At 47.1% G+C, this 230,686-nt stretch carries 187 protein-coding genes, 8 tRNA genes, 1 pseudogene, 3 riboswitches and 2 other annotated features; of the genes and pseudogenes, 130 read left to right on the top strand and 66 right to left on the bottom strand.

Going from position 1 to position 230,686, the window contains the following annotated elements; genetic code table 11:
• Window positions 1-74: 74 nt before the first annotated feature.
• The gene (locus QHH26_06260) at window positions 75-1,142 is read right to left on the bottom strand and encodes an alcohol dehydrogenase catalytic domain-containing protein (GenBank protein MDH7481563.1); all 1,068 of its coding nucleotides are present in this window, start codon (window positions 1,140-1,142) and stop codon (window positions 75-77) included.
• Window positions 1,143-1,422: 280 nt separating this feature from the next.
• On the opposite strand from QHH26_06260, the gene QHH26_06255 reads away from it, so the two are divergent.
• Window positions 1,423-3,486: a hypothetical protein gene (locus QHH26_06255; GenBank protein MDH7481562.1), complete on the top strand. Its 2,064-nt coding sequence runs from the start codon at window positions 1,423-1,425 to the stop codon at window positions 3,484-3,486.
• Between the two features lie 15 nt (window positions 3,487-3,501).
• Here the strand turns inward: QHH26_06255 and QHH26_06250 are convergent, their stop codons facing one another.
• The gene (locus QHH26_06250; GenBank protein MDH7481561.1) at window positions 3,502-4,863 is read right to left on the bottom strand and encodes a tagaturonate epimerase family protein; all 1,362 of its coding nucleotides are present in this window, start codon (window positions 4,861-4,863) and stop codon (window positions 3,502-3,504) included.
• Window positions 4,864-5,022: 159 nt separating this feature from the next.
• Between QHH26_06250 and QHH26_06245 the strand changes: the two genes are divergently transcribed.
• Complete coding sequence (locus QHH26_06245; GenBank protein ID MDH7481560.1) at window positions 5,023-8,031, top strand: DUF5696 domain-containing protein; 3,009 nt, start codon at window positions 5,023-5,025, stop codon at window positions 8,029-8,031.
• A 131-nt stretch (window positions 8,032-8,162) separates the two neighbouring features.
• Here QHH26_06245 and QHH26_06240 read toward each other — a convergent pair whose 3' ends face one another.
• The 3 genes from QHH26_06240 to QHH26_06230 form a co-directional block, all read right to left on the bottom strand.
• Window positions 8,163-8,375, bottom strand: coding sequence for a hypothetical protein (locus tag QHH26_06240; protein MDH7481559.1), 213 nt, complete (start codon window positions 8,373-8,375; stop codon window positions 8,163-8,165).
• 107 nt (window positions 8,376-8,482) lie between these two features.
• Window positions 8,483-9,127, bottom strand: a complete 645-nt coding sequence (locus QHH26_06235) for a BadF/BadG/BcrA/BcrD ATPase family protein (GenBank protein MDH7481558.1) — start codon at window positions 9,125-9,127, stop codon at window positions 8,483-8,485.
• An 86-nt stretch (window positions 9,128-9,213) separates the two neighbouring features.
• On the bottom strand, window positions 9,214-9,936 hold the full coding sequence (locus QHH26_06230) for a hypothetical protein (protein MDH7481557.1): 723 nt from the start codon (window positions 9,934-9,936) through the stop codon (window positions 9,214-9,216).
• Between the two features lie 129 nt (window positions 9,937-10,065).
• Here QHH26_06230 and QHH26_06225 point away from each other — a divergent pair, with 129 nt between their 5' ends.
• From QHH26_06225 to QHH26_06110, 24 genes and pseudogenes are all read left to right on the top strand, one after another.
• Window positions 10,066-10,923: a sugar phosphate isomerase/epimerase family protein gene (locus tag QHH26_06225; GenBank protein ID MDH7481556.1), complete on the top strand. Its 858-nt coding sequence runs from the start codon at window positions 10,066-10,068 to the stop codon at window positions 10,921-10,923.
• Window positions 10,923-12,524 carry a peptidylprolyl isomerase gene (locus QHH26_06220; GenBank protein MDH7481555.1) on the top strand — a complete coding sequence of 534 codons (1,602 nt, stop codon included), beginning with the start codon at window positions 10,923-10,925 and terminating at the stop codon, window positions 12,522-12,524. Before QHH26_06225 ends, QHH26_06220 begins: the two co-directional genes overlap by 1 nt.
• A gap of 99 nt (window positions 12,525-12,623) precedes the next feature.
• The gene (gene rsmI / locus QHH26_06215; GenBank protein ID MDH7481554.1) at window positions 12,624-13,493 is read left to right on the top strand and encodes a 16S rRNA (cytidine(1402)-2'-O)-methyltransferase; all 870 of its coding nucleotides are present in this window, start codon (window positions 12,624-12,626) and stop codon (window positions 13,491-13,493) included.
• Window positions 13,480-14,316 (top strand): Ada metal-binding domain-containing protein, encoded by an 837-nt coding sequence (locus QHH26_06210; GenBank protein ID MDH7481553.1) that lies wholly within the window; start codon window positions 13,480-13,482, stop codon window positions 14,314-14,316. Before rsmI ends, QHH26_06210 begins: the two co-directional genes overlap by 14 nt.
• A complete protein-coding gene (locus QHH26_06205) occupies window positions 14,313-15,248 on the top strand; it encodes a type II CAAX endopeptidase family protein (protein ID MDH7481552.1) in 936 nt (311 codons plus the stop codon). Before QHH26_06210 ends, QHH26_06205 begins: the two co-directional genes overlap by 4 nt.
• An 88-nt stretch (window positions 15,249-15,336) precedes the next feature.
• Window positions 15,337-16,068, top strand: coding sequence for a sugar phosphate nucleotidyltransferase (locus QHH26_06200; protein MDH7481551.1), 732 nt, complete (start codon window positions 15,337-15,339; stop codon window positions 16,066-16,068).
• Between the two features lie 120 nt (window positions 16,069-16,188).
• Window positions 16,189-17,445, top strand: coding sequence for an MFS transporter (locus tag QHH26_06195; protein ID MDH7481550.1), 1,257 nt, complete (start codon window positions 16,189-16,191; stop codon window positions 17,443-17,445).
• Window positions 17,446-17,570: 125 nt separating this feature from the next.
• Window positions 17,571-17,871, top strand: a binding site (T-box leader).
• A gap of 113 nt (window positions 17,872-17,984) precedes the next feature.
• Complete coding sequence (gene ilvD, locus QHH26_06190; GenBank protein MDH7481549.1) at window positions 17,985-19,646, top strand: dihydroxy-acid dehydratase; 1,662 nt, start codon at window positions 17,985-17,987, stop codon at window positions 19,644-19,646.
• A 16-nt stretch (window positions 19,647-19,662) separates the two neighbouring features.
• Window positions 19,663-21,339 carry a biosynthetic-type acetolactate synthase large subunit gene (ilvB, locus tag QHH26_06185; protein MDH7481548.1) on the top strand — a complete coding sequence of 559 codons (1,677 nt, stop codon included), beginning with the start codon at window positions 19,663-19,665 and terminating at the stop codon, window positions 21,337-21,339.
• 20 nt (window positions 21,340-21,359) lie between these two features.
• Window positions 21,360-21,845 carry an acetolactate synthase small subunit gene (ilvN, locus tag QHH26_06180; protein MDH7481547.1) on the top strand — a complete coding sequence of 162 codons (486 nt, stop codon included), beginning with the start codon at window positions 21,360-21,362 and terminating at the stop codon, window positions 21,843-21,845.
• A gap of 104 nt (window positions 21,846-21,949) precedes the next feature.
• Window positions 21,950-22,948, top strand: a complete 999-nt coding sequence (gene ilvC, locus QHH26_06175; GenBank protein MDH7481546.1) for a ketol-acid reductoisomerase — start codon at window positions 21,950-21,952, stop codon at window positions 22,946-22,948.
• A gap of 79 nt (window positions 22,949-23,027) precedes the next feature.
• Window positions 23,028-24,578: a 2-isopropylmalate synthase gene (locus tag QHH26_06170; protein ID MDH7481545.1), complete on the top strand. Its 1,551-nt coding sequence runs from the start codon at window positions 23,028-23,030 to the stop codon at window positions 24,576-24,578.
• A gap of 13 nt (window positions 24,579-24,591) precedes the next feature.
• A complete protein-coding gene (gene leuC / locus QHH26_06165; GenBank protein ID MDH7481544.1) occupies window positions 24,592-25,854 on the top strand; it encodes a 3-isopropylmalate dehydratase large subunit in 1,263 nt (420 codons plus the stop codon).
• Window positions 25,855-25,919: 65 nt separating this feature from the next.
• Window positions 25,920-26,429: a 3-isopropylmalate dehydratase small subunit gene (gene leuD / locus QHH26_06160; GenBank protein MDH7481543.1), complete on the top strand. Its 510-nt coding sequence runs from the start codon at window positions 25,920-25,922 to the stop codon at window positions 26,427-26,429.
• Between the two features lie 22 nt (window positions 26,430-26,451).
• Entirely contained in the window at window positions 26,452-28,035 is a 1,584-nt protein-coding gene (gene cimA / locus QHH26_06155; GenBank protein MDH7481542.1) for a citramalate synthase, read from the top strand.
• A gap of 37 nt (window positions 28,036-28,072) precedes the next feature.
• Window positions 28,073-28,957: a 4-hydroxy-3-methylbut-2-enyl diphosphate reductase gene (gene ispH / locus QHH26_06150; GenBank protein ID MDH7481541.1), complete on the top strand. Its 885-nt coding sequence runs from the start codon at window positions 28,073-28,075 to the stop codon at window positions 28,955-28,957.
• 45 nt (window positions 28,958-29,002) lie between these two features.
• Entirely contained in the window at window positions 29,003-30,310 is a 1,308-nt protein-coding gene (locus QHH26_06145; GenBank protein MDH7481540.1) for a DUF512 domain-containing protein, read from the top strand.
• A gap of 10 nt (window positions 30,311-30,320) precedes the next feature.
• Complete coding sequence (gene der / locus QHH26_06140; protein MDH7481539.1) at window positions 30,321-31,649, top strand: ribosome biogenesis GTPase Der; 1,329 nt, start codon at window positions 30,321-30,323, stop codon at window positions 31,647-31,649.
• A gap of 51 nt (window positions 31,650-31,700) precedes the next feature.
• Window positions 31,701-32,315: a glycerol-3-phosphate 1-O-acyltransferase PlsY gene (gene plsY / locus QHH26_06135; GenBank protein ID MDH7481538.1), complete on the top strand. Its 615-nt coding sequence runs from the start codon at window positions 31,701-31,703 to the stop codon at window positions 32,313-32,315.
• A gap of 16 nt (window positions 32,316-32,331) precedes the next feature.
• A pseudogene (amrA, locus tag QHH26_06130) lies at window positions 32,332-32,838 on the top strand (AmmeMemoRadiSam system protein A).
• Entirely contained in the window at window positions 32,825-33,433 is a 609-nt protein-coding gene (locus tag QHH26_06125; GenBank protein MDH7481537.1) for a Maf family protein, read from the top strand. Before amrA ends, QHH26_06125 begins: the two are co-directional and overlap by 14 nt.
• 11 nt (window positions 33,434-33,444) lie before the next feature.
• The gene (locus QHH26_06120) at window positions 33,445-34,650 is read left to right on the top strand and encodes a class I SAM-dependent methyltransferase (protein ID MDH7481536.1); all 1,206 of its coding nucleotides are present in this window, start codon (window positions 33,445-33,447) and stop codon (window positions 34,648-34,650) included.
• Window positions 34,643-35,641, top strand: coding sequence for a DUF4380 domain-containing protein (locus QHH26_06115; GenBank protein MDH7481535.1), 999 nt, complete (start codon window positions 34,643-34,645; stop codon window positions 35,639-35,641). Before QHH26_06120 ends, QHH26_06115 begins: the two co-directional genes overlap by 8 nt.
• Window positions 35,642-35,656: 15 nt before the next feature.
• A complete protein-coding gene (locus QHH26_06110) occupies window positions 35,657-35,983 on the top strand; it encodes a zinc ribbon domain-containing protein (protein MDH7481534.1) in 327 nt (108 codons plus the stop codon).
• A gap of 35 nt (window positions 35,984-36,018) precedes the next feature.
• Here QHH26_06110 and QHH26_06105 read toward each other — a convergent pair whose 3' ends face one another.
• The 3 genes from QHH26_06105 to QHH26_06095 form a co-directional block, all read right to left on the bottom strand.
• A complete protein-coding gene (locus QHH26_06105) occupies window positions 36,019-36,708 on the bottom strand; it encodes a DUF2993 domain-containing protein (GenBank protein MDH7481533.1) in 690 nt (229 codons plus the stop codon).
• Between the two features lie 102 nt (window positions 36,709-36,810).
• Window positions 36,811-37,056, bottom strand: coding sequence for a hypothetical protein (locus QHH26_06100; GenBank protein ID MDH7481532.1), 246 nt, complete (start codon window positions 37,054-37,056; stop codon window positions 36,811-36,813).
• Between the two features lie 30 nt (window positions 37,057-37,086).
• Window positions 37,087-37,506 (bottom strand): hypothetical protein, encoded by a 420-nt coding sequence (locus QHH26_06095; GenBank protein ID MDH7481531.1) that lies wholly within the window; start codon window positions 37,504-37,506, stop codon window positions 37,087-37,089.
• A 194-nt stretch (window positions 37,507-37,700) separates the two neighbouring features.
• Between QHH26_06095 and QHH26_06090 the strand changes: the two genes are divergently transcribed.
• The 4 genes from QHH26_06090 to QHH26_06075 all read left to right on the top strand — a co-directional run bounded on the left by QHH26_06090 (window position 37,701) and on the right by QHH26_06075 (window position 38,070).
• Window positions 37,701-37,786 (top strand) — tRNA-Leu (locus QHH26_06090).
• 46 nt (window positions 37,787-37,832) lie between these two features.
• Window positions 37,833-37,907 (top strand) — tRNA-Val (locus QHH26_06085).
• 4 nt (window positions 37,908-37,911) lie between these two features.
• Window positions 37,912-37,986 (top strand) — tRNA-Gly (locus tag QHH26_06080).
• A gap of 9 nt (window positions 37,987-37,995) precedes the next feature.
• Window positions 37,996-38,070, top strand: a tRNA-Cys gene (locus QHH26_06075).
• A gap of 12 nt (window positions 38,071-38,082) precedes the next feature.
• Here QHH26_06075 and QHH26_06070 read toward each other — a convergent pair.
• The 3 genes from QHH26_06070 to QHH26_06060 are packed head-to-tail and all read right to left on the bottom strand — an operon-like array spanning window position 38,083 to window position 41,071.
• The gene (locus tag QHH26_06070; protein MDH7481530.1) at window positions 38,083-39,462 is read right to left on the bottom strand and encodes an MATE family efflux transporter; all 1,380 of its coding nucleotides are present in this window, start codon (window positions 39,460-39,462) and stop codon (window positions 38,083-38,085) included.
• A gap of 5 nt (window positions 39,463-39,467) precedes the next feature.
• Window positions 39,468-39,926, bottom strand: a complete 459-nt coding sequence (locus QHH26_06065) for a DUF1232 domain-containing protein (protein MDH7481529.1) — start codon at window positions 39,924-39,926, stop codon at window positions 39,468-39,470.
• Between the two features lie 35 nt (window positions 39,927-39,961).
• Window positions 39,962-41,071, bottom strand: a complete 1,110-nt coding sequence (locus QHH26_06060; GenBank protein ID MDH7481528.1) for an acetoin utilization protein AcuC — start codon at window positions 41,069-41,071, stop codon at window positions 39,962-39,964.
• A gap of 178 nt (window positions 41,072-41,249) precedes the next feature.
• Here QHH26_06060 and QHH26_06055 point away from each other — a divergent pair, with 178 nt between their 5' ends.
• From QHH26_06055 to srlD, 3 genes are all read left to right on the top strand, one after another.
• Window positions 41,250-42,035: a class II aldolase/adducin family protein gene (locus QHH26_06055; protein MDH7481527.1), complete on the top strand. Its 786-nt coding sequence runs from the start codon at window positions 41,250-41,252 to the stop codon at window positions 42,033-42,035.
• Window positions 42,035-43,768 carry an alcohol dehydrogenase catalytic domain-containing protein gene (locus QHH26_06050; GenBank protein ID MDH7481526.1) on the top strand — a complete coding sequence of 578 codons (1,734 nt, stop codon included), beginning with the start codon at window positions 42,035-42,037 and terminating at the stop codon, window positions 43,766-43,768. Before QHH26_06055 ends, QHH26_06050 begins: the two co-directional genes overlap by 1 nt.
• Before the next feature lie 96 nt (window positions 43,769-43,864).
• Window positions 43,865-44,668: a sorbitol-6-phosphate dehydrogenase gene (srlD, locus tag QHH26_06045; GenBank protein ID MDH7481525.1), complete on the top strand. Its 804-nt coding sequence runs from the start codon at window positions 43,865-43,867 to the stop codon at window positions 44,666-44,668.
• Window positions 44,669-44,672: 4 nt separating this feature from the next.
• Here the strand turns inward: srlD and QHH26_06040 are convergent, their stop codons facing one another.
• The 8 genes from QHH26_06040 to QHH26_06005 all read right to left on the bottom strand — a co-directional run bounded on the left by QHH26_06040 (window position 44,673) and on the right by QHH26_06005 (window position 51,961).
• Entirely contained in the window at window positions 44,673-44,972 is a 300-nt protein-coding gene (locus QHH26_06040; protein ID MDH7481524.1) for a hypothetical protein, read from the bottom strand.
• 91 nt (window positions 44,973-45,063) lie between these two features.
• Window positions 45,064-45,333 carry a hypothetical protein gene (locus QHH26_06035; GenBank protein MDH7481523.1) on the bottom strand — a complete coding sequence of 90 codons (270 nt, stop codon included), beginning with the start codon at window positions 45,331-45,333 and terminating at the stop codon, window positions 45,064-45,066.
• 78 nt (window positions 45,334-45,411) lie between these two features.
• Window positions 45,412-46,095, bottom strand: coding sequence for a DUF2064 domain-containing protein (locus tag QHH26_06030; GenBank protein MDH7481522.1), 684 nt, complete (start codon window positions 46,093-46,095; stop codon window positions 45,412-45,414).
• Window positions 46,096-46,123: 28 nt separating this feature from the next.
• Complete coding sequence (locus QHH26_06025; protein MDH7481521.1) at window positions 46,124-47,917, bottom strand: DUF255 domain-containing protein; 1,794 nt, start codon at window positions 47,915-47,917, stop codon at window positions 46,124-46,126.
• A 124-nt stretch (window positions 47,918-48,041) separates the two neighbouring features.
• Window positions 48,042-49,073, bottom strand: coding sequence for an NAD(P)-dependent alcohol dehydrogenase (locus tag QHH26_06020; GenBank protein MDH7481520.1), 1,032 nt, complete (start codon window positions 49,071-49,073; stop codon window positions 48,042-48,044).
• Between the two features lie 9 nt (window positions 49,074-49,082).
• A complete protein-coding gene (locus QHH26_06015; GenBank protein ID MDH7481519.1) occupies window positions 49,083-49,790 on the bottom strand; it encodes a prepilin-type N-terminal cleavage/methylation domain-containing protein in 708 nt (235 codons plus the stop codon).
• Window positions 49,791-49,793: 3 nt separating this feature from the next.
• Entirely contained in the window at window positions 49,794-50,420 is a 627-nt protein-coding gene (locus QHH26_06010) for a hypothetical protein (GenBank protein MDH7481518.1), read from the bottom strand.
• 233 nt (window positions 50,421-50,653) lie between these two features.
• Window positions 50,654-51,961 carry a Gfo/Idh/MocA family oxidoreductase gene (locus QHH26_06005; protein MDH7481517.1) on the bottom strand — a complete coding sequence of 436 codons (1,308 nt, stop codon included), beginning with the start codon at window positions 51,959-51,961 and terminating at the stop codon, window positions 50,654-50,656.
• A gap of 144 nt (window positions 51,962-52,105) precedes the next feature.
• Here QHH26_06005 and QHH26_06000 point away from each other — a divergent pair, with 144 nt between their 5' ends.
• Both QHH26_06000 and QHH26_05995 read left to right on the top strand, forming a co-directional pair.
• The gene (locus tag QHH26_06000) at window positions 52,106-52,603 is read left to right on the top strand and encodes a DUF302 domain-containing protein (GenBank protein ID MDH7481516.1); all 498 of its coding nucleotides are present in this window, start codon (window positions 52,106-52,108) and stop codon (window positions 52,601-52,603) included.
• Window positions 52,604-52,751: 148 nt separating this feature from the next.
• The gene (locus QHH26_05995) at window positions 52,752-53,954 is read left to right on the top strand and encodes an alkaline phosphatase (GenBank protein ID MDH7481515.1); all 1,203 of its coding nucleotides are present in this window, start codon (window positions 52,752-52,754) and stop codon (window positions 53,952-53,954) included.
• Between the two features lie 70 nt (window positions 53,955-54,024).
• On the opposite strand, the gene QHH26_05990 is transcribed toward QHH26_05995, so the two are convergent.
• Complete coding sequence (locus QHH26_05990) at window positions 54,025-54,750, bottom strand: type II secretion system protein (protein MDH7481514.1); 726 nt, start codon at window positions 54,748-54,750, stop codon at window positions 54,025-54,027.
• A gap of 259 nt (window positions 54,751-55,009) precedes the next feature.
• Between QHH26_05990 and QHH26_05985 the strand changes: the two genes are divergently transcribed.
• Window positions 55,010-55,921: a DMT family transporter gene (locus QHH26_05985; protein ID MDH7481513.1), complete on the top strand. Its 912-nt coding sequence runs from the start codon at window positions 55,010-55,012 to the stop codon at window positions 55,919-55,921.
• Between the two features lie 19 nt (window positions 55,922-55,940).
• Here the strand turns inward: QHH26_05985 and trxB are convergent, their stop codons facing one another.
• Window positions 55,941-56,873, bottom strand: a complete 933-nt coding sequence (gene trxB / locus QHH26_05980) for a thioredoxin-disulfide reductase (GenBank protein MDH7481512.1) — start codon at window positions 56,871-56,873, stop codon at window positions 55,941-55,943.
• 281 nt (window positions 56,874-57,154) lie between these two features.
• Here trxB and QHH26_05975 point away from each other — a divergent pair, with 281 nt between their 5' ends.
• Window positions 57,155-58,081, top strand: coding sequence for an NAD(P)/FAD-dependent oxidoreductase (locus tag QHH26_05975; GenBank protein MDH7481511.1), 927 nt, complete (start codon window positions 57,155-57,157; stop codon window positions 58,079-58,081).
• A complete protein-coding gene (locus QHH26_05970) occupies window positions 58,053-58,730 on the top strand; it encodes a thioredoxin family protein (GenBank protein ID MDH7481510.1) in 678 nt (225 codons plus the stop codon). The genes QHH26_05975 and QHH26_05970 overlap by 29 nt, the downstream gene beginning before the upstream one ends.
• Before the next feature lie 63 nt (window positions 58,731-58,793).
• Here QHH26_05970 and QHH26_05965 read toward each other — a convergent pair whose 3' ends face one another.
• A complete protein-coding gene (locus tag QHH26_05965) occupies window positions 58,794-59,165 on the bottom strand; it encodes a BlaI/MecI/CopY family transcriptional regulator (GenBank protein ID MDH7481509.1) in 372 nt (123 codons plus the stop codon).
• Window positions 59,166-59,292: 127 nt separating this feature from the next.
• The gene (locus QHH26_05960; GenBank protein ID MDH7481508.1) at window positions 59,293-59,664 is read right to left on the bottom strand and encodes an STAS domain-containing protein; all 372 of its coding nucleotides are present in this window, start codon (window positions 59,662-59,664) and stop codon (window positions 59,293-59,295) included.
• 162 nt (window positions 59,665-59,826) lie between these two features.
• On the opposite strand from QHH26_05960, the gene acpS reads away from it, so the two are divergent.
• From acpS to QHH26_05815, 29 genes are all read left to right on the top strand, one after another.
• The gene (gene acpS / locus QHH26_05955) at window positions 59,827-60,183 is read left to right on the top strand and encodes a holo-ACP synthase (protein ID MDH7481507.1); all 357 of its coding nucleotides are present in this window, start codon (window positions 59,827-59,829) and stop codon (window positions 60,181-60,183) included.
• Window positions 60,184-60,227: 44 nt separating this feature from the next.
• Entirely contained in the window at window positions 60,228-61,769 is a 1,542-nt protein-coding gene (locus tag QHH26_05950; GenBank protein MDH7481506.1) for an NAD(P)H-hydrate dehydratase, read from the top strand.
• A 17-nt stretch (window positions 61,770-61,786) separates the two neighbouring features.
• The gene (locus QHH26_05945; GenBank protein MDH7481505.1) at window positions 61,787-63,046 is read left to right on the top strand and encodes an FHA domain-containing protein; all 1,260 of its coding nucleotides are present in this window, start codon (window positions 61,787-61,789) and stop codon (window positions 63,044-63,046) included.
• A 3-nt stretch (window positions 63,047-63,049) separates the two neighbouring features.
• Window positions 63,050-64,462, top strand: coding sequence for an FHA domain-containing protein (locus QHH26_05940; GenBank protein MDH7481504.1), 1,413 nt, complete (start codon window positions 63,050-63,052; stop codon window positions 64,460-64,462).
• Window positions 64,459-65,232: a class I SAM-dependent methyltransferase gene (locus QHH26_05935; GenBank protein ID MDH7481503.1), complete on the top strand. Its 774-nt coding sequence runs from the start codon at window positions 64,459-64,461 to the stop codon at window positions 65,230-65,232. The genes QHH26_05940 and QHH26_05935 overlap by 4 nt, the downstream gene beginning before the upstream one ends.
• A gap of 59 nt (window positions 65,233-65,291) precedes the next feature.
• A complete protein-coding gene (locus tag QHH26_05930; GenBank protein ID MDH7481502.1) occupies window positions 65,292-66,623 on the top strand; it encodes a VWA domain-containing protein in 1,332 nt (443 codons plus the stop codon).
• A 65-nt stretch (window positions 66,624-66,688) separates the two neighbouring features.
• On the top strand, window positions 66,689-67,660 hold the full coding sequence (locus tag QHH26_05925; GenBank protein ID MDH7481501.1) for an FHA domain-containing protein: 972 nt from the start codon (window positions 66,689-66,691) through the stop codon (window positions 67,658-67,660).
• On the top strand, window positions 67,657-68,544 hold the full coding sequence (locus QHH26_05920) for a Stp1/IreP family PP2C-type Ser/Thr phosphatase (GenBank protein MDH7481500.1): 888 nt from the start codon (window positions 67,657-67,659) through the stop codon (window positions 68,542-68,544). Before QHH26_05925 ends, QHH26_05920 begins: the two co-directional genes overlap by 4 nt.
• A 105-nt stretch (window positions 68,545-68,649) precedes the next feature.
• Entirely contained in the window at window positions 68,650-70,278 is a 1,629-nt protein-coding gene (locus QHH26_05915) for a serine/threonine-protein kinase (protein MDH7481499.1), read from the top strand.
• 2 nt (window positions 70,279-70,280) lie between these two features.
• Window positions 70,281-71,546 carry a hypothetical protein gene (locus tag QHH26_05910; GenBank protein MDH7481498.1) on the top strand — a complete coding sequence of 422 codons (1,266 nt, stop codon included), beginning with the start codon at window positions 70,281-70,283 and terminating at the stop codon, window positions 71,544-71,546.
• Between the two features lie 75 nt (window positions 71,547-71,621).
• Window positions 71,622-72,719 carry a histidinol-phosphate transaminase gene (gene hisC, locus QHH26_05905; GenBank protein ID MDH7481497.1) on the top strand — a complete coding sequence of 366 codons (1,098 nt, stop codon included), beginning with the start codon at window positions 71,622-71,624 and terminating at the stop codon, window positions 72,717-72,719.
• A 48-nt stretch (window positions 72,720-72,767) separates the two neighbouring features.
• Complete coding sequence (aroF, locus tag QHH26_05900) at window positions 72,768-73,817, top strand: 3-deoxy-7-phosphoheptulonate synthase (GenBank protein ID MDH7481496.1); 1,050 nt, start codon at window positions 72,768-72,770, stop codon at window positions 73,815-73,817.
• A complete protein-coding gene (locus tag QHH26_05895) occupies window positions 73,804-74,694 on the top strand; it encodes a prephenate dehydrogenase (GenBank protein ID MDH7481495.1) in 891 nt (296 codons plus the stop codon). The genes aroF and QHH26_05895 overlap by 14 nt, the downstream gene beginning before the upstream one ends.
• Window positions 74,695-74,788: 94 nt before the next feature.
• On the top strand, window positions 74,789-75,451 hold the full coding sequence (gene cmk, locus QHH26_05890) for a (d)CMP kinase (protein MDH7481494.1): 663 nt from the start codon (window positions 74,789-74,791) through the stop codon (window positions 75,449-75,451).
• Window positions 75,452-75,492: 41 nt separating this feature from the next.
• On the top strand, window positions 75,493-75,723 hold the full coding sequence (locus QHH26_05885; protein ID MDH7481493.1) for a hypothetical protein: 231 nt from the start codon (window positions 75,493-75,495) through the stop codon (window positions 75,721-75,723).
• A 223-nt stretch (window positions 75,724-75,946) separates the two neighbouring features.
• Window positions 75,947-76,022: transfer RNA gene (locus QHH26_05880), tRNA-Arg, on the top strand.
• Between the two features lie 148 nt (window positions 76,023-76,170).
• Window positions 76,171-76,246: transfer RNA gene (locus QHH26_05875), tRNA-Lys, on the top strand.
• Window positions 76,247-76,265: 19 nt separating this feature from the next.
• A tRNA-Leu gene (locus tag QHH26_05870) sits at window positions 76,266-76,349 on the top strand.
• A 90-nt stretch (window positions 76,350-76,439) separates the two neighbouring features.
• A tRNA-Gly gene (locus QHH26_05865) sits at window positions 76,440-76,514 on the top strand.
• A gap of 160 nt (window positions 76,515-76,674) precedes the next feature.
• A complete protein-coding gene (gene tig / locus QHH26_05860; protein ID MDH7481492.1) occupies window positions 76,675-77,979 on the top strand; it encodes a trigger factor in 1,305 nt (434 codons plus the stop codon).
• 43 nt (window positions 77,980-78,022) lie between these two features.
• Complete coding sequence (gene clpP, locus QHH26_05855; GenBank protein MDH7481491.1) at window positions 78,023-78,679, top strand: ATP-dependent Clp endopeptidase proteolytic subunit ClpP; 657 nt, start codon at window positions 78,023-78,025, stop codon at window positions 78,677-78,679.
• Between the two features lie 40 nt (window positions 78,680-78,719).
• A complete protein-coding gene (clpX, locus tag QHH26_05850) occupies window positions 78,720-79,985 on the top strand; it encodes an ATP-dependent Clp protease ATP-binding subunit ClpX (GenBank protein MDH7481490.1) in 1,266 nt (421 codons plus the stop codon).
• Window positions 79,986-80,188: 203 nt separating this feature from the next.
• Window positions 80,189-82,510: an endopeptidase La gene (gene lon, locus QHH26_05845; protein ID MDH7481489.1), complete on the top strand. Its 2,322-nt coding sequence runs from the start codon at window positions 80,189-80,191 to the stop codon at window positions 82,508-82,510.
• Window positions 82,499-82,845 (top strand) — a binding site (T-box leader). (Overlaps the previous gene by 12 nt.)
• A 42-nt stretch (window positions 82,846-82,887) precedes the next feature.
• Window positions 82,888-85,569 (top strand): valine--tRNA ligase, encoded by a 2,682-nt coding sequence (locus QHH26_05840; GenBank protein ID MDH7481488.1) that lies wholly within the window; start codon window positions 82,888-82,890, stop codon window positions 85,567-85,569.
• Between the two features lie 70 nt (window positions 85,570-85,639).
• A complete protein-coding gene (locus tag QHH26_05835) occupies window positions 85,640-86,995 on the top strand; it encodes a folylpolyglutamate synthase/dihydrofolate synthase family protein (protein ID MDH7481487.1) in 1,356 nt (451 codons plus the stop codon).
• Between the two features lie 226 nt (window positions 86,996-87,221).
• A complete protein-coding gene (locus tag QHH26_05830; GenBank protein ID MDH7481486.1) occupies window positions 87,222-87,725 on the top strand; it encodes an ATP-binding protein in 504 nt (167 codons plus the stop codon).
• A gap of 118 nt (window positions 87,726-87,843) precedes the next feature.
• Window positions 87,844-88,935, top strand: coding sequence for an aldo/keto reductase (locus tag QHH26_05825; GenBank protein ID MDH7481485.1), 1,092 nt, complete (start codon window positions 87,844-87,846; stop codon window positions 88,933-88,935).
• A complete protein-coding gene (locus QHH26_05820) occupies window positions 88,932-89,666 on the top strand; it encodes a DUF1638 domain-containing protein (protein MDH7481484.1) in 735 nt (244 codons plus the stop codon). Before QHH26_05825 ends, QHH26_05820 begins: the two co-directional genes overlap by 4 nt.
• A 109-nt stretch (window positions 89,667-89,775) precedes the next feature.
• On the top strand, window positions 89,776-90,774 hold the full coding sequence (locus tag QHH26_05815) for a TGS domain-containing protein (protein MDH7481483.1): 999 nt from the start codon (window positions 89,776-89,778) through the stop codon (window positions 90,772-90,774).
• 34 nt (window positions 90,775-90,808) lie between these two features.
• Here QHH26_05815 and QHH26_05810 read toward each other — a convergent pair whose 3' ends face one another.
• A complete protein-coding gene (locus QHH26_05810; protein ID MDH7481482.1) occupies window positions 90,809-92,050 on the bottom strand; it encodes an MFS transporter in 1,242 nt (413 codons plus the stop codon).
• A 127-nt stretch (window positions 92,051-92,177) separates the two neighbouring features.
• Here QHH26_05810 and QHH26_05805 point away from each other — a divergent pair, with 127 nt between their 5' ends.
• Both QHH26_05805 and QHH26_05800 read left to right on the top strand, forming a co-directional pair.
• The gene (locus QHH26_05805; protein ID MDH7481481.1) at window positions 92,178-92,591 is read left to right on the top strand and encodes a secondary thiamine-phosphate synthase enzyme YjbQ; all 414 of its coding nucleotides are present in this window, start codon (window positions 92,178-92,180) and stop codon (window positions 92,589-92,591) included.
• A 76-nt stretch (window positions 92,592-92,667) separates the two neighbouring features.
• Window positions 92,668-93,378 carry a DUF169 domain-containing protein gene (locus QHH26_05800; GenBank protein MDH7481480.1) on the top strand — a complete coding sequence of 237 codons (711 nt, stop codon included), beginning with the start codon at window positions 92,668-92,670 and terminating at the stop codon, window positions 93,376-93,378.
• A 60-nt stretch (window positions 93,379-93,438) separates the two neighbouring features.
• Here the strand turns inward: QHH26_05800 and QHH26_05795 are convergent, their stop codons facing one another.
• The 3 genes from QHH26_05795 to QHH26_05785 form a co-directional block, all read right to left on the bottom strand.
• The gene (locus QHH26_05795) at window positions 93,439-96,714 is read right to left on the bottom strand and encodes a hypothetical protein (GenBank protein ID MDH7481479.1); all 3,276 of its coding nucleotides are present in this window, start codon (window positions 96,712-96,714) and stop codon (window positions 93,439-93,441) included.
• Between the two features lie 104 nt (window positions 96,715-96,818).
• Window positions 96,819-98,759 carry a hypothetical protein gene (locus QHH26_05790; protein ID MDH7481478.1) on the bottom strand — a complete coding sequence of 647 codons (1,941 nt, stop codon included), beginning with the start codon at window positions 98,757-98,759 and terminating at the stop codon, window positions 96,819-96,821.
• A 34-nt stretch (window positions 98,760-98,793) separates the two neighbouring features.
• The gene (locus tag QHH26_05785; protein MDH7481477.1) at window positions 98,794-99,666 is read right to left on the bottom strand and encodes a sugar phosphate isomerase/epimerase family protein; all 873 of its coding nucleotides are present in this window, start codon (window positions 99,664-99,666) and stop codon (window positions 98,794-98,796) included.
• Between the two features lie 258 nt (window positions 99,667-99,924).
• Here QHH26_05785 and QHH26_05780 point away from each other — a divergent pair, with 258 nt between their 5' ends.
• Complete coding sequence (locus QHH26_05780; protein MDH7481476.1) at window positions 99,925-101,130, top strand: glycosyl hydrolase family 28-related protein; 1,206 nt, start codon at window positions 99,925-99,927, stop codon at window positions 101,128-101,130.
• Here the strand turns inward: QHH26_05780 and QHH26_05775 are convergent.
• Complete coding sequence (locus QHH26_05775; protein ID MDH7481475.1) at window positions 101,124-102,989, bottom strand: hypothetical protein; 1,866 nt, start codon at window positions 102,987-102,989, stop codon at window positions 101,124-101,126. The genes QHH26_05780 and QHH26_05775 overlap by 7 nt on opposite strands.
• 19 nt (window positions 102,990-103,008) lie before the next feature.
• On the bottom strand, window positions 103,009-107,220 hold the full coding sequence (locus tag QHH26_05770; protein ID MDH7481474.1) for an acyl-CoA dehydratase activase: 4,212 nt from the start codon (window positions 107,218-107,220) through the stop codon (window positions 103,009-103,011).
• Window positions 107,221-107,499: 279 nt separating this feature from the next.
• On the opposite strand from QHH26_05770, the gene QHH26_05765 reads away from it, so the two are divergent.
• The 3 genes from QHH26_05765 to QHH26_05755 all read left to right on the top strand — a co-directional run bounded on the left by QHH26_05765 (window position 107,500) and on the right by QHH26_05755 (window position 112,328).
• Entirely contained in the window at window positions 107,500-108,798 is a 1,299-nt protein-coding gene (locus tag QHH26_05765) for an ADP-ribosylglycohydrolase family protein (GenBank protein ID MDH7481473.1), read from the top strand.
• A gap of 117 nt (window positions 108,799-108,915) precedes the next feature.
• The gene (locus QHH26_05760) at window positions 108,916-112,038 is read left to right on the top strand and encodes a heparinase II/III family protein (protein MDH7481472.1); all 3,123 of its coding nucleotides are present in this window, start codon (window positions 108,916-108,918) and stop codon (window positions 112,036-112,038) included.
• A 110-nt stretch (window positions 112,039-112,148) separates the two neighbouring features.
• A complete protein-coding gene (locus QHH26_05755) occupies window positions 112,149-112,328 on the top strand; it encodes a hypothetical protein (protein ID MDH7481471.1) in 180 nt (59 codons plus the stop codon).
• Between the two features lie 139 nt (window positions 112,329-112,467).
• On the opposite strand, the gene gltA is transcribed toward QHH26_05755, so the two are convergent.
• The 11 genes from gltA to nifS all read right to left on the bottom strand — a co-directional run bounded on the left by gltA (window position 112,468) and on the right by nifS (window position 126,066).
• Window positions 112,468-113,877 carry an NADPH-dependent glutamate synthase gene (gene gltA / locus QHH26_05750; protein MDH7481470.1) on the bottom strand — a complete coding sequence of 470 codons (1,410 nt, stop codon included), beginning with the start codon at window positions 113,875-113,877 and terminating at the stop codon, window positions 112,468-112,470.
• On the bottom strand, window positions 113,878-114,771 hold the full coding sequence (locus tag QHH26_05745) for a sulfide/dihydroorotate dehydrogenase-like FAD/NAD-binding protein (GenBank protein ID MDH7481469.1): 894 nt from the start codon (window positions 114,769-114,771) through the stop codon (window positions 113,878-113,880).
• 259 nt (window positions 114,772-115,030) lie between these two features.
• Window positions 115,031-116,392, bottom strand: coding sequence for a radical SAM protein (locus tag QHH26_05740; protein ID MDH7481468.1), 1,362 nt, complete (start codon window positions 116,390-116,392; stop codon window positions 115,031-115,033).
• Window positions 116,389-117,753 carry a radical SAM protein gene (locus tag QHH26_05735; GenBank protein ID MDH7481467.1) on the bottom strand — a complete coding sequence of 455 codons (1,365 nt, stop codon included), beginning with the start codon at window positions 117,751-117,753 and terminating at the stop codon, window positions 116,389-116,391. Before QHH26_05735 ends, QHH26_05740 begins: the two co-directional genes overlap by 4 nt.
• A gap of 1,313 nt (window positions 117,754-119,066) precedes the next feature.
• Entirely contained in the window at window positions 119,067-120,026 is a 960-nt protein-coding gene (locus QHH26_05730) for an alpha/beta hydrolase (GenBank protein ID MDH7481466.1), read from the bottom strand.
• 1 nt (window position 120,027) lies between these two features.
• Window positions 120,028-121,005 carry an alpha/beta hydrolase gene (locus QHH26_05725; GenBank protein MDH7481465.1) on the bottom strand — a complete coding sequence of 326 codons (978 nt, stop codon included), beginning with the start codon at window positions 121,003-121,005 and terminating at the stop codon, window positions 120,028-120,030.
• Between the two features lie 135 nt (window positions 121,006-121,140).
• Complete coding sequence (locus QHH26_05720; protein MDH7481464.1) at window positions 121,141-122,037, bottom strand: SDR family oxidoreductase; 897 nt, start codon at window positions 122,035-122,037, stop codon at window positions 121,141-121,143.
• A 69-nt stretch (window positions 122,038-122,106) separates the two neighbouring features.
• On the bottom strand, window positions 122,107-123,213 hold the full coding sequence (ugpC, locus tag QHH26_05715; protein MDH7481463.1) for a sn-glycerol-3-phosphate ABC transporter ATP-binding protein UgpC: 1,107 nt from the start codon (window positions 123,211-123,213) through the stop codon (window positions 122,107-122,109).
• Between the two features lie 135 nt (window positions 123,214-123,348).
• Window positions 123,349-123,672, bottom strand: a complete 324-nt coding sequence (trxA, locus tag QHH26_05710) for a thioredoxin (GenBank protein ID MDH7481462.1) — start codon at window positions 123,670-123,672, stop codon at window positions 123,349-123,351.
• Between the two features lie 346 nt (window positions 123,673-124,018).
• Window positions 124,019-124,804: a hypothetical protein gene (locus QHH26_05705; GenBank protein MDH7481461.1), complete on the bottom strand. Its 786-nt coding sequence runs from the start codon at window positions 124,802-124,804 to the stop codon at window positions 124,019-124,021.
• A 107-nt stretch (window positions 124,805-124,911) separates the two neighbouring features.
• Window positions 124,912-126,066, bottom strand: a complete 1,155-nt coding sequence (nifS, locus tag QHH26_05700; GenBank protein ID MDH7481460.1) for a cysteine desulfurase NifS — start codon at window positions 126,064-126,066, stop codon at window positions 124,912-124,914.
• Window positions 126,067-126,099: 33 nt separating this feature from the next.
• Between nifS and QHH26_05695 the strand changes: the two genes are divergently transcribed.
• Window positions 126,100-127,218: a D-cysteine desulfhydrase family protein gene (locus tag QHH26_05695; GenBank protein MDH7481459.1), complete on the top strand. Its 1,119-nt coding sequence runs from the start codon at window positions 126,100-126,102 to the stop codon at window positions 127,216-127,218.
• 48 nt (window positions 127,219-127,266) lie between these two features.
• On the top strand, window positions 127,267-128,358 hold the full coding sequence (locus QHH26_05690) for a Nif3-like dinuclear metal center hexameric protein (GenBank protein ID MDH7481458.1): 1,092 nt from the start codon (window positions 127,267-127,269) through the stop codon (window positions 128,356-128,358).
• 4 nt (window positions 128,359-128,362) lie between these two features.
• Here the strand turns inward: QHH26_05690 and QHH26_05685 are convergent, their stop codons facing one another.
• The 5 genes from QHH26_05685 to QHH26_05665 form a co-directional block, all read right to left on the bottom strand.
• The gene (locus tag QHH26_05685; protein MDH7481457.1) at window positions 128,363-130,825 is read right to left on the bottom strand and encodes a YCF48-related protein; all 2,463 of its coding nucleotides are present in this window, start codon (window positions 130,823-130,825) and stop codon (window positions 128,363-128,365) included.
• Window positions 130,826-131,048: 223 nt separating this feature from the next.
• Window positions 131,049-132,086, bottom strand: coding sequence for a Gfo/Idh/MocA family oxidoreductase (locus QHH26_05680; GenBank protein MDH7481456.1), 1,038 nt, complete (start codon window positions 132,084-132,086; stop codon window positions 131,049-131,051).
• 51 nt (window positions 132,087-132,137) lie between these two features.
• Window positions 132,138-134,297 (bottom strand): DNA helicase PcrA, encoded by a 2,160-nt coding sequence (gene pcrA / locus QHH26_05675; protein ID MDH7481455.1) that lies wholly within the window; start codon window positions 134,295-134,297, stop codon window positions 132,138-132,140.
• Window positions 134,298-134,368: 71 nt separating this feature from the next.
• On the bottom strand, window positions 134,369-134,599 hold the full coding sequence (locus QHH26_05670; protein ID MDH7481454.1) for a hypothetical protein: 231 nt from the start codon (window positions 134,597-134,599) through the stop codon (window positions 134,369-134,371).
• A 125-nt stretch (window positions 134,600-134,724) separates the two neighbouring features.
• Window positions 134,725-134,819: riboswitch (cyclic di-GMP riboswitch) on the bottom strand.
• A gap of 54 nt (window positions 134,820-134,873) precedes the next feature.
• Complete coding sequence (locus tag QHH26_05665; protein ID MDH7481453.1) at window positions 134,874-137,552, bottom strand: hypothetical protein; 2,679 nt, start codon at window positions 137,550-137,552, stop codon at window positions 134,874-134,876.
• A gap of 305 nt (window positions 137,553-137,857) precedes the next feature.
• Between QHH26_05665 and QHH26_05660 the strand changes: the two genes are divergently transcribed.
• Window positions 137,858-138,493 carry a hypothetical protein gene (locus QHH26_05660; GenBank protein ID MDH7481452.1) on the top strand — a complete coding sequence of 212 codons (636 nt, stop codon included), beginning with the start codon at window positions 137,858-137,860 and terminating at the stop codon, window positions 138,491-138,493.
• A 158-nt stretch (window positions 138,494-138,651) separates the two neighbouring features.
• On the opposite strand, the gene QHH26_05655 is transcribed toward QHH26_05660, so the two are convergent.
• From QHH26_05655 to QHH26_05645, 3 genes are all read right to left on the bottom strand, one after another.
• Window positions 138,652-139,134, bottom strand: coding sequence for a GNAT family N-acetyltransferase (locus tag QHH26_05655; GenBank protein MDH7481451.1), 483 nt, complete (start codon window positions 139,132-139,134; stop codon window positions 138,652-138,654).
• A gap of 11 nt (window positions 139,135-139,145) precedes the next feature.
• Window positions 139,146-140,726, bottom strand: coding sequence for a gamma-glutamyltransferase (locus tag QHH26_05650; GenBank protein ID MDH7481450.1), 1,581 nt, complete (start codon window positions 140,724-140,726; stop codon window positions 139,146-139,148).
• 208 nt (window positions 140,727-140,934) lie between these two features.
• Window positions 140,935-142,593, bottom strand: coding sequence for a fused MFS/spermidine synthase (locus QHH26_05645; GenBank protein ID MDH7481449.1), 1,659 nt, complete (start codon window positions 142,591-142,593; stop codon window positions 140,935-140,937).
• Window positions 142,594-142,857: 264 nt separating this feature from the next.
• Between QHH26_05645 and QHH26_05640 the strand changes: the two genes are divergently transcribed.
• The 3 genes from QHH26_05640 (at window position 142,858) to QHH26_05630 (ending at window position 146,854) form a co-directional block, all read left to right on the top strand.
• The gene (locus QHH26_05640) at window positions 142,858-145,128 is read left to right on the top strand and encodes a TonB-dependent receptor (protein MDH7481448.1); all 2,271 of its coding nucleotides are present in this window, start codon (window positions 142,858-142,860) and stop codon (window positions 145,126-145,128) included.
• A gap of 267 nt (window positions 145,129-145,395) precedes the next feature.
• Window positions 145,396-146,289 carry a Gfo/Idh/MocA family oxidoreductase gene (locus tag QHH26_05635; GenBank protein MDH7481447.1) on the top strand — a complete coding sequence of 298 codons (894 nt, stop codon included), beginning with the start codon at window positions 145,396-145,398 and terminating at the stop codon, window positions 146,287-146,289.
• A gap of 151 nt (window positions 146,290-146,440) precedes the next feature.
• Complete coding sequence (locus tag QHH26_05630; protein ID MDH7481446.1) at window positions 146,441-146,854, top strand: ATP-binding protein; 414 nt, start codon at window positions 146,441-146,443, stop codon at window positions 146,852-146,854.
• Window positions 146,855-146,944: 90 nt separating this feature from the next.
• Here QHH26_05630 and QHH26_05625 read toward each other — a convergent pair whose 3' ends face one another.
• From QHH26_05625 to ndk, 5 genes are all read right to left on the bottom strand, one after another.
• A complete protein-coding gene (locus tag QHH26_05625; protein MDH7481445.1) occupies window positions 146,945-148,993 on the bottom strand; it encodes a SpoIIE family protein phosphatase in 2,049 nt (682 codons plus the stop codon).
• A gap of 174 nt (window positions 148,994-149,167) precedes the next feature.
• Complete coding sequence (locus tag QHH26_05620; GenBank protein ID MDH7481444.1) at window positions 149,168-150,739, bottom strand: 4Fe-4S binding protein; 1,572 nt, start codon at window positions 150,737-150,739, stop codon at window positions 149,168-149,170.
• A 90-nt stretch (window positions 150,740-150,829) separates the two neighbouring features.
• A complete protein-coding gene (locus QHH26_05615; protein MDH7481443.1) occupies window positions 150,830-151,750 on the bottom strand; it encodes a DUF362 domain-containing protein in 921 nt (306 codons plus the stop codon).
• A 54-nt stretch (window positions 151,751-151,804) separates the two neighbouring features.
• Window positions 151,805-152,857 carry a DUF362 domain-containing protein gene (locus tag QHH26_05610; protein MDH7481442.1) on the bottom strand — a complete coding sequence of 351 codons (1,053 nt, stop codon included), beginning with the start codon at window positions 152,855-152,857 and terminating at the stop codon, window positions 151,805-151,807.
• A 115-nt stretch (window positions 152,858-152,972) separates the two neighbouring features.
• Entirely contained in the window at window positions 152,973-153,389 is a 417-nt protein-coding gene (ndk, locus tag QHH26_05605) for a nucleoside-diphosphate kinase (protein MDH7481441.1), read from the bottom strand.
• Window positions 153,390-153,537: 148 nt separating this feature from the next.
• A riboswitch (NiCo riboswitch) is annotated at window positions 153,538-153,623 on the top strand.
• Window positions 153,624-153,681: 58 nt separating this feature from the next.
• On the opposite strand from ndk, the gene QHH26_05600 reads away from it, so the two are divergent.
• The 3 genes from QHH26_05600 (at window position 153,682) to QHH26_05590 (ending at window position 156,120) form a co-directional block, all read left to right on the top strand.
• Window positions 153,682-154,548, top strand: a complete 867-nt coding sequence (locus QHH26_05600) for a cation diffusion facilitator family transporter (GenBank protein ID MDH7481440.1) — start codon at window positions 153,682-153,684, stop codon at window positions 154,546-154,548.
• A 350-nt stretch (window positions 154,549-154,898) separates the two neighbouring features.
• On the top strand, window positions 154,899-155,651 hold the full coding sequence (locus QHH26_05595) for an SIMPL domain-containing protein (protein ID MDH7481439.1): 753 nt from the start codon (window positions 154,899-154,901) through the stop codon (window positions 155,649-155,651).
• Window positions 155,652-155,676: 25 nt separating this feature from the next.
• A complete protein-coding gene (locus QHH26_05590) occupies window positions 155,677-156,120 on the top strand; it encodes an STAS domain-containing protein (GenBank protein ID MDH7481438.1) in 444 nt (147 codons plus the stop codon).
• A gap of 24 nt (window positions 156,121-156,144) precedes the next feature.
• Here the strand turns inward: QHH26_05590 and QHH26_05585 are convergent, their stop codons facing one another.
• Window positions 156,145-156,891, bottom strand: coding sequence for a hypothetical protein (locus QHH26_05585; protein ID MDH7481437.1), 747 nt, complete (start codon window positions 156,889-156,891; stop codon window positions 156,145-156,147).
• Between the two features lie 107 nt (window positions 156,892-156,998).
• The gene (locus QHH26_05580) at window positions 156,999-158,225 is read right to left on the bottom strand and encodes a hypothetical protein (GenBank protein ID MDH7481436.1); all 1,227 of its coding nucleotides are present in this window, start codon (window positions 158,223-158,225) and stop codon (window positions 156,999-157,001) included.
• Window positions 158,226-158,487: 262 nt separating this feature from the next.
• Between QHH26_05580 and QHH26_05575 the strand changes: the two genes are divergently transcribed.
• Both QHH26_05575 and QHH26_05570 read left to right on the top strand, forming a co-directional pair.
• Window positions 158,488-159,480 (top strand): ROK family protein, encoded by a 993-nt coding sequence (locus QHH26_05575; GenBank protein ID MDH7481435.1) that lies wholly within the window; start codon window positions 158,488-158,490, stop codon window positions 159,478-159,480.
• Window positions 159,473-160,408, top strand: a complete 936-nt coding sequence (locus QHH26_05570) for a sugar kinase (GenBank protein ID MDH7481434.1) — start codon at window positions 159,473-159,475, stop codon at window positions 160,406-160,408. The genes QHH26_05575 and QHH26_05570 overlap by 8 nt, the downstream gene beginning before the upstream one ends.
• Window positions 160,409-160,452: 44 nt before the next feature.
• Here QHH26_05570 and QHH26_05565 read toward each other — a convergent pair whose 3' ends face one another.
• The 3 genes from QHH26_05565 to QHH26_05555 all read right to left on the bottom strand — a co-directional run bounded on the left by QHH26_05565 (window position 160,453) and on the right by QHH26_05555 (window position 163,732).
• Complete coding sequence (locus tag QHH26_05565; protein MDH7481433.1) at window positions 160,453-161,700, bottom strand: hypothetical protein; 1,248 nt, start codon at window positions 161,698-161,700, stop codon at window positions 160,453-160,455.
• 193 nt (window positions 161,701-161,893) lie between these two features.
• Complete coding sequence (locus tag QHH26_05560; GenBank protein ID MDH7481432.1) at window positions 161,894-162,637, bottom strand: VIT1/CCC1 transporter family protein; 744 nt, start codon at window positions 162,635-162,637, stop codon at window positions 161,894-161,896.
• 54 nt (window positions 162,638-162,691) lie between these two features.
• Window positions 162,692-163,732, bottom strand: coding sequence for a threonine aldolase family protein (locus QHH26_05555; protein ID MDH7481431.1), 1,041 nt, complete (start codon window positions 163,730-163,732; stop codon window positions 162,692-162,694).
• A gap of 242 nt (window positions 163,733-163,974) precedes the next feature.
• Between QHH26_05555 and rpmE the strand changes: the two genes are divergently transcribed.
• The 7 genes from rpmE to QHH26_05520 all read left to right on the top strand — a co-directional run bounded on the left by rpmE (window position 163,975) and on the right by QHH26_05520 (window position 170,370).
• Window positions 163,975-164,217: a 50S ribosomal protein L31 gene (gene rpmE, locus QHH26_05550; GenBank protein ID MDH7481430.1), complete on the top strand. Its 243-nt coding sequence runs from the start codon at window positions 163,975-163,977 to the stop codon at window positions 164,215-164,217.
• Between the two features lie 4 nt (window positions 164,218-164,221).
• Window positions 164,222-165,265 (top strand): DUF1385 domain-containing protein, encoded by a 1,044-nt coding sequence (locus QHH26_05545; protein ID MDH7481429.1) that lies wholly within the window; start codon window positions 164,222-164,224, stop codon window positions 165,263-165,265.
• 35 nt (window positions 165,266-165,300) lie between these two features.
• Entirely contained in the window at window positions 165,301-166,377 is a 1,077-nt protein-coding gene (prfA, locus tag QHH26_05540; GenBank protein MDH7481428.1) for a peptide chain release factor 1, read from the top strand.
• Window positions 166,378-166,381: 4 nt separating this feature from the next.
• Window positions 166,382-167,272 carry a peptide chain release factor N(5)-glutamine methyltransferase gene (gene prmC, locus QHH26_05535; protein MDH7481427.1) on the top strand — a complete coding sequence of 297 codons (891 nt, stop codon included), beginning with the start codon at window positions 166,382-166,384 and terminating at the stop codon, window positions 167,270-167,272.
• Window positions 167,247-167,882, top strand: coding sequence for an L-threonylcarbamoyladenylate synthase (locus QHH26_05530; protein MDH7481426.1), 636 nt, complete (start codon window positions 167,247-167,249; stop codon window positions 167,880-167,882). The genes prmC and QHH26_05530 overlap by 26 nt, the downstream gene beginning before the upstream one ends.
• A 165-nt stretch (window positions 167,883-168,047) precedes the next feature.
• On the top strand, window positions 168,048-170,054 hold the full coding sequence (locus tag QHH26_05525) for a hypothetical protein (protein ID MDH7481425.1): 2,007 nt from the start codon (window positions 168,048-168,050) through the stop codon (window positions 170,052-170,054).
• A 115-nt stretch (window positions 170,055-170,169) separates the two neighbouring features.
• Entirely contained in the window at window positions 170,170-170,370 is a 201-nt protein-coding gene (locus QHH26_05520) for a cold shock domain-containing protein (protein ID MDH7481424.1), read from the top strand.
• Between the two features lie 143 nt (window positions 170,371-170,513).
• On the opposite strand, the gene QHH26_05515 is transcribed toward QHH26_05520, so the two are convergent.
• Complete coding sequence (locus tag QHH26_05515) at window positions 170,514-172,115, bottom strand: NEW3 domain-containing protein (GenBank protein ID MDH7481423.1); 1,602 nt, start codon at window positions 172,113-172,115, stop codon at window positions 170,514-170,516.
• Complete coding sequence (locus QHH26_05510; GenBank protein MDH7481422.1) at window positions 172,108-173,043, bottom strand: inositol monophosphatase family protein; 936 nt, start codon at window positions 173,041-173,043, stop codon at window positions 172,108-172,110. The genes QHH26_05515 and QHH26_05510 overlap by 8 nt, the downstream gene beginning before the upstream one ends.
• Window positions 173,044-173,325: 282 nt before the next feature.
• Here QHH26_05510 and QHH26_05505 point away from each other — a divergent pair, with 282 nt between their 5' ends.
• The 7 genes from QHH26_05505 (at window position 173,326) to QHH26_05475 (ending at window position 182,065) form a co-directional block, all read left to right on the top strand.
• A complete protein-coding gene (locus tag QHH26_05505; GenBank protein MDH7481421.1) occupies window positions 173,326-173,718 on the top strand; it encodes a hypothetical protein in 393 nt (130 codons plus the stop codon).
• A gap of 164 nt (window positions 173,719-173,882) precedes the next feature.
• Entirely contained in the window at window positions 173,883-175,394 is a 1,512-nt protein-coding gene (locus QHH26_05500; GenBank protein ID MDH7481420.1) for a DUF2961 domain-containing protein, read from the top strand.
• A 2-nt stretch (window positions 175,395-175,396) separates the two neighbouring features.
• Complete coding sequence (locus QHH26_05495; GenBank protein MDH7481419.1) at window positions 175,397-176,254, top strand: aldo/keto reductase; 858 nt, start codon at window positions 175,397-175,399, stop codon at window positions 176,252-176,254.
• A 103-nt stretch (window positions 176,255-176,357) separates the two neighbouring features.
• Window positions 176,358-177,491, top strand: coding sequence for a DUF3662 domain-containing protein (locus tag QHH26_05490; protein ID MDH7481418.1), 1,134 nt, complete (start codon window positions 176,358-176,360; stop codon window positions 177,489-177,491).
• Window positions 177,492-177,600: 109 nt separating this feature from the next.
• Complete coding sequence (locus tag QHH26_05485) at window positions 177,601-178,953, top strand: Stp1/IreP family PP2C-type Ser/Thr phosphatase (protein ID MDH7481417.1); 1,353 nt, start codon at window positions 177,601-177,603, stop codon at window positions 178,951-178,953.
• Between the two features lie 35 nt (window positions 178,954-178,988).
• On the top strand, window positions 178,989-180,584 hold the full coding sequence (locus tag QHH26_05480; protein MDH7481416.1) for a protein kinase: 1,596 nt from the start codon (window positions 178,989-178,991) through the stop codon (window positions 180,582-180,584).
• 50 nt (window positions 180,585-180,634) lie between these two features.
• Window positions 180,635-182,065 (top strand): HEAT repeat domain-containing protein, encoded by a 1,431-nt coding sequence (locus QHH26_05475; GenBank protein ID MDH7481415.1) that lies wholly within the window; start codon window positions 180,635-180,637, stop codon window positions 182,063-182,065.
• 3 nt (window positions 182,066-182,068) lie between these two features.
• Here the strand turns inward: QHH26_05475 and csrA are convergent, their stop codons facing one another.
• On the bottom strand, window positions 182,069-182,299 hold the full coding sequence (gene csrA, locus QHH26_05470; GenBank protein MDH7481414.1) for a carbon storage regulator CsrA: 231 nt from the start codon (window positions 182,297-182,299) through the stop codon (window positions 182,069-182,071).
• 338 nt (window positions 182,300-182,637) lie between these two features.
• Here csrA and accB point away from each other — a divergent pair, with 338 nt between their 5' ends.
• From accB to folP, 11 genes are all read left to right on the top strand, one after another.
• Window positions 182,638-183,126, top strand: a complete 489-nt coding sequence (gene accB, locus QHH26_05465) for an acetyl-CoA carboxylase biotin carboxyl carrier protein (protein MDH7481413.1) — start codon at window positions 182,638-182,640, stop codon at window positions 183,124-183,126.
• A 95-nt stretch (window positions 183,127-183,221) separates the two neighbouring features.
• Window positions 183,222-184,508 (top strand): homoserine dehydrogenase, encoded by a 1,287-nt coding sequence (locus QHH26_05460; GenBank protein ID MDH7481412.1) that lies wholly within the window; start codon window positions 183,222-183,224, stop codon window positions 184,506-184,508.
• 2 nt (window positions 184,509-184,510) lie between these two features.
• A complete protein-coding gene (gene thrC / locus QHH26_05455; protein MDH7481411.1) occupies window positions 184,511-185,593 on the top strand; it encodes a threonine synthase in 1,083 nt (360 codons plus the stop codon).
• Window positions 185,594-185,638: 45 nt separating this feature from the next.
• Window positions 185,639-186,571 (top strand): phosphoribosylaminoimidazolesuccinocarboxamide synthase, encoded by a 933-nt coding sequence (locus tag QHH26_05450; GenBank protein ID MDH7481410.1) that lies wholly within the window; start codon window positions 185,639-185,641, stop codon window positions 186,569-186,571.
• Window positions 186,572-186,648: 77 nt separating this feature from the next.
• Entirely contained in the window at window positions 186,649-187,845 is a 1,197-nt protein-coding gene (locus tag QHH26_05445) for a cofactor-independent phosphoglycerate mutase (protein MDH7481409.1), read from the top strand.
• Window positions 187,842-189,248, top strand: coding sequence for a tRNA lysidine(34) synthetase TilS (gene tilS, locus QHH26_05440; protein MDH7481408.1), 1,407 nt, complete (start codon window positions 187,842-187,844; stop codon window positions 189,246-189,248). The genes QHH26_05445 and tilS overlap by 4 nt, the downstream gene beginning before the upstream one ends.
• Before the next feature lie 100 nt (window positions 189,249-189,348).
• A complete protein-coding gene (gene ftsH / locus QHH26_05435) occupies window positions 189,349-191,241 on the top strand; it encodes an ATP-dependent zinc metalloprotease FtsH (protein MDH7481407.1) in 1,893 nt (630 codons plus the stop codon).
• Complete coding sequence (gene ftcD, locus QHH26_05430) at window positions 191,238-192,191, top strand: glutamate formimidoyltransferase (GenBank protein MDH7481406.1); 954 nt, start codon at window positions 191,238-191,240, stop codon at window positions 192,189-192,191. Before ftsH ends, ftcD begins: the two co-directional genes overlap by 4 nt.
• Before the next feature lie 114 nt (window positions 192,192-192,305).
• Complete coding sequence (locus QHH26_05425; GenBank protein ID MDH7481405.1) at window positions 192,306-193,340, top strand: Gfo/Idh/MocA family oxidoreductase; 1,035 nt, start codon at window positions 192,306-192,308, stop codon at window positions 193,338-193,340.
• A gap of 19 nt (window positions 193,341-193,359) precedes the next feature.
• Window positions 193,360-194,145 carry a tetratricopeptide repeat protein gene (locus QHH26_05420; GenBank protein MDH7481404.1) on the top strand — a complete coding sequence of 262 codons (786 nt, stop codon included), beginning with the start codon at window positions 193,360-193,362 and terminating at the stop codon, window positions 194,143-194,145.
• A gap of 67 nt (window positions 194,146-194,212) precedes the next feature.
• Window positions 194,213-195,466, top strand: a complete 1,254-nt coding sequence (gene folP / locus QHH26_05415) for a dihydropteroate synthase (protein ID MDH7481403.1) — start codon at window positions 194,213-194,215, stop codon at window positions 195,464-195,466.
• On the opposite strand, the gene QHH26_05410 is transcribed toward folP, so the two are convergent.
• The gene (locus QHH26_05410; protein MDH7481402.1) at window positions 195,438-197,156 is read right to left on the bottom strand and encodes a GAF domain-containing protein; all 1,719 of its coding nucleotides are present in this window, start codon (window positions 197,154-197,156) and stop codon (window positions 195,438-195,440) included. The genes folP and QHH26_05410 overlap by 29 nt on opposite strands.
• A gap of 1 nt (window position 197,157) precedes the next feature.
• The gene (locus tag QHH26_05405) at window positions 197,158-197,739 is read right to left on the bottom strand and encodes a response regulator (protein ID MDH7481401.1); all 582 of its coding nucleotides are present in this window, start codon (window positions 197,737-197,739) and stop codon (window positions 197,158-197,160) included.
• 90 nt (window positions 197,740-197,829) lie between these two features.
• Here QHH26_05405 and QHH26_05400 point away from each other — a divergent pair, with 90 nt between their 5' ends.
• The 10 genes from QHH26_05400 to folE2 all read left to right on the top strand — a co-directional run bounded on the left by QHH26_05400 (window position 197,830) and on the right by folE2 (window position 211,465).
• Entirely contained in the window at window positions 197,830-198,648 is an 819-nt protein-coding gene (locus QHH26_05400) for a hypothetical protein (protein ID MDH7481400.1), read from the top strand.
• 59 nt (window positions 198,649-198,707) lie between these two features.
• Window positions 198,708-201,200: a leucine--tRNA ligase gene (gene leuS / locus QHH26_05395; GenBank protein ID MDH7481399.1), complete on the top strand. Its 2,493-nt coding sequence runs from the start codon at window positions 198,708-198,710 to the stop codon at window positions 201,198-201,200.
• Window positions 201,201-201,231: 31 nt separating this feature from the next.
• On the top strand, window positions 201,232-201,987 hold the full coding sequence (locus tag QHH26_05390) for a carbohydrate-binding family 9-like protein (GenBank protein ID MDH7481398.1): 756 nt from the start codon (window positions 201,232-201,234) through the stop codon (window positions 201,985-201,987).
• A 75-nt stretch (window positions 201,988-202,062) separates the two neighbouring features.
• On the top strand, window positions 202,063-203,115 hold the full coding sequence (locus tag QHH26_05385; GenBank protein ID MDH7481397.1) for a sialidase family protein: 1,053 nt from the start codon (window positions 202,063-202,065) through the stop codon (window positions 203,113-203,115).
• A 63-nt stretch (window positions 203,116-203,178) separates the two neighbouring features.
• Window positions 203,179-205,974, top strand: coding sequence for a heparinase II/III family protein (locus QHH26_05380; GenBank protein ID MDH7481396.1), 2,796 nt, complete (start codon window positions 203,179-203,181; stop codon window positions 205,972-205,974).
• Window positions 205,975-206,083: 109 nt separating this feature from the next.
• On the top strand, window positions 206,084-206,920 hold the full coding sequence (locus QHH26_05375) for a hypothetical protein (protein MDH7481395.1): 837 nt from the start codon (window positions 206,084-206,086) through the stop codon (window positions 206,918-206,920).
• Window positions 206,921-207,012: 92 nt separating this feature from the next.
• Window positions 207,013-207,357: a cupin domain-containing protein gene (locus tag QHH26_05370; GenBank protein MDH7481394.1), complete on the top strand. Its 345-nt coding sequence runs from the start codon at window positions 207,013-207,015 to the stop codon at window positions 207,355-207,357.
• Between the two features lie 31 nt (window positions 207,358-207,388).
• Window positions 207,389-208,744 carry a hypothetical protein gene (locus QHH26_05365; GenBank protein MDH7481393.1) on the top strand — a complete coding sequence of 452 codons (1,356 nt, stop codon included), beginning with the start codon at window positions 207,389-207,391 and terminating at the stop codon, window positions 208,742-208,744.
• Window positions 208,745-208,758: 14 nt separating this feature from the next.
• Window positions 208,759-210,510, top strand: a complete 1,752-nt coding sequence (locus QHH26_05360; GenBank protein MDH7481392.1) for a gamma-glutamyltransferase family protein — start codon at window positions 208,759-208,761, stop codon at window positions 210,508-210,510.
• Window positions 210,511-210,640: 130 nt separating this feature from the next.
• Window positions 210,641-211,465, top strand: a complete 825-nt coding sequence (gene folE2 / locus QHH26_05355; protein ID MDH7481391.1) for a GTP cyclohydrolase FolE2 — start codon at window positions 210,641-210,643, stop codon at window positions 211,463-211,465.
• Here folE2 and QHH26_05350 read toward each other — a convergent pair.
• Window positions 211,434-212,432 (bottom strand): hydroxyacid dehydrogenase, encoded by a 999-nt coding sequence (locus QHH26_05350; GenBank protein ID MDH7481390.1) that lies wholly within the window; start codon window positions 212,430-212,432, stop codon window positions 211,434-211,436. The two genes, folE2 and QHH26_05350, sit on opposite strands and share 32 nt — an antisense overlap.
• A gap of 241 nt (window positions 212,433-212,673) precedes the next feature.
• Between QHH26_05350 and QHH26_05345 the strand changes: the two genes are divergently transcribed.
• The 11 genes from QHH26_05345 to QHH26_05295 all read left to right on the top strand — a co-directional run bounded on the left by QHH26_05345 (window position 212,674) and on the right by QHH26_05295 (window position 229,761).
• A complete protein-coding gene (locus QHH26_05345) occupies window positions 212,674-213,822 on the top strand; it encodes a PmoA family protein (protein ID MDH7481389.1) in 1,149 nt (382 codons plus the stop codon).
• Window position 213,823: 1 nt separating this feature from the next.
• Window positions 213,824-216,313 (top strand): hypothetical protein, encoded by a 2,490-nt coding sequence (locus tag QHH26_05340; GenBank protein MDH7481388.1) that lies wholly within the window; start codon window positions 213,824-213,826, stop codon window positions 216,311-216,313.
• Window position 216,314: 1 nt separating this feature from the next.
• A complete protein-coding gene (locus tag QHH26_05335) occupies window positions 216,315-218,081 on the top strand; it encodes a trehalase family glycosidase (protein MDH7481387.1) in 1,767 nt (588 codons plus the stop codon).
• 52 nt (window positions 218,082-218,133) lie between these two features.
• Window positions 218,134-220,134: a hypothetical protein gene (locus QHH26_05330; GenBank protein ID MDH7481386.1), complete on the top strand. Its 2,001-nt coding sequence runs from the start codon at window positions 218,134-218,136 to the stop codon at window positions 220,132-220,134.
• 131 nt (window positions 220,135-220,265) lie between these two features.
• Window positions 220,266-220,730, top strand: a complete 465-nt coding sequence (gene nrdR, locus QHH26_05325) for a transcriptional regulator NrdR (protein MDH7481385.1) — start codon at window positions 220,266-220,268, stop codon at window positions 220,728-220,730.
• Between the two features lie 178 nt (window positions 220,731-220,908).
• Complete coding sequence (locus QHH26_05320; protein MDH7481384.1) at window positions 220,909-223,137, top strand: vitamin B12-dependent ribonucleotide reductase; 2,229 nt, start codon at window positions 220,909-220,911, stop codon at window positions 223,135-223,137.
• Between the two features lie 64 nt (window positions 223,138-223,201).
• Window positions 223,202-223,287: riboswitch (ZMP/ZTP riboswitch) on the top strand.
• Between the two features lie 112 nt (window positions 223,288-223,399).
• On the top strand, window positions 223,400-224,572 hold the full coding sequence (locus tag QHH26_05315; GenBank protein MDH7481383.1) for a phosphoribosylaminoimidazolecarboxamide formyltransferase: 1,173 nt from the start codon (window positions 223,400-223,402) through the stop codon (window positions 224,570-224,572).
• Window positions 224,573-224,630: 58 nt separating this feature from the next.
• On the top strand, window positions 224,631-225,713 hold the full coding sequence (locus QHH26_05310; protein ID MDH7481382.1) for a DUF763 domain-containing protein: 1,083 nt from the start codon (window positions 224,631-224,633) through the stop codon (window positions 225,711-225,713).
• 39 nt (window positions 225,714-225,752) lie between these two features.
• Window positions 225,753-226,397 carry a lysophospholipid acyltransferase family protein gene (locus QHH26_05305; protein ID MDH7481381.1) on the top strand — a complete coding sequence of 215 codons (645 nt, stop codon included), beginning with the start codon at window positions 225,753-225,755 and terminating at the stop codon, window positions 226,395-226,397.
• A 340-nt stretch (window positions 226,398-226,737) separates the two neighbouring features.
• Window positions 226,738-227,439, top strand: coding sequence for a response regulator transcription factor (locus QHH26_05300; protein ID MDH7481380.1), 702 nt, complete (start codon window positions 226,738-226,740; stop codon window positions 227,437-227,439).
• 186 nt (window positions 227,440-227,625) lie between these two features.
• The gene (locus QHH26_05295) at window positions 227,626-229,761 is read left to right on the top strand and encodes a PQQ-binding-like beta-propeller repeat protein (protein MDH7481379.1); all 2,136 of its coding nucleotides are present in this window, start codon (window positions 227,626-227,628) and stop codon (window positions 229,759-229,761) included.
• A gap of 90 nt (window positions 229,762-229,851) precedes the next feature.
• Here the strand turns inward: QHH26_05295 and QHH26_05290 are convergent, their stop codons facing one another.
• Window positions 229,852-230,445 carry a GNAT family N-acetyltransferase gene (locus QHH26_05290; protein MDH7481378.1) on the bottom strand — a complete coding sequence of 198 codons (594 nt, stop codon included), beginning with the start codon at window positions 230,443-230,445 and terminating at the stop codon, window positions 229,852-229,854.
• Between the two features lie 98 nt (window positions 230,446-230,543).
• Window positions 230,544-230,686, bottom strand: a 143-nt coding sequence (locus tag QHH26_05285) for a Clp protease N-terminal domain-containing protein (protein ID MDH7481377.1), incomplete at its 5' end; no start/stop codon positions are given.

The raw sequence follows: 230,686 nt of genomic DNA, 5'->3' as shown, positions 1-230,686 counted from the left end.
AAACTGAGCATTTTTCGATACCAGCACGTCAAAAACAGTGACCAATGAAACTGTTCACTTAGAGGCAATTTAGGTTATGGATTAATAATTACCTTTATTGCCCCAGATTCTTCTTTTTTGTCGGCAATTTTGAATGCCTCGTCTGCCTGCTCTATTGGAAAACGATGCGTAATGAGCGGTTTTGTTTGAATGCGTCCACTATAGAGAAGCTCAAGGGCAATCGGCCACTCTTCATATTTGAAGTTTGCAGAAGTCATAATCATCCTTTGGCCCGCGGTGAATAAACGGTTGAAATTCTCATTTCGGTCATGAACAGCTAGTTCTATCATTCGCCCACCACGTGCAAGGATTGGAAGCATCTCATCCAGTGGACGCCCTACTGTATCTATAATTATGCGCACTCCAATCCCTTCGGTGGTGTGCATGATTACATCATGTAAGCGTTGAGTTCGCACATTAATGGCTTCATCGGCACCAAGCATTTTGCCAAGTTCGAGATGCCGAGCGTCAATATCGGCGCATATGATTTCTGTCGCGCCATAAGCCCTTAGCACCTGAATTGCCAGAAGGCCGATTACTCCTGTGCCCATTACGAGACAAGTTTCTGCGGCAATTGGTTTTGCAAGTTCAACTGCATGAACGGCAACCCCAAGGGCGTCTAATAAGGTTGCCTCACTGTTGGAGATGTGGTTTGGTAGGGGGAATACATGGGTAGCCCAGACAGGAACATATTCCGCCATACCACCGTAGTAGTAGTTCATATCGCCCCACCCAGCGCCATGACCGAGATGCTTCGTGTTGGGACAAAGCTCACGCTCCCCTCTGCGACACCACCAGCAAGTTTCGCATGCCTTAAAGCACAAAACAGCAACGTTTTTGCCAATTAGGGACCTATCGGCATTTTCTCCAACCTCTTCGACTACGCCAGAGACCTCGTGGCCAGGGATTATGTTTGGCGGATTGGCCCTAGTTTCGCCAAGAGTGTGCTGTGACCATGGATTCTCGCCGTGAAAGTAGCGGATATCGCTTCCGCATATTCCACAGTCGGTTACCCGCACCAATACCTCATCTCTGCCAGGCTTTGGTTTAGGAACGTCCTCAACCACAAGGCGTTCCTTCTCTTTTAGCACAACTGCCTTCATTCAAATTCCTCCTTAAAATTGCTTGGTGCAGTTTGTGTACCTTACGACCATTTCGCCAGAGATGCTTTCATAACCTTTTGTTTGGGGGAAGGGAAAAATTTGAAGCTTTTTAGGTGAAATAATGGTTTCTGTGATTAAATATTTCTCGAAGTTGACACTTTAAACCATTGCTGAGTATACTTTTAAGGGCGGCAGACCTAGAAACCATATGGTGAAGGTGCTGCCGCTCAAATTTGTCCATTTTTCAAACGAACCAAGACTGCTTTAGGAGGAACTCTTTATGTCCATTCAAGACTCAGGGTTGGTAGGTAAGAAAGGTGGAACTTGTTGTTCGTGTTGTGGAGGCGGCTCACTTGATGAAGCATCGCAGGTGATAGTCGACCTGATTCTCGAGCGAGACCCACGGGTTAAGCCAATGATGCCAGGTTGGGCAGTGGAAGTCGCTCGCCAAAAACTCCTTTTCTTCACGAAACCATGTGACTTCCCATCTCGACTTGCCTCCATTGCGCTGGCTTTGGATGAAGCATTTCCTTGTGGAAATCTTGAAACTCGGGCAAACTCAATTGCATTTCTTCTTGGAGTTGCTGATTCCCTTAATTCAATTGTTGAGCTGCACCACAATTTGCAGAACACCAACCTGCATGGCACAGAAATACTCCCTGAGTCTACTGTTGCAACTTGTTACAGTGCGTCGGCAAGACTGCTTGAGGATTGGGAGCAGGCAGATAGCAACGCAGCAAGAGCAGTGCTTGATTACTTCAAAACCGAGGACTTGGCTGTCAATAAAGGGGACAACCTATTCATAGCGTGGGCGAAGGATTGGGAAAAGCGAACGGGCATAGATCCGTATTCTTCGACAGGAGAGTTTCTCAAATGCTTTAAAGAGCTGTACCAACCTTCGACCTATTATGTCAAACTTTTCCTAGCATGGGAAAACGGCGAAACAAAGACTCAGTTCTTCAACGATTATGGGCTGCATGCCGCACGATGCCGAAAAATCGGAAGCCTTGGTGGAACAACTAACCCGGCGATTGCTGTAATGGGCGAAGATGATCTCGACGGCAAAGGGAACATATGGGGTGAGGAAGCGACAAAGTTTATAACGCGCTCTCCAAATAAGTGGCGGGAAGTTCGGAAAATCATAGCCCGCGAGCAAATTGCGAAAGGAGAGGCTGATGACTGGGGCGCAACTGCTTTCACCGAGTGGGTTGTTGTTGATGCAATGCTTGGGCTTAGGTCAATCTTCCTATTGAAAAACCTAGGCCGTGTTGCATTTCAGCTTAGGCCTGATTGGCATTGTGAGGAGAAAAAGCTTGCTTACGCCGGTGGCGAGATATACGCCAGGCTTGGAGAGCGGATGAAAGTATTCGATGATATCCTTTTGGCAGGTGCAGGAGAACCATATGAAAGCATTGCTGCGCCAAGAATAGGCAAGCCTAACAACCATTTCAAGATATCTTGTACATCACAAGTGGCGCTAAACATCGTTCGCGCTTTTAACGCGGGATTCCACCCGGAGTATCCAGATGCTGTCAAAGAGCGAATGTTTACCAATATGACCCTATCTTATGACGTATCACAGATGGTTGCCTCCAGCTTGGCAGTGGAAGAGGGACTAGCAGAATATGAGCGGAGAACTGGCGAGAAAGTTGATGATGGGCAAGGTGGGTCGGTTGTCACAAGTATGATTGGCCGATTCAACGATGCTATTAGATGTTATCGAGTTGAGAAGCTGCTCGCCGCTCTTCCGGATGATTCGAAGTTTAAGACGGAGATAAAACCTGCAGCTGTTAAAGCCTTGACCGACGCTCCGCTGAACACAGAAGAGTTTAAAGCCGAGCTTGCCAAAGCTGGCATTGAGTTTGATCCCGAAGCTGAAGAGGATGCAATTGATCATGCAGGGACGCTTGCGACAAAGCGGGCAGTCATCCACTTGGAGAACAAATGCGGCTTGAAGCGCACGCGATTATTGACCGCCTCGAAGCGGAAATTTCACCAAAACACCGATCTCTTAGATGTTCCGTTCTCGACTGATTTTGGTAATATCCAGCGGATGTGGCTTGATATTCAGAAGTCAGGAGGCTTAGAAATAACCTCTTGGAAGACGCTTTACGAAGGAATGAATCCAGACGGAACGCCAGCTGCAGGTTCGATTTGGGAGAAGCGGTCACACGTGCTTGCGAGAATCTGGCCTGATTGGGTTAAGGCATTTGACCCAGAGGGGGTTGCGCCAGAGGATTACATTAATACTTGCTATGTTCCGCCAACCCTCGAGCAGTTCACGAATTTTTGGTTTGAGAACATAGCCCGAGCAAAGGCTGCGCGAGAAGAAGCCGAGAAGTAATCCCGGGAGTGAGCGTCAGGACTCTGAAGCCCTTATTTTCAGCGTCTTCAGATGTCTTTCTATATGTTCAGCTACTTCCGAGTAGTGTTTTTCTTCATGCATAGAAAGCGTTTTGTATATTTCTTCTCGCTTTTGGTCTAATAATGCTCCATATGAGATATGAAAAAGCTGACGGACGTCTAGCTGTTGCAAAAATGCTCGGATATCATTGGGTAATTCTTTGGGAAAATACTTTAGCTCAACAGAAATTTGGTATGCTTTCTTGCTTTCCTCTAGGTTTTCTAAACACAACATATAAAGCTCTCGGAATAGCGGCAAGTTTACCTCAGAGATTACCTTCACCGCTTGCAGCCAGCTGGTTCCAGATGTCTTTATGTGGAAAGCCCCGTCTATGATTTCGCTGAGGAGTGGGTAAATACTAAACTTATCGCTTCCAGAGTGCAGGCTTAGGCGGTACCCGCCGAGGGAGCGGCAGAGGGTTGCGTGCATGCGTAGTGAGGTAGCGAGTTCCGCCATGTCCCCCTCGAAATCCACACCTTTCTGAAAACGCCCTGGAAATTTGGGTGCAAGACTAGTGAATTCAACGCCGCTTAGATGTAAAAATTCAGCCACGAAATAATGGTCTTCTGGAGTAGTGTCTCTTGGGCATTCATCAATTGAAATTTCAAGGTCGAAGTTTGCAATGTTTTCCTTGATAATTTCATGAAAGTGTTTTACAAGGTTGAGGGCATGCTCATAAATTAAAGCAGAATCTATAAGGCGTTCATTATCAATCTTGTATGCCGTGCAGATGGGCGGTAAATTAAAGGAGTTTGCAACAATCTTTCGACTCAAAGGTGAAAGTTCGGCGGGTGTTCGTCTGGGTGGATAATCCAGCCAATCGCTGATATCCAGTGTATACATGCTGTAACCTGCATCTATTGCTTCCAAAAGCTGTTGTTCGTCTTTTATATGGTCTGCATCCGCTCCCCATTTGCCTGTGTAGCCTGATTCCAGCACGCCAAGGACTGCTTTGAGTAAAACATCCTTAAAGTTGCGGCTAGTTTTGGCAAGTTCCCTTGGTGATTGCTGAGCAATAACGGGGAAAACATCATATTTAGAAAGTACGCTCAAGTGGGCAGCTGAAACCATGCCGAGTCGGTCGCCTGTTCCGAAGGATGTTTTCTTTTCACACGGTGTTGGGGAGAGTGGCAACATTGCTTTCAATTTCTTGTAATTTTCCCATAAAAGTGGAAGTATCTGAAAATCATTTCCTTTTGTGATGCCAACAAATTTTTCATTCTCCTGGCGTGCTACGAAGATTTCAGCGCCGTTGCCGAGACGTCTGATTGACTTTGGGTAGATAAACAGGCCTTTTGCCCTCAAAAAATCTGCCACTTTTTCGCCTCCTGACTACTTAAGTATAGCATGCTGGGAGCATCGCATGAAAGGATACCGTCTGTTAATGTATAATCTACAATTGGAGGTTTGCCAATGCGAACAGCGCTATTATTAATACTAATATTCACAACAACTGCATATGCCCAGGAGGCAAAAATGGACTCAGCATTCAAGCCCACGTGCATCGAAGCCAACATAATTCCAAAGGAGGTGCAGCCTGGCGGGCAGGTATCTGTTACACTCAAGTTCCAAAACACGGGTACCGCATCAGCTAGTGCAAATTACCAGGTCTTTTTGCACTTGGAATCGCAAAAGTCTTGTGACGCAATCATATCGCAGTCTGATCATTTTCCGTCAACTTCCACAACCGCATGGAAGCCTGACCGCGCGATAACCGATGGCCCCTGTATTTTGAACGTTCCTTCAAATGCCAAGGAAGGCACATACTATGTTCATGCTGGAGTGTATGCTTCAAATGGGCAAAGGTTTTGTGATCAGTATGTCGGCGAGATAATTGTTTCAAAGAATGCTTCTGCCAAGAATTACAAGCCTCCTATTATGAGCACCGAAGAGATGCTCCGAAGGCGCAATGCGCTTGCGGGCCACGTTGAATATCCATTGACTATAGAAAATGATAAGTTAGCATTCACAATATCAATGCGGAATGGGGCATGGTTTATTAAGGACAAGGCTACAAAGGAGACCTGGTATTCGAATCCAGAGAAAGCTTGTTTGGGTGAAGTTGAGTTTAAGAAAGGTAATAGTTCGGTTGTTTTTCTTATTGATTCGCTGACTGCAATTGGGGGGAGCGACAGTAAATGTATCCGCCTCCAGTATATACCAGACCTCGAAGGTGATCCGCCCGTATTAAATTTTGAATTCCGATTGACGCAAAGAGGAGGCGTGGAGTTCCGCTATTTCGCTCAAGAGACAAGTTGGAAGGTTGAACGTGTGAGGTTGCTTGACCGAGGCTTATGGGCAACTGATGTTGAGAAAGGGTATTTAGCAATTCCCCATCGTCTGGGCATTATGTTTCCAGCCGGCGAGGGACTGCCTTCTAGAAATGTCTACACGGCTTACAGCAACTATAAATCTTATTCCATGGCGATGTTCGGTGTCGTCAAGAACGACTCGGCAATCCTCGTTCACTGGGATGATCCTTATGTAATTTTGGAAGCAGAGCGCACTTGGCCAGATATACCAACAGTGCCTGCACACGGCATGGTATCGGCATCGCTAACGCTTCGCAAGACGGCAAACTCATTTACAGTCGAAGTCTTGGGCCACGGCGGCTATGCCGAGATTGCGAAAGCATATAGAAGGGTTGCCAAAGATAGAGGGCTCCTCCGAACATGGAAAGAAAAAATCACAGCCAATTCTCAGGTTGAGGCAATATTGGGTGCTGCAGACTTTAAGCCCTTTGTGCTTTCTAGAGTCATGCCAAAAACCAGATGGAATCACACAGATAAGGAAGTGGTTAATGTTCAGTATACTTTTGATGAAGCCGCACAGATTGCTGAGCACCTTAAAAATGACCTCGGTATAGACAGGGCGATGTTTGTTCTCGCCGGATGGATTCGGAGGGGTTATGATAACCAGCACCCAGATATATTGCCAGCGGCTCCAGAATGCGGCGGGAATGAAGGTCTATCTGAGTGTGCAAGAAGAGTTAGAAATCTGGGGTTTCTATTTGGCCTTCACGACAACTATCAGGACATGTACCGAGACTCCCCCTCGTGGGATGAAAGCTATCTGCTTCGCAATCCCGATGGGTCAGTGCGAAAAGGTGGGGTTTGGGCTGGCGGTCAAGCATATATAACATGTTCAAAAAAGGCTATTGAGTTGGCTAAACGTGACCAGAATCTCCCAGCCGTAAAGAAGTTGTTTGAGCCAACCCTTTATTTCATTGATACGACTTTTGCCGCGCCACTGTTAGAATGTTCGGATCCCAGGCATCCGTTGACGCTGATAGACGATATGTACTGGAAACGCAAGCTTTCTGAGTATGCTCGTGAGATGTTTGGCTTATTTGGAAGCGAAGAGGGCCAGGAGTGGGCGGTTCCATGTGCAGACTATTTCGAAGGTCTTATGAGCCATAAGACGCATAGTAATGAGAGTGAGATTATAATTCCCTTATTTGAAATGGTTTATGGGGATTGCATAAACCTTTACACCCATCAGGGTGACCGAGCAACTCCCGGTCGTCCAACGTATATCCTAGACCACATTCTTTATGCCGAAATGCCGATATATGATTTTGGCTCACATCTCTATTTTAAATCCGGGATACCAACCGTCGGCATAGCAAAACCTTTTGTGCATGAATTAAAGCAGATTGGCCCTCGAAAGTTCGAAATCACATATGCTTGGGAAGTAAAAGCTACAGCAAAACGAGATTATAATTGCTTTGTTCATTTTTGTAACTCCGAGGCAGGACAGGCAGAGGGTATTGCTTTCCAAAATGACCATAAACTTCCTGTGCGCCCAACTTCATGGAAACCAGGGGAGACCGTCATTGATGGTCCATATTTAGTAGAGATACCTGAGGGAAAAGAGGGATCGTTTGACATTTTGATTGGCCTTTGGGATGAAACTGGAAGAGTACCGTTGGTTGGTAATGAGAGTGGAAACTTACGCTACACTATCGGTCAGGTAAATTTGTCTTCGGGCAAAATTACTTTTGAAAGAAGCCCAAAGGCAAGGATTAATACGCATTGTTTCTCACAACAAAGCGGTTGGGCGGCGCATCTTAATGCGGTAGATAGATTTATCAAAAATACTTACGAAGTGCTTTCGCCATTAAATCGAATAACTGCCCACATGCCAATGACAAAACATGAGTTTCTTACGCCAGACCGCAAGGTAGAAAAGAGTCAATTTGGTAACGTAACGATTACCGTTAATTACGGCAGCGAACCTTTCAGAACTGGCAACACGGTCCTTCCCCAATATGGCTTTTTGGTCGAAAGTCCCACATTTGTTGCTTTCCATGCCGAGGAATATGGAGGCGTCAAGTTCTCTGCACCCACTATGATCACCGCGGCAAGCTTGGACGGAAAACCAATCGCAAGGTCTAGCAAGATACGTCTGTACCGTGCTTTTGGCGACGAAAAGGTTCGCATAGCCGGACGGGATTTCGAAGTTGAGACAGAAGCGATTTATTGATTTTTGGGTTAACTGGCGCGCAAGAACTTGGGCTGGTGCAATATGCGAAAGAATGTTTGAAACTTTAGGAAACTAGCGGATAGTGATTGAGTTTAATGAAAAGGGCGGGAACTTTACCCGCCCCCTTAGATTTAGAGCTGTGCTGCGCCTGGGCTCTGACTTGGAACGTGCTTATTCTGCGAGTAAGTAGTACAGTCTGCATGATCTTGATGGAAGTTGACCATTATCCCATTGTCAGCGGTGCAGGTAGAGTTTTCATTCCACATGCAGTCCCTAGCCGTGCACGTCATGACTCTGCCTTCATTAGGGTTTTCCATGCTCATTGATGCTTCGCCATATGCCATCGTTGTTCCCTCCTTTGTTGGGACGTTTTGATGTTTTGAATACCCAGTGGCAGATACGAATAAACGTGGTTAAATGAAAGGAAGGGGTTCTTCAGATAAATAAATTTCTAGTACAGCCCTTCCAAGAGAACGTGCCTGCCGAGAGGGACTACTTCGCAATACTTGCTGAGGCTGTCGAGGAAACAATTATTAGCGCATAGGCCGCCTGAAACATAGAGTTTTTCCGGGCGCTGAGCGAAGTTGTATACGTTGAAGGCGATGCCATGGATGAATTGGGCAAGTGCATCTTCTGGCGACCCGCCTCTAATTATGGTATCGAATATTTGCTCAATAGCAAATATACCACAAGTCACGGGAATCTTTTTGTCACTTGCTGGCAAGGTATTGAAGTCTAAATCATAGTACTTTGCCAAAAGTTCAAGGGTAAAGCCAGTGCTCGCACCACATGCTTGATTCCAATCCATTTTCCTGAGCTTTCGACCATTGAAGCGCACGAACTTTGTGTCCCTCGAGCCAATATCGACGACCGTAAAATTTTCTTCTGGTATGAGCTTTAGGCTACCTTGGGCTAAAGCGATTATTTCGTTTTCATATCTATCGGCACGCTCACGCCCCAGGTGTCCTGTGGCGACGGCAAAACGTAGTCGCGGATTCTTCAATATTTGCGAGGTTGGCTTGATAACGATTTTGCCTTCTTCGAGGTTTTTTATTTTACTCCACGAGCTTCCACAATCGGCTATCAGCGTTGGCATGTTACTTTCTCAAATGGATTGGGCATTAACTACCGTGTTGAGGTGCTTACGAGAGCTTTATCTTTGATTTAAATAATCTGGTAATTTCATCCTAGTCGAATGAAAGCAGTTATCTGAGCCACCACGCTGTGGGTCATTGGACCGTCACAGTCAATATAGAGCCCGTTGTATTTTTCGGCTAGGTAGCGTGCAAGCATAGTCTTCGCACAAAATGTTTGGGCGAAAAATACAGTAGGAACGCCCGGGTCAACTTGCATTTCTAAATCGAGATCAGCGGGTACACCGGCTTCTACGCAACGCGTCCATCCGTAGACGTGTGTTGTATCGGGAAATAGGTCCAGCAACCGCATATCATGGGGTGGCACCCCCCAAAATCCATGCGTTGGTTTCACTGGCGAAAAGACCCTGCGATTTGGCTTGCAAACTGAGTCCATGATTCTATTAACTTTCTCACGTAAAGGAAGACCCGATGTAGCGATTGTAATTGGTCTGCGTTCCATGTTTGGGTTTCGCACTTCAAAGACTGTAAAGCCCAAGTCCTTTAGCATTAGCGCTGCAAACCTTCCGCCGTCACATTTATCTTCACCAACGGCCGCGATAATAAAACGCAGGCGGTCGCGGAGATGGAGTGCGTTGTCTACTATATTGGTAATAATTTGGCAGTATGCGTCAGGCACCAAGTGGCTCGGCGGAGCGCCAAGGTCAACGTCGAGATCAATAAATTCATCATATGGATGTTTTCGCGATGCCTGGGCAATGACTTCCCTTGGGGGACATCCCCAATATCCAATTAGCATTGACTTTGCCATTTGACTTTCAATTCAGAATATCATAAACAATCCCTGGTGTCCAGAATCTTACCACTAGGAATGTGTACGGCTTGACAAAAGATGGCTGTTCTCCTATGATTGTGAAGATCTTAGTATCAGGGGGTATGCGTGAAACTAACGGCAATTACAGACGAGATTTCGCAGGATTTTGATCACGCCCTCACTGTGCTTCAAGAATACGGCGTCCAAAGCGCAGAGCTTCGGGGGCTGTGGGATGTAAATATAGTCGACCTTTCGAAAGATCAAGTCGAGAAAGCGAAAAGGATTCTCGACGACAAAGGTATGTCGGTATGTTGTATTGCCTCGCCGCTTTTCAAATGCGACCTTTGGGAGACCTCAGCCGAAGCTACGGGACCCACGCACTTGGCAAAAGAGCGCTCAATAGCAGATCAAATGGCGCTACTGAACCACTGTGCGGAGCTTGCGCACTTTTTTGGCACGAAACTAATTCGCGTATTTTCTTTCTGGCGGCGCGGCGAGCTTACCAAAGAAATAGAAGATCGGATAATCCAAGAATTAGGCAACGCCGCAGAGAGCGCGCAAAGGCTTGGAGTAATCCTTGCTTTGGAAAATGAACATTCGTGCTTTTTGGGAACCGGCGAAGAAGTAGCCCGCGTAATCAAAGCTGTAGGATCACCTGCTCTCCAAGCTGTTTGGGATCCAGGCAATTCATTTTGCGCAGGTGAAATTCCTTATCCCAATGGTTATGAGGCAATTAAGCCTTATATTGTTCACATCCACGTTAAGGATGCCGTTAAACTAAATGGCAAGCCAAAATTTGTTGTGATGGGAACGGGCGAGATTGATTATTCTGGGCAATTCAAAGCCTTAAAAGATGATAATTACAAGGGATATATATCCCTCGAAACTCACTATCGTCCTGCCAGCGGTTCAGCCGAGGAGGGCTCCAGGGAATGCTTGGAGTACCTCAAGCGTGTGGTGGCAGATTTTTGTGGAGGAAGCTAATGTCATTAGTTCGCATGCGCAAGAAATTCCATGGCTATTCCAAGCACATAATGTGGGCGTTGGCTATAGTCTTTGCAGTCGGATTTGCTGCGATTAGCATACCCGGCGGCAGAGTTCCTGAGAGAACAGATAGCGTACTTTCCGGTGTTGTAGCAACGGTTAATGGGGAGAAACTGGACAGACAGGCATACGAAATGCGAGTAAGGGCGCAAATAGACCCAATTCAGGAGACTCGCCCAGTAAGCGCCATCGAGGAATCCCAGATTCGCGGCCAGGTATTTGATACTATGGTAGATGAAATGCTGAAATTGCAGGCTGCGAAAAAAGAGCGTATCAAAGTTTCTCGAGGCGAAGTAAACCGGCAAATAGACCAGATTGTAGAACAGCGGTTACAACAAATTAAAAGTTCCTTGCTCAGCGGAAGGAGAACAAAACAAACCGATGAAGCATTTGAGCAGGAACTTCGAAAACGCGATCCGTCCATGAGCATTAAAAAGCTGAGGGCGGAAATCCGTAAGTCAATCGATCCGGAAACTGTGCGCAATTACCTCATAATGGACAAGCTGTCCAAGAAGATTCGAGAGAAGGTTGATACTAGCGACCGCGCACTGCGCCAAAGCTTTGAGCAAGTGAAACTCAGGCAAATAACGATATCTGCTTCCGGCCGCTCTCAGGTGCAGGCAGAGCAATTGGCTCGAGACCTGGTTGCAAAACTTCGAGCTGGTGGGGACTTTGCGGCGCTTGCCAAGGCGAACTCCCAAGACTATTACAAAACCGCTGGTGGCGACGTCGGATGGGTGTCGAAACAGATGCTTCCTAGAGAAGTAGGCGATGTGGCGTTTAAGTTGAGAGAGGGCGAGGTTTCCGACCCAATAAAAACTGGCGGCGAGTATGTGATAATTAAGGTGGAAGGCAGAAGGAGCACCATGCCAGCAGATTTAAAGGACCCCAAGAAAATGGCTGAATACCGCCGCATGTTCGTCCAGCAGGAGCAAAACAAAGCAGAATACTTATATTATGCTGACCTTCGAAAAAAAGCCCAAATTACAATCAATGATCCCGAGCTAAGAGGCTATACGATTGCACAGGCAGTAATGATGTCATTTGGACAGGCTAATCCTGCCGAGCAGAAGAGCAAAATTGAGACTGCAATTAAGGAATACAGAACTGCGGTTGCTTCTGCTGGAGACAGAACGGACATCAAAGCGAGATGTTATGTGCAAATCGCTCAGCTCCTTACCGCGCTTAGGAATTTTGCATCTAATCCCGAGGAAATAAAGAAGTATAAGACTCAAACAATTGAAGCACTCGAAGATGCTTTGAATTATACTGAGTCTACCGATATCCGTTTGTCTTTGGGTAAACTATATATTGACGCTGGCAAACCAAACAAAGCTGTCGAACATCTGGAAATTGCATCAGAGAATGCGTATGACGATTATAGTACGCACGAGCAGTTAATTGAGCTTTATAAGAAAATAAAGAGAGCAGATCTCGTTGCTAAAGAACAAAAGTGGCTGAGCGAGAACAAGGAATTAGCACAGCCGCAAGCCGGACAAACGATACCCGTGTCGGGAGGCGAAATTCCGGCTGGAAGGTAGCAAGCTGTCTCTTTTAAATAAAAAGGTCTTCAGAGTCGGGGGTCTCCAAAATGGTAATATTCGGCGACCCCCTTTTAAGTCAAAAGGTGGACAAGCCAAATGGAGCAAAGTGGCAAGCAGTCGCCCGGGACACTTTATGTGGTTGCCACTCCAATCGGAAACCTTGCGGACATTACTCTTCGCGCACTCGCTATCCTCAAGGAAGTTGACCTTATAGCAGCAGAAGATACAAGAGTAACCCAAAAGCTCCTCAGTCGCTACGGCATAGATACTCCCACTACTCCCTACCATCAGCATAGCCTCGGGAAAAAAGCAGAAAGATTGACGGAACTTCTTAAGGAAGGCAAGAACATTGCCCTTGTTTCGGATGCAGGAACGCCTGGTATCTCCGACCCGGGTTGCGAAATAATCAATCTAGCTATTAAGAACGAAGTTCCAGTGGTTGCTATTCCAGGACCAAATGCAATAATCACTGCCCTTGTAGTTTCCGGACTGCCAACTAGGAGGTTTGCATTCGATGGCTTCCCTCCCAGGAAGTCAGGCGAACGCCGAACATTTTTCACATCTCTCAAAGATGAACGAAGAACAATGGTTTTCTACGAATCCCCAAACCGGTTGCTACCTACTTTAAAGGAAATGCTTGATGTTTTCGGCGACCGCCGCATCGCGGTTGTCCGCGAAGCAACTAAAAAGTTCGAAGAGGTGCATCGCGGAACAATTAGCTCTGCAATTGCAAGGTTTACTGAGGTAAAAGCAAAAGGCGAAATAACGATTGTTGTCGCCGGTTGTGCCGAGGGACAGACAGGTGAGGCTGGGAAAGTGGAGGAGGAATTAAGGTGCCTTCTTGCCGAAGGTATGTCTGAGCGCGATGCAGTTAGGGAATTGGCGCTGAAGTTTCCGCTTCCCAAAAAAGAAATATACCGACGGATGATTCAGGTAAAAAAGGAGCTAAGTGGTGATCAAAACTAGACTATTTCTATTCATGGCAGTAGTAATCGTACTAGCTACTACACATTGTGCGGCGGTTGAGACAGGTAAGCAAGCAGACTTCACGCAGGTGGTAATCAAAAAGGCAATCGAATTTCTGCCGCAGGATATCAGCTCGAAACTCAAACCTATTGAAAAAGATATAATCTCGACTGCTAGGCCAAAATATACCAAAGATAAGCAGTCATCTTCTGAGTTATCGTACTTCGTTTCCAAAAAGGAAGGCTCTGCGCCTGATGTATTTGCTGAGACTTTTCGTCAGGCTAGGAAAAGTATAGGTGAGGGAAAACCTATCTCTGCTCAGGTGGGAGTTTTGGGGAAACTTGCTGAGTGTATTATAGCATTATCTCAGCCCTATCACTCTGATGAAGTTGCGTTTAAAAGTCCAAAGCATGTTGAGTTCGAAAAGAAACTTGACATAATAAGCTCCTCCATGGTTGCAAAGTCAGAAGGAGGTCAAAGAGTTGATAATCCATCTAGTTTCGCGGTCCAGATTGCACAAAAAGCAAATGAAGAGCTGAAGAAACTTTCAAAGGCTGAGGATGGGAAATCGGACGCATCGGAAGAGGTAGGTTCTAGAATATTCTCATTGGCTGCAAACAGCTTAGCCTCCACATGGTGTACGCTTTTAGCAAAGCCGAACGAAACAGAGAATTTTGGGAACTATGTTGGAAACAAGCGGAGCCTGAAATTTCATCGACAGGACTGTCGATATCTTCCGGCAGAGAAAAACCGTATTTATTTCAAAACGCGGGAAGAAGCAATAAACGAAGGATATGTGCCTTGTAAGGTATGCAAACCATGAGCGAAACTGAATTACCTGTAAGCGAAATCGAAGGTAGAATTGAGGAACGTCCTCCAAGATATGTATTTGAGCCCATAGTAAGGCTAATGTTATATCTGTTCACAATTGGGGTGGGCTTAGTACTGGTAGGTTTTGCTATTGCCCCTTTTATTTTTGCTTTCAAAATAAAAGTCACGGACGTCTTTGATTTTCAGAGCAACTTGCCTCTTATGACTATTTATTACATATCAGCGACGTTTGCTGTTCTACTTATATCATTTGGCTTTATCTTATTCGTTGATAAGCTGCCTGCAGAAGCACTTGGCTTCAATTTTAGAGAAAAATGGGTAAGGGAGTTGTTATTAGGTATTTCCATAGGTGCTCTTGCGACCAGCTTTATATTTATTATTTCATACGTCATGGGTTGGGTAAGAGTAACAGGCTTTATTTTCGAAAAGCCTCCTGCCAAAATTTTGTCCACCCTTTTGCTCACCATCCTACTGATGGCTTCAATTGCGGTTGTTGAGGAAACAATGGTTCGAGGGTATGTGCTTCGAACGCTTAAATGGGGCTATGGTGCGTTTTCAGCTCTTATTATAAGCTCGGCGTTCTTCTCAATGCTTCATTTTCTTAATCCTGGAGCTACTTTGTTCGGCTTTTTGGGCACAATGGCAGCAGGCATTGTTCTCGGTTATGGATATTTGGCAACAGGCCGCTTGTGGCTCCCAATAGGATTTCACTTCGGCTGGAATTTTTTCCTAGGCCCTGTGTTCGGTTTCCCAGTTAGTGGAATTGAGTTCGATAGTTGGATTGAGCAGATAAGAACGGCAAATACCCTTTGGTTAGGCGGAGATTTCGGTCCCGAGGCCGGGCTTCTTTCTTTCATAGCCCTGCTACTCTCGGCTGTTGCCATTCGATGGTTCACCAAGAAGTCCGAGAAAGCACGATCGTAGTGTAAATTATGCCATTTGACACCGTCCCTCGAGGGTTGCTATAATTGCCCTGGCTTGTGACCAACTCTTAGGGGGTGGCTAGTTATCCATGAAAGGTGTAGTTCTCGCCGGCGGCCTTGGTACACGTCTTTATCCACTCACATATGCAACTAACAAGCATTTGCTGCCTGTCTTTGATAAGCCAATGATTTTTTATCCAATCCAAACGCTTGTCAAAGCGGGCATAACAGAAGTAATGGTAGTCACAGGCGGGCCTCATGCAGGTGACTTCCTTAGCGTACTCCAAAATGGCGAACAGCTTGGATTGAGACACCTTGAATATGCATACCAAGCTAAGGAAGGCGGTATTGCGGAGGCGCTTTCGTTATGTGAAGATTTTGCCGACGGCGGAAGCATAACTGTAATTCTTGGAGACAATACAACCGATGCTGATATTGGCCCGGCAGTAAGGTCATTTAAACAGGGCGCACGAATATTCCTAAAGCGAGTACCCGACCCTGAGCGGTTTGGTGTCCCAGTTTTTGGCGAAGGCGGCAGGATTATTGCAATCGAGGAAAAGCCAAAACAACCAAAGTCCGATTTTGCCGTTACAGGGCTATATATCTACGATAGTCAGGTTTTTGAATTCATTCGAAAATGTAAGCCCTCGGCACGCGGCGAGCTTGAAATTACGGATGTAAACAATTTATACATAAAAGCTGGCCAGCTGGATTGGGTTGAGCTTGAAGGTTTTTGGAGCGACGCTGGCACTTTTGAAAGCTTGTATCGCACTAACAAATTCTGGGCAGAAAAAGCACTCAAGGAAAAAGGGAAAACTTAAATTTGGGTGGTATTTCTCCGCTGTCTGCTGCCAGTCATCAGTTCCCCTATTGACTCTTAACCTATGAGTCTTGTATTCTAAGCTTGCTTAATCGTTTAACCGGCATTTGGAGGGTCTCCCATGAAGCACCTGCGCTGGCATATCGCCGGAATGCTAATGCTTGTAACAACAATCAACTATTTGGACCGCAACTCGCTTTCTGTAGCACAAGTGGAACTCGACCGCCATTTCCATATGAGCAACACGGACTATGGATATATCACCTTTGCCTTCTTGATAGCCTACGGAATTATGCACCCATTTATGGGCAGAATCATAGACTGGCTCACAACTAGGCGTGGAATGGCAATTGCGGTTACATGGTGGTCCATAGCAAATATTGCCCATGCATTTGCAGGCAGTGTATTTTCCTTTGCTTGTTTGAGAGCGCTGTTGGGGATAGGAGAAGCAGGCAACTTCCCCGGCGCAGCAAAAGCAGTTGCAGAATGGTTCCCTCCTAAGGAGCGAGCGGTTGCAACAGGCATCTTCAATCTTGGTGCAGGATTAGGCGCGGCAATTGCTCCGCCGTTGGTCGGAGCACTTATCATTGCTTTCGGCTGGAGAGCCGCATTTATAGCGACAGGTTTAATTGGCTTTGTTTGGCTGTTTTTTTGGCTTCTCCTATATCAGCAACCAGAAAAGAACCGCTTACTTACAAAAGAGGAGCTGGCGTATATTAGAAGCGGACAGGCAGAGGAAAAGGTAGAAGACGTTGCACAGCACGGAATTTGGAAAGAGGTGCTTTCTCGAAAGGAACTTTGGGCGCTTATCGCGGCTAGGACTCTGACCGACCCCGTGTGGCTCTTTTTTACCATGTGGCTACCAAAATATTTCAAGGCTGAACGGGGTTTTGACATAAAGCAAATCGCAATGTTTGTCTGGATACCATTTTTTGCCGCGGACGTGGGAAGCATTGTAGGTGGTGGAATCTCGGCTTACTTTATCAAGCGAGGGTGGCCAGTACTCACCGCTCGGAAAGTTGCTCTCCTTCTCAGCGCGGCGCTGATGCCAATGGTAATTCCTGCCGTATTTGTCGAAAGCTGGAAGTGGGCGCTTGTTTTTGTGTCCATACCACCATTTGCGCACCAGAGTTGGGCGGCAAGCGTGCTTACTTTGCCTGGCGACCTTTTCTCAAAACGAATGGTGGCATCAGCATACGGCATCTCGGGAACCTTGGGAATTCTTGCTGGCGGAGTTGTTATGATACTTGTTGGCAAAATTGTAGATTTCGGAAGTTACATGCCAATTTTTGTCGCCGCCGGCTTTATGCATTTGATTGCTGCAGGGATTATCTTTGCGCTAATTCGGCAGCGAAAAGTTAACCCAATTCCAACATAATTTTGTGCTTCCTATAATAACCCCCACCAACTGAATGCTGCCTCAAATGTTTTAAGGCAAATTTAAGTATGGAAAACTTGACTCTATTTTTGTAATGTGTTATTATGCTCAGACAACTACATTTTGTAAACGCGTTGAAGAGGCTAGTAGACAGAATGGGGCCGTTTCAGAGAGTTGCCGGATGGTGCGAGGTAACGCGGGCGTCTGTCGAATCTCACCTCGGAGCATGAGAGCCGAAAACCGTATGGGCCGAATGGAAGAAATGAGTCGAACATTCTTCCATTTCGCCCGCCGGGCTAAGTAAGTTCTCACGGTTGGCGGCCGTTATCCTGCTAAGAGCGGGCCAAGCAGCTTCACCTTCAATTATAGAAGCGCTTTGGTCAAACCAGGGTGGTACCGCGTGAGAGTTAGCCTCTCGTCCCTTTGGGCCGAGAGGCGTTTGTGCAAATTTAAACCAAGTTGAATTTCACTTGAGTTTACCAAGTTTTAATGACAATCTATATAAAAGCAACAGATAACGATTTTAAGAGGTGACAAGCGTGAGAAGCGATGCCGTGAAAAAGGGATTGGAGCGTGCTCCCCACAGAATGCTATTTTATGCCGACGGGTTGACAAAGGAGGAAATGGCAAGGCCGTTTATTGGAGTTGTAAACTCGGCTAACGAAATTGTGCCTGGCCATATCCATCTGGATAAAATCGCAGAGGCCGTTAAGGCTGGCATCCGAATGGCAGGTGGAACTCCGCTCGAGTTCGGCATGATAGGAATCTGCGATGGGATTGCGATGGGACACGAAGGGATGAAATACTCCCTGGCAAGCAGAGAGCTTATTGCAGACTCGGTAGAATCAATGACAATTGCGCATGGTTTGGATGCGCTTGTACTCATTCCAAACTGCGACAAGATTATACCGGGAATGCTAATGGCGGCTGCACGGCTGAATATTCCAGCGATAGTAATAAGTGGCGGACCAATGCTCGCAGGCTTCTATAAGGGCGAGGCGATATCTTTCACAAAGGTTATGGAAGGTGTCGGCGCAGTTGCAAGCGGCAAAATGACGGAGGAGGAGCTGGCACAAATTGAAGAGGTTGCTTGCCCTGGCTGTGGTTCATGTGCTGGAATGTTCACGGCAAACTCAATGAACTGTCTGACAGAAGCTCTTGGGATGGGGCTTCCAGGGAATGGCACAATACCGGCAGTAGCTTCCGCACGCATTCGCTTGGCAAAGCAGGCGGGCATGGCAATTATGAACCTCCTTGAGAAGCAAATCAAGCCTCGAGATATTATGACAAAGGATGCGTTCGAGAATGCAATTGCAGTTGATATGGCACTTGGTTGTTCGACAAACACCGTGCTCCACGTGCTTGCAATTGCCAATGAGGCCCGCGTTAAACTCGATCTCGATGATTTCAATAAGCTAAGTGCACGAACACCGCACCTCTGTAGTCTCAGCCCTGCTGGGAAGCATCATCTGGAAGACTTGGACCAAGCTGGCGGAATACCTGCGGTCATGAATGAACTCCTTAAAAATGGCTTACTTCCATCGCCAGATAACATAACGGTGACCGGCAAGACTGTCCGAGAAAATATAAGTAAGCGTGAAATCCTGCGGCCTGACGTAATACGTTCTGTCGCAAGTCCATATCACGCAGAAGGAGGTTTAGCCATCCTGCGAGGCAATATTGCCCAGGATGGTGCGGTTGTAAAGCAGTCCGCTGTTGCGCCTGAAGTGCTTAAATTCTCCGGCCCAGCAGTTGTTTTCGATTCGGAGGACGCGGCGACTTCAGCAATTCTTAGTGGCAAGCTTCCTAAAGGCTCGGTTATTGTGGTTCGATATGAAGGGCCGAAAGGTGGACCAGGGATGCGCGAAATGCTTTTCCCAACAGCTGCTGTTGTAGGCATGGGGCTTGAGACTGAGATGGCGCTCATAACTGACGGGCGATTCTCTGGTGCATCGAAAGGGTGTTCTATTGGTCACATCTCCCCCGAAGCAGCTGAGGGCGGCAATATCGCTTTGTTGAAAGATGGCGACATCATCGACATAGACATCCCAGCCAAAACAATCAATGTTCGATTATCTGATGAAGAGCTGGCGAAGAGGCGTGCATCATGGACTGCCCCTGAGCCAAAAGTGAAAGAAGGATATCTCGCTCGATATGCCCGGTATGTGACATCTGCCGGCACTGGAGCGATTGTGAAATAGGACGGAGGAATGTAGTTTGAAGATAACAGGAGCACAGGCATTAGTGGAATCCTTAAGACGCGAAGGTGTTGAGGTAATATTTGGTTTTCCGGGAGGCGTCATGCTTCCTATATACGACTGCCTGTACGACTGCAAGGATATTCGGCATATACTTGTAAGGCATGAGCAGGGCGCAGCCCATGCGGCTGATGGTTATGCTCGTGCAACCGGAAGAGTGGGAGTTTGTTTTGCGACCTCTGGCCCAGGAGCGACAAATCTAGTAACAGGAATTGCTACTGCATATATGGACTCGATTCCCATAGTTGCAATCACTGGGCAGGTGAGAACAACGGCGCTTGGCAAGGATTCCTTCCAAGAAGCCGACATCACCGGAATCACCATGCCGATTACTAAGCACAATTTCCTCGTGAAAAATAGCAAAGATGTGCCAGAGGTTGTGGCGGAAGCATTTCATATCGCTCGCACAGGTCGTCCTGGCCCTGTGCTTATAGACATGCCTATGGATGTATCTTTAGGTGTGATTGACTACAAACCTGTAACCAATGTTGACATCCCATCATACAAACCGAACACCGTGGGTCATCCACTTCAAATTAAAAAGGCGGCAAAGCTAATAGCATCTGCTGAGCGGCCAGTGATATACGCCGGCGGTGGAGTGATCTCCTCAGGTGCCAGCCCTGAACTTTTGGAGCTGAGCGAGCGCACTAATATTTTGGTAACAACTACACTTCTAGGCAAAGGAGCGTTCCCGGAGACCCATCCAAACTCGCTTGGCATGCTGGGGATGCATGGAACGGCTTATGCGAACTATGCCGTAGCGCATTGTGATTTGCTGATTGCCATCGGCGCTCGGTTTGATGATCGTGTTACAGGCAAACTGGATGCTTTTGCCCAAAAAGCGAAAGTCATCCATATAGACATTGACCCAGCCGAGATTGGCAAAACAGTGCATGTGGATGTGCCAATTGTCGGCGACTGTAAGCTTGTTCTCCAGGACTTGCTTAAATATGTTGAGCCTCGCCAGCCAACCAGTTGGAATGAACAAGTTATGAAGTGGAAGGCTGAATATCCGCTCCATTACGGTGAGAACGGTTTGCTTCCACAGTATGTGATTGAGAAAATTTGGGAAGTCACGAACGGTGAGGCGGTAGTTGCGACAGGCGTTGGCCAGCATCAGATGTGGGCCGCCCAGTTTTATAAGTGTAAATACCCGCGTCAATTCCTATCATCTGGCGGTCTTGGGACTATGGGTTTTGGTTTCCCAGCAGGAATCGGAGCAAAAGTTGGGCGACCCAATGATATTGTGTTTGTGATTGATGGCGACGGCAGCTTCCAAATGACCTTACAAGAGCTAATTGTGGCTGTGGAAAATAAAATTGCCGTGAAGGTGGCTATTTTAAATAACCAGTATCTCGGCATGGTGCGGCAGTGGCAGGAGCTGTTCTGGAACCGTCGCTATGCAGGAGTGGATATAGCTGCTCAGCCGGACTTTGTAAAACTTGCAGAAGCATACGGTGCGGTTGGCATGCGCATTGAGAAAAAAGAGCAAGTTGTTGATGCTCTTAAAAAATCGCTAGAATACGACGATGTGCCTGTGATTATGGACTTCCATATCGAGCGCGAAGAAAATGTCTTTCCAATGATCCCTGCTGGGCAGAGCATCGAGGAAATGATGGTTCGACGACCAAAGTAAGTTCGGAGGGACAATTAGAAATGCAACATACGATAACAGCTTTAGTTGAAAACAAACCTGGCGTTCTAGCTCGGGTTGCGGGGCTATTTGCCCGCAGGGGGTTCAATATCGAGTCACTAGCCGTTAGTATAACCGAGGACCCCTCGGTGTCTCGAATGACAATCGTGGTTGGTGGAGACGATGCAGTGCTCGAACAGATTACAAAACAGCTTAACAAGCTAATTGATGTAATCAAGGTTGTCGATTATAAGGGAATTCCAATTGTGGAACGAGAGCTTGCATTGATTAAAGTCAACGCCGATGCTGGCGTGCGGTCGGAGATTATGCAGATTGTAGACATTTTTCGCGCTAAAATCATTGATGTTAGCGAAAAAACATTCACAGTGGAAGTCACAGGCAGCGTTGATAAGATTAACGCAATCGAAAAGCTTCTTGAGAGCTATGGAATTAAGGAAGTCGTCCGCACTGGTCGCATTGCCATGATGCGCGGTGCCAAAACTCCATAAGGATAGCTAATAAATAATAGGTAGCATTTGAGGAAATCTTTCCTCGAAGGGTAGCTTTTTCTTATAAAGTCCTTGGGCTTAGATAAAACAGCGGGAGGTAAACAATGGCAAAAGTTTATTACGATCAGGATGCTAATCTCGATGTGTTGAAAGGGCGAAAGGTTGCAATCATTGGCTATGGAAGTCAGGGCCATGCCCAGGCGCAAAATCTAAGAGATAGCGGCGTTGATGTAATCGTCAGCGATCTTCCTGGCACGCCAAATTGGGAAAAGGCGATTGAGGACGGTTTCAAACCAGTATCGGCGGCGGAAGCCTCATCGGAAGCAAGCATCATCCAAATCCTTACAGAGGACGAAGTTCAGCCGAAGGTTTACAAGGGCGAAGTTGAAATGAACCTTACTGAGGGTAAAGCCCTCCTATTTTCGCACGGTTTTAATATTCATTTTGGGCAGATAGTTCCACCGGCGAACGTTGATGTGATAATGGTTGCGCCCAAAGGCCCAGGGCATCTTGTGCGTCGGCAATATACCGAAGGCGCAGGCGTCCCAGCTCTAATTGCTGTGCAACAAGATGCTTCTGGCAAGGCAAAAGAGATAGCGCTGGCATATGCAAAAGGAATCGGTGCGACAAGAGTTGGCGTCCTTGAGACCACCTTTAAGGAAGAGACTGAAACAGACCTCTTTGGCGAGCAAGCCGTGCTGTGTGGCGGGGCGACATCCCTTGTTATTGCTGGTTTCGAGACGCTAGTTGAGGCGGGTTACCAACCGGAAATTGCGTACTTTGAGTGCCTGCATGAGTTAAAGCTTATCGTAGATCTCATGTATGAAGGCGGTATCAGCTGGATGAGATATTCAATCAGCAATACTGCAGAATATGGCGACTATACTCGTGGGCCGCGAATAATCAATGAAAATACGCGTGCCGAAATGAAGCGCATTCTAGGCGAAATCCAAAGAGGCGAATTCGCAAAGGAATGGATACTTGAAAATGCAGCCAACCGACCAGTTTTCAATGCGGCTCGGAGGATGGCAAAAGAGCATATGATTGAAGAGGTAGGTGCACGCCTTCGCGAAATGATGCCGTATTTGAAAAAGAAGCGGTAAAGCGCAACAAGTAGCAAGCATATTAAAGCCTTTCGTGGTTGCTTGATACTTGTAGCTTGTTTCTTTCGGGGGCATTCTTATGAGCAGGAGAATACTTATATTTGATACCACGCTCAGAGACGGCGAACAATCGCCCGGAGCAAGCATGAATATCGAGGAAAAATTGGAGGTGGCAAAGCAACTTGCCCGCTTGAATGTAGATGTAATTGAGGCGGGGTTCCCAATCTCATCTCCAGGAGATTTCGAAGCAGTCAAGGCGATTGCCCAGCAGATTAAAGGTCCGGCAATCGCAGGTTTGTGTCGGGCGAACGATGCCGATATTGACCGTACGTGGGAGGCAGTTCGGTACTCCAATAAGCCCTATATACATACCTTCATCGCAACGTCTGATATTCATCTTGAGAGAAAACTAAAGAAATCCAGAGAAGAGGTTCTCGACCTGGCTGTAAAGGCAGTCAAGCGTGCAAAATCTTACTGTGAAAATGTGGAGTTCTCCGCCGAAGATGCATCGAGGACAGATATTGATTATCTATGTCAAGTTGTAGAGGCGGTAATAGATGCTGGCGCCACCGTGGTCAACATTCCCGATACAGTCGGCTATGCCGTGCCGCATGAGTTCGCGAATATTATCAGGACGTTGCTAGACAGGGTGCCGAATATCAATAAATGCATACTGAGCGTCCATTGCCATAACGACCTTGGGTTGGCGGTTGCAAATTCATTAGCGGCAGTGCTTGCGGGTGCAGGACAGGTAGAGTGTACGATAAATGGGATTGGCGAGCGTGCGGGTAATGCAGCGCTTGAGGAAGTCGTGATGGCAATTAATACCCGCAAGGACGTCTTCGATGTTACGACAGGTATAAACACAAAGGAAATTTACCGCGCTAGCAGGCTTGTGAGCGACGTCACTGGTTTGCAGGTTCAGGCGAACAAGGCAATTGTTGGAAGCAATGCTTTTGCCCATGAGGCAGGAATCCATCAGCACGGCGTAATCCAGGATAAGAGAACCTATGAGATTATAGACGCAGAGGATATAGGCCTTTCTGAGAGCAAGCTTGTGCTTGGGAAACATTCTGGACGCCACGCGTTTGAAAAGCGGCTTAGCGAGCTTGGTTACGAGCTTACTCGTGAAGAACTTGACAAGGCATTTGCAAGGTTCAAGGAAGTGGCTGACAAAAAGAAGGAAATATTCGATGAGGATTTGGAAGCCTTAGTCGCCGATGAAGTTCATGCTATTCCTGAAACATATCAGCTGACGTACATGACCGTGATGACTAGCCTTGAGGGGATTCCCACTGCTACAATCAAAATTGCTACGCCCAATGGCGAGCTGAGCGATTGTGGAACTGGCGTTGGTTCGGTGGACGCAGTATACAAAACGATTGACAAAATTATTAGAGTTCCACACACTCTAAAAGATTATATTGTAAAAGCAGTAACGGGCGGCACCGATGCTTTGGGTGAAGTTACTGTGAAGTTAGCAGATGATAGGAACGTTTATACAGGTAGAGGTGCTAGCCTCGACATCGTGGAGGCAAGCGCCAAGGCGTACATCCAGGCTATTAACAAACTAGTCTATTATCAAGCAAAGCGTGGCAACAGCCGCGCCAGTGAAAAGCCTGTGCTTTAGATTGAGGTACAATATGGGTCAAACAATAACACAAAAGATACTCGCAGCTCATGCTGGCAAAGATCAAGTCGAGCCAGGCGAACTAATTACAATAAAGTTGGATTTTATGCTTGGGAACGACATCACGGCTCCAATAGCGATTCGTGAGTTCAAGCAGATTGGCGTTGATTGCGTGTTCGACAAAGAGCGTATCGCACTTGTTCCAGACCATTACACGCCAGCAAAAGATATGAAAGCTGCTCAGCAAGTCAAAGAAATGCGGGAATTCGCCCATGAATATGGCATTACAAACTACTTTGAAGTTGGTCGCGTTGGCGTCGAACATACGCTTCTTCCCGATGAAGGACTTGTAGTACCCGGTGATGCCGTTATCGGGGCTGATTCCCATACATGTACATATGGTGCGCTGGGGCTTTTTTCAACCGGCGTGGGGAGCACAGACCTAGCAGCAGCGATGGCACTAGGTGAAACTTGGGTCCGGGTGCCGGAGACCATCAAGTTCGTTTATTACGGTAAATTAAACAAGTGGGTTGGCGGAAAAGACTTGATACTCTACACAATTGGCAAGATTGGTGTGGATGGGGCGCTCTATTGCTCGATGGAGTTCACAGGCGAAACCATTTCTTTTCTACCAATGGCTGACCGCTTCACAATGTGCAACATGGCAATCGAAGCTGGTGGCAAAAACGGCATAATGCATGTTGACGATACCACACTTGAATATGTAAAACCGCGGGCAAAACGCCCTTGGAAGGTCTATGCAAGCGATCCTGATGCCTTGTATAAAGAAATAATCGAGATTGATGTCTCTGAAATTGAGCCTCAGGTTGCATTTCCACATCTTCCGGAGAACACAAGGCCGGTAAGTCAAGCAACCGATATACGGATTGACCAAGCAGTAATTGGCTCTTGTACAAATGGTCGCATCGAAGACCTGCGAATCGCCGCAAGCGTCTTAAAAGGGCGCAAGGTCCATCCCGATGTGCGGCTAATCATTATTCCCGCAACTCAAGAAATTTGGCAACAGGCAATGCGTGAAGGACTTTTTGATATATTCATCGAGGCTGGTGCAGCGGTAAGCACGCCGACGTGTGGCCCCTGTCTTGGAGGGCACATGGGATGCCTTGCAGAGGGTGAGCGGGCAATTGCTACAACCAACCGCAATTTCGTAGGCAGGATGGGCCACGTCAAGTCGGAAGTTTATCTGTCGAATCCTGCAATTGCGGCGGCATCTGCCGTTTTGGGCAGGATAGGAAGCCCAGAAGAACTCAATTGATTGAGATTAGTGTTGACTTTAGATTTTGAAAAATATTAAAAGCGCAAACGGAGATAGTGCAGATTATGATTTTCAAAGGCAAAGTTCATAAATATGGTAGCAACGTAGATACGGATGTCATTATCCCTGCGCGCTACCTTGTCACATCTGACCCTGCAGAGTTGGCAGCACACTGCATGGAGGATATAGACCCCGATTTCGTGAAGAGGGTGCAGCCAGGCGACATCATTGTCGCTGAAGAAAATTTTGGTTGTGGTTCGTCCCGAGAGCATGCGCCAATAGCAATCAAAACTTCGGGAATATCCTGTGTAATTGCAAAAACATTCGCTAGAATCTTTTACCGTAACTCATTTAACATTGGGCTGCCAATACTCGAATGCCCAGAAGCGGTTGATGGCATTTCAGCTGGCGACAAAGTAGAAGTTGAAACATCAACAGGTAAAATTGTCAACTTGACGACGGGCAAAGTGTTTCAGGCAAGGCCTTTCCCCGAATTTATCCAACAGCTAATTTTGGCAGGTGGCCTGATTCCTTATGCACGTGAAAGGGTCAAAGCTCTAAAAAAGTGCCGCTGATTGCGGCAGAGGTGACTGTATTATGCCAAAGGTCTTAATTTACGATACAACTTTGCGAGACGGTTCCCAGGGCGAAGGAATATCCCTCACTGTAGAGGATATGATTAAAATCGCCCTGCGGCTTGATGAGGCTGGTTTTCACTACATCGAAGGAGGCTGGCCAGGATCAAATCCCAAGCATGAAGAGTTTTTTGAACGCATGAAATCTGTGCCATTGTCTCATGCGAAGCTAGCCGCATTCGGAAGTACCAGACGTGCGAATGTTCGGCCTGAGGAGGATGCAAACCTTATTAGCCTCATTAAGAGCGAGACCCCGGTTATAACAATTTTCGGCAAATCATGGGATCTTCATGTCACCGACGCACTAAAGGTTAGCTTAGACCAGAACATCGAGATGATTCTAGATTCCGTGCAATTTCTAAAAAATCATGGAAAAGAGGTCATCTTTGATGCAGAGCATTTCTTTGATGGATTCAAGGCTAACTCAAGCTATGCTATAGACACGATAAAGGCTGCTGAAGCTGCCAATGCAGATGCCGTAGTGCTCTGTGATACAAATGGCGGTTCGTTGCCCGACGAGATAATAGCTGGTGTTCGAGCTGCTTGCAGTGCTGTGAATATACCAGTTGGTATTCATACCCACAACGATTCAGAAATGGCGGTTGCCAATACAATCGTTGCAGTTCAGAATGGCGCCGTGCAAGTACAAGGCACTGTCAACGGTTTTGGCGAACGATGTGGCAATGCCAACCTTTGCTCGATTATCCCAATACTACAGCTTAAACTAGGAATAGAGTGTATCCCAGAATCGTCATTGGCCGAGCTGACGAGTCTTTCTAACTACGTTTATGAGATTGCAAACGTTGTACCAAACGACCGTCAGCCTTTTGTTGGCCGAAGTGCATTTGCTCACAAAGCTGGTGTTCATGTGGACGCAATAATGAAAAATGTTCGCACGTATGAACATATTGACCCAGAGAGAGTGGGTAATGTGCGAAGGGTACTCATATCAGAGCTGTCTGGCGCGAGCAATATCGTCCATAAAGCTCAAAGATATGGTGTTGACCTCACAAAGAAATCGCCTGAGACGCGCGAAGTGTTGAAAAAAATTGTTGAGCTGGAGAATGAGGGCTACTCGTTTGAGGGTGCAGAGGCATCTTTTGAGCTTCTTCTTCAGAAAACGCTGGGTTCATATAAAAAGCTGTTTGACTTAAAGAGTTTCCGTGTAATTGTTGAACAGCGGGGGACAGACCCAGAACCCATAACTGAAGCTACTCTAAGAGTAGCTGTTAATGGCGAGGAATTGCTTACGGTTGCAGAAGGCGATGGTCCAGTTCACGCATTGGACAATGCCCTTCGCAAAGCCCTTGAAAAGTTCTATCCCGAAGAACTGAAACACATCAAGCTTACAGATTTTAAGGTCCGTGTGCTCGACGCAAAGCAGGCAACAGCGGCAGGAGTGCGTGCCATTGTTGAATCAACCGACGGCACGTCATCGTGGAGCACTGTAGGTGTCTCTACAAATATAATAGAAGCAAGCTGGCATGCGTTGGTTGATAGCGTCGAATATGGTTTGCTGAAACTTATGCGAAAGAAATCTAATTAAAGGACACTCTTCTTGGAATTTCTCAAGTGCCAGCCTTATGATATGTAGCAGGCTGGCACTTAGTTCGTTTAATGGTAGAGAAATGAAGGTTAAGCTAGCTAATCCAGCAGGTTTTTGCTATGGCGTTCGCCGGGCTATTGATGTGGCGCTTGAGGCTGCTGAAAAGCATGGCACACCTATGTATACCCTTGGCCCGCTGATTCACAACCCCCAAGTAATATTAAAGTTGGAAGAGCGAGGAATCCATGAAGTGCACGACATTGCAGATGCCCCGCAAGGAAGTTTTATAATCATGCCATCACACGGCGTTCCTCGTGAAGTGATGCGTCAGGCTGAGAATCGCGGTCTTCAGGTGGTAGACGTTACATGCCCATTTGTTCGGAAAGTCCATGAGATTGCAGAAAACCTAGTTGCAGATGGCTACCAGGTAATAGTTCTGGGCGACCCAGGACACACAGAGGTTCGGGGAATAATGAGCGTGGCTGGCGAAAATGGCTTGGCGGTTTCCGATGTAAAAGATATAGACCCATCAAAGCTGTGCGAGCGAGTTGGCATCATTTCGCAAACTACGCAGACAACCGAGCGTTTCGAGAGGCTTGTAGAAGAGGTTGCGAGATGGGTAAAGGATGTTCGGGCTCACAATACAATTTGCCATGCGACCACTAGACTCCAAAAGGCAGCACTGGACCTTGCAGCGGAGGTGGATGTAATGCTGGTCATTGGCGGCCACAATAGCGCAAATACGCGCCGTCTTGCAGAAATATGCGCAGATACCGGCGTCCCAACACACCATATCGAAGTTGCTAGCGAGCTGGAGGATTCTTGGTTTACAGGTGTTCAAACTGTAGGTGTTACTGCTGGCGCTTCGACACCAGATTGGATAATCGAAGAAGTAGTTAAAAAGTTGGAAAATTGGGATTGAAAGACGTTAAGGCAATAGATACATTTTTTGTGAGACTACCTTTCCATGAAAAAGCTAAATTCAAAAATCGCAAAAGTAGCGCAAGGCAGCCCAGCAGAAATAGCTGGAATTAAGCCAGGAGATATTCTTGTTTCTCTGAACGCTCATAAAATATGCGATGTACTTGATTACAGGTTTTTTGGAGCCGACGAAGAAGTAGAGGTGGAGGTTCTGAGAAATGGTAGCCGCATTATAAGTACTATTCACAAAGAACTTGGTGAGGACCTCGGCATTGAGTTTGTCGAAGAGCTATTCGACGGAGTCCGCATTTGTCGCAATAATTGTATCTTTTGCTTCCTTAAGCAAATGCCACCAGGTCTTAGGAAGTCACTTTATTTGCGAGATGATGACTTTCGATTATCTTTCGTCCACGGGAACTATATTACACTTACTAATCTGAGCGATGAGGACGTTGAGCGCATAATCTCCCAGAAAATGAGCCCACTATATGTTTCTGTTCACTCAACTGACCCAAAAATTCGCGAATATATGCTTGGCAACAAGAAGGCAGGGCAGATTATGAAAGAGCTCAAACGTCTTGCAGACGCTGGGATAACGTTGCATGCTCAGATTGTACTTTGTCCCGGAATTAATGATGGGGAAAGTCTTAAACGCACGGTTTATGATCTTGGTACGCTTTATCCTTCGGTTGCTTCCGTTGCAATAGTTCCTGTTGGTCTTACTCGATATCGAGAAGGACTAGTGCCGATTAAACCAGTTGATTCAGTTTTGGCAACAGAAGTATTGGATGCATGTGCATCGTGGCAGCGGCAGTTCTTGCGCAGTCTAGGCACGCGTTTTGTTTTTCCTGCAGATGAATTTTATCTCCTAGCTGGCCGTCCATTCCCATCACGACGTACTTATGAGGGCTTTCCTCAACTTGAGGATGGAGTGGGACTCTCACGACTCTTCTTAGACGACCTTAGGAAGGTGAAACGGAGAGCAAATAACACTGTACTGCGCCCAGGGAAATACGTCTTAGTAACCGGAGTGCTGGCGGCAAATATGGTTCGGGAATTAGTGGAAATTTTGAATCAAATCCCCGCCATTCAGTGTAGAATCTGTATAGTAAGGAATATGTTTTTTGGAGAAACTATAACGGTTGCTGGCTTGCTAACAGGTAGTGATATTGCATTCTCGTTGGCGGATGTTGCTCCTGATGAAATTGTATTAATACCGTCTGTAGCTCTCAAAGACGGCCTATTTCTTGACGATATGAGCTTGGATGAACTAAGTCATATGGTTGGTGCAAGAGCTGAAGCAGTCGAACCAACCCCGATGGGTGCTTTTAAGCGGTTGTGTGAGGATACCTGAGGTGATTTAGTTGTCAAATCCGATGGTTGCTGTCGTCGGCCGGCCAAATGTAGGCAAATCTACGCTTTTCAATAGGCTGGTCGGCAAGAGAATCGCAATTGTAGAAGATGTTCCTGGTGTTACGCGAGATAGGCTTTATGCTGAGGCTGAGTGGCTTGGGCGTAACTTTATGTTGATTGATACCGGCGGTCTAATTTTGAATGAGAAAGACCCACTAACTGTTCAGGTGAGAACCCAGGCTGAGATTGCTATATCCGAAGCCGATGTAATAGTTTTCTTAGTAGATGTGACTGAGGGAGTCACACCTGCAGATATGGAGGTCGCGGACGTTTTGCGTCGCACGCGCAAACCTGTATTGGTAGCAGTAAACAAGGTTGATAACGAGCGCCTGGAACGGGAATCCATTGAGTTTTTCTCTTTAGGTTTAGGCGATATATATCCTATTTCCTCGCTCCACGGCCGCGGAGTGGCTGAGTTGCTGGATAAAATCATCGAAAATCTGCCAGTTCCTACCGCCGAAAAAGTTTATTCCGAAGAAGTTATAAAGATAGCAATTATTGGTCGTCCGAATGTTGGGAAGTCGTCTCTTCTTAATGCAATTATAAAAGAAGAGAGAGCTATTGTAAGCGATATTCCAGGCACAACACGCGATGCGATTGACACGTATTTTGAACATGGTGACCAGAGATTTGTATTGATTGACACCGCTGGTATTAGGCGTGCAGGAAAAATCCAGCGCTCTATTGAATACTATTCGGTACTTCGGGCTGTTCGTGCCCTTGAACGGGCAGATGTCGCACTTGTAGTGATAGATGCATCGGAGGGAGTAGTGGACGGCGACAAGCGTGTGGCTGGTTATTCCCATGACGCTGGAAAAGCCGCTGTTATTGTAGTCAACAAATGGGATTTGGCTAAGAAGCAGGGGAAAACAATTAACGGATTTACGGAGCTAGTTCGTCGTGAGATGCCTTTTATGAACTATGCGCCCATTGTATTTACATCTGCGATAGAAGGCACGGGAATTACTGAATTGCTTGGTTGCGCCGCCATCGCATCCCAAAATCATGCGTTGAGGCTTCCAACTGGCGAGCTCAATCGGTTGATTGGCGATATTGTAGATGCAAGGCCGTATTCCGAAAAAGGAAAGGAATTTAGGGTGTATTATGCTACAATGCCATCGGTGCGGCCGCCGACGATTGTGCTCTTTACAAACGACCCAGACCTACTTCATTTTTCATACCAGCGATATATCGAAAACCAACTTAGGAAGCATTATACATATGAGGGCACACCAATAAGGATTTTTGCAAGGAAGGCTGAACATAGCAGGCCCCATTAGGAAAAGGAAAAACTTTCCAATCAACAAGGAGGTAGTTCAATCTAAAAAGCGATGGATGAAGCGATAACTTTAGTTGCAAGTTACTTATTGGGTGCGGTGCCTTTTGGCTTAATAATTGCGAAAGCATGGCGTGGCATTGACATTCGCAAGGTGGGCAGCGGAAACATTGGCGCAACTAATGTCTACCGAACGCTTGGTTTGGCGCCAGGAATCACCGTTTTTATTGCCGATGTACTTAAAGGTTTAATTCCGACTGTAATGGCAATCCGGTTATTCGATCAACCCTGGGTAGCTGTGGCAGCAGGGCTTTCAGCAATTATCGGCCATAGCTTGTCGGTGTTTCTTAAGTTCAAAGGTGGCAAGGGAGTTGCAACTAGCCTAGGAGTTGCCATTGGGCTTGCACCGTTAATTGCATTAATAGCATTTGGAATTTGGGTGGCGATTGTGCTTGTGACAAGGTATGTTTCCGTAGCTTCAATTATTGCAGTGTTGAGCGTTCCGCCGCTAATGTGGGCGTTTGGAAAACCCTTGGAGTATAAATTATTTGCACTTCTTGTTGCCATATTTGTAGTAGTGAAACATCGGTCAAACATTATAAGGCTTATTCAAGGTAGGGAACTACGATTTGTGAAACACAATGAGAAAACGGAGGAGCAAAATGGTTAAAGGAGTTGAAGGAGACCCATTGGTGGCACTGGCCAGAGAAGCTATAGAGGAATTCGTTCGCTTTGGGAGAGTAAAACCCGTGCCCAATCCACTTCCGCCTGAAATGGAAACTCGCGCTGGGGTGTTTGTCAGCTTGAAAAAGTTTGGACAATTGCGTGGATGCATAGGGACAATCGAACCTATACGTGCAAACCTAGCTGAAGAAATCATTGAGAATGCAATAAGCGCTTCTACAAGAGACCCTCGGTTCGAACCCGTAACTGAAGATGAGCTTGACGATCTTTCAATTTCAGTGGATGTGCTGAGCCATCCGGAACCGATTTCTAGCATGGCTGAGCTTGACCCCAAAAAGTACGGAGTCATTGTTGAAAGTGGGTGGAGGCGTGGCTTGTTGCTTCCCGACCTCGATGGGGTTGATACAGTTGAGGACCAAGTTGGTATAGCCATGCGTAAGGCTGGGATTATAGATGGCGAGCCCATCCAACTATACCGTTTTGAAGTTAAGCGACATGGTGGTGGATAGAGACCAACAGCCTAGAATTATTCTTGCGTCGGCTTCTCCTCGAAGGCGGGATCTTTTATCCCTAATTGTATCCAGATTTGAAGTCATTCCGAGCGACTTTGATGAATCTGTTCTTCCTCTATGGCCGCCTGAGAATCATGTTGTGCAATCAGCTCTATCTAAGGCTAATAATGTAGCAGTAAGAATCTCGGATGGAATTATTATAGGTGCAGATACAATTGTAGTGGCAGGGAACGAAGTTCTCGGGAAGCCGACCGATGCGGAAGATGCACGTCGGATGCTCAAACTTCTTTCCGGGCGCTCGCATTATGTCTATACTGGCGTCTGCGTAGTCCAAAGAGCTAAAAACCATACTTGCCAAACATTTATTGACTATGTGCGAACCGAAGTCAGTTTTTGCGAACTAAATGACGAACTCATAGACGCTTACATCGCGACAGGCGAACCGCTCGACAAAGCCGGTGCATACGGCATTCAGGAGCGAGGTAGCTTGTTGGTTGAGGGCATAATAGGTGATTACTTCAATGTCGTTGGCCTACCAGTGTTTCGGCTCAGCCGGATGCTCTATAAGGCTGGAGTTCCCTTCTTTGGTTAAAAGATATTGCTATGGACCTTGAAACTGTCAATTTTCTCTTAAGTCCTGAAGGCGAGGGGTTGCTAAATAAGGCTAAAAACCTTGATGGGGATTTCCTATTGCGCCTTGAAAAACTGCGAAAAGAGTATCCAAGCAAGTTTGCCAGCGCTGCACTTGAATTACTTGATTTAAGGGAGAGGGCGAGGCGAAAGTTTGTCCTTGCAGATCGAATGTTTTTCACTCGGGAAGCTCTCGAGCAGTCATCGGGTGAGACCATTTCTAAATACCGCGCTGAACGTTTTTGTCAGAGTGGCAGTGTCTTCGACCTCGGATGTGGAATCGGTGGTGATACTCTTGGCTTGGCGACGCAGTGCTTTGTGACGGCGGTAGAAAAGGACCCCGTCAGACTTGCGATGGCAAGACGAAATGTCGAGGTTTATGGCTTTGCGGAACGCGTAGATTTCATCAATGCCGATGTAACCGAGATACCGCTAAAAGCCACCGCCGCCTTTATTGATCCATCTCGGCGTGACAAAGGACAGCGTGCTAGGAGCCTCGCCGATATAGAGCCTTCCGCCACTTTTCTTCATCATCTTGCGAATGTTGTTTCAGATGTAGCCATCAAGCTATCGCCAGTGTTCAAAGACGGGGAATTGGAGTCCTTCGATGGGGAGATTGAGTTCATATCCGAAAATGGTGAGTGCAAAGAAGCTGTGATTTGGCTTGGGGGGCTCAAAACAGCTAGTCGGCGTGCGATAATCCTTCCATCTCGCGCAACTTTGGTAGATGAACCAGTTGAGCATGTGCCTATCAGAGCTCCCGCTGCATATATTTATGAGCCGGATCCGTGTATTATTCGAGCACATCTTGTCGAACAGCTAGCACATCGGATTGGTGCAGAGAAGATAGACGAGCAAATTGCATATCTTACGTCAGATAAATGGGTATCAACTCCATTCGCAGACGTTTACCATGTAATTGACCACATGCCTTTCAGTTTGAAGAATATTAACACCCGCTTGCGAGAGCTGGATGTAGGCAAGGTGATAGTCAAGAAAAGAGGCGTTCCATTTGAGCCACTCGAAATTGAGCGGCGGCTGAAGTTGCCTGGTAGTAGAGAAATGTTACTCATTCTTACTCGTGTCGCTGGAAAGCCTTGGGCGTTGATATGCACGCAGGTCGCAAAGGGAGCTGAAAGCAAAGCTCCGGCGGCACGTCAGGGGGCTACTAATGATTAATAAGCATCTAATGATAATTATTATTTTGGTGTCCTTCGGGTCTTGCGCTGGTGCTGGGCCTAGTGTTGAGTGCGTAGATTATCGGGGATGGAGCGGTTCCTATCGCATGAGCGCAGGACGATATAGCCTTGTTGTTGTTCCTGCAATAGGCGGGAGGATAATGGAATACTCGCTCGATGGCCGCAATGTTATTTGGGAGAATGCTGTAGAATTTGGGAAGGTGTATGAAATAACAAACGATTGGAGGAATTACGGCGGTTATAAGACGTGGGTCTCGCCTCAAGATTACTGGCATTGGCCTCCCGACCCCATACTCGACAGGGGAAAAGCTAATGTCGAGGTCTTTGATAGGGATGGCAGGAAATGGCTTAGAATCATTGGCCAGCCAAGCTTGAAAAGTGGTGTAATGTTCATCAAGGAGCTTACACTTGACGAAAATGGCGAGGTAACACTTATACAAAAGATGCGCGCGGTCGGCAAACCACCTACAAAGTGGGGAATCCACGACGTTACTCAGGTGAAAACTCCTTGCTTTGTGGTTTTTCCTATTCGGTCAGACACACGCGTGCCAGGTGGAATCAGATACCTTTTTGGAGATCCTAAGAAGACAGCACAGTTCACGGTACGCGATGGTCTTTGCATTACAAGTTATCATGGCCAAGTTTACCAAATAGGTGCAGAATCTGATGGCCCATGGATGATATGGTTTCAAGATGATATGGCATATGTGAAGCTTTTTCCGCCTATGAAGCGTGACGCCGAATATGGTGATAGAGGTTCGTCAGCTGTTGTGTTTACTAGCGATGGTAAACTTGGGTATTTGGAGATGGAGATATTAGGTCCGCTGATAGATCTTTCGGATGGTGAAGAGACCGAATTGATAGAACGATGGCGGCTCTTCCGCCTTGGTGAATGTGTAAAAAGCCCATACTCAATAAAGCGCATAATTAGCGAGATGGAGCGAAAAGGTTTAATCCCATCTAGAGGCTAGGGAAGGAGAGGAAAAATGCCGGTGTTCGATTACAGATGCTTGGATTGTCGAAAACGATTCAGCTTGCTAGTCGGAGTCGTTGCAAAAGGTCCTCAGCTTCGATGCCCAAATTGCGGGAGTGTTAAAATCAAAAAGCTTATTTCTCGATTCTCAGCTCTCCGCTCGGAGGATGATATCATTGATGATTTAGCAGACCCTTCCAAAATCGGCGACCTCGACAACCCAAAAGAATTGCGCAGTTGGGTAAAGCGCATGAGCCGAGAATGGGGCGAAGATTTTGGTGACGAGATCGACGAAGCTTTTGAGGAAGCAGAGTCGGGCTCTGATATGGAACTTGATTAAAAGCTTAGAAGCGAGTACTCCAAAAATTAAATAAATTACTTAGCTGTCTTAAACTCAGCCTTGCCGTTGATTATTACTGCATCATTTTTTATTGCAATGCTCGTCAATGCCACAGGAAACTGCATCTCTCCGAGGTCGAGCACTGGGTTCATTCGATCAAGTACCTTGTTAACCACTAGCGCCGGAATCGGGAGCCTAGCTAATGATGCGCTGTCGGCTACAAAGTTTATTTTATCCTTGCCTGCGATTACGGGCTTGCCTGTAACTTTGAATTCTACTCCAATGCCCAAAACTGAGGGACGTGCGGTTACTGTGAGTTTACCTTCTTGGAGATCAAGGGTCAGTCCTTTAATATCGGGTCTAGCAGCACAAATATAGTCATTTATAGACTTCTCAGCTACCTCAGCTGTGAAAACAGTTGCCGCAACGCTTCGTATCTGGCGTGTTTCGGGATCAGCTTCCACTTTGTCCATATCCACAATTAGGCGGTCCACCATCAGGTTTTCGGAGATTTGAACCTCCAAGCCTTCGATGTGGAGGTGCTCGAATTTACCACGGAGCATAGGCTCGCTGGGCCCTAGTACCTTAACTGAATATTTCTTTGCAGGACCAATGTATTGCGGCAGACTATCCTCAATACCCTCTGCTATCTTTGAGCGAATAACGCCTCCGATGCAACCTGTAACTAGGAATGAAAACGCTAAGAGCGCAGTAATTTTTCTCACTATTCTACAAACCCCTTAGACCAGTTAAATAAATTGAGGCAGGTTCAAAATCTACCTGCCTCAATATTATACGAGATTTGAAACCCTGTATCTAGTTTATGGTTACTCCGGGTGAACGCCTGTGGGTTCCTCTTCGCCAATCTCTTCGTAGCTGGTTGCCGCTTCAATTGTGGGTTCTTGATGTGCCATTGCTGCTGACATCCTGAGATCATCGAGTTTGCCTGCCGCACGGGCGGCTTCGATGACCCCGTACGTGATAATTTCGCCTTCTTTTACTATGATGTGTCCGCTGTCGTCAAATATAGTAAGGCGTGATGGAGTGCCGATTAATGCTGCTAAGTCTGCCATCTTATAACACCTCCTGTACACATTGAATAATTACTCTTCTTTAGAATGAATGCCAGGAGCTCCGACGGCCAACACCAATTCTTGAAGAAGCCCTTTGTTTGCCGCCATATTTACCAATTCATCGGTAACTTCTGATCCAGCCTTCGCAATCAAATTGCCCTGCCAATCGAAAACATCGCGTCCTACAATCTTGCCTCTAACGAACGCCTCCATTTGTTCTTCAAGGTTCATGCCCGGTTGAATCTCGGGCGGACCGAGGGCAACTTCTGCGGCAACTGCTGAAAGCATTAATTCATGTAGCTTGCCTTTCTTTTTGGCTTCTTCAATTATGTCATCGGTGATTATTTCTCCCTCGGTAACAATTACGTTGCCCTCATCATCAAGGACGTCGTGGCCAGCTAATTTGCCGCGGGAATATTCAATTTCTCTTTGTTCATAAAATTCCTTCATTTTGCATCCCCGCTTCTTGAAATAATTGAATTGAACGGATTTGTAATCCTTGTTGATTATTTCCCTTGAATCCGTTATTGTAAACTAAAGTTGGTTTGGACAAGATGGAAATCGAGTTTGCGTTGATATCGCCCACCTGTGCGAAAAGCTGTTGACAAGCCGCGAGGCGATGTGGTAAAATTAGTCTACCACGCGGGGACGTGGCGGAATGGCAGACGCGCTTGGTTGAGGGCCAAGTGAGCATTAGCTCGTGAGAGTTCAACTCTCTCCGTCCCCACCATTTCAAAGCGCAAGCGAATGTAAATATTCACTTGCAAACTTTCATTGGGCGATTGGCTCAGGGGGAGAGCGCTTCCTTCACACGGAAGAGGTCGTTGGTTCAAATCCAACATCGCCCACCACGATGCGGGAGTAGTTCAGTGGTAGAGCACCTGCTTCCCAAGCAGGTTGTCGCGGGTTCGAATCCCGTCTCCCGCTCCAATAAGACGAGGCGACGTACCCAAGGGGTAAGGGAGAGGTCTGCAAAACCTTTATTCGCCGGTTCGAGTCCGGCCGTCGCCTCCATTTTTATACTCCCTATACCTCTTTTTCTGACCAGTTAGTCCATTTGAAGATTCCAAGTACCGCCAATCCGGAGAAAACTGTTGAAGATGACATTGCTATCCATGCTCCAAATGCGCCCAAATTAAGCGTTATTGCGAGAAGATAGGTCAAGGGAAGTCTTATAATCCAAAGCGTGAGGATTGTTGCCAGCGTTGGGAGGCGAGTTTCGCCTGCTCCTTGGAGTGCGCCCGTGAGTATCATTCCAAGTGCAAGAAAAGGTTCGGAAAGTCCATTAACCCAAAGATAAGATGACGCGAGCGGTAGCACGCGTATGTCGTTTGTGAAAAGATCGGCTATTTTGTGTGAGAAGAAAACAAATAGTAAGCCAATCCCACCCATTATCCATATCCCCTGCCATGTAGCCGCCCAGGCGCCCTTCTCTGCTCGTTCGGGCTGGCGCGCCCCCAGATTCTGACCGACCATTGATGCGGCGGCGACGCTAAATGCGAAGCCCGGCATGAATGCAAGTGCTTCAGTTCGCAATCCTATGGTCAATGCGGCAAGTGCATTTTCTCCGTCAATACTTCGCCTCAGTATGCCAAAATATGTCATCGATGCTCCCGTTCTAAGGAGTGCTTGCACCGCTGCTGGATAACCAATGTTTAAGATTCGGGCGAACCAATTCCAGGAGGGTTTCCATGAGCCTTTTAGAACATTTGGAATGTGTGTTTTAGGAAGATATGCTAGCAGCATGGCTGTTGATACAGCTCGAGAGGTGACAACTGCAATGGCGGCTCCTGCTATACCGAGCTTTGGGAAAGGCCCAATTCCAAATATTAATATGTAATCGCCAACGACATTGATTACCGTAGCAACCGTTGTGGCAATAAGTGGAGTACGGACATCCCCAAGACCTCGGTAAACGCCCGTAACAATAACCGTTAGGAAAGAGAATACATTGCCAGCAAGGAGGATATCTAAGTAAATCACCCCAAGCCTAACGCCTTCGCCCTTCTCAGCCATCAACTTTATTAGGGAGGGCCCAAAAGCATATAGCAGGACTCCTGAGATTGTCGCTGAAATAATCGCAAGTAGAATAGATTGTTTGGTAACTTCTTCGGCGCTTTGATTATCCTCCGCGCCAATGAACCTCGCCACGAGGGCTGTACTCCCAACTCCAACCGCTGCGCTGAATGCCATGAGCACTAACAAAACTTGATTTGCAACTCCAAGCCCTGCAAGCGTGGCGGCGCCTAGCCTTCCCAAAAATAGTGCGTCAATTAAGCCATATCCTGTTTGGAGTATCATTGTGATGATGGAGGGCCAAGCTAACCACCAAACAGTCGTTGCTATGTGGCCGTTTACTATACGCCGGCGCGTCTCATTTTTGCTTTCAGGGGAGATTTGGTCCAATGTTATTATGCCTTCTTTGCTGACTTAATGACGCCAAAGACGAACTTGCCGATGCCGTAAAGCCCAACAGCCGCAAGAGCTGAAAGCTTTGCAATTTGTTTCATTATTCGAGCGCTTGAGCGCTGGACTATGCTCAGGTCATCCTCAATGTCGCGGATAGATAAGCTTGCCTGCGCAAGATAATTGGAGGCTTTATCGGCAGGCATTGACCGAATTATCCACCGAACAGTAAACAGAACAATTGCAAGGTCATCAAGCTGTCCGATTACTGGTATTACTCCGGGAATTGCATCAACAGGACTAACTGAATACCCAATCGCCGCCATTAGCGCTGCTCTTTGCCTGCCGGAAATTTCAGGGTCTTTGAGAAGAAGCCATACAAGCTTTGCGTACTTCGGTAGGCGTGCAACGACAGCCCCGATTTCACCTGTCGTGCTAGTTTTTCTTCCATTTGCAGAGGTCATTCTAATGGAAATTCTAAATTGCCAAACTATTGGTGTCAAGAAAAGTGGTATGGGAAAACAATCTCCTTAATCAGCTGTACGGTTTCCTGCGCAGCTTCGAAGGTTGTGCGGCGACGTTCCTCAGTAGTTATCGGAAGTTCCACGTCATGAAGGCGATGAATATTGTGGCGGCTGGCAAAGTCTGCAGGTATTGCGTCGGATATCTCCACTTCAAGCAAGCGAGCATAGGCGAGAGTCCATAATCTTGCAACAGTTTTGATATTGTAACCACCGCCACCCAGGGCTACTAATGGCTTTTCAAAACTGATTATTGTCTTTACTAATTCGTCAAAGCCCCTGGAGGTTAGCTCCAAATGTGCGAGAGGATCTTGAAAATGTGAATCAACTCCTAGCTGAGCAACTATTACTTGTGGGTCGTAAGCTTTAATTAATGGCGGCACTATTTCTTTGAATGCCCAAACCATCACATCCGATGGCGTGTACGGTTCAAGAGGAATATTTACTGAGTAACCTTTTCCTTTACCTGTTCCAATCTCATTCACAAAGCCAGTGCCTGGGAAGAGATATCTGCCACTTTCATGCATGCTGATTGTGAGTACTGTGTTTGTATCATAAAAAATGTGCTGAACACCATCACCATGATGAGCATCGATATCAATATAAGCAATCCGGCTGAATTTTTTCCGGAGTCGTTGTATTGCAATCGCTGGGTCGTTGAATATGCAGAATCCACTTGCTCGATTTGGCATCGCGTGGTGTAGCCCACCAGAGATGTTGAAACATCTCTCGAATTGGCCCTCCATAATTAGTTCTGCGGCTTTGATTGAAGCCCCTGTGTAAAGTAGCGAGGCTTCATACATGCCGGGGAAAGGCTTGTTATCTCCATAGTCGAAACCATAGCGCCAAGGGTCCGAGATATCCTTCCCTTCACTAAGTTTGCGAACTGCAGCTATATAGTCGGGTTTGTGGACTGTCAGAATATCTGCTTCCGTTGCTAATTCGGGCGCAATTAGCTGCCCCTGTGCTATCAGACCGTAAGCCGAGATTAGCTCTTTTGTTAGGCGCAAGCGTTCTGGGCGAAGAGGATGGTCTACTCCCATGTCGTATTTGGTCATGTCATCGCAATACACAAAGCCAGCTTTCATACCATCGGCACCCATACAGCAAGAAAGTTCAAAAAAAAATGTTTCGAACGTTGTTCTTATGTTTTCTAATCTGAAATTACCCTTATTTTACCGAAAGTCCTTCGAACAGTACTGCCACCAAGCGGCTTGTTATGTTATAATTATGCGTCACGGCAATGCTTGGAGGTTAATTAGTTTTATGGGGAAAGAAGAAATTCTTCAACAACTTGTCAGTATGTCAAACCGCCTGGGAGAGGAATGGCGTGAGCTTGTAATTTTGGGTGAAGGGAACACATCTGCAAGAATTTGCGACCAAACGTTTTTTGTGAAGGCAAGTGGAACAAATCTTAGAACTATAACAGCTGAGGGGTTCGTCGAGGTAAAATTTGAGCCGGTTCTTGAAATGCTTGAGAGCCGAGAGCTAAGCGATGGTGAGATTAAAGAGCGATTGGCAGCGGCAAAAGTCAATCGGAATTATAAGTTAGCGCCATCCGTTGAAACCGTTTTTCATGCATATCTTCTAAGCATACCTGGTGTGAATTTCGTGGGCCACACTCATCCAGTATCAGTAAATGGGATACTATGTTCGAAAAACTGGCGTGAGGCGCTCCAGGGTCGCCTTTTCCCCGATGAGATTGTTTGTTGTGGCATTGCTCCTGTGTTTGTACCATACACCGATCCAGGCGTAGCTCTTGCTAGGAAAATTAGAGAAGTAGTCCAAGAATATATATCCCGAATAGGCGAGCGGCCCAAAGCAATCCTTATGCAAAATCATGGCCTTATAGCACTCGGAACAACCCCGAAAGAAGTTGAAAGCGTCACGATGATGTGGAATAAAACTGCCAAAATATTGGCGCGAACATATCATTTTGGCGGTCCAAGCTACCTAACGCCTGAGCAAGTAAATCGCCTCGCTACCCGCCCTGATGAAGAGCAGCGGAAACGGCTTATCGAAGGCCTACCTTTAACATTGGAGGAAAATTGATGAAAGATGTTTTGCAGGCGTACCAAAGTGTGGACTACAGCCTGCCCGAAACAATTCTAACATGGCATGTGTATGGCGCTGGCTTGGAAAACTTTGGCAAGGATCGCAAGCCAGTTGAGTTGCCCATGCCAAAGTATGGACCTAATGAACTTCTTGTTCGCATTGACGCTGTTGGAATATGCTTTAGCGATGTCAAAGTTATAAACCAAGGGAATAAACATCCGCGCGTGACAGGTCGTGATCTAATCAAAAATCCGGTAACTCTAGGACATGAGGCATCCGTTACGGTGGTTGGTGTCGGCAAGAATCTCAAGGGGAAATTCCATGTCGGGCAGAGATTTATCGTCCAGGCGGACGTCTTTTATAAGGGCAAAAGCATGGCGTTTGGTTACGTTCTACCTGGTGCGCAAACCCAGTATCAGGTAATTGGCAAGGAAATACTCGAAGGTGATGAGGGATGCTATCTACTGCCGGTCAAAGATTCTACCGGATATTCTGAAGCTGCTCTCACCGAACCTTGGGCATGTGTTGTGGCGGCGTATCGGATAACCCGCAGGCCGTCTATCAAGCCTGAGGGTAATCTTTGGATCATTGGCGCACCTGGCGACGATGACTATACGCTTGACCTTGATATCAAGTCAAAGCACGTTGTGGCAACTGACCTCGATTGGAGCTTGCTTGATGACTTAGAAATGTGGGCTGGGGCAGGGTGCTTTGAGTTGACCATTACCCCCACTTTTGACGAGCTTGATTTAGAAGAGCTGGCGACGAGATACGGCGGCTTTGACGATATTATCGTCCTTGGCGCCGACGCAGGTGTTATCCAACATTCTGCCCCTCTCTTGGCTAAGCATGGGATAATGAACATAGTCGCTTCCGAACCAATTGGCAGACCGGTTGAGATAGACATCGGCAAAATCCATTATCAGTTTCAATCCTATGTGGGCACGGCTAGCACTCGAATTGGTGCGGGTTATGAGATGGTCCGCGTTCCGAGCGAATTGAAAGCCGGGGGAATTGCTTGGTACATTGGCGCAGGTGGTCCAATGGGTCAAATGCACGTCCAGCGTGCGGTTGAAATGAAAAATGGACCTTCAAAAATACTCGCGACGGATATTGATACGGCGCGCCTGAACAGCGTCAAAGACCGTGTTGCCGCCGCAGCAGCCGCCAAGGGAATTGAGTTTCTTGCGGTGAATCCGAATGATTCGGACAAGGTGCTGTTCGACAAATTGCTGCGGGATTTTACGTGCGGCAGAGGGTTCGATGATATAATCGTGCTTGCACCTGTTGTCTCGCTTATCGAGGAAGCTATCCAATATCTTGCAGAAGAAGGGTTGATGAACATCTTTGCCGGATTTCCTGTTGGAACGATTGCTAATATAGACTTGACGGGCGTCTATGAGAAAAAGCTTCGCCTTGTTGGAAGTAGCGGGTCGAGAATTCGAGATATGCTAGATACCCTTAGCGAAGCGGAGTCGGGCAGTCTAGCAACGGATAAATCGGTCGCTGCCATTGGCGGAATCGAGGCATCGTGGGATGGAATGCTTGCTACAAAAGAGGGCCGATTCCCAGGCAAGATCATTATTTATCCTCAAATTCGGGGGCTCGGGCTAACTGCTGTGACTGACCTTAAAGATAAGTTGCCGAATGTCTACGCCAAGCTTACCGATGGAATGTTTTGGAATCGAGAAGCCGAAAAGGAGCTTCTGCGGACGATGCTAGAATTATAATCCAGAAATGCTAGCTATTGCAGAAAGCTTTCTTGCTAGACAAGAATTCGATTTGAAAGTATTGATTTACATATTGCAAGGAGTGCAAGCGGAGGTATGAATGGAGTAGTATGTAAGCATTTGCCGGGCAAAGCGGCGATTGTAACGGGCGCTGCGCAGGGCCTTGGTGAGGCGATTGCCAAAAGACTTGCCGCGGAAGGCGCGGACGTTGTCGTTTCGGACATTAACTTTGAGAAATTGGAGAAGGTGGCCGAGGCTATCAAGAAGGAATATGGCGTCCGTTCAATACCGGTGTTGGCCGATGTTACAAATGAACAGCAAGTTTTGGAAATGGTTCAAACTGCCGTCCGGGAGTTCGGCAAGCTTGACATCATGGTTGCCAATGCAGGAATTCTAATTGCCGGGCCGGTGGTCGAATTTCCAACTGAGCAGTGGCGTAAAGTTATTGATGTAAACCTTGTGGGTTATTTCATATGCGCTCGCGAAGCAGCAAAAGTGATGATGGCACAAAAGAGCGGCGTTATTATCCAAATTAATTCGAAGTCTGGGAAAAAAGGGAGTTTCAGAAACTCCGCTTACGCGGCAAGCAAGTTCGGAGGCATTGGTCTAACCCAAAGCTTGGCTCTTGAGATGGCGCCGTACAACGTCCGTGTTAATGCCGTATGCCCAGGGAATATCTTGGAGGGCACTCTCTGGCAGGAAAGCCTTTTTGAACAATACTCCAAGACTCAGGGGCTAACTCCAGAGCAGCTAAGAGAAAAGTACCTCAGCCAGGTCCCGTTAGGTCGGCCATGCACTTATGAAGATGTAGCAAATGTTGTTGTCTTTCTAGCATCCGACCAGTCGTCTTACATGACTGGCCAAGCGATTAATGTTACTGGCGGCCAGGAAATGCGCTAGTTTTCTAGGAGAGATCCGGCTCTTGTACTACGGCTCGAGCCGCTTCGGGGTCAATGGCTTGGGCTTCTTCTGGTAAGAAAGTGTGGACTTCTGTAATAATAGCTTGGTTGCGCAAAGGTTCTGGAATCATCTCCCTTGCTGCTTCCTCACTGCTAGCTTCTACAATAACCCATCCTACATGGTTTCCTGAGAAGCAGCTCCAGTATACCTCATCAAGCAAATCAGTTGCTCTTGGTTCCAGTTTGTCTAGTGCCTTAATGCACTGGTCTGGTGTATGCATGAACTCAATCATGAATTGCGGCATCGTTTTCCACCTCTTGGAAAAAACTGTTGCTTGGACTTCGGCTCTCACTTATTGGAACTTTACTTTGTTTTGATTAGAAACCAAACTGCCTTTAAGCTACCATCGCATGCAGACGTTCGATGTCGTAAATGTTATATTTTCTTACCTCGGCAATTTGAGCCTCGTTACGTAGCGCAATGGGAAGCATATCCCTCGCTTCTTCCTCATTATCTGCATCCACCATAAGCCAACCGGCGTATTCTCCATCCATATTGCCCCAGTAAGTTCTTCCCAACAATTCGGGAGTTTTTTCTTTCATTTCGTCCAAAGTATGCAAGAACATATCCGGCGTATATGGGATTTTAATTAAAAACTGTGCCATTTTTTTCAGCCTCCATTTTAAATTTTTCTCCTACAAAGCTTTGTTCCAAAACAACAATTGGTGAATTTACTGCGGGGTTTATATAATATGCCTGTCAACAAGCTCTAAGATACAGCTCTTAGTGCGATTTGGTACATAGCATTTATTTGGCATTTCAAGCAGTTCGTTTTTTAGGCGGTACAGACTTTCTGGCTGTCGGACCACATACCAATTAGGTAGAAGGTACCAGCGAAGCCCCAAGCGGGCTGCATTTTCGATGGCATTTTGTACATTATGCAGTGCGGATGATTCTATGCCGCATACATGATTGTGGTTCGAGCATATAGAGCCGATAAGATAACATCCTCCGTCATCTGCCGGGCCTAGTACTATATCTATCTCGCCTGATGCCAAGGCGTCGAATGCTAGCTCAAACGACCGCACAGGAAGTGTTGGGCTGTTGGTCCATGTGAAAATTACTCCTCTGTGTGGTTCGCACAGTCTTTCAAAGCAGTAGTGAATTTTTTGTTCGGTACTTTTGCCCTTTTGCCGCAAATATTGTTTGGAATCTAAGGCTACCTTTGATAGGATTGAGAGTGCGCCAGGCTGGTTGTAATAAATAACTATTTCTGCGTCAGGGATGCTCGAAATTCTTTCCAACGTGTCGCATATGAAGCTTTCGTGTATTCGCGCAGCAGACTCAGCATCGAGCGGCGGGCAAAGCTTAGTTTGAACTTTGCCAGGGATTGGTGCATCTACTAGGACAGCAACTGTTCGTTTCATTTTTCAACGCCGTTTCTAAATATTTGAACTAAGTTTGAGCACCTAAAACATTTTCTAGCATACTTGCGAGCTCTTCATTGCTAGTCAATGGCGTGGAACATTCGTTTTGATAGCATACGTATACAATCGGCTTTTCTTCTGCTTTGTAGGTGATAGGACCGATGGTAAGTAGGTCCTCATTCGGGTCAAGGAGTTGAACGAGCTTTCGAGGATCGTATGCGTGCAAGCTTGTTTCGAGCATCGCCTGAGTTTCCTCTTTTGTTCGATTGCCAACTAGAACGATATGAACTGGAAAGTTTAGATATAGGTCGAGGGCAACGCCAAAACCTGCGCCAAGGACGCTTTCCACCATTTGGGGATGTGCAATCGCATGAAATGTTTGCTCCGCAAGATCGCGGTATGTTTCGAAACCAGTAAGATATGAAAGCTCAACCAACAATTTCGCCGCCATTACATTTTCATCAAAAGGCTTGTGCCTTTCTTTGAGCCTGCCGAAAGCACTTGGGTCGTATAACTGGAAATAGAAACCTCCGTCTTCTTGGTCTCGAAGTTCAGATATCATGAATTTGACCAATGCTTCAGCCTGATTTAAGTATTTCCGCTGGCCTGTAGATTGGAACAAATCAACAAGGCCTTGTGCAAAGTACACTTGGTCGCTAAGTATTCCAGGAAGCTTTGGTTCACCGTCGTTATAATGGCACATCTTCCCGTCTATCATATTCTCATCAAGTATTCGGTCAGCCGTCTTTACCGCAAAGTCGCGGGCTTCTTTGTCACCCATTGCTTGGAAGAGTCGGCAGTAAGCAGAAATCATCATTCCATTCCAGTCGGTAAAAATTGTTGTATCTACATCGGGTACGCCAATTTCTAACCGCTCTTTTTCGTCCTTTGAATAGTAATTTTCTCCGGGTATGAGGTCTTTTGATAAGTCTCTACTGCCGACATCCGCATCTTGGCTGCCATAGAAACCACCGTTTTGTTGGTCAGAGAGGAATCTTTTAAGATAGTTCTTGATGCCTGCTGCAACTTCGCCATATTTGTTATCTTTAGTCACCTGGTATGCTTCTAGGTAATTATCCAGAGCGCCAGCTTGGACGTAGAGCATTTTCTCATAATGGGGTTGCGTCCAACTGCCGTCTTCCGAGTATCTGAAAAACCCACCCCACACAGGGTCATATATCCCCATCATTCCATCAAGAGTCTTTAAAGCTATTTTTAGCATGTCCTCGTCTCCAGTTTTTTTATATTGGAGGAAAGCAAAATGAATGGCGTCTGGATAGGGAAACTTTGGTTCACTCCCAAAACCGCCATGCCAAGGGTCGAACTCTCGTTTAAGTGCCGATGAGAGTTTGTCTAAGACGGTTTCGTCTAGTTCGGGAATGGGAGCTTCTGGCAGTTCTCTTGCGTGTTCGATGATCTCCTCTTCCTGCTCAACAATACGCATTGTGGTTGTTGCAGTGTGTTCGTAATAAGCTATGTTTGTTTCACATAACATTCGAATCATAGCGTCAGGCGGAAGATATGTGGAACCGTTGAGAATCCTTCCGTCAGGGGTAAGAATTGCAGTTGTTGGCCAGCCGCCAAGCAGGTATCGGTCTTGGATATCTGGCCTCTTGTCGCCATCAATCCGGATTGGAACAAAGCGGTCATTGATTATACGAACGACAATGGGGTCGGCATAGGTTGTTCGGTCCATAACATGGCACCAATGACACCAGGTGGCGCTAATATTGAGAATTATTAGCTTATTTTCCTTCTCAGCTTTTATAAATGCCTCTTTGGTCCAATCCATCCAGCGTATGGCGGGAGAATACTGTTTCATGGTGGGTGAGCCTCCCAGGGTTCTAATGCAACACTTGTAGGCGAAATTTCTTTAATGAATCTATGCCCACATATGGCTGGGCGCCAAACGTGGAATGGAAGAGGTTATTTATACTAGCTAATTGTTACAGCTCGATGACAGCCCTTAGGACTCCGTCCCTACGGTCACGAGCTAACTCTATGGCTTCAACAACTCGTTCCAGTGGGAAACGATGCGTTACCATTGAGATTGCGTTTATCTTCCCATCGCGGACAAGATTTATTGAGCGTTCGAGCGTGTTATTGCTTCTGCGGATAAGCTTTATTGTTAAGCCCTTTCGACGAACAACGGAGGCCGTGAGAGTCATATTGTCTTCACGTGGTATGCCGCCCACAAGCACGAGCCCGCCAGGGCGAACTATCTCGGTTGCCTGTTGGACGGCTTCATTTTCGCCTGCTGCCTCGAATACTATATCAAGCCCCCGTCCGCCGGTTGCTGAAATAATCTGTTTAACTAGATCAGGTTCGTCTGCCTTGAAAGTTCGTGTGGCTCCTAACTTTTTTGCAATTTCTAGTCTTTCGGAGATTAAGTCTGTGACGTAAATATCACTGCAACCAGCTGCTCGTGCAGCTTGCATAATTGAGATTCCAATGCCGCCAGCACCTAAAATGCCAACCGTTTTTCCCTGTATTGGTTCTGCGAGGTCAACCGCATAGACTCCAATTGCGATTGGCTCGAGCATGGCGGCTTCAGCATAATCCATAGAGTCGGGCACTTTGTACACTAGGTGTGCCGGCCAGGTTAGAAATTCACGAAGTGCCCCTTGAGTTGGTGGAGTGCCGCAGAAAAGTATGTTTCGACAGATGTTATAATCGCCGTTGAGGCATAAGTCGCACTTTCGGCAGGCAATTGCAGGTTCGACAGCAACCTTATCACCTGGTTTAACATTCGAGACTCCTTGGCCAACTTCGGCGATTACCCCAGCGAACTCATGGCCTAGAATTATGGGTTCGCTTACCACTACATCGCCAATTCTGCCATCTCGAAAATAATGGATGTCCGATGCACAAATGCCGACCGCTTTGACTTGTACTAGGACTTCTCCTTCGCCGGGTACGGGTTTCTCAATTTCTACCAAGCGTAGGTCACCTGCTCCGTAAAGCATTGCAGTTCGCATTTTAAACTCCTAATCTATGTCCTTTCCCATTATTCCATCGCGGGTCAGATTGATGTCTGGCCAGCCATCGTTGGCTTTGTTTATCTGGGTAGCTTTTAGGTATTTGCAGTGATAGTCCGCAAATAGATAATTCCTGCCACCTTTCCAACTGTTCCAGCCTACATGAGGCGTTTCATGATTGCTGAGCCATTCAGCAACGAGGACTTTTTTTGACGGATATTTCACTGCATGTTGCCTCCAAGTTACGCACGGAATCTTTTCTGTCCAAGTTTGCTCAATCCTTGTCAAACTGTTTATTTGTTCGACAGTATGATAAAATGCCATCGAATATGCATAGGATGTTTTATCATAGGCTGTTGGTGCCTTAGTATCACTGGGGCAAAGAAGAATTAGAGCGTTGTTTCGTTTTGATTTCCATTTATCGTTGGGATCTTCTTCCGCATCCGATGCGAGATATGGCATCAAAGGCCAGCGCCATCTCCTGCCCATCCATAGAAAAGGATCGTTGGTGTTGGGGTAGCATCCGTCATAATCTTGAAGATACAAACTGAATGCTTGGCCGATTTGTACTAGATTTGATTGGCAGGCGGCCCTTTGCGCCTTTATCTTGGCAGTTGTAAAGACCGGAAGCAAAATTGCCGCCAATATGGCAATTATTACTACTACAACTAAGACCTCTATTAGAGTAAATCCTTTTTCTTTTTGGCAATTATGCAACTACTATTTCCCCCGGAAGCGCCGAAGTTCCATTGCAATAATCGCCGAAGGAACCTCGGTCAAAGTGGCGACCTTTTCAAGTACTCTCGCCAAAGATCGCTCAGCAAGCTCATCAGCGGAATCATCATTCGGCATTAGTTCGTCCATTGTCTCGGAAATTGCGCGAACTGCTTCTTCGATGTATTTTGCTTTTGCTTGTGGAAGCGTGCGCAATGGCGTGTTGGCATATCGGCGGCTCACATATTCTAATAAACCTTCCCACGACTTTGCGGCAGCTTTCTCTTCTTTCTGCTTTTGATATGCGGCATCACGAATCGCAGCGATTTGCTGATCTTTTGCCTTTGCATGGGCCCAGTCTTGAAGAGTAGTGCCCTCGATGATTCTTAGTGTGAGCGATTGGCCGGTGAATTGCCGAATGGCATTCTCAATTGCCATCTTGTGTTCAGACGTTGTCATGTTGCCGCTTAGATGGAACGTGCCGGGAGCAAATCCAACGACGAACTGGCCTTCATCTATTATTACTGGAACGGAATTCTCAAGGGCTTCCCATAGCGTCCGGTGCATTACTTTAAGCTTGACGTGGTCAACTACCTTGTTCCATACAGTTCGTATATCGATTTGGGTTTGCATTGCCAAACCTCCTTGATTGCGTTAGTGAAGAGACGAATATGTAGTCGTAATTAGTATGCCCGTACCTGCCAAAGTATATAGAAGCATAGATGGAAAGTCAAGATTTAAATCTTAACCATCGGTTGTTTGGAAAAATACACAAAAGTTAAAGATGGCAGGTTATGTTGCAAAAGCCTGCCACCCTGAAATGTTTATATGCCATTTAGACAGAGTGTTGCAAAGTTAAAAGAACTTTACAATTCCCACCCTTTTCTATATGGCGTATTGATAAACCTATCTGCTTTCGGGCAGTTAATCGCTCTCATATTCTCTGAATCCCAGTAGATTGGCTCGCGCGTGAGAAGTGCTAAGTTGCCAAGCAAGCATAATTCAGTAAGACCAGCTGCGTAATCGAAATTCGACATTGCTGGTTCTCCACCTTTACACGCCCGAATCCACTCCGCATGATGCCCTGGCGAACGAGGCAATGTAGGCTCAGGTTTTTGGAAGTTTGCGAACTTCTCAGCTGGAAGTAGTTCACAACCTCCGCCGCCATCGCCTGGCGCGTACATTATCCCGTTGTCACCAATAATTGCAACGCCGCTCCCGGGAAGCTCTTCACGCCCAATAATACTTGGCGAGGGTTTTAGGCCACCGTCGTACCATTTCAAACGCAAAGGGGGCATATTGCCTCTTGCTGGGAACGTATAGCGGATTATGGACTGCTTTGGGTATGATTCGCTTGTCATCTCTTTTACGACCTCGGCCTCTACAGATATCGGGTTGTCAAGCTTAAGACCCATGTAAACCATGTTTAAAGTATGGCAACCCATATCCCCTAAGGCTCCTGTGCCAAAGTCAATCCATCCTCTCCATTTGAACGGATGGTAACACGGATGGTATGGTCGTTTGGGTGCGGGTCCGAGGAAAAGATCCCAGTGAATCTCTTTTGGAACGGGCGGGGTCTCGCTTGGGCGATTTATTCCCTGTGGCCAAATTGGACGGTTCGACCATACATGCACTTCGCGGACAGGGCCAATAGCGCCGGCTTGCAGAATCTCGACGCCCTCGCGGAGTGCGGTGCTTGCTGTGCCCTGGTTGCCCATTTGCGTTGCAACCTTATATTTGCGGGCGGTTTCGCGCATAAGCCTAGCTTCGTAAATCGAATGGGTCAGCGGCTTCTCGCAGTAGACATGTTTACCCATTCTCATTGCCATGATTGAAGCGTGAGCATGGGTGTGGTCTGGCGTGCTCACAACAACGGCATCAATCTGCTTTTCCATATCGTCAAGCAATCTGCGGAAATCATAATATACCTTTGCTTTTGGAAAACGATCTGCGGGAATGCGTGTTTCGTCTATGTCGCAAAGTGCAACTATATTTTCACTTGAGACGTTATTGAGATTATCGCCACCTTTGCCACCGCTCCCAATTATAGCAATGTTTAGCTTCTCATTCTCGCTGTAGCCAAATGCCAGCCGACTCTCGCGAAGGAAAAGAAAGCTTGCTCCTGAAACTGCTGTGCCTTTAAGAAAATCCCTTCTTGTTATTCTATTTTTCATATCTTTGCCTCCATAATGGTCGGAATATACTTTCTTAAGAATCTATTACATACGTTACAATCGAATACCTCCCTGCTTTGTTTTGGTGTTCTTTTGTATGGGTAGCTCAAAGTTGAAGGATATTTAAATTTGGGGGTGACGAAAGTGGCTGACGAGAGAATCATTGAAGTTGCAGAAGGACCAAGCATTTCATCCAAATTGGGCGAGGGAGTTGAACGTCATGCATCTGCCATTCGTCTCCCTGTTAGTTATGGCATCAAGGTGTGGATAGAAAGACCTTATGAACGGGTATTAGCTGCAGTGAAAGAAAAGCTTGTGCAAGAGGGTTTGGTGATAGCTTACGAAGCTGACGTCCGAAAATTCATCAGTAATCTTAGCGGTGCAGACTTCCCACATTACACAATATTGGGCGTTTGGCATCCAACGTGGGCAAATCAAGCACTGCATCTCGACCTCGACTGCGGTCTCCTTCTTCCATTTGGGCTTGTTGTTTATGAGCAAACGAATGGCACGGTTGTTGAGGCTGTCGATCCAATAGTGCTCTTCGCAATTCCTGGTGGAGCCGACCTTCAGGAGTTAGCTCGCACTGTAAAAATGAAGCTCGAGGATGTAGTTGACCATGTCTTTGCCTTACTTGATTAGCTCTTCTGGTATTAGTGGTTTTGCGTTTAAATTGGCATTTGTTGACAAACGGCAGAGATTGAGCTACAAAATGGTTGACGTGCCTGTTGTGGTGGAAACTTAACCAGCGCTCAGGTCTTTAATTGACTTGCTTTTCTAGGAGAATATAATGCTTCTTAAAAACCACTTACTACGGCTTATCCTTTATTTCCATATTGTCTTCTTTAGTATTTTCATATTCGGTAGCGAAATATCTGCCGCTAGAAACATCATCCTAATGATAGGAGATGGCATGGGCTACCAGCATGTGAATGCCGCAAGTTACTATCTTACAGGTGCCGCTGGTAATCTTTCGTTCGAGCGATTTTATAAATGCGGAGTAACCACGTATTCAGCGAATAACCCAATTACGGATTCTGCCGCAGCTGCTACTGCCATGGCAACAGGGCATAAGGTTAATAATAACGTTGTCTCGCAAGCGCCAGATGGTTCGCCATATCAAACAATTTTGGAATATGCAAAGGGAAAAGGCAAGCGCACCGGTCTTGTTACCAATGTTCCTATTACTCATGCGACGCCAGCTGCCTTTGGGGCGCACGAGTCATCGAGAAACAATTACATAAGCATTGGCAATGACTACTTAAGCTCATCACGTCCAGATATAATTTTCGGCGGCGGTGATCCTGCACGCGGCGGGTCAAGTTATTTTAGCGCATCCCAAGTTGCAACTGCCCAGACGCTGGGATATCAGGTGGTCTATAACAATTCTCAAATGTCTGTTCTAAATCCAGCAACGACCAGCCGTGCCATTGGTCTTTTTGCGGGCGGCGATATGACTTATGAATACGACCGTCTTCCTGATAACTTGGAACCCCATTTGAGTCAGATGACTATTAAAGCTTTGGATATCATGGATGCCGATTCTGATGGCTTTTTCCTGATGATTGAGGGAGGGTTAATAGACCATGCCGCTCATGGAAATTGGATAGAGCGAACTACATGCGAGGTTGTGGAATTTCACAATTCTGTTCAAGCAGTGCTGAATTGGATGCAGGGGCGGTCAGATACTCTGCTTATAGTTGTTGCTGATCACGAAACTGGCGGCTTAACTGTTACTAATCGAGGTGCTGGTGTTTATCCGCTTGCTTCATGGACCTCTACAGGTCATACAGCAGCAAACGTACCACTCTATACTACGGGCGCTGATTCGTTTCTGATAGATGCTTACGTAGCTAATGGAGTAGTAGACAATACCGACATATATTTCTTCATGAGGGACGCTTTCGATGTTGTGCCCGAGCCTTCAGGTATCTTTGTTCTTGCCGCTGGAATCTGCATGTTCTTTCCGATGTGCCGAAGACTTCGCCAATAACAGCTCCTAGCATTTTCAGACGACATTATCCGCAGGACGGGTAAAAGCCACAAAATTGCAGATGAAATTATTATCTGAGTCTCGTTACGTACCAAAGGTTGTTGGCAGGATCTGATGGGGCAAAAGGATATTTTTCGGGCTCCATTGTTATCACATGGCCGTCACACATAAGGTAATTGTTCATCCTGGCGTGCATCGGCCGATTAGCGCTCTGCCAATACTTGTTCTTTGTCGGCCGATATCCCATAACCCATTCCCAGTTGCCGCATCGGTATACAAAACCTTCTCCAAAAGGGCTTTCCTCATCTGCAGGTATGCCTTCGTACAGTAGGATTGTTCGCTCAGGCTGTATTATTTGACGTTTGGGAATCCCGCATAGGTATTTAATGCATTGCGGATAAGGGATATCTGGTGGCCATCTTAAATACTCATTCATGCTGTAGGTGCGCGGCGAGTACTTTGAGCGCCAACGGCCAGTGTACGCTGGGCAGCAAAGTAGTCCGTGTTCACCTCTACCTCTCTCCTTAAGGTAAGGGCGAATTCCACCGTTGCCTTCCTGGTCCCAGTATGAGAGATCTCCATAGCGGCCACCGGGACAGGGGAGAACTCCATCCCAATCGTTTGTGTAGAGATCGAATGCTATCCCAATTTGTTTGAGGTTTGTTGCACATTGAGATTTCCTACATGCCATGCGTGCGGAGATAATCACAGGGAAAAGTAAGCCAGCTAGGAGTGCTGAAATGGCTATCACAACAAGCAATTCGATGATTGTAAAGCCTTTTGAATAAATTCTCATAATTTTTCCTTTTTTAAAGTATTAACAACCTTACGGTAGTTTACCAGGTAAGCATGCGAATGTAAACAAAGCAAATGTGAAAAGCTAGTAAATTGTTGTATGTCGGTAAGCGGAAAGGTTCTTTTGCTGTGTTGGGTAAGGGTTTAAGACGACGATTTTGATTTCCAGCGCATTAGCTTTATGTCAAAAACTTGCAGTACTTTAACGTTCTTGTGTAGAGTAAGAAGTCTACGGTGTCAACTTGTAATGTGAGAATTAAATGGGAAGAATTTCGGAAGACCAAGCGAGTTGCCAAAATATCACTTTTGGCCCCATATGGTTAACCATCTCAGCCACTCTTTTTGCAATAGTGGCCGTAATGGTGCGGCTTGCCGGGTTGCAGGGTATTTCTGGTTCGGAAACAACATTTGTTCGCTTTATGTTTGGATTGGCAAGTGTGGGACTGCTCCATAAATTTGGCATTGCCCAAATGCATTTTTATCGGAAGTGGCTACTCGCAGCCAGAGGAATTACTGGTGGTGTTGCAATCCTTTTTTATTATCTTAGTCTTGCGTCTGTCAAAGGGCCGGGACAGACTCCGTTAACGAATAGTGTTCTTTTGGGCAACTCCTATTTCATATTTACACCCATTTTTGGAGCACTTCTGATTAAAGAAAGGCTTAGGTTTGGCACAATCCTTGCGGTTGTAGCTGCCCTTATTGGCTTGTACCTTGTTATTCAGCCGAACTTCAGTCACATCAGGACTGGAGATATCTATGGCTTAGCGGCTGGTGTGATTTCAGGATTGGCAATAGTGATAATAAGGGAGCTAAGGAAAACCGAATCAGCTATCTCTATATTTTTCTCGTTTTGCGTATTCGGGGCGCTAGCAGGTTTAATTGGGATGCTCTTTGAGGGAGCAGTTTTACCCAATTTTTATGGTTGGCTGGTTTTATTGGTGATGGGGATAGCAAGTACTGCAGGTCAGCTGTCAATGACTTATGCTCTCCGATGGTCACGCGCTGGTGAGGCGGGAATAATTCAAATGACAACCGTTATTTATTCATCCATAGCAGGTATTCTCTGGCTGGGTGACCCTTTTAATTGGATGATTTTACTTGGCGCAATTATAGTCTTTAGTAGTGCAATATATATTTCTATTGTTCAGAATCTGCAAGTAGCGGAGAAATAGGCTAACCCTAAGAGACTGATTATTGTTCCAGCGATTCGATATACTTCTCCGCCGATACAGCCGCTATTGCACCGTCAGCGGCGGCGGTGATCAACTGGCGTAGGGATTTTCTTCGGCAATCGCCAGCCGCGAAGACGCCGGGAACGTTAGTCTGCATTTCCTCGTTAGTTAATATGTATCCTTGTTCGTCAGTTACCACAGCCCCATGAACAAACTCCGTGTTCGGGTCCGTGCCGACAAGCACAAATACTCCCTCGACTGGCAGGGTTTCTCGTTTGCCGGTCGCTACATTTTCGATTACTAATCCCTCGACTTTTTCTTTGCCGAGAATTTCGACGGCGATCGTATTCCATTTGACTGTGATTTTTGGGTTTTTAAAAACGCGTTCCTGAAGAATCTTGCAAGCTCGCAGAGTATCCCTGCGGTGGATGATAGCAATCTTGTTAGCAAATCTGCTAAGAAATACTGCATCTTGAACTGCGGAATCACCACCGCCAACCACCGCAATCTCTTTTCCTTTGAAGAAAATGCCATCGCATGTGGCGCAGTATGAGACTCCTTTGCCGGTAAGCCGGTCTTCATTTGGAAGTCCTAATCGACGTGGCGTCGCACCTGATGCAATAATAATGGTCTTGGTATGGTAATCGCCGGTTGATGAATGGACTACCTTGTCACGTCTCGAAAGGTCTAGCGATTGGACCTCGCTTGAGATTATTTCGAGTCCCAGCAAGCGAGCCTGTTCTTCCATTCGTGATGTAATTTCAAGACCAGAGGTTCCTCCAGGGAAGCCAGGGTAGTTTTCTATGTGGTCGATAAGAACCATCTGTCCGCCTGGTAAGTATTTCTCAAGCAGTATGGTCTTTAGGCGCGACCGCATTGCATAAATACCTGCCGAAAGCCCGGCAGGCCCACCTCCGATTATGACGACGTCGTATAAATCCAAGCTTTTCATCTTTGTTAGCTAATTCTACCATACTATACTATTAGCCTGGTACAACCAAAGTCAAATACCAAACAAAGAAAGAACTTCAAACAGGATAACTGATGTTCGGTTTTCATCCAAGGAAGAGTCAGTTGGCATTTGGATTAAGCTCTCAAGTAACCCTGGGAAAGCTGACTCCTTAGGCGCATGAATGTTTTATATGAAAATAAGTTAGGAAAAAGTTTTTAGAAGGAATAAGTGGGTAAAAACAAAATATATTAAATTAACCACTGCAGCAGGGGTTTTAGATAATGGTTTCCGGTGTGTTCGGAGGCAAAATTTGGGATGTTTTGATAATAGGCGCAGGGCCGGCAGGCTTATCAGCGGCGGTAAATGCAAAAGCAAGAAATTTAAAAGGAATTGCGTTTGACTTCCGCGAACCTGCAAGTAAGCCGAAAATCTACCCTGAGGTGACGAATTACTTAGGATTGCCCAAAGTTACTGGTGCTGAATTAGCTTGTCATTTCATGCGCCACTTCTCGAACACAGGCTTCTTATATAAGAAACAACGGGCACTCAATGTTACGCAAGATGGTAACAATAATTTCATGGTTACCACCGACAGCGAAGTTCATCGAAGCCGAACGGTTATTATTACCACAGGCGTGGCCCAATCGCGGGTACTGCCGGGTGAGGAACAGTATCTTGGTAAAGGAGTTTCCTACTGCGTTACTTGCGATGGGGCTTTGTTCCGCGGCAAGGACGTAGTTGTCGTAGGTTATATACCAGAGGGAGAGGAGGAAGCGAATTCACTGGCCGGATTTGCTCGGCGTGTGACGTATGTTGCAACATACGAAAATGTGCAAATGCTCGACAAGTCGGTTGAGGTTATTCACGCGAATCCTGTGGCAATAATTGGAGATGCACGTGCTCGCGCCATCAAAACACAGATTGGGGAGATACATGCCGATGGTATATTTATCATACGCGAAGCCGTTCCGGTGACAACATTACTTTCGGGACTTGAAGTGACCGACGGCTTTATAAAGGTAGATAGACAGATGGCGACAAGCATCCCTGGTGTCTTCGCTGCTGGTGATTGCACAGGCGGGCCGTTCCAAATTGCAAAAGCCGTTGGTGAAGGTCAGGTGGCTGCATTGAGCGCCGCAAGGTATGTGTATAAACTAAAAGAAAAGGAGATGTCCGAAAATGAGGCAATTGATTCCCGAGCAAGATAAAGAGTTTCTCAAGGCAAAGTTTGCAGATGAATTAGAGAATGAGGTAACAGTTGTTGCATTTACTGAAAAGGCTGAGAACTTGGAGCTGCCTGGCTTGGAGTGCGAGTTCTGCAAGGAAACAGCTCAGCTAGTTGACGAGGTGGCTGAGCTTTCAGATTTAATTAAGGTTGAGCATAGGGAATACACGCCATCCGATGAAATGGTGGCTAAGCTTGGAATTGACAAGCTTCCGGCGATTATACTAATGGCTGACAGTATTAAGGGCATTCGGTACTTTGGTATTCCTGGTGGGTTTGAATTCAGCTCATTAATCGAGGACATTGTGGATGTTTCGAAAAACATCACAGATTTATCAAACGAAGCTAAGGAAAAGGTCCGAGGTATCAACCAGGATGTCCATATACAAGTATTCGTCACACCAACTTGTCCTTACTGCCCGTCTGCTGTTCGGATTGCCCACCAAATGGCAATCGAGAACCCCGAGCACATAGTGGCGGATGCAATCGAGGCAACTGAGTTTCCGCATCTAGTCAGCAAGTATGACATCAGCGCAGTACCGACCGTGGTGATTAACGACAAAGTTCAGTTTGAGGGTGCATTGCCCGATTATGAGTTCGCAGATAAAATTGCCGAGGCTCTAAGCGCATAAAGACAGATATGGGATGGGGGTTCTAACTCCCCATCCCATAAACTTTTCTAGTTCCGTTATATATCACTTAACAAGGTCGCGGATAGCCTGAACAAAAGGCTTTCGGAAAATTTGCTTTGAGATTTCTTCCAAAAGCTTTGTTGCCATTTCCATTCTTGAGATTGCTGGAGTGTACACAAAAGCATCGGTCTTTTTGTTGCCAGATCGCTCCTGAATTAAAAAACCTTTTCGCGCTAGCTTCGACATTGTGAGCATGATAGTCGAATAAGATAGCTCCCGTCTAGGATACATTATTTTAAAAACTTTTGATGCGGTAATAGGTGGTTCCAAGTCCCACACAATGTCGAGAATTTGAGCTTCCAGCTCACCCAATGATTGGCCGTCAAGACCTTTGCGAATGCCCACATAATCCTTTATACCAGTACTGCTGTTCAATTAGTCACTCCTTTCCTAATTAAAATTATATCTTATAACGTGTTATATGATAGATGGTTATGCTGAATGCTGTCAAGAGGTAGAAAGAGGGATTAGAAATTTCTTTTTTTGTTGCTATTTAAATTATTTAGGCAATTGATTTCAGGTGCTTGATAGCTTCTTCAATTGTTTCGGCTCTAATAATAAGTTCATCCAAGCGAAGGAGTTTAAATGCTCGGTCAACGGGTTCAGTTAAGCTAACTAGAACAATATCGCCACCCTTTTCGGTTGCTCTATTTTTCGTATCAAGGAGAACTCTGAATCCTGCGCTGTCAATGTAAACCATATTTCTTAAATCGAAAATAATTTTGTTTCGACCCGTTTCGAGGAGGTTATCGGCGGCCTCCTTTAATTTTCGGCTAGTGATTAAGTCGCATTCACCCTTGGCTTCAATTATGGGAATATCATCAATATAGTGAATATCCACATCTAGTTTTGAGACATGCCAGGTTTCTGCCACCGTTCTCGCCTCCTCTTTGCAATGTATATACCCATCTTGCAGTAAAATTTCTCAGCAATTGGTATAAAAGCTGGAAGGTTTCTCAGGGAACAGCCTTGCGGAAGCCCTATAGAAGGAATTAGGATGCATTGATGGTATTCCATAATTGGTAGGGGTTTCATAATGATAATAGGCATTGGTACCGATATAATTGAAGTAAACAGAATCAAGGATTGCCTGGCTCGGCATCCAAAATTTACAGAGAGGGTGTTTACAGATGCCGAGACGGCTTATTGCTTTTCCCATGCTGGCTGGGCAGAGCGGTTGGCGGGGAGATTTGCCGCTAAAGAAGCTATCGCTAAAGCACTTGGCACACGACTGAGGTGGCGTGACGTCGAGGTGCTTCCTGATGCTGCTGGGAAACCGGTTGTGCACCTGCGAAATAAGGCAGCAGAAGCCCTGGGCAAAGGCAGGGTGCTTGTGAGCATATCCCACTGCCGCACTCATGCAGTGGCGTATGCGATCGTTGTGTCGGATTGAGGGGTACAAAGCTTTAGTGTATAATTGCGCTGTAGGTGGTTAGCTTGAAGGTAGCAACTGCAAAACAAATGCATGACTTCGATAGGCGTGCAGCTGAGGAATTCGGCATTCCAAGTATTGTGTTGATGGAGAACGCCGGGCGGCATGTATTCGAGTCAGCTTGCGGCATTCTCGGCCGTGTTATTGGCAAACTAGTAATCGTTGTCGCTGGCAGCGGTAACAATGGCGGTGATGGGTTTGTTGCCGCCCGCCATCTTCGCGATGCCGGCGCCCAGGTTATCGTTCTTCTCCTTGCCCATCCAGAAAAAATCAAGGGTGATGCGAAGACCAACTTTGAAATCCTCCGCAACACAGGCGCAGATATTCGGCAAATCTCTGAGGCCTCGGCGGTCGTATCGCTCCTAGCCCAAGCCGATTTAATTATTGATGCGATATTTGGCACTGGTATCAAGGGAGAGGTTACAGGCGTTCCCAGAGAGATAATTAAGGCAATCAACGATTCCGGACGGCCTGTTATAGCAGTGGATATCCCATCCGGGGTCGATGCCGACACTGGGCGAGTATTGGGTGTTTGCGTGAAGGCTGATGTTACGGTGACGTTTGCTCTCCCTAAACTTGGAATTGTTATTTACCCTGGGGCTGAGTATGCAGGCCGTCTGGTTGTCGGGGACATTGGCATTCCAAAACAACTCTATGATGAGGTATATATTGAGCTCACCGATGCCCAAGATATTGCCGCAAAACTTCCAGCTAGACCTCCAAATGCGCATAAGGGAACTTTTGGAACAGTCGTTGTTATAGCTGGTTCGGCAGGGCTGACCGGTGCGGCAGCGATGGCTGGTGAATCAGCTCTGCGTGTGGGCGCAGGTCTTGCAGTCGTTGGCGTTCCAAAAAGCTTGCAGGATGTTATGGCTGTCAAACTTACCGAAGTTATGACCAGCGGACTTCCCGAAACCCCTGAGAGGTCAATCAGCACTCAAGCTTTGGACGCAGCACTTGAGCTTGCAGATAAGGCGAATGCCGTAGTGCTTGGCTGTGGATTAGGTACCCACCCGGAAACTTGCGAATTTGTCCACGCCTTCATAAAAGCCCTCAAAAAACCTGCGGTGATTGATGCAGATGGGCTAAATGCGCTTTCCAAGAATACCAGCGTCCTGGAGAGTAGCCATGCCGAGTTTATTCTTACTCCACACCCTGGTGAGATGGCGCGACTGCTTGGAACTGATATTGCGAGCATTCAGTCTGACAGGGTAGGAGCGGCGCAAACGGCAGCGCTGCGATTTCAAAGCATAGTTGTTCTTAAAGGAGCTAGAACGGTAATCGCGCATCCTAATGGCAGAGTGCTTATTAATCCCACAGGTACATCTGCACTAGCGACAGGTGGCACAGGAGACGTACTTGCCGGCGCAATCGGGGGGTTGCTAGCCCAAGGAATAAGTCCGTGGGATGCTGCAGCGTGCGGCGTATATGTTCATGGTAGGGCGGGCGAGATCGCCGAGCGAGATGTTGGGTCGCCCGGAATGCTTGCAGGCGATGTTATTCGCGCATTGCCTGCCTCGTTGAGGGAGCTTTATGCTCTAAAGTAAGCGAAGGGGGTATTAACTTGCGTGCTATCATAATCTTGGTATTAATTTTCTCAGTTTCTGCTGCCTTTGCCGTGACGGCGCCGATAACTGTCCCCTCTGCAGGTGAATACTACTACTGGTTTTCCTATACCGATGCAAAGGGTAATGTAATCCAGACAACGCCGAGAAGCTTTAAAGATAAAAGGGCGACAGCTGAACTGCCGCTTGTAAAGGATGCCGTTCCAAAGTGCAAGCTTTATGTGCTAGATGGCAAGTCTGGCAATGAGGCGGTAATTGAAATCGAGCCTAAGAAAGACGAGCCATTGAAGTTTGACCTCAAACCGGGCGACTTTAACAAAGTGCGGCGTGTCGAAATAACCGTCTTGGGTGCAGAAACAGGCAGGCCTGCTGCCGCTTGTATCGTAAAGCTGGAGGATAGCGAGAAGAAAGTACAAGTTCAGACTCTTGATCCAATGGCCGAAGGGGTAGCCACGTTTCTTGATGTTGCCTCAGGCACTGCAAGAGTTACCGTTAAATATGGCGAAGACCGAATGTCAAGCCAGGATATTGATATTCCTTTAGACCGCGAGGAACTCACAGCTCGTATAAGTGTCCCAGTGGTTGGCGACATTGACACTATCCAGACGGCTGAGCCAACGAAGGAGACAGAAAATGGCAAAAAAGCTGCAGAGGATGCTCCGCAACGTGTTGGAAACCGATTGGATTGGCTTACCGGATTTATTGGCTTGGTGTTATTCGGAGTGATAGTCTATAGTGCATATGTGCTAATGCGTAATCGAGGTGCGCGTTTCCAAGAAATTCTTCGTAAGATGGGTGTGGAAATTCAACCAGACCAGGTCCCACCAGGCACTAGTCAAACTCAATCGCAGGCGCCGCCAGTTGACCCAACGGTGTGTCCGTTTTGCGGTGGGAAGAAGGACCCAAATACTGGAGCATGTGCCTGCACTGTCGGCGTGCCCGGCATAGCGGCAGTGCAAGATGCTGGCTCAGGACCCAGGTTAATTGCTACTCAAGGTCCATATGTGGGAAGCATTTATCAGATTTTGACTAATGAAGTTACAATCGGGCGTGATGAAGGCAACAGCATTGCTTTTGCGCAGGACCCTACAACCTCGCGCAAACATGCAAAAATTACAAGCGAAGGTAATACGTATAAGATTATTGACCTAGGTTCATCGAACGGGACATTTGTGAATGGAATCAAAGTAACCGAGCGTATACTGAGCGCCGGTGATGAGATTCAGATTGGAAGCAATAAGCTAAGGTTTGAGACGTAATTTATGTCGCTTAATTCGAAAGTCATATTAAGTTTCCTAGCATCTACGTTTGGTGCGCTTTTAGCATGGGTTATTGTTGACTTCAACCCATGGTATCGGCTTCAGCCCGGCCCGACCATTGGCACGTTTATGAAGCAAATTTCCGAACAATGGTTTGTTGGAGCTATTTTTGGAACAATGGTTGGGCTTGCAATAGGTTATGTCAACGGTCTGTGGGCAGGAAGCTGGCCGCAGATGAAGAGAAACCTCGGCTGGGGGGCGGTTGTCGGCTTCTGCGGTGGTATATTAGGTCTTGTTTTTGGACAGCTCTTTTTTGGAAGCCTCTATGTAGACCCGCTTTCTGTGCCGCCGCTTTCTGTTATGCGGCCTTTCTATTTCGTTTGGGGTATTATCGTACGTGCGATTGGTTGGGCCTTGATTGGTTTATTTATCGGAGTTGTTCAGGGGTTGCCTTCTGGTTCGAAACGGGCAGCACGCCATGGTGCAGTCGGAGGCTTGCTTGGTGGTTTTGTCGGTGGCACACTATTTGAGATTGTTCCATGGATTTTGCCACCCGGAACGAAAAATCCGGGCGTTGTAAGCAGAGCCATCAGCATGACGGTTACCGGCGCATCCATTGGCTTTTTTATAGGACTAGTTGAAACTCTTCTTAAACAAGCGTGGATTCGTGTAGTTCAAGGTAGGAACGAAGGCAAAGAGTACGTTATTTCAAAGCCTAGAACAACTATTGGACGAGATGAGCTTGCGGATATTGCATTGTTCGGCGATAGGAATATTGCTCCTTTGCATGCGGTAATCGATGTCCAGCAGGGAAGGCATATCCTGCATGATGCAGGAAGCCCAATTGGTACGCTAGTCAATGGGCAAAAAGTCACTCAAAGTGTGCTCAAAGATGGAGATATTATCGAAATTGGTTCGATGCGCCTAGAATTTCATGAAAAGGCTACTGCATCTAAGATTCCACGGCAAGTTGATGTTCCGGAAAGTCCTCCTTCCAGGCCGATTCCGCAGGCGCCAGGCATATGTCCATTCTGCGGAGGCAAGAAGGATCCAAATACGGGATTATGCGATTGTTCAATTGGAGCTTTACCCACTTCTCAGACAATTTCAGCTCCTACGGGTACTGGCCCGAGACTGGTTGGAATTAGTGGTCCATATGCTGGGCAGTCGTTCATTTTGGCTTTGGATACACCTACAACTATTGGGCGCGAGCCTGGGCGCAGCATTCAACTTCCAATGGACACAACTGTCTCGCGCAAACACGCACGAATAGTAAACGAAGGCGGCACTTTCGTCGTATATGACGAAGGGAGCTCAAATGGCACGGTTGTAAATGGCATGCGAGTTAACCGTCAGGAGTTAGCGCCGGGAGATGTTATAGCATTTGGGGCCTCGCAATTCAGGTTTGAGCAATGAGTGAAAAGGAATATGCTGACTATTCGGAAATTGCCAGCTGTTTTGATATCGGCAGGAGGCTTCCCGAAGAGGCAATCGCACAATGGGTAAATTTAATTCAAAGGCGAGGCCGTCTTGAAAAGAGTTCATTGTGTTTGGATTTGGGATGCGGTACAGGTCGGTTTGCTATTCCGCTTAGAGAGATTACAGGTGCATATGTGATAGGCGCCGACCTTTCAGCCGAAATGCTAAAGCATGCGGCCAGCAAGCCTGGCGCTGAAAAAGTAATGTGGGTTAGATGTGATGCTGAGCTTGCGGCTTTTCGGGATGGAATCTTCCAATGTGTGTTCATGTCGTTTTTACTGCATCACGTTAACAATATGAGACGGGTGCTTTCGGAGTGCCGGCGGTTGCTAAACCCCGGGGGAGTCTGCCTGATTCGCACAACGGCCCATGAGCAGATGGATACCATGCCGGTCTATCGTTTCTTTCCGAAGGCATACGAGATTGATCGCAGACGCCTGCCTTCAGTTGACATTATAGAAGAAGAGCTCCGCCGTGCGGGTTTCCAGAATGTTTGGCATGAGACCGTCACCCAAGAGCTGGTTTCAAGCGTTGAAGCATATCTCGACAAAGTGCGAAATAAAAATATCTCTGCTTTGACGCTTATAAGTGAGGAAGATTTTGCCGAAGGTCTTGCGCGAATGGAAGCGCATTTCAGGGAGGTTGGCCCCGAGATTAGCCTTGCCGAGGTTAGAACAGAGGAGCTGACATTAATAGGGGCTGAATAATTGTAAAGGTGGGTTTTTTCTAATTCTCCACAACCCATTTTCTGGAGGTAAGTAATCATATGGAACAAACAAGGATTATCCCGCCTGGTGGCGATAACGGACCCGACGTACGAACAAGAGCTCTTGATGCCGCGACGGACAAAACTGCGATGGCTGGCGTACTTAGGGCGCTTGACATTGAATGTTTTCCCGGCAACCGATATGCCCTAAGTACTGAACCATCAAGGGAGCATGTTCTGATACAGCTAAAGTCAGCGCCTGGTGTGATGGGTCGCCGCTTGCCGCTAAACATAGCGCTTGTGATTGATAGGAGTGGCTCTATGGAGGGCGAGCCACTTGACTATGTAAAGCGGGCTTGTGGATATGTTGTTGACCTCCTTGAGCCAACTGACATACTCTCGATTGTCACTTTTGCTGAGCAGGTTGATGTTATCATGCCTGCTCGCCGAGTTATAAATAAAGCGCTTTTAAAGGAGCATATCAATCGCATTGAAGTTGGCAATACTACCAACCTATATGATGGAATCGTTGTCGGGGCTAATCAGGTTATGTCGGCATATTCTGAGGGATACCTGAACCGGGTGTTACTATTTACCGACGGCGAGCCAACCGCTGGTATAAAGGATTTTGCCTCAATAGTAGGCCAGGTTGCCGAACAGAAGAGTAGGGGTATTACAGTAACTGCTCTAGGTTTTGGCCCCGAATATAACGAAGAGTTGATGGCAGGAATTGCGCGGCAAAGTGGTGGAAACTACTACTACATTTCTCGTCCCGAACTAATTCCAGAAATCTTCCGCCGCGAGTTGGAAAGCTTAATGACAATCACAGCGCGCAATATACGCCTGCGTCTTGGTTTGTCGCGTTGGGTGCAATTACGCCAAATATATGGCAAACAGCCGTCGTATGGCGAACGCTACGCTGAGGTTAACTTAGTGGACATGGAGCGAGGAAGTGCAATATCAGTCCTCTGCGAGCTTGAGTTTGCGCCGCGACCGGCTGGTATCTATAGGGTTATGAAGGCTGAGGTCTTCTATAATGATGCCGTGAGCAATCAAAATGAAGTCTTGTCTGCCGATATTGAGTTTGAATTTACACCAGAAAAGACGCTGATTCCGACAGGGGTCAACCCTATTGTCAAACAAGAGCTTGAGGTAGCGCTTGCTTCAAGGAACCTGGAAAAGACGGTCATGGGAATGAAAACTCAACAACTCTCGGCGATGGCGGCGACAGCGGAGCTTGAGCGGACAATGAACATTCTACTTGACCAAGGTCGTGTGCAAGAGGCAGAGGAAGTAAAGAAAGCAATTGATTCTGTTAAGCGCGGCGGACCAGACGCAGAGAAGACCCTAGTTGGCACTATTTATAACCTGGACCGGGGGAAAAAGAAATAGCTCAATACCACAAATTAATTAATTCGGCGCTTAGCAAACAAGATTTACTTAAAGGGGAGATTTTCATGGAAATAGACCAGCCACAAACTGAAAAAACAATGGTTGCACAGCCTGCTCCAGTGGAAGCTACTATAATCGGCACGCCGATAAAATGCCCTGTGTGCGGTATGGAAAACAACCCAAGCGAGAAGTATTGTGGTGACTGTGGGTTTTTACTTTCGATGGTTCCCGCCGATGCTACGCCAATCAAGGACTTGTCAGCTTTTCCTAAACTTGTGGATAAGATACGGGGACGCGAATTTTTCCTCCACTCCGGTGAAAATGCCGTCGGACGTGAGGCTGCGGATATTCTTCTCGAAGATCCAACCGTTTCCAGGCGTCATGCCATAATCACATTTGACGAATCAGGTTGCTGGGTGGAGGATATTGGAAGCACAAATGGCACGTTTGTGAATGGACGAAAGGTAGAAAAAGGCGAGAAAATTCAGATAGGCGATGGTGCGGAACTCAAATTCGGGGGTTCAGTGCTAATCTTAAATCTTCCTCAAGTTGCCCCAGGAGTTGCGGAAGAAGCCTCTGCCATTGGTGAGGGAACGACAGCCGAAGCAGAAGCCGAGCAGGCTGAAGAAGCTCAAACTCAGTTAGAAAAGGCTGATGAAATCGCTTCTGAGCAGGAGAAACCTGTGGCGCGTCTTGTCGTTGTTTCCGACCCCACCAAGGTTTTTGAAATAAAACCTGGAGTAAATGACATCGGCCGACGATCAAGCGCAGCTGTTCCTATCACATTCGATGGATATGTATCTAGTATTCATGCGGACCTTATTGCAGAGGCCGATGGGTTTTTTATAACAGATATGGGCAGTACTAATGGCACGTTTGTAAATGGAGTAAGAATTTCACCTGGCATGCGCAGTGCGCTTTCAAACGGCGATGAAATAACCGTAGGAATGACTACATTGCGCTTTGAAATCTTTTCAGCAGAAGGAGAGCCAGCAAGCTCTGATACTCAGCCGAAATTGCCCGAAGGTAATGAATGACGATGGAGCAGATGGAGATTACTGCAAGAATTGATACCGGAGATTTAATACAAGGTTGGGCTAATAAGAAAGGTTTAAAACCAGGCGTAATAGTTAGCACACGACTCGGGGCAAAAACCGACCTTGGGCTGATTCGCGAGAATAACGAAGACAAGTTCGAGTTCTTCGAACCTGAGGAGCCCGAGCTTCTTGCGGCAAAGGGATTGTTCTATGCGGTGGCGGATGGCATGGGTGGCCATGCGTCTGGCCAAATCGCTAGTGAACTTGCCCTTAAGATGATAATCAGGAACTACTATACTGATTTTTCTGAAGACATAGAGCAGAGTCTAGAGGCGGCATTTAAAGCGGCAAATGCATACATCTACGATGTTGGTCAGAGCATTCCTGAGCGGTCTGGGATGGGGACAACATGTACGGCAGCGGTGATTCGGGAAGGGAAACTTCACATTGCACACGTTGGCGATAGCCGCGCATACATGATTCGAAGCGGCAAGATTCGCCAGCTTACGCAAGACCATTCTTGGGTTGCGGAGCAGGTACAGCGTGGAGCAATGACAGAAGAAGAAGCGATGATGTCGCCATTTAGAAATGTCATCACTAGATCGCTTGGGGTGACTCCTGATGTCGAGGTAGATTTTTACCAGGAAGAGCTTAAAAAAGGCGATGTCATCCTTATGTGTTCTGATGGTCTTTCGGGGTATGTTTCGGATGCCGAGATATTAGAGATAGTTTCAGAAGCAAGCCCTGCGCTGGCGGCGCTGAAGTTAGTAGACCGTGCGAATGGGCACGGCGGTGGTGACAACATTACCGTGCTAATTGTTAGCATCAAAAGCATAGACAAATGTGGTAGCAAGCGTAAAATCAGTAGATTGTTTGATAGGTAGAGGTCTCTGCTTCCGATACCCAAGGAAGAGGGCTATTATAGGAATAAAAGATCTCACGATTTGGCCTTCTGCTAGGGTAAGAGGAAGCATGAATGGTATTCACTTGTGGCTACGAATACACTTGGTCATTACCAAATTGTTCGCGAGATTGGAAGAAGCAATGATATAGTCTACGAGGCGATAGATACGAGAATCAACCGCCGCGTAGCGCTGAAGGAACTTGTCATACCTCCAAACCTCACAGGTCAGCAGAGAAGAGAACGGATAGAGCGGTTTTACCGCGAAGCACGTGCCGCAGGATCGCTTACACATCCAAATATCGTAACTATCTACGAGGCAGGTGAAGACCAGGGCAGGCATTTTATTGCCATGGAATATCTGGAGGGTCAATCCCTGCGCAACATCCTCGAAATCGAAGGCCAAATTTCTGTTGACCGCGCCATTGAAATAATCTCTCAGGTTTGTGATGGCCTTGCTTTTGCTCATTCGAAGCGAGTTATCCATCGCGATATAAAACCCGACAATATACATATTCTCCCTTCCGGCCTGGTCAAAATAACCGACTTCGGAATTGCTCGCCTAATGGAGGAGCCCTCATTAACTGCTAATGGCCAGGTTTTCGGTACGCCTAGCTATATGTCACCTGAGCAGATTGCTGGAAAGCAATTAGACCATCGGACGGATATATTCTCGCTTGGCATAGTGATATACGAAATGCTGACGGGAAAGAAGCCGTTCACTGGGGATTCAGTTGTTACAATTACTTACAACATTATGAACCAGGATGTTGTCATTCCCCCGACGATTCCACCCTTCATGGCTAATGTAATTCGGCGTTGTCTTGCTAAAGACCCCAATATGCGATATCAATCTGCCGAAGAAATAAAAGCTGACCTCAACCCTTCGGCATATCAACAACCAGTCGCACAGCCAGATCCATTCGGCTCTACGGTTGGAATGCCTGGTGGTTGGTATGGCGGTCCTCAGACTCCCCCAATACCTCCACTGCCAACAGGTGACCAGCTTGGTGGTTCAAAGCCAGACGATATTGTCTTGCCAAAGCTCCCATCGAAGCCGCTTCTTTCGCCCGAAGCGAAATATTTCTTAAAAGTGATGTTCGCAGTCCTTTTCGCCTGCGCTGTAGTGGTCGCGTTTATTTGGGCATTTTCAGCCGCTTATCAGGGGTATCAAAGACAATTTCGCCAGCAGGAGATTCAAGTGCTCTTGGACGCAGGGAAGAGGTATTTTGATTCCGAGAGTTATCTTGCTGCTATCCAGGAATGGAGCAAGGCGCTGAAATTGGCAGGCGACCCAGATGTAGCCAAAGCCATTAGGCGAAACATTGCGGCGTGCTATCTGCGGCTTGGAAACCAAGCTGAGCAAGGCGGCGACTACACTCGGGCGATTACGTTTTACCAGCAAGCGCTCGTTTATGATAAAGAGTACGCTGACGCCCACCTTTTTCTTGGCGACTTGCTGAGGCGCGTTGGCCGAGAGGATGAAGCACTCTCTGAGTTCGAGACTGTTGTTAAGCTCGAGCCATCAAGTGAGGCGGGGTCAGTTGCAAGGCAACATGCAGCAGTCATATACGTTACTCGTGGTGACGAAGCCTACAAAAATGGCGATGTTGAAGGTGCAGTAGCATGGTGGCGGAAAGCAGTTAAGATAGCTCCTGGTACGGATGTCGGTGACCAAGCCCAAGCTAGGATTGACAATGTGGTAAACGGAGGATAAGCGTGAGGAAGGGTAAATCTACCAAAAAGGCTGCAACTCGGAAAAATATTAGCCAAGAGGTACAAACTATAGTTAACCGCATTGGTGAGTTCTCAGAGCAATCTCCCGAAGAACGCATTGCAAAACTGCCAGAAATCGTTCAGGCTGTCCGCTCGCTCCCCTTAATAGAAGCTGAAACAGCGCTTGTGGATGCGGCACGTAAGTGGCAAGTAGCCATACTTCCAATATTAGAATCCCTAACAAGTGACACGGAATATGCACCGTTAGCAGCAGAAGCCATGGGGTTCATTCGCTCAGAAGCGGTAGTTCCAATCCTGCGGAATCTCGATAGGGCGGAGTTGCCGAAAGCAATAGTGAAGGCCGCGCGGCGCGCGCTCCACCGCCTAAAATCCTACGGTATAGCAGTAGAAGAGACGCAGGAGTTGCCAAGGCCAACGATCGCGCTGGCTGGCGGAAGGCGAATTATTAGGTCTGTAATGAGTAATATTGACGGGAGCGGCGGGCAAATCCTCTCTATTTTATTTTCAGCGCCGTTAAGTGGCACCGAGGCAGTGGAAATGGTTGCTGATGACATCGGCGGCATTAAGGATGTAGCAGGTGCTCGAATAACAAAGAGGGCGTATGATGAACATATTGCTAGCGACGCGGACAGGAGCTTTGTATTCGTTGATGCCCCTGCCTCTTATATACTATTCAGAGGACGAGAATATGAAGCTATTACTGTAGCGCAAGGGAAACCGTTGCCAACCGAGTATCAGTTTTATCGCGACCTATTCCATACTCCTGGCCGGGATTATGAGCGCTCAATTGTATATGAAGAAATTAATGCCGAGGAAATTAGTTCCGAACCTTCGCTCGTTAAGCGTGCTGGAGAGTTGTTCGAAACCCCTGCATTCCGCTCCTGGTTGATAGCAGAAGAGGATATTCAGCCACATGCAACCAAGCTCATTGAAGCCGAGGAAAGCCCTCTGATTCTTTCTGAGACGAGCCAAAGAGAAAGAATTGAACGCATTTTTCAGACGGCTATAGATGAAATTTTTACACCAGAGGTCCGAGCAAGATATAAGCGTCGAATTGAAGAAAATGCATATGTGCTTTTAAAAACAGGATACTCAGACCTTGCGCGGGTTGCGGTTGCGTGTGCTTTAGAACTTGCCTTGGAAGGCCTTCCTTCGCACGATGCCCATTTTGCTCGGGCTCTTGTCGAAAGAAGCATTGGAGTATATATCACAGCTCAAGGACGCAAGCCACGAATCTATCGGGTTTAGGGATGCATTGCTTCCTCGCTTGTCAATTCCTATTTATCTGTGCTAAACTGAACCAAATATTGTAGGAGAATACTTATGGCTATAAGTGACCTTGTTGGAGAGAATATACAGCGATTAAAACCCTATTCACCTGGTAAGCCAATTGAAGAAGTAGAGCGCGAGTATGGCATTACCGATATTATTAAGCTCGCTTCGAATGAGAACCCACTTGGTCCTTCTCCGAAGGCTGTAGAAGCCATGAAGAAAGCCGTGGAGAATGTTGCACTATACCCCGATGGAAGCTGCTTCAGCCTAAAGAAGGCGCTTGCCAAGCACTGGGGCGTAAGCGAAGACGAGGTGCTTCCAGGAAATGGGTCAGATGAACTAATCCACTATATTGGCGTGACGTTTCTTTCACCAGGTGATGAAGTAATCCAAGCTGACCCGTCATTTGTGCGCTATGAATCTGCAGCAATCCTGAATAATTGCGAATGCATCATGGTGCCGCTCAAGAACTTCACACATGACCTAGATGCAATGGGTGACCGAATTACCGAGCGCACGCGGCTCATATTCGTCGCAAACCCAAATAATCCAACAGGGACGGCGGTTACGCATAAAGATGCCGAACGACTTATATCGCGGTTGCCAAAACGCGTTATTGCAGTGTTTGATGAGGCCTATTATGAATATGTTGAGAGCCCTGAATTCCCGAGGATGTTGGAGTTCGTGAAAGCTGGAGCCAATGTTATCGTGTTGCGGACTTTCTCGAAAATATATGGGCTTGCTGGCCTCAGAGTTGGTTATGCAATAGCAAGGCCAGAGATAATTCAGTGTTTGAATCAAGTTCGTGAACCATTCAACGTAAACAGCGTTGCCCAAATTGGTGCGATTGCCAGTCTTAGCGATCCAGAACAAGTTGAACGTAGCCGACGGTGCAATTCCGAGGGCAAGCGATACTTATACCGCGAATTTGAGGAAATGGGCCTTCCATATACGCCTACTGAAGCAAACTTCGTCTGGGTAGACCTTAAACGTGATTCTCGCCAGGTGTTTACAGAGCTCCTAAAGAGAGGTGTCATTGTACGAACCGGCGATATATTTGGTTACCCAACTTACATTCGGGTTACCATTGGCACCGAGTCGGAGAATAAAAGGTTTATTGAAACTTTGCGAACAGTTCTGTTTGGCTAAATTTAAAGTTCAAGATTTAGCTTTCAGGCTTAAGTAACAGGAACAACTATGATTATCATATTATCTTCTGAGGCTACCGACCAAGATATAGAAAAACTAGCCGCGAGCCTTAAGGAGCGCGGTTATGGAATACATCTTTCTCGCGGCGTAGAAAAAACAATCATCGGCGCAATTGGTGCTCCAGAGGAAGATAAGCTTCTTATTATCCAGCAGATTGAAGCGCTTCCATTCGTTGAGCGCGTAGTGCCAATTCTGAAGCCCTATAAAATTGTTAGTCGTGAATTCCATCCCGAGAAGACTGTTATCAATGTTAGGGGCGTTGAGATAGGTGGGGACGAAGTTGTGGTTATGGCAGGCCCATGCTGCGTTGAAAACGAGAAGCAAGTATTGGAAACCGCCCGTGCTTGCTATCGGTCTGGTGCTCGCATTCTTCGTGGAGGCGCTTTTAAACCAAGCACCTCACCATATAGCTTCCATGGGCTTGGTGAAGATGGCTTAAAAATTCTTGATGCAGCACGTGCCGAGACTGGCATGCCTATTATCACCGAAGTTATGGATACGCGCGATGTTGAGCTGGTAATGAGGTATGCCGATATACTTCAAGTTGGTACGCGAAACATGACCAATTTCGCTCTCTTAAAGGAAATTGGTCAAGCGCGAAAGCCTGTCATGTTGAAGCGTGGCATGTCGGCAACTATCGAAGAATGGCTTCTGGCAGCGGAATACATTGCTGCACGAGGCAATTATGAAATCATTTTGTGCGAGCGGGGTATACGAACGTTCGAGACCATTACTCGAAATACTTTTGACATAAATGCAATTCCGGCGGTTTCTGAGCTTAGCCATTTGCCCATAATTGCCGACCCTAGCCATGGTACGGGACGGTGGCAGTTTGTTGGTCCTGTTGCAAAAGCGGCAATCGCAGCAGGAGCAGATGGTCTAATAATCGAAGTTCATCCCGAACCACAGCATGCGCTAAAAGACGGGCCCCAGTCACTCAAGTTTGATACGTTCGACAAGCTGATGAAAGAATTGGTACATTTAATCCGTGCTGTTGGAAGAAAACCAAGTTGGAGCGAAACAATTGAGGCTAATTGATAATGTGGCAATAGTTGGTGTTGGGCTAATCGGTGGTTCGTTTGGGATGGCCCTGAAAAAACGAGGCTTGGCTGAGCGCGTCATTGGTATCGGTCGTAACCCAGAGCGGCTTCAAAAAGCTGTAGATCTTGGCGCAATAGATGAATGGATGACCGACATCGAAGCAGGAGTTCGTGATGCTGACCTAGTATACATTTCCACACCCGTCGGTTTGGAGGTTCATTTTATTCGCCAAGCGGTGATGGCGGCTCCAAATGGATGCATTATTACTGACGCCGGCAGTACGAAGGGCGAGATATGCAGGCAGGTAGATAAAATAGTTCGCAAGGATGTCCATTTTGTAGGCGGCCATCCGATGGCTGGCTCCGAAATGACAGGTGTTGAAGCAGCAAATCCCGAGCTTTTTGTCAACGCGACGTATGTTCTAACGCCAACAAGTGCAACTAGTCCTGAAGCCATGGCTGTTGTTCAAAAACTAGCAGAGGCAATTGGGTCTAAAGTTATAATTATGGATCCAGAGGCGCACGATTGGTGTGTGGCAGCAGTTAGCCATCTTCCGCACATTATTGCGGCGGCACTTGTATCCATGGCACATGAATATTCTCTCAAAAACCCTCAGGTTTTCAATCTTGTTGCCGGTAGCTTTCGTGATATGACACGTGTAGCAAGTAGCTCGCCAGTCCTTTGGCGTGATATCTGCTTGACGAACGTTGAAGAAATTCAGAAAGCGGCTGAGAGCTTTAAACAGCATCTCACCGAAGGCCTGAGGACCTTGGAGTCAAACGACGGCGAGGCATTTATGAAATGGTTTGGTTCTGCTAAGCAGATAAGGGATAGCATATTTCGGCCAGCGCAGGAGAATAAAGATTCTAGTTAATATAGGCGAATGTAATTATACGATTTGCCCTGCGCCCAAAAATGTTTCGAAATCATAACGTTGGTTTACAATGTTGCGGTTAAGGTAGCCCAGGATGAGCAGGAGGATATCCATAGCCATAGACGGTCCGGCTGGTGCCGGAAAGACAACTGTGGCTAAAGAAGTTGCGCGTCGTCTTGGTTTGAGATATATTGATACAGGAGCAATGTACCGTGCAGTCGCCTGGAAGTCGCTCGAGGAGGGCATACCACTTTCCGATAAGGAAGCAATTGTGGAGATGGTTGCCAAAATGAAGATTGACTTCCCAATGGGCGATGGGTCTCGAATATTCGTTGATGGGAAGGATGTTTCTGAAGCAATTCGAACTCCCGAGGTTACGCGGCTTTCTTCGCCAGTATCGGCAATCTCAGGTGTGCGAAGGCATTTAGTAGCCCAGCAAAGACGGCTGGCAAGCGGTGGCGGGGTAGTAATGGAAGGGCGCGACATAGGTTCGGTAGTACTCCCCGGTGCGGAAGTAAAAATATTCCTCACAGCATCAGTTGAGGAACGAGCAAGACGCCGATATGCGGAAATGAAAGCTGCAGGAATTTCGGTAGACATAGAAACCCTCAAGCGCGAAATTGAAGAGCGGGACCATCGCGACAGCACCAGAGCAGACAGTCCACTGACAAAGGTCCCTGAAGCTGTCGAGATTAATACTGATGAATTGACAGTTGATCAGGTTGTCGAGCGCATACTCGAAATTTGCAAGCGCTAAACATTAACTTTCTACTTTGATCTCGCTCGGGAGGACGCAAAGTGGAAAAGTTTATTCTACCAGTTGAGGTTGCCGAGCTACCAGGCGGCAGGTATGTTGCGACATGCCCACTGATAGAAGGTTGCCACGCAGAGGGTCGAACTGCCAAAGAGGCGATTGACAACATGGAAGATATAGCAAGGGGTTTGATAGAGACAAAATCGCCTTTTGCGGTTCTTGCGCATCCTCATGCCTCGCCCCCTAAAGCCCGGAATCGTTGTCCGATGCCTTAAGCATGAAGAATAACACAAGACCCTAGTGGTCTCGATGTTTCTCCTTGCTTGTTGCTATCAGTCATTCTTTAGGCATAAGCAATAGGCCAAGAGCGGAAATTTATTGTTTTCGAAAATGCCTGGAGTGTTGTCTTCTGATGCTAGAGAAGACGAGATAAAACTAGCAACCAAAATACGAACCTTGACATTTGACCTTGTATAGAGTAGAATTTTAATTGGCTCCGGGCCTGTAGCTCAACGGATAGAGCACCAGTCTTCGGAACTGGGTGTTGGGGGTTCGATTCCCTCCAGGCCCGCCAAAAGAGTTGTAACTTCGCTTGACAAAACTTTGCGGAACGTGTATAATTCGCCTGTGATCTGCCGAATCCTGCGGGCCTCTTCGGCGGGGCTGGCTACTGAAATGCAGTTAGTAAGGCGGCAAAGCCTTTTGAATTATATTGAAAATCCGGGTCGTTAGCTCAGTTGGTAGAGCAGCTGACTCTTAATCAGCGGGTCACAGGTTCGAATCCTGTACGACCCACCATTTCAGACGGTTGGCACACGGGCGAGTGGTGGAATGGCAGACACGCTAGACTTAGGATCTAGTGCCGAAAGGCGTAGGAGTTCAACTCTCCTCTCGCCCACCAAAAAGTACGAGGTATAGAGATCAAGAGAACAGCGTGTTCGATTCCCTAAAGCGCTGGGCTCGGTGCTTGAATATCTTGTACACTAAGAATGCGGGAGTGGTTCAGGGGTAGAACGCCACCTTGCCAAGGTGGATGTCGCGGGTTCGAATCCCGTCTCCCGCTCCAATTTTGGTACAGAGTACAAGGTCTCCGATACTCGGGCATTCGGGCGGTCCCCGCTGTCTTTGTAAAGAGCACTTTGTGCTCTGTACTGCTTTCTTAATGCCTCGTCGCTAGGGCTTGCCCCGACGAGGTATTGTTTTGTTAGTTTTAAAGGAGATTGATTATGCAAGTTACGGTTGAGCACCAGGATGCCTGTACGACCACTTTGAACGTGGAAGTGGATGCTGAGCAGGTAGTCAGGACTGTAAAGGGAGTATATAAGGAGCTTGCACAAAAAGTTGACATTCCGGGATTTCGCCGCGGGAAAGCACCTCAGGCAATCCTGGAGCGCTATATCTCGCCTGAATCTGTTCGACAAAGGGCTATCGAGGAACTAATCCCAATCGCATACGCCGAGGCGTTGAAGCAAACCGACCTGCATCCTTTCGCAGAGCCTGAACTCGAAGTGGTCAAGTTCGAAATGGACAGCCCTTTCATTTTCAAAGCCAAGGTGCCGCTTCCGCCTAAGGTGGAGGTTGGGGATTACAAAGGAATTGAGGTCGAGCGACCGAAGGTTGAGGTCACGGACAAGGATGTTGAAGCCCAGCTCGAGCACCTTAGGGAAAGTCGAGCAACCTCAAAGCCGGTAGAGGACCGTGGAGTCGAGAATGGCGACTTCGTTATAGCGGAAATCACATCCAGGATCGAAGGAGAGGAGAACAGCCGGTCTACGAGGTCGATATTACATGTTGGAACAAATCTACCTGATTTTGACAAAGCAATCATAGGCATGAAGCCAGGTGAGAAGAGAACCTTCTCGCTCACTTATCCGGTTGATTTTGCCGACCCCGACCTCGCAGGTAAAAAGGCGGAATTCGACGTTACCGTCGACAGCATCCGAATCCGTGTACTGCCAGAGCTCAATGATGAATTTGCAAAGGAGATATCAAACTTTGAAACGCTTGACCAGCTTCGTGAGGATATCAGACGGCGCTTGGTTGAATTACGCAACCGAGAAGCCGATAGAGAGGTAGACAGCAAGATTGTTGAGCAGATTGTTTCTCGCTCAAGCATCTGCTTCCCAGAGGTAATGGTCGAGCACGAAGTACATCATGACCTCGAAGACATTGAGGAGCAAGTCAAGCGCCAAAACGCTACCATGGAAGACTATCTGCGCCAAACTGGCCAGACGGAGGAACAGTTACTGGAAAACCTTAGAGAAGCAGCTTCCAGGCGACTCCGTGCTGGCTTAGTCCTTGGGGAGATAGCAAATAAAGAAGGCATCCAAGTCAGCGATGAAGAAGTGGAAGCTGAAATTGACCGCATCGCAACCGAGGAAAAAACTACGCGCGAGGCGGTGGTCAGTTTTCTAGACACCCAAGGAGGCACTGAGAGTCTTCGAAATCGCCTGCTCAACCGAAAGATTTTTGAGTTTTTAAGATCAGTATCTAATATAAAAAGTGCAGAAAATAGCGCGGAAAGCACATAATCGGTAATGGGGGTAATTGGCAATTAGCTACGTTAACCCTCAAATGCCTTTCCGCGTTTCAAGTCGGGCTGCACATACCCGATTAGCTAACCGGAAGGAGAATGAAACAAAAATGGCACTAATACCAATGGTTGTAGAGCAAACCTCTCGGGGGGAGCGGGCTTATGATATTTTCTCCCGCCTACTGAAAGAGAGGATTATATTCATTGGCACGCCAATTGATGATGACGTATCGAACCTAGTAATCGCCCAGCTTCTTTTCCTTGAGAAGGAAGACCCTGATAAGGATATAGAATTCTACATTAACAGCCCAGGCGGCCTCGTCACGGCTGGACTAGCAATATACGATACCATGCAGATTATAAAGCCTGACGTGGCAACTATCTGCGTTGGCCAGGCGGCAAGCATGGCGGCAATACTGCTTGCTGGTGGCGCGAAAGGGAAGCGATATGCTCTTCCAAACGCGCGCATGATGATTCATCAGGGCAGTGCCGGATTTCAGGGTACGCCTTCGGATATAGATATCCAAGCAAGGGAAATCCTTCGATACAAGGCGCTTTTGAACAGTTTGCTTGCAAAGCACACTGGACAGCCAATTGAGAAGATTGAGCGCGATACCGACCGGGATTTCTACATGTCGGCTGAGGAAGCACTGGCTTATGGCCTGATAGACGAGATTCTGGAAGGTTCAAATAGGTAAAAGAGTCTTTAATAGAAAATAAGTACTGGAGGGCACGTATTTGGCACGGGTTGGATTCGAACGCGGCGAACAACGGTGCGCTTTGTGCGGCCGGAGCCGCGAGCAAGTGCAAAGACTTATAGTAGGCCCATATGGCGGAATATGTCTGGAATGCTTGGAGCTATGCAACGAAACCATTCGGGCTGAGCTTGGGCGCCGAGAAGAATCGTTTGAGTTCGGAAGCATACCTAAGCCAAAGGACATATACCGGATTCTGAGTCAGTATGTCATAGGGCAGGAGAAAGCGAAGCGCATTTTGAGCGTAGCTGTGTACAACCACTTTAAGCGCATAAATGCACCAGCTTCCGATGTGGAGTTGCAGAAGAGCAATATCCTCTTAATCGGACCGACTGGAAGTGGTAAGACACTGCTAGCGCAGACGCTCGCCAAAATACTAAACGTGCCTTTTGCCATTGCTGACGCAACTTCGTTGACTGAGGCTGGCTATGTGGGTGAGGATGTCGAGAACATCCTCCTCAAGCTTCTGCAGGCAGCCGACCATGGCGATAGCCTCCAGAACACAATACGGAATGCCCAGCGGGGGATTGTCTATATAGACGAGATAGACAAAATCAGTCGAAAGTCGGACAATCCTTCAATCACACGTGATGTGTCTGGAGAGGGTGTTCAGCAAGCACTACTTAAAATCCTGGAAGGAACTGTGGCGAACGTCCCTCCACAAGGAGGCCGAAAGCATCCACAGCAGGAATACATTCAAATTGACACCACCAATATACTATTTATCTGTGGTGGCGCATTTGAGGGTCTTGACCGCATAATCGAACGCAGGCTAAGCGACCAGGCTTTGGGCTTCCGTGCCAAGGTCGAAAGCAAGAAGGAGCGCAACGTTGGCGAACTTCTATCACAGGTGCTTCCTGAAGACCTGCTCAAATATGGGTTTATACCGGAATTCGTCGGTAGAGTTCCGGTCATCGCAACCCTTGATGCACTGGATGAACAGACTTTGGTAAGGATACTTGTAGAACCAAAGAATGCACTTGTTAAGCAATACCAAAAGTTCTTCGAGTACGATGGAGTGGAGCTTAGTTTTACAGACGATGCTCTTGCGGCTATTGCTCATGAAGCAATGAAGCGTAGTATTGGCGCACGTGCGCTCCGGGCGATTATAGAAGAAGTCATGCTAAACATTATGTACGAGATTCCGTCTGTTGGGGGCGTAAAGAAGTGTATCATTGATGCAGATGTGATTCTCGGCAAAAAAGAACCAAAACTCATTACAATTGATGAAATGAGAGCAGCTTCGTAGAGTGCTCATTTCAAGAACACTCGTCTGAGACCTCAAGTCAAAGGGGCTCCTTAAAAATACAAGGAGCCCCAGGAGACTTTCCCTGTTTGGAAGAGGATACACGGATGGCGAAATCCCAAACAAAAGCAGGAAAAAGCAAGAAAGCAAGCAAGGAAGTTTCGATTGAAGAGCAAACTGCTCCCTCATTGCCTGAAATACTACCAATGCTTCCAGTGCGGAATGAAGTTTATTTTCCGCACATGATATTCCCACTCTTTGTCGGGCGTGCAAAGTCAATTCGCGCGCTCGATGAGGCAATGGCTAGCAATCGTTTTATTCTCCTTGTGGCGCAGAAACAAGTGGCGACCGACGACCCAGGGCCGGATGATACCTTCTCCGTGGGTTTAATTGCCGAAATAATGCAGATTATGCGTGTGCCCGACGGGACGGTTCGCGTGGTCCTCGAGGGTATCGAGCGCGCCAGGATTACCGAATATCTGGAAACGGAGCCATTTTTCCTGGTTAAAGTTGAGCCAATGCCAACGCAAGAGGAGTATGGCCTCGAAATAGAGGCTCTTATGCGGAGCGTAACGGCGTTGTTCGAACAGATTGTCAACGTTGGCCGAAACATTCCGCCAGAGGCACTCGTCAACGTTGTCAACATTACTGACCCGGGTCGCCTAGCCGATGCCATCACTCCTTATCTTCCACTGCGTGTTGAATCCAAGCAAGAAATCCTAGAAAGTACATCCGTGCGCGACCGACTGGATAGGCTCAATCTCCTTCTTAAAAAGGAAGTCGAAATCCTCGAAATTCAGCGCAACATTCGAAACCGCGTTGAAAAGGAGATGAGCGACACACAGCGTGAGTTTATTCTCCGCGAGCAGATGAAGGCAATTCAGCAAGAGCTCGGCGAGCATGACGAGAGATACGGCGAAATTGAGGAGTACAAAACCAAGATAGAGGAAGCCTGCATGCCTGAAGAGGTCCGGGAGCGCGCAATGAAAGAGTTAGGACGGCTGGAGAAAATGCCGTATGCTGCGCCCGAAGGCGTTGTAATTAGAACATACCTCGATTGGTTAATATCATTGCCATGGAGCAAGCGCACGGAAGATGACATTGATATACAGGAAGCTGCCCGTGTTCTTGATGAGGACCACTATGGCTTAATGAAAGCGAAGGAGCGCATCCTTGAGTTTTTGGCTGTCAAGCAGCTCTCCGGAGGTATGAAAGGTCCCATTCTTTGCTTTGTTGGGCCTCCGGGAGTTGGCAAGACATCCATAGGGCGCTCGATAGCCCGGGCTCTTGGACGGAAATTCATCCGAGTCTCACTTGGTGGAATTCGCGACGAAGCCGAGATACGCGGCCATCGGCGCACATATGTCGGCTCAATGCCTGGTCGAATAATTCAAGGCATAAAACAAGCAGGTTCGCGTAATCCAGTTTTTATGCTGGACGAAATTGATAAAGTTGGAGTGGACTTTCGCGGTGATCCTTCAGCGGCGTTGCTCGAAGCGCTTGACCCTGAGCAAAACTTCGCATTCAGCGATCATTACCTCGAAGTTCCCTTTGATCTTTCAGATGTAATGTTTATAACAACCGCAAACTTACTTGATCCTATTCCGCCAGCGTTGAAAGATAGAATGGAAGTTATTCCATTTTCGGGATACACCGAAGATGACAAAATAAATATTGCAAAGCAGTTTCTTGTACCCAAACAAATTACAGAGCACGGGCTGAAGCCGAAGCTTCTAAAAATCACTGATGAGGCTCTTTGCAAGATTATCAGAGAATATACTCGCGAAGCTGGCGTTAGAAATCTTGAGCGCGAGATTGCTTCTATCTGCCGCAAGGTAGCGAAAGAAGTAGCGCAAGGAAAGAATACGCAGACGAGAGTTACGCCCAACAAAGTCAAGGATTATTTAGGCCAACCGAAATACCGCTATGGCATGGCAGAAGAGCATGACGAGGTTGGTGCGGCAACTGGCTTGGTTTACACCGAGTTCGGCGGAGACACAGTTAGCATCGAAGTAGGTCTTATGCGCGCCCAGGAAGGAAAGCTAATCCTGACGGGACAGCTTGGCGAAGTAATGAAAGAATCGGCGCAGGCGGCGCTCTCTTATGTGCGGTCTAGGGCTGCGCAGCTTGACATCCCTGAGGATTTTCCAAATAATATGGATGTTCATATACACGTGCCTGCAGGTGCGATACCAAAAGATGGACCATCTGCAGGCATAACGATGGCGGCAGCTCTCGCATCAGCGCTAACTGGGCGGCCGGTGCGACGTGATGTCGCAATGACCGGCGAGATTACACTTCGCGGGAAAGTTCTTCCAATTGGCGGGCTCAAAGAAAAGGTTCTCGCTGCGCATCGCGCGGGTATACGAACTATAATTATTCCTAAGGACAATATCAAGGACCTCGAGGACATCCCTGATTACGTAAGAGAGGAGCTAACCTTCAAGCCAGTTGAGCATGCAGACGAGGTTCTCGAGATTGCGCTCTTGAATAACACAAAGAAACAAAAGAAAAGGGCAAAGGCTTAGAAGGGGAGGAGTATGCGGCCGCGGCCTTCAGAGAGGAAAGTATTTGGTGCGAGCTTTCCGGAATCGGGTCGCAGAACGTCGCCCCAGAGCCGTCAGGCTGAGTCTCATCGTCGGATGGTGAACCTGCGAAGGCGTGAGGAAGCCTTAACAGAGCAAAATTGCAAAATGACTTCGTGTTTGCTTTCGATGATGGTGGGGTAAGGTTTTGAACCCCCGAGGATTAAGCCTGGCCGGGCAAGCCCGTTATAGCTAAAAACGAGGCCTGTTAATGTTTTATCGCGCAATGGCAGGCGAATTAAGGTGGTACCACGGAAGAAGCTCCTTTCGTCCTTTAGGATGGAAGGAGCTTTGTGCTTTTAAGACACGGGGAGGAGATTATGAACCGATACGACACATTGCCGAAAACTTATGACCCAAAAGTAGTCGAACCAAAGTGGTATGATTTTTGGATGGAGAAAGGGTACTTTGCAGCTGGCAATGCTGAGGAGCTTCTTAGAGAAGATCCTGAGAAGAAGAAAATGTACTCCATAACAATTCCACCGCCGAACATTACCGGCTCGCTTCATATGGGCCATGCACTCTGCTATACAATCCATGATGTCCTTGGGCGCTGGAAGCGTATGCAGGGTTTCAATGTCCTAATCCTTCCAGGCACTGACCATGCCGGCATTGCTACTCAGAATGTGGTTGAGAAGCAGTTAGCGATGGAGGGATTGACACGCCACGACCTGGGCCGGGAGAAATTCCTCGAGCGTGTTTGGCAGTGGCGTGAGGAATATGGCGGCACAATAATCCGCCAATTCAAGCGCATGGGATATGCTTTTGATTGGGATCGCCTTCGATTTACGATGGATGAAGGATACGCGGATGCTGTGTTGGAGGAGTTCATCCGTTGGTTTAACGATGGCTTGATATATAGAGGCGTTCGCGTTATCAATTGGTGTCCAAGATGCCAGACAGCGATATCGGATATTGAAGTCGAGTATGAAGAAGTCGCCGGCCACCTTTGGCACATTGACTACCCATTGGAAGATGGGTCAGGTGTCGTAACGGTAGCCACCACGCGCCCAGAAACTATGTTAGGCGATACTGCGGTGGCTGTGCATCCTGAAGACGACAGATATCTCGGCATTATAGGCAAGAATGCTATTCTACCAATAATGGGGCGCTCCATTCCGATTATTGCTGATACTCATGTGGATCCGAATTTCGGTACTGGGGCGGTCAAAGTCACACCTGCACATGACCCAAACGACTTCGAAATAGGGATGCGCCACAACCTTCAGCAAGTGGTCGTAATTGGCACAGATGGAAGTATGACGGAAGAGGCAGGAAGGTTTGCAGGAATGGACCGGTATGCGGCACGTGAGGCAATCGTCGAGGAGCTAAGGAGTCAGGGTTTGCTTGTTCGCGAGGAGGAATATGTCCATTCAGTTGGAACTTGCGCCAGGTGTGGCACCACCATAGAGCCCCTACTTTCGGAGCAGTGGTTTGTTCGTATGAAGCAAATTGCTCAACCAGCCATTGAAGTAGTTCGCAACGGAAGCGTTCGCTTCGTCCCCGACCGTTATGCGAGCGTATACATTGATTGGATGGAAAACATCCGAGATTGGTGTATCTCCCGCCAGCTGTGGTGGGGTCACCGTATACCAATTTGGAAATGCCTAGATTGTGGCGAGTATACAGCGTCAAAAACAGAAGTCAGTGCTTGCTCAAAATGTGGCAGTAGGAATATCGAACAAGATCCAGACGTGCTAGACACCTGGTTTTCATCTGCCCTTTGGCCTTTCGCTACAATGGGATGGCCCAAGAAGACATGGGAGCTTGAGTATTTCTATCCAACATCAGTTTTGATAACTGCTCGCGACATAATCTATCTTTGGGTTTCACGGATGATTATGACGAGCCTATATTTCCTGAATGAGATACCATTTCGGGATGTGTATATCTATGCCACAGTTCTAAATGAAGAGGGTCGCAGAATGAGCAAGTCGCTTGGCACAGGAATCGACCCCCTTGACCTTGTTGAGAAATACGGCGCTGATGCACTCAGATTTGCTTTGATTCAGCAGGTTGGCAAAGTACAGGATATTCGCTTTTCCGAGTCGCGAGTTGCGGCAATCAGGAACTTTTGCAACAAAATTTGGAACATTGCTCGCTTTGTGATGTTGAATCTCGACGCCGAATCAGGTGAACTCCCTAAAGAGCCTTCACCAGAGGTTTTGCGAAATGAGGATAAATGGATATTAAGCCGCCTTCAGAAAACTATTGAAACTGTCAACGCTGGCTTTGCCAACTATGATATGGATGCTGCCGCCCGAGTGCTTTATGATTTCTTATGGAGCGAGTATGCTGATTGGTATATAGAGCTTGCAAAACCTAGGCTTCAGGGTGAAGAAAAGCCAATTGTTCAATATGTTCTCTGGCGTGTGCTTGAGACATCCATGCGTCTTCTTCATCCAATTATGCCATTTGTTACAGAGCAGATTTGGCAGTCTATTCCTCACGAAGGCGAAAGCATCATGAAAGCTGCATTCCCCGAAGCGGATGCATCTTTAATCAATGAAAAGGCAGAGTGGTGGATGGACCTCATAATGGAAATTACTCGCTCGATTCGCAATCTTAGGGCGGAAATAGGAGTTTTACCTGGCAAAACGGTTGAGTGCATCGTTGTTTCCGAATCTTCTGATGTGAGGGCTGCAATCTCGTCAGGAAGAGAAAGCATAATGACCTTGGCTAAGGTAAGCAAGCTTGAAGTCGCCTCTTCCAGACCCTCAGCGGAGCATGTGCGCTTTATATCGGCGCATTTGCCCGAGGCAGATATATACATTCCGCTTGCCGGATTAGTGGATATAGATCGGGAGATTGCGCGTGTTACGAATGAACTCTCCGAAGTTGAACGCGAGCTTGCTAGAACCACATCCAAGCTGGCTAATGAACAGTTCCTTGCTCGTGCGCCGGCCCATGTAATTGAGAAAGAACAGCGAATTGCCCAAGAGCTTGCCGACCGACGCAAAAAACTTCAAGAGCGGCTCGACATGCTGACAAAAGGAGAGTAGCCTGGCATTATTGAAAACTAAGTGATTGCTGGTCTAGACAGAGGTAAATACTTCAAATTCGTTTGCTACCATGAATGATATTCTTTCATACGAAGAGGCTGTAAAGTATATCCACAGCCTAGGTGAATCTGTGATTAAACTCGGCTTGGAGCGTTTCCGTGCCCTTTGTGAGAGTCTTGGCAACCCTCAGGACAAGCTGAGAATAATACATATTGCCGGAACAAACGGAAAGGGCTCTACTGCCGCTATGGTATCGGCAATTTTGGGGGCAAATAATTACAAGGTTGGAGCATATTATTCACCGTTTGTCTATGATATTCGGGAGCGTTTCATGCTTAATGGCGAAATGATTCCTCCTGTTGATTTCGTCCGGCTGGTGAATACAATCCGACCACATGCTTTGGCGCTAGAAAAGACACAACATGGTCACCCTACTGAATTCGAAATGAAGACAGCTATTGCGCTCCTATATTTTGCCGAGCAAGAGGTTGACTTTGCTGTCTTGGAAGTAGGACTTGGGGGCAGGCTTGACGCCACGAACATTGTAACCCCTCTCGTGAGTGTTATAACGAATGTCGGAATGGATCATATGGAAAGATTGGGCAACACCGTATCAGAGATAGCATTTGAGAAGGCAGGTATCATCAAGGAAGGTATCCCCGTGGTCACGGCCGCCCAGGATAATGAAGCTCTAAAAGTCATCAGACAGGTGTGCGATGAGCGACATGCCAAGCTTTTCCATGTCCAGCCCGCAAATTGTGCCAGATGCTTTAAAGTAGAGCCTCAGAAGGACAGTTCACCTAGGGGGCCGCTTTGTGAGAGTAGCATTCAAAACTCTTTTTCGCTTGACGGGATTCTGGCGCGGTATGAGAATGTTGAAGTTGGAATGGAGGGTGAGTTTCAGCTGTTAAATGCTGCGACAGCAGTTGCAACCGTTGAAGTTTTGAAGGAACATGGCTTTTGCGTCTCTGAGTCAGCAATCCGTGAGGGGTTAAAGAAAGCTTATGTACCTGGTCGACTTGAAGTGCTACATGAGAAGCCATTTGTAGTTGTAGACGGCGCGCACAATCTAAACGCTGCGCGGGAGCTAGCTCATGCGCTTTGTCGCTTTCCTCATAATCGGCTGATACTTGTTATTGGGATGGTATCCGGCCATTCCGTTGAAGACGTAATGTCGGAACTTGCGCCACTTGCACACACGATTATAGCTACTAAGTCCTCAAATGTTCGCGCGGCGCCCGCTGAAACTATTGCTAACATAGCTAGACAATACTGCTCAAACGTGGAGCAAATCACGCCTGTTCGGGAAGCTGTAAGGCGTGCCCTTGCGCTCTCTTCTTCTAATGATTTGGTGTGTGTGACTGGTTCGTTCTATACAGTTGGCGAAGCTCCGAGAGATATCAAGAGCCTGGTTAATAAGTTTTGATCAGACGTTAGATTGGGTATAAACAAAGTGACCCCCCTGGCACTGTGAACTATGTAAATCACCCCACGTTTCCAGTCTGCGTGATTTGCGCTGAGGCGGCCGGCACATTTCACAGTACAGACTTTGTGCTTCCTTGGCGGCAGGGAATTTTCAAGTCTAGATTCAAAGGCGCGGTCACCCCCGACGCAGTCAATGCCATGCAGAGTTTATGGAAGGGGTGGTAAAAATGAGAAAGAGCCAGGGTTTAGTGAGAAGTCTTAACCCTATGCGAAGGCATTCTTGCCAATGCGAAGGAATTAGAATTCCTCGGCTCAACAGAGTCTCTGCGAATTTCACGCAAAGTAATCAGGTAGAAGTGCGTTTCAAGGCAGATATGGAATACCTGGCTGCAGTGCGCTTGATAACCCAAAAAGTAGCTGAGAAGTTAATGCTGAGTAACAATTCCGTTTATGATCTAAAGCTTGCCGTTGGAGAAGCATGTGCTAATGCAATTGAACACGGCTCGCCGCTGGGCAGCGAAAACGATGTTGCTGTAACATTTTCATGGACCGAAAAGGAGCTTAGAATCGAAATTGCAGACCAGGGTACAGGATGCTGGATAGAATCTAAGGTTGGATGTGGCAGTGATAGAGGATTTGGCATCCCCATAATGCGGGCACTTATGGACCAGGTGGATTTTGTGGTTGGTCTCGATGGAACGAAGGTGATTCTCACCAAACGGCTTCGGTAAGTAAATTAAAAATACGCGTCATCTTGCAATTTTTAGACGTGGGTAGAACAATTAAGTATTTTACGAAGGCTTAAATTCGACTCACGTCTAATTTTATTTATGGGGAGGGACAAATAAATTGGAGCTTCGAGAGCTTGGACGGACTGGAAAGAAACTCACGCTTTTGAGTCTTGGTTGCATGCGTCTTCCGGATGATGATGAAGAAGGCGCAAAAGTTGTCAGTCGGGCGGTTGACCTTGGTATTAATTACTTTGAGACCTCGGAATGGTATTGCTCCAACCGAAGTGAAATAAAAGTTGGTATGGGCATAAAGGGTCGCAGAGATAAAGTGTATATTTCTACAAAGTGCAAAGTTAAACCCGAAACTACTCCAGATGATGTCAAAAGGGCTTTTGAGGGTTCGCTTCAGAGGCTGGGAGTCGATTATGTGGATTTTTATCAGGTGTGGGATTTTAGATGGCCCGAGTACGATGCGGTTTTCAAGAAGGGTGGAGCACTCGACACATTAGAGAAGCTTCGTGACGAAGGTCTTATTGGCCACATTGGTATGACAAGTCATGAGTCAAATGAACATGTTATCGAATGTCTCAATACAGGCCGCCTTGAAAGCATCACTCTCGCCTATCATATGCTGAATCGCGAAAAGGAGCCCGTTATCCAGTATGCTTATGAGCATAGTATCGGTGTTGTCATCATGACTCCGCTAGCCGGCGGAATGCTTGCCACTCCATCGGATGTTTTGTCAAGCCTGGCTGGCGCGAAACGAACGTCCACAGCGGCAGTAGCTCTTACTTTTGTTATGTCGAATCCTTACGTGACCACCGTGCCTTCGGGCATGACTTCGGTTAAAGAGGTTGAGGAGAACGTTCGAACTGCTGAGGAATTCGTGCCGCTCACGGTCGAAGAAAGAGATGCGCTCATTAGGACACTTGATGAATATAAAGCCCTTGGTGAGAAGTTCTGTACGGGATGCAATTACTGCATGCCATGTCCAAATGAGGTTCGTATTCCAGGCCTATTCCGCATCCGCAATTACTACAAAGTCTTCGGCCTTAAAGAATGGGCTGTGCGCTCGTATGCACGAATGAAAGAGCGTCATCCGATAAACTGTACAGAATGCGGCGAATGCGAGAAGAAGTGCCCCAATAACATCCCAATAATTCAGCAGATAAAGGAAGTCCAAGAGCTGTTCGAAGGAGGCGAAAGTTGAGGCTTTGTGCAATTTCCTGCGAGGTTTTTGCCCGTGAGTGCGCTCGGGCTACCGCTTATTCGCCGCACGTCGTAGATTTAATTCTTCTACCGTTTGGCCTCCACAATGAGCCTGATGAGCTTCGGCGTCGGATTCAAAAGGAGATTGATATTGCCTCCGACGGTAGATTCGAATATATTGTTTTAGCATACGGGTTGTGCAGCAGGGGTACTGCTGACCTCGAGGCTAGGAGCACGCCAATCGTCATTCCACGCGCTCACGACTGTATTACTCTCCTTCTCGGCTCCAGGGAGCGATATAAAGAGGAATTTCAACAACATCCTGGGACTTATTACTACAGTCCTGGATGGGTTGAGCGCAAAGAAGGCGAGATTAGGCAAGGTGTGGTGGACTCGGTACAAGAGCGTCTTGAAGAGGAGCGTTTTAGGGAGTATGTTCAGAAATACGGCGAAGATAACGCGCAGTTCCTAATCGAGCAAGAGCGCCTTTGGCTCGTAAACTACAACAGGGCAGCTTTTATTAATACGGGGCTGGGCAATATTGAAAGCTACCGCGAATTTACCAAGCGATTGGCTGAAAATAGGGGATGGTCATATGAAGAAATCCCAGGCGACACGCGACTAATAGATAAGCTCCTTTTTGGCGATTGGGATGAAACGGAATTCCTCATCGTTAGGCCCGGATGTCGAACCATCGAGCAGGTAAATAACGAGATCATTTCAGCGGTTTGACACCAAGATACTAGCCGCCAATTTGCCCCTTGCTGTATTGCTCTGCTTGTGCTTGAGGATTGGAATTCAACGTAAAATATGTTAAATTTCCCTCGGTGATGTAACTGCAATGCCTGCAAATCTAACCCCACAATATAAGGAAGCTGAAGAACGATACCGCCAGGCGAAAACTTTTGAGGAGAAGCTTGCTGCGCTAGAAGAAATGCTTGCGGTCATTCCCAAGCATAAGGGAACCGAGCACATGCAGGGCGATATCAAACGCCGAATTGCTAAGCTAAAAGAGCAGGAAGAGCAGAGAATTGCCAAAGGCAAGCGGTCTTCTAGCTTGTATAACGTCGAGAAGGAAGGCGGCGGACAGGTAGTCCTGGTTGGTCCCGCAAATTCAGGCAAATCAAAACTACTATCGCGCGTTACGAATGCTCAACCTGAGATTGGCGAGTATCCGTATACAACCCAAAAGCCATTACCAGGCATGATGGAGTATGAGGATATACAATTCCAAATTGTAGATATGCCGCCAATCACAGAAGAATTTACGGAACCTTGGATGGCAGCAATCGCAAGGAACGCTGATGGAATCTTGTTCGTTCTTGATGTGAGCAATGGTTCGGTGCTGGAAGAAATCGAAAGCACTCTTCGCATATTAGAAAAGTTCCGCGTGCGACTTTATGGGTGGGATAGGCCAGTGCCCAAGGACGAGCTGGGCATTGTTGTCCCAAAGAAGACGATTCTCGTGGCAAACAAGATGGATTGCCCAGAAAGCGCCGAAAACTTGGAGGTAATCCGCGAACTTTATGGCGACAGATTTCCTATTATTCCGGTATCTTCCGAGACGGGCCGAGGGCTGGAGGATCTCAAGCAGCAAGTTTTCCGCATGCTTGATGTTGTCCGCATTTACACGAAAATCCCGGGAAAGCCGGCCGATATGGATACCCCATATGTCGTCCCACGCGGCACAACTGTAATCGAGCTAGCTACAATGATCCATAAAGATTTTGCTGAGAAGCTGAGGTATGCTCGAATTTGGGGCGCCTCAAAGTTCGAAGGCCAGATGGTCAGCCGTGATCATGTGCTCGAAGATCGCGACATAATCGAACTCCACGTATAATACCAACTGGAGCTATATGCAAATTGCCTCTTCCCTAGGATTTTACAACCACAGCTTCTTTTTCAGGATCCTTGAAGAAAAGCAAGAATGCCAGTGCACAAGCAACAGTTAGCGCGCAGGGCACTAGGAAGACCTTTGTCCACATGTGCTGGTCGACTGTGGTTGGAAATACCTTGAGAATGTATCCTGTGAACTGCATCCCCAGCCACGTGCCTATTCCAAGAGTTACTAGCGTGAGAAGACTTTGTGCCGATGCTCTGATGTCTTTGGTTGCAACCATGTCCACAAATATCTGGCTTGCGACGAAGAAGAATGCATAGCCAAAGCCGTGAAGAGTGAGGGATGCTATTACGAGCGGCCGCATTACCTCAACTGGACCATAGGGAGCGGCAGAGAAAACTATGTAGCGTAGTGGCCAAGCAATTACACCAAGCGCAAGAGTCTTTCGGACACCCCAAATTCGCAGTGCAACAGGCAGGAGAAATGCCATAGCGATGATTTCAGCAGCCTGAGCTACTGACATAGTGGCCGGTATATCAGAAGTGTCTATTCTGAGCGCTCGGTTAAGGAAGTCCGCGGTCGGCAGATAGTAAAATTGCAGTTCTGTGGTTACTACAAACGCAATCAGCATAAAGACAAGAAAGTTTGTATTTTTCAATAGAACAAATGCTTTTCGGAATGCAAGTGGGTCAGCTGCTTCGTCCTTAGCAGGCGGAGTGTGTGGCAGTGTCAGGCAGAATACACCCATAATAATGCTTGATATGCCTGCGAGCAAAAGGCAGTCTGCCATGCCGGGTGGTGTGCCGATTTTTCGCCAAAAAGTTAGCACCAAGCCTGCCACAATCCAGCCAATAGTTCCCCATACTCTTATCCCACCAAAGGCTTTCTCATCTTTCAGATGATGAAACGCTAGCGAGTTTGTTAGAGCAAGTGTCGGTGCAAAAAGCAGACAATAAAGACCAAACACAAGCATTATGTTTCCAAACCCCTGGGTTTTGGCAGCAATTAGGAGAAAAATCCCACCAGCCAGCTGAGCAAATGCCAAGAACCACTGGGTCGGTACCCATCTATCTGCAACTTGTCCGCCTGTAAATGGGGCCAAGATACACGCCAGTGGTAGTAGCCCAAAAAGTAAGGCGGCCTGTTGCGGAGAAAGCCCCAATCCATTTGGTGGGGCACTTACAAGATAGGGCCAAAGAACAGGAGCCCATGCGCCCCAAATTGCGTATTCTAAGAACATCATTAGACTAAGACGGAAGCGTAAACCAAATCCCATAATATCCTCCAGCAAAGAAACAAATCTAAAATCTCTTTCGATAAAAAAACCCTTCATTCCTTCATTTTGAGCATTGTAATTGACTTAGCTTGAGCATAAAGATTAAGATTGTGAAGGGTGAAACTGGATGAAATCGCATACAGAATACCTTTGGTTTAATACTTCCAAGAGGCGAGAGTACATTAATATAACTGGTGAATGCGCAAGAATCCTAAAAGAAAGCGGCATCAAAGAGGGATTTATGCTTGTTTCGGCTATGCACATTACTGCCGGCGTATGGGTAAATGATAATGAACCAGGTATTCTCCAGGATGCCGATGATATGCTTGAGCGACTTGCGCCGTTCAACCCAAGTTACCGCCATCATCGGACTGGTGAGGATAACGGTGATGCCCACCTGAAGAACTTACTTACCCATCACCAAGTTATAATTCCCGTTACGAACGGTCAGCTTGATTTGGGTCCATGGCAGACAATTTTTTATTGTGAGTTCGATGGACAGCGAAGAAAGAGAGTTGTGGTTAAGGTAATAGGAGAATAGGATTTTGTAAGCTGATTACTAATGTTGGACTGCGTTTGGTATTCAACGGCTATTAGCAATTTTGGGGAGGTTGGCAATGATTTGGCAGGAATACTCACAAAGGTTGAAACATGTCCTTGAGTTAAAGGGCAGCCCTGTAGCAGTTACATATTCGATGGAACCAGCAAAGAACGCCGAGCCTGGGAAACACTCGGCTTGCAAGGCGATTTTGGATGCACGAGACGGCAAAGTTATTAATCTTACAAAGGATAGTTCCTCATGTCCCGGCGGAATTTGGCATCTTGGCCTCGGTCCGCGACCCAGCGGAGATCAGGATAAAGCACTAAAGAAGTTCCTTGTTCACGGCGAGAAACTCTTTTGCTCGATTGCTGTTTTCCAGAGGGTGATGATGTTGGGCACTCCACCGCCAGAAGGTGCAGCGGAGAATGTAATTTTAGCGCCCATGGAGAAGGCAGAGCTAATGCCGGATGTCGTGTTATTCATCGTAAATGCCGAACAGGCATGTAGATTGATACAGCTTGCGGCGTATTGGGATGGCATTAATCCAAAGACTGAGCTCATCGGCTCCGGGTGCCACATGGCAATTGCTTATCCAATAGTCTCTGGCGAGATTAATGTTACATTTCTCGACTGGACAGCTAGAAGGACGCGTCCATATAAGCCTGACGAGCTAATCGTCAGCATCCCATATCACAAGCTGCCAAATATTGTGGAAGCAATTGATAAGTGTACAGCAGGCACGGCGAAGCTTGAGATACCGCCAGAATTTCAAGCGCATGAGGAATAATAATTAAGTTGATGGCTTTGCTTGATTCATCAACTTAGTATCCAAAAGAGCGCTTGCAACTTAATAGACAGCGACCACGTGGATTTTCGCAGGGAGGTTGGCCGCTTTAAGCCTGATTATTCCTTTTTCTGCATCAAAGTTTTCGTAAGGTTTTCCATCTACGGTTACCAAACGAATCTGTTTTTTCGTGGGATGGCGCAGGTGAACCTCAAGCGTATCTGGTGGGTTTCGCTTTGGAGGCTTAATTGTCGCTTCGATAGTATTGGTCATTGAGTTTATCGAGAAGCTCAATGGCCCAAAGTAACTTGGCAAGTTTTTGCAGTTGATTTTCTTGCCATTTTCAAACCAGGCTCTAGGCGCGCCTGGGGCAATCATGAGGGTATTTCCGTCTTCCATTACCAGCATGTGCCTAAGCCATGTGACGAAAGCACTTTCGTCTGGCGATTTGAAAAACGGTCCCGCGCCGCGCCCATAGCTTTCAACAGGGTGCTCGCAAAAGACGCGCACGTCCTGATATAGATTCGCCGCCATGCTGTTGTAGAATGCCCGAATAGCATGCTCGGGCTGCCCTCGTTTAAGATATACAAGTGGATTCGGCAGGAGGTTCGACTGGATGGTAATTCCGCCCTGACTAAACCAGTATTTCTCAAAGTCGTCTATCCGCCGGCCGTAAAGTGGGCTTATAAACACATTGTCCTCTGTGTCTTTTAGTATCCATGTTGCCTCATCGCTCTTTGGCTCGTATATACCACAGTCAATCAGGTGCACGGGGCCGTATAGTGCATCCCTAATCCAACCCCAATCTCTCCCTCTAAGAAGGCAACGGGTGGGTTGGAATGGAACAGATGTGCCATCTCTGAGGCGAACCACCGGAGCGAGTGCCATTGACGTACGCACTGCTTGTCGGACGTCGCTCATGAATGCTCTTGCATCCCTCTCGATTCTTTGCGCCTCAGGATGCTTAATCTCTTTGAGCACTTCCGCTGCCTCAATCATCCCGCGTGCCGCATAAGCATTCACGGCGTACCAATAGTGAAACTCTGGTGGGTCTTCGAGATGGCCAGGCGGAAGTAAACCATATTCCCATACTTTGGTTCCATGTGAGTCTGTGCGCATAGTAGCCTTGCGCTCGCGAGTAATAAAATCGCATGCGGCAATTAGGTTGGGGGCAATCCTTTCAGCCCATTTTCTATCTCGTGTGATTTTGTAGTGTTCGCAGAGCATCCAAAGCACAAAACCGTGGTCGAGGTTATAGTTGAAAGTCTGATAGTCGGTATCCTCGCTCACACGCAAGCCGTGGAGTGCCCCAGCAGGGTTCTTGAAACGCCCGTGGAGGTTGCGCGTGCCCTGAAGTTTGAGAAAAGGCTCAAGATACTTTTCTGCGCGTTTGTAGTATCCTCTGAGGTCTAGCGATCTGACTTGATGCATTGCTTCATTAGCGCAGACACCATACGCATATGTAGCAGCAGGAACCATTGTCAGGTCAGTGAGTGGATCTTTGTCAGCCGTTATTGCAATATGGGTAACCTGGAAGCGAATGAAATCATTAAGGAGAGGCTCGGGAGTTTCAATTTGTGTTCCCGAGTTGATGATAGATTTCCAATAATCAATCGTTTCTCTAAGTTTGTTTGCGTAATCAGGGTTTGCAATCCGCGACCGCCACTCCATGCTTGTGAAAGTGATGAACGGCACGCGAAGTTCGACCTCGTGAGATTGTTTTGGGCCAAGCGCAACTGAATACCGAACTACGCTTGGCAATTCGGCTGTGGATGTTATGTCAAGGTTGCCTTTGCCTTTTGTGTTGAAGAATAAACGTAATCGAGGCAGGTCATATACAATGTCAGGCTTTCCATTGTGAGGTTTAAGGTCAGCTGTTGCCATCACACAACTATCTATTAATTCGAGTCGTTCGGGGTGCTCCATTGCAATCCACAAGAGTGCAGTTGCCGGCTTATCAAGGGTGTTTGTGATTGAAATTTTATTGAACAGAACTGTTGTTTCATCGCCGCGTTGCTTTGTTTCATCCTCCTGTCTGCCTTCCAGCAAAGCAGCAAAGCTTTCTTGTCGGTACGAAATTCCCTCGGTTTCCCATTCCGAGATTAGCACAGGGAGGTAACCATCTAGGACGGACTGTTTGGTGTCGTTCTCTCCTTCGCGCTTTTCCATCGCCCTTCCTGTCATAATACGATATCGAAGCAAATCCTCGCCTTCGGGCCAGAGAAGCGGCTCGCGTTCGGTTGGCTTTGATTTCAGCGCACTCCTGTCTATTAATATGTCGCCGTTGTAGAGAACTGCGATTTCTTGCCTATTACCATCACATCCAAGTGGCACGTACCTTGGCAAAGGAGTCTGAAGTGTTTTCTGAAGTTGTGGGATTTCTCTGCTTGCGCGCTCATAAGATTGTTCAGGTTCATCGGTAACTCGATCGTAGATGCATTTTTCGGTTTGTGGGTGGCTTCTCGACCATTCATCAAAACTTACTCCACTCGAGATGAATACGCCAAAGTCCTTGATAAAAATTGGTTCACAGACAGCTTCCAATGGCAGGAATGAAAAGCTGAAGTGGTCAGTGTGCAAGGTGCAAATTGTTCGGTCGGGCAAGTTGAGTGTTACCTCGGCGGCAAGAACGGACATATCCAATACTTTGCCTTTGATGTTCAGTTTGATTCCTTCCCCTGGTTTGGTATATTGATCGCCGTGCATTCCGTAGCCGTTGTGTACTTCCAGTAGTGCCGATTGCGGTATCCGCTTGTTTGTGCATCCAAATTCAATCTTGATGGGTAACTCAATCCATTTGTAATCGCCTTCAACCCTTATATATAATATTTCAGGCGTTTGTCCTTTGGGGAATAGGAGTCGAACACGGAGAGTTGGTCGGTATGTCACAGGCTCGATGCCGCTCCTGTCAAGCTCTTCGCGATCAAGAGGGAGGACAGAGAATATGGTTTCTCCATTTTCGCAGAAATGGCTTGTTTTTGCGGTAACCCACTGGCCATTGTAAAAATCATCAATCGCATTCCACCCGCTTAAACCGTGCTGAGGCCAACTTCGGTGCCAGTATTGGACTTTAATCAATGATGGGTCCGGTGCTTTGTCGGGATGTAGCCATTTGACGGCGACTTTGCTGAATCGCCTAGGTTCTTCCCACTCAAAGCCAATATGCGGTCCACCTTGTTCGGGTATGTCTTCCGGTCGCCACCATCTTGTGCCGTCGGTGTTTGACTGCGGCTGAAGCACATGGCTTTCGATAGTCTCGGGCATCGTGCCTGTCCAGTAAGCTACCATAGCGAACGGAGCAATGTCTGCAAATTGGCCAGGTTGCGGCAAAATGAACATAAGAGTTTCCCCCTCAATGTTTTCCTTGTAAATTATAAACTCTTTAGCTGGAGAATTGACGGATACCTTTAAAAGTTTTTGCTGCTTAGGCGAGACTATTGGGATTACCAGTTAGCTGGGTAGACGTTCAAATTCGTTAGGCAACCTAGGAGCGTATAGAATCCGCCTTGGAGAATGTCGCCGGCAATCATGCCGAGAAAGAATGGCAGGGCGCGACGATAGAGCCTTAAGCCTCCTGCTCTTATGAGCACAACCTTTGCCAACCATGCAATAAGAAATGGTCCCCAAGTGTAGTTCATTGTCCAAGTATTTGCCATTGCATAGCCGACTGGGTGAAATGGCCACCATACGTATCTGCCTCTGAGAAATGCGAGGATTGCCGTTACCATCATCCCAGCGCCGACACCCTTGAGGCCGGCCCAATCGGTAGGTCTGGGAGTGCGGATGAATTGCGCTAATACTGTGAACGAATTCATGCCAGAGTAGCTTCTCCAATAATTTGTTTTTGCAAGTGCGCCATAGTTCGTCCAAAGCGTCAGTGCAATTATGAAGGAAATCATGACGCCAATGCTGACGGAGATAAGTATAGGTAGGACCAGGCGGCGGAAATCTACCTTTGCAGAGTCTGCCATCTTAAGAGCGTCGAGCTCATGTGGCATGCATGTTCCACGAAAATCTTGGCCAGCAGTTGCGGCACGGACATATGTCAGCGATGTTAGGTCGGCGGTTGTGAAGAAATTCGAGCCGAAAATCGTTTGCATTAGGCGGTAGCCGTCAATATCGGGTCCAACTGGCCAAACGTTACCAGTTTCAGCGCGAATTCGTGTTGCTGCAATTAGATAAATTAACACTAGTGTAATCATCATGAGCGCTATGGGGAGTCTTGCGCCAGCGATAACCGTGAAAGAAACAAGAATTGCAAAGCACACAGCTAGTCCAATAAATGCGAACTGGTGAGCTTTGACATGTGGGTCCCCTGATTCTTTGCCTATGAAGGCTTCTCGGAAGATTTTTGCAAGATGCCGCCTAGCCAGCCATAAAGTCGATGCTGAAATCCCCAGAAACGCCCCTGCACCTTGGAACGATAGATAAGGGAACACGCTTTGCGCGCTGAAGCCCGCGCTTTCTGTCGCGCGTACAGCTGATGCGAAGATAAGCTCAGCCTTGGTTACTAGGAAGAAAAACCAACAACTGAATACGACTTCAGTTGATAAAAGAAAGCCTATGCCTATTGCGAACGGGAAGAAAGTAATCGGTGTAGGTCCCATTGCGTTCCAGGGAGGGTTTGGGAAATAGGTACTCAACTCGGTTGCGCGAACTTGAATCATTGGCATATTTGGTATATTTTCGTGGAGCGTATTTAGAGTACCTAGTAGGAACGTGGCGATTGCGCCACCCCAGAAAAGCTTCTCTTTAAATAATGGCACTCCTTCTCGCGTGAGCTCAATTGGCAAGGTGACTGTCGGGAAGGGGAGCTTCTCATTTTCTATCCATTGTTTGCGTAACAAAATTACTATGCATAAGGTTGCCGAAGCGAATACAAACAGGAAGCCTACCCAAACGCAAATTTGAGTTGCCCATTCGCTCCAAATAAAAGGCGAGTTTCCTTTGTAGAAATGATCAAGTGCTGTCTTATCGGTTTGAGCAAGCCACTTTGGGATATAAGGGTGAAATAGTGCCGCCCATCCGTTTGCTTCGGAGGCAAAGTAGTGAGCAGCAGTGAGCGTCGGTATTAGGAAATGCAGTCCGCCTGAGGAAGAAAGTACTGTTCCGACAGTGGACATAGCATAAATGATAATAAGTTCGCCTTGCTTTAATGCAATTCCAGGAAGAAATTTAGTGAATATTAAGTTTATCGCTACAACTGCCAAGAGTGCGTTGAATGCGCCGAACGGAATGGAAGTATTTGCTAGCGCTGTGTGGCCCCGAAAGCCACCCAGCACCAATTCGGCATAGTGAAGCCAGAGGTTTACCAAAACAGTGACTACAAGACCTATCGTCACTGCCCGAAGGGTTAGTGCTTTTGAAGGAGAGTTCTTTTTCAAGTGTGAAATCCTGCCAGCCAAACGCTACTTTAACTTATATTATTTCACGGAAGAAGTCTGCATCTCGTTTGAGAACCGATTGCCACTCCTCGCGGGGCCAACGGCCAAGCGACTCGTCCTCGAGGCACAAATCGCGTTCATATCCAGCTTCTTTGAGTATGGCAACAACCCGCTTGTGGTCTATGTCACCATCTCGTAGCGGAGAAACGTATTCTCCATACTTGTAACCCATTTCGCGCTCAACCTCGCGAATATCAGGCGGATAATTTATGTTCTTTGCATGTGTATGCTTGCAGTACGGCGCAAAGTGCTCAATAATTTCGTAAACTCGACTAAGAGGGTGCCCTCGCCAGTAGAAATTTCCAGTGTCAATAGTAATCCCAACTCGCGGAGAGCCCACTCGTTCAAGCAGTTGGTCGAGAAACTCTGGCATGTTTCCTTGGTAACCGTGATTTTCTACACCTAGGTCGACTCTTGCGTCAGGTGTGGCGTCAAGTATTCGTTTCATGCAGTCCGCAAAAATTGTAACATTATGTTCAAGTGGTTGGTCTTTTTCGCCATGCATGATAGCATCTATCCTGACTGCTTGAATGCCAAGCATATCAGCAGCTTTCACTGCGTTTATCGTCCACTTGATCTCATTTTCCAAGTCATCGCTGCCAAAATTGTTTGACATAAGGAAAGCAGAAACTCGAACTTTGTTTTCATCAAGATGCTTGCGAAACTCTTCGATTGAGTTGGGCGTGTCGAGTTTGAATCGCTCTTTGCCTGGCGAAGGGCGAATTGCAAAGACTGAATTATCTCTTGCAAACTCAAGCTCGACTGCATCAAAGCCAAGGCCATCAAGGCCTTCTTTCAGCGATGGCCAGGCACAAAGTGCGATATGGTCGCGAACTGATAAATACATGCACTACCTCCAAATTAACGTTCTGCGCAGTCACCCTAAGCTCCACATGGTTTGCCTTCATATTGAGTATATCTGCCGGAGTTTGCAGAGTCAAGGAAAAGCAGACATTAGGGTTTATGGTGTATAGGTTACCGATTGGATGGTTTGCTTCAATCTCCTTAGTTTTTAAAGGCAAAAGCATCAGCGGCGCGTATGCTGTTGACATAGCCAGATTATCCCTGTAAACTCTGAGCACTGCTCTTTGATGGAGGAGAAAAAATGCATTCTAAGTGCAGATTATTATTAATTATGATAGCGGTTTTTCTTACAGCAAGTTGTTTTGCCGCTACTGGCTCAATCCAAAACGTAAAGGATTATGGAGCTGTTGGAGATGGGAAGACTGATGATACTGCCGCCATTAGGAAGGCTATCAAGGCCGCAGGTCTTGGCGGCACTGTGAGTTTTCCCATGGGCGTCTACAAAATTTCTGGAACGCTAGACCTTGAAGGAGTCCATTTGGTTGGGAACATCTCGGGTGGCTTTCCTTCGGATGCAGATGTTCTTCCGGGAATACTCGTTTCTCATAGCGATGGACCAGCAGTTAGATGTGGTAATTTTTCCAGTGTTCATGGTTTAGCGTTTCGATATGCTGGGGTTGACTTTGAGAAGCCGACCAAATATCCGCCCACAATCCTTCTTGCTGGCAATGGAATATCAATTAGTAATGTAAAAATTTGGGGGGCATATGATGCTATAGCCGCTGATGGCAAAAGTAACATTGGGCGTGTTAATCTTGAAAATATCTTCCTCCCGGAGGTCATTAATACCGGTGTGTATCTCACAAAAGCTTTCGACATTCCCACTATGCGCAATGTCGAAGTTTTTTGCACAAATAAGTATTTTCTAGAGCATGGGGTAGGTTTCAAGCTTGGGCGTTTAGATGAATTTCACGCATCAAATTGCTTTGTAATTGGCGCACATACTGGCTTCCTTTTCGTAGAAGATAAAACCGAAAATGGGGGAAATACTTACGGCGGCTTATTCAACTGCTCAACCGATGCTTGCGTTTTTGGATATGTGGTTGAATCAGGAGCAAGGTTACGGGTAACAAACGGAAGTTATTTGAATCACTTTATAGCTTTTAAGGTCGCAAATCGAAATGCTACACTCATAGTTCACGGTGCAATCATCCAGGCAAATGGCGATCACGCCTTGCAAATCACAAACTGCGGTAACGTAATGTTTAGCGCATGTCGTTTCCAAAAGGCATTTGAGAATCCAAAAGCATATGCTGCTTATGTCATCGGCGGAAAGAACATAATACTTAACGGTTGCACCTTCGATGCATTTGGCCCAGGAGTATATCTCGGCGGAAATGCAGATAAAGTGACAGTGGCAAATTGTATATTCGAAGGCAGCAAATTTGCACAAATAGTGAACAAACTGCCCAAATCAGCAAAATGTGCAATTTCAAACAATCAATGACTTGATGGGGGGATGAACTCAAGAAGAGTCACGGCATTATTTTCAAGTGTGAAGGTGTGCGTAAAGTCGCCGCCTTTGGATATTTTAATTGCTTCTACGCATTCAAGTTCATATCTTTCGCGATTGTGAAAGATATTGCTGTGGTCTTTGTCAACGAGATAACGTTTGCACGTCCCGCCGATTAGTTTTTGGGGGAGTTTAGTAAGATTAAGTTCGATTTCCCTGGGGACTCCATATCTCTCTGCAAAGTTGACGATTAGCACTGTAATCCTGCCAGTCTTTGAGTCTCTAGCGGCGAACCCTGTGATTTCATCATCCGTGCCTAAATATTGTATTTTTTCTGGGGCCATCATATTAAACATTCGGCAGACATTGCCCACTGGTTTAATCTTGTTATCCCGCGTGAACATACCCCAACTTCCCACAAGATTCGCATCCCAGTCCTTAGCTAAGAAGAAACAAGGTTTGTTTACCTTGCCAGGAATCATGGCTCGTAGCATCGATGTTGCGCACCATGCCGCTCCGATTTCGTTGTCATGTGGACGATCGTGCCACCAGGCGTAATTCCATTCAGTAATCATGAATTCTCTTACTTGCTTTTTTACTTTTGGGTAATCTTCCAAGTATCGCCATGTAGTGAGCGCCTCGTCAAGGATGGTAGTCCATGGGTGGAAATACTCATGCCAAGTAATGAAATCGAGCGGTGTGCCTGTTTCTTCGCAGTGTTTCATTAAACCGCGCATGAAATCCTCTCCTCTAACGAAGGCGCTTCCCTTGTCGCTATTCCATGGGCCAGCAGCATTACATGGGCCGCCAACGAGGGCGTTTGGATCGGCGCGCTTTACTCCCCGAGCCGAGGCGTCATAGAGTTTTAGATACGTCTCCAGAAGGTCTTCGCCGGGCAAAGTAGCAATCCATCCGGCGTTGCTTTCATTCCATACTTCCCAGTACTTTACATATGCCTTGCGCTCGACATTGCACCGTCGGACGGCAGCATACACGAGGTCTTCCCATTCCTTCCAGTCTCTAGGACGGCTATGTCGGTCGGGATTGTCGACAATGTCGAATGGCTGGGGCATATATGAAAGGCAGAGAATTGGCTCTGCGCCGATGCTTTTTATGAAATCAACTCGGCGGTCAAAATCCTCCCAATCATAATAGATAGTTCCATCCTCGCGTTTTTTCACTACGTTGGTCAGAACGTTATCCATGCGAAACCACTTTATGCCAATTTCTTTAAACTTGGTTGCTGTCTCAGGTTCATAATCGGGGAGGCCTCCGCCTTGTGAAAGTCCCGCAAATGGCCTGGGGAGCCTGCCAAGTGGTTTTGCTGCATCTACTTTTACCTTAAACGGCTCTGAAACTCGCTCGGCATCTAGGATTACAAAGTCGCATTCGGAAAATTCACCTTCGCCTTCTGAGTCATCCCTTGGTCCCATAAACACCCGAACGGCGACCGGAATCTGTTCGCCGGGCCTTGCGGACTTTGTTAGGAGAATTAAGCCGGGGTGATCATTATCATATCGTGACTGGAGACGCCCATAGACATATATCTCGCCACCATTGCCCGCATTCCACTTGATGCCAATTGGTCGGCGGTTGGTGGCTTTCCCATCAATTGAACCAGGAATTGTGATGTTAGCACGCAGCCAGGCGAATCCTCGGCACTTCCATTTATGCCCGCACGTTACCGATTCCCAGCTGGAATCGTCGAAGTCAGGTTGTCTGGCTTCGGGAATATCTTGGTCTTTGAACTGCCAAAAGATTGCTCGACCAGGGTTGACCCCAGCTAGGCAAATCACTACGAATATTAGGTTGAAAGCCAACGTGAAAATAAGTCTACCAACTACTTTTGTCATTCGAACTTGTTTCTAACAGTTAGACCTTAGCCAGCTGAGAGTGCTGGCGCCGTTTCATATATTGCTTGGCTTGGTGCATGAACGCTTCAATACGCGTTTCGCTTGTGGACTGTTCTACGCCATCATAGACCATATTTAGGAATGGGAATTCGCCTAATTCCTCCCGAACACGTTTGAGCAAAGCGTTTGAAATTGTTCCTGGCATGCATGTGAACGGCATCACGGCTACAATTCCTGAGAGTCCTTTCGTAATAAAGTCAATTGCCTTGCCTACTGTCATAATTGCTTCGCCCTCGAAACTCCGATGGACATAGGGAGAAGCTTTGACTAGTATTTCGTTGCTAGAAGGCTCCTCAAGATTGCGCAGGAACCCACGGAATACATTTGTCAGCTCGTGCTCATCGCGTTTCATAAACCAGTCGGTGATGTTATTCTTTAACCATAATTTATAGTTGCAGTCAAGCCATGCCCTCATGCTCCTACGAACATTGCGATATAAGAACCACTCTAAAATCGGCGCTGCCCATACTTCGCCGCCGAGTGCTTCAATTTTACGGACAATATCTTGGTTACTAAATGCATTGGCGCGAACGTAAAACTCACCAACATAGCCAATGATTGGTTTTTCTATGCTTCGGTCAACTGGGACAGCTTCAAATAGTTTTCGACATTTTTTGAGAGCTTCGACAAGATTGGTTTCGTTTTTCAGCGCTTCATAGACGATTTGCACTGACTTGTTGAATGCTTCGTCAGCGGCGCCTTTTACCGTTTCGTATGGCCTTGTCTCTCGAACACACTTCTCTAGGAGGTCTATCGCGATTATCCCACGCCAGCCAATCTCAAGGAGTTTTCGCCCGACAATTCCAATGTCGTTATAGAAGCTTGCTGCTTGGTTCGGCGCGTAAATAGGCACATCTGGATAGCCGAGCTGGTCGAGCACCATGCGTTGAAGAGCATTATATTGGCCAAATCTGCATGGTCCGCCGGAACCACCCATGAAAAACGCATATTTATTTCTGTCGAAGTCCGGCCTTTTAGTGAACTTTACCATATCGCCGGTGGTAACTATGCATGGGAAGCATTCTTTGCCGGTTGTAAACTGTCGGCCCCACTCGAGGGTTTCTTCGTCTGGTTCAGGAAGAACCTCAGCTTTCATCCCACAAGCTTCAAATGCTGCGGCTAGGGCGTAGGCATGGGCACTCATATTTGGAATAAGTACCGTTCGGTGAGTACCCTTTTCTATATTTACAGGGCGGAATATCCGTTCCCCAATGGCTCGGCCATTTGTATTTTGGATGCTGTCCATGAATGCTTCACAGCGGGTAATCATGCCTGCATCGGCGCTGTGCTCGTCTACCTCAATCACAAGGCAAGGCTTGCGTCCTAGACGCTCGCGGAAGAACTTGTGCACAAACGAATCTGGACCACATCCGAAGTTTGTCAGATAGAGCGGATAAAGCCTTGGGTCATCGGCTATTATCTCGGCTGCCGAGAGTATTTTTTGCCCATAGCGCCAGTACATGTTTTTCCAGTCGTCAGGCAGTCTTACAGAGTCAAGAGGCAGAAAGTCCATCGGTATGCACCGCACGCCAATTTTGTTTAGCTTCTTTGGAATTTCCAAATTTGCTCCAGGATCACATCCGTTATACGCTCGGCTTACGATAACGATTGCTTTTTCGTTTGGTTCAATCTCGGCTAAAACTTCCCGTCCGCGTGCTTCAAGCTTGCGTTGGAAGCGCTCGAGATTTTCCTGGGCGGCAATAACAGCATTGGCTACTTGTCTTCGCGACTTGCCCAATTGCCTCCCCACGTCTTCTAATGCCTTAATTCGATGTCGAGTGGGGAGCTGGAGGTATATTACTGGCTCGAGCGTCTTAACGCCAGCTGCTGTGAAATTTACCGCCGATTTGACTGTATATACAAAGCTTTGTACATACGGGCAAACAAAGCTATCAGTCATTCGTCGGTCGGGCAAAGGCAGATTAATTACGCTAGGCAGGAATATGTAGTCTATCTCTTTATTTAGGAGATTTAATACGTGCCCCAATGCTACTTTCATTGGGAAGCATGTTTCTGCAACGGAGCTTTCGGCTCCATCATGGATTATCTTCTTGGTAGTTGGGTCAGAGATAACAACTTCACAGCCCAATTCTTTGAAGAACGCCTGCCAGAATGGATAAAGCTCGTAGAATAGGAGGCATCGGGGAATGCCAATTCTAGGTGCATCAGCCGTTATTGGTTCCTTTGGCACGTAGGGTTCGAGAAGCATCTCCGTGCGTTCAGCGAAGTGGTCAGGATATTTGCTAACCACTTGTGTCCGCCGGTCAACGTCATATTTTTCACACCGACTGCCGTAGAAAAGCGGCCTCTCACCCTCAACTACGACACGGTTTATTTCACACTGGTTTGCACATTCCTTGCATTCAAAGGAGGTAATTTCATATGACCGTTGGCTGAGGTCAAAGCCTTTAAATTTGCTGCCTTGCCCCTTGTCTTCGTCCATGGCTATACATGCGCAACCGATTGCCCCTGTAACCTCGTGGTGCTTGGGCACGATAATCGGCTGACCGGTTACCATCTCGAAGGCGGCTATGACTCCCTTGTTTGCGGCGACTCCACCCTGGAAGAAAATGCGCTTGCCGATGGGCTTCGTTCCAACTACTCGGTTGAGGTAGTTGCGCACTATTGAGTAGCTTAGCCCGGCTACTAAGTCTTCAGTGCTTGCGCCTGCTTGTTGATTGCGCACGAGCTCGGTTTCCATGAAGACTGTACATCTCTCACCAAGGTTAATTGGTGACTTCGATGACAGGGCAAGATTGCCGAACTCTTCTTTGATGCTTATCCCTAGCTTCTCCGCCTGCTCTTCGAGGAATGACCCTGTGCCTGCTGCACAGACTTTATTCATCTCAAAGTCGACGATTGCACCATTTTGTAAGCTTATATATTTTGAGTCTTGACCGCCAATTTCAAATATAGTGTCTACCTCGGGGTCTATTTCTGCAGCGGCTCTGGCTTGGGCGGTAATTTCATTTTTGACTACGTCAGCACCAATGAAGTCGGCAATTAGGTATCTTCCCGACCCGGTCGTACATGCACCTCTAATCTCGACAAGATCGCCAATTTCCTCACCGATTTCTTTTAGCCCTTGTCTTACCGCCTCGATTGGGCGGCCGGCTGTCATTAAATACCGCTTAGCTAACACGCGTTTGTTGGCATCAAGAACCACTACATTAGTGCTAATCGAGCCAACATCTACGCCTAGATATGCTGGAATTTTTCTTTCGGTTTTTGCAGGAGGCGAAACAGAGTTGTCTGTTGGCAGAATAGATTTTTCTAGTTTTAGTGGCTTATCACGACCGCGCTCCTCAGAGGCTAGGTCGCTGTGCTCCTTTAGTTGCGAAAGCTTCGAGAAATCTGGTTCTGGGCCGCCTTCGTGAATTGCAATTAGCGCAGCGCCAATCGCGCCCGTGCATCCAAATTCCTTGGGGATAATAAGGTCATCGTCGCTCAGATTAAGCACGGTTTTTAATGAGCGAACGATACCTGGGTTTGCTGCTACGCCGCCGTGAAATGCTACGGGAGGTTGTAAATCTTTGGCGGCGCCAACTGTGCTTTTGAAGTTGCGCGCAAGTGCCAAGCATAGTCCGGCAACAATATCTTCAACAGGCGTTGCTTTCTGCTGCAGATGAATCATATCACTTTTGGCGAAGACGCTGCACCTACCGGCAACTCTTGGAGGGTTTTTTGATTTAAGCGCCATTTGTCCGAATTCTTCGATTGTGAGGCCCATTCGGCTTGCTTGTTGGTCGAGGAATGATCCAGTGCCAGCGGCGCAAACTGTGTTCATTTCAAAGTCGGCAATTGCGGCCATGCCGTTTCGTTCCTCAGGTCGCAGGAAGATAAGCTTTGAATCCTCGCCGCCTATCTCAATAATAGTCCGAACCTGAGGATGAAGATGCGTAGCAGCGGCGGCTTGAGCGATGACCTCGTTTACAAACTTTCCTTTGAGGACATCGGCAATTAGCCGTCCGCCTGTGCCAGTGGTCGCAAGTTGAGATATTTTATCGAATCTAGAAACCGTGTCTTCGATTAATTGTGCTGCGACCTGCATGGGCCGGCCCTTATGCCGGACGTATTGCGTTTCAAGGATTTCGCCGTTCCTGTTGAGGACGGCGGTGTCTACGCTCACCGATCCGACATCTATTCCCAAAACTAGGTCTCTATTCGACATCGTTTTCGCGACTTCTCCTTTTAATTCAATTTTAAGCCTTATTATATTTCTACCCGAGAGCCTTGACTCCTCCTGTATGCCGGTTTTCCAGACAACCGTTAAATTCATATTTTGCTTTTAAGCTGTGGGTGGCTTGGCTAAGTCTTGACAAAATCTACTAATTATCAGAAACTTCGTCTTGGTGTAAGTTTTTCCTGCAAAGTCGGTTGGAGAGTTTCTTAAATATAAGTGAAATTCTGCAGGTGCCTTTTTGCCTGCGAGTATCAAGGAGAAACCAAAGTGTCGTACTTTCCAAAGCTTGATCAAGAATACCAGACTTTTAAGGCTTGGCTTGAATTGCGAAAGGAACAGGGTGCAGATGTCTCGGCAATTGAAAAAGAAGCCCGTGGCTTTTTGGCAGACTTATCGCGGATACTCGAAAGGGTTAATCCTCCGTTTACAACCAAATATCACGAGCCGGTAGAGCTAGAACATATAAGGCTTGCTCGACCCAAAGGGCCACGCACGCTGCCGTATAGCCTCACAGACGATAAGCTTTACGACAAAATGCTCGGCGCATTGCTTGGAAGGAGCGCAGGCTGTATTTTAGGCATTCCTGTGGAGGGATGGAGTCGAAAGAAGATAAAGTATTTTGCACTCAAACTTGGACAGCCTTATCCGCTTGCTGAGTATTGGAAGTTTACGCACCGTTCAGGCATCCACTACTCCGAGCCGATGGATAACTTTTTCAGGGACAATATTGATCACGTTGGACCAGACGATGACCTTGCATATACGGTGCTTGGTTTGCTTATTCTAGAGGAAGTTGGGATTGATTTCACGACCGAAGACGTAGGACGATTATGGCTTAAGTACTTGCCGATGGCGTGCACGGCGGAGCATGTGGCACTCGAAAACCTTAAGAAAGGGATTAAACCGCCAAAAACGGCGCTAAAGGGCAATCCATACATGGAGTGGATTGGCGCAGACATACGGTCGGATCCTTGGGGATATGCGGCTCCCGGCTTGCCTGAAATTGCGGCTGAATTTGCATATCGCGATGCCTCAGTGAGCCATGTGATGAATGGGACCTATGGCGAGATGTTTTTCTCGGCTGTGATTGCGGCGGCGTTTGTTATTGATGATCCAATAAAATGCTTGCAAGTTGGGCTTTCTGAGATTCCAGCAAAATGCCGTTTGGCTGAAACTGTAAAGCAAACACTTCGTTGGTGCAAAGCCGATGGCGATTGGGAAACTACCTTGGGCCGCATCGAGGAAAAATACGCTGGCATGAGCAACGCGCACACTCTAAACAATGCTGCTATTACGATTGCAGGCCTTTTCTATGGGGACGGTGACTTTGAAAAGACAATTTCGCATACTGTTATGGGCGGCATAGATACTGACTGCACTGGTGCCACCGCGGGTTCGATTATGGGTGCTATCCTCGGCGCAGGAAAACTCCCCGCAAAGTGGGTATCGCCTTTCAATGACAAGCTTACGACTTATTTGATAGGCCAGGAGGTTCACTCCATCTCCGACCTTGCCCAAAGATTTTGCGTAATAGCTAAGCGGGTCCGTGAAAAATATGCTCAATAGGCTTGCCATTTAGTGGAGAGTATGTTTTTGGGATAGGTAGCATTTAAAGCCTTGTAAATTTTTGAATAAGGCTGGCTTTGGCATGCCTGATGCTTCTAGGGAGGTTTTCTAATCTTAGTGGTTGACTCTCGACTTTTATCTGTGCAGAAGACCTTTTGCCAGATTCTATTGATTATTGCCTCCATTTCTTACGCGGCTGCCGGACAGGTGTTAGACGATATCCTTAATTATGCAATCGTTGACCAGATGTCCGGTGGCAAAGAACTTCGGCTCGAGGTGACCTCTAACTCCCCTATAGGACATAGTTTTACCACAGGCGAGAATGTCCACGAAATATTCCGCATAACCGTATACCTTGATCAATCGCCTGAGCAATGGCAGTCCGGAGAAGCTGTGACGCTAACTTTGTGGGACTCGCAAGCAAAGTCCAGGAAGCTTGCTGAATATACCCTAAGTGATGTAACCGTTAAGAACGTGCTAGGCGAAAATCCTTTCTATGTTCGTTGTCCAGCAGAGCCGAATAAAAGCTACTATTTTGAGCTAACCCATAACGGCAAAGGCGATGGCAGAGCCGGGATATATGCCGATGCGAATGGTAATCTATTTTTTAAAGTGTTAGTCAAGCGCAAGGCTGACCATGAAACCTTGATGCGTGAGCTTTTCTCTGATTTTGACCTTGATGCGCCCGGTATGGAAAAGGTTAAATTAGCCGTCAAGGCGGAGAATTGGGAACAAGCAATCAAAGAGACGGTTGCTCATTTTGATTCTCGATCGCTTTCTCAGTGGCACGACCCCAAGATAATGCCAAAGAAGAATCCGCAGGCAAATTTCACTCCCGCCGAGAAAGCTCTAAAGCATGTGGTCGAGCACCAAGGCTTGGATTTCTATCTTGGTGAGCGCATAAATTGGTGGGCGAATCCTGTTCCTGGCAAAGGAGGTCTTGCCGAGTATCTTTGCAATTGGGGGCTTCCTAGAATCTTGGGCTATGCATATATAAACAGCGGCGATGAAAGGTACGCAAAGAAGGCAAACGAGTTTTATGTTGCTTGGATGCTTGATAATCCACCGCCAACAAAACCAGGAGTTGACTGGAATAATGCTGCTTATTCAGGCCTTCAAATTGCGCGCAAGTTTGGCGGTAATGCTTGGTATTATTATGGGGAGTTGATGAAATCACCGAATCTTGAAACCGACACACGCATGGCTTTTATCCACTTTCAAATTCAATTCGGCAAGCTTCTCTACAGCGGTATTACCAATGGCGGTCAGGGGTGGGGCGGCAATTGGGGATTTCAGGTATACGATGCGCTTCTAAACAATGCGCTAGACAACCCCGAATACAAATACTGGCGCGAATGGGCGGATTTTGCCGTTAAGAAGCTTGTGGAGCTTTCGCATGAATCTTTATGCGCCGATGGCGTACTTAACGAAGCAGCGCCGAACTACCACGGTATTTGTGCTCGCCGCCTAAAGTCGCTTCTCATTCGAGCAAATGAAAAGGGAATCCCCATTCCTTCGGATATGCGGGACATCTTGGGCAAAATGTATACCTTTTTAGGATACTTGACCCAGCCAAACGGAATGACGCCAATGTTCGGAGATTCCGACAGTGAGAACTATGCGGAGGAACTGTCTGAGGTCGCAAAGATTCTAGGCCGCCAAGATCTAGAGTACTTTGCTACTCAAGGAAAGAAGGGGAAGCAGCCGTCGCCCATCTCTAATTGTTTTCCTTGCAGTGGCTATTATTTTATGCGCGGTAATTTTGAAGATTCAACCTATCTTGCCGTCCACAATGGCAATTGGATTGGCACGCATGGGCACTTCGACCTCACCGCTCCCGTAGTTTATGCGTTTGGCAGACCTTTGTTAGTTGATCCTGGCAGGTATAATTACTCAGCTGACCATGACTGGTTTTGGATTGCAAAAGCCCACAATGTTGTCTTGATAGACGGACGGAATTATGAGAATTATGGGCGAACGACAGAGTATTCTCACTGGGCTTCAACGAAGTTTATGGATTATTTCGATGGCCGCAATCGCTTTTATCAGCATACTGTTAGCGACCGTGAAATTATTTTCGTAAAGCCTGACTACTGGCTCGTGAGCGACCAGCTATACTTTGAGGGAAATCACAAGCTGGAACAGTATTGGCACTTCGCCCCCGGCGAGGTAAAGCTAAACTCACGCTTGGTCGCCGAAACTACATACCCCAGTGGCGGCAACATTGCTGTTGTCCCCATACTCCGCGAAGGCCTAACAGCGCGGAAGGAGGACGGCTATGTTGCCTTCAAGGCCGGTGTAAAGGAAAATGCCCCAGTTGTTGTGTACGAAAAGCTTGCAAGTGGCAAAACATCGCTGGCAACTCTTCTCTATCCCTGGAAAGCTGAGGAGGGCTGCAAAAGGGTTGCGGTCAAAAGTCTTATTCCGTTGGACGTTCCTGGCATTTATGCATTTTCGGTTAAAACAGTTTGGGGCAAAGATTACATTGGATTGTGCCGCCCTTTGGAACCGAATATCCGCAAAATATCATCGAGCGAATTTTCTGCAGTTGCTCGGGCATCGCTTATCCGCATCTTAAGAGACGGCAGGGTTAAGGCGTTCTCGTGGGTTGAGGGGTCGGAGATTTGGTTGGGAAACACTCTTCTCGCGAAGTCTGATAGGCAGATTGGCACGTTAGATGTGGAGTACAACAATGGAATACTTCGCGTCTGGTGCCGGGAAGAGGAGCCGTCGCTAAGAATAAATGGCGGAAAATGTTCGTTTGTCTCGATAAACGGCGGTCCACCGCGGAAGTTCTTTGGCGAAGTGTGTTATCCATTTGCCGATAAGCCGAAAGCAGTTGTCGTAGATGACACCGACCTTGGGTTTTCACGCATGGAAAGTCGAGAGTGGGGACCGATGCCGGATGGCGAGCCGATTGGCATTTCATATCTTCAGCATGAGACCGACGTTGGGCGCAATGAATGGGCTGAGTGGAGGGTAATCTTACCTGATACCGGCAAGTATGAAGTACAAGTTCACATTCCACGTTCGCTTCTGCCGCTCAGCCACGAAGTCGAATACATTGTGAATAGCAGGTCTTCGCAGATTATAGACCAGCAAAAGAACGCAGGAAAATGGGCTACTTTAGGTGTGTTCGATTTCAACGCAATTGGTAATACTATTAAGGGCGTTAATCGTTCCAAAGAGGATGGCAGATACTTTGTGGCTGATGCCGTTAGATTTGTAAAGCAACGCTAAAATAAGTTTTTTGTAACAAGAGTGTTCGGGTAGTAATCTTTAAAATCGCATCTGGCATTTCTGAGCCGCACAGCTTGCAAGAGCAAAGAGCTTAGGAAGGATTAAAGAGGATGAAGACAGCCGAATTAGTTCTTCTCGTGGTGCTTATTATTGCGCTTTATGTCGTTTCGAGCAGATGGCGTCCGGATGAGCCTGTATTACTTGGTGCGCGTGTTTCTTTCTGGCTTGGATTGGCAGCCGCCCTATTGGCTATAATACTTATCGCTCTAAGCAAGTCGAGGCAATTTTGAAGAGCACTGCGGTCCGATGCTCATTATCCCCGACGGCAACGGTTGTTGGGGTGTTTGAGTTGGGATTTGCTGGGCATTAAACGCAGATAGCCTCGTGAACACTGGGGGCGAAGGAGTCCCGTACGCCAGCAGTTGACTTCTATTCCAGTCCGTATTTCTCCCGTATGTATTTATCTATGCCTCTCGCTGCAATCTTGCCCGCGCCCATCGCCGAGATGACAGTAGCCTCGCCGGTAACCGCATCGCCACCTGCGAAAACGCCTGGAATTGAGGTCATCCCAGTCTCGGGGTCAATAATTATGCCTCCCCAACTCTCCGTCTTTAGCCCTTCCGTCGTCTGGCGAATCAGTGGGTTGGGATTCTGCCCAAGAGCAACAATCACCATGTCGCATTCAATCTCGAACTCCGACCCTTCGACGGCGATGGGACGGCGTCTGCCTGATTCATCCGGCTCGCCAAGCTCCATGCGGAGGCATTCCATCGCCCTCACGGCGCCGTTATCGTCGCTTATGAAGCGCTTTGGGTTTGTTAAAAGTTGGAAAACAACGCCCTCCTGCTCGGCATTTTCGACCTCCTCCGCACGAGCAGGCATCTCAGTGCGGCTTCTTCGATAGACAATCGTTACTTTCTCGGCGCCAACCCGCAGAGCTGTTCTAGCACAGTCCATTGCCGTGTTCCCAGCGCCCACAACGCAAACCTTCTTCGGTTTCTTAAGTGGAGTGGCGTAGTCATCTCGATGCGCCCTCATTAGATTGATTCTGGTGAGCCATTCATTGCCAGAGTAGATGCCAGAAAGATTCTCCCCGGGTATACCCAAAAGTTTCGGAGCGCCTGCACCTGTCCCGATGAATACTGCATCATAGCCCTGCTCTAATAGATCATTCAGTCGGAACGTGCGGCCAATGATTACATTTGTTAGGAAGGTGACGCCAAGCGATTTAACGTAGTCTATCTCGCGGTCCAACACTGCGCGAGGGAGTCTAAACTCCGGGATGCCGTATCTTAAGACTCCGCCTAGCTTGTGAAGCGCCTCAAATATTGTGACAGAGTAGCCTATCTTTGCAAGGTCGCCCGCAACCGTGAGTCCCGCGGGGCCGCTCCCTATTACAGCAACGTGGTACCTCGATAGTTCGGGGTTCGAGGGCTTTGGAACGTTGAAAGGATTAGCACAAGCCGCTTCATAATCCGCGGCAAATCGTTCCAACCGACCAATTGCGACGGGCTCATATTTCCTAGCAAGCACGCAGACCTTCTCGCATTGTTCCTCCTGTGGGCAAACTCTTCCGCATATCGCGGGAAGGGAGTTCGTCCTTTTTATCTCTCGCGCCGCCCCGATGTAATCTTTGTTCTTGATTAGCTCGATGAACTTCGGGATGTCAATATTCACGGGGCAACCGGCGACGCAAGGTTTCTTCGGGCAATTCAAACATCGAGCGGCTTCCGCCAAAGCCAGCTCCTCAGTGTAACCAAGAGCAACCTCGTCGAAGTTTTTAATCCTAACCGCGGGATCTTGTTGCGGCATTGGGTTTCGGGGTTTTATCTCTGCCATTTACTTCTTAGCTCCATCAACAAGTGCGTTAGCGTTGGCTTTGTTTTCTTCGTCAAAGTAGTATGCTTTTCGCGCCCTGAGTTCATCCCAGTCCACTTGATGGGCATCGAAATCAGGGCCGTCTACACATGTGAACATCGTCTTTCTGCCGACTGTTACCCGACAGCCACCGCACATCCCCGTGCCGTCAATCATAATCGGGTCGAGGCTTACGATTGTCTTAACGCCGTAAGGTTGTGTCGTCATTGCAACAGCTTTCATCATCGGAAGCGGGCCGGCGGCGAATACCATGTCAACTTTCTGAGATTCGAGGAGTTCGCTGAGCGCATCCGTTACTAATCCCTTGCGCCCATATGAGCCGTCGTCAGTGGTGATGATGAGCTCGTCGGCGATTTTTCGCATTTCGTTCTCAAGCAAAACTAGCGATTTCTCGCGTGCGCCAACGACAACGATTAGTTTATTATTCGCCTTCTTTAGTGATTTAGCGATTGGGTACGCAATGGCGGTTCCAACGCCCCCTCCAACAACAACAGCGGTGCCGAAGTTGTCAATCTCCGTCGGCTTTCCAAGTGGTCCAGCAATGCTTGCAATGTCTTCGCCTTCTTCAAGTCGCCCAAGCTCCTTTGTGCTGAAGCCGACCTCTTGGAAGATAATCGTAATTGTGCCTTTATCAACGTCCCAATCGCATATTGTGAGAGGCACGCGCTCGCTCTTTTCGCCAACCCAAACCATAACGAACTGCCCAGCTTTTGCCGCACGTGCGATTAGCGGGGCTCTTATCTCCATGCGGGTTATTGTGGGCGAGAGCTTCTCCTTACGAACAATCGTGTTCCTAAGTTCATCTGGCGTCAAACCAGCAAGCTTGCATGCCCCCGGGTATTCTCTCTCGTTCATGAACTCCTCCTGCGCTGAAAACCGCGTCAGCAGAAAATTCTACAACTCACTTGCATTTTTTGCAATCCCCCCTGCATGGAAAGACGCAAATAGATTTGTTTTGCCATGGAATATTTCGAGGTTGGAGAGACTGGCAAACTATCTGGCGGATTATTGCTCAAAATTCAAGTGCTAGCAAAATTGGGGCAGTTTGCGGCGGCTTTTGTATGGCTTTCGGCGAACTTTGATTAGCCGAAGTTCATACAATTTGGGGCAAAATCTAAGCCTTTAGTATTTGCGAATCCTTATGTGGTGTACTGCTCGGCGGCATTAGGTCGGCTTGCTGTCGCTGTTCAATGCCTAGCTTCTTCAGCCAGTTTATAATCCTTCGCCGATATGCCGTGTTTAGTGCAATTGCGGCAAACCGCAGTTTTAGTGCAGGACCAAGTCTGCGAAGTATGGAGCTGGTAGAATATACTTGGCGGTAGGCATTTCGCAGTCCCTCAAGAAGCGCTTCTGGTTTCAAACGCGCCGGCTTGTATACGACGTGGGCACCATCGTAATGGCTCCAGTTCTTATCTATTATCCTGCCTTCCGATTCAAATTCGTGAAAAATCCGCGTCCCTGGGAATGGAGTCAAAATCGAAAATTGCGCCGCATCAATCTTTGCGCGGTTAACAAATTCAACAGTTCTTTCGAATACACTTTGGTCGTCTTCGTCAAATCCGAAAATGAAGGCGGCAAGAACGGCAATACCCACATCATGAAGCCGAGCAACTACTTCCTTATAGTTTGTCTTTGTGTTGATAGTTTTTCCGATGTTTTTCAAAGTGTCGTCGGAAAGCGTCTCCATCCCAATGAAAAGTCCCTTACACCCACTTTCGGCGGCTAATGTCATTAGCTCCGGGTGCTTAAGTATACTGAGCGAAGCCTGTCCAAACCATTGCTTTTTCAACGGTTTTAGGGCTTCGAACAGTTTCTTTGCATAGGCTGGATGTCCCATTATGTTGTCGTCCACAATTAGAATGAGGTTTCCCGGAAGCGATTGGATTTCTTCCACAACGGCTTGCACAGGTCTCATACGGTATGTGCGGCCAAAGAAAGAGGTTACTGAGCAGAATGAACAATTAAAGGGACATCCGCGAGTAGTTTGCACTGTGTACGCAAAAAGGTAGTCTTTTGCATCAACTAGGTCGCGCCTGGGTGAAGGGATGCATTCAGGGTTTGGACGGTCTTCGCTTGTATAGAATTTGCGTAGTCTGCCTTGGCGAAAGTCTTCGATTACTGCCTCCCATTTTCCCTCTGCTTCACCAACCACTACGGCATCTGCATGATTCGCCGCTTCCTCGGGCAGTGCTGTGGCGTGGACTCCCCCAATGACTACGCACTTTCCGCGTTCTCGAAAGCAGTCGGCTATTTCGTATGCTCTATTTGCCGCCGCTGTTGTGGCTGTGATGCCAACTAAATCGGCGTTTGTATCAAAATCTATGGGCTCTACCGATTCGTCAATGAGTTCGACCTCAACGTCTTCGGGGGTCAGCGATGCCACTGTCATAAGCGATAACGGAGGAAAAAGAGGTTTCGGATCTTCTTCGTAGGATTTCTCTTCCTCCATTCGGGGCGCTATTAATGTTGCTTTCATTTTTGCTCCTCTCCTTTCGCCCAATCATACCCTTGCTCCCAAGGTACAATGGCGATTGCCTGGTATGCCTTCGCGTAGTTATCAAGCTCAGGAGCAAGCGTGGTGAGAAGTGCTTCGCCGCCATCGGTTGCAAACGCGTTGTACTTGCAGACAACTTCTCTCAAGACGTGTGGATTGTCTATTATCATGCAGGGCGTAAGGTGGTTCTCGTTGAAAGGCTGTTTCTTCCGAATTGCACGGAAGAACTCCGAGTCTAGGGCTTCTTTCAAAGACTTACTGCGTATGTTGTCAACCGCAAAGTGCGAGAACACGCAGGGTTCAACGTCGCCCCTATGATTAATGTGGGCGTAAAGCCTGCCACCAGCCATGCAGCCCCTGGTAAGAGGCCCGTCGTTCCAAAAGTCGCCGACGAATATCGGCCGTGTGCGTCTTATCTCCAGCGTGCGAGCGCGAAGGCGGTCGCGTTGCTCCGGCGTCGGCATAAGGTCAAGCGATGGGTTCTTTCCTATGGGAATGTACGTGAAGAACCAGCCGAAGTAAGCCCCCTGTTCGATGTAGTAGTCAATGAATCTTTCGTCGGTCAAGACGTCTACATTGCGGCTGGTCGCTGTTGCAGAGAATCCGTAAATGCATCCATTGGCTTTGAGGGCTTCCATTGCCGCGATTATCTTCTTGTGGGCGCCTTTCCCCCGCCGCTCATCTGTTTCCTGCTCGAATCCTTCGACGCTTATGGCTGGAACGACGTTGCCAAGCTCTCCTAGCAACTTTGCGGTCTCTTCGTCTATTAGTGTGCCATTTGTGTAAATTTGGAACGCAACGTCATTATGCTTTTTGTATATATCTAGGAGGTCTTTGCGGATAAATGGCTCCCCGCCAGATATAGTGATGAAATGGATGCCCATTTCTTTTGCTTCGGTTATTATTCTGTCTACTTCTTCCGTGGTCAGTTCTTCTTTTTGGTCATACGCTCCAGCGTAGCATCCCCAGCATCTAAGATTGCATCTCATCGTTGGACTGATGACAAGAAGGAAGGGCGGATAGTAGCCGTGGAGGGCTTCGAACTGCTTCCGCTTTTCTGCGCCTTCCCACACCCCTCGAACAAAAAGGTTCATTATTACACCCTCGCGCACCTTGGGACTGGTGTCGCGCAAGACCCTGCGGGCAAGTTCAATGGACGGATGACCTTGCTCAAAGAGGTCCCTAATCCATGCAATCTGCTTCTTATGTTCGGGATGCCGCGCAACAATTTCTGCCGCCCGCGTTATCTTGATAATGCTGTCGTCAGAGAACTTGCTCAAAAGTGCGAGCATTTGCCTCAAGGCGAATGAACGACTCTTTGTCGCAAAAGCTGGTCTGTTCATACTTTTTTGCCCCCTTTTGTCCCTTGGTTGTTGGTTAAGCGAGTAATTTCTAGTTCCATGGCTAGCCTAGAATATCCTTTTATAAGCGCTAACTGCCGCGTTCAAAGAGCCTCCTCCCAACATTTGCAGATTTCGGGCTGGGTTCGGCTTTGGTTGTTTGACTGCCGCATGTCTTCTTACTATGTTTGTTATTTACCCCAAACATGCATTCTTTATGAGTAGAAAAACCTAATTCCTATAATTTGTCAAGCACCATTGGTGAAAGCCAGCGGTTGATTCAGCAAAAATAGTCATAAGGAGTATACCCAATAAATCTGTGCTGACAACCATATAGAGCCGCCTAAGTATTTATGGCGACTTTGCTATTTGGCTGTTGCTCCTCGGTGCGCAGAGAGTTGGGATTTGCACGAAGGACTGGACACTGCGCATGTCGAGATATTGGAAAGGTGCCGCCGACTGCCGTTTGGGGCTTGCGGCTTTCACCCATTTTTATTCGCCGTTCGAGCAGTGACGAAAACTGCAAACAAAGCAACTGCAAAAGCGGCTGGCGTATTCAAAAGAGTTCAATAAGCGCTAAACAGCATGCGCCTCGCTTTTGCCTTATTAAAAAGAGTTTGCGATTTTGTTGGATTAGGTACTCTTTTTCTACCCATTTTCTTGCTTTTTTTACTCTTTTCTTCAATGCTTGTTGCCGCTTTTGTGGAAGTTTACCAACCAATTGCAAACTTTGATGTGAGGCGGTTCAATCTCTTTGTACTTTTGTGCAAAACTTTTGCACAGTCGTACAACATTTTTGTACTTCGGTACAACACTTTTGTACTTCGGTACAACATTTTTGTCCCTCGGTCTAACAATGTTGTCCCGCGGTCTAACAATGTTGTACCGCGGTCTAACATTTTTGTACCGCGGTCTAAAAATATTGCACAACGGTACAAAGTTGTTGTTCTAGCGGCAAATCAAGTTAAAAATGCCTTGATTTGAGATAGTGTGCTTTTGGTTTTTGTGCTAGATGCGCCTAATTCATTTGTGCAATCGCCTATTCTTTTTTGCAAAAGGGATGGTTCGGTTTGGTTAATTGATTTGGGTTTGGTTGGGCGGAAGGCATATTTAGGAGAGCACTGCGAAGAATCCCCCCGCTTGGCGGTATTGGTTGGAGAGCCTAGCTTGTTTTTTCCTGCCTTTGAGCGGGGGGATTCGCTTTGGCTTATTTTGGTTGTGAGCGGCTTCAGCTTGGTTGGTTAGTTTACTATGAACCCGCGAAAGTGCTTGCCGGCCGATGTTGGACTCCGCGTTTGCCTTTGGGGATTGCCCTTTTACTTTGATGGCTTTTTCTTCAGCAAATGCTTGTCGAAGAATGCGTCTATCTTTTCGTCAACATCGGGTCGCGAGGGCCACCCGTGTTTTCCACCTTTCACTATGTAGATATGGGATTCGACTCCCGCTTTTCTCAGCACGTCGTGGAGCAATTGGCTTTGGCTGTGCGGAGTTAGTGGGTCGCTGTCGCCGTGAAAGATGTAGAACGGCGGGTCGTCTTTTGATGCGTATGTTGTTGGGCTGGCTTTCCGACAGAGTTCTGGGTTCTCCCAGAAGGGTCCACCGAGGAGCCCCGAGGCTGAATCCTTCCCGTCGTGAATCATAAAGCGCTCGGTCGCTTTGCCTTGCTTCACCAACTCTTCTATCGCTAGGAAGTCCGTCATTCCATAGAAGTCTACCACGGCTTGAACGCGGCTGGAATATTCTTGCCAGCCTCCGTTCCCTTCGAATTCCTCTATTCCGCTGGTTGTACCAAGCATGGACACGAGGTAACCGCCTGCGGATGCGCCCCAAACGCCTATCCTTTCGGGGTCTAGGTTGTACTTCTTTGAGTGTGCGCGGAGGAACCGAATTGCACACTTGCAGTCGTGGATTTGCGCTGGGAATATTTTTTCGGTACTGAATCTGTAGTCAATTGTAACGCCCAAGTATCCGCGTCTAACGAAGCGGATGAGGCGCGGATATCCGGATGTCTTGCTTCCACCGCGGAACCCTCCGCCGTGTATCCAGACTATTACGGGCATAGGGTCTTTTGGCGGTTTCTTTAGGCGGAGAATGTCCAATCTATGCTTTTCGTTTCCGTCGGGGCTGTAGGGGATGTCTTTTATTAGCTCGATGTCATCGGGTATTTGGAACTCGGACTTTGTTGGCGCGGTTTGCTTTTCGGTTGCGGGAACGACCGCGGCAATTGCTAGCGGGATTAAAGCGAAGATTAGGGCGAACGAGGCCGTTGTGTACATTTTACTTCTTCCTTTCCTTTAGGTGTTTGTCGAAGAAATCCATAACCAATTTATCGGTTTCGGGGGTTTTGAAGCCGTGCCCCTCACCTTTCACGATGTGGAGCATGCATTCAATTCCATTTTTCTTCAGAGCTTCGTATAATACCTTGCTTTGGCTGAGGGGGACGAGGTTATCGTTTTCGCCATGCGCGATGAAAAACGGCGGATCTTTTTTATCAACGTAGGTAGTGGGGCTGGCTTTCTTCGCAACGTCAATTTTCTGAGAGAAAGGTCCCCCAAGGAGTTTGGAGATTGCTCCATTTGCGCGCTTTCGCTCTAGCTCTTCGATGTTAAATCCTTTTTTCTTCGCCTCTTCTGCCCAATATAGAAAGTCAGTGGGACCGAAGTAATCGGCGACGGCTTGGACTTTGCTAGAAAACTTTTCCCATCCGCCGTTCCCTTCAAGTTCTTTCACGCCGCCTGATGTACCTAGGAGGGCGACGAGGTGGCCGCCGGCGGAGGAGCCCCAAGCGCCGATGTGATTGGAATCAACGTTGTAATCTTTGGCGTGGGCGCGGAGCCACCGAACAGCACATTTGCAGTCCTCGATTTGAGCGGGGAAAGGGGCTTTATCAGTGAGGCGGTAATTAATTGTAACGCAGAAATACCCGTTTTGGGCGAGTGGGATGATTTTTCGAATACCTGCCTCCTTGCTTCCACTTTGCCATCCCCCGCCGTGAACAAAGATAACGGCTGGCATTGGTTTGATGGACGGGCGTTTTGGGCGGACGATATCGAGTGTGAGAGGTTCGTCCCCGCCTTTACCGTATTCCACGTTGCGTATGATTTCGATATCGGCTGGGATGGCTTGTTTTAGTGCGAACCCCTGCAGGCACAAAGCTGGGTTGTTGGAGTTCAGGCAAGCGGCACAGGCGAGCAAGAAAACGATAATGGCGAGCGTCCACCTTACATATGGGCTGTGGCTTGTTTTATGGGTCATTTTGGCATCGCGCTCCTTTGTCGGTGCTGTTTGCTTTTAATGTACTTTGAGCCGATGGAATGTCAATTTGGGCTGAACAGGTTGGCTGTGGTTGCTTATGTATAACGTATGATAACCCCAAGAGTAGGGAATTGTCTAGTCATTTGTCATCCTGCGTTTCAATTCGTTGATGCTTTCTTCGAATCCGAGTAGCGGGGTGTGGAGCTTTTGGATAGTATTAGAAACGTCGAGCACAAGTATTTTGGAGCGGTTGGCGATTCCTGGAGAAGAGTCCATATACATTGGTTCGATTAGCGATTTAGGGAGATTGAAGACCTCGGCGATTTTCAGTGCCCACTCCAGGCGTGAGACGACGTCGGGGCACTCGACATGGAAGATGCCGGTGAGTCGGCGTTCGACAATCTCGAGGCAAGCGTCGGCAAGATTCCATGCAGGGATTGGGCACCGATATTGGTCTGCGTAGGCTTTGATTCTGTTGCCAGCCTTAAGGGCGTCAATTATTTTGTCGGAGAAGGATTCTTGGAAGGGGAACTTACGCGGGCCAAAGATAATTGATGTGCGGACGATAGCCCAGCCGCCGTTTGAAGTTGCAACGGCCGCCTCCGCCGCGGCTTTGGTTAGACCGTAGTAGTTGGGTGGGGAAAGCGTGTCGTTTTCCTTATAAGGGTTTTTCTCGCCGTTGAAGACGGTGTCGGTGGATATGTGAACGAGGTGCGCGCCAATTTTCTCCGCGGCGCGGACAATATTAAAAGTTCCGATGACGTTGGCTTCGAAAGCCGCGAGTTTATTTTGCTCGCAGAAATCGGGTTTTGCTTGTGCGGCGGTGTGGATAATTGCGTTGGGCGAGGCGCTGGCGATTACCTCTAGCACTTGTTCGGCGTTCGAGAGCTCTAGTTGAACGGTTCGACAGCCTGGCAGTTCGATGGCGTTGTGTCTATACGAGGCAGTGACGTCCCAACCTTTTTCCGCCGCTTGAACGGCGGCATAGCTCCCGAGCATGCCGCTTCCGCCTGTGATGAAAAGCTTTTTCATAGGCTGTCAAAAAGGGCCTCGGCGTCCCACCAAGGCCCTGTTTAATCCTCTAATCTTTTTGCAAAGGTTTTAATAAATTGCCGCCTCGGTTTCGGGATCGAAGAGGTGGCTTTTTTCCATGTCAAAGACGATTTCCATTTCGGTTGCTTCTTTTGCCTTTGTGTCGGCGTCAATTGTCGCGACTAGGTTGTGGTTTCCGGTCGTGAGGTACATTGTGCAAACGGGTCCCATGGGCTCGATAACATCTACCAGGGCTTTGATAGTATTTTCCTCGGTGGGTTTCACTAGGGGGCTGAGGGCTTTATCGAAGATGTCTTCTGGGCGAATGCCGAAGATAACCTTCCTACCGACGTATGATTCGAATTTACCATTTTTCGATTCGGGAATTACCACTTTGAAGCTTCCGGCATCAACGACGTATCTGTCGCTAGCTTTCAGGAGTGTTGCTTCGATGAAGTTCATAGCCGGCGTACCGATAAAGCCAGCGACGAACATGTTTGCGGGATTGTTGTATAAGCCGAGAGGAGTGTCTACTTGCTGAACAACCCCGTCGCGCATAACGGCAATTCGGTCCCCCATTGTCATCGCTTCGACTTGATCGTGGGTTACATAAATAGTAGTTATTCCGAGCCGTCGGTGCAGTTTGATGAGCTCGGCGCGGGTTTGGACGCGGAGCTTTGCATCAAGGTTGGATAGGGGTTCGTCCATGAGGAAGACTTTTGGTTCGCGGACAATAGCACGGCCAAGAGCCACTCTCTGCCTTTGACCGCCGGAAAGCTGTTTTGGCTTGCGGTCGAGCAGGTCGGTAAGGCCGAGCATTTGTGCAACTTCGGTGACGCGCCTCTTGATTTCTTGCTTGGGGACTTTGCGGAGTTTCAGCCCAAATGCCATATTGTCGTAGACGCTCATATGGGGATAGAGCGCATAGTTTTGGAAAACCATGGCAATATCTCGGTCTTTGGGCGAAACGTCGTTTACGAGGCGGTCCCCGATGTAAATCTCGCCCTCGGTGACTTCTTCGAGTCCCGCAATCATTCTAAGCGCTGTCGTCTTTCCACAGCCTGAAGGGCCAACGAGGACCAAGAATTCCTTGTCCTTTATTTCAAGATTCATATTTTTGACTGCGACGACAGTCTTAAAAGTCTTAGTTAGGTTCTTCAGTATGACGCCGGCCATATTATGGCGTACCTCCTCATGCTGTTTCAGGAAAATTTCCGATAATCAATTATAGTTAAGGCCCTCACTTCTTGTCAACGGATGCAGGTTAATAAGGGAATTGGAAATTGGGATAGCGGAAACCGTGACTGTGAGTTAAATGTGCGGCTGTATTTTTTCAACAATCTGATTTTTTGGCACTGCACCCACAATCGTTTCAATGACGTTCCCATTTTTAAATAGCATTAAGGTAGGGATGCTCATTATTCTGAATCGCGCGACGACCAATGGGGACTGGTCTACATTAACCTTGGCGACCTTGAGCTTTTCCTCGTAATTTTGGGCTACTTCTTCTACGATGGGTGCAATCATTCGGCAAGGTCCACACCATGGTGCCCAAAAGTCAACAAGGACTGGGGTGGTGGATTGCAGAACTTCCTGCTCGAAATCTTCATCGGTAACCTCTTTTACGTTGCTCATTTTCTTTGTTATTTCTCCTTGCAGAATTGGTTAATGGAGGGGTGGCTAGGCTCACAGCTTGCGCTATTCTATTGCAACAACGGAAGGTTGTCAAGAAATTAGATAGGTTTGTTTGCGGAAAAATTTTGTCTTGGGTCAAAAAGTAAGAAAAAGCACGTGCATCTTTTTGGTTTGGGGTAGAAGCTTTTCAGACTGGAAGAGTGGCGAGTATACTTTTGGTAGAAACATTTGCGGTTATTTTGGCATTGTTTTGGATAGCGGCAGAGGCGGCAAAGGGCTGCTTACCATCGGTACTGGCGCTGGTTGTATTCTTGTCGCATTTTTACTTGAAAGCTAAGGGAAGAATCTATGGCTTTAGTGTTGCTCTTATTTGAACTTTGATTATAACCAAAGCAGGACCGGTAATTGACAGTCCGGAATCTGTTGCATAATCAAGCAGTTTGGCTTCTATCTCCATTCCAGTGATGGATTTCCTCCAGGTTTGTCCCTTCTTTGCATTTTTTGCGGTGATGCGGAAAATTGGCTCGATAGGTTTTGCTCTGTCTCGAACCACAAGATGTATTTCGGTGTCCGACCCTGCTTCGCCTGAGATGGTCATCGTCATAAAACTAATGCCCTGCGTTCCTTCATTGGTTTCACGCCCTTTGAAATTGAGGCTGAACATTCGCGGAATGCGATAGGTTATGACAACTGGTGAGCCGTCAGTTGGCAAATCGGGCCTGGGCCCTTCGACAAATCTGGGGTCTTCACTGTCAATATAGAGCGCCCCAGGTGCTGGCTTTGGTGTGGGTTCTTGATGTGTCTTGGTTGGCTTTGGTTGAGGCTTTTCCTGAGATTTGGCTTTCGACGGCACACTTGGTTTCTCTTGGGACTTTGCTTGAGGCTTTTGTTTTGGATTGGCATCGGCTTTAGCCTGCTTGGATTTGGGAGAGGCGGAAGCCTTGGGTGTTTCCTTTTGTGTTGATGAGGCGGGCTTTGCAGCCTCTTTGGGCTGTTCTTTGGCTTGAGCAATACCGATGTTTTGCGGAGTTGTTTCTGTTGATTCTTGGCGGCCGCAGCCCGATGCGAATAATGTCAGAATCGAAAAAAGAGCTATTATGGACAAAATTGCAGCAATTCTTACCGAACGCACTATAGGTACCTCCTTACCATAGGCGAGAGCCTGACTTTGGTATAGCACTTGGGAGGAGGTTTTGTCAAGGTATTCCTTTTAAGAACCATCCAGTGTTTGCCTATTTCCTACATTGGTGATATGGTTCTCAGTCTTTTAACAATATCGGGCAGAGCATTGATAACTGTATCCACGTCCTCTTCTGTATTCTCGCGGCCAAGGCTAAGCCTTAGGGAGGCATGAGCGAGCTCATGGGGCAAGCCGAGGGCGAGAAGTACATGCGAGGCTTCAAGCGTTCCGGAGGTGCAAGCGGAACCGCTTGACGAACAGATGCCCATCATATCGAGAGAGATAATCATAGATTCGCCTTCGACTCCCTTGATGCTGACGTTTACAATATTGGGGAGGCGTTTGGTAGGATGCCCGTTCAGTCGACTGTCGGGGATTCTTGTGAGAATTCCCTGGATGAGTTTATCTCTTAGGCGAGTTAGGTATTCTGCTTCCTCCGCCATGGTTTCCTTTGCAAGCTCTGCGGCTTTCCCAAGGCCAACGATGCCAGGCACATTGTGGGTGCCTGCGCGCTTGCCGTTTTCTTGGCCGCCGCCGTGCATAAAGTTTTCAATCCTAACGCCTTTTCGGATATAGAGCGCTCCCACTCCTTTAGGCCCATAAAACTTATGTGCCGATAGCGAAAGCATGTCTACTTTCAATTCGTTAACATTGATTGGGACCTTGCCAACAGACTGAGTGGCGTCTGTGTGGAAAAGAATACCCTTCTCGCGAGCAATTTCTCCAATTTCGGCTATTGGCTCGATTACGCCAATTTCATTATTTGAGTGCATTATTGAAATTAAAATTGTTTGATCTGTAATTGCGTTTCTTACATCTTCGGGGTCTACTAAGCCATCCGAATCTACCGGCAGGAAAGTTATATTAAAACCCTGCTTTTTGAGGAATTCGCAGGGTTCAATGACGGCATGATGTTCAATTGCACTGGTAATAATGTGGTTTCCTTTAGATTTAAGCGCAAAAGCAGTGCCTTTGATTGCCCAGTTATCCGACTCAGTTGCGCCGCTGGTGAAGTATATCTCCTTTGTGTTTGCGCCAATTAATGAAGCGACTTGCGCGCGAGCATCTTCGACTGCTTGCCTTGGTTTCCCTGCAAATGAATAAAGTGTCGAAGGATTTGCATATTCCTCGGTTAAGAAGGGCATCATCGCATTAAGTACTTCTGGATGCATCGGAGTTGTTGCAGCATTGTCCATATATATAAGTTTTTTCATGGAATCCTCCTTGGGCGAAGGGAAAAATTAGGGATGATTTCCACCAACTGTCCCCACATTGAAACTATATTCCCTAATTCGCCAGTTCTTCCTTTCATTTGCATTGACTATACTTTTTTCAAAGGGTACAATTGCAATGCTATGATACTAGACGATTTGCCACGAATCAAGCTTGCACATCTTCCGACGGCGCTTGAAGATGCGCCTCGTTTGGCAGCGGAAATTGGCGTTAGCCGGCTACTTGTCAAGCGTGATGATGCCACAGGGCTTGCGCTTGGAGGAAATAAAGCTCGGAAGCTGGAGTACTTAATGGCTGAAGCAAAAAAGCTTGGCGCTGATGTTGTCCTCACATGTGGGGGACGGCAATCGAACCACGCTCGAATGACTGCGGCAGCTGCTCGAAAACTTGGAATGGATGCAATTCTTTTTCTGAACGACCCAAAGCCTGACGAATTTCAGGGCAACCTTCTTCTTGATACCATCTTCGGTGCCGAAATTCGTTTCCTTCCAGGCGTAGGCGGTGTTCAACTTGAAGACGTTATGGCTGCAGAGGCGGAACGATTGAAATCTCAGGGAAGGAAGCCATACGTAATCCCTGTTGGTGGGTCCACTCCTCTTGGGGCGTTGGGTTATGTGAAAGCCATTCAGGAACTTGCGCATCAGTTGGATGATTTGGGTATTGTGAACCCCGACATAGTTTTAGCAGTTGGGTCGTGCGGAACAATTTCAGGGGTTGTTGTCGGATGCCACCTTTTCCTGCCCGAAGCTCGCGTAATAGGAATTTCGGTAAGTCGTTCAGCCGCTCATATCCGAGAACAAATGAGGAAAATTACGGTTGGTGTTTGGGATCTTCTGAGGGCAGATGGTGAGCTAACATTTGATGCATTTGAGATATACGATGGGTATATTGGGGAAGCATATGGCATTCCAACAGAAAGTGGCAAGCATGCGATACTGTTGGCTGCGAGGACGGAGGGTTTGATACTCGACCCTGTTTACACGGGGAAGGCGATGGCTGGTTTGATTGATCTTGCGAGAGAAGGCAAGATTGGTAGCGAACGCCCAGTTCTCTTTTGGCATACTGGCGGCGCGGGAGGCCTTTTTGCGTATAAAGATATATTCTACGATGAGGCAGTTGCCCTTAGTCAGTGAGTTAGTAGGTTTTCGCTTGGCGGTAGGAGTTCCCTGCGGAGGCTGAATATGCTATTGCGCGATATTATACCAATACTTGAAGATATTGCCCCACCCGAGCGGATGTTGCCAGATGACCGAATTGGATTAATGATTGGAGACCCAGGCCAGGATGTTCGCTCGATAGTTGTGACAGTTGATGTTACCCTTCCGTTATTAAAATCTAGGTCAGCCGATTTAATTATCGCGCACCACCCGCTAATATACAACCCGTTACGTTCAATTCGGCTAGACCAATACCCCCAGAAAATAGTCTATGCGCTAGTGAATGCAGGCGTGAGTCTCTACGTTATGCATACAAACTACGATTGTGCGGATGGTGGCATCAATGATGTTCTGGCAGACCGGCTGGGAATTGCAGATCCCCAGATTCTCAAGGTTACTGGCGGCGAGAAGCTTTTCAAGCTTGCGGTATTTGTGCCAAATGAAGCTGTGGATGACGTTCTTAATGCTGTATGCGAAGCCGGTGCAGGATGGATTGGCAATTATTCTCACTGCACTTTTCGCTCTCCGGGAACTGGGACTTTCAAACCGTTGGAGGGTGCAACACCATATATTGGCCATGTAGGTGAATTGGAGCAGACAGCGGAGTTTAAGCTTGAAACAATCGTTCCTGAGAAGCGCTTGCATGATGTCTTGCGTGCTATGTTGGCGGTTCATCCTTACGAAGAAGTTGCGTATGATGTTTATCCCCTTTGGAACAAAGGCAAGGAGTGGGGGTTGGGTAGGTATGGAAAATTGCGGGAACCAACCACCTTTGGCGAATTTTGCTGTTTAGTTCGAGATGTGCTTAATAACGAGGTACTTCGCGTGTCCGGTGATTCGGGTGCGCCGGTCGAGACAGTGGCGGTCGTTGGAGGAGGTGGCAGCGGAGAGGTCGAGGCGGCGTATTCAAAAGGGGTGGATGTATTTGTAACTGGCGATTTGAGGCATGATCGGTTTGTGGAGGCCCGAACGCTTGGGTTGATGGTTATTGATGCTGGGCATTTTGAAACTGAACGGCCAGGAATGATTGCCCTTGCTCCTAGGCTCCATGATATACTTTCGCCACATGGGGTGACTGTAGAATATGTGGACGAATTAATACTTGGTGCTGATTAAAACTTTAGTAGAAGGTTATCGTGCCTGATTCGGGCACGCGAATTACCCGAATAATCTGCGACCCTGAAATTTCCGCACCGCTAATACCAACTACAATTGCAAACTTTCCAATTTCTAGCCCAGCAGGAGGCGGCGCAAGTACCTTCACGCCGATGTTGCCATATTGGTCGGTGAGGTGTGCTCCGTCGTCGATATAAAAATGGCTGTTAGGAACTACCGCTGTTACTTCACCCCAGACTCTAACCTTGAGTCCAATGTTATAAGGGCCATTTGCTTCAAACACACTCGGTGTCGGCGGACCTGGGCTTATTCCTCCAAGGTTGCGGTTGCAAATTCCCAGAGGGCTTGGTGTCTGTCCTAAGCTGCCTGATTTGTGTACTTTAACTGCTTCAATTTGCCGCTCAGCGTTTGATGTAGAAAGCATGCCGAAGACAGTGACGACATCTCCTTCGGCAGGCATTGGGCCATTCCAATGTACTCTGATGCCTGAGCAACGGCTGGGCTCTTGGATGTAAAAATGATCGCTAAACTTGGCAGAGACGATTTTATTTGAGAGGCTTACCCACGAATTGTCTAGCTTGGTAAACAGGTCGCTAATATTGTTTACTTCTTCTATCGTCTCTCCACCGGTCATTGTCTTCAAGATGGTCCCCATTGCTCCCACTGCCCAGCCTATACGGGAATTTACAAAACAAACCGAATTAAGCGGGTTACTTGTTGGAGAGGTAAGTTTCAGCCAGCTGTCGCCTCCGTTTTGCGTTCGGGTAATCGCTCCCAAATCACCAACACCCCAGCCATAATTGTTGTCAATAAAGTCAAGCGCGTAAAGGGTGTTTGTTCCTACACCTGCGGGTACAGAAGACCAACTTGCTCCACCATTGGTGGTCCTTAGTATCTGTGTTATTAGATTATCATCGAACAGGTTGCCAGCAATCCAAGCATGCGTTGAGCTCCAGCAGTCAACGGAGGTCAACATCGAAGTTTTACCGGTTGGCAACCTAGTCCAGCTTTCACCACCATCAACTGTTTTAAGTACAACGCCACTATTTCCAACAATCCAGCCATTTAGCGCATCTGCGAATCTGATGGAATTAAGGGTAGAAGTGGTTCCTGATGTTACGGATTGCCAGGTGTTGCCACCGTTTGTTGTTTTTAATATTGTGCCGCTCTGTCCCAACACAAATCCCTTGTTTTCATCTAGGAAATAAACACCTTTGAGCGTTAATGTTTTCCCTGATGATTGGGGAAACCAGGTTTCACCGCCATCTGTAGTGGCAAGTATGGTGCCACCTCCCCCTACTGCCCAGCATTTCAACCTGCTAATGGCATGAACACCAAATAAGATTTGCCCAGTGTTTGAATTCTGCATCGACCAAGTGGTTCCACCGGTAGTTGTGTGAAGTATGACTCCAGCATCTCCTACCGCCCAACCATTTTCCGTGTCAACAAACCATACCGCATTCAACTTACCTATACTCGAACCGGCTTGTAAGTTCCATGTTAGTCCCGAGTTTGTCGTTAAGAGAATTTTGCCTCCTGCGCCTACTACCCAACCGGTACTGGAGTTTATGAAGAATACTCCGTTCAGTGAACTGTTAACGCCTGGCATATTTCGCTTCTGCCAGTTGGTGCCACCATCGTTGGTATATAATATTTCGCCGCTTTGTCCAACTGCATAGCCTATGCTGTCGGATAAAAATTGCACAGAATTTAACATATTTGTGGTGCCAGATGTTTGGGGTACCCAAGTAGCTCCACCATTTGATGTAGTTATAATTGTTCCATTGGCGCCAACAGCCCAGCCATGCGTTGGGCTTACGAAGTATACAGAGATAAGCTCATAGTCTACGTTAGACGTCTGCTTTTCCCAATTCTGACCACCATTGGTAGTGTGGCGAATTGTTCCTTGTCCAGTTTCAGGGTCTATTGCCCCTACCGCCCATCCTTCCTGAGAGTTTATGAAAAAGATGGAATTTAGGAACGGAGTGTTTGTGCCTGATAGCTGAACAGACCATGTTGCCCCAGAGTTGGTGGTCTTGAGTATTCCGTCTCCCGCAACCCATCCAGTGTTTTTATCTATGAAGTATATAGAGCTTGCTGCAATTGGGGACGACGGACTTGAATTGTTCCAGCTAGAACCCCCATTTGTTGTTTTGAAAATCAAGCCTTCTTGAGAGCAAATCCAGCCGTTGACATTGTCAACAAAATGCACGCTTGTCAGATTGTTAAGGGTTGGTGAGGACGCAACATTCCATGTAACGCCTCCATCAGTTGTTTTTAAGATTGTGCCGACATCGCCAACAGCCCAGCCGACGGAAGCGCTTACGAAGTGTACGTCTGCTAAGTTGTTCCCCTGTGGCAGTGGGTTTTGCCAAAACCATCCGGATAATGCCGCGAATGCTGGCAAGGGGAAAACTGTTCCGATGACCCAAACTAATATGCACAGGATTGTTCTGATATTTGTCATTTTTTAATCACTTTAACGACGGATTTGCAACAAGTAATGAGATTAAGATCTTGGAGTAAAGCGGCATTATGCACATCAAAGAAGTATGCGATAGGATAATTCGGCTGGCGAAAACCATCCGTGGCGGTAATTTTGAATCAAGCGGAAAAATCACAAGGAATTTTATTACCCATCTATACGAGAAGCACCAGCTTGTTTATTATAACTTGTTATGGCTACCTAGTCAACTACTACTGCAAAAAACTGGTATTTCTACGGGGTTATTTGTTCTTGCTGATTGTTCAATCGCTTGAATAATTTGAGTTACTATGAGGCCATCTTCGCCTGTTACCCTCGGTTCGCGGTCATGTAGAACGCAATCGATGAAGTGGCGAATGCTTTCCGCAGCAAAACCCATCTGCGCGCCGTAAATTTGAGGCATAACTAGAACATCGGGGTAGGAGGCCTCGGTTTCTGTATACTTTTCCAAAATTCGTGCATGACTTGTATCAAGGTACAGTGCACCTTTATCGCCAATAATTTCGCATTTGAGGTCAATTATATTCGGTGTTGTCTTTGGAAGAATCCAGGAGTTTTCAACATGCGCTGTTGCGCCTGAGTTGAATTCCAGAGTAACCTGATAAAAGTCTGGGGTATTAATGCCCATTTTTTTAAGAACACGCGATCGTGAAACAGCGTATACTCGTCGAACTTCGTCTTGGAGTAACCAGCGGATGGTGTCTATTGAGTGGGTACCTATGAACCATTCCACCGTAGACTTTTCTGCCCAGGTAAGCATCGTTGTTGGCACGTAGATTGTGTCGTTAAGGCGGTAGTAAACATGCTGCGGCTCACCGATATCACCTCGGCGGATTGCTTCCCATGCTTTGTAGAATGGCGGGCTCCAGCGGTTGTGAAAATCAACCATTAATTTTACGTTTGAACGTTTGGCGGCATCAATGATTGCTTGACATTCTTCGACCGTCATAGCGAGGGGTTTTTCGACAAGAATATGTTTGCCTGCTTCTGCTGCCGCTAGAGCGATTTCCGCGTGTGCGAAGTCAGGCGTGACGATGGAGACTGCACTGATAGCTTCATCTGCAAGAAGCTCAGCGTAATCTTTGTAGTGAACAGCACCATACGCTTGCGCAATTGACTCGGCACGATGCTCAATTAAGTCGCACACGCCGGCAAGAATTACGTGTGGTGACGAGGCATACACCCTCGCGTGTAGCTCTCCCCATTGTCCCGCACCAATGATTCCGAAACCGACTTTTTCCATTTCTTGTTCCTCCAAGGGATATCAGGAAGCGAGTAATTGAGTTGCTTAATTCTAAACTTCTACCTTTTCAAGCGGCGCAAATGAAAGCATTAGCCTTTTTACGCCAATTTCTTCGAAAGCAACCGTGATTTGTACGTCTTTGTCATCTGATTTAATATCAATCACTATTCCCAAGCCAAAAACGCTGTGTCTTACATAGTCTCCAATCTTGAAGGCTATTGTCGGTCCTCTTTGTTTTTCAGTGCCCACCCAAAGCTGTGAAGTTGGCATATCAGCTTGTGTTGTCGGCCTATGGGTAACGAACATTTCAGGCGGAATTTCCCTAATAAACCGAGACGGAACCATGCGCCTGTGCTCGCCAAACAGAGTCCGAGTATGTGCATAACTTAAGCAAAGTTCATCTTTAGCTCGCGTCATTCCAACATAACACAGCCTGCGTTCCTCCTCAAGCTCTTCTCTGCTTTGCATAGAGCGGCTGTGAGGGAATATACCTTCTTCCATGCCAACCATGAAAACTACAGGAAACTCTAGTCCCTTTGCTGAGTGAAGGGTCATAAGCACAACTGCATTTTCATTTTCTTCATAGCTGTCAATATCCGACATTAGTGCCATTTCTTCGAGGAACTTGGCTAGCGTTGGATTCTCGCTTATTTCCTCGAATTCTTTTATTACTGAGAAAAGCTCTTTAACGTTTTCTACCCTTGCTTCTGCTTCGTGAGTCCCTTGTTTTTGAAGCTCTGTTATGTAATTGGTGTTCTCCACAATCTCGATTAGTAGTTTACCCACAGAGTATTCCTCTTGTTTAGAATGGAGAAACTCGATTAGCTTGGCAAGTGCATTCAACTCACGTCGTGCACGAGGTACTTCTATTTCTTCTAGCCGGTGCAATGCTTCGTAGAGGCTTATGCCCTCTTTTTCAGCGAAGTCCCGTATACGCTCGATGGTGATAGGCCCAACTCCACGTGGAGGAACGTTAATGATGCGCAGTAGGCTTACGGTGTCTGAGGGATTGTAAGCAAGGCGAAGGTAGGCTAGCAAATCTTTGATTTCTTTGCGCTCGTAGAATCTGAAGCCTCCAATAATCTTGTATGGCACGCGATAGTTGCGGAGAACGTCTTCAAACACACGTGACTGAGCGTTTGTCCGGTATAGCACCACAAAATCGGAATATTCCCTTTCACCTGCCAAAACCTTATCACGCATCCGGTTAACAACTTGCGACGCCTCGTCGTGCTCGTCCGACGCTTCGATTTTATCGAGGAGCGCCCCTTCCCCGCGTTCCGTCCAAAGCTTTTTCTCAGCGCGTGTAGAGTTTTTTGAGATAACATGATAGGCTGCGTCGAGGATATTCCGAGTCGAGCGGTAATTTTGCTCAAGCTTCACCACTTTTGCATCTGGAAAATGCTTTGTGAATCCTAGTATAATTCCCACATCTGCGCCACGCCATGAATAAATGCTTTGGTCGTCGTCTCCAACTACGCAGATATTCCGATGTTCCTCGGCAAGTAGTTTCACAAATTGAAACTGAGAATGATTAATATCCTGATATTCATCTACGAGAATATGCTTGAATTTTTGTTGGTAATGTTGGCGAACGTCCGGGCATTCTCGGAGTAGCCACACGGCATATAAAATTAAGTCGTCGAAGTCAAGTGCCCGATTTTCAAGAAGCTTCTTTTGGTAGAGGGGGTAAACTTTTCCGATTTGGTTCTCGAGAGCACCTTTGTAGAGGTTGATATATTCTTCAGGCATAATCATCTGTTCTTTAGCATGACTGATATGCCATTGTATTTGCCTAGCAGGGTAAAATCTTTCGTCAATGTTTAGCTGCTCCAGGCATTCGCGAAGAAGCGTGAGTTGATCTTGTTCATCGAATATGACAAAGTTCCTATCCAAACCAATTCGGTCGCCTCGTTCTCGAAGCATTCGGGCACAGACGGAGTGGAAAGTACCAACCCACATCTGTTCTAGCATTCGACTTCCAACTAAACCTTTAATGCGCTCTTTCATTTCCCGCGCGGCTTTATTGGTAAAGGTAACTGCAAGGATATTGGACGGCCTTACACCCTTTGCACCAATCAAATAAGCCATTCGGTAAGTAAGAGCACGAGTCTTGCCGCTTCCTGCTCCTGCAAAAATCAGGAGAGGACCCTCTGAGTGGCATACGGCTTCCCTTTGGGCGGGATTCAAGTCTTTGAGGATATGTTCCATGGGCGTCTATGACATTATAGCCCATCGTCTGCCTTTCTGGGAAGGTATAGTTGTTTGCACTTTGAGTTTAATTATCCGCGCAAACCGTATTTGGCAAAAAAATCTTGGATTGTTAGGCGTTTGAGGTCGCTGTTTAGAAGGGCAATATAGCGGCGTAATTCTGGTCGAGACATACGTTTAGGTGCCATATAGATCTTGTGGCCGAGCCTGCGGTCTGTGAGAAAAACCGCATCTCCGCCTAGTACTTCGACCTTGAACCTTTCGATGGCAGGTTTGGCAAGTTCGGATTCCGCAAGGTCCATATTGTTGTGCCCCGACCCTGTTTAGGAAACGCAAAAATAGGCGCCATTAAGCGCTGTGGTTACTGCGGGATTCCATTTATGCTTCCTAAAATGGGAAAATGGTTGTCCCGCGGTAATCAGCTAACTTCGGCAGCCTGGCAGTCATGTCTCCTAATCGTCGGGAGAGTTAGACCCAGCGGCTTTGCGTCCCCGCCTTTCGACGAGTTTGCCTTTTTCGGTTGCTAGTTACCAATATAATTATTGGTACAAGAATATGGGCTTTTACCCCGTAAAATTACTGGGATTTCTCTTCAGGAGAGGTAATAAGAGTTAGATAGTCAATTTTGCGTTTCCCAGCGGCGGTAAGGTCAACAACTATGCCTTTAGCTGCCAAAGGCTGGGCACTACTAAAACCTGGAGACTGCAAGCTAATTATGGTATTTACAAAGCGTGCAGTTCCCACTCGCTCTGTTGCTCTAACGATAGGAATTATTTCGAAATCCTCATTGTAGTATCCGTCTTCGTCTGTTGAATATGGGGCGAATGTACGTATAACTCCTTGAATGCGCTTCTTGAACCCCGAGAGGTCGTGTGATGGCCTTTCGATTCCAAATGTATCTATAAGCCAGACAGGCGAATTTTTCTTCGACGAGTTCCATCTTCTGAGAAGCGAGTCTAGCAAATTATCGCATGCTGTTCTGTACAGCAGTTCCCATTGGCCTTGGAGCCCAGTGCATGCGGAGACTATCTGTTGGAGTGGAAGCCAATCTAGATTGCGAATTGGACCTTCGGGTATATCAATGGAATCCGCTCCAAACTCAATAAAAAACTCCCGCCGCATAACATCGTTATGGCCAGGGTTCCCAATTGGATTTGGCAGGGAACCACCATATCTCATACTTCCTCTTGACGTTGGAATAAGCATTGACGTATAGTCGAGGGCTAATCCATCAATCTCATAAGCAGAAAGCTCATCGAGCAGGGCACGAAGCCTAACGCTGACTTCAGGATTTGCTGGATTGACTGCATTGCCTGTGGTTCCTTCGCCGTAGTAGAATTCCAAATCGGCTAAATCGGCGTCGCTAATCTTTGTTGCGGCAAGGCTTTCGGACCTTGTTCGGCCAAAAATATCGAAATCAAGCAACCCAGTTTCCTTTCTCACCCAGTTCTTATTTGTCCCATCTGACCAGCGGAGAACGTCAAGCACAGCGAAAACTTTAATTCCTTGATTGTGCGCTGCTATGATTACCCTTTTAAGGTAATCTTGGTCTAAACCTTGCATCATCGGAAAGTTCCGACTCGGAAACGCAGTATATCCGGAAGTAAAAACTCGCAGGAATAAGTTGTTAAAACCATGCTCCTTAAGTGATTTGGCTATAAATTCGGGTGATTCACCTGCGGCAGGCTTCCAAACGCACGCGCGCATTGGCGAATTTAAAACTACACGAGTGCCCGACTCAGCATCTTTTAAAGATGCAGTCCGGTCGTAGGAGGTATACCTGATAGGGAATATTTCAACTCCCGCGACTCCGCCGGGTGCTTCCCATGACAGCTCAACTGGCCCGGGATTTTGGAAGTTGAAGGTAAGCTTAACAACGATGTTTGGGATGACGGATACCAACTTTCGGTCAGCCGGTAGTGAGCCTCTCCCCTCTGCAGTAATCAGCTCTTTCTCGATGAAGGCTTTCTGAGTTGGTTTGATTGAGTCCCAAGTAAGCCCTCCAGCGGCATCATTCAGAACCAGAGATTCTAGTTGTTGATTGCCTAATTTAAAGCGTCCTGTTAAATCAAGAGGCAGCATTGTCAAAATATTGTGCCGCTTGATTGAATCAGAGGTTTTGTTATCAATGTTTTGTTGGTCAGCCGTGAGTTTATTTTGAAGTTCACGATATCTGGCTGCAATTTGGCCAATGCCCATTCGGTCAACTGAGAATATGTATCCATCCTCGAAGCGCCGCCATGTTCCCGTCGTTGCCAAGGCGACCGCTTTTAATAGCCGGCCTGCAGAAACACCTCGACCTTGAACATATAGCTGAATGTTGTTTGAGCCTGGGCTTGCATAAAGCTTGATACCTGTACTATTGGAAATTACCGACGAAAGTTCACTAATGGTTGTTGTACCTGACAGTTGAATTGGTTTGTTGAGGGCTTTTAGAGAAAAATTCAAATCAGATTCTTTTATGCAGTTGTCTATTTGCTTTGGCTCCCATGGTGGAGGCATCCGTCTTAGTCTATATCCACCTTCATCTCTGATTCGTAAGTCTGCAAGAACCCATCCTGCCTTGCTCCTTGGTTGGGTGCAATTTATGTTGAAGTATGAACCAAACGGATAGCGCTGATTTTCAGACTGTGGACCTTGGATGGTTAAGTAATCTACCGATAGGTGCGCAGTCAGGTAGCAATTCTTAATATCCAGCTTTTCGGCCGGTTTTGCCTTAGAAAGGTCTGCATTTTGCCCGGGTTCCACTGGAACAACAGCCCTTGGTCCTGAGAAAATTTCGGCCATAATTTTTTGCTGGTCGGTTGTAAGCTCAGAAAATGGTAGTCCATTTTGCGAGCCAAGGAGACGAAGTTGACGGTTGGTCATACTGAAAACTAATTGGTTTATAAGCATTGAGAGTGGCCTTATCGGTTTTGCTCGCCCTTTCGCCAAGTCCGTCAAATCAGGTCTTTTCGCAGGGGCAAGGACGAAAATGCCGTCCTGCTGAAAGAGCCTCAGGCAATACAATGATGCAAGTTTTTCTAGAGGAAGCAATTTGGCGTCTTTATGAGCTTCCTGGTATTGTTTCTCGCTGGGGGCAGTTCCTTCGGCTGATACTATCGCCTCCGAATTTTGGCCATAATTATCCTTCAAATATTGGAAAAGCGAGGGTACGGTGCTCCATTCATCCTGCGCAAAGGCGAATGTTGCAAGCAATAGTAGCATGACAATACTGAGAATACTTATGCTAGCCCTGGACAAACCAAACTTCATTTACTTGCCTCCTGTGCTGTTAAATTCCTATTCAGTAATAGGACGCAACTTGATATGCAAATGTTGAAGGTGCATTCACTCTATGATAAACATAATCTCATTTCCAAAGTCGCTGTGTTAGTTGCTGGGAGTTGAGCCGGCTAATATCAGAAAGAATGCCATTTTATGAATCTTTCAACAATTAATATTACAATGGCGCTAATACAAAATCTTGCTTTTTAAGTTTTCACTCTCATGTATACAAAGCAAATCGCCGAGTATTACCATTGGGGGAGGACGACTTGCCTGAGCGGAGGAGGTGAAATTTGCGCAAATTAAAATATGTTTTTGCGCTCAGCCTTGTCTGTATATGCCTGGGGAATAGCTATTGCTCACCAACAGGTCTCAATATAATCCCGACTGCTGACGTCCTTGAAAAGGATGTCTTTATGGTGGAGACCCCATACTCTGGGGGGATGCGCTTTGGCCCCGAGGGGGATTCATATGTGCTCCTCCAGATAGGAGCGGGTAACGGTGTAGAGGTCGGCGTAGACCAGAGAATAGAAGATGGACACCTTGATGCTTGGATGAACGCCAAATGGAGATGCTTGGAGGAGGATGGTGGTCGTCCAGCAGTTGCTATAGGCGTCCAAAACTTCTCTCGTAATACGGAGAAGCAGCCTTACCTGGTAATGAGCAAAAGCTTCAAGCCTGCTCGACTGCATGCTGGGGTGATTAAAATGGAGGGTGTTTCCAGCGTGATGCTTGGATTTGACAAGACCCTCAGCCCGAAGTTTGCAGTCCAAGCGGATTATATCTCAGGCGAAGAGAATGGATTAACAGCTGGATTTAGGTTGCAAATAGGGAAAACGGCCACCCTGTGGGCGGCACACAGTTTTCCAAATAGTTCTGCAACAAAACCAGACTACTTCATCAGACTAGGCTGGAACGCAACCTTCTAAACGAAGCCTACCAGGCAGTCTTTACCCCGTGCCCTCCTTCATTAGCAAACGTTAGATGAAGGAGGGCATTTTTAACGCACAAGGTTTGCATCTCAAGTTTTATGGACAAAACCCTGTTTGCTTTTCTAGCTTCTCTGGCTATGAAGCTCAACGATAAGCTATTTCAGCTTCATAGTATACCTAATTGATTGGAACAAGGGGCGGAATCCTACCTTTTCGTATGCGGCACGGGCGGCAGCATAGGCCTCGTCAAGACCAGTTTCGACCTCGACGTATCGGCAGCCCTTTTCGCGCATTAGGTTGAGCACATGTTTGTAAAGTGCCTTTCCTATGCCTCGCCCTTGAAATGCTGGGTCTACTGCGTTATTTCCGATCTCTCCAAGCTCACCGTCGTGTAAGATATATGTAACGAATCCAACAATCTTGCCATTTAATTCGGCAACCCATACGCAATCAGGGCGGCTTCTGAGCGTATTTCGAATTTCCTCTGCCTTTCGCTGTTGCCATGTGATGCCGCCGAGAATGCCATATAACTTTTCTCTTCTTGCGTGAATAGTTGATTCGCCGAAAGCAGCCACTATAATCTCGGCTAGCCTCTCTTCATCTTCAAGCCGTGCTGGGCGAATTGTTAAATTGTCCATTTTTAATACTCCTATTTCGGGCGCCAACTGGCAGAAATTATCCGTTCGGCATCGAGGTCTAGTTGAATGCCAACTAGTTCTGCGCTACCTTGGCAAACATCAAACCCCCATGCCCTAAGATATTCCTGGGTTTCTGGGGAAGCACATTCGATAAATACTTTGCCGCGTGTCTCAAAGTGAATCCTAGGAGCAAGAAATGCTTCTCTTACGTTTAAGCCCCTAGCAATATGAACAAGTGCGCTGTGCATATTGCCAATGATTTTTCTGCCGCCAGTTGCTCCAATTGTAATAAATGGTTCTCCGTCCTTTAGTATAATCGTTGGCGACATGTTGTTGAGCGGTCGCTTCCTTGGGGCAGGGGAATTCGCTTTGCCTGGGGCGGGGTCGAACAAGAACATGCCGCCGCTCATAACCATTCCGGTGCCAGGAATCACAACTGCCGAACCCAGTCCAAGGCCATGGGTTAGCGTAAGAGATACGAGATTGCAATCCTTGTCAACTGCAGAAATATGCACCGTGCCTCCTTGGCCCGCTTGGCTTTCCGGTCCCAGGTTCGTCGGTTTTTGGTTTAGAACATGCTTGACTCTAAAAGCCAGTTCTCCAGCATAGCCGCTTTCGATTAGGCTAAGATAAGGGAATGATACAAAAGCTGGGTCGCCAAGGTGGTCGAAGCGGTCCCACCAAACTAGGCGCAAAACTTCTAAACGTGAACGAATTTCCTCCGGACTGTTTGGTTCGAGGTCAATCATTTTGCTAAGTTGGTCAGAAACTAAGGTTGCCTGCAGCGGGCTTATCCCACCTGCCGGGGGAGGCGCCGTCATAATCGTCAGATTACCGACTGCGGCTTCGATTGCCTGAGGAGTTCTAGGACGATAGGCAGCCATGTCTTCATAGGTAAGTATTCCACCGTATTGTTGAACATGTTTTGCAATATGATGCGCAATTTCTCCCTTGTAGAAAGCATCTGGTCCATTTTTGGCTATTGCTTTAAGGACCTCTGCAGATTCAGGGTTTGGTACTATTGTGCCCTCTGGAAGTGGTTCTCCATTTGGGTAGAACATGGCTTTTGTGCCAGGATATTGCATAAACGTCTCCGCTTGATTTTTGAGGAGTCCAGCTAAGTAAGTGTCTATATCAAAACCCTCATAACAAGCTTGAATAGCGGGTTGGATAAGGTCAGAAAGGCTCATTGTGCCAAATTTCTCAGCGGCGTGCGAGAGTCCGGCAACTGTACCGGGCACCGATATACATAGATATCCTCGCTGGTTTGCCTTGTTTGCGTCCACATAACGGTAAAGTGCATTGGGGTCTTCTACAAGCGAATACATATTCTCATGTGCTGCGCCCGGGGCTTCAGTATCGAAATCTATGCAATGCGTTTGCTTTTCATTGGCAAAGTGAATAACAATAGCACCACCGTATCCACATATTCCGTTCTGGTCTGGTCGCACAACCGCTGAGACCCATGCGGCTGCCACTGCTGCATCAACTGCGTTTCCGCCTTCCGCGAGCACGCGCTTTCCAACTTCTACCGCCCTAGGATGAGGTCCGATGACTTCACCAGTTTTTATGCTTATGCATTCGTTATCCATAGGATTTGCAAGCCTCCCCGCAATTGTCTTTCTTAACCAATTTTTCGTCTAGGAATTATAAAATTCCTATTGTTGCTCTCTTAAATATGGGCTAGCAGTGAATGCCGTTGTGATTGGCATCAGTTGTAGAAAGAGTTGTTTTCTTAGTGGCGGATGATTTAATTAGCCTTCGATATGTAACACAAAATAGACGAGATAGGGATGTTTGTTATTGGCGCTTAAGTAATATCTCAACCGGCGACCAGCGATCGCTTAGGATTGGTCCTGTAGGGGCGTAAGTCATTTGTTCCGCAAGACAGCTGACTATATGTCGCATGTCTATACCGGAATTGGGCGGGAGTTTGACTCTTTTTGCCGCTTTGGCTGCTTCCTCTGCAGTAAGAGATTTGCTCCGGCCATTTTGGGCGACAAGGATTATATTGCCGCTGCGATGTCCAATAAAGGAAGTTGCGTTTCCGAAAATTGCATGAAGTGTGCGTGCTTCACAGCCATAAAGGTCGTCCGTAACGGCAAGGTTAGATGCTACCACGCCATTCGGAGCTAGCGCACGTTTTACTATATTGAAGAATTCAACAGTGGTGAGATGAAACGGCACATAGTCGTCACTATAAGCATCGAGTATTATCCAATCGTATTTCGGTTTCTTATTTGTGATGCAACAACTCAAAAACCAACGGCCATCTCCAATGTATATGCGAGTATTCTTGCTTGGTCGCCAATAAAAGTACTTCTGTGCTAGTTGGACAATTGTGGGGTCTATTTCTACTGCATCTATCTTCACGCCGGGAACACACAACTCTAATGCTCGAGGGATAACTGCCCCACCTATCCCGATAATGCAAACCCGCTTGGGCTTGGGTTGGTAAAGCATTGCGGCAAATGATAGCATTGTATACTCGGAAGAATGGTATCGGAGATCTCGCATATCAATAACACTTTGTGGCGAACGGAATTGGGCTTTTCCAAATACCAACTTACGTACTGGTCCTTCTTGATAGATGTGGATGTGGTGATAAGGTGTTTCTCGCTCAAGGATTGTAGTAGCGGGCATTTGCATAAACTTTTCTGCTTCCTTGCGCGCTTCTGCTTGCGCTTTCTCTAAAATTGGGCGCATTTCCGAAGGAGGAGTATTGCTAAGGAGGTAGTTTTGTAGTGGATACTGGTATGCCTTAAGTGCATGCCAAGATGAACCGTTATGGCGACATCCTAATATTACCGCAACCACAGCCAATATCGCAGTTAGCCCAACAGCCAGGAGAGTTCTCTTTAATATAACAAGAGCAACAATTAGAGCAATTGCAGCCAGTGTTATACCGGCAATCACCGTAATTGCTGTTAATGGGAGCATTGGTATTAGGTAAAAGGCAGTAACCAGGCTTCCACCAAAGCTTCCCACAGTGGAGATAGCATATAGCAAGCCTGCATGGTGGCCAGCTTCGGTATGCACCTTGGTTGCTAGTTGAATGCAGTACGGAGATACGCTTCCAAGTAGAACCATGGGTGGACCATACAAAATGATGGACGCAAACAGCGCTCCCCATTTTAGCTCAAGCCCCGTTTTGCAGAGCCATCCCGAGAGTAAATCTTGATAGAGTGGTGTGGCGGCAACATACAAACCTGCTGCTGCGGCCAAGGTTATGGGAACGAAAGCCGAAATTGATTTTCTAGTTAGCCGACCTCCATAAGCATAGCCAATTGCAAGCGTGACTAGGAAAATTGCAATAACACTGCCCCATACGTAAATGCTGTTGCCAAAATAGGGAGCTAGAACGCGTGCGGCTACCAATTCTGTAAGCATTACGAACCAGCCAGTTGCAAATACCAAGAGCCATATTGATATACCATATAGATTGCTTGCAAATGCCATTAATGTTCTCCCTTTTATTTACTGGCTCTTCTTCTTAGCCTTTCTTTTATTAGCATAAGCGGTTATAGAACAATTCAAACACTTATCCAGCATATTGTCAATCCTTGATTTTAAACAGTTTTTCATTTGTTTTGGCCTGTGAAATTTACCTAAAGATGGATAGGTAAACTGCCGAAAATCGAATTGAAGAAGTAGGCTTTTTACAGATGGAAACCATTTTGCCTTGGTTGTATATTTGCAAATTAAGTGTAGGAGGGATTTGAATTGCGCAGACGAATGATATGCGCCGCATTGGCTCTGGCGTTTGCGCTCCAGATGGTTGTCGTAGTCAGTTTGCCTGTCTATGGGGGCACAACGGGTATAATTTCCGGTGTCGTGGCTGATTCGGCAACCGGCGAGAAGCTGGCTGGAGTCAACATTATTGTTGAAGGCACGGATTTAACGACGGTAACAGATTCCAATGGTTACTATGTCATAACTAACGTGCCTCCTGGGGATTATAAGGTAACGGCTAGCCTGGTAGGCTACTCCGACGCGCGGGCAGAAAAGGTGTCGGTGCTTATGGATGTTACTGCTACCGTCAATTTCTCGATGGAGCAGGCCGTGGCTGAGGAGGAAGAAGTTGTCGTTACCGAGTCAAGGCCGATGATTCAAAAAGATATGGTTCCCACAATGTATGTGGTTGACCAACACCAGGAAAAGATGGTCAGAAGCCAGCCCCAATTCCTTTATCAAGCCCCAGGGCTAGTGGCAACACAGCCAGGAGTAGTATCTGATGCTGAGGGTTATCCCCACATTCGAGGAGGGCGCGTGAACCAGGTGAATTGGATGCTCGATGGCATTCCAATTACCGAACCGCTTACAAACTCCTTTGGTACAAACGCTGCAACTGTTGGCATGGATAAGATGGAAATCTACACAGGTGGATATAGACCTGAGTATGGGAACGCAATCTCCGGCGTATTCAACCAGGTGGTAAAAAGCGGTCGAAACTTCCCTGGCGTGTCCCTCGAGGTAATCGGTGGGTCGAATGCTTTCAAGGGTGTTTATCCCGAGATTGGTGGAGCAACTCCAAATGGACTTGACTACTATGTCGGTGCATATCTTTGGCATTCGGAGTTTGAACGACTGCAATACAACGAAGCCGACTGTGCCGATATGATTGGCAAGTTTACCTACCCAATGAACAATAGGAATAAGCTTACACTGTTAGTGGCAAACGGTTCGGCTAAATATCAGTTTCCTTCTGTTCATACTTATACATATGGCACAAGCGGACTTGTTGAGATTCCGCCTGAGCGTGACCACCAACACCAGTCTTATTCGCTTACAGCGCTTACCCTTAACCATACTATTAACTCTAAATCATTTTTTACGCTCAGGTCCTATCTGTTGACCAATAAGTGGCAGGTTGATGCAATATCTGACGACATTGGATATTGGTGGGATGCCAAGTCGGAGACGTTTGGCCTCCAGTTTGATTACACTAATCAGCTCTCACCAAAGCATCTGCTTAAGGCAGGTGCGATTCGCATGGTGAGCGACAATAACTACTGGGCGACTGTGCCGGCTTATGGCGATTATGAGTATACCGCCAATACCGATACAGTGCAGACAGGCCTTTATCTTCAAGACCAAATGACCCTTAACGACCGGTGGTCTGCCGAAGTCGGCTTGAGGTATGACCGCATGAAGTATGACAAGGTCGTCAACCCTGATACTTCTGAATCACAGCTCAGCCCGAGGTTGGGACTTGCCTACGTCGTTGACCCAAAAACGCGACTACGATGCTCGTGGGGTAAGATGATTCAGTTTGTTTACACCCAGGCTATCGAGCGCAACTATACGAACCCTGTTTGGAATGAGTGGTACGGACTTGGAAACGCTGACCTGAGACCGGAGCGCAGTTCACAGTTCGACATTGGTTGGGAACGTGAAGTTGCAAAGGATTGCTTGCTTCAGATAACGCCATTCTACAGGAAGTTCGTTGACCTTCTTCAAGTGCGGTCTATCAACCCTGAGGACCCAACTGCACCTCCATTTGTGTATGATAATCTCGGCGAGGGAACTAGCAAGGGAGTCGAGATTATGTTCAAGAAGCGCCCGAGCAATAATTGGTCGGGCTGGTTGGCATACACCTGGTCTGTGTCTAAAGCCCAGGCTAGCAATGATAGAGAAACCGTCACGCCTGGTGTAATGCAGTATGTGGATTGGGACCAGAGACACACTGCCGTGCTCGTGCTAAACTACATGAATAAGGGTTGGAGCTACAGTCTGATGGGAGAGTACGGGAGTGGACTTCCCTATAACCTTGCCGACGAGCCAGTGAATTCTCGCCGCGTTTCGCCCCACCTGGTTTTCAATTTAAGCATAATGCGCGAGATTACCGGTGGCTGGCTGCCCCAGGGACAGATGTACTTGCATATCGGAAACCTATTCAATGTTGGGGGAGCACTGGATAGGGGTGAAGACGGCGAACCAACAGCATGGATTTCGCCAAGGTTTGTAAGTATGGGATATGTAAGAAAGTTCTAAGACGTATTACCAGGTTTTTATGAGCTGAAAAGGCGGGGCTAGACGCTGGCCCCGCCTTTATTTTTCCAATGCAAGCACAAATGTTGCTAAGTTTTTGGTTGAAGGCTTGTTTTCACTCTTTTGCAAATTTCGCTCGCAAAAGTTTACTCATTAGAAGGAATAATGCTTTGGGTAGCGGAAATGAGGAATTTGGTAATGATACTGCAATCGCCAGCTTTGTCCTTAGCTATTGTCTTTTTTAACTTATAAGTTTTCGGAGGTACTACGGTGATTAAGGAGTTGGAAGTAGCTTTAATCGGTTTAGATACCAGCCATACAATTGAGTTTGCAAGAAGGATGCAGTCACCAGATTGTGCACCAGAGCAAAGGGTTGTTGGAATGAGAGCTGTCACCTGTCTCAGGTTCGAAACGCCCTTCCAAGATGAGGAAGGCTTGAATAAGAGACAGGAACAGTTGGAGCAGTGGGGAGTAAAAGTTACAACTGACTTTGAAGAAGCAGTCGCCAACTGCGATGCGATAATGCTTGAAATAAACGATCCTGCTTACCATTTGGAGTATTTCACCAAATGCGCCGACCTTGGCAAACCAATATTCTTGGATAAGCCATTGGCTGACACAATCGAAAACGGCAGGAAAATCTATGAATTGGCGAAAGAGAAAAACGTCCGAGTTTTCTCGGCGTCTTCTTTGCGCTTTGTGCCCCAGCTAATTGAGGCTTGTAAAACAATACCTGTGCCGAAATTTGTTACTGTGTATGGCCCGCTCGGTAAGGCTCCAGCAGGAAGCTCGATTGTATGGTATGGCGTCCATGCTTTCGAAATGCTCGAACGTGCGATGGGTCGAGGAGCGATTGCAGTTACAGCTCGGCGCGATGGTGCGGGCGTTGTTGCAATTGTGGATTATCCTGAGGGTGTGCGCGGCGTTGTTGAATTGAATGAGGGTTCGTGGATTTACGGCGGTTGTCTGCGAACAAAGGACAAAGCTGAGCCCTTTGTCGTAAATATGGCTAGGGCTTACTCAGATGAGCTTGAGCTGGTGGGGAAATTCTTCCAAGGCGGCGATGTCCCTGTCGAAATGGAGGATACACTGGAAGTAATGGCAATGCTAGACGCCGCAGAACGCTCTGTACAGAGCGGCAAAACCGAATCGGTTCAAGTGTAGGTGGACCCCATAAATAGCATACAAAGCTAATAAAGCTATTGACTCACCTTGTTTATCTTGCTATAGTGTCGCACATGTAGCAAGCGTTTCTATGCATTCTAGAGAAGTTAGGAATTCCATCGCTCTCGATTGCCGACTGGAGTGTTGTAATGTGAGACCAGACGAAATTGGTTGCTATGTTGAAATGCGAGTTCGCCCGCATGCTTCTGAATGCTCCAGGATTCGGCGAATTGTATCGTTTCTAGCGCTTAATAAACTTCATGATTATGCTGCTACCTGTGACCTTGAACTCGCTGTAGGCGAGGCGTTCAGCAATGCAATAAAATATGGAGGCGGCGACAATATCTTCCTGGTAGTAAATGCCACGTCTTCTCGAGAGTTGGTGGTCGAGTTTTATTACAAGGGAGAAAGCTTCGACACAGCGATTGAGTTTCCTAATGATTGCTTGAGTGGCAATGGCGGCTTTGGCAGATATATCATGCGCGAGGTTCTCGATGATATAGAATATCGATTCCTTGATGGCTACACACGTCTTCGCATTGTAAAGCGAGCTTTTGACTACTAAAATCCTCTTTTTAATAATTCAGTTTTTGCCGAACCGAAACTATCTACATTGATAAAGATGGTTCATCAACTGTGGTCATTGTTGCGGATGCTAGCCAATGGTTCGCTCGATAACTATGAGTGCAATATCATCGGAAAGCTGGCCTCCAGTCCAGTTGTTGATGGCTTTGAGTATTGCGTCCAACAGATACTGGCAAGAACGAGCGCCGAATTTTTGAATGATTTTTTTGAGTTCTTCTGCCCCAAAGAAGCTTAAATCGTGCCGGGCTTCAATGATTCCATCCGTATAAAGGATGAACTTGTCATTGGGGTTTAGCATGGTTGAGTGCTCTTCAAACTCTAACTTCTCTAAAACACACAGCGGCGGTTGGCCGAGTAAGAGGGTTTCTACTTCGCCAGTCGTTCCCCTGCGTACCAAAGGCGGAGGTTGTCCTGCGATTGAGTATCCTAACTTTCCCGTGTCAAGGTCTAGAATGCCTAGGAATAATGTTACAAACGAACCAGAGGTATAACCTTGGTTGATAAGGACGGAATTTGTGTGGCTAAGGGTTGTAGCTGCACTTGATGTTTCGTATGCAAAAGCTCTTGCTGTGCTCCGGGTCGAAGCCGCAAGTGCCGCTGCCTCAATTCCTTTGCCAGATACATCGCCTATGAGAATTCCTATTCTTCCCGATTCCGTGGGGAAAACATCGTAGAAGTCGCCGCCAATCTCTGCTCTTAGTGCTGGTATATATTTGGCTGCTACGTTGTATCCCTTACCAATAGTTGGTTTTGGCGGCAATAGGGCTTTTTGCAATTGTGCTAATTGCTGTTGAGCCTCAAGGCGTGCCTCTGCTTCTCGCCTAGCCGCTTCACGTTGCGCCTCGTAGAGCCGCGCATTTGCTAGCGCAAGTGACACTGAATCACCAAGCTTTCGGGCAAAATTAACTTCCTGGTCTGAAAAGCCAATGGGTTCCTTTCGGCGAATAATGAAAAGAATACCTATTACCTCATTTCTTATAATGAGAGGAACAAGCATAATTGATTTAGCGTTAAAAACTTTTGCGGCGGATGCAATAATTGTCTCTTTCGAAACATCACTTATCGCCAAGGGTTCTCGGCTTGCGGCAACCAACGCAAAAGCAGGATTTTCCTTGTCGCTAATTCGCAGCCCCCAAATGCTCTCAGGCAGATTATGCAGATACTTAACCACCCAAGAGTCATCTTCATGCACGCATACCCCAACTGCGTCGGCGCCCGCCAATCTGCTGGTTTCTTCAACGACACGTCGCATTATCTCATCGTAGTTGAAAGTCGATATAAGCGCGGTAGTTATTGTGCTGAGTACTGCATTTAGTTCTTCAATCTGTTTTCGCTGGGTAATGTCCCTCGCAACTATAATTGCCCCTATTATTGCTCCTTCTTCGTTCCTTAACGGGGATATGCTAATTTCCCCATGGAAATGGGACCCATCTTTGCGAACTAGGATGTGCTCGGTGTGCACAGTTTGTCCTTCGGAAACTAGGCGGGCGGTTTCTCTCGCCCGAGGCTTGTCCTCTGGAGCAACCAAATCAATGACGTTCATCCCCAGAAGCTCTGCGGCAGAATAGCCTGTTATCCCACGCATTTTAGCGTTGGACATCGTGATTGTTCCATTTAGGTCTGTTACAGTTATCGAGTCAGGAGAGGTTTCCATTAGGGCGCGATATTTCTGTTCACTATCTCTGAGGGTATCCTCAGTATTCTTTCGCTCTGTGACATCAAGGCAGAAAACCGAAATAGAACTTATTTCTTTTGTGCAGGGGTTGATGTTTGGAATGGCTATGACATCGAAGTACATAGTGCGTCCGCCAATGTTGAGTTTTAAATTCTCTGTCTTGAGCGTTTCGACGGTATCCCTGAGGTGATCTAATGGCGGTTTTAGTTGTTTTAGTTCGGATGATACTTCCCAAGGGGTCTTGTTTAGTGCATCCGCAGGTTCTTTAAGCCCTAAGTTTTTGACTAGCGAGGCCATATGGTCATTTAGAAAAATAATCCGGTAGTCTGGGGATGATAAAATGAAGAATAAACAAGGAATCTTTGCAAGTGTGGCAACTAGTATTGAATGAAAATCCTCCTGCGGTATGCTTGATAGTATTCCATTGGCAAGGCTAGCAGCCATTAAATATCCACTTCCCTGGCAGATGTGGTTCCTGCCTTTAAATTGTTATTGGAGCTAGCAAGCATGATTTTCATGCAAGTGCTTTTTGCATTAAGAAGCTTAAAATATGTACTTTTTTGTTGTACCATTAAATGCGGAGCAGTGAAACGTGATTAAATATCTTCGCGCCGAGGCTTAACTTTCAGACCATGTTTTCTGTTCGTCGCGTGTCATGTGGCGTTTATCGCCATAGGAGTATACTCGGATTGCGGCAAAGGGTTGGATGGGGCATTTTGCTTCGCAAATTCCACACCCGACGCACTTCTTTTCATTAACAAACGGGCGGTTGGTTCCATCAACTACCTTCCAGTAAATGGCTTTGTAGGAGCAGTGTTCGTCACAGACTAGGCATTTCTTATCAGCATACCAGGCAATGCATTTGCTTCGATCAATGCAAGCTGTACCAATAAAAATGTGCTTCTTTTCTGCTGTGTCGAACGGTTCGATTGCATTAGTTGGACAGATACTACCGCAGATATTACAGTCTTCCTGACAGTATCCGATTCTTGGCATGAGAATTGGCGTCCAGAAGCCTTCAATTCCTGCTTCGTGGAAGGCTGGTTGTAAGCCATTCGTGGGACAAGCTTTCATGCACATTCCACACCTTACGCACCTGGCTATGAACTTATCCTCAGCTACCGAACCAGGCGGGCGGATGAGAGTATCACTGCTCAGCTTAATTGGCATTTCGCCATTGATGGCGAGCTTGCGAGCGGGGTCTACTTTGACTAATGCGGCAAAAGCCAGCCCGATTCCCGCACCTTGAAGCACATGTCTCCGTGAGATATCAAGCGCTGTTTCTTTATGACGTTCAGGCTTCAATCGAATGCCAAAGCTCACGGTGTTTTGTGGACATATCTCAACGCAGTCAAAACACACAATGCACTCGGTGGCTTTTGTGAGCCTGGGGTTTTTTGGTATTGCATTCATTTTGCAGTCGGTTCTGCAGCGCGAGCACTCATTACACTTTGTTCCGACTTTTCGTTTGAGTATTGGAGACCATGAAAATAGACCTAGGAGCGCACCAAGTGGACAGAGGTTTCGACACCAGAAACGGCGCGAGATGCTATTAAGCCCAATAATTGTGGCGAAGATAGCAAAAACTAGAAGGCTACTTCGGAAGTAAACTTGAGTGTTCGAAACGAAAGGGCGCATTCCTAGGAAGCTGCTTATTCTTGTTCCTAGCCAAATAGTTGGTTCAAATGTGCCGGACGCCCAAGCGTTACCGAGCTCGTTTAACCACTTAAGCATCATTTGCACAGGCGCTATGAATGCAAGAATGACAGTTCGTGTGAATAGGCACATTGGGTCAAGCAAGTAAATTGCCTGTGTGGTAAATAGAGCAGTCACAAATAATCCAGCTAGGATGCAGTACTTAATTTTGTGAGGCGAATTTGAAGTCTTTTTACGTCGGTTTCGGAAGAAAAGTGCATCGGATATATCAAGGGTTGTGCCTAAGGGGCAAATCCATCCACAGAATACCCTTCCTAGGATTATGCTCAGCACGATGATAATTAGGGAAAAGCTGATGGCTTCCCAGATTAGAGTTCGCGACGCAATGCTCGCCCCTAAAGCAACCAGCGGGCTGAGTTGGACGAAAAGGTCGGTCGCAAGGTTATGCTCGAAAGGGTAGGCGGTTATAAGTATCAGCACCAGGAAAATGACAAGAAAGATAATTTGGCAGATTCGGCGGACGGTCTTTGTCATCGTAGTAAAAATATGGAATGGTGTAGTATTGGCTTTTGGCTCTCGGCGAAATTGGAAATCTCGGTTATACTCAAGCCTTCAACCATATATTCATACTCGCTTAATTGTTACTTTCTTCAGATTGATTTGACCTAAACCATGGGCAGCGGCTGCTGTGATATGGCCTATGCTTGATGGTTCTTTGCCCAAAAGGGTTGCGGCATATGCATCAATTGCAACTGGGTCGGTGGACGCAATCACCTGGCCAACATCTTTTGTCTCCCCCGGCCCCTTTGGACCGCGGGTTAGCAGTATGCGGACGGCGTCTAATATAATTAGGTCGGGCTTCACAGCGGTGAAGTAGTCGGCGATGCATTGGTTGAGGCCGTTTTGGTGCCATGCCTGTCGGTTCCAATTTGCGCCCATCATGTTTTTTAGGCTCGCAGTTATTCCTGTGCTGCCGTGAACTTTGGCAATGGGTACATTGATAAAGCAATCAGCTTCCAGTATAAATTTCGCGCATTCGTCGGATTTCAAAATCTTGCCTTTCGGAATATTGATTTTCTTGTATAGGCTTCTGCTGTGGCCAGAAATAAGTTGGACGCCTAAATCAGATGCGACTTTTGCGGCGCCGTTAGCTTTGAATGCTGCTGGTCCATTATCGCAGGTGTGATCAAATACTATGATAGAGCTTGCTCCAGCAGCTTTACACAACTTAATTATGCCAGCAAGTACCTGCGGGTTTGTGTTTGCGGCGGTTTCTGGGGTTCTAATCCATGCAAGGTTGGGTTTGATGAGAACCTTGCTTCCTTTTTTTACGAACTTTCCAATTCCGCCAAGTCCATCAATTGCTTTTTTTACAAGGCGCTCAGGAGACCCCTTGGATGCAATGCTCAATGTTGGTTGCCCGGCGGCTTTGGCTTCTTCTAAGATGTCAAGGAGCTCGTCACCTGCTAAAAGAAATCCGTAGGTTGATGCACCTACTATGCCTGCACGTCTTAAGAATTCCCGACGACTGTATTTGTTTTCCATTTTATCCTCCATAATACTTAATAACTAATGGAGAATTCAGCTTACCCGCCTTCGCTAGACATTAACAACTTTTCTAATTATTTCCATCTTGGTTGGGTCATTTGTGCCAAGCCTCTTTGAAGCGGCGGTTTCGATGAATTTTGTTGGACGCCCTTCCTGTGCTAGTGGCTTTCGGCCAATCTCAGCACGCCTTTTTTCGATTATTTGCCAGCCCATAAAATCAAGAGCCACGGGATCAGCTGCAAAAAGAAGCGATTTGTATTCCCAAACAAAATCGGGTCTGTATCCGGGTCCGCCGTGGCATTGGGGCCTAATTGCATCACAGACGATAAGCCTTGTTTTCTCTCTGATTGCCGGAACAGAGTTTAAGTCAGCCAAATAGGGGTCACAACCGTTTGCATGATGGTCGCCAGGGTTGTTGTGCGACCCATAGTGGTTTTTCATAGCACAAGTAATGCCAGAAATACTATGGTCTTTAAGGATTGGCACGTTAATAAGTGCAGTAATCTTTTGTGTTAATATTTTGCTCAAGCGGCCGTTAAAACTGCCCATTTGTGTTGGTTCATCTTCATAGTTGCCTTCTGTTCCATAACATTGGACGCCTGAACCGCTATTATTGATAACAAAGCCGGCGCTCTTCATCTCTCGATTGTTGCGGTCCCATACGATGATGTTTGCCGCTGGAATACCTGCACTTCGAAGGCCAGCTATTAAAGACGCCACCACTTCTGGGTGGGTGGATGCGCCAACTGAAAATAGGCAGTTGACTTTTATCCCAACGATATCATTAGGCTTAAATAGCTTTTTCCATGCGGCCGATTCTGTCTTCTCCCCAGTAAATGCTTTGATACCTTCTGCGACCATTGAGTTTAAAACCTTCTGGTCGAGGCTGGGGTCGACTTCGCCTACTGATTCCATCCCGAGTTTTGATGGAGTGTTGGTGTTTTTGTCTCTATCCACGATGATGTTTGGGCTTGTAACGACTACGATACGGGATTTCTTGGAAGTTTCTTCTGCAATGGCTCCAAGAGATGCTGAAGCTGCGCCGTATATGCCGATTCCGGCAGCAGCTCCTTTGAGGAATTCTCTGCGTGTAAGTTTCCACATCGTACACACTCCTGAATAATTTTTACCTAATATTGAGCGCCTGCGATATTTACCTTAAGAGGCAGGTTCCAATGGCGAAGCAAGCCATCCTTTAACTGGGGTTCCGATTGGAAGGTTACGGCAGTATTTCCTCTGGTTTGAACCAGATTGCAATCTCGGCCTCCGCATTCTCTGGGGAATCAGAAGCGTGCACCAAGTTGTATGTTACGCTCAAGGTATAATCGCCTCGAATCGTGCCTGGCTGTGCTTTGCAAGGCTCGGTTGCTCCGGTCATTGTTCGCACAATTTCGATTGCATTTTCACCTTCTAATACCATTGCGACTACAGGACCGGAGGTTAGGAAGCTTACCGCTAGCTCATAAAACGGCTTGCCTTTGTGAGCTGCATAGTGGCGCTCGGCCAGCTCTCTTGAAGGCCGTATGAGCTTTAGGGCTTTGATTTTGAAAGTGCGATTTTCGAATCTGCTAATAATTTGGCCAACCAGCCCGCGCTCAAAAGCGTCCGGCTTGATTAGCACAAGTGTGCGTTCCATCTGTTCACCAGATTAATTTTTTTCTGAAACGGCGAAAGTATAGCAAACAAGGGTAAGTGTGTCAAGAAACATCTGAAAGTAAGATTTTTGCCTTGACTTGATTGTATAGACTGCCTATAATATTATTGAAAAATCTCATAATTACGAAAACACATCGTTAGAACAGGCGATCCCATTAATGGGATGGTGCCGGGCTTGTGTTAACAAGCAGCAGGTTCAACCTGCGGGACTACTCTGTCATTTGTACCCGCAGGTTTTTTGTTTGCGAAAATGATGGAAAAAAGTTTCTGCTATGGATAAAACTGGTGCTGCGAGACTATCAATAATATCGAACGTCTTGTTGGTGCTAGCGAAGGGAGCCATAGGCATAATTGGTGGGTCAATGAGCATCCTTGCTGAGGCTGTACACTCGGCGGTGGACCTAATTGCCGCTGTTATTGCCTATATCGCGGTGCTTTTTGCCGACCGACCTGCAGACGAAGCGCATGCATATGGCCATGGTAAGTTTGAAAACCTTTCGGGCACAGTCGAGGCCCTTTTGATTATTGTAGCAGGCGCATACATAGTGTATGAAAGCATTGAGCGTATTATAACCAATGCTCCAGTGGAGCGTCTTGACCTTGGTATGGTTATAATGTTGGTCTCTGCTGTGGCGAATTTTCTTGTGTCAGCAAACCTTTTCCGTGTCGCTAAGCAGACAGATTCGATTGCACTTGAAGCTGATGGCCATCATCTCAGACTTGATGTGTATACTTCCTTAGGCGTGCTCTTTGGTCTGATTCTGGTTCATTTGACCAATTTCGTGATTCTCGACCGCTTAATTGGTCTGTGTGTCGCCTTATGGATTGGTTGGATTGGCATCCAGCTTTCAAGGAAAGCTATTGGGCCTTTGATGGATTCCCAACTTCCAGCGGCTGAAATGGAGCGAATCGTTGAAATTATCAATTCAGAACCTAGAATTCTTGATTTTCATAAACTCAGAACGCGAAAAGCAGGCGCCCAGCGCCACATAGACGTTCATTTACTAATGCCTCGCGATATGAGCCTCACAACCGCTCACGAGCTAGCCGAAGAGGTGGAGGATAAGATTCGGTCTGAGCTCGAAAATGTTACAATCGTTACCCATGTTGAGCCTGCTGAAGAAGACAGCAACGCCTAAAGTTTAATTTCCCATCAATATGGATATATTAAAACAAGCCGGAGGCTGGCAGCATTTGCCGGACCTCGTGTATGGTAACTCACTGACTGCCCGCCCATGCCAAGTGGGCGGGCAAGAGAAGTGAGTAAAACCTGAAGCACGGGGTCCGGCAGATGCTGGCAATTGATGGTTGCTGGCATAAGGTATCCTACGTCTGCTTTTGCTTCTGCCTTTTTGTTTTTGCATTGGCAAACCTGAGAAAATCTGTATCCGGTCTGGATTGGTTTAAGAAGTACCGGAGCAGGGGGATGAAACTTTTGATATCCTCCCCATCCGCAAATATTCGCACCCGGCGGAAAGGCTGATCGACTATGTCTGAAACATTTGTTAACAAATCGCTGGTTTCATGCTTTATTATTGTTCTTATATTATTACCATTATTAGCGCCTTCATGTTGTTGGCCACAGCTTGCTTCCGATAGGCAGCCTCCTTTGTTAACGGCATCTGGCAATGCCGAAGTGAGGGTTCGCCCCGATCTTGCGATTGTTCGGCTTGGCGTGGAGAGCGAGGCAAAAACTGCTGTCGAAGCCCGAGAAGAGAATGCGAGGAAGGCAAATGCCATAGCTGCTGCTCTTAAAGCACTTCGCATTCCAGCCGCGAATATAGAAACATCTACGTTTCAGATTTCGCCAGTACGTCGCTTCCCCGAGGGAAGCTCTCAGCAAGGTCAGCCTCCGATTGTGGGCTATAACGTTACCAATATCGTGACTGTCAGAACTGGGCAACTTGATCTTGTCCCAAGAATCATCGATGACTCGGTTGCGGCGGGAGCTAACGAAGTCCAAGGTGTGGATTTTGTTTTGCAGAATGATTCTGTTGCCAAACAGCAAGCCCTAAAAGCTGCTGTTGCAAATGCAAGAGAAAATGCTCGTACTATGGCAAATGAACTTGGATTAAGACTAGTACAGGTACGGTCTATTCAGCAAGGCGGCGTGGGGGTCGTTCCGCCTCCCATTTTCTATAGGTTTGGGGCTGCCGCTCCCACTGCAACCACACCAACGCCTATTTTTCCTGGAGAGGTTACCGTAAATGCTTCGGTAACACTTACTTACTTAATTCGGTAGCTGCTTGCGAAGATTGGAGGTTAAGATGACAAGTAAGGAAATATTTCAAATAGGAGTAAACGAGATTGGGACGACCCGAGTACTCAGGCTGATAGGAGATCTTGACTCTTATACAAGCCGCCGCCTCTTGTTTGCAGTGGATTCGTGGATTGATAATGTAGAAAAGCTTCTTGTAAATCTGGACCAAATTGAATACATAGACAGCACCGGCCTTGCTGCGCTTGTCGCAATTTGGGTCGAAGCTGAAAAACGAGGCGTTCGCTTTATATTGTCGTGTAAGAATTCGCGGGTGTACAGGGTTTTGGAGATTACCGGTTTATTGAATCTGTTTAATTTAGCCGAAGGAAGTACCACGTCTGTGCCTATAGCTGGGGGAGCGCCACCAATTATAAGCTCGAAAAGAGAGCAAAAGACACCACCAATTAGCGGACCGACATCTTTTATGCGAAACAAGCGGATAGGCGGCTAATGTCAAATAAATCCGTTTCCCGGGTTATGGTCCAATGTGAAAAAATTGGCGTAGGCGGCTCATTAGCCCGCGTTTTGATTCGGTGGTTTCTATTTTTCCAGCGATTCGGCCAGTTTCGTCGCACTGAATGCTTCGGAAAAATTGCTCGATTGGGTCATCTTCGTTCGCGGATTTCTCAGGTGGCTGTTCCAAGTCTGTAGTTTCGCTTTGCTCTCCTATTTCCTCCAAAGTTTTGCTTGCTTTACATGCATCTTCGCTTGAGATCGTCTCTGCTTCATTTTGGGCTTGGGGGTCTTTAGCCTCGGGCTGCTCTTGAGCATTTATATTTGTTTTGTTCGAAGCCGATGCCTCTGTAAATTTCGCAGATTCCAGGGGCTCTTCTTTGGAGATTCCGCGCGTGATTTCATTTTGCACTTCTGTTGCGAGTTTGCGACTCTTCTCAAAAAGCTCGTTGACTTTGGCAACCGTTTCTTCCCACTTTGGGTCTTCTGGCTCGGGAAGTTCGCCTTTAAGTTGTTTTAATTCACCTTCTATTGCCAAATTGGTGTCCTGAAGCTGATGGAGGACAGAGCTTGCGCGGTGAAGCATATAATTGACCTCCCGCTGGCGTTCAAGCAGCTCGTATGCTATGTGATTCATTACTTCTTCACGCCTGCGAAAATCATCTATCTGTTGCTGGAGCTGCTTTGTTCTTTCCGTCAGCACAGCCTTGGCTTTAAGTGCGCGAGCCAATTTTTGTTGGAGAACTTCAGGGGTAATCTCGTTCTTCATAGTGTGCATCACCAGCGAGACGTTAAGATTATCGGACTTTCACTGCTTGTTCCTCATACCGGTGTGTCTTGACTAAAGTGTATCACTTTTGTGAAATAAAGTAAAACCTACTTTTTAGGCGATAAGGATGGGCTGAACGATATGTATAAAGCAGCTAGTGCCTCCCGCATTGCCTTTTGATTTATTTCAGAGTCACCTCGTTCATAAATTTCGAAATTTGATTTTTCTTTCGTTTTCTCAAATGTGAAGATGCCGTCATCGCGCACTTTGATTTTGCATGAAACCAGGTTATTTGGCAGGACAATGTCACCCGGTTTTATCTCAGCCTGGGGGATAAGGCGGTATGTCCCATCTGCACGCTGGACTAGCTTTCTGCGAGAAACTTGCGCCCATAAAGCGGTTTCCCAAACATTGTGCCGACGACTGCATATTCGGTTCAACACTTCCAAAGGTAAATCTTCTTCAAGGAAGTTGATGAAGTCAGGTCGGGTTAATCGTTCAAATGAATATGCCGCATATCTTTGCAATTTAGAATCCATTTGGCTTATGAAATTTAGGTTCTCAAGTAGATAGTAGCTGTTGTTTGGACCGAGATCGAATGCACCTTTGCCTGTACCGCATGGGTAAATAGCGATTGGAAGGTCGGAGCTTAGGAGGCATACAATGGCTTTCGGGTCTAGCATCACATTCCATTCTAAGAACTCTGGCGAGGATGATCCTGCCGAAAGATGGATTTTTCTGACTTTTTCTCGCAGTAACTTAGGCTCCCGATTGTATGCAGCCGCCAGCGCTCTTGCTGAACCAAAAGAAAGAATCTCGACTTTTTGTTCCGACTCTTTGAGAACTTTAAGGATAAGCTCAATCCCAAATTGTTGAAACTTTGGGACGTCGAGCATTTTATCATCCGGCGATTTCATTCGGGTAAACGGCGCAATGCCGAAGGGAACATTGCGGTCAAATATGTAATTGAGTTGCATGACGGGAATGATTCCAGGATCGCGCGGACCAGTTTCATCACGATATTCAGGTTTTTGGCGGGGGTCGCCAGGTTTCCGATACTCGTCTGTGACGTCGAGAATCACAGCCCTCAAGTCTACTTCGGGCAATCCATATGCGGCAATCAAATCAAAATTATCTCCTGGGTCCTGATATGGATGGTAAAGGTCTGTAATATCTATGATTGGAATTTTACTGGTTGAGGTTGAGTAATTGGATGAACCAGCTGATAGGCTATTCCTGCGAAACATTCCAGCTGCCAACCCAGTGCCAATGATGCTAAAAGCCTTCAAAAGTGTTCGTCGGCCAATGCGGCGGTGTCCAAGTTCGTCTTTCATCTTTGTTTTCCTCCAAAAATCGAATGCAGAAATCGAGCGGTATAGTATCCAAGGAAACTATCAACCTCATATTAGCCAAAAGAGAGAAAATGTGAAAGTAGTGTATCGAACATAATAGCGCAAAGTATGCAGTCGAACAACGATTTATTCAAGAGCTTATGGAGCTCAGCGAATTAATTAGTGTGTTTCCTTAAATGTTTTTATAAGCAACCAATGCCAGTAGTAGCGAGTCTGATATTGCGGATGAAGGAAGAAGCAATCCATGAATCTAACTCACAAAGGGAAGATGAGCAAGCTTACCATTGGAATTGACATTGGTGGAACAAAGATTGCGGGCGGCCTTGTTACTCGGCAGGGCAACGTTATCCGACTATTGGAGAGGCCTACGAATGCGGCTGAGGGTGGCAAAGCGGTCATGGAGCGCGTTGCGGAGCTCATTGCTGAATTGGTCTCGTCATCGTCAGCCGGAGTCGAAGGCATTGGAGTCGCTACTGGAGGACAAATCAATCCGGAAACTGGCGTTGTTTTCTCAGCCACGCCTCTTCTTCCGGGTTGGGTTGGTATGCCAATTAAAGGTATTCTGGAGGGACGTTTCTGTCTTCCTGTGCGAGTAATTAATGATGCGAGCGCAGCAGCATTAGGCGAGTGGATGTTTGGGGCTGCTCGTGGGTCGAGAAATTTTGTTCTTTTAACAATCGGTACTGGCATCGGTGGCGGGGTATTCTGCGATGGTAAGCTTGTTCAAGGAGCAATGGGTGCTGCAGGGGCAATTGGCCATATGGTAATTGACTGCGATGGCCGGCCTTGCAACTGCGGAAGTCGTGGATGCTTAGAGGCATATGCTTCTGGCACAGCAATGGCGAATAGTGCACTTGCGTTAGCAGAAGAGAGAAAGCTGGACACCCAGCTTATTCGCATGATTCGCTCAAATCACAAGATGGGGGCATTTTTCCTGGCGCAATCAGCGTTGGCTGGCGATGAATTTGCTACTGAGGTTATCCGTGAAGCCGGCGAATATCTCGGCTGGGGATTCGTAAGTTTGCTCAATCTCTTCAACCCAGAGCTTGTTGTTGTTGGCGGAAGCGTGGCGGAGATGGGCGATCTACTGCTTCAGCCTGCGTGGGAAATTGCAATGAGACATAGCCTAAGACGTGAGAAGGACCCAGTTCGTATAACGAAAGCACAGCTAGGAAATAACGCAGGGCTTCTTGGTGCTGCAAGCCTAATATGGGATGAAAAGAATGCAAATGGCTGAGTTTGATGTAATCTGCCTTGGATACAGTGCAACGGATTATCTTGGAATTGTGCCTCATTATCCTGAGGAAGATACGAAGATTGAGCTTTTGCAGTTCAGCAAGCAAGGAGGTGGCCCCGCTGCGACTGCGTCAGTTGCACTTGCACGACTTGGAGCACGGGTTGCGTTTGTTGGCAAAGTTGGCGATGATGACTTTGGAAAATTCATGTTAGCCGAGCTTGCAAAAGAAGGAGTTTGCACTGAGCATGTCATAATCCAAAAGGGCGCTAGTTCTCAGTTTGCCTTTATTGTGATTAACCGTCATACGGGAAAGCGGACAATATTCTGGACTCGCTCGGGCGTTACGCCTCTACAGCCAGAAGAACTTAACAGCAATGTGCTCACCTCCTGCCGTGTATTGCTAACAGATGGCCACGACACTTGGGCCGCTGTGAAAGCAGCTAAGTTGGCGAATGAGGCAGGCATACCAGTTGTTTATGACGCAGGCAGTGTTCGTGAAGCATCTGTGGAACTTGCGGAACACACAGATGCTTTGATTGCCTCCGAGCGTTTTGCGCGAGAATACACTGGCAAGAAAGATCCTCAAGAAGCTGCGCAGGTTATGCTGTCTGGGCGAAGGCGTTATTCAGTTGTAACCCTTGGAGAGCGCGGCTGTGTATATGCGACCAATGAAGGAACGTTTCACCAGCCAGCGTTCAAAGTAAATGTAATTGATACAACAGGGGCTGGCGATGTTTTTCACGGCACGTTTGCCTTCGGAATTCTCAACGATTGGCCATACCGCGAGATAGTCGAATTCTCAAGCGCTGTGGCTGCGATGAAATGTACTAAGCTAGGTGGTAGGCCAGGGATTCCAACTCTTATGGAGGCACTTTCTTTCTTAAGGAAGCGATCGGAGAACCCATTTTGGCATTCTATCAATCAATAAAAAAAGCGGCCTCTTGCTTGGGAGAGGCCGCTTTTTAACCCAACCTAATTCTTTTTGCCTTTGCCAACACCTTTTTCTTTGTTATTGCTCTTGCCTTTAGCCTTTTCTCTTTCTTCATCGTTTTCCAAGCGATATCTGGCTTTCTCGCGCAGTTCCTCTCGAGTTCTAATCCATTCTCGCCATCTTGCTTCTAGCTCTTCTGGTTTATCTTTATAGTGAATATTCCACCACACAACAAAGTCTTCACGGTCTTTGGGATCAAGAGCCTGATAGCGGTCTACCCAGATTCCGGTTATCCTTTTTCTTAGGTTGCCTTTGCCAATGTACCAGCCCTTATGAAGACCTTGGTCATGACGTTCGGTGGTGATTATATCGCTTCTAAACCTGTTTCCGAGGACATCCTCAAGAGGGTGGTATATTGGCTTTAATCTGTACCAGTCAGCTTGGCGCTCTCGAATTCTCTGCTGGTCGGCTATGCTTGTGTCAATCAGCGCTGTTACCCCAACGCCGGCGATACGCTTTATCTTTAGCGGACTGGTGGAATCCGATGGAACAAAAATCTTGATTCTGAATTTACCATCGTCGAAGATTTCTTCATACTGATAGCAAGTCTTCACTGCCTTCACTTCTTTGCTTGGACCGGAAACTTGCACGCCGCCAATGTATGCTTTGTCGCCAATAGTGGCAATAGGAACAACTTTTGTGTTGGAATCTAGCCCTTTGGTAATTGAGTTTATTGCCTTGTTGAGCGGATCTGCGGCGGCATTAATAGCAATTGCCACCACTCCTGCTTTTAGGATTTCGCCGGGCCCTACGCCGCGACTGATAGTTTGACCTTTCCACCGCCCGTCAAGCGAAACATCAATGATTGCAGAAATTCCAACTTTCTGCGTGCGTTTGAGTTCCAATGGATTCAAACTGCTTGTTGGCACGTAAACCTTCAGTCTAAATTCATTGTTGCTGAAGTTGTCTTCGTAAAGCCATACTGCCTTTGTGCTTTTTACATAAGAATCCGGTCCGGCTATTTGCGCGGCACCAACATATCCTTTTTCGCCTACGCTTAGGATGGGCACGACTTTCGTTGCCGTTCCAACCGGGACACCATTGTTAAACGTTACAGTACGAATAAATTTGTCCAACTGTGGGGCAGCAGCGTCTACCGCAAGACCAATTGCGGCAGCCCGGAAGATTTTTGTGGTGAACTCTGCGCCATGCGCCCGCTCGCTAATGGTCAAATTCCAGCATGATAGCAAGAGAACTGCAAGCAAAATGGTTAGGAGTTGTCGCTTCATTATATTGCCTCCTTATTTGTGCAGAACAAGTCCTAAATAAATTATACCTTATTCACCTATGGAATCACATACTTGGTTACTGGGTTAGGTGGTTTGGAAGTCGTTTTAAAATAATACGCTTCTCATAGCTGTAGTGTTTCAGTAGGTCGTTGAGTTTTCTTCTGATATCAGAAGCAGATATGAGTCTACGAGGTCACATACCATAGGCGGCTGTAAAATGACCAGCCACGAAACCTGCTATGCCAGCAAGAGCTGCAATGCCCAGCATTTCGAGCCCGCTCTTTATTGGATTGAGCCGAGTATAAATTGTTTTTGCAGCACCTACGGCAAATAATGTTATAACTGTTCCAATAATGGAGACTACGAGTGCAAAGTCATGTGGGAAAAAAGCATACGGCAAAACCGGAAATATTGCTGCTAAGATATACGCAGCAAAAATCCAAAATGCCCTCCATGCGGGGTTCTTTAGCTCTTTTGGCGAGATTCCATATTCATGAGCTGCCATTTCCTCCATTAAAAAGTTTGGGTTGCGAGTGACAGCTGACACACAAACTTTGAGTTCTTCAGGCGTCATGCCATGTTGACGATAGTATTCTACGAGTTCTGCTCGCTCATGTTCTGGGTGCTCTTTGATACTCTGGGCTTCCTCGTGGAGCTGTCGTTGGAGGACTTCAATTTCAGATTTGACGCCGAGGTAATTACCGGCAGCCATCGAGATTGCCCCTGAGATGGCGCCAGCTGTGCCAGCTAGTAGAACCACCTGCGAGCTTGTAGTTCCAGCAGCTACGCCTGTTACAAGGCCGAGAATGGAAACTAGGCCATCCTCTGCACCAAATATTAGCTCTCTAATAGCGCTCTTGAGGTTTTGCTTTTCCTCTGCGCCACCCTGAAGTTTATGTGGACAAGCTTCCTGCATAGCGTCATTTTCTATACTCACACATATCTACTTCCGCGCTGTCGAGAGAATTAAACATTATCAAAAGACTTCAAATTACCGCCCAAGTCTTTCGTCCACCAGCATTTCATGGACTCTTCTTGCAACTTCCAGAATTTCTTTTCGGGTAATTCCTAGATGTGTTACTGCACGGACGCGGTTATCTTTATATGCTCCCATTCGAACTTCTCGCTCGCGCATTTTTTGTGTAAACTCTATAGCAGTCATACCAATGCTGTCAGTTTGGAAGAAGAGGATATTCGTTTCGACTTCCTCAGGCTTGATATCAATCCCCTCATCCGCTAGGCGTTCGGCAAGGAGCTTAGCGTTTGCGTGGTCCTCAGCCAGCCGATCAACATGGTGTCGGAGAGCATAGAGTGCCCCAGCGGCAATTATCCCGGCTTGTCGCATTGCTCCACCGAAAACTTGCTGGTAGCGGCGCGCTTCCTTAATGAAGTCCTTTTCACCTGCAAGAGCAGCTCCAACTGGCGCTCCTAGCCCCTTTGAAAAGCATAATGTAACTGAGTCTACTGGGTATGCATATTCTTTTGCCGAGATGCCGCTTGCGACAACAGCATTCATCAGGCGTGACCCATCCATGTGAACAGATAAGCCATGTTGCCGCGCAATGTCAGCGACTGCCATCAACTTCCCCAACGGCCAAATTGCCCCGCCGCCAAGGTTCTGGGTTTGCTCAACCGAAACCAGCCTGCTTCTCGGCGCATGGGGGTCGTCTGGCCTCAGCGCGGCAAGAACGTTTTCCTCGGTGAAGATGCCCCGTTCGCCGTGGAGTGGATATATTGATACGCCGGAAAGAAACGCTGGGGCGCCGCCTTCAAATTGGATTGCATGCGAGCGCCAATCCATGATTATTTCATCGCCTGGTTTGGTGTGGGTTTTGAAGGCAATTTGATTTGCCATAGTTGCAGAAGGCAGGAATAGCGCGGCTTCCTTGTCCAAAAGTTCACATATGGCGTCCTGAAGGGCATTGACAGTTGGGTCCTCGCCTCGCTGAGAGTCGCCCACTTCCGCCTCTGCCATTGCCTTTCGCATTTCGGGGGTGGGTAATGTAACAGTATCACTTATCAAGTCAATCATCTTTTCGCCTCCGGGCAATTTCATCCTTCATAGTATACCCCATTCATCCTAAAATGGTGAACTCCAAACAATATTACCGCTTGCATGTATTTCTTGGATGTTTTGGGTATTTACATGGAGACCAATACATTGCCAAGAAGGACGGAATATGTTATAATAACGGCGTTCCACGGGGCTTAGAACTTGGTTCCGCGGCCCGGTGGATTTTTTTCGATAGTTTAACTTTTTAAGGGGAGATAAGATTGAAGAAAGGAATACATCCTGAATACAGGCCTTGCAAAGTGATTTGTGCATGTGGCCACACATTCGAAACTCGGTCAACGATACCCGAAATTCGGGTTGAGATTTGCTCGGTGTGCCATCCGTTCTTTACAGGCCGCCAAAAAATCGTTGATACCGAAGGTCGGGTAGACAAATTCCTTCAGAAATACGGCATGAAGTCTGAAGAAAAGTCAGAAGAGAAGAAGGAAAAGGCAGAGAGCTAAACCCTTGGCAGAGCAGAAAAACAACGTTCAATATGGCGGACAGGCGGTTATCGAGGGCGTTATGATGCGAAGCCCGCGGTTTTTTGCCGTCGCCTGCCGCAAGATGAATAGGGAAATAGTCGTCCAACAGGAGAGCGTGGAATCCTTACTTCGCAGGTTCCAATGGCTAAACAAACCTTTCCTCCGCGGCACTTTAGCGCTTATAGATGCTATGGTTCTTGGGATAAAATCGCTTATGTATTCTGCAAATGTAGCAATGGAGGACATTGAGAATGCAAATCCCAAGAAACAAAAGGGAGGACAAGGAACAGTGGCCGGGCTGTTTGGCGTACTGAAAAGCATAGTACTATCGAGCGCCTTGTTCCTTGTAGGAACGGCTGGCGAAAGCGAACTAAAAAAGAAGAGCACGGTAAATGATATCGCTATTGGAGGAACGCTTGTTCTCGGGCTTGGGCTTGGAGTAGGCTTGTTTGTTATCCTCCCACATATTGTTATCGGCTTACTTGAAAAAACTATCAAAAGCAGTATACTTCTAAATCTTGCCGAAGGGATTTTCCGCCTTGCGCTTTTCGTGGGCTATGTGGCTGCTATTTCATTGATGAAGGATATTCGCCGGGTATTCGAATATCACGGCGCGGAGCACAAAGTGATAAACACCTTCGAAGCCGGGCTTGAGCTTACTCCCGAGAACTTTGCAAAGCATGGAACAATTCATCAGCGATGCGGAACAAGTTTTATACTCCTTGTGCTAGTATTAAGCATTTTTCTTTTTGCATTTCTGGGCTGGCATCATATCTGGTATCTTAGAATTATCTCTCGGCTAGCCCTCTTGCCGGTTCTTGCAGGCTTGGCATATGAAGCTATAAGATATGCAGGAAGGCATAAGGATTCGAAAGTTGTTAATTTCTTCCTTGCACCAGGCTTGCTACTTCAAAAACTAACAACTCGCCAGCCTTCGGATGACCAAGTTGAGGTCGCATTGAAGGCGCTCGAGGCAGTCCTGGATAAGGAGCGTGAGTCTGGCTCTCCGGTTCCACAGGCGGCTTAATAATCAATTTGTGGAAAAAGTTTGTGTAGCTGACCATGTTTGAACGCCTACAAGAAGTAGAACAACGATACGACGAGCTAACTGATAAGCTAAGTGATCCGCAGTTACTGGCTGATCCAAAGGAGTACCAGCGGATAGCCAAGATGCACGCTGACCTCACCGATATTGTGACTAAGTATCGGGAATATAAACGCACGCACCAGGAAAAGCTAGATACTGAGGAACTCCTTCGCGAACAACTCGACGAGGAAATGCGCAATCTAGCCCAAGCCGAATTGGATAGGCTCAAAGAGAAAGAGCGTCAGTTAGAGCAAGAACTTCGCATCATGCTCCTGCCAAAAGATCCAAATGACGAGAAAAACGTCATTATTGAAATCCGAGCTGGTACAGGTGGCGAGGAAGCTGCGCTTTTTGCAGGCGACCTGCTTCGCATGTATTCTCGGTATGCTGAGCGCAAACACTGGAAAACTGAGCTTTTGAGCGCTAATGAAACTGGTATTGGTGGTTTTAAAGAAGCGATAATGGCGGTCGAAGGAAAAGGCGCATACAGCATGCTTAAGTTCGAAGGCGGTGTTCACCGCGTCCAGCGCGTTCCTCAGACGGAAAGTGGCGGACGCATTCATACATCAGCAGCGACCGTAGCCGTCTTGCCGGAGCCAGAAGAAGTTGAAGTTGAGATAGACCCTGACGACCTTGAAATAGAAACCTACAGGTCTTCTTCCGCAGGCGGGCAAAATGTTCAAAAGAACGAAACTGCCATCCGTATCACCCATAAGCCTACCGGCATCGTAGTTACTTGCCAAGATGAACGCTCTCAGCTTCAAAACAAGGAAAAGGCAATGCGCATGCTACGCGCACATCTCCTCGAACGCATGACTCGTGAACAACAAAATGAAATTACCGAAACGCGGCGGAGCATGGTAAGGTCCGGAGATAGAAGCGATAAAATTCGCACTTATAATTTCCCTCAGGGACGCGTAACAGACCACCGAATTGGCTACACAATTTATCGGCTTGATAGCTTTATGGATGGCGACATCCAGGAAATGGTAGACCAGCTAATTAGCGCAGATCAAGCTGAGCGCCTGAAGGGTGAAGAAGAAGTAGCTTAGGCTAATGCAAACTAAAACTACCTTCAAGCCAACAATCAAGCAAATCCTCACCAAAGCCGTTGCCGTCCTCGAAAAAGTCGAGGTAGATACTCCTCTACTGGATGCCGAGGTGATGCTTTCAGAATTATTGGGCGTGCCGAGGTCATATCTATTTGCCCATCCAGAGGAACTTCTTGATTGCGTAGTTGTCGGCCATTTTGAGTCTTGGCTTCGTTTTCGCGAACAAAGAGTCCCGCTTGCTTATATCATTGGCCATAAGGAATTCTATGGACTTGACCTTGAGGTCACGCCGGCAGTTCTAATTCCTCGGCAGGAAACCGAAGTCCTAGTTGAGACTGCACTTTCAGCTCTTAGAGGCATTGCGTCACCAATGGTCGCCGAGGTTGGAGTAGGAAGCGGTGCAGTTGCAATTGCATTGGCAAAGTCAGTTCCCGATTCGATGGTTTTTGGTACGGATTCATACGAGCAAGCACTTGAGGTTGCACGCAGAAATGTGGAAAAACACGCTTTGGCACAGAGAATCAAACTTCGGCTTGGAAACCTTCTCGAGCCATTGGCAGGTCTGACCTTTAGTGTCATTGTTTCAAACCCGCCGTACATACCTACAGACGAGATTCCAAATCTTCAGCCAGAGATTTTTCGATACGAGCCACTGGTAGCGCTAGATGGAGGGCCCGACGGCCTTGAGTACCACAGGAGAATTGCCTGTGAGGCACCATCATACTTGGAGCCGGGTGGCCTGCTGATTTTGGAGGTCGGTTGCGGGCAGTCAGATGCCGTGAAGGCATTACTAGCTTCGGCAGGATTCACACATATACGCTCAAAGCGCGACCTGGGTGGCGTGGAAAGGGTAGTGATTGGTAAATACAATGCGCACACTTGTGTTAAGAACTAATCCAGAAAGCCCCGACCCCCAGGTGATTCTCCAAGGGGCTCAGGCAATCAGGCGAGGGGAGCTGGTAGCTTTTCCTACGGAAACAGTCTACGGCTTAGGTGCTGATGCTTTCAATGAGAGGGCAGTGGAACGAGTCTTTGAGGTCAAGGGGCGTCCAAAGAATAATCCGCTGCCGGTGCAGATAGCATCTGTTGAAGATGTTTCTTCGCTTGCTGTAGAGATTTCGGACGTAGCGAAGCGGCTTATGGAGCACTTCTGGCCTGGGCCGCTTACATTGGTACTGCGTGCATCTCCTCGTGTATCTAAACTAATAACTGCTGGAACGGGCAAGATTGGCATTCGCATTCCAGACCACCCGGTTGCGCTTGCTTTAATTAAGAAGGCGGGGACGCCAATCGTAGCCCCAAGTGCTAATACTTCCGGTGAACCTCCTCCAACAACCGCGGAGCAGGTGCTGACCTATTTAGAAGGAAAGATTGAGCTTGTCATTGATGCTGGTCCTACCGAAATCCAAGTTTCGTCAACCGTCCTTGATGTAACGGAAACGCCACCCAGGGTACTTCGTGCAGGCAGCATCACTTGGGAAATGCTCCTACCATATATAGCGTAAACCAGCATGCTAGCGTTAGCTGGCCATTGACATGCGCCTGGTTCAATAGCTATACTCTATTCGTATCCTCTTCGAAAGGAACCACGATATTATGGCCTCTGTCGAGGGAATGATTATTTCCTTCTACAATTGGCGCCTGGATTACGTCTGCAAGAAAACATGGTAATGGAAGCAAGTCGGAAGGAAATTAGGCAACAGGCGAATACCAGTGTTTCGGAGTATCGAAGCGGGCGGATTGGCATATCTTTTCGAGCGCTCATGATTGGCCTTGCGTTGGTTGCCGCCACTTGTTTTGTGGTTTCATATGCCGAGTTGGTCATCATGCGCATCCAAATTGGTTTTCTTCAAATGCCGCCTGCTGTTATTGGTATCTTCTTTTTCATAGTTTTGCTCAATAAAGGAATGCAGAGGCTTCGAAGTAGATTTGGCTTGTCCGCTGGCGAGCTGATGATGATTTACTGTATGATGCTAGTTGCCTCGATGATTTCCTCGCGTGGCATAATGGAGAAGATTATTCCTTTATTAGTTACTCCAAATTATTTTGCAAACTCAACTAATAGGTGGCAGGAACTATTCTACCCTTATATCAAGAAGTGGATTGTACCATTTGACCCCCAGGGTGAAGCAAAACAGTTTGTGGCATTGCGTTTCTACGAGCGGCTTAGAGCTGGAGAAGCTGTCCCATGGGATGCATGGATTACGCCATTCCTTGCTTGGGGTGTCCTTGTACTTCTTGTCATTTTTGCATTCCTTTGTTTGGCAACAATTCTTAGAAGGCAGTGGGTGGACAACGAGAAACTTTCATTCCCACTCGTCCAGCCACCTCTTGAGCTTGTTAAGGAAGATCAGGCGCGGCCATTGCTTAAGAATAAACTCTTATGGGGCGGAATTGCGCTGCCGGTGTTGGTATTTGGATTTAATGGCTTGCATAATTGGTATCCAAACGTGCCTGAAATTCCGTTGCATAAGACTCTAAACGAATATCTTGTGAATCCGCCGTGGACGGAAATGTATTTTACGCCCATATACTTCTCGTTTGCAGCGATTGGTTTTTTCTTTCTATTGCCATCGGATTTGCTCTTCGCGCTTTGGGTTTTTGCAATTCTTGCACGTATTCAAGGAGTTATTGCGGCGTCGTTTGGTATGGATTTGTATAGAATGCCGATGTACGGCACCCACCTCTTCGTGGGCTACCAAGTCGCGGGTGCATATGTTGTTCTAGCGGGCTATCTGATTTATGTTGCTATCCCTCACCTCAAGAAGGTTGTTCAAGCGGCAATGGGCGCTGGAAAGGTGGACGACGGCGATGAGGTGATGCCTTACTCAGTAGCTTTTTGGGGATTGTTAATTAGTTTCGCGCTAATCATTGGTTGGTCTTATTTGGCTGGAATGTCGTTTTGGATAGCACTTCTCGAATTTGGCGTTTTCATTTTTGTAATTGCGCTCGTAATGGCACGGAGTACAGCAGAAGCTGGCATGCTAATGACTGAAACCTCCTTTAGGCCTGTTGATTTCTACCGTTTGTTTGCGCCTGTCCATTCACTAGGCCCCGGAAATATGACAATGCTTGCTTTCTTTGACGCAGCATTCCTGCGCGACCAGCGTGGGTTACTGCTAACCGGCTTCCTCGATGGTTTGAAAATTTCCGATGGTGCGAATGTTCGGCGTAGGACATTCCTCCCAGTATTTGTCGTCGCAATCCTTGCGGCGCTCGTAATTGCCGGGATTATCCAGCTGTGGTTGCCGTATTCCAAGGGTGCACTCACCATGTATTGGTATACATACCAAGGCAACCCGGTTTGGGCGTTCTCCGAATATCAGAGCCACATGGCGAACTCAATCCCAGGAACATGGCAGGCGCCTGTGTTCTTCATTGTTGGCGTAGTTTTCACCGTATTTCTTGCTTACATGCGTGCGATGTTCTATTGGTGGCCATTTCATCCACTTGGCTATGCCCTATGTATTTCCTGGACTATGACTGTTTTTTGGTTTTCTTGCTTCGTTGCATGGCTTATCAAGACCGTGATACTTCGCTATGGTGGAATGCGCCTATATGTCAGGGCTAGACCCTGGGTTTTGGGAATGGTACTGGGTGAGTTCGGCATGGCTGTAATTTGGACCCTTATTAGCGCTTTGACTGGTGCCCCCACTCCTGAATTTCCTTGGCCTTAAATATAAAAAATTACAATTTCTGATTTAAAGATACTTGACTAAAGTAAAGAGATGCGATAAAATTATTTAACCCTGGGCGGTTGCTTGCCCAGCAAGATGCAAGGAGGTATGAGATATGCCTGTCGGAAAGGTAAAATGGTTTAACGACGCCAAGGGTTATGGTTTCATCGAAACCGAGGAAGGCAGGGATGTCTTCGTTCACTACTCCGCAATTAGCATGGACGGCTACAAAAGCCTGTCCGAGGGGCAAACTGTGCAGTTTGACATCGTGGATGGTGCGAAGGGACCGCAAGCAGCTAACGTTTCTCCCCTTTAAGTTGCTTTGTTAAGATCCTAAAGGGCTGATCTTTGTACAGGTGCTAAGGTTAGGCCAAATACTGAGTCGGAATTCCCGATAATAACAGTCCTGGCAGCGTACAGAGCGTATCTACTTCTAGCTGTTACTGGTCAGCCCCTTCCTTAATCGGTGGTCACTGGGAACTTGGAGACTGCTATCTGTTTCACGGCTAGGTCGCCGTCGTGCACTACGAGCCGGAAGTCAGAGTTGCAATTCTGCCGCCCTGCGAACATCGCATCTTCAAGAACGAATGTCTCGCGCTTCCAGATACCGCTTCCCATTAACCGGACGGTTTTGCCCGCATCTTTATATGCTCCATTAAAAGGTTCAGTATTTGCCGTAGAGTCGTATTGTAATGAAAATGACCCTTGTGTTCCATCATAGTAGTCAACGATTATGTAAGTTTTTCCGCTTACCGGCATGTTGTCGCTCACCCCAAAATATAAGTACCGAGTTGGGCTAAGGGGATTAGGCATTGTCTGACGGCAAGGAGTTTCCCCAATGATTTTCGGCTCGCTCAGCCCGTCGTCGCATTTGTTCATCCATAAGCCCCGAGCTTCGGAGGTTGTTCCAAGCGGTAGCACCACCTCTGCCACAGTCCTGAGTCGCACTGGATGCTCATCTACGGATATACTTATCCATGTCGAGCGTTGTCTTAATTCGTCGCCTTTCGGACGGATGTATGTAACGTAAAAGCTGGCTTTCTGGTAAAAGCTGATGGTCTTTTTCTCCTGATTTAGCGATAGATTAACTGGCAGGAATGGCGAAATAGTAACGTTTTCCATTCTTTGTTTTGGAAAAGCATTTTCAAGCTCGATTTTGGCTAACACTTTTTCAGGCGTCGCTTTGACAATTTTTTGTCTTGCCGTGAATGGATCCACAAGTTGCACTTCAAAGGGATAATTTAATTTGATTTGTGCCCCATTGTGTTCAAACGATAGTTCCCCAATGATTGGGAAAACCCTTGGCCGATAGAGGCTATTTCTTGGAGCCTTAATATTATAAGTAAACTCCGCTGACTTGCCAGGACTGAGGTTGGCTATTAAGCTAGGTGATGCATCAAGCTCACACGTCCACTCATCTGGCACTGACAATCGGACATTTGGCTTTATTATATTCTCCCTTCCAAAATTATGGATTGTGCACTTTACCCCGAATTTTCTACCTGCGAATATCTTATAATCTGCATTAGTTTCTGATGGGTAATCCATCTTGATGTTAAATTTGATGGGCAAAAGGGCGCAATATGCTTCCGTCAACAATCGTTTATTATAAGCGAGCGATTCATCGAAACCCGACTCAAGCTCCGCGCTGACCTCACTTATCTTTTGCCGCAATATCTCAAGCTTCTTTTTATAGCTCAAGCCAGAGGGGTCTTGAGCACATAATGAGCGAATTACGTTATTAATGAAGTCAGAAGCCTCTATTATTTCATAATTCGTGAGGGGTTTTGCGAGGAAAGTAATGCTTGATTTTGTGGTCTGAGCTTGAATTTCCTTTAGGTGTTTATTCTCACGACCCAACTCAAATACCAGGGGATTATTGCAAATGCGTGGCAAGGTAATCTTGCTTGGTTTTGAGTTGAAATGGGTCAGTAAGTGCCCACCGCCATAGTCCTTTAATTCGTAGATAGGTTGTTGTGATTCGGATGAGTGGACGGAAGAGCAAGTGACTATGGCTAGAGCCACTAAAATTAAGATTCCGAGTGTCTTTTGTCTATGCAATTGAGAGTTCCTCCATTCGTGATTCAATGGTGGAAAGTATAAGTTCATGCAGCCGAGGGTTCGATGTGGCAATGCAACTGCGAATATTTGACTCAGAAGCGTTCAATAGCAAAGTATCGTCGAGTTTGTTTCCATAAGCATCTGTTACGGTGCAGCCAGCAGTTTCAGCAATTAACACCGCTGCTGCGATGTCATAAGGGAATAAACCCATTACGGTTCCCATTCCGGCTTGGATGAAACGATTGCGTGTCTCTGGGAAATCACGGAAAATTCGGTTTCCTACGTCTACTACTGCGCTCAACTGACCTGTTAGAAGTCGTGTTAGAGAGTATGCAGTGCTGCTAAAAACGAAGACTCCGCCTCTTAGGGAGGATTTGTCTATTAGCGGCGATAGGACATCAGTCACCAGTTCGATTGGCCGACCTGCAAGTTCAAAGGTCCAAGCCATCTTGTCTAACTCCTCATTTGCCGAAAGCGTCACCGGTAGTTCACGCTCGCCTTCACGAATGCTTGCAAAGCCCTTTCGACTAGCTGTGAATAATCGGTCATTTTTAATCTCGAGAATACAGCCAAAAACAACGTCAGAGAGGCGAATATCCTCTGAACATGGAGCAAGCGCGATGGAAACGACGCAACTTTCGAAACCTGCCATTGCTGGGCGAGTGCCGTCAATTGGGTCGATGATTAAGACATATTCAGGTTTTCCAAACTTCACTAGCCCACGGTCTTCTGAATAATATGCGACCTGAAGCTCGTGCTTTCGGATGAAGTCGTCTATGGCTTGTTCTGCAATTTTATCTATTTCAAATGCCTCGTCGCCACTAACTGACTTCCCTTTTACCAACCTCGATGTTTGCAAGCCGATATGGGGTCGTACTGTTGCGCGGATAGCATATGCAAGCTCGACCAACGTTTTCGGTAGTTCCATAGATTACAATCTCCGCGGCATTCCAAGCGCTGAACTAGCAAGATTCAATTACATGCAAAGTATATAGGTTCAATCTCTCGGCCGTCAACTTAGTGGCGCATTATGTGTTGGAGTTTCTAGGTTTATTTTTCCTCAGCGTCGGGCAGAAAAAGTAGCCGTAACATCTAGGAAAATATGCAGTTACCGCGCTCTGCAATATTCGAATAATTGACATTCGCAGAAGGAGACCATAAAGTGTATAATTAATTTACTAATGAAAAAAGTTCAACATCCAGGGAGACCATGGCGAAGCAAAAGAAGAATCAACAAAAACTTCAAAATCAATCAAAACCGATAAAAGAGCCAAAGCGGACATATGCAGGTTTTCTTGCATCGCTAATTGCCATTATACTCGGTTTCATCGCTCAAATGGTGATGGCAGTTATCGTTTACCCTCGCCTTCCCGAACAGATACCATCAGGTTGGGCAGGCTCGGCTACTCCATATAACACCATTCCCTCGTGGACTGTTTTCCTCCTCTTTCCTAGTGGCCAAATTGGCATGCTTATACTAATCATGTTTGCCCGCCGGGATGAGCAAGGACGGCGAATATTAGATGCAGGCAATGCCGTCTTTCTGATATTACTCTCGGCATTGTTCACAGTTTTACAGGCATCTGCATTCCGTCTTCACTGAGTTTTCTTATATCTTCATAAGTGTTTGCAAAGCATAGCTGACGTGGGCAAATCTTCGCAAAGGAAATAGCATGGTTTGCTAAAGGATTTCTAGGAAGCCCTGCGGAACTTAGCAAATAAACCATGTGCTAAACTTTACCTCAGTATTCTTAGGGAGGTTCAAAAATGGTATCAAAGGTTGCCCTTGTGTTAGCTATGTTCCTCAACGTAATTATTTGCCAGGCTGCGCTTGACATCTATCCCCAAGTGGAATCAATCTGTCGCCTCTGGGAAGGGGAAACTAAACAGGTGAACGCGCTTTGGGGTGAGAACCCAAAGGAAATGCAGTTTGGCGAAGGGCGAAGCAAAGTCATAATTGCTGATTTAAAGGGGCCAGGGATCATTACAATGATTCACTTTGCACTTCCGCAGGCGATGAAGTTGAATCGCGATACTATACTTAGAATTTATTGGGATGGCGAGAAAAATCCTAGTGTTGAGACACCGCTTGTAGATTTCTTCTGTGACCCCAATGGTGTTCTTGAGCGTGTGGAATCGGCCCTTGTTAACAAGAAGCGTGGATGGAATTGCTATTTCCCAATGCCATTCGCCAAGTCGGCCCGAGTTGAGGTCGAAACGGACAATCCGCGCTATCCAAACGGTTCGTGGTCGGCAAACCCGTGTTATAGCTACGTTATCTACCGCACGCTTAAGTCATTGCCGCCGGACGTCGGATATTTTCATGCTACTTGGCGGCAGAAGACGCTCCTTCTTGGCAAGGAAGATTATAAGGTTTTCGAAGCACGGGGCAGGGGACAATTTATTGGTTGGAATGTTACCATCCGTCATGTTGGCAATCCGTCGGGAGGATATCCAGTAGATGAAAATGTTAAATTCTACATTGACGGAGAGGCAGAACCATCCATTGAATGGCAAGGTCTAGAGGATTCATTTGGCTTTAGCTGGGGATTCCCCAAGCAGGAGAATAGCTTTGCATATACTGGATACCAGCCGTTTCTAAATGGTGCGGCGGCATATCGTTTTACTCTTAATGACTGCATTTCATTTAAAAAATCGTTAAGGATGACAGTCGGCTTTGGCAAGAACGAAGCGCCTTTCTTCCGCGAAGAGTTCTCTAAATCCGAGAACCCCCTCCAAATTTCAAGCGTGGCATATTGGTATCAGAAAGAGCCGCATATGCTGTTTTCTCCGCTACCGCCGGCAAGAAGTCGCCGGCCTTTTGTAGTGCCCCAAGCTAAAACCGAGCCTCCGGAGCCCGGAGAGACTTTTGTCGTGCATTGCGGTAGATTACAGAATGAGGATGAATACCTCGCAGAGGGCTGGGATTTTGTTTTAAAGAAAGGCTATTCATTCTCAGGTTCGCCTTGGCCAGGTCCTGTTAATTACTGCTGGGCTGATTTTGATTCGCTTGAATTCGACATCATTTGTCCGAAAGGGGTTTCAGGAACATTGCGCATGTTTATTATCGACCCAGACAATTTTGGTGGTGGCCGGAAACAGTCCATCACGGTAGCAGGACGGTTAATAGGGGAATATGAGGGTTTCCAATCAGGTAGGTGGATCGAGGTTCCAATTGCTGCAAGCGATACTTCAACCGGCCGCATACCGGTTGTGATGAAGAATCTCAAGCCTCGGAGCAATGCAGTTGTGTCTATACTGCGCTTTCGTGTGAGGTGAAAATGTCTCCTAAGATAACTAGACGTGAATTCTTGACTGGTGCCATAGCTACTGCATATTCGCCTAAGTTGCTTGCCAATTCGGAGCGAAAGCTTGCATCGCTAACCGACCGTGTAGTACTTGGCAAAACCGGCATCAGGGTTTCCTATCTCGGTTTTGGTACTGGTACAAAAGGCTGGGACAAGCGTTCAAACCAAACCAAACTCGGAACGGTTAAGTTTTCCCGCTTAATCAATTATGCTTATGACCTTGGAGTGAACTATTTCGACGTTGCAGATATCTATGGTACACACTCGTATGTTCGTGCTGCTCTCAGGCGAATACCTCGGGAAAATTATGTTATCCAAACTAAGATATGGTACCGCACGTGCAAAGACGCTCAGCAGGATTTAGACCGGTTTCTTTTAGAGCTCGGTACCGACTATATAGATATCCTCTTGGTTCACTGCGTAACCGAGGGCACATGGGCTGCTGACCAGCGCGAAATTATGGATGTGCTTTCTGCGGCGAAGGAAAAGAAGATTATCCGAGCACATGGAATTTCAATCCATTCGCTTGAGGCGATGAAGTCAGCGATTGAGAACTCTTGGGTAGATCTTGCCCTTGTTCGTATTAACCACAAGGGCGCGAAAATGGACGGTCAACCTTCCGAGGTAGTGACGGTGATAAAGAAACTGCATAACGCAGGGAAGGCCGTCGTTGGGATTAAAATTCTGGGCGAGGGGACAATAGCTGAGGAGCGTGATGCTTCGCTTAAGTATGTACTTGGCCTTGATTGCATTGATTCCATAATTGTCGGCTTTGAATCAACCGAGCAAATTGACGATATCCTGAAGCGTAGTAAAAGTATTATGACTTAAGTCTTGCCATAATTGACAAGCCAAACAAAGCCTTGCCAACAAATATTGGCAGCCTCTCGTATTAATATACAGCAGCGGTGATTCCACGAAGGGGACGCTGAAAATGGATATACTTGAGAAACTGAACAAAGCCTTCGCTGGTTGGTACGAATCCTGGTTTGGCGATGCAGAAAGCGATATTCGGCCAAAGGATGTGCTGCGAAGGATCATCAATGCTATGGAGGATAACCGCAAGGAGGGGATTGATGGCAAGGTTTATGTGCCGAATAAATATATACTTGAGCTCAACTTTGAGAGTGACGAGGAAAGAGACTACCTTCTGGCATTTCTAGACAAAGCAGAGCTCGAATCAGCCCTCCGCAAGTATATGGCGCAGAATAAATACTACCTTCGTGGACCGCTGGATTTTACCATCGAAGAACTATCCGTTGAGGAAGGCAAATCTCAGCTAGAAAAACTAAGGGTAAAGTGCAAATGGGATGTTCGTCCTGCTGAGAAGGAAATTGAAATGTCCAATCAAATTGGTCCACAAATGCCTTATAAGCTCGAAGAGGAACACACCATACCCGCCGTCGAGACATGGGATGACGCAACGATTGCACCCCCAACTCTCATTGTTAACCATGTTGATGGGAGAGTCCAACAATTTATGCTGAATAAGCCCGACATTTTAATCGGAAGATCAAAGCGGTTAGGTAACGATTTGATTCTTGATAAGGATGGAATGGTTTCGAAAAGGCATGCTCGAATCACCCTTGGCAAAGAAGGCTTCAAGATTAGGGATTTGAACAGCACAAACGGCGTTTGGGTGAATGACGAGCGCATTGAAAGTCACTTACTCAGAGATGGCGACCACATCAGGCTTGGCGCAACACAAATGGTTTTCAAAAGCTCGGCAGCCGAACCGAAGATTCCGCCGCTAGCTACTTCGTGTGCAAGACGCCCGCGATTGTTACTCAAGACTCCATGCGGAACTGAAGAAGAATTTCTGTTGGCATCGGAGGTCATTATTGGCAAGTCCCTGACTTCTGATGTTCGCATTACAGATGCCGGCGTGGAAAGTCAACATGCCAGGGTGTTCTCGCCTGACGGGATAATTTTTTACTTGGAGGATCTCGGTAGTCGCAGCGGAACCAGAATCAATGGCGAGCTAGTGCCTGCACACTCGCCGGTGAGGCTTCTGCCAGGCGATAAGATAGTTGTAGGGAAAGTAGAGATCGGCTTTGAAATGGATTAGTCTCTTTAGTTATACCCTAGGGATATTGAAATATGTGTTTTTGGCATGCCTCACGTTATTTGTTGTGTATGTGATAGGCTTGCTGAGGAGAGATTTATAACAGGTAGATATGGCTATCCCGACCTTAAGTTCGTCATATAAGACTCACAAAGGAAAGCGGCTTTCAAACGAGGATGCTTGCCTAGCTGTTCCATCTGAACAACTCGGAGGGGTACTTGATGGTCTATACATTGTTGCAGATGGCATGGGTGGAAGATCTTCTGGTTCAGTAGCAAGCGTCATGGCTGTTAACACCATCCGGGATGTGCTCCTTTCCCAGCTAGTCAGTGGAATTATGGACATCAAAGGAGCGTTAGCGCACAGTTTTAAAGCAGCAAATGATGCCATTTATAGGCAGGCAGCATCTAGCCCCGAACTTCAGGGCATGGGGACCACTTGTGTCGTTGCCGCAGTCAAAGGCGAACAGGTTTACTTGGGGCACATGGGTGATAGTCGCGCTTACCTTTTTCGCAACGGAGAACTTTGCCGTCTAACAGAGGATCACTCATTCGTTGCTGAGAAAATCAAGGCAGGCGAAATAACCGAAGAGCAAGCGCGCAAAAGTCGGTTCCGCAATGTGGTAACTCGCACGGTAGGTATAGAGCCAGATGCAGAGCCTGAGATAAGCTCTACCGACTTGAAACTTGGCGATATTCTTCTTCTCTGCACAGATGGTTTGACGGTTCCTGTTTCTGAGGTTGAAATAAAATCCATCCTAGCTAGTGTGTCTGGTCCTGAGGAGGCGTGCGACGAGCTTGTGAATGCGGCGCTGAGGAATGGTGGTTCAGATAATATAACCGCCGTTGTTGCAGCCTATGGATGGGATAAGAGCATTACACCAGCCATGCCCAGGAATAAACGCAGCTTTTCGATATTCATTGGTATAATTGGATTGCTTTTGGGAATCGGGATTGGGCTTTGCGGGAGCAACTTGCTTCCGTCGAGGCACCTAAAGCCGCCCCCCATTAAGAAAGCCCAGACGCGGCGTATAAGTCTTGCAAATATCGAGTATGATGAACCGGTCTCACTTAGCTATGTACCGCTTCAGGGCAAAATTCTCTTGCTCAATCAGCAGGGGTTTATACATGTTGTTGATAGAGAGGGCCGTTTGCTCAGGTTGGATTCTTCTGGTGCTATTCTCGGCACCCTTGCGGCGAACGACTTGCTGAAACCTAAGCCATCTATGGCATCGTTTATGATTGCTTCAGATTTTCAAGGCAATCTTTACATCTCCAACCCCGTTGGAAAGCAAATTGTAAAGTTTGCGCCCGATGGTCTTTTCCTAAGGACGATTGGAGAGGGCAAGCTTGTTGCTCCTGAAGCACTCGCAGTAGATAAGGACGGGAACATATTCGTAATTGATAGTGGGCGGCTGAAGGTAATCCGCGTTAAAGCTCAAAGTGAAGTGTCTAATGGTCCATAGCCTAATTAAACACCAATTATTCAGTATCAATAACCATGGCGCTAGGAAAAATTGGAAAATATGAAAAGCTCGATGTGCTTGGCCATGGAGTTTCGGGCATTGTATATCTCGCATGGGATACCCTCCTTGGCAAGCATGTTGCTTTAAAGGAGATAAGTCTCCAGGCTGCGGATGAGGCACGGTTTATTGAGGAGGCGCGCGTGCTCGACCGCCTGCGCCATCCAAATATAGTGCAGGTGAACAGTGTTGACAAGATAAACGGGCACTTGGTAATTGACATGGAGTACGTGAAAGGAACAAACCTTCACGAGTACATGCGCCGCCGGGGAAAACTTCCGCCTGAAGAGGCATTGAGAATCGCCATTCAAGTATGCGATGCGCTTGATTTTGCCCATAAGAATCATATTGTCCACCGCGATATCAAACCAGCCAACATTCTGCTTTCTGAGAATGGAAAAGCGAAAATTGTGGATTTTGGCCTCGCGGAGATTTTAGGAAGCGGTTCTTATGCAGGTGGTGCAGGAACCTACGCATATATGGCGCCAGAGGACTTCGAGGAAGAAGAGCATTCGGACCATAGGTCGGACATTTGGTCGGTCGGCGTTGCTCTCTACGAAATGCTCACTGGACAGCGCCCTTTCCAAGCAGCAAAGCCAAAGGACCCATTCTCGTGGAAGCGGGCGGTCGAGGAAGACACGCCAATTCCAATTACCGAACTCGAACCATCTTTACCAGGTGATTTGGAGCAGGTTATCTGCAAAGCACTGGCGAAGGATAAATATGACCGCTACCAAAGTGCAGCTGAGTTGCGGGATGACTTAAAATTTATCCTGGGGCGCATTGATAGGTCGGTTTTACAAACAGGCTCTAAACATTTCGAGGATCTGCCTGCTTTAAATAAAGAAGAGTTCAAGAATCCAGAAATTGAACTCTCGCTGGACGAATTGAACTTTGGTAAAGTTCGCCAGGGAGAAACAAAAAGCCTGAAGCTGCGAGTTCGCGTGCCGGGGCGAGGAAAAACAAAAGGGAGAGTTGCTTCTCAGCCGGGATGGCTGAGTGTCAGCCCACAGGTTTTCAACCGCCGCAAGCAGAGTCTGTTTTTGGTTGCTGAAGGGGGAAATGTTTGGCAGCCTGGCATTTATGAGGACCATCTAACATTGGAAGTAGATGGCCAAACGATTACTATCCCGGCGGTTGTGGAAATTCTGCCAGCAAGAAGGCAGTTCGAAGAAGTATTTTGGTGGTATGTACCACTTCTTGTCATGTGCATGCTTCCACTTTTGCCTGCAGTGATGGGCAAGGGCGGAGTAATTGGGGTTGGATTAATTATAGCAGGCCTTCTTGCCGCCATGCTCTTTATCATTAGCATGGCTGCCGATTTGGGAATTCTCGAGAGGTTTGTTCCTGGAGTAATTGCTGGCGTTGGCTTAGGTGCTATCATTGGTATGGTGAAGTCTTTTGCGGAAGGTAATTCGACGCTTGGAGCTAGCCAGATTATAATCACGTCGGCAGTTGGCACAGTGTTGTGCTTGCTAATCGTAGCGCAATTACTAACAGCATCGCGCTGGCGGCTGTGGGCGATTGCACTACTCTTTATTTCGCTTGCATCTTTTGCGATACTATTAAGGTAAGCAAAAATAAAGAATGATTTCCCAAGTTGGATTAGTTAGGAGTGGCTAAGTTGAATAAGAAAAAACTATTCTGGAGAATTTTGATTGTCGGAGTAATTCTTTATGGTATTACCAAAGGTATTACAAATCACGTAGAGATGAGTAGGTTGGCTCACGACCTTCGCTATGGCACTCAACAACAAAAGATTGCCGCCGCCAGGGAGCTCATGGAGCGTGATCGATTATTTGATATAATGCAGGAAATGACGCGCCTTGAGCGCATAAACATCATACGCACAGTTATCCGACGCATGCCTGGGCCAATGACGGTAAAGCAATGCTTGGTTCTCCTCAAAGATCCAAGAGTTACGGTTCGCAACAGAGTTGCAGCAGCACTTGTCGTGCTAGGCAGGGACCACATAGATTTGCTTGTGCCCGCGTTAAAAGATTCCGACGAAAACGTGCGCAAAGGTGTTTCGAATGCACTTGTTGCAATTGGGCCACCAGCAATCCCCAAGGTTAAGGAAGCTGTGCGAGCCCCTGAAACAAGGGCGGCGGCAAGCGATGTGTTAATTCGGATTGGCGAGCCTAGTGTTCCGGCGTTCGTCGAGTTGCTTAGAGATAAAGATCAGGATGTGCGAATGACCGCGGCTGTATGTCTTGGCAAGATAGGCAGTATGAAGGCAACGCCCGCTCTAATTAAAAGCACCCGTGACATTGCGGCCGTGCGACGGGTGGCAATCAGCTCTTTGTGCACGATATGCGATCCAAGAGCGACAGATATATTTATAGAAGTTCTTAGCAATCCCAACGACGATGGAGAGGTGCGCGCACGTGCTGCCCGGTCGCTAAGCGTCGTTGGCGGGGAAAAGGCAATTAAGGCTTTAGTTGCGGCATTAACAGATTTTGACTTGAAAGTTAGAACTTCGGTTATCTCCAGCTTGCAGAGAGTTGGAGCACCGGCGGTAGGACCAGTAGTTGCTGCCATGTCAGGCCCGCGGGACTTGAGAAGAGCAGCAGCGGCCGTGCTCGAAAAGATTGATTCGCCCGAAGCTGCAAAGGTTTTGCTAGTACTTGCTAGCGATCCTGACCCAGTAATACGCCTATCAGCTGCTAAAGGACTTGGTGAGCAGACTGCAACTCTTGAGCTTGAACCGCTTGTAAAATTATTGGGAGATCCAGACGGAAGAGTAGCAGAGGCAGCAGTTGATTCTCTTGCTTATATAGGTGACAAAGCTATTCCCAAGCTGGTTTCAGTGCTCAGTTCAAATGCTAGCGATGTGGTCAAGTACCGCGCATGTCGCGCATTGGCAGTGATTGGCACAAATGCAACTCCTGCGTTGCTTAAGGTGCTTGCTTCGGGAGGTGCTTCATCAAAATGGGCGGCTTATGCGCTGGGACTTATTGGAGACTACCGAGCAAAACCAAGCTTGGAAAAAATGGCAAAGACAGCAGACCCCGACCTGCGCTGGACTATCGAACGCGCCCTCCAGCGTCTATAGAGGTTATTCCTTTTTCTCCCCATGGTTGAGCAGTTCGTTGTTGTCTTGGGCAGTGGCTGCGGCTTCTATGTTCTCAGCCGTTACTTGCTCAAGAAGCTCTTTCCTGTAAATTGAAACGTTCTTGGGCGCTGTGATCCCCAAACGAACTTGCTCGCCACGGATCTCTACTACAGTGATCTCTATGTCACCGGCGATGACGATTCGCTGGCCAACTTTTCTGGCCAAGACTAACATTGGGCTACCTCTCCTGAGGCGGCTCAAACGCCTCGAGGTAATGACATGTGCTTTCCCCCTGACAGTTTGGGTTATGCAAAATATCCGCCAGCCTAGTACAATTGCCAGATTTATTCACTAGCAATTGGAATTATCGGCTAATCTTAAACAAAACACAAGTTTTGTTTCAAAGATTTACTGTTTATGCTCTATCTTTTTCACCTTTTTAGCGTTATGTCAAATTGACATGCTGGGCTCTGAATGTTATACTTAGCATCACATCAGTGAAAATTAGGATATCAAAGCGAAAGCTTACAAAGTAGTAAAAAACGAATACTTGGCAAAAGGACTGCCTGCCCATGAGCTCAAATATTGATTACGAAAAACTTGAAAAATTGGTTTCATTGGTGGAAGAAAACAACCTTACAGAGCTGACGATTGAAGAGGAAGGCTTTAGCGTCACAATCAAGGCTGAGGAAGACCGCGCCGTTACTTTAATGCCTAGTGTTGATCTTACAACTGTTGCCGAATTACCTAAGGAGGAGGGTCCAGCTGAGGTCGAAAGCACTGCTCCAGAGGCAACTACTTCCGAAGAACACTTATACCAACTGCGGGCTCCCATGGTCGGCGTGTTCTACAGCTGTCCTTCTCCTGATTCCCCGCCCTATGTGGAGGTTGGCGACATCATTGAGCCAGGGCAGACAGTAGGATTAATCGAAGCCATGAAGGTGTTTAGTGAGATACCAGCTGAGCAAGGTGGCAAAGTAGTCGCAATTTTGGTTGAGAACGCCAAGCTTGTCCAGCAAGGCGATATTCTGATGACGATAGATACCTCAGTAACTGAGTGAGGGCATATACAATTTGGTAGGAAAAATGGTACCGTCGGTACTTTTCACTCCTTACCCCCAATTATGGGCATTTTGATAATGTTTGGGAGGAAAGGTTGAAGCCTCTAATTAAGGTCGGACTTATTGGATTCGGGACAGTCGGTACTGGGACAGCCAAACTTCTACTAGAGAATGCAGAAGAAATTCGTCGCAAAGTTGGTTCGAGAATCGAACTTTCTGTAATCTGCGACCTTGACATTTCCACACCACGAGTTGTCAAAGTTGACCCCAGCTTACTCACTACCGATGTCTCCAAAGTTATCGATGACCCAGAGATAGATATCGTCGTAGAATTGATTGGAGGCGTAAAGCCGGCTGGCGATTTTATTCGTCGTGCTCTCAAAAACGGCAAGCACGTTGTTACTGCGAACAAAGAACTAATCGCAAAAGAAGGGCGAACCCTTCTTGCTGAAGCTCAAGATAACGGTCTTGACCTCTACTTCGAAGGTAGTGTTGGTGGAGGCATTCCAATCATTGGTCCTCTGCGCGTATACCTGGCAGCAAACCGAATCACCGAGGTTATGGGAATTGTCAACGGCACAACCAACTATATTCTCACTAAGATGGATAAAGAAGGCAAAGATTTTGCCAAAGCACTTGCAGAGGCGCAAAAGGCAGGTTATGCTGAGTCGGACCCAACCAACGACATCGAAGGTTATGATGCACAATACAAAATCGCCATTCTGGCATCGCTTGCATTCGGTTCGGTAGTAGATGTTCGCCAAATATACACCGAAGGGATAACCAAGGTGGCGCAGCGCGATATAGAATACGCAAAGGAGCTGGGCTATGTAATCAAGCTGTTGGCGATAGCACGCGCAAATCACCAAAGCATTCAGGCTAGAGTGCATCCGACGTTGATATCCGCAAGACATCCGCTTGCTTCGGTGAGCGATGTTTACAACGCTATCTATGTCCGTGGTGACTTCGTCCAAGATGTGATGTTCTATGGCCGTGGTGCGGGCTCGTTGCCAACAGCAAGCGCTGTTGTTGGCGATATAATGGAAATTGCGCGTAATATCAATGCAGGTTCAAATGCCCGCCTACCTTTTCCATTCCAAGACGAAAAGCCGGTTCAAGGGATAGAAGCAATCCAAGCGCGTTACTATGTCAGGATGCTGGTTGCAGATCGTCCGGGCGTGCTAGCTGCGTTGGCAAAGGTCTTTGGCGATAATCAGGTGAGCATAGCATCGGTTGTACAGAAGGATTCACAAGGTGACAAAGCGGAGATTGTTCTAATAACACATGTAGTTGCCGAGCGCAACTTCCGCAAGGCAATGGAAGAAATGGGCAGACTCCAGGAAGTGTCGGAAATTTGCAATTGGATTAGGGTGGAGGAATAAACATGGTTCTTGACCAGCAAACGGATATTTTTCGAAGAGTCGGCGTCATTGAGAGATATCGGCAGTACTTGCCTGTAACTGAAAAGACTCCCATAATCACGCTCCTGGAGGGAAGCACACCTTTAATTCGAGCGGAAAATTTGGCTCGTAAAATTGCACCAAACCTCAAGATATACCTGAAATATGAGGGACTGAATCCAACTGGCTCGTTCAAAGACCGCGGGATGACAATGGCTATTTCTAAAGCCATCGAAGAGGGAGCCAAGGCGGTTATGTGCGCATCAACTGGCAATACTTCGGCATCCGCGGCGGCTTATTGCGCACGAGCTGGAATTGATTGCATTGTATTGATTCCCGAGGGAAATATCGCACTAGGGAAACTTTCGCAGGCGATGATTCATGGGGCGAAGGTTTTACAAATCAAAGGGAACTTTGATGATGCCCTAAACTTAGTAAAGGAAATCACTTCTAATTACCCGATAACTCTTGTTAACTCGATTAACCCTTATAGAATTGAAGGACAGAAGACAGGCGCGTTTGAGATATGCGATGTTCTAGGTGGACCACCGGATTATCATGCAATTCCAGTAGGTAATGCAGGCAACATCACTGCATACTGGAAAGGTTATAAGGAGTATCTAGAGCATGGGAAGATTGACCGACTGCCAAAAATGATTGGTTTTCAAGCGGCGGGTGCGGCACCAATTGTGCTTGGCCATCCCGTCGAAAAGCCAGAGACAATTGCAACTGCCATTCGTATTGGCAATCCAGCGAGTTGGAAGCAGGCAGTCGCAGCGCGTGATGAATCTGGCGGCTTAATTGATATAGTCACCGATGACGAGATTTTGGAAGCATACAAAATGCTTGCTAGCCTTGAGGGAATTTTCTGCGAACCAGCGTCGGCTGCTTCTGTCGCAGGCGTTTATAAACTATCTAGACGGGGCTACTTTACTGAACCAGCGACCGTCGTTTGCGTTCTTACAGGCCATGGACTGAAAGATCCCGACCGTGCCATTAAGGTTGCCACAAATCCCGTAACCATTGAACCCGATCTTAAAGCGATTTTAAAGGCAATTGGATACTAATTTGCTTGGTTTTCTATTTAAATATTAAAGGAGGACGAAAGCAAAGTGATTGTGCTCACTACAAACATCCAAGGATTGCCAAAGTTCCGAACTGGTAAGGTTCGAGACGTCTATGACCTTGGTGACAAACTGCTGATTGTGGCGACTGACCGAATCTCAGCATTTGACGTTGTGATGCCAAATGGGATTCCAGACAAAGGGCGTGTTCTCACTCAACTTTCGCTTTTCTGGTTCGAGCTTACAAAAAATGTCGTCGAAAATCATTTGGTCACGGCCGATACAGACGAAATTTTAAAAGAGCTGGATGCACATGGCGTCGCTGATGTTGAGAGCCTAAGGGATTTACTAGATGGACGTTCGATGGTTGTGACCAAGACTAAGCCATTTCCGGTTGAGTGCGTTGTTCGGGGTTATCTCTCAGGTTCGGCATGGAAGGAATACAAGGCTGCGCTCCAGGCCGCTGGAGACAAATTTGTTGACCTTCATGGTCATTTGCTACCTTCGGACCTTCGAGAGTCCGATAAGCTTCCCGAGCCGATATTTACTCCGGCGACCAAAGCTGAGACGGGGCATGACCTGAACATAAGTATCCAAGAAATGGAGCGGATGATTGGAAAAACTGACGCTGATATATTGATTGAGAAAACCCTTGCAATCTATGCCTTAGCGGCAGACTACGCGGCTTCCCGCGGCATAATCATCGCTGATACAAAATTCGAATTTGGCAGGTTGGGCGACAAAATTATTGTAATTGACGAGGTCCTTACGCCTGATTCTTCACGGTTTTGGGATGTGAATACTTATTCGCCAGGCGGGCCTCAGCCGAGTTTCGACAAACAATATGTGCGGGATTGGCTGGAGAGTATAGGCTGGAATAAAGAACCGCCACCTCCTGTTTTGCCAGATGACGTGGTTCAAAAAACAGCCGAGAAATACCGCGAAGCATATCGGCGAATTGTTGGTAAATCGCTTGCATAAGAACCATAAGCTTCCTTTTAAAGCTAGTGTCATACCAAATTACATGCTTTGTTGACGCTTATTTAAGAATAAAGAAAATGACAGCTGAAAATGTAAAATATATACTTCTTATACCAGACGGCATGGCAGACCGGCCGATTCCTGAGTTAGATGGGAAGACGCCAATGCAGGTAGCGCGCAAGCCGTTTATGGACCACCTGGCATCAAATGGGCAGGTTGGCGTGGTGAACACGATTCCCGAGGGGATGGAGCCTGGTAGTGATGTTGCGGCTATGTCCCTTCTTGGCTACGACCCGCGGAAGTATTACACAGGACGTGGACCAATAGAAGCCGTCAGCATGGAGATTCCGCTTGAAAAAAGGGACGTTGCCTTTCGCTGCAATCTTGTGAGTTCCGACGGAACAATAATGATTGACTACAGCGGCGGCCATGTGTCCACCGATGAAGCTCGCGAGTTGATAACTCTTGTAAATGAAAAACTTGGTACACGGAAAGTTCAGTTTTATCCGGGTGTAAGCTACCGCCACATCATGGTTTGGAGAGATGGTTCGGCCGAAGTTAAAACCGAGCCGCCGCATAATATCATAGGCAAGGCGATTAAGGATTATTTTCCTCTTGGTGATGGGGAAAATATGCTTAGAGGCTTAATTTATGACTCGCTGGAAATTCTTGATAGTCATCCGATTAATAAACGCAGGCGAGAAGAAGGGAAAAATCCTGCAAATATGATATGGCCGTGGGGCCAGGGAAGAGCGCTTGATATGCCCAACTTCCTTGCGAAGACTGGCCGCACAGGAGCAGTTGTGGCGGCGGTTGACCTGCTAAAGGGCCTGGGGCGTGCCGTGGGCTTAAAAGTTGTGAATGTCCCAGGTGCTACTGGTTACCTTGACACAAATTTCGAGGGGAAAGGTAAGGCGGCGGTTGAGGCCCTTAGGGACCGAGATTTCGTTCTTGTGCATGTCGAAGCACCAGATGAAGCTAGCCATATCGGTGATATAGACAAAAAAATCGAGGCAATTGAGAACGTGGATAAATTGGTGCTCGGTACCATACTTGAAGGCTTAAAGGGTGTTGAAAGGTTTCGAATTTTGGTTACTCCGGATCATGCCACGCCAATTGAAACGAAGACCCATGTGACTGACCCGGTACCCTTTGTGCTCTTCTCTTCGTTTGAACCAGCCAAAACTAACCTGCCGTTTGATGAACGGGCTGTCCCTGAAACAAAGCTTAGGGTAGACGAAGGCTTCCGTCTTATTGATCTTCTCTTTGAATGATTGAAAGACACAGGCTGATTGAATCGCTGCTCACCACGGTACGACAATATACAATGCTATTACCGGGTGAGAAGGTTCTCGTTGCCGTTTCGGGAGGCCCCGATTCGGTAGCCCTTCTGCACGCGCTTTGGACTCTCCGAGATGAACTTGGTATTTCTCTCCATGTCGCCCATCTCAACCATTCGTTTCGGGGTGAGGAATCAGATAAAGATGAGGAATATGTTCGTTCGCTGGCAGCGAACCTTTTAATCCCGTACAGCGTCGAAAAGGTGGACGTGCCGAAAATCCAAAAAACTTTGAGGATTTCAGCCGAACAGGCTGCGCGGCTCGTTCGATATGAGTTCCTTGAAAATACCGCGGAGAAAATCGGCGCCTCTCGAATAGCTCTTGGGCATACAGCGGATGATCAAGTGGAAACAGTTTTAATGAACATTATCCGCGGCACCGGAATCGACGGTCTCGTTGGGATGCCGCCGGTGCGAGGAAAAATAATTCGCCCTTTAATAAGCGTGCGGCGCAAAGACGTGACTGAATATGTTCAAGAAGCTGGCCTTCAGCCGCGGATAGATGAAACCAATCTCCTTCCAATTTATACTAGAAATCGAATTCGCCTACAGCTCCTTCCAACGTTGCGCTTGTTCAACCCCGATATTGATACTGTGATTTTGCAGCTAGCGGAACTTGCGCGGGCGGATTCAGCGTATCTTGATGAAAAGGCGAAAGAAGCCTTCATTCAAAATACTAAAAGCAGAGATGGAAAATCAGTCCATTTGGACTCGTCTGTTTTTGAGGTCGAACCCCTTGCGATACGCCGCCGTGTTATTCGTGAGGCATATAGGGCGATCAAAGGCGAAATTACAGATTTGGGCTACAAACATGTTGAAGAGCTTCTGCGGCTTATAGCAACCGTTGGGGGATTTCGATATGAGCTTCCAGGAGGCATATTTGTAGAAAAAAGCGGGAGGTTAATTTCTTTCTATTCAGAAAGGCCGCCTGACCAGCCGATTATATATAAGTATGAGCTGGCGGTTCCTGGCAAGACAGTCATTGCAGAGGCCGACCTTGTCATCGAGGCTGAGATTATTACAGAGAAGATTGAGCCTCTGCGGCCACGAGGAAGTATGGAGGTAGTTCTTGATTATGACGCTATCCGAGGAAAGCTTATTGCACGGAATTGGAGGCCAGGAGACCGCATTCAGCCTCTTGGGATGGTGGGATCTAAGAAGCTGCAAGACCTATTTACTGATGAGAAAATCCCGCGGCAAATGAGATACAGAACGCCTGTTATTGAAGACAGTGAGAAAATCATATGGGTAGTTGGATTGGCCGTCTCAGAGTTGGCAAAAGTAACCAGTTCGACTCAGACTTTCTTGCGCCTAGCTGCTAATCCATTGCGAACTTGAGTTTGACGATGCAAAGTGGTATAATCAAGTACCCTCCAATGCGAGGTAATAAGAGGAGGAATTGAGCTTGTCCAGGTTCTTTAAAACCTTTTTGATATTGATGATCTTGGCTTCTGCTTTGTACATCATAAGGGAGCCTTTCGCGCCCGGGCGGACAGCCAAGCAGATGGATTACTCCACTTTTTGGAAGGAAGTCGAAAAGGGGCATGTTACTAAGGTAAAGTGGCGTGAGGACCGTTTGGAGGCAAACCTCACCACCACCGATAGAAAGATCATCGTAATGCTTGCCGGTGCTGGCGACGATGAGAAATCGGCGCTCTCCAGGGCAATAAGAGAAAAAGGTGGGGTACTTGAATATGCTGGTCCGCCTCTTTCAACATTCATGCAGAGCCTGCTTTTCACGGTTCTGCCGATGGTTGGAATACTTGCAATCTTTTACCTATTCATTATCCGGCAGGCACAGATTGGCGGGAACCAAGCACTTTCTTTTGGCCGCAGTCGAGCGAAGCGGTTCTCTGAGAACGTGCCGAAAGTTACGTTTGATGATGTTGCTGGAGTAGATGAAGCTAAGCAGGAACTACAAGAAGTCGTTGAATTCCTACGGAATCCAAAGAAATTCCAGGCATTAGGAGCAAAGATTCCGAAGGGCGTGTTGCTTCTAGGTCCTCCTGGGTGCGGCAAAACATTGTTGGCACGAGCCATTGCAGGAGAAGCAGGAGTACCTTTCTTCCATATCAGCGGTTCAGACTTTGTTGAAATGTTCGTAGGTGTGGGCGCATCACGCGTTCGCGACCTATTTGAGACAGCAAAGGCTAACAGGCCTAGTCTGATATTTATTGATGAGCTTGATGCGGTTGGGCGTCAGAGAGGTACGGGTCTCGGCGGCGGTCACGATGAGCGAGAGCAGACACTTGACCAACTTCTAGTCGAGATGGATGGCTTCGACCCGAACACCGGCGTTATCCTTATTGCAGCGACTAACCGACCAGATGTTTTGGACCCGGCGCTTCTCAGACCAGGTCGTTTTGATAGACGCGTAGTTGTTGACCACCCCGACGCAAAAGGAAGAGAAGCTATTCTTCGCGTGCACATGCGGGGCAAGCCACTCGATGCTGATGTAAACATCGAAAACCTCGCTCGAAGGACTCCTGGTTTCTCTGGTGCAGATTTAGCGAATCTTGTGAACGAGGCAGCGCTACTGGCGGCGCGGCGTGAGCGCACCAAAATCAAAATGGAGGATTTTGAAGATTCCATTGACCGTGTGATTGCGGGTCCGGAAAGGAAAAGCCGCATAATCAGCGAAAAAGAAAAGATTATGGTGGCGTATCACGAAGTCGGTCACGCAATCGTCCAGGAACTTCTGCCGCTCACCGACCCGGTGCACAAGGTATCCATATTACCTCGCGGACTTGCGCTGGGTTATACGATGCAGCTTCCACTTCAGGACAAGTATCTGACAACAAGAAGCGAGTTGCTTGATGACATCGCAGGGTTGCTGGGTGGACGTGCGGCGGAGCGGATTTTCTTTAACGAAGTCACGACCGGCTCGAATAGTGATTTGGAACGGGCAACGGAAATTGCTAGAAGTATGGTTTGTGAGTTTGGGATGAGTGAGACACTTGGCCCGGTTACCTTCGGCAGAAAGCATGGAAATCCGTTCCTTGGGCGTGACCTGATGGAGGATAGAAACTACAGCGAGGAAATGGCAAAAGCAATCGATAACGAGGTCCGCAGAATCATCGATGAGTGTTATAAGCGCGCCGAGACAATTCTCCAGGAAAAAAGAGAAAAAGTGGTTGAGATAGTAAATGTACTCCTCGAAAAGGAGACTATCGAGCGCGAGGAGCTTGAAGAGCTCATGTACGGCAAGAAGAGTTCGGAGGCTGAAGGCAAGGGCGAAACGCCAAATTCATCTGGTGAACAGACGGAAAAACTGGAGCAGCCAAATCTTGCGCCAGACAGCAAGCCTCGTCTCGAACCTGGCGTAGCATGATTCATGCTCTCCAGGATAGCCAGCGTTTATGCTATTCCTCAAGGTCAGCTGTGAGTGCAATCATTCAATGTGTGCCTAACTTCAGTGAAGGCAGAAATCAGTCCGTCATCCAGGCAATTGTGGATGCTGTGAGGACTGTTAAGTCGGTTACGCTAGCTGATTATTCTTCAGACCCTGATCACAATCGTCTGGTTGTTACTTTTCTTGGTGGGCCAGAGGGTGTTCGAGAAGCAGTATTAGCGGCGACGACCCGAGCAGTCGAGCTTATTGACATGCAAAAACATACTGGCGGCCACCCAAGAATTGGCGCCGCAGACGTTATCCCCCTTGTCCCCATTAGGGGCATTACAATGGCTGAGTGTGTCTCAATTTCCCATGAAATAGGGCAGGAAATCGCTGAGACCCTGGGCGTTCCAGTTTATTTTTATGAAAAGTCAGCCATAAAGGCTCACCATACTAACCTTGCTGATGTGCGCCGTGGAGGTTACGAGCGCCTTGCGGAAGTTGGCTTAGAAGGTGAACGTGCTCCCGATGTCGGTCCAAAGCGACTTCACCCGTCCGCAGGCGCGGTAGTGGTTGGCGCACGTGGTCCCCTTGTCGCATATAATGTCAATCTCCAAAGTGATGACATGGAGATTGCTGCAGATATCGCGCGCAAGGTGCGAAATGATAACGCACACTTGCCAGGCGTCAAGGCAATTAGCGTTTGGCTTGAGAGTCGCTCAAAAGCACAGGTCTCGATGAATGTAACGCGCCCTGATCTTGTGGCTCTTCCTCGAATTTTCGACTTTATCGTAGAGGAAGCGCGAAAGTATGACGTTGAGGCAGATGAAAGCGAATTAATAGGCCTCGTTTCCCAAAAATACCTCGATGGTGCTTATCCTACAGATCTTCGTCTCCGCGACTTCAAACCCACCCAAATCCTCGAATACTGGCTTAGCCGCATGTAGTTTTCCCAAATGTAAATGCTCAATGTTGCATTTCAATTCATAAAGGAAATTTTGTGTTTATGGAGAAAAATAAAACGTGAACTTAGCTGAATGGCTACTAACAGGGGGAGTTTGATGAAAGACAAAGTTGGTTACGGTATTATTGGATGCGGCGTAATCGCACCTTGGCACGCCGGAGCAGTTAGCAGAATTCCCGATGCGGAATTAATTGCTGTATGCGACATCGTTCCAGAAAAGGCGGAGAAAATCAAAAACGATTTTGGCGCGAAGTACGCATATACTGATTACAAAGAGATGCTCAAGCGAGATGATATTGATATCGTCTCTATATGTACGCCCAGCGGTATGCATGCGGATATGGGAGTCGACGCCGCTCTTGCTGGAAAGCATGTGATGACTGAGAAGCCTATTGATATCAGCCTTGAAAAGATAGACAAGTTGATCCAAACCTGTGCCGAACAGAAAGTTAAGCTTGCGTGCATCTTCCAGCGGCGCACATCGCCGTTATGGCAGCTTGTCAAGAAAACAATTGATGCTGGCAAGTTGGGCAAGCTTGTGTTGGGCGATGCGTATCTTAAATATTTCCGAAGTCAGGAATATTACGATAGCGCGGCTTGGCGTGGAACCTGGGCGCTCGACGGCGGCGGAGCGCTCATGAACCAAGGCGTTCACTGTGTTGACCTTCTCCGCTGGATAATGGGGCCGATTGACACAATCTTCGGTTTTGCCGACCATCTTGTAAGGAAAATTGAAGTGGAGGATACTTCAGTCGCCGCAATTCGATTCAAAAATGGAGCTTTTGGCGTGCTGGAAGGAACGACTTCTGTGACGCCAGGTATGAATCACCGATTGGAGTTTCATGGCGAGAAGGGGACAATACTTGTAGACGGTGAAAATATCGTTCGCTGGGACGTGCCTGGCGAGGATAAGCAAGAGGTCACAAAAAGCCTTCAAGACCAGGTGGGCAATGCATCTTCCGACCCAACCGCTATTTCTCAGCACGGCCATCAGGCGCAAATTGCGGACTTAATTGCTGCTGTGAAAGAAGATAGGGAGCCGATGGTGAGCGGTGCTGAGGCAAGGCACGCAGTTGAAGTGATTCTCGCTGTTTACCAATCGGCACGGACTGGCCAGCCTGTCAAACTATAATGTGAGAGGGCGGATTACCGTGTCAGCTCAACAGAATCGAAAGAAAAGATTGACGTCGGCTGATTATTTAAAGAAAGCGGACGAACTTGAGGCGAATGGGGAGTTTGAGAAGGCAATCGAGCTTCTGAGCAAAGCCATTCGTACGGCCAAAGACAAGCCGCTTTTATATTATCGGTTAGCTGTGCTTTGCAGAAGCCAGCGAAGGATGGATGACGCCATTCTGGCAGCTAAGCGTGCCCTGAGAATCAAGCCGGATGATCTTCGGAGCCGCGATCTGCTTCTGGAAATCCTGCTGGAGCTTGGGCGAGTTGATGATGCGATAAAAGAGGCAAAAGAACTCCTCAAGTACTCACCACATAGCCTAAGTGCACGAGACGTTCTCAGCATAGCTTATCTTCAAAAAGGAATGCTTGAAAAAGCACTGCAGGTTACAAATGAATTGATAAGTCTAGATCCTATGTCACCATTAAATCATTTTAAGAAGGCAGTGCTCTATCAGCAGAAGGGCGACATCGGCAATGCTGTTCAGGAGTTCACTAGGGTGTTGGAAATGCAGCCCGATGAGGATACAGCGCGCGAGGCTAGACAAGCAATCGAGGTTCTGGACAACTACCAGCTCCGCCATATACTCATGCTAGCGGCAGAGGATTACATATTCCGCGCAAAGCTAATTCGCGACCCTGAGGCGGCAGCCCTGGAAAGAGGATTCTATCTTAGCTACTCCGGAATGGCGACACTCAAACAAATTCAATTTGAAGAATTGCCGGAAGTCTGGGCTGAATGGAAGCAAAAGTTTTACCACTAATCGCTCTTATTCCTACTTGTGTTTGATTAATTGAACTTGGGATAAGAGTGCATGTTGGAGTAAGAGCATGGGTGGGCACAACGCTAGGGTCTATACCTCTCGGAAGCAGGATGACCTGGAAGCCGAGATGACGAGAATCGGAGCGGAGTGGGCCGGCGTCATCAGAATGCTTCCGAAAGCAGAACACTATGTTATCAAGCTGGACAACGTGCGAACCCCAGCGGCGCTCATCCTTAAGGAAGAAATGCTGGCAAAGGGTGGAGACGCAGCCATCCATCGAGACTGCATCACCGGTCGTATTGAGCACTCAGACGTACTGCTCATGGGTACTGGGAAGGTTTTTGACCAGGTGATTCATGACCTCCACGAACAGCAGTTTTCATTGCCAGAAATCGCCGACGAAATAGCTTTGGCAATCGAAAATTACCGTAATCCAATTTCGCTTATGCCTTCTCCAGGTGAGCTCCCTGTTTGCCTCCAGTCGTTCTATTCTACTATGCGCGAGCGCACCCTAATCATGGGGATATTGAATGTTACGCCCGATTCCTTCTCAGATGGAGGATTGTATGTAGATAAAAACGCTGCCATTAAGCGCGGCTTGGAGATGGTAAATGAAGGTGCTGATGTGATTGACATCGGCGGCGAATCAAGCCGTCCTGGCGCCGAACCCGTGCCTGTTGAAGAAGAGCTTGCCAGGGTCGTTCCAGTAATTCAGGAGCTTTCGAAGCGTGTATCAGTTCCGATTTCAATTGACACTTATAAGCCAGAAGTCGCACGTGCAGCGCTGGATGCGGGCGCAAGCATTATCAACGACATCACAGGCTTTGTAAATCCGCTTATGAGGGCACTTGCCGCCGAGCGAAAAGTTCCTGTGATAATCATGCATATGAAGGGCAATCCACAAACCATGCAAGATAATCCTGTCTATGAAGATGTGGTATCTGAGGTCATGAAATTTCTCCGCCAGCGCATTGAGCAAGTGGTCGAGGCTGGCTTGCCAGAAGAATACGTAATTATTGATCCTGGTATTGGTTTTGGCAAAACTGTTAAACATAACCTGGAGATTATCAGTAAACTGCGTGATTTCAAGTCGCTCGGCTTCCCCATTTTGATAGGTACATCAAGAAAATCCTTCATAGGCAAAATTCTGGGCGAACTCCCACCAACCGAGCGCTTGGAAGGTACTGCCGCCACTGTGGCCATTAGTATTGCCAACGGAGCAAATATCGTTCGGGTGCATGATGTAGAACAAATGGCAAAGGTGGCGAGGATGACCGATGCTATTGTTCGGTTTATTTCGGAAACACAACCGTTGCCGTAATCCTTCTGTTGCTTTTTAGTGAGAAGCGGCCATGGAGGTCATCGCGGACAAGGCTTTCTACGATTTGAAGCCCCAAGTTGCGGTTCTGGCGGAGGTCGAATCCTTTTGGTAGCGGCGTGCCGTCATTTATTACTGCAATCTCAATTTCACGTTCATCCTCTGAAAACTTTACGGCAACGTTCCCTTTATCAAGAGTCTTAAATCCATGCTTGAACGCATTTTGAATGAGTTCGTTTAAGATGAGAGCCACTGAGGTGGCTTTTGCCGGAGGAAGTAGGATATCCGGACCACTTAATGACGTTTCAACTTGTTTTTCGGACGATAGGAGACTTTGGGAGGTTGCAGCTAAGATATTTTCTGCAACCTTCTTAATGTTGACGTTATCCATTTCTTCTTGAGAAAGAACTTCATGGACGGAAGCTATGCTGAGGATACGGTTAATGCTTTCTTGTAGCACGGTTTCGACAGAATTACTTTTTGCATAGTGCATTTGTAAACGTAGGAGGCTAGCTATTGTCTGCAGGTTGTTTTTAACCCTATGGTGCATTTCCTGGATGATTGCTGACTTGACGACAAGCTTTGCGTTATCAATGGCAAGAGCCGCATGGCTAGCAAGCGCTGTGAGAATTCCAATCTCGCCATTCGTGAAGACATGTGGTTTGTCTGTGTAACAATTGAGCACCCCAATTATCTTTTCGCGGACGCGCAGCGGAACAGAAATCATTGAGCAGAGCCCTTCCTTTCGGGCAATATCAGGATATCGGTATTCAGGAGTGCTCTTGACGTCGAGAACAGTAATTGGCCTGCCTTCTTGAATTGCTTTGCCTGCTAGGCTCTCCCCAAGCTTGAGGTTTGGCTTGAATATATATTCTCGGCTGGTGCTCTGTGTGGCACGGATTACAAGCTCTTGCTTTTCCTCATCTACAAGCATGACGGTCACGATTTTAAAATTCATCGTTTCGGCAGTCATGTTAACAATAAGACCAAGTATTTCGTCGAGATACATGCCGGAAGTCATTGAGCGGCTGACTTCGGATAAGGTTGAAAGGCGCGACACTTGAGTCTCCATGTTTCTGTAGAGGCGCGAACTTTGAACGGCATTCGCTACTTGTTCAGCTATGCGTTCCATCAAGCGTATCTGGCTTTCAGTGTATTTGTGGGGCGGATTCGTGCGAATATTAATAACGCCAACAAGTTGCTCGCCTGCTATTAGAGGAACAGACAGCATGGAATGAAAGCGGTCTTCTTTTAGCCCGGCGAAGGCTTTGTAACGGCGATCCCTAAATGCGTCTCTGTCAAGCGCTACGTGTTTTCGTTCTTGTGCTACCCAACCCGTGACTCCTTCGCCAACCTTCATTCTTATCTTGCCGAGCAATTCTCTATCAGCACCTTTGGCTGCTCTAAGAACAAGCTCTTCGCTTTCGTCATCAAGGAGGTAGATGAAGCAAGTATCGGTCTTTGTGACTTGGACAGCTATGTCGGCAACCACATCAAGCAAATGCTGGGTATCGAATGTCGAGCCGATTGCCTGCCCAAGCCGCCTGAGAGCTTCGATTTCGATATCGCGCTCTGCCAGCATTTCTCGAAGATGTTTGTTCTCTGCCTCAAGTTTGCTATATTTCTCTATAAGTTGGTTCATGGGAGTTTTAGGCATTGGGAGCATGGGAAGCAAGCGAAATTGGCTACCCAATCTATCCCATATCTTGCGTCAGGATGATCGCTTCTGCAATCTCCTTCATTGTTTTTCGAGTATTCATGCTTTGTGTTTGAATCCAGCGGAAAGCTTCTTGTTCTTTCATGCCGCGTTTCTCCATGAGTATTCCCTTTGCACGCTCGATTAGCTTGCGGATTTCTAGTTTCTCTTGGAGGTCGCCAACATTTTTTTCAAGAGCCTCCTTTTCTTGATAGCGGGAGATTGCTACCTCAATAGCAGGCAGAAGGTCAGCTTCTTTGAAGGGCTTGACTAGATAGCCAAAAACCCCAGCTTTCTTGGCTCTTTCTATGAGGTCCTGCTGGCTGTATGCGGTCAAGAGTATGGTAGGCGCAATCTTTTCCTCCGAGATTATCTTTGCCGCATCAAGTCCATCCATCTTTGGCATCTTGATGTCGAGAATGGCAAGATCAGGTTTGAGCAACCGAGCAAGTTCCACAGCTTTTTCGCCGTCGCCTGCCTCTGCTACAACCTGGTGGCCCATTTTTTCGAGTATCTTTCTTAAATCTAGCCGAATGATTGATTCGTCGTCAGCAATGAGTATACGAAGTGTCTGCACCAATTACTCCTCCCCGCTTCAACTTGTTCGAAAATTCTACTATATGGTATAATCTTTGTCAAAGTGCCTATTTGCAGATAAGTGGATAAAAGTATGCGGCTTAACCATGTGGGCTGGTGCATTGGTGCATTGGCCCTCTACCTGTTTATGAGAATTGGCCTTCCTATGCTCCGGATTAAGCTGCTGCGGCCGGATGTAGCGGCGTTTATTTCAATTTGCGCCTTCATGCTAGTGCAATTGGCTCTGATGCTAGTAATCGCTCGGATGCAATTAAGGCCAATATCTGCTTTGTTTGTTGCAGTTCCCAATTTTGCTTTGACGATCGCCTTGACCTATATTATGCTAAATGTGAAGATAACAAACCCCTTATTGGTGGATTGCATACTTGCAACTCGGTCGCTTTCTATGATGCTTTTGGCTGGTTCCATAGGCTACCTTGTTAGCTTTATTATTAGCGAACCGAACTTGCTTTTACCCGCCGCCATTTTCGCTGCGCTGGTGGATTACTGGAGCGTTACTTGGGGGCCTTTGAGCCATCTTTTAACCAACGCAATGCCTACGGTGGCAGCCGCATCGGTGCAGGTGCCGTCCATTGGACATCCTCAACCGATTACTATGATAGGCATTGGCGACTTTGTATTTCTAGCCCTATTCTTTAGTGTATTGTATCGCTTTCAAATGAACATAAAAGGCTCTTTTTGGTTGGGTTATGCGCTTTTGACAGCTTCGATGCTGCTAGTTCTATATTATAGAACTGCGTTGCCTGCTTTAGTTCCCATGGGGGTTGCAGTAATAGCCATGAATTTGAGATATTTTAGGCTCAAACGCGATGAGCTTGTTGCTATAATCTATGCGGGAGCAATTCTCCTAGCGTTTCTTGTTGTGGCAGGGTTTTTCTTTCTGCGAAGATAGGAAATTTATTAAATCATACTTCCCCGGTGATAATTGCCGGTCTTGTAAGGATGAGGGTGATGGCAGAGAAATACGATTTTCAGTCAATCGAGAAAAAGTGGCAAGAACGATGGTCTAAAGCCCAACTATTTAAAACTCGGGACGACCCTGAAAAGCCAAAGTATTACTACCTCGATATGTTCCCATATCCTTCTGGCGAGTTGCACATGGGCCACATGCGCAACTATATCATAGGCGATGTTATTTCTCGTTGCAAAGTAATGCAAGGATATAATGTCCTCCACCCGATGGGTTTTGATTCCTTTGGGCTGCCTGCTGAGAACGCTGCTATTGAACGCGGCATCCATCCAGCTAAATGGACGATGGATTGCATTGCTAGGATGCGCGAGCAATTTGGCCAACTTGGGATTTCCTTCGATTGGGACCGCGAGGTCATAACATGCCTTCCAGAATACTATAAGTGGAACCAATGGTTCTTTCTAAAGTTTCTAGAAAAAGGCTTGGCATACAAGAAGCTTGCGCCAGTGAACTGGTGCCCCGAATGTCAGACTGTGTTGGCGAATGAGGAAGTCGAAGGCGGCGTATGTTGGCGTTGTGGCAGCACTGCTGTTCGAAAAGATTTGGAACAGTGGTTCTTCAAAATCACAGAATACGCTGATCGCTTACTGCAGGATATCGATTTGTTAGAAGAATGGCCTGAGCGTGTGCGGACAATGCAGCGTAATTGGATTGGCCGCAGCGAAGGGGTCGTCATTAAATTCAAAGTTGCAGAGACTGGCGACGATGTTCCTGTTTACACTACACGTCAGGATACTGTTTATGGCGTGACATATCTGGTTCTTGCCCCCGAGCACCCACTAGTAGCAAAACTCACTGCTGGCACGGAGTATGAAAAGCCTGTTAAAGATTTTGTGGCTAAAGTGCGAACGTTGAGTGAGATAGAGCGCCTATCAACTACACTGGAAAAGATTGGCATGTTTATTGGGGCTAACGCTATCAATCCAATGAATGGAGAGAAAGTTCCAATCTGGATTGCGAATTACGTTTTATTAGAATACGGAACAGGCGCGGTCATGGGGGTCCCAGCGCATGATGAACGTGATTTTGAGTTTGCAAAGAAGTATGGCTTGGAAATTCGAGAGGTTATTGTTCCTCCAGGTCAAGCGCCCCAGGATCCTCACCATATGGTGGCAGCTTATATCGAACCAGGTATTCAAATCAACTCGGGGCCATTCGATGGTATGCCAAGCGAAGAAGCCAAGAAGGCTATTGCAGATTATATGGAGGAACATAATATAGGCCATCGGCAAATAAGCTACCGCTTGCGCGACTGGCTTATTTCTCGCCAGCGTTATTGGGGCACGCCAATCCCAATTGTTTATTGCGAGAAATGTGGTATGGTGACTGTTCCCGAAGATAAGCTTCCCGTTGTCCTGCCAACGGATGTGAAGTTTACCGGTAAAGGTGAGTCACCACTTACAACATCAGCCACGTTTTTGTATACGGATTGTCCTAAATGTGGTGGAAAAGCAAGACGCGAAACTGATACCATGGCGACATGGATAGACTCGTCTTGGTATTTCCTAAGATACGCAAGTCCGCATGAAGAAAAAATGCCTTTTGACAAGGATGCAGTTGACTTTTGGCTGCCTGTTGACCAATATGTCGGTGGCGTTGAGCATGCAGTACTCCACTTACTTTACTCCAGGTTCTTTACAAAAGTAATTAAGGACCTTGGCTTGATTAATTTCTCTGAGCCATTTACACGCCTATTTACCCAGGGCATGATTTATAAAGATGGCTTTAAGATGAGCAAATCTCGTGGCAATGTGGTCTCCCCGGATTATATTTGTAGCAAGTATGGCGCGGATACAGGGCGCATGTTTATTTTATTTATCGGACCTCCCGACCAGGACGCTGAATGGAGCGATCAGGGCATCGAAGGGGTTTTTAGGTATCTAAATCGCGTCTGGCGCCTCTTTAACGCAAATTCCGCAAACTTCGATTCGTCTTGGAGGGAAAAGCTCAAAGGCGCAGACCTGAGCGTGCCTGAGCGGAATATGCGTCGAAAAACCCATCAAACAATTCGCAAGGTTACCGAAGATATTGAGCGTTTCCACTTCAATACTTCGGTGAGTGCTCTAATGGAAATGGTGAATGAGATGGCAGATTATTTGGATGCCATTGGCTCTAACCCGTCAGCTGTCAGCTTTGCTGTTTTGTCTGAAGCTATGGAAAACCTTGTGTTGCTTCTCAGTCCATTTACTCCTCACCTGGCAGATGAGCTTTGGGAGCGCCTGGGGAAATCAGGCACCACATACCAGCAGAGCTGGCCTGAGTTCGACCCTGAGATTGCGAAGGTTGAGCAAGTTACAATTGTGCTTCAAATAAACGGCAAAGTCCGAGATAGAATTGAGGTACCCGTGGACACCGACCGCGCAGAGCTTGAGCGGCTTGCCTTAGAAAGCGAAAGAATCAAGTCGTTCCTAGATAATAAACCTGTGCGAAAGGTTATTGTTGTTCCAGGGAAGTTGGTAAATATAGTAGTTTAAGCAAGTTTCCCTAAGAGAACGGAGGAATTAATTGGCTAAGCTTCTTCTTCTGGCTTATGTTGCTATTTGTCAGACAGTAATCAAAGTCCAACCGACCATTGTTGACCCATCCCAGTGGTCGTATTATGAAGTCCACAGGACAAAGGCTCCAATAACAATTGACGGTGTCCTTACCGAGGAAGAATGGGGCCATGCGCCCGAAACTTCGCCCTTTAAAGAAGTATTTCAGCCTGGAGACCTTCAAGAGGCTCGAACTACAGCAAAGCTTCTATGGGATGACAAATATCTTTATGTAGCCTTCATCTGCTGGGACGATGATATTTGGAGCAATTATACCAAGTTCGATGACCCCGTTTATGCTGAAGAAGCAGCTGAGATTTTCATAGATCCCGAAGGTTGTGGGCGGCACTACTGGGAGATAGACATCAGCCCGCGCAATGTGGTCGTTGACTTAAACATTACGCGCGCTGGTTTTCAAGCTAAAGCTGCTACACTTGCACGCTATAATGTCAAAGGGTTGAAGACTGGCGTAAAGGTTTACGGAACGCTCGACAATCGAAACGACAAGGATGAGAAGTGGACTGCCGAAATGGCCATCCCTTGGTTGGATTTTAAAGGCAGGAAAGTTAATGTCCCTCCAAAAATAGGCGATTCGTGGAGAGCCAATATGTTTCGTTGTGAGCGTGCCGGGCCAGCTAAGGAAGACGATCAATTCCTTTCGTGGTCCCTTTCACCAGGCGTGTTTCATCAGCCGAAAAACTTTGGCGTGCTTGTATTTTGCAAGTAGAACGCTATGAATGTGGGTTGCTCTACAGGTATTATTTGTTTCTTTCTATTGCTAAGTTTTCATGTAGGAGCTGCCATGGAAAAGCCACGAGTCGGATACACCATCGAAAAATTCACCATCAGCCGGGATGATTCCCTATACGAATGTTTTCCAAGCTTAGCAAGATGCAACAATGGAAGAATAATACTTACATATCGAGAGAGCGATTCCCATGTTGCAAAAGATTTTTGCAGATTAGTTGTGCGGATAAGCGATGACAATGGCAAGACATTCTCAGAACGAAAAATCTTGGCTGAGAGCCACCAGAAGGACGGCGTTCTGCTGAAATATAACTGCCCGAAGGTTCAGCAGCTAAAGGATGGACGTATACTGCTGATTTGTGATGTATTCAAAACTCCGCCAGCTGATGATGAGAAGGGTGGGGCAGGCTCGGATATAGTGTTCTTTTTCAGCAATGACTATGGGGAAACCTGGTCTGCTGAACATAAAACTGGCGTTCATGGCATCATGCCCGATGAAGTTATCGAGCTTGCGAACGGTGATTGGCTGTTGGCAACTCAGTTTCGGCGGGGAAATACCTTCCAGTGCGTGAGCCGAAGCATAGACGGCGGCAAAACCTGGAGCGAACCTATCACCATTGCGGCGAGAGAAGGCTTTAATTTCTGCGAAGCGTCTATTCTCCAACTTCCGACTGGCGAGCTTGTGTGCTATATGCGGGAAAACAGCGGCAAAGGTCTGCCAATATATAAATCAATTTCAAACGATGGTGGCAAAACTTGGGAAGGGCCTTTCGAAACCTTGATGATGGCTGGCCATCGTCCTGTTGCTCATCTTACAAAAAGTGGAAAAGTCATGATAACCTATCGCCATCAACCAGGTGGTGCAGGCGCATGGGCAAAAAATACCTTCGCCTACCTTGAGTCGGTTGAAAGCGCACTGGAGACTGACAGGTCAAAACAGTTTGGAGTTATCTTGCCTCTTGATCATGACCGAAGCCCAAAATCGGATGGTGGTTATACCGGCTGGGTCGAAATTGAGCAGGGTTGCTTTTTTGCCGTTAATTACATAGTTGATGATGCACCAAAGGCGCAGATACGAGGCTATAGGTTTAGAGAAGAGGATTTTTGAGAGGGGCTTTTGCTTACGTAGAAGAATGGCAGGGTTATATTTTGAAGCGGAGGAGAGCTTTCTATGCAATTGTCATACTTTTTAGTGATCACCCTGCTGATGCTTGCTTCATCGGCGCATGCTGGCGCTGTTGAGGGCGGCAAAAGATATAGCGTTTTCTTCCCACCAGAACTAGTAGCGAAAGCCCGGAAAAATATTTCAAAATACCAATGGATGGCTGGGCAAAAGAATGCAATTATTAAGGCGGCGCAACCCTGGTTGAAGATGTCAGATGATGAGCTTTGGGCGCTCATGTTTGGGCCAACTATTCATCGGGCGTGGCATGTGCTTTCTGATGGCAACTGTCCTGCTTGCAAGAAACCTGTTCCCATGTATGGCTGGCGCCATGACGCACTGAATCATCCATGGAAGGTTCAATGCCCCCATTGTAAAGAGTTCTTCCCAAAGAATGATTTCTACAAATTCTATCTTTCTGGCCTTGATGAACATGGCATTTTTGATCCAAAGAGGGCCAACCGAACACTTCTCTTCAATACCGAGCATCCAAATCCAGAGGACCCACTCCATAAGTTCGGTGTGGATGATGGCACAGGTTACGTGGAAGGTGGAAGGAAGTGGCAATTCATTGGCGCATATCTGATTTATGGCCAATGGAAACAGGCGGTTCTTGGCGGCATTCGAAACCTTGCATCTGCATATATAGTTACCGGTGACCGCAGATATGCTCACAAAGCTGCTATACTCCTTGATAGGGTTGCTGATCTTTATCCAACCTTTGATTTCATGTCTCAGGCAGATTTATACGACGGGCGGAACCAAGGCAACGGATATGTCTCTGTGTGGCATGATGCATGCGAAGAAACCCGCGAGCTTGCAATGGCATACGATATGATTTCGGATGCCATTTTTGAAGACAGAAAGCTGATTGAATTTCTTTCGCAGAAAGCAAAGCTTTTTGGTATCACTAGCCGAAAGACCTCTGCGGAAGATATATGCCGCAACATTGAGGACCGCATTTTGCGCGATGCTTTGGCCAATCCAGCGAAAATTCATTCCAACTATCCTCGTGCAGAGATTACTAAGATAGTTATCATGGCAATCTTGGGTTGGCCCACAAATAAAGACCAAGTGATGGCTGTATTTGATGCAATGATGGAGCGTGCCACCGCTGTGGATGGCGTAACTGGAGAAAAGGGACTGTCTGGATACTCGGCAATCACCATTCAGAGCGTCGCTGGCTTGCTAGAACAGTTTTCAAGAATTGACTCGGATTTTCTAGCGAATGCTCTTAGGCGGCATCCGAGAATTCATGATATGTTTCGCTTTCATATCGACACCTGGTGCATGCAAGAATACTATCCTTGTGTAGGTGACGCTGGAAGTTTTGCTCGGAAGTGCACCTCTTATGTCGGAGTGATTTTCTCCAAAGACCCGGCGGCTGGTAGTATGTGGACGTTTGCACTTACTCCATCGATGTTTAGCTTCCTGTGGCGCTTGTATGAGGTGACTGGAGATACCAATTTTGTCAAAGTGCTTTACCATGCGAACGAAAACAAATTGGAAAACCTCCCATACGATTTGTTCTGCGATGACCCCGAAGCTTTTCAACGGAATGTCCGCAATGTAATTGCTCGAGTTGGACCAACCATAGAGCAAAAGAGTGTCAACAAAAAGGAGTGGCATATAGCAATCCTTCGGTCTGGCACGGGTAAGAACGCTCGCGCAGCATGGCTTCAGTATGACTCAATGGGCGGACATGGGCATGCAAATCACATGCACCTAGGCCTCTTTGCAAAAGGTCTCGACCTCCTGCCTGACTTCGGCTACAAGCCTGTCCAATTTGGCGGCTGGGGATCACCTAGGGCAACATGGTATGGCATGGCGGCGGCGCACAATACGGTGGTGGTGGACGGAAAAGATCATGCTGGCGGTGCTGGCACCTCCACACTATGGGCTGATGGTGCGGAGTTCCACGCAATTCGAGCAGCAGGAGGGGAGCCAGTCGGCACCAGGCGGTTTGAGCGTTTGATAGCCCTTGTGGATATTTCGGAAACGGGTTTTTATATATTTGATGTGTTCCGGGTAGCTGGGGGAACTGATCATGCTAAGTTTACCGGAAGCCATTTCGGAACTATTTCAACAGACGGATTGTCACTCAAACCAGCACCAGATTATGGCTACGGCACGCAAATGCGTAATTTCCAAGTTGATTCCACCCCTCAGATTCCCTGGAGCGTTGATTGGAAGATTGAAGATAAATACGAATATCTTCCAAAAGACTCTGATATTCATTTCCGATATACCGACCTGACTCACGGTGCTGAGGCGTATGTTGCTGAGGCATGGGTTGCACTCGGCATAAGCACTACTGCGGACGCATGGATACCGCGAATCATAACGCGCAGGAGGTCGACTGCTGGAGACTTATCTTCGACCTTTGTTGCGGTAATGGAACCGTATGAAAGTAGGTCTGCCATTAAGGAGATTCGGAGGCTTTTTCTCTCAGATGCCAAAGGCGAACCATGCTCAGACAATCAAGTGGCAGTCGAAATACTATTAGCAGATGGGAGTCGCGATTTAATCACCTCATCAGATATTGAAAGCACACACGGTATCCTTGTCCAAAAGGAATGGGATATGCAAACGGATGCTGAGCTTTGCATGGTTCGACAGGATAAAAAGGGGAAAATCAGAAAAATAATCGTGTGTAAGGGTAGTTTCCTTGAGGTCGATGGTGTCAAAATAGCTTTTAACGGCAAACCAGAGTTAATTGAGCTAGCCATTGATGAAAGAAATGCCTTGCTTGTCTCCGGCAGTGCCAAAGATATCAAGGCCACTAGTTTGAATGTCATTAAATAGTTCAGTTTGTTAGAACAAGATGCCTACACGACGCGAATTTTTAAAGCGGGCAGCTGGTTTTATAGTCGCTGGGGAGATTACTTTGTGTAATGAAACTAAGGCGGATGATATGTCGCAGAAAACTAAGTTACCGGAAATTATTACCCTTCCAGCAAGCTATTACCAGCAGTTCGATGCCGATTTCGGTCTCGATGTTCCAGCTGAGGGCTATGGCGGATGGAAGAAGGCAGAAATCGAAATTTCACGTGACCACACGGCGCTTGTCGTAATGCATGCATGGGATATGGGCACGAGGGAAAAATACCCAGGCTGGCATAGGGCGGTCGAATATATTCCTAGAGCCAATAAAATCTGTCAAACTGTTTTTCCTAAGCTGCTTTCGGCGGTTCGAGAAGCTGGCTTTAAGCTTTTCCATGTGGTCGGCGGCAGCAGCTATTACTACAGTCAATATCCTGGTTATCAGCGAGCAGTTAAGTTGGCAGGTGCTGAACCTGAGCGACTTGAAAGCATAAAAGCTGACCCGATTCTCGAAAAGTTAAGAAAGTTCAGGGATGACCGAGTTTCTGTTGGTCGTCATAATGCAGCGGATGTGGCAGAAGGCTTTAAAAATCTCGATTTTCATCCAGCAGCAAAGCCTGTTGGGGATGAGGGAATCGCTGAGAATGGCAACCAATTGTTTGCTTTGTGTAAGGAAGCAGGTGTGAATCATCTTATTTACACCGGATTTGCGATTAATTGGTGTCTGCTTCTCTCGCCGGGCGGAATGGCGGACATGTCAAAGCGGGGGATAATGTGTTCTGTAATCAGGCAGGCGACTACTGCTGTGGAAAACAAGGAAAGTGCACGGGAGGAGCTTCACAAAGAAGAAGCTCTTTGGCGCGTTGCCCTTGCGTTTGGCTTTGTTTTCGACGTAGACGATTTTATTAAAGCGTTGAGGGTAGCTTAGTAATATAGATGCATTGTGGAGTTTTGCAATTGACTTAATTTCAAAATTGTGCTGGTAGGTTTAAAAATTTTGTTGCCCCAGAGGGGAAAATCATGGCTAATTATATTTACCGAAAACTTGAAGAAGTTCCTACAATACAATGCCCCTGCGGTGAGAGCACGAGGATAATAACATGCGAAGACACACCTGTTGCCAATATCCACGTAACCTATATCACTGATTCCAAAAAGCATTACCATAAAAAGGTTACCGAGTTTTATTATATTCTCGAAGGTATTGGGGAGATGGAACTAGGTGATGAGGTGGTTCCTTTAGAGCCAGGCGTAACTATTCTCATTCCGCCTGGCTTGCCACACAGGGCCTATGGCGAGGTTAAATGCCTGATTGTTGGTGTGCCCGCATGGCAGCATGACGATGAGTTCTTTTGTGGTGAATAGAAGACCTTGCTGATGAAGGAGGCCGCTTTAATTGTCCAACCAAGTAGCTCTCGAACAGCAACTCAATAGTTTTGACCATAATGAGCGCCGTGCCGCTTTGGAAGAACTTGCATTGCAAGTTCAATCAGGGCAGATTAAGGTGCCGCCGCCGAAAGAAGAGGTCAATCTTCACTTCCACACATTCTTTTCCTTCAATGCGAATGGCTGGTCGCCAAGCCGCATTGCATGGGAGAGCCTAAAGTATGGCTTGGAGATATCAGGAATAGTGGATTTTGATGTCCTAGACGGCATGGATGAGTTTCTTGCGGCAGGCGAGATTCTTGGGCTGAAAACAGTTGTTGGCCTTGAAACCCGTGTTTTCATTAAGGAGCTTGAGGATAAAGTGATGAGCTCTCCTAATGAGCCGGGAATTGCCTACTTTATGGCGGCGGGATGCTTTAAGCAACCTCCTGCAGGAAGCGAAGCGGAGCGCATACTTAGGTCAATGGCTCAGACAGTCCGCATGCGAAATATCGGCTTAATGGCAAGGGTGAATGCATACCTGGGTGATGTTCAGCTTGACTATGAATCGGATGTAATTCCTTTGACTCCTTCGGGCAATGCAACTGAACGCCATCTTTTGAAAGCTTATGAGTATAAGGCTGAGCAAGTATTTGGCGGAAATATGGACAAAATTGCATCATTCTGGTCAGAAAAGTTAGGCATATCAAAAGAAGAGGTGGCGACACTTATACCTGATACGCCAAAGTTTCATGAGATAATGAGATCGAAACTTATGAAGTTTGGCGGGGTAGGGTACGTGCCGCCGGATAGCGGAAGCTTTCCTACCATTGAGGAAGCAGTCCAAATGATTCATGGAATGGATGCCCTGCCGATGATTGCGTGGCTGGATGGTACTAATGCAGGCGAGGAAAATACGATAGAGTTTCTTGCACTACTTCGTTCAAAGGGTGTAGTTTCGGTTAACATTATCCCTGACCGGAATTGGAACATTAAGGATCCTGCCGAGAAAGCGCTCAAGCTCCGCAAATTGGACGAAGTCGTGCGGGCTGCAAGAGATTTTAGAATGCCAATCTCCGTTGGTACGGAAATGAACAGGGCGGGACAGCCCTTTGTAGACAACTTCTCGGCGCCAGAACTGAAGCCTTATGTGAAAGATTTTGTCGATGGTGCACGGTGCATCTATGGGCATACCGTTCTTGCGAGATACGCGGATTTTGGCTGGTTTAGCGAAAAGGCATATGCGGCTTTTGGGCGGGATGAAGGTGCCAGAATGCGGTTCTTTGTCGAAGTCGGCAAGTCAATCGCTCCTTCGATGAAGATAGATGGGCGCCTCAAGGATATAAATGATCCTGAAACTATTATTCAATTTCTAAAAAACAGCTAGTCGAGGAGAATCAGTTGGCAGGATTCACTACCAGGCCTGTAATAATGGGCACACACGCGGTGATTTCAACCGGACATTACCTTGCAACGGATGCAGGGCTGAGAATTCTTCATCAAGGTGGCAATGCAATTGATGCAGGGGTTGCCGCTGGCTTTTGTCTTGCGGTTCTTGAGCCCCAGCTTAATGGAATTGGCGGCGAGGTGCCAATATTGATTTATTCGGCTAAGCACAGGAAGGTCTTTGCAATCAATGGGCAGGGAACGGCTCCAAAGCGGGCAACCATTGAATGGTTTAGAAAACAAGGAATTAGTTTAATTCCAGGAGACGGCTTCCTTCCCGCCACCGTGCCGGCAGCTTTCGATGCGTGGGTGACGGCGCTTCGGGAGTTTGGCACAATGACGCTTGCCGAAGTGCTTGCGCCAGCGGTTGAGCTTGCAGAGTTTGGTTTCCCTATGTATGCCCATCTCAGAAATGTCCTGCGCACTCATGCGGAAAAATTTCTTTCAGAATGGCCAACTTCTGCAGAGGCATTTCTTCCTAACGGCAAAGTTCCCGAAATTGGAGAAATCTACTGCCAGCCATACTGGGCAGCTACTTTCCGGAAGATTATCCAAGTGGAGAAAGAAGCATCAAAAAGGGGCCGTGATGGCGCTCTTGAAGCTGCTAGGGATGCTTTCTATAAAGGCGAGATTGCTGAAAGGATAGCAGAATTTGCCCAGAGCACAAAAGTGAAGGATGCAACCGGCGTTTCGCATTCTGGATTGATTGAGTATGATGATCTCGCGGGCTACCGAAGCCGAATAGAGGACCCCGTGACTGTCAACTACCGTGGATATGATGTGTTTAAGTGCGGCCCATGGTCTCAGGGGCCGGTTTTTCTACAGCAATTAAACCTTCTGGAAGGTTTTGACCTTGGAAAAATGGGTCATAACTCAGCGGATTATATCCATACAATAATCGAGTGTGCTAAGCTTGCCTTTGCAGACAGGGAGGCATATTATGGCGATCCTGAGTTCGATGACGTGCCGCTTGACATTCTTCTGTCGAAAGATTATGCGGATTCCCGAAGGGGATTGATAGACCAACGGCAGGCATCTGATGAGTTTAGGCCGGGAGATGTTGGCTGTGGACCTTTGCCATATGACCCAGCTTTTGTCGCGCCGCCAAATGAGTCAGATTCAGCCGACCATGACACAACTCATTTAGACGTCGTTGATGCCGCTGGAAACATGTTCTCAGCTACCCCTAGTGGCGGATGGCTGATGTCGTCGCCGGCGGTCCCAGGTCTCGGCTTCCCGCTTGGCACCAGGGGACAAATGTTCTTCCTAGATTCACGTCGGCCAAATGCACTTCAACCTGGCAAGCGGCCAAGAACGACTCTCACACCGTCTTTATGTATTAAGGACGGCATGCCGTTTATGGCGTTTGGTACCCCTGGCGGCGATATGCAAGACCAATGGACGCTTCAGTTCTTCTTGAATGTTGTGGACTTTGGCATGAATGTTCAGGAAGCTGTGGATGCACCATTATTCCACACATCTCATTTTCCAAGCTCATTCTATCCACGCACTATGTTGTCCAAGCGGTTAGCTGTTGAAGAGCGCATACCCGAAAGCATTCGAGAAGAGTTGGCGCGGAGAGGCCACATAATTGCTGTTGGTGGACCATGGGCTTTTGGCAGGGTGCTTGGAATTCAAAAACACAATGATGTGATCTTTGGCGCCGCCTCGCCTCGTATGGAGACGGCCTATGCGGCTGGGTGGTGACGGAACACCTTGTGATAAAACATTTGCCACCATAAAAATAAAGGGAATCGTCAAAGGCTTAATAGCTATGAAGGTGCATGCTGTTCTAAAAGTAAATGTAAAATAAGAATGCGTTACGGAGAGCTGGACTTTGGATAAATCAAAGACATTAGTGGATACTCAGAGCAGCCATGACCGAAGGAAGGTATACCTTCAGCGGGTCGGCGTCAAAGGCGTTGAAATTCCGTTTCAAATCAAGGCTATGGAGGATGGCCATCAAACTGTTCTGGCTACCGTAGACCTGATGGCGGACCTGCCCCACTATTACAAGGGCACACACATGAGCCGATTCATTGAGATATTGGAGGAATGGCGCAACCGTCCAGTTTCAGGCCATGAAGTCAGGTTGATACTTCAGCAAACCAAGGATCACCTTCGAGCTGAGATGGCGCACGTTAACATCAGATTTAAGTATTTCATCGAAAAACAAGCGCCTGTATCAAAGCTGAGGAGCATACTCGGCTATGACAGTGCGTTTTGTGGCGACCTAAATGGGAAGACATTTGACTTTACACTCCGAGTTAATGTCCCAATTAATATTGTATGTCCTTGCAGTAAAGCCATATCGGAGGTTGGAGCACACAACCAAAGGGCTTTCATTCGAGCAAGTGTGCGTTTTGTTCCAGGAAAATCGCTTTGGATTGAGGAACTCGTCCACATTTTGGAACAGCAAGGGAGTGCCCAAATCTATCCAATCCTCAAGCGCGAAGATGAGAAATTCGTTACTGAGCGTGCATTTATGACTCCAAAGTTCGTCGAAGATGTTGTGCGTGACTGCGTTCTCGTTCTTCGGAAGGAGCCTCGCCTTCGGTGGTTTGAAGTTGAGTGTGAATCAGAGGAATCGATTCACGCCCACAACGCATACGCATACCACCAAGAGACGCTTATGCAATCCGAGGCAACATCTCCTCGGTAACAAGGCGCGAAGGAGTCCCGCCGGAGAAAAAGATTTCAAGGTTGTGGACTGCTGCCTCTCCTTGGCGGCGAACCATCTCAGGTGTGCCTCCTGAAATGTGTGGCGTAAAGACAACGTTTTCAAGCGCAAAGAACTCGTGACCATCTGGAAGAGGTTCGGGGTCGGTTACATCTAAAGCTGCGGTGAACCGACCTGTTTTCAATTCTTCCAATAGTGCATCGTGGTCTATAATTGCCCCTCGCGCGGTATTAATCAGCACCGCTCCTTCCTTAATTGACTGCAAATGCTCACGGCGAATCATGTGGCGGGTTTCTTCCGTCAGCGGCGCATGGATTGAAATTACGTCGCATTTTGCGAACAGTTCCTCTAAGGAAACCTTTTTTGCCCCAAGGTTCTCAGCTTCCTCAGGAGTAATGTAAGGATCATAGATACAAAGCTCAACATCCCATGGTTTAATAAATCTAATTACTTCGCGCCCGATAAGGCTTGCACCAACGATGCCAACGCGCTTGCCATTCAGTTCTCGTGGTTCTGCAACTCCGTGGGGCCGCCAGGTTTTTTGTGTACGGATGGCAGTAGCTAAGTTGACCACATTTCTAAGCATGATTTCCATCATAGCTACTGTCATTGCAGCTACTGAAATAGCCATTGCTGGTTGTGATGTGCAAACGGTGATACCTCGTTTGAAGACCTCAGGTGTAATTATTCCCTTGATTGAACCGGCGGCGTGGACGATAACACGCAGTTTACCTGCATTTGCGATGACGTTAGGACCAAATCGTGGCGAACCCCAGCTCGTAATGCAGGCATCGAATCCTGATATAAGCAAAGAAAGCTCTTCTTCGGTGTAGTTTCGGTCGTTTGGGTTTACAACAACTTCGCCAAGAGCATTGAGTCTAGCTAGCGATTCTTGGCTGAAGAGTCGAGCCCTGAGTGTTGGTCCAGGAAGGATAAGTATCTTGTGCATAATGTGTCTCCATTTTTGGTTGTTATCCCCAGCTTACCTGGCGATATCTTATAAGTCAAGAGCAAAGTTTGGTTGACACCAAAAGCCTTAAAGTAGTAGATTAGATAACCGTGGAATTGCACAAAATTAGCTTGTTGTGCGTCTAATAAACGCGGGTTAGTTGTACAAGTCATGCCACACAAAGGCGGGATTCACTTCTCGCGAAGATAAGTAAGTCTAGAGTTGATTGGTGGAATGAAAGTTGGCTAGGAAGATTTCAATCAAAGCAGTTAGGCATAGCTACTACAATGAGCCAGTTATTGTAGCAATAGATGGGATGGAAGACCCAAAAGACTTGGGTGTTTCTCTTGTCGAGATTGGAACGGGCCGGGCAATTCCAGCCCAGGTCATGAACAGGCAGGGAGATTGCATCCATCTTTGTATAGTAGTTGATGCTTTACCAAAGGGAGAAAGCCGTGAATTTGAGATAGGTTGTTCTTCTAGTACGACCGATGGCGTGAATCTTATTGATGATGGCAAAAAAGTCGAGTTTAGGATAGGCGGGAAGCTGTTTACAGCCTATCACTACGTATCTGATCTCCCAAGGCCATTTATGTTTCCTTTAATAGGTCCAGGCGGTGTAAACGTGACCAGGCGCTTTCCAATGGAGAAGGATGTCCCTGGCGAAACTAGCGACCACAAACACCATAGGTCTTTGTGGGTTGCTTTTGGTGATCTAAACGGTGCGGATGGATGGTCTGAGGAACCTGGCCATGCTGTGACCGTGCACAAAGAGTTTCTCGATAAAAGCAGTGGCCCAGCTTTTGGACGGATAAAAACGTTGAATGATTGGCTCGATTCCTCGGGAAATAAGATAATGGAGGAAGAGCGCGAAGTTATCGTATACAATGTAACAGAACATGCCCGTTTGATAGACCTACGCGTCGTATTCAAAGCAACCCAAGGTGACGTTCGGTTTGGTGATACCAAAGAAGGCGGCATAGTGGCGATTAGGGTCGCCACGAGTATGGATGGCAACAAGGGAGGCTTGATTACAAACTCATACGGCGGCGTTACTGAAATTGAAACTTGGGGAAAGCGCGCACATTGGTGTGATTACTCTGGACCGGTAGAAAGCCAAACCGTTGGAATTACGATATTTGATAATCCAGCTAACTTCCGATATCCTACTTATTGGCATGTTCGAGATTATGGCCTTATGACTGCGAATCCATTTGCTTTATCGGCATATAAAAGAGACCCCAACGTTGATGGGAGCTACATTTTAAAGGCTGGAGAGATATTTCCATTTGCTTATCGGATATATATTCATAGCGGCGATGTGATTGCCGGAAACGTAGCTGAGAAGTATCACGGATATATCAACCCGCCTGTTGTGGCGGTGGAATAAGGTGCAAAAAATTTCCAACCAGGCTAATTCTGAAGGCACTATTTATATAGGTAACGATGTTGTCTACCGGATGCTTGACCTTGGGTCGGGTTTCCGAAGTGGAGTTATTGGTGACGCCAGGAATACCATGAAGTTGTCGCTGGCGCACGTATGCGAGTTTATTCTCCGCGTCAGCTCACCAGGTGAGAGTGCCCCATCTATTGAAATCAATCCCGCTAATGCCGATTTTTTGGAAGCACGAGAATCCGAGGGTTCGGGTTTAATTTTCTTTTTCAGACATCATAATCCCGAATTAGAAATAGAGCTTCGTGTGAGCGCAGGGGTAGGTCCTCAGTTATCAAAGCAACTATTAATTAAAAATATCGACGAAAAATCCCTCATGCTTTTCGACGTAGTGCTTGATAGGTTCGAGGTGCCTGAGGACGTAGACCTTTCGGGAGGCGGGCGCGGTTTGCCGGTAGTCATTGGAAACAGCGCATTCACCGCAATTGAGTTTCCGGAATCCGAAAACATTATTAGGGACTCGTTAGTCTCATTAGAATATTATCCGGCGTCGATAATCAAGCCAGGTGAAACTTTTGAGACCGAGCGTGCTATCTTCCGACTTTGCACTAGAGAGATTGAGGCTGAGGTTTTAAGCTATATCGAAGAGGTGAGGGTTAATAAAAGCAAGCATTTTCACTGTTGGTACTCTTCTCGTGGTGCCCATGAGCGTGAAGGTCCAAGTGAACATATAATAGCGGAACAACTAAGACATGTCTTCGACTTGAAAACGAATTGGCGTATACCATTTGAGTATTTTATTCTCGACTTTGCAGACTGTGATGTTGTGCCAGCTTTCTCTTCAGGAGACGAATGTTTTCCCGATGGTTTAGGTAGCACCCTAGAAAAAATAAAAAACGCCGGCCTTAAGCCAGGTATTAGCTTTGATTTTAGTCATTTGTTGGAAATTGGGGACCCCCGGGATTTCCTCTTGGGATTAATGAATAGTGGGCTAAAGTTTATCTCCTTTCATTTGGGCACCCAAGACAATGCGCTTTCTAATAAATATCAGCTAAATCTGCGCGCTCGAAAATTGATAGAATTGTTCTCTTATCTCAAAGCAGCTGACCCTGAGATTGTAATCCAAGTCTCGACATCCCAATGTTCGCCTTGGTGGTTAAAATACGCTGATTTCGTTTCCGAGGATGGTGATGGCACAGCCGAGATTCCAGCACCAAGCTTGAGGCATAGTCAAATATTGCATAATGACCTTAGGCATTGCTTATTTGAAGTGGATAACGGCATTTACATTGGTTATTCGGACCGGCCTTTCTGGTCAGGAAAGCAGTTTTGGAAACGTGATTTGATTATGTCGCTTTCCCGAACCGGCCGAATAATGCTTTCAGGAGAGCTACATTTGTTGGATGATGACGATAGGCTTTTCCTTCAGCGTCTTGTACAAGTGAGGAACGCTCACCGTGCGAGTATTGGTTTGCTTCAGCGCGTCATCGGAAAGCCAGAATTAGGAAAGGTATATGGGTTTTCAAGCGCAATACATGGCCGAGGCTTGGTAGCCCTTTATAATCCCTCCTGGGAAACAAAAGTCTTGGAGCTTCGTGCTGAGGATTTGCACTGTGACCCGTCAGTGAGAAATATCTGCGTTCAAATTTTCCCAGAACATGCGGCATGGGCGATCCTTCCAGGCAGCAGCTTTCATATTCATATTGACCCTTGGGAGGTAAAATGGCTTGAAGTAGAGCCATCCGATGAACATATCGAGTTATTGGAAAGGAAATTTAGGCGAACGGAAAATGAGCAAATCCCTGTTACGCTCGTACTGCCACCGGAAGGTGTAATAACAGAAATTACCCAACCATTGGAAACAATAGATTTTGGTACCGGACTGGCATTTCGTTGCCGACCTGAATTGCCTCGTACTTGGGAATCATTTCCATTAATGATTGATATTAGTGGCCTAAAAGGCGAATTGTATATAAACAACCACCCAATGGGAGTAAACGGAGAAGCTGGTTTCTCTGTACTTTATCCTTGGACTAGGGATTATAGCTATATCAATTTCGGGAAGCAAAACCTGGTCTATTTGGCTACCAAAGAGGGCAATATTAAGCCGCAGTCAAACATCAAACTCCGCTTATTACCATACTACAGTAGTAGCGCATGTCGCGAAGATTGGCCACACTCAACCGATTGCTCCATGGTCATAATTATCAGATATTTTGAGGATGGGAAGCCTTTCCGGCCCTCACTTGACCCGAGAATTGCTCAATGTGCCGTATGGCTTGATGGTGTTTGGATGGAACCATATAGGGTGCCACCGCTTATTCCACGTGTTCGCTCGGGCTTCTCATGGGCTGTCTTTATACTTGATCTTGAGGGTGATTGGGAGTGTGTTCGCATCCTCGTCCCAAAGATTGTCAATTGTGAATATAACGTGGAGTTTTTCCTTACCGATAAATTAAAAGCAGCTACTTTTGCACAGGGCGAGTGAAATGAGGGGCAATCTGCCAAACATTTGGGGAAAAGGCGGAGCGCTCTTTGCATTCTCCGGTTTTGATGGCCCAACAGATTGGGCTCATCCATTTGTAGGTTCGACCTCTAGCGAGGGTAGGGGTATTGATTTTCACACCAATACTCCTGCCTCTTTGATGTTTCATTTCCCTCCTATTTGCTCCATTGAAGATGAGGTAGTCGCATGTGATGTCATTTCTTCATTGATTACTTTGCGAAACGGCAGGCTGCGTTTAAGATATTTATTCCTCGACGAAAAAACTGTGGCAGGCGAAATATTCGCTGTAGAGTCGCAGTCACCCCAAGATGTTTCTATCGTTATTATGATGCAGGGAGCGTTAGAGGTCGAGGACGCCACGAGTATAATATTCAAAGCAGGGCCCGAGGAACTTATTCTCATGGGCAAGGGCGCTAATTTGCACGTTTCCGAAGGGAAGCTGTGTGCGTCGCTTGGAGAGGGTCAAGGCATAAGGTTTGTGTTGACTTACTCATTTAATATGCCGACTGGATCAAGGCTTGCTGATGCCGAACGGGCGCTGACTGTGGACTTAGGTAAGATTTATAACGATCGCCTTGCCTTTTTTGAAAAATTGCCGTTGCCCGAATTTGAAGACCAACTTTTCCTCAAAACTTATTACAAATGTGCGTCGGTCCAAAAAGTAAATTGCAACAGGGCTGAGGGGCGTATTAAATTCGATTGGACCACACCCGACCGCTGGCCGCATAAGCATATGTGGATATGGGATTCCGCATTTCATGCACTTGGCTTGAGGCATTTTGCACCAAAGTGGGCGATGAATTCAATAAAGGCTGTTTTGTCAAAGCAAAGGCCTGACGGATTCATCCCTCATATGATGACGCCAAATGACGAACAAGACTCATTACTTGTTCAGCCGCCACTCCTTTCATGGGCTACGTGGAAAGTGTATGAGACGACACGAGACGAGAAGTTCCTCCAATACTGCTACCCGCGGCTAAAGGCAATGTTACTTTATGATTGCAGGGAGCTTGACAAAGATGAGAGCGGCTTGTGTGAATGGCCGAGTAGCAATGCCTCTGGTATGGATAACTCTCCGCGGTTTGACCAACCTGTTGGTGACGCGGTTGATTTAAATGCGTATTTAGTCAACGACCTTGCCTACCTTGAGAAAATTGCTCGAAGGCTGGGGCTTTCTAATGAAGCTGGCATTTGGGCAGACCTTAAGTACAGCCGTATAGCCTTGATTAATGAGCGGCTGTGGAATGCTAGCGAGGGTTTTTATTATGATTTAACACCCGATGGAGTACAGATTGACCTTAAAACGATAGCAGGATTTACTCCTTTATTTGCTGGAGTATGCAGTGAGAGCCAAGCAGAAGACCTTGTGAGACATCTGAGAAACCCTGACGAATTTTGGCTTAAGTTTCCCATCCCTAGCGTTTCGTTGGACGAGCCTTCGTTCTCAGATGATATGTGGCGGGGGCCGGTTTGGATTAACTTCAACTATATGGTCATAGAAGGCTTGATTCGATATGGCTACCTAACTTTGGCTGACGAAATAAAGAAAATAACATTGAGCGAGATTGCGCGCTGGTATGCAGAGGATGGAGTTATATACGAGTTTTACGACAGCAGAGCTTCGAAGTCGCCTTCAAAACTTAGCCGAAAAGGTAAGCAAGGCATTCAAATTGGAAGCTGGCAGGTGGCCCAGTGTATAAAGGACTACCATTGGACGGCGGCTTTATTCATAGATATGGCATTGGGTTAGCGGTAAACAAAAAGAAAACTATCCTGATTACATGCTAATTGGTTAATTGTTGATGAGTACCCCTACTGAGATTAGAACAACAAAGACTGTTGAGACCACAGCGAAACCACAAAAAGGCCTCACTAAGCGTGTTGTTTTTATCGCCTTCATTCTGACCATTATTAACGACTATTGGATTGTGCAGATGGAGGTCGTGCGTTATTCGTTTGCAACTTATGCCGCTCCGTTTTATAACTGCCTCTTTACCTTGCTCGTTCTCACTCTAATCAATATGGGAGTAAGGAGCAAGTGGCCAAAATTTGCCCTTAGTAGGGCTGAATTAACAACTATTTACATCATGGTTTCCATAACAAGTGCTGTACTTTCGCACAACATGATGGAAATCCTTGTCTCGTTGATTGGCTATGCATTCTTTTTCCAATCGCCAGAAAACAACTGGGCGAACATGTTCCTTCACCGTCTGCCAAAATGGCTAACAGTAAGCGACCCGAAGTCATTGCGGAACTTCTATTATGGTAATTCGACGCTCTACGACCCAGCAAACTTTACTCCGTGGATAATACCCGTCATTTCTTGGTCTGTGTTTTGCTTTGTTTTGATAATAACCATGCTTTGTATAAATAGTATATTTCGCAAGCACTGGATAGAGTCCGAGAGATTGACATTCCCTGTGGTAATGCTTCCTTTAGAAATGACCGACGAGACGGGTTCGCTATTTAAAAACAAATATATGTGGATAGGTTTTGCTTTCTCGGGCATGCTAACCCTGCTTGCCGGCTTAAATTATCTTTTCCCATCTGTTCCCCATATCCAAATCGTGCGCAGGGACATTGGTAAGTACATCGTCAACCAACCCTGGAAATCAATGGGTGGAATTCCCCTGGGTTTCTATTTTTGGGCAATCGGCATTGCATTCTTGATGCCGTTTGAACTTTCATTCTCATGCTGGTTCTTTTATTGGCTTGTGAAACTCGAGTTGGTGGCGAGTCATTTGCTGGGGTTGCATGAGCTGATGGTTGTTGGCGGCGGTTTTGATCGAGCTTATCCGTTTGTAAACAGCCAGGCATATGGGGCATATCTTGGCTTTTTTGTTATGAGTATGTGGACCGGTCGCCACTACCTTAAAAAGGTATTCCGAACGGCATTCCTAAAAACCCGCGAAATTGATGAATCAAGAGAGGCAATCAGCTACCGAACAGCAATTCTTGGAGCAATTGCTGGCATTCTATTCCTCAGTCTTTTTGCCTATCGGATGGGTATGTCACCATTAATAATAGTTATTTTCTTTGTACTTTATTTTATGTTTGCAGTCATTGTAAGTCGAATTCGAGCTGAACTTGGTTTCCCAACGCACGACATGCACGTAATGGGTCCTCAAAATCCCATAGTAACAGCAGCCGGGACGCAAAATCTTTCCCCCCAAGATTTGGTTGGATTCTCAATGTTTTATTGGTTTAACAGAACTTATGCAAGCCATCCATCACCGCACGAAATGGAGGGTTACAAGCTCTCGGAACGGACAGATAGCCATGCCCGCCAAATGTTTTATGCTGTTGGAATTGCCGCAATCTACGCTATGCCAATTGGGTTTTGGATGCTCCTGCACACCTACTATCAAAACGGTGGCGCCACTGCAAATATGGAGCAGTGGGCACTCGGCTTTGGGAAAGAAGTTTATAACCAACTTGCAGGCTGGATGAAACAGCCTTTTCCGCCGAACCCAACGGCATTTATGTTTGTTGGTGTTGGGTTCCTTGGCTCGATGTTCCTCGGATGGATGAGAGTTCGTTTTCTTTGGTTCCCATTCCATCCTTTAGCATATGGCCTTGCGAGTAGCTGGGGAGTGGCACAGCTTTGGATGCCGCTTTTCATAGGGAGCACTGCAAAACTCCTCACTTTAAAGTTCGGCGGGCTATCTCAATACAAACGAGCACTTCCGTTCTTCTATGGATTGATTCTCGGCGAAATCACAATCGGATGCTTGTGGACAATCATTGGCATAGTCCTCGATATCCCGACGTATGACTTTTGGCCTGGGAAGTTTGCCTCATAAGCTTAGAACCGCTAAATTGAAAAAACTTTAGAAAACTTTTTTTGTTTTTAATAAATCCCTTGACATGGAATATATTGTGTGATAATCTAAAAACACCACAATATCTTGTGGATGCGCATCCAAGTTTTATCATGAAATGTCCTTATTGCGGTCAAAATAATGACAAGGTTTTAGACTCCCGCTCGGTTCGTGATGGAGAGGGAATCCGCCGTCGCCGAGAATGCCTCGAATGTGGTAGGAGATTTACTACGTACGAGGAAATAGAAGAACTTCGTCTTGTCGTGGTGAAAAAAGACGAACGGCGGGAGCCTTTCGACCGTTCAAAATTACTTAAGGGAATGATTACTGCCTGCGAGAAGCGGCCGGTTAGCGTTGCACAACTTGAAGCTGCCGCAGATGAAATTGAGCGCACACTCTACAATCGTGGTGAAAAGGAGGTGCGCTCATCCGAGATTGGCGATATGGTTATCGAGAAGCTCAGACGCCTGGACCAAGTTGCTTATGTAAGATTTGCGTCTGTCTACCGTCAATTCGAAGATGTAACGCAGTTCAAAGAACTCGTAGAAGTTCTTGATGCAGATTTGGCAGGCAATTGAAGAGCACACAAATGCCAACGGCGCTGTCCAGCTTCGGCTGGATAACAATTTACAAAGTCAGGGTCGTCTTCAGACTGCATTGAAATTTTGATCACTCTGGATTCAGCCCTGCGTTTGCATTACTTAGAGGTTTTTCGCCGGTGGAATCCGGCTAAAATTTTCTTAGGAGGGGTCGAAGATGCTCACCAAGAACGCAATCACTGTTTTAGAAAGGCGTTATCTTAGAAAAGATGAGCAGGGCAACCCAATTGAAACGCCCGAGGGTATGTTCCATCGCGTCGCTAATGCGGTCGCGGCAGCAGAGCGTCTGTATGGTAAGTCCGATGATGAGGTCAGGGAAATCGAAGCCGAGTTTTACCGAATGATGTCAGAGCTAGAATTCCTGCCAAACAGTCCTACGCTGATGAATGCAGGAAGGAAGCTGGGCCAACTAGCCGCATGTTTTGTTTTGCCTATCGAAGATACAATGGAGAGCATCTTCGAAACCATCAAGCACACTGCGCTCATTCATAAGAGTGGTGGGGGCACGGGATTCTCATTCTCACGCCTCAGGCCAGCGAAAGACGTCGTCCAATCTACCAACGGCGTTTCCAGTGGCCCAATTTCCTTTATGGAGGTTTTTAACGCGGCTACCGAGGCTATTAAGCAGGGCGGCACCCGTAGGGGAGCGAATATGGGTTGCCTGCGTGTAGATCACCCTGATATCCTTGATTTCATTACAGCAAAAAAGGACAACAACCGGCTTACCAATTTCAATATCTCCGTTCTTGTTACCGAACAGTTCATGGAAGCTGTCGAGAAAAATCAGGACTACGACCTAATCAATCCTCGCACAGGCCAAAAAACAAAATCGCTAAATGCGCGCAAAGTCTTCGATTTGATAGTAAACATGGCGTGGCGGAACGGTGAGCCGGGGATTATTTTCATTGACCGTATCAACCGTGACAACCCTACTCCAAAGCTTGGAGAGATTGAATCGACAAATCCGTGTGGTGAACAGCCGCTCCTCCCCTATGAGGCATGTAATCTGGGCTCAATTAATTTGTCAAAATTCGTTGCTAACTCTGGAGGTGAGCCTGCGGTAGATTACATGAGATTGGGGAAGGCCGTTAGGATGGCGGTTAGATTCCTTGATGACGTCATTGATGTCAGCAAATACCCTCTGGTGCAAATTGATAAGATGGTCAAAGGCAACCGCAAGATTGGGCTAGGGGTTATGGGCTTTGCAGATATGCTAATTATGCTAGGTATACCTTATGATTCTGAGCAAGCAATCACTTTGGCAGAGGAAGTGATGTCGTTCATCCAAACCGAAGCTAGACAGATGTCCGCGGAACTTGCCGCTGAACGAGGAGCATTTCCAAATTTCGAGGGAAGCATCTACGATGTGCCAGAGGGAACCCGAATGAGAAATGCAACAGTGACAACCATTGCCCCAACTGGTACTCTGTCAATAATCGCTGGGTGCTCAAGCGGAATAGAACCACTGTTTGCAGTTGCATACATCCGTACAGTTCTCGATGGGACCCAGCTTGTAGAAGTCAATCCATTATTCGAGAAAATTGCCAGAGAGCGAGGATTCTATAGCGATGCCCTGATGAAGGAAATCGCTGTACGTGGCACAGTAAAAGGAATAGCCGAAGTACCAACGGAAGTTCAGCGCATATTTGTTACGGCTCACGACATTGCGCCTGTGTGGCATGTAAAGATGCAGGCAGCATTCCAAAAATACGTAGACAATGCGGTTTCGAAAACCGTCAACTTCCCGAATTCCGCAACAACCGAAGATGTAGCGGAAGTCTTCAAGCTTGCCTACCGTTTGGGTTGCAAAGGCGTTACTGTCTACCGGGACGGCAGCCGTGAAGAACAAGTGCTGAGCGTTGGCACTAGCAAAAAGGAATCTACATCAAATTCCGAGACCGGTGTGCTTCAGCCGCGACCAAGGCCGGTTCGGACGTTTGGTGTGACCGAGAAAGTTAAAACGGGTTGCGGAAATCTATACGTGACGATAAACGAAGATAGCGAAGGTCTATGTGAAGTTTTTGCTAGAATGGGAAAATCTGGTGGATGTGCCTCATCTCAGCTTGATGCGGTGTCGCGCGTTATCTCGGCGGCTCTTCGAGCTGGGGTTAAGCCTGAATCCATCATCAAACAGCTGAGGGGGAATGTTTGTCCCTCGCCAGCATGGGATCAAGGAGGCCGAGTACTCTCATGTCCCGATGCTATTGGAATTGCTCTTGAACATTACCTTCAATACAAGCAGACAGGCGAGCCGGTAGAGACAGTAAGCAAATGGCAGAGCCCGCTAGACAATCTTGTTGGTGCTTGCCCTGACTGCGGCAGTGCTGTCGAACACGAATCTGGATGCATTGTTTGCCGCTTTTGCGGGTTCTCCAAGTGCGGGTAGGCGCTTTGCAGCAAAAGTTGCAGATTTGGAGTCTTCTTGACATTAGGCGTGGGAAAAGCTATCATTGTTTCGGCGTGACTGGCGAATGAGCGGAATGGACCGCAATGGAGCGCCAATATCTATTGAATGCCGATCGCCTGGGCAAAAAACGCCCAGGCTTTTTATTTTTACGTGGGCAGTAGGCAAAAATTGGAAGTATAATAGGTTCTGGTGACCTGATTATAAAATTATTAATTTAGCCGGATATAAGGGAGGAAAATAAATGGATCAGCAAGTTATTCCACTTAGGTATGGTATGAATCCACATCAAAAACCTGCACAGGTCATCTTGACTGACAGAAGTCCCAAAATAGAAATCCTAAACGGCGCGCCAGGGTATATTAATTTTCTTGATGCTCTGAACGCTTGGCAGCTAGTCCGAGAACTTAAGGCGGCGCTCAATCTACCGGCCGCAGCGTCATTTAAGCACGTGAGCCCAGCTGGAGCTGCCGTGGGATTGCCGCTGTCTGATACTTTGAAAAAGGCATATTTTGTTGATGATATGGACTTATCTCCGCTCGCTATTGCCTACGCTCGTGCTCGCGGTGCGGATAGGGTCTCCTCATTTGGCGATTTCATTGCTTTGAGCGATACCTGCGACCTATCTACTGCACAGCTTATCAAGCGCGAGGTTTCAGATGGTGTTATAGCGCCAGCATACGACGAGGATGCACTAGCTATATTGCGAGAGAAGCGTGAAGGCAAGTATTTAGTTCTCCGCATTGACCCAGATTATAATCCGCCAGAGATTGAGCAGAGGCAAGTTTTTGGCGTAACACTTGAGCAGAAACGCAATGATATTAAGATTGATGCCAGCGTACTTGCGAATGTTGTAACAGCGAAAAAGGAAATCCCACCAGATGCTCAGCGAGATTTAGTTGTTGCACTGATTACATTAAAATATACCCAATCGAACTCTGTTTGCTTTGCCTACGATGGCCAGGTTATAGGCGTTGGTGCAGGCCAGCAATCTAGAGTGCACTGCACTCGACTGGCCGCCGGAAAAGCGGATCTCTGGTGGCTGAGACAGCATCCAAAAGTGCTTGAATTGGAATTCAGAAGTGGCTTGAATCGCGCTGAGAAGAATAATGCCATTGATGAGTTTCTCTGCGATGACCTGACTCCTCCTGAAGAAGCGCTTATGCGAGAAAACTTGCCTGGTGCTCAGCGCTTAACAAAAGAGGAGAAACGACACTGGCTTGACAAGCTTACAGGAGTCTCACTAGGCTCCGATGCCTTCTTCCCATTCCGGGACAGCATTGATCGCGCAAGCAGGACAGGCGTAAAATACATAGCCGAGCCAGGGGGGTCAACGCGAGATAATGAAATTATTGCAGCCGCTGATGAGTACGGTATGGTAATGGCATTTACTGGTATTCGCCTGTTCCATCACTAATCCGAAGGAACAAAAATATTAAAATTGATGATTTCAGAATACAGAGAGTAAAAGTAGCATGAGAACAGGTACTGCGAATCTGCCGTTGCATGGCGGAACTGCGCCTGCATGGCTTTTTTCAAGAATGACAAAGCTATCACGTGAGATTATTTCCCTCATGGTGATAGAGTTCGGCACAAGCGAGGTGCTTGCCAAGCTTTCGGACCCTTATTGGTTCCAAGCTTTAGGATGTGTCCTGGGGTTCGATTGGCACAGCTCCGGGGTCACAACTACCGTTTGTGGTGCCATCAAGGAGGGTCTGAAGGGCATAGAAGATGAGATAGGTCTCTTTGTTGCTGGCGGAAAGGGCAGTGTCTCCCGTCGAACTCCCCAGGAAATTCTGGCTTATGCCGACCGCTTTTCACTCAACCTTGATCCTTCGAAATTAGTGTATGCAAGCCGGATGTCAGCAAAAGTGGATAACACGGCTGTTCAGGATGGCTATCAGCTCTATCACCATGTGTTTATTTTTAATAAGCATGGCGAATGGGCAGTTGTTCAACAAGGCATGAATGAAACAAATCGCTGGGCACGGCGGTATCATTGGCTTTCGACTAGCATGCAGGACTTCGTGTGTGAGCCCCATGCCGCTGTTTGCTCTGATTCTAAAAGTCAGTTTGTGCTGAATATGGTGGCAGAAGAGGCGGAGGAGTCACGGCGCACCTCTGCTGTTCTCGCGTCAGAGAGGCCTGAGAAACTTGCAAAAGAAATCGAGCGCATGAAAGAACTTAACCTTCCGAAACATCATGAAGTCCTCATAACTGACCTTTCGCCGCGTTCGCTTGAAAAAACCCTTTTAAAGGCATATGAACGCAGGCCTGAGAATTTTCGGCAGCTTTTAGAAATAGAAGGTGTAGGGCCAAAGACTGTTCGAGCCCTTGCTATGATTGCAGACCTTGCTTATGGGGCACCTGCCTCAACGCGCGACCCTGCTAAATACAGTTTCGCGCACGGAGGAAAAGACGGACATCCATACCCTGTAAACCGCAAATTATATGACCGCTCGATTGAGGTTGTAAAGCGGGCTGTTGAACAAGCGAAAATAGGGAATACAGAGAAATTAGACGCGCTACGCAATCTAAGCCGATTCTACGATTTCTAGGTTTTTTAAAATATAAAAATTTGTTTGTCGAATCGAGAAATGCTGTACTACCTTGGACGCACACTTTTTAGGCTGGCATTTTGGCTACTTGGTGGGTTAACTTCAGTTGGTGCTGAAAATATACCTCCTACCGGCGGTGTTATTCTTGCGCCCAACCATAGGAGCTTTGCGGACCCCCCTGTAGTTGGATGTGGAATGAATCGAAAAGTTCATTATATGGCAAAGGAAGAGCTTTTCAAAGTACCCATACTCGGCAAGCTCATACGTGCTGTTGGCTCCTTTCCAGTTCGGCGCGGAATGGCAGACCGAGCTGCCCTCAAGAAGGCGATTAAGATGTTGGAAGAAGGGCGTGTGGTTTGCATCTTTCCAGAGGGTACTAGAAGTGTTGATGGAAGACTGAAGGACCCGGAGCTAGGCATTGGCCTCATAGCACTCAAATCAAGGGCGCCGGTTGTGCCAGTTGCTGTTTTGGGAACAGATAAAGTACTAGGTCCTCATTCTAAGCTTCCTAGAAGACATCCGATTAAAGTAGTCTATGGCAAGCCGATTACCTTTGACGACTTGTATGAGGGAAGCCATGGACGCGAAGCCTTAGAGGAAGTTGGGCGTCGAACAATGGATGCGATTGCTAGCCTTCTAGCCGAAGCAGGTGACCCTAAGGCAACCAAAAGAAAACAATCCTAAACTTTACACTGAGCTATTGACAAAACGGTTACAAATACTTATACTTTTTTGTAGCTGGCTCTCGCAAAAGCCTCGAGCGAAAACATTGTATGCCGAATATTTGGTCAGCCCAGCGTCCACCTTCCGAAGCCGCAAAACCGCAGGGTGTGCAATCTTCGATTGGGCGCATCTTCATGGATGACTGACGGATGGCGGGAGCACTAATTGGAAAACCGTTTGCTTATCTTTATAGGGTTTTGCAACCCTGTGGTATTAATATTTCCCGCAGGTCTAATTGAAAGCCTTATGCAACAGCAACACTAAGATCTTAAAGCGTTCAACGGAAGAGAGGTTTTTAACCGTGGCTAAACAAAAAGTTCTTGTAGTTGACGATGATGAAAACACTTGCGAATTGGTAAGGCTTCAGTTGGAGATGGCCGGATTCGAGCCAGTGTGTGCTTATAACGGAAAGGAAGGACTAGCGGTTGCCCGCGAGCACCGGCCCAATTTGATAATCCTCGACCTTATGCTCCCAGAGTTAGATGGAATAGAAGTATGCCGCGAAATTCGACGTTTCTCTGATGTCCCAATTATTATGCTAACAGGCAAAGGTGATGAGTTCGACAGAGTACTTGGGTTGGAAATGGGCGCGGATGACTATGTAGTAAAGCCGTTTAGCCCGCGTGAGCTCATCGCCCGAGTAAAGGCAGTCTCGCGGCGCACGAAGCAGGCGGCAAGCCAAGAAGACCAGCAGGTTCTAAACTTCCCCGGTTTCTACATCAACCTTCTTTCACGGGAAGTAAGGGTTAATAACGAAAAGGTAAGCCTAACTCCAAAAGAATTCGATTTGCTCTGGCATTTGGCAAGCAATCGGGACAGGGTATTCACTCGTGAGCAGCTCCTTAAACAGGTTTGGGATTATGATGAGTTTTTTGGCGATGAGCGAACAGTTGACCAGCATGTCAAGCGGCTAAGGCGAAAAATTGAAAGAGATAATTCTTCATGTAGGATAGCTACCGTTTGGGGAGTTGGCTATAGGTTCGAATTTAACAACAATAAGTAGTGGCGGCTTACAACCAGTTTAGCCTGAGCTGGCTTGTAATTCAAACGATAGAACCTCACAAAATTACATAAACCACACATTCATATGCCTAAGGGTTCGATTGAACATTCTCCGGAGGATTTTCCCCTTGCAATGATGAACTCCTATTCTGAATAATCCTCATTATCCCTTTCAGGAGGTTTTTTGATGCGGTCTACTTTTATTTTAAGGCCAGTATTGCTTGCCAGCCTGGCCATCATACTGTTATTTGTCTCATTTGGATGGGCACAAGATATCCCAGATTTTACTTTTATCCATGGTAGCGACTCACATCTGCCTGATAGTATGTCTTCAACGCAATCGGTAATAGGCAAAATTGCAAATCTCGGCGAAATAAACTTGTTGCCTTATAAAGTAACAGTGCCTGCGCCGTCTTTTGTGATAGTAACTGGCGACCTTACAGAGTTTGGTCCTTTCCAAGGTGGTCTCGATGCTTATCTTAACTGCTGGAAGAATGTAAAAATTCCCGTCTACAACCAATCTGGCAATCATGACGGTACTTGGTATTGTATACGCCGTGCACTTCGAAGATGGCATGGGTCGCATTGCTATTCATTTGATTTTAACGGTTGCCACTTTATTGGTTTGGATACCTCCACACCTCAAGATCCTCGTCCGACCATCACGACCGAACAGCTTCTTTGGCTAAAAGAGGATATCAAGAAGGTTAAGCCTACTACGCCGGTTTTTCTATTCTTTCATCACCCCCTATATGGAAGTGAGTTTGCAAGCGAATTCGAGTGCGATAGGCTTGTAGATATTTTGCGCCCTTATAATGTCGTTCTTATGATGGCTGGGCATTCACATGGGCATGTTCTTGCAAACGCGGCGGGTTATGATCTTGTAACTGGTGGTTCGTTCTTGAAGCCTGACCCAGGGTTTAGCATAGTATCTGTAAAGGATGGCATCCTTCGCGTTGCGTATAAAAAAGCAGGCGAAAGGGATGCTACTATACCGATTCTTCAAAAACCTCTTTCAATGAGAAGCACCTATCCTGAAATCAAGATATTAGAGCCTCAGGAGAACAAAGTATATACAGGCGAATCAGTTCCTGTGATTGTAACTATTACTGGCAATACTAGCCGCATAAATGTGGCAACCTATAAAGTTGATGGAGAAGTCGTTGGCGATTTTGTGTTGGAGATGGAGCAGTACAAAGATTCGCTGGATATACGCCAGCTTCAGCCTGGCGCTCATTATCTAAAAGTTACTTTTACCGATGAAAATGGTAGAACCTTCCAAAAATCGGTAAGCTTCTACACGGAATCATCTTCGGGTGCTAAAGCTGTTTGGCGAGCATTCGCGGGTGGTTCATGCAAGGGTGCTCCTGCCGTTACTAATGATGCAGTTTATGTTGGTGCTACTGACGGCAAGCTTTATGCTTTTAAACGTTCGGATGGTAAACTGCTCTGGACTTTCAAGACAGGCGGCGAGATACTGTGTCAGCCACTTGTGGTGAATGATACAGTATATTTTGGTTCGGGTGACGCCAAGTTCTATGCTGTTGGCATAGATGGCAAGTTAAAGTGGTCATATAATGCAGGCGGTCCTATTTATTCTTCACCTGTGTTGGCAGGTGATTTGATAATATTCGGATGCAACGACTCCAAGCTCTATGCGCTCAATTCATCTGGAAAATTAGTGTGGGCGAATGATGACGCCGCCTATACTATTGAGAGCAAACCATTTGTTGACGGCGATACTGTTTACTTTGGCGCTTGGGATACTTATGTTTATGCTGTTGATGTTAAGACTGGCACCACAAAATGGAAATGTGTCGGCTATGGTTCAGCAACAAAGCCTGCAGCTAGATATTATAGCCCAGCTGATTGTGGGCCTGTTGTTTCAAATGGCAAGGTGTTTATTGCAGATAGGAACATGAGTTTAAGCATAATAGACGCCGCTTCGGGCAATATATTAGACCACCGCGATAACTGCGCAGGGGTGGGGCTATCCGAGGACGGACAGCATGTATACCTCAGAGGCGATTCGAATAATGTCACAAAAATAGACCTTGAGGGGAAAGATGTCTGGAGTGTAAATGCTGGCGTACGGTTCATGCCAGCGGCCCCGACTGAGCGCGATGGCGTAGTTTATGTATGCACAAACACTGGCACGCTAAAAGCTTTATCAGCTTCAGATGGCAGCCTTTTGTGGACTTATCAGGTTACTCCGCGTCTTTTCGTAATGTCGAGCGTTGAGGCAAAAGACGGCGTTGCCTTCGTCACTGGCATGGATGGTAGTATAACGGCTATCTCAGGAAGCTCAACCACGGCGAATTAAAAATCTCACCAGACTTTGGGCGAGATTTAATAAAAATGGCGGGGGGTATTTCCCGCCATTTTTCTTTCTTTGATAGCTTATTTTCTAGAACTAGATTTTTAATTGTCGCCTAAGCCGTATTTCATCCCTTCGTGGTATTCCAGCGAACCCTACTTGGACCTCGTTGTCTTTGGCAATTTGGTTGGGTTTCACCTCATATATTTGGAAGCCATTCTTCTGGTAGAAGTAAATTGTCGGAAGGTCATCATTAGGCGTGGAAACCAAAACTTCTTTCTTTTTTTCGGACGAAGCCTTCTCAATAAGGCGTTCTACGAGCATGCTACCTGCTCCCAAACCTTGATATCCAGGTAGAACGTCGAGCATTACGATTACCAAAACCTCGGGCTCAATTGCATAGGAAAGCACTCCAGCTATGTTGCCATTTGAATCCGCAACGTAGGCTGGCAAGCTCAATAAATCATATTCTTTATCCAGGGAACTTACTTTTGTCTTGCCTTTAAAGTATTCTGCTAGCTGCTTTATTCGTGAGTAATCTTCAGAGGTTGCTTCTCTTACCGAAAGGCTGTCGGATGAGCCGAAACTAAGTCTCGATACTACCTCGATGCGGGCGTGCTCGGCGCAAACAGGGCGGCCGCTCCGACCACAAACGAATAACGCATTAGCCCCGCAAATCGTGCATTGCATACGCAGTCTCCTGAGGCAAACTGTCTAAAAGCTAATACATATAAAATTGATATTTGCTCTTAGAATATCAAGCGCCTAGGGATTTGTCAACGAGTAAACTACCACTCTTCTTCCTCCTCTTCTTCCTCAGGAGGTGTCATCGACTGGAGTTCCCTTAAAACATCCTCCCTTACCCTTTCAACATCCACACCAAGATTACGAAGTATTTTTGCTGCTACACCCTCCCCCTCCTGGAGAAGCC

The organism is Armatimonadota bacterium (genome assembly GCA_029907255.1).
Classification (GTDB): domain Bacteria; phylum Armatimonadota; class UBA5829; order DTJY01; family DTJY01; genus JAIMAU01.
Note: the sequence above shows the minus strand (reverse complement) of the source record. Positions and strands in the feature narration are given on the sequence as shown.

What these genes read in the sequence shown, in the direction of transcription:
- QHH26_06260 (MDH7481563.1), bottom strand. Translation starts at nt 1,142, where the DNA reads ATGAAGGCAGTTGTGCTAAAAGAGAAGGAACGCCTTGTGGTTGAGGAC.
- QHH26_06255 (MDH7481562.1), top strand. Translation starts at nt 1,423, where the DNA reads ATGTCCATTCAAGACTCAGGGTTGGTAGGTAAGAAAGGTGGAACTTGT.
- QHH26_06245 (MDH7481560.1), top strand. Translation starts at nt 5,023, where the DNA reads ATGGACTCAGCATTCAAGCCCACGTGCATCGAAGCCAACATAATTCCA.
- QHH26_06240 (MDH7481559.1), bottom strand. Translation starts at nt 8,375, where the DNA reads ATGGCATATGGCGAAGCATCAATGAGCATGGAAAACCCTAATGAAGGC.
- QHH26_06235 (MDH7481558.1), bottom strand. Translation starts at nt 9,127, where the DNA reads ATGCCAACGCTGATAGCCGATTGTGGAAGCTCGTGGAGTAAAATAAAA.
- QHH26_06230 (MDH7481557.1), bottom strand. Translation starts at nt 9,936, where the DNA reads ATGGCAAAGTCAATGCTAATTGGATATTGGGGATGTCCCCCAAGGGAA.
- QHH26_06220 (MDH7481555.1), top strand. Translation starts at nt 10,923, where the DNA reads ATGTCATTAGTTCGCATGCGCAAGAAATTCCATGGCTATTCCAAGCAC.
- rsmI (MDH7481554.1), top strand. Translation starts at nt 12,624, where the DNA reads ATGGAGCAAAGTGGCAAGCAGTCGCCCGGGACACTTTATGTGGTTGCC.
- QHH26_06205 (MDH7481552.1), top strand. Translation starts at nt 14,313, where the DNA reads ATGAGCGAAACTGAATTACCTGTAAGCGAAATCGAAGGTAGAATTGAG.
- QHH26_06200 (MDH7481551.1), top strand. Translation starts at nt 15,337, where the DNA reads ATGAAAGGTGTAGTTCTCGCCGGCGGCCTTGGTACACGTCTTTATCCA.
- QHH26_06195 (MDH7481550.1), top strand. Translation starts at nt 16,189, where the DNA reads ATGAAGCACCTGCGCTGGCATATCGCCGGAATGCTAATGCTTGTAACA.
- ilvN (MDH7481547.1), top strand. Translation starts at nt 21,360, where the DNA reads ATGCAACATACGATAACAGCTTTAGTTGAAAACAAACCTGGCGTTCTA.
- ilvC (MDH7481546.1), top strand. Translation starts at nt 21,950, where the DNA reads ATGGCAAAAGTTTATTACGATCAGGATGCTAATCTCGATGTGTTGAAA.
- QHH26_06170 (MDH7481545.1), top strand. Translation starts at nt 23,028, where the DNA reads ATGAGCAGGAGAATACTTATATTTGATACCACGCTCAGAGACGGCGAA.
- leuC (MDH7481544.1), top strand. Translation starts at nt 24,592, where the DNA reads ATGGGTCAAACAATAACACAAAAGATACTCGCAGCTCATGCTGGCAAA.
- leuD (MDH7481543.1), top strand. Translation starts at nt 25,920, where the DNA reads ATGATTTTCAAAGGCAAAGTTCATAAATATGGTAGCAACGTAGATACG.
- cimA (MDH7481542.1), top strand. Translation starts at nt 26,452, where the DNA reads ATGCCAAAGGTCTTAATTTACGATACAACTTTGCGAGACGGTTCCCAG.
- ispH (MDH7481541.1), top strand. Translation starts at nt 28,073, where the DNA reads ATGATATGTAGCAGGCTGGCACTTAGTTCGTTTAATGGTAGAGAAATG.
- QHH26_06145 (MDH7481540.1), top strand. Translation starts at nt 29,003, where the DNA reads ATGAAAAAGCTAAATTCAAAAATCGCAAAAGTAGCGCAAGGCAGCCCA.
- plsY (MDH7481538.1), top strand. Translation starts at nt 31,701, where the DNA reads ATGGATGAAGCGATAACTTTAGTTGCAAGTTACTTATTGGGTGCGGTG.
- QHH26_06125 (MDH7481537.1), top strand. Translation starts at nt 32,825, where the DNA reads ATGGTGGTGGATAGAGACCAACAGCCTAGAATTATTCTTGCGTCGGCT.
- QHH26_06120 (MDH7481536.1), top strand. Translation starts at nt 33,445, where the DNA reads ATGGACCTTGAAACTGTCAATTTTCTCTTAAGTCCTGAAGGCGAGGGG.
- QHH26_06115 (MDH7481535.1), top strand. Translation starts at nt 34,643, where the DNA reads ATGATTAATAAGCATCTAATGATAATTATTATTTTGGTGTCCTTCGGG.
- QHH26_06110 (MDH7481534.1), top strand. Translation starts at nt 35,657, where the DNA reads ATGCCGGTGTTCGATTACAGATGCTTGGATTGTCGAAAACGATTCAGC.
- QHH26_06100 (MDH7481532.1), bottom strand. Translation starts at nt 37,056, where the DNA reads ATGGCAGACTTAGCAGCATTAATCGGCACTCCATCACGCCTTACTATA.
- QHH26_06095 (MDH7481531.1), bottom strand. Translation starts at nt 37,506, where the DNA reads ATGAAGGAATTTTATGAACAAAGAGAAATTGAATATTCCCGCGGCAAA.
- QHH26_06065 (MDH7481529.1), bottom strand. Translation starts at nt 39,926, where the DNA reads ATGACCTCTGCAAATGGAAGAAAAACTAGCACGACAGGTGAAATCGGG.
- QHH26_06060 (MDH7481528.1), bottom strand. Translation starts at nt 41,071, where the DNA reads ATGAAAGCTGGCTTTGTGTATTGCGATGACATGACCAAATACGACATG.
- QHH26_06055 (MDH7481527.1), top strand. Translation starts at nt 41,250, where the DNA reads ATGGGGAAAGAAGAAATTCTTCAACAACTTGTCAGTATGTCAAACCGC.
- QHH26_06050 (MDH7481526.1), top strand. Translation starts at nt 42,035, where the DNA reads ATGAAAGATGTTTTGCAGGCGTACCAAAGTGTGGACTACAGCCTGCCC.
- srlD (MDH7481525.1), top strand. Translation starts at nt 43,865, where the DNA reads ATGAATGGAGTAGTATGTAAGCATTTGCCGGGCAAAGCGGCGATTGTA.
- QHH26_06040 (MDH7481524.1), bottom strand. Translation starts at nt 44,972, where the DNA reads ATGCCGCAATTCATGATTGAGTTCATGCATACACCAGACCAGTGCATT.
- QHH26_06035 (MDH7481523.1), bottom strand. Translation starts at nt 45,333, where the DNA reads ATGGCACAGTTTTTAATTAAAATCCCATATACGCCGGATATGTTCTTG.
- QHH26_06030 (MDH7481522.1), bottom strand. Translation starts at nt 46,095, where the DNA reads ATGAAACGAACAGTTGCTGTCCTAGTAGATGCACCAATCCCTGGCAAA.
- QHH26_06025 (MDH7481521.1), bottom strand. Translation starts at nt 47,917, where the DNA reads ATGAAACAGTATTCTCCCGCCATACGCTGGATGGATTGGACCAAAGAG.
- QHH26_06020 (MDH7481520.1), bottom strand. Translation starts at nt 49,073, where the DNA reads ATGCGAACTGCAATGCTTTACGGAGCAGGTGACCTACGCTTGGTAGAA.
- QHH26_06010 (MDH7481518.1), bottom strand. Translation starts at nt 50,420, where the DNA reads ATGCAAACCCAAATCGATATACGAACTGTATGGAACAAGGTAGTTGAC.
- QHH26_06005 (MDH7481517.1), bottom strand. Translation starts at nt 51,961, where the DNA reads ATGAAAAATAGAATAACAAGAAGGGATTTTCTTAAAGGCACAGCAGTT.
- QHH26_05995 (MDH7481515.1), top strand. Translation starts at nt 52,752, where the DNA reads ATGCTTCTTAAAAACCACTTACTACGGCTTATCCTTTATTTCCATATT.
- QHH26_05990 (MDH7481514.1), bottom strand. Translation starts at nt 54,750, where the DNA reads ATGAGAATTTATTCAAAAGGCTTTACAATCATCGAATTGCTTGTTGTG.
- QHH26_05985 (MDH7481513.1), top strand. Translation starts at nt 55,010, where the DNA reads ATGGGAAGAATTTCGGAAGACCAAGCGAGTTGCCAAAATATCACTTTT.
- trxB (MDH7481512.1), bottom strand. Translation starts at nt 56,873, where the DNA reads ATGAAAAGCTTGGATTTATACGACGTCGTCATAATCGGAGGTGGGCCT.
- QHH26_05975 (MDH7481511.1), top strand. Translation starts at nt 57,155, where the DNA reads ATGGTTTCCGGTGTGTTCGGAGGCAAAATTTGGGATGTTTTGATAATA.
- QHH26_05970 (MDH7481510.1), top strand. Translation starts at nt 58,053, where the DNA reads ATGAGGCAATTGATTCCCGAGCAAGATAAAGAGTTTCTCAAGGCAAAG.
- acpS (MDH7481507.1), top strand. Translation starts at nt 59,827, where the DNA reads ATGATAATAGGCATTGGTACCGATATAATTGAAGTAAACAGAATCAAG.
- QHH26_05940 (MDH7481504.1), top strand. Translation starts at nt 63,050, where the DNA reads ATGTCGCTTAATTCGAAAGTCATATTAAGTTTCCTAGCATCTACGTTT.
- QHH26_05935 (MDH7481503.1), top strand. Translation starts at nt 64,459, where the DNA reads ATGAGTGAAAAGGAATATGCTGACTATTCGGAAATTGCCAGCTGTTTT.
- QHH26_05930 (MDH7481502.1), top strand. Translation starts at nt 65,292, where the DNA reads ATGGAACAAACAAGGATTATCCCGCCTGGTGGCGATAACGGACCCGAC.
- QHH26_05925 (MDH7481501.1), top strand. Translation starts at nt 66,689, where the DNA reads ATGGAAATAGACCAGCCACAAACTGAAAAAACAATGGTTGCACAGCCT.
- QHH26_05920 (MDH7481500.1), top strand. Translation starts at nt 67,657, where the DNA reads ATGACGATGGAGCAGATGGAGATTACTGCAAGAATTGATACCGGAGAT.
- hisC (MDH7481497.1), top strand. Translation starts at nt 71,622, where the DNA reads ATGGCTATAAGTGACCTTGTTGGAGAGAATATACAGCGATTAAAACCC.
- aroF (MDH7481496.1), top strand. Translation starts at nt 72,768, where the DNA reads ATGATTATCATATTATCTTCTGAGGCTACCGACCAAGATATAGAAAAA.
- cmk (MDH7481494.1), top strand. Translation starts at nt 74,789, where the DNA reads ATGAGCAGGAGGATATCCATAGCCATAGACGGTCCGGCTGGTGCCGGA.
- tig (MDH7481492.1), top strand. Translation starts at nt 76,675, where the DNA reads ATGCAAGTTACGGTTGAGCACCAGGATGCCTGTACGACCACTTTGAAC.
- clpP (MDH7481491.1), top strand. Translation starts at nt 78,023, where the DNA reads ATGCCTTTCCGCGTTTCAAGTCGGGCTGCACATACCCGATTAGCTAAC.
- lon (MDH7481489.1), top strand. Translation starts at nt 80,189, where the DNA reads ATGCTTCCAGTGCGGAATGAAGTTTATTTTCCGCACATGATATTCCCA.
- QHH26_05840 (MDH7481488.1), top strand. Translation starts at nt 82,888, where the DNA reads ATGAACCGATACGACACATTGCCGAAAACTTATGACCCAAAAGTAGTC.
- QHH26_05835 (MDH7481487.1), top strand. Translation starts at nt 85,640, where the DNA reads ATGAATGATATTCTTTCATACGAAGAGGCTGTAAAGTATATCCACAGC.
- QHH26_05830 (MDH7481486.1), top strand. Translation starts at nt 87,222, where the DNA reads ATGAGAAAGAGCCAGGGTTTAGTGAGAAGTCTTAACCCTATGCGAAGG.
- QHH26_05815 (MDH7481483.1), top strand. Translation starts at nt 89,776, where the DNA reads ATGCCTGCAAATCTAACCCCACAATATAAGGAAGCTGAAGAACGATAC.
- QHH26_05810 (MDH7481482.1), bottom strand. Translation starts at nt 92,050, where the DNA reads ATGGGATTTGGTTTACGCTTCCGTCTTAGTCTAATGATGTTCTTAGAA.
- QHH26_05805 (MDH7481481.1), top strand. Translation starts at nt 92,178, where the DNA reads ATGAAATCGCATACAGAATACCTTTGGTTTAATACTTCCAAGAGGCGA.
- QHH26_05800 (MDH7481480.1), top strand. Translation starts at nt 92,668, where the DNA reads ATGATTTGGCAGGAATACTCACAAAGGTTGAAACATGTCCTTGAGTTA.
- QHH26_05795 (MDH7481479.1), bottom strand. Translation starts at nt 96,714, where the DNA reads ATGTTCATTTTGCCGCAACCTGGCCAATTTGCAGACATTGCTCCGTTC.
- QHH26_05785 (MDH7481477.1), bottom strand. Translation starts at nt 99,666, where the DNA reads ATGTATTTATCAGTTCGCGACCATATCGCACTTTGTGCCTGGCCATCG.
- QHH26_05780 (MDH7481476.1), top strand. Translation starts at nt 99,925, where the DNA reads ATGCATTCTAAGTGCAGATTATTATTAATTATGATAGCGGTTTTTCTT.
- QHH26_05775 (MDH7481475.1), bottom strand. Translation starts at nt 102,989, where the DNA reads ATGACAAAAGTAGTTGGTAGACTTATTTTCACGTTGGCTTTCAACCTA.
- QHH26_05770 (MDH7481474.1), bottom strand. Translation starts at nt 107,220, where the DNA reads ATGTCGAATAGAGACCTAGTTTTGGGAATAGATGTCGGATCGGTGAGC.
- QHH26_05755 (MDH7481471.1), top strand. Translation starts at nt 112,149, where the DNA reads ATGAAGACAGCCGAATTAGTTCTTCTCGTGGTGCTTATTATTGCGCTT.
- gltA (MDH7481470.1), bottom strand. Translation starts at nt 113,877, where the DNA reads ATGGCAGAGATAAAACCCCGAAACCCAATGCCGCAACAAGATCCCGCG.
- QHH26_05745 (MDH7481469.1), bottom strand. Translation starts at nt 114,771, where the DNA reads ATGAACGAGAGAGAATACCCGGGGGCATGCAAGCTTGCTGGTTTGACG.
- QHH26_05740 (MDH7481468.1), bottom strand. Translation starts at nt 116,392, where the DNA reads ATGAAAGCAACATTAATAGCGCCCCGAATGGAGGAAGAGAAATCCTAC.
- QHH26_05735 (MDH7481467.1), bottom strand. Translation starts at nt 117,753, where the DNA reads ATGAACAGACCAGCTTTTGCGACAAAGAGTCGTTCATTCGCCTTGAGG.
- QHH26_05730 (MDH7481466.1), bottom strand. Translation starts at nt 120,026, where the DNA reads ATGTACACAACGGCCTCGTTCGCCCTAATCTTCGCTTTAATCCCGCTA.
- QHH26_05725 (MDH7481465.1), bottom strand. Translation starts at nt 121,005, where the DNA reads ATGACCCATAAAACAAGCCACAGCCCATATGTAAGGTGGACGCTCGCC.
- QHH26_05720 (MDH7481464.1), bottom strand. Translation starts at nt 122,037, where the DNA reads ATGAAAAAGCTTTTCATCACAGGCGGAAGCGGCATGCTCGGGAGCTAT.
- ugpC (MDH7481463.1), bottom strand. Translation starts at nt 123,213, where the DNA reads ATGGCCGGCGTCATACTGAAGAACCTAACTAAGACTTTTAAGACTGTC.
- trxA (MDH7481462.1), bottom strand. Translation starts at nt 123,672, where the DNA reads ATGAGCAACGTAAAAGAGGTTACCGATGAAGATTTCGAGCAGGAAGTT.
- nifS (MDH7481460.1), bottom strand. Translation starts at nt 126,066, where the DNA reads ATGAAAAAACTTATATATATGGACAATGCTGCAACAACTCCGATGCAT.
- QHH26_05695 (MDH7481459.1), top strand. Translation starts at nt 126,100, where the DNA reads ATGATTTCCACCAACTGTCCCCACATTGAAACTATATTCCCTAATTCG.
- QHH26_05690 (MDH7481458.1), top strand. Translation starts at nt 127,267, where the DNA reads ATGCTATTGCGCGATATTATACCAATACTTGAAGATATTGCCCCACCC.
- QHH26_05685 (MDH7481457.1), bottom strand. Translation starts at nt 130,825, where the DNA reads ATGACAAATATCAGAACAATCCTGTGCATATTAGTTTGGGTCATCGGA.
- QHH26_05680 (MDH7481456.1), bottom strand. Translation starts at nt 132,086, where the DNA reads ATGGAAAAAGTCGGTTTCGGAATCATTGGTGCGGGACAATGGGGAGAG.
- pcrA (MDH7481455.1), bottom strand. Translation starts at nt 134,297, where the DNA reads ATGGAACATATCCTCAAAGACTTGAATCCCGCCCAAAGGGAAGCCGTA.
- QHH26_05670 (MDH7481454.1), bottom strand. Translation starts at nt 134,599, where the DNA reads ATGGACCTTGCGGAATCCGAACTTGCCAAACCTGCCATCGAAAGGTTC.
- QHH26_05665 (MDH7481453.1), bottom strand. Translation starts at nt 137,552, where the DNA reads ATGAAGTTTGGTTTGTCCAGGGCTAGCATAAGTATTCTCAGTATTGTC.
- QHH26_05655 (MDH7481451.1), bottom strand. Translation starts at nt 139,134, where the DNA reads ATGGACAATTTAACAATTCGCCCAGCACGGCTTGAAGATGAAGAGAGG.
- QHH26_05650 (MDH7481450.1), bottom strand. Translation starts at nt 140,726, where the DNA reads ATGGATAACGAATGCATAAGCATAAAAACTGGTGAAGTCATCGGACCT.
- QHH26_05645 (MDH7481449.1), bottom strand. Translation starts at nt 142,593, where the DNA reads ATGGCATTTGCAAGCAATCTATATGGTATATCAATATGGCTCTTGGTA.
- QHH26_05625 (MDH7481445.1), bottom strand. Translation starts at nt 148,993, where the DNA reads ATGGCTGCTAGCCTTGCCAATGGAATACTATCAAGCATACCGCAGGAG.
- QHH26_05620 (MDH7481444.1), bottom strand. Translation starts at nt 150,739, where the DNA reads ATGACAAAGACCGTCCGCCGAATCTGCCAAATTATCTTTCTTGTCATT.
- QHH26_05615 (MDH7481443.1), bottom strand. Translation starts at nt 151,750, where the DNA reads ATGGAAAACAAATACAGTCGTCGGGAATTCTTAAGACGTGCAGGCATA.
- QHH26_05610 (MDH7481442.1), bottom strand. Translation starts at nt 152,857, where the DNA reads ATGTGGAAACTTACACGCAGAGAATTCCTCAAAGGAGCTGCTGCCGGA.
- ndk (MDH7481441.1), bottom strand. Translation starts at nt 153,389, where the DNA reads ATGGAACGCACACTTGTGCTAATCAAGCCGGACGCTTTTGAGCGCGGG.
- QHH26_05600 (MDH7481440.1), top strand. Translation starts at nt 153,682, where the DNA reads ATGGATAAAACTGGTGCTGCGAGACTATCAATAATATCGAACGTCTTG.
- QHH26_05595 (MDH7481439.1), top strand. Translation starts at nt 154,899, where the DNA reads ATGTCTGAAACATTTGTTAACAAATCGCTGGTTTCATGCTTTATTATT.
- QHH26_05590 (MDH7481438.1), top strand. Translation starts at nt 155,677, where the DNA reads ATGACAAGTAAGGAAATATTTCAAATAGGAGTAAACGAGATTGGGACG.
- QHH26_05585 (MDH7481437.1), bottom strand. Translation starts at nt 156,891, where the DNA reads ATGAAGAACGAGATTACCCCTGAAGTTCTCCAACAAAAATTGGCTCGC.
- QHH26_05580 (MDH7481436.1), bottom strand. Translation starts at nt 158,225, where the DNA reads ATGAAAGACGAACTTGGACACCGCCGCATTGGCCGACGAACACTTTTG.
- QHH26_05575 (MDH7481435.1), top strand. Translation starts at nt 158,488, where the DNA reads ATGAATCTAACTCACAAAGGGAAGATGAGCAAGCTTACCATTGGAATT.
- QHH26_05570 (MDH7481434.1), top strand. Translation starts at nt 159,473, where the DNA reads ATGGCTGAGTTTGATGTAATCTGCCTTGGATACAGTGCAACGGATTAT.
- QHH26_05565 (MDH7481433.1), bottom strand. Translation starts at nt 161,700, where the DNA reads ATGAAGCGACAACTCCTAACCATTTTGCTTGCAGTTCTCTTGCTATCA.
- QHH26_05555 (MDH7481431.1), bottom strand. Translation starts at nt 163,732, where the DNA reads ATGATTGACTTGATAAGTGATACTGTTACATTACCCACCCCCGAAATG.
- prfA (MDH7481428.1), top strand. Translation starts at nt 165,301, where the DNA reads ATGTTTGAACGCCTACAAGAAGTAGAACAACGATACGACGAGCTAACT.
- prmC (MDH7481427.1), top strand. Translation starts at nt 166,382, where the DNA reads ATGCAAACTAAAACTACCTTCAAGCCAACAATCAAGCAAATCCTCACC.
- QHH26_05530 (MDH7481426.1), top strand. Translation starts at nt 167,247, where the DNA reads ATGCGCACACTTGTGTTAAGAACTAATCCAGAAAGCCCCGACCCCCAG.
- QHH26_05525 (MDH7481425.1), top strand. Translation starts at nt 168,048, where the DNA reads ATGGAAGCAAGTCGGAAGGAAATTAGGCAACAGGCGAATACCAGTGTT.
- QHH26_05520 (MDH7481424.1), top strand. Translation starts at nt 170,170, where the DNA reads ATGCCTGTCGGAAAGGTAAAATGGTTTAACGACGCCAAGGGTTATGGT.
- QHH26_05510 (MDH7481422.1), bottom strand. Translation starts at nt 173,043, where the DNA reads ATGGAACTACCGAAAACGTTGGTCGAGCTTGCATATGCTATCCGCGCA.
- QHH26_05505 (MDH7481421.1), top strand. Translation starts at nt 173,326, where the DNA reads ATGGCGAAGCAAAAGAAGAATCAACAAAAACTTCAAAATCAATCAAAA.
- QHH26_05500 (MDH7481420.1), top strand. Translation starts at nt 173,883, where the DNA reads ATGGTATCAAAGGTTGCCCTTGTGTTAGCTATGTTCCTCAACGTAATT.
- QHH26_05495 (MDH7481419.1), top strand. Translation starts at nt 175,397, where the DNA reads ATGTCTCCTAAGATAACTAGACGTGAATTCTTGACTGGTGCCATAGCT.
- QHH26_05490 (MDH7481418.1), top strand. Translation starts at nt 176,358, where the DNA reads ATGGATATACTTGAGAAACTGAACAAAGCCTTCGCTGGTTGGTACGAA.
- QHH26_05485 (MDH7481417.1), top strand. Translation starts at nt 177,601, where the DNA reads ATGGCTATCCCGACCTTAAGTTCGTCATATAAGACTCACAAAGGAAAG.
- QHH26_05480 (MDH7481416.1), top strand. Translation starts at nt 178,989, where the DNA reads ATGGCGCTAGGAAAAATTGGAAAATATGAAAAGCTCGATGTGCTTGGC.
- csrA (MDH7481414.1), bottom strand. Translation starts at nt 182,299, where the DNA reads ATGTTAGTCTTGGCCAGAAAAGTTGGCCAGCGAATCGTCATCGCCGGT.
- accB (MDH7481413.1), top strand. Translation starts at nt 182,638, where the DNA reads ATGAGCTCAAATATTGATTACGAAAAACTTGAAAAATTGGTTTCATTG.
- thrC (MDH7481411.1), top strand. Translation starts at nt 184,511, where the DNA reads ATGGTTCTTGACCAGCAAACGGATATTTTTCGAAGAGTCGGCGTCATT.
- QHH26_05445 (MDH7481409.1), top strand. Translation starts at nt 186,649, where the DNA reads ATGACAGCTGAAAATGTAAAATATATACTTCTTATACCAGACGGCATG.
- tilS (MDH7481408.1), top strand. Translation starts at nt 187,842, where the DNA reads ATGATTGAAAGACACAGGCTGATTGAATCGCTGCTCACCACGGTACGA.
- ftsH (MDH7481407.1), top strand. Translation starts at nt 189,349, where the DNA reads ATGATCTTGGCTTCTGCTTTGTACATCATAAGGGAGCCTTTCGCGCCC.
- ftcD (MDH7481406.1), top strand. Translation starts at nt 191,238, where the DNA reads ATGATTCATGCTCTCCAGGATAGCCAGCGTTTATGCTATTCCTCAAGG.
- QHH26_05425 (MDH7481405.1), top strand. Translation starts at nt 192,306, where the DNA reads ATGAAAGACAAAGTTGGTTACGGTATTATTGGATGCGGCGTAATCGCA.
- folP (MDH7481403.1), top strand. Translation starts at nt 194,213, where the DNA reads ATGGGTGGGCACAACGCTAGGGTCTATACCTCTCGGAAGCAGGATGAC.
- QHH26_05400 (MDH7481400.1), top strand. Translation starts at nt 197,830, where the DNA reads ATGCGGCTTAACCATGTGGGCTGGTGCATTGGTGCATTGGCCCTCTAC.
- leuS (MDH7481399.1), top strand. Translation starts at nt 198,708, where the DNA reads ATGGCAGAGAAATACGATTTTCAGTCAATCGAGAAAAAGTGGCAAGAA.
- QHH26_05385 (MDH7481397.1), top strand. Translation starts at nt 202,063, where the DNA reads ATGGAAAAGCCACGAGTCGGATACACCATCGAAAAATTCACCATCAGC.
- QHH26_05380 (MDH7481396.1), top strand. Translation starts at nt 203,179, where the DNA reads ATGCAATTGTCATACTTTTTAGTGATCACCCTGCTGATGCTTGCTTCA.
- QHH26_05375 (MDH7481395.1), top strand. Translation starts at nt 206,084, where the DNA reads ATGTCGCAGAAAACTAAGTTACCGGAAATTATTACCCTTCCAGCAAGC.
- QHH26_05370 (MDH7481394.1), top strand. Translation starts at nt 207,013, where the DNA reads ATGGCTAATTATATTTACCGAAAACTTGAAGAAGTTCCTACAATACAA.
- QHH26_05350 (MDH7481390.1), bottom strand. Translation starts at nt 212,432, where the DNA reads ATGCACAAGATACTTATCCTTCCTGGACCAACACTCAGGGCTCGACTC.
- QHH26_05335 (MDH7481387.1), top strand. Translation starts at nt 216,315, where the DNA reads ATGAGGGGCAATCTGCCAAACATTTGGGGAAAAGGCGGAGCGCTCTTT.
- QHH26_05330 (MDH7481386.1), top strand. Translation starts at nt 218,134, where the DNA reads ATGAGTACCCCTACTGAGATTAGAACAACAAAGACTGTTGAGACCACA.
- nrdR (MDH7481385.1), top strand. Translation starts at nt 220,266, where the DNA reads ATGAAATGTCCTTATTGCGGTCAAAATAATGACAAGGTTTTAGACTCC.
- QHH26_05320 (MDH7481384.1), top strand. Translation starts at nt 220,909, where the DNA reads ATGCTCACCAAGAACGCAATCACTGTTTTAGAAAGGCGTTATCTTAGA.
- QHH26_05315 (MDH7481383.1), top strand. Translation starts at nt 223,400, where the DNA reads ATGGATCAGCAAGTTATTCCACTTAGGTATGGTATGAATCCACATCAA.
- QHH26_05310 (MDH7481382.1), top strand. Translation starts at nt 224,631, where the DNA reads ATGAGAACAGGTACTGCGAATCTGCCGTTGCATGGCGGAACTGCGCCT.
- QHH26_05305 (MDH7481381.1), top strand. Translation starts at nt 225,753, where the DNA reads ATGCTGTACTACCTTGGACGCACACTTTTTAGGCTGGCATTTTGGCTA.
- QHH26_05295 (MDH7481379.1), top strand. Translation starts at nt 227,626, where the DNA reads ATGCGGTCTACTTTTATTTTAAGGCCAGTATTGCTTGCCAGCCTGGCC.
- QHH26_05290 (MDH7481378.1), bottom strand. Translation starts at nt 230,445, where the DNA reads ATGCAATGCACGATTTGCGGGGCTAATGCGTTATTCGTTTGTGGTCGG.